The organism is Bacillus sp. TH17, from assembly GCF_016651125.1.
Classification (GTDB): Bacteria; Bacillota; Bacilli; order Bacillales; family Bacillaceae_G; genus Bacillus_A; species Bacillus_A mycoides.
Window position 1 is genome coordinate 230,685 of sequence record NZ_JAEKEN010000001.1, and the last position, 230,686, is coordinate 461,370.

Here is a 230,686-nt window from a genome sequence, read left to right on the forward strand (position 1 = left end):
ACGATGTGGAAAGTATTTATTTTAAATAGTGTATAAAAAACAAGAAAAAAAGTGATGTGCTGAAAAGCACATCACTTTTTTTGTGTACCTGGCTTATCGTTATAACCAGATGTGAAAATAGCTGTAAGAAATGTGAGTGATACACCTAAAATTAATAATAACTTCATACTAATTTCCCCCTTACTTTTTCGGTTTACGAATCCTATTTGTGAATCGAAATGTATGTAAGGTTCCCAGAAGAAAAGAATTTATTTACAATGAATAGCAGCGTGAAAACTTTAATACCTTTATTATACAGAATTTTCTTTGAATTTTGGAGAGAATTTTATCGCGCTATTATATATTTCGTTTTGATTTAAAGAATGTTTAAGGACATCCTAGCATACCTTTTATAATAATCCGATTGAACAAGGAGATGGGGGAGGAGCTATAATGGATATTCTAAAGAAAATTGAACAATATCGGGAAGCAGAAGAACGTTTACAATGGGAAGGTACGTTTGCGGAGTATTTGGAGCTTGTGAAAGAAAGACCATGGGTGGCTCAAACAGCACACTCTCGCATTTACAATATGATAAAAGATGCTGGAATTGAAGAAGTTGATGGTAGAAGAAAATATAACTTCTTTAGTAATCAGCTATTTGGATTAGAGGATGCTTTAGAACGCCTTGTGGAAGAATATTTTCATCCATCTGCAAAACGATTAGATGTTAGGAAACGTATTTTGTTATTAATGGGGCCTGTTAGTGGGGGGAAATCAACATTAGTTACGATGTTGAAACGAGGATTAGAAACATATTCACGAACAGATCGTGGAGCGATTTTTGCAATAAAAGGATGCCCAATGCATGAAGATCCACTTCATTTAATTCCGCAACATTTACGGAATGATTTCTTTGATGAATATGGAGTAAGGATTGAAGGGAATTTATCACCATTAAATGTTATGCGTCTAGAGCAAGAATATGGGTCAAGAATTGAGGATGTAGTTGTAGAGCGTATTTTCTTCTCTGAAGATCGCCGTACAGGAATTGGTACATTTAGTCCTTCCGATCCAAAATCACAAGATATTGCCGATTTAACAGGTAGTCTAGACTTTTCTACAATTGCAGAATACGGTTCGGAATCAGATCCTCGTGCATATCGATTTGATGGAGAATTAAATAAGGCGAACCGCGGCATGATGGAATTCCAAGAGATGTTAAAATGTGATGAGAAATTTTTATGGCATTTACTATCGCTTACACAAGAAGGGAATTTTAAAGCAGGAAGATTTGCGCTTATTTCAGCAGATGAATTAATTGTAGCGCATACAAATGAAACAGAGTATCGTTCCTTCATAGCAAATAAGAAAAATGAAGCATTGCATTCACGAATTATTGTAATGCCGGTTCCATATAATTTACGGGTTAGTGAAGAAGAACATATTTATGAAAAAATGATTCGTGAAAGTGATGTGTCCAATGTTCATATTGCACCGCATACACTTCGCGTTGCAGCAATGTTCACTATTTTAACTCGTTTAAAAGATCCGAAGCGTCCAGATATTGATTTAATTAAAAAGATGCGTTTATATGATGGAGAAACGGTAGAAGGATATAATACGATTGATGTAGAGGAACTGCAACGCGAATATCAAGATGAAGGTATGAAGGGGATTGACCCTCGTTATGTCATTAACCGAATTTCTTCTACAATTATTCGAAAAGAGGTACCATCTATTAATGCACTAGATGTACTGAGATCGTTAAAAGACGGATTGGATCAGCACCCGTCAATTAGTAGTGAGGACCGAGAGCGCTATATGAATTTCATCTCATTAGCGAGAAAAGAATACGATGAAATTGCTAAGAAAGAAGTACAAAAAGCATTTGTTTATTCATACGAAGAATCAGCTAAGACACTTATGGATAATTACTTAGATAACGTCGAAGCATACTGCAATAAATCAAAATTACGTGATCCGTTAACTGGTGAAGAAATGAGCCCAGATGAAAAACTTATGCGTTCGATTGAAGAGCAAATTGGAATTTCAGAAAATGCTAAAAAGGCATTCCGTGAAGAAATTTTAATTCGCATTTCTGCTTATGCACGTAAAGGAAAACGCTTTGATTATAATTCACACGAACGTCTTCGTGAAGCGATTCAGAAAAAACTATTTGCCGATTTAAAAGATATAGTGAAAATTACAACATCAACGAAAACACCAGACGAAAATCAGCTTAAGAAAATCAATGATGTTGTTGCACGCTTAATTGATGAGCATGGCTATAATTCTTCATCTGCGAATGAATTGTTACGATATGTAGGTAGTTTGTTAAATCGATAGTTTGATAACAAAACGCTGTCTCTTATTCTTGGGGCGGCGTTTTGTTATCTATTGATATTTGTAAAAAATGTCATAGCTTGTCCGAATATAATAAATTAAGATGCGATTTTATGAATTTCTTGTCAATTATTTTTACAATATGCATATGATAGAGTAACCAACCATTCATACAAAAAAGCCAACACAATACAATATGTTGCAAAACGAAAATGTGTGCAACAATGCATTGTGTTTCTTTCTTATCAACGGCTGAATGTTTCTTTCTTATTATGTGAGTGGCAAAATTTTGTTTAGGATGCTCGGAGTATTGTATGAAAAACGCTATATATGTTTATGGGATGATTTTCGATGAACAGTTATTTTTCAAATATTCTAGTTACGCACACTAGAAAACAAAAGTATAGATTGCTGTTCATAGGGGAAGACAATTACAGTAAGGAGGGAAAGGAATGAGCGAAGAAAACCAACCAAATTACACGATTTCACAGGAAAACTGGTCCCTCCATCGCAAAGGATATGACGACCAACAACGCCATCAAGAAAAAGTGCAGGAGGCAATCAAAAATAATTTACCAGACCTTGTAACAGAAGAAAGTATAGTTATGTCTAATGGCAAGGATGTTGTGAAAATACCGATTCGTTCTTTAGATGAATATAAGATTAGATACAATTATGATAAAAACAAACACGTTGGGCAAGGAAACGGTGACAGCAAAGTTGGTGATGTTGTTGCAAGAGATGGATCAGGTGGTCAAAAGCAGAAGGGACCAGGAAAAGGGCAAGGGGCAGGAGATGCAGCTGGAGAAGATTATTATGAAGCAGAAGTCTCAATTTTAGAATTGGAGCAAGCGTTTTTCAAAGAGTTAGAGCTGCCTAATTTAAAGAGAAAAGAAATAGATGAAAACCGGATTGAACATATTGAATTTAATGATATTAGAAAAACAGGATTATGGGGAAATATTGATAAGAAACGGACGATGATATCTGCATATAAACGAAATGCAATGCGTGGTAAAGCATCTTTCCATCCAATTCACCAAGAAGATTTAAAGTTCCGTACTTGGAATGAAGTGTTAAAGCCAGATTCAAAAGCTGTTGTATTAGCGATGATGGATACGAGTGGATCGATGGGGATATGGGAGAAGTATATGGCACGTAGCTTCTTTTTCTGGATGACAAGATTTTTACGCACAAAGTATGAAACCGTAGACATTGAGTTTATTGCTCACCATACGGAAGCGAAAGTCGTCACAGAAGAAGAGTTTTTCTCAAAAGGGGAAAGTGGCGGAACGATCTGTTCTTCCGTATACAAAAAAGCACTTGAGTTAATCGATAATAAATATTCACCAGACCGTTATAATATTTATCCATTCCATTTTTCAGACGGTGATAATTTAACTTCGGATAATGCTAGATGCGTAAAGCTTGTGGAAGAGTTGATGAAGAAGTGTAATATGTTTGGGTATGGGGAAGTGAATCAGTACAACCGCCACAGTACGCTTATGTCAGCATATAAAAATATTAAAGACGAGAATTTCAGATATTATATTTTAAAGCAAAAAGCAGATGTATTTCATGCGATGAAGAGCTTTTTTAAAGAAGAATCAGGAGAAAAAATGGCATAACCCCTTGTAAAGGGGTTATTTTTTTGTAAACTTTTTATTTTTTTAGTTGACAATGATAATGAAAATCATTATCATTTATTCGAGAAATGATTACATTTCGATTTATATATTTTGGAGGAGATGTAAAGTTGAAAAAAACTAAAAGAAAACATATAAATGCGATGATTATCGCTGCGGCGTTATCGCTTCCATTTGCTACGTATTCAACGCCTGCTTTAGCAGCTGTAGCAATTGAGGCGAACAAAACTGGACATGCTTTAGAAGATGGTACATATGATGCTGTTATTAAAGCGTATAAAGATAAAACGAATGAAGAGTCTATGGCAGCTGTTTATATAAAAGATCCTAAATTAACTATTGAGAATGGGAAGAAAATTGTAACGGCAACGTTAAGTGATAGTGATTTCTTCGAATACTTGAAAACAGAGGATATTGATACTCCTGGTGTATTCCATGATGTAAAAGTCATATCAGAGGATAAAAAGAAAAATGGGACGAAGGTTATTCAATTTGAAGTTGGAGAATTAGGAAAAAGATATAATATGCAAATGCATATTTATATTCCGACAATGGCCTATGATAATAAGTACCAGGTGCAGTTTGAAGTAAATGCGTTAAATCTAGAAAACAATGTTTCAGAAGAACAAAAGGAAAATAAAGAGGATAAAGTGGATCAACAAGATGAAAGTGCAAATGTAATAGTTGATAAGAAATTACAACAGCATATTAATAAAAATAATTTAGAGAGAAAAAATATAAATGAACCTATAACCAAGGAAGATTTATTACAAATTAAAACATTATCCATATACTCAGGTGAGGGGATAAATGAAATAGCTGGTTTAGAATATATGACAAACTTAGAGAAGTTGACATTAAGAGAGTCTAATGTAACAGACATATCTGTTATCTCGGGATTGAGACATTTGAAATATTTAGATTTATCCTCTAATCCAATTGAAAGCATTCAACCCGTTTCTAAGCTAGAGAATCTTGACATGCTCTTTTTAAGAGATAACAAAATTGCAGATCTTACACCGTTAAGTCAAATGAAAAAGATTAAAATATTAGATTTAATTGGTAATAATATAAAGGATCTTACACCATTATTTACAGTGTTATCGTTAGAAGAAGTATACTTAGCAAATAATCAAATTAGTAATCTTTCGGGTATTGAGAAGTTAAAGAATCTGAATCTATTATGGATAGGAAATAATAAAATTAGTGATGTTGAGCCTATTAGTAAAATGAGTAATCTTATTGAACTAGAAATTGCTGATAGTGAAATAAAAGATATATCATCATTATCTAAATTAGTAAAAATACAAGTATTGAATTTAGAAGAGAATTATATCTCTGATATATCGCCACTGAGTAATTTAACAAATTTACATGAGATAAATCTTGGAGCGAATGAAATTTCTGACATAAAGTCTGTTGAGGAATTGGGTAAGCGAACTTCAATAGATATTCAAAGACAAAAAATCTTTTTAGATGAAGCAAGCGTAGATGAAGAAATAAAAATTCCAGTATACAATTTTAAAGGAGAGCCACTTCAAAATATTAAATTGAAAAGTGAGGGGGCTACGCTGAGTAACGGATTTATAAAATGGAATAGTCCTGGAGAAAAAATATATGAATTTAAACTAGATACGAATCCTGCTGAAAGTAAAATAAGATTTAATGGGACGGTTATACAAAGTATAGTTGAAAAACAAACAGAAAGTAAAAATGTAATTCTTGATAAAAATTTACAACAACATATTAATAAAAAGAATTTTGGTAGAGAGAATCTAAATGCCCCTATAACAAAAGAAGATTTATTACAGATTAAAACATTAGAGATACTTAAAGAAAAAGGAAAAGAGATAAAAGATCTAACTGGTTTAGAATACATGACGAACTTAGAAAACCTCACTTTAGAAGGAGTAGGGTTGAAAAATATTGAGTTCATTTCAAACTTGAAACAATTGAAAGACGTGAATGTATCTCATAATAAAATTGAAGATATAACGCCGTTATCTTCACTGGAAAATTTACAGTGGTTAAACCTTGCGGATAATCATATTAAAGATGTATCAGTTCTTGGTTCAATGTTAGACCTAATCAGTTTAAAATTAGCTGGAAATGAGATTCGTGATGTAAGGCCGTTAATACAATTAGGTCAATGGTTTTCAATTGATGCCGGAAGACAAAAAATCATTTTAAATGAAGCGAAAGTAAATGAAGAAATTCAAGTTCCGGTATATGACTTAGAAGGAGAAACTATTGAGAATATTAAACTAACAAATGAGGGTGGAACGTTTAATAACGGAGTAATGAAATGGAGTACTCCAGGTGAAAAGGTATATAAATTTGATTTAGATTCGGATGAAACTAGTATAAGCTTTAATGGAACAGTTATCCAGAATATAGTTGAAAAAGAAGAAGTGACAGAACCAACAAAAGAAGTTGAAGAAATAAAAGAAGAAGTAAAAGAGCCGGTAAAAGAAGTTGAAGAAATAAAAGAAGAAGTAAAAGAGCCGGTAAAAGAAGTTGAAGAAATAAAAGAAGAAGTAAAAGAGCAGATAAAAGAAGTTGAAGAAACAAAGGAAGAAGTAAAAGAGCCGGTAAAAGAAATGGAAGAAACAAAAGAAGAAGTAAAAGAGCCGGTAAAAGAAATTGAAGAAACAAAAGAAGAAGTAAAAGAGCCGATAAAAGAAGTTGAAGAAACAAAAGAAGAAGTAAAAGAGCCGATAAAAGAAGTTGCAGGTACAAAAGAAGAAGTAAAAGAGCCGGCGAAAGAAGTTGCAGGTACAAAAGAAGAGGTAAAAGAGCCGGTAAAAGAAATGGAAGAAACAAAAGAAGAAGTAAAAGAGCCGGTAAAAGAAATTGAAGAAACAAAAGAAGAAGTAAAAGAGCCGGCGAAAGAAGTTGCAGGTACAAAAGAAGAGGTAAAAGAATCAGCAACTGGATTGGATCAAGAACCAAAAGGGAATAATCAAGTTGGTCCAGTAAAAGTGGTAGGACAAGAGAGTGCGAAAGAAAAAGATTCAAATAAACAACATGCTAATAAGCAAGAGGAAAATCAGAAGTCTTTAGCAGCAACTGGTGGTCAAGCTAACACACCGACCTTACTTTCTGGATTAGCACTTGTTCTTTCAGCATTAAGTATGTTTGTATTTAGAAAGAGATTATTTAAGAAATAAATAACGTTTTATCTTATTATTATATAAAATAATTATATAAGTTTTTGAGAAGCCCTTATTATAGCAATTTCATGTTGAAATATGCTTATGATAAGGGCTTTTTGAATAGGGGAAGGATATTAATACGAGGATGTTTCGATTGCTTAAATAATGGAGCAACTGTAGTGGAAACTGTAAGTCCCTTTCGTTCACTATATGTTCAAAATGTATGAAGAAATAATATGAAATATTGCATTTTATATCATTTCATCCAGATAATATGTTAATTTCTTGAATGGAATATATAAATAGGGGGCAATAATATGAACAAGCAATCAAAGATCAATAAAGTGTTGCTTAGTATTAGTACAATGGCGCTATCGCTCGGAGCAATTCAAACGAATGTATCAGCAGAAGAAAAGGTACCGTATAATGTATTGCATTCGAAACCAGTTGGAATTGAAAAACCAGTAGATGAGATCGGACACGCTTCTAAAGCCGAGGAAACATTATCATTTCAAGAACGTTTAAAAGTAGGAGATTTTTCACAGCGACCAGCATCTATTACGAAGAACTCGGCAGTAAAGCAAGCTAAAGAAAGCTATTCAATGGCTGATTTAAACAAAATGAATGATCAAGAATTAATTGAAACGTTAGGCAGTATTAAGTGGCACCAAATTACAGACTTATTCCAGTTTAATGAAGATGCAAAAGCCTTTTATAAAGATAACGGAAAAATGCAAGTAATTATAGACGAATTAGCTCATAGAGGTAGTACATTTACGAAAGATGATTCAAAAGGAATTCAAACGTTTACTGAAGTGTTACGTTCAGCTTTTTATCTTGCATTTTATAATAATGAATTAAGCGACTTAAATGAAAGAAGCTTCCAGGACAAATGTTTACCAGCGTTAAAAGCTATTGCGAAAAATCCCAACTTTAAGCTTGGAACAAATGAGCAAGATACAGTCGTATCTGCATACGGAAAATTAATTAGTAATGCATCAAGTGATGTTGAAACGGTGCAATACGCATCGAATATTTTAAAACAATATAATGATAATTTTAATGCATATGTAGACGATCGTATGAAAGGACAAGCTGTATACGATATGATGCAAGGCATTGATTATGATATACAGTCTTACTTAAATGGGGCTCGTAAAGAAACGAATGAAACGATGTGGTATGGAAAAGTAGATGGGTTTATTAATGAAATAAATCGTATTGCTCTTTTAAATCAAGTAACACCAGAAAATAAGTGGCTCGTTAATAATGGAATTTATTTTGCTAGTCGTTTAGGTAAGTTTCATAGTAATCCAAATAAAGGATTAGAGGTTGTTACACAGGCAATGCATATGTACCCGCGTTTAAGTGAGCCGTATTTTGTTGCAGTAGAACAAATTACAACAAACTATAATGGGAAAGATTATAGCGGGAATACGGTAGATTTAGAGAAGATACGTAAAGAAGGAAAAGAGCAATACTTACCAAAAACGTATACATTCGATGATGGATCTATTGTATTTAAAACTGGGGCTAAAGTGTCAGAAGAAAAAATTGAGAGATTATATTGGGCTGCGAAGGAAGTAAAAGCGCAATATCACCGTGTGATCGGAAATGACAAAGCTTTAGAACAAGGTAATGCAGACGACGTATTAACGATAGTAATCTATAATACTCCAGACGAATACCAGTTAAATAGACAATTGTATGGATATGAAACAAACAACGGTGGAATTTATATTGAAGAGACAGGGACATTCTTTACATATGAGCGTACGCCAGAGCAAAGTATTTATAGTTTAGAAGAGTTATTCCGTCATGAGTTTACTCATTATCTTCAAGGGAGATATGAAGTTCCCGGTTTATTTGGAAGAGGAGATATGTATCAAAATGAAAGATTAACTTGGTTCCAAGAAGGGAATGCAGAATTTTTCGCAGGATCTACTCGTACAAATAACGTTGTACCAAGAAAGAGCATCATTAGTGGATTATCATCTGATCCTGCAAGCCGTTATACAGCAGAGCGTACACTATTTGCTAAATATGGTTCTTGGGATTTCTATAACTACTCGTTCGCATTGCAGTCTTACTTATATACTCATCAATTTGAAACGTTTGATAAAATTCAAGATTTAATTCGTGCGAATGATGTGGGAAATTATGATACGTATCGTGAGACTTTAAGTAAAGATTCTAAGTTAAATAAAGAGTATCAAGAGTATATGCAGCAGTTAATTGATAATCAAGATAAGTACAATGTGCCGGAAGTAGCAGATGATTATTTAGCTGAACATGCACCAAAAGCACTAACAGAAGTGAAGAAAGAAATTAGTGAAACGTTGTCTATGAAAGATACAAAAATGACAAAGCATACATCTCAATTCTTTAATACATTTACATTAGAAGGCACGTTTACAGGTAGTGTAACAAAAGGTGAGTCAGAAGACTGGAAAGCAATGAGTAAAAGAGTAAATGAGGCTTTAGAACAATTGACGCAAAAAGAATGGAGTGGCTACAAAACGGTTACAGCATATTTCGTCAATTACCGTGTGAATAGCTCTAATCAATTTGAATATGATGTAGTCTTCCACGGTATCGCAAAAGATGACGGAGAAAATAAAGCTCCGACGGTTAATGTAAACGGACCTTATAACGGGCTTGTAAAAGAAGGAATTCAATTCAAAAGTGATGGGTCAAACGATGAAGATGGAAAAATCGTTTCTTATTTATGGGACTTCGGGGATGGAAGTACAAGTACAGAAGTTAATCCAGTACATGCATATGAAAGAGAAGGAACTTATAAAGTAGCGTTAAGAGTAAAAGATGATAAAGGTAAAGAGAGCAGAAATGAAACAACTGTTACGATTAAAGATGGGAGTTTAACAGAATCTGAACCAAATAATCGTTCAGAGGAAGCAAATCGTATTGGGTTAAACACTACTATAAAAGGTAGCCTTATCGGTGGGGATCATACCGATGTTTATACATTTAATGTCGCATCAGCGAAAGATATCGATATTTCTGTTTTAAATGAGTATGGAATCGGGATGACATGGGTACTTCACCATGAATCAGATATGCAAAATTACGCAGCTTACGGTCAAGCTAATGGAAATCATATAGAAGCAAAATTTAATGCAAAACCAGGTAAGTATTACTTGTATGTATATAAATATGATAATGGCGATGGAACGTACGCATTATCAGTAAAATAAGTGCTTTTCCAATGTATGTTTAACTTTACTTTTTGTGGAAAACAGTATATTATATAGATATACAATATATCGGTTATTTACTAGGAGGAGCCTGTCACAATAGGTTTCTCCTGTTCTTTTTTAGAGACCTGTCTTACAGGTTTTTCTTTAAAAATTAAATAACTGAAAATTAAGATTAATAATTTTTGAAAGAGGTGGGGCATACACATAACAAAAAAGGGATTGTTTAAGAAAGGGGGATAAGAAATGGTCTTGTTTGGTTATCCACTTGAAACAATTTATTTATACGGATTTATAATTGCAACTATACTTACTGTCATTTATATCTTCTTTGGAGATATATTTGAATCAATATTTAGCTTTGGTGGAGGATCTGTATCCGTTGTAACGTTGCTACTTAGTTTTTTCGCCATGTTATGTGGACTTAGTTATATAGGAGAATATTTATATTCTTATAATAGTCTCGTTATTTTCGGGTCCTCATTTGCTATATCTTTTATCGGTGTTTTCATAATGAAAATACTAATTTTAAAACCAATTGCAGAAGCGGAACAAAATACTGTGCAACGTATGGATGAATTCATTGGTTGCAAGGGGGAAGTCATTACGACAATTCCTACAGAAGGATTTGGAGAAGTATTAATCTCATCCCAATTTGGAAGTAATGCAATACCAGCGAAAACAATTGGAAAAAAAGATATTTCACAAGGAACCGAGGTCATTATTGAAGGAGTTCAAGATGGTGTTTTGCTTGTACAAAACATCGCTTATTCTTTAAAGAAACCAAAATTATAAGGGGGAATTTATATGACGATTCCATTAATTATCGGTGGAGTTTTACTCGCAATTTTACTTTTACTCATTTTAGTATTTATTACGAAGTATCGTACAGTTGGCCCGGACGAAGCATTAATTGTAACAGGGAACTGGCTTGGTGGTGGAAAGAATGTCGTTACCACTGATGATGGAAAGAAGATTAAGATTATCCGCGGTGGTGGTACTTTCGTTGTTCCAATTATGCAACGGGCAGAACTTCTTAGCTTATTAAACTACAAATTAGAAGTTGGAACACGTGATACCTATACGAAACAAGGTGTACCGATTACAGTAAACGGTGTTTCTATTATTAAAGTAGGATCGACAATTGAAGAAGTTTCTACAGCGGCTGAACAATATTTAGGAAAAGAAACGGAAGAGTTAAAAGTAGAAGCAAAAGAAGTTTTAGAAGGGCATCTACGTGCTATTTTATCTTCTATGACAGTAGAAGATGCTTATAGTAATAGAGAGCAATTCGCACAAAAGGTGCATGAAGTGGCTTCTACTGATTTGAAGAAGATGGGACTTCGCATCGTTTCCTTTACAATTAAAGAAATAATGGATAAAAACGGTTACTTAGATGCACTTGGTCAGCCGCAAATTGCAATGGTTAAGCGTGATGCAACAGTTGCGAATGCAGAGCGTGAAAAAGAGGCACGAATTGAAAAAGCTCGTGCTGAGAAAGAAGCAAAAGAAGCAGAATATCAACGTGATGCACAAATCGCTGAAGCTGAAAAACATAAGGAATTAAAAGTACAATCTTATAAGAGGGACCAAGAACAAGCTCGTGCAGATGCAGATCTTTCTTACGAATTACAACAAGCGAAAGCGCAACAAGGTGTTACAGAAGAGCAAATGCGAGTTAAAATCATTGAGCGTGAAAAGCAAATTGAGTTAGAAGAAAAAGAGATTGCGCGTCGTGAAAAGCAATACGATGCAGAAGTAAAGAAAAAGGCAGATGCAGATCGCTATGCTGTTGAACAATCAGCTGAAGCGGAAAAAGTAAAACAAATGAAAAAAGCAGATGCGGATCAATATAAAATTGAAGCAGAAGCAAGAGCACGTGCAGAAGAAGTTCGTGTAGAAGGTTTAGCAAAAGCAGAAATTGAAAAAGCACAAGGTCAGGCAAAGGCAGAAGTACAAAAGGCGCAAGGTACAGCGGAAGCAGATGTTATTAGGTTAAAAGGTTTAGCAGAAGCAGAAGCGAAACAAAAAATTGCAGAAGCATTTGAATTATATGGGCAAGCCGCGATTATGGATATGGTTCTTAAAATGCTTCCAAGTTATGCGAAAGAAATTGCGAGTCCGCTTAGCAACATTGATAAAATTACAGTCGTTGATACAGGCGGTGGTGGAAAGAATAGCGGTGCCGGAAAAGTTGCAGGCTATGCGACTGATTTAATGGCAACAATGCAGGAAACACTAAAAGCTTCTTCTGGTATTGATTTAAAAGAGTTATTAGAAGGGTTTGCAGGAAAAGGGGCAGTACAACAATTAGCAAATGATAAACCTGTTGTATCTGTAGTAGAAGATAAGGAAAAAGAAGTAGAAAAAACTAAAGAATAGTAAGATGGAAAGAACCTCTAGTAAGTGGGATACTAGAGGTTCTTCTGTGAATTATAATATTTCGAATAATATACATTTTTATACATTGTTTTAATTATTAAATTTTTATAGAATGAAGTATGTATGCAATAATCTTTTAAATTTAGAAAGATGAGTAAAGAGAAATAAAGAGTCTCATTAACGTATTTATATCTTATAATTTTTATAAATAGATTAATTGTAAGTTATTGCATGTAAAACGGTATGAAGGGGTAGGAATATGTTTCAAAGGAAATTAAGGAGTAGTAGTTTAAAAACAAAGTTACTTGTGTCATTTATTATTATTTTAATTCTTCCAAGTATTGTAATTGGTTGGACGTCTTATCAGCAGGCGAAAACAAATTTTAATGAAACGATTTTAAAATCGGCGAAAGATAATATAAAAATTTTGGATAATGTAATTAATAAGGAATTGGATAGTAAAAAAGTAGATGCAACTTATTTTACGAAATTATTTACACAATCAAGTTACCAAGCGGATCAAATTCAAAACATCCAAAATAAACTAGAAGAATATAATAAATTACATCCAGAAATGGAAGCGATCTATACAGGATCTAGTAATGGACAATTTATTCAATCACCAGCTATTCAAATGCCCGAAGGATATAATCCTACAGAAAGAGATTGGTATAAAGAGGCAGTGAAAAAAAGCGGAGAAGTGATTGTAACTGCTCCATATAAGTCAAAAACGACAGGGAATATTGTTATTACACTAGCAAAACAAAACGAAGATAAAAGTGGTGTTCTCGGGATTGACTTAATTATCAATGATATTGTAACTACTTCTAAGATGGTTAATATCGGTAAGGAAGGGTATGTAGCGATATTTGATCAAGATAAAAATGTAGTCGCACACCCGACACTGAAGCCAGGAGAGAAATTAGAAGAGAAACTTAGTAAGGAATTTTATAAACAGGAAGCTGGTGATTTTCATTATTCATTAGATGGTGAAGATCGTAATATTACTTTTAAAACGAGTAAGAAAACTGGATGGAAAATAGCAGGAATTATGCCTTCAAAAGAAATTATTCAAGCGGCGGAGCCTATTTTCTATAAAACGATAACTGTTATTGGTATTTCATTAATGATCGGCGGGGTTTTAATTTACTTTATAATTGCTTCTATTATTAAACCGTTAAAACAACTTGTAATATCATCGAAAAAAATTAGTGAAGGTGATTTAACAGAATCAATTACAGTTCATTCTAAAGATGAAATTGGGCAGTTAGGAGAAAGCTTTAACGAGATGGCATTATCATTACATAATGTCATTTCAAATATAAATATTTCAGCAAGTCATGTAGCAGCATCTTCAGAAGAATTAACAGCTAGCATGAAGCAGACAAGTGAAGCGACGGAACAAATTACACAGGCGATAGAGCAAGTATCGAGTGGGGCTGAAATACAAACGAGAGAAGTTGAAGAAGGAGCAACATTATTAGAAGAAGTTACAGAAGGAGTTCAGCGTGTTGCAGATAGTTCTTCATTAGTATCTACAGCCTCTATGTATACGAAGAAAAAAGCTGAAGATGGTGGAAAGTTAGTTGAGCAAACTGTGAATCAAATGCAATTAATTCATGAGTCTGTTTCAAAGTCAGATAAAGTCATTGTTTTATTAGATGATAAGTCGAAACAAATTGGAGCAATCCTTGAAGTGATTCAACATATTGCAGAGCAGACAAACTTATTAGCATTAAATGCTGCAATTGAGGCTGCAAGAGCTGGGGAACAAGGAAGAGGTTTTGCAATTGTAGCCGATGAAGTACGGAAATTAGCAGAACAATCGGGACAATCTTCTACGGAAATTGATAAGCTAGTGAAAGAGATACAATTTGATATAAAAGAAACAGTAAGCTCTATGAATCAAGTTGGGACAGAGGTACAATCAGGGCTTGTAGTTGCAAATGAAACGAAGAAAAGCTTTGTAGAAATATTGAAATCTACAAATGATACAGTAGTACAAATTGATAGTATGGTAGAAGTAGCGAAGCAAATGACGGTAGATGCAAAACAAGTAAGTGCATCTATTAATGAAATTGCAGCAACGATTGAAGAAAACGCAGCAAGCGTCCAAAATATCGCGGGCTCTTCTGAAGAGCAATTAGCTTCAGTAGATGAAATAAATGCAGCAGCAGTTCATCTATCGCAAATGGCGGAAGAATTACAAGGGATGATTGGCAAGTTTAAAGTATAAGAGGCAAGTGTTAAGAAACGAGGTAATCATTTTACTTCGTTTCTTTTTTATGGCAACGGTAATGAGATAAAGTGAAGAAATATATAGTAATCGTGTTATGATTAAATACGGAAACAAAAGACTGTATTTTCTTTAAATTCTATCTTCATTGATGTTAGGGGAATGATTTTGAAATTGAAGAAATTGAAACTGCAACCGAGAATTACATTAACTATTAGTACACTTATTCTTGTTGTACTGCTGTTAACGAGTTATTTATTTTACTACATATTATCTGAAACAGTAGAAGACCAAATCGGAAAAAGAGCGCTGTATGTTGCGAAAACAGTTGCTGCTATACCGGAAATCGGGGAAGCTTTTCAAAAAGAAAATCCAGCTTCTATTATTCAGCCAATTGCAGAAAAAATTCGAATCGAAACAGATGCTGATTTTATTGTAGTTGGAAATAAAGATGGTATTCGTTATGCGCATCCTAAGCGAGATAAAATAGGAGAGAGAATGGTTGGCGGAGATAATGAAGGGGTTCTATTAGAAGGGGAATCTTATGTTTCGAAAGCAACGGGATCATTAGGGCCTTCACTACGCGGAAAAGTCCCGATTCGTAATCAGGATAATGAAATTATTGGTGTAGTATCTGTTGGTTTTTCAATGGATGATATTCATGGAGCGATAGAAGTGTATGGAAAGCGTGTGTTTTGGATTACAATAACAGGTCTGTTAATTGGGATAATAGGCTCTGTATATTTAGCAAAAAGTATTAAGCGGATGATGTTTGGAATGGAGCCAGAAGAAATTTCATCTTTATACGAGGAGCATAGTACAGTTATTCAATCTGTACGTGAAGGGATTGTAGTAATCGATAAAAATGGAATGGTTAGTTTAGTAAATCAAGCGGCATACGATATCCTTTCTTTAGATAAACAACAAAATATAATGGGAGAATTTATTTTAGATGTTATTCCTAATTCATCGATACTGGATGTGCTTCAAACAGGAGAAGAACAATTTGATCGCCAATTAAATATAAAGGGGCAGGATGTTATTGCCAATCGCCTACCTATTAAAGTTAATCATAAAGTAACTGGTGTAGTATCCAGTTTACGCCTGAAATCTGAGATGGATCAATTAACAGCGGAATTATCTCAAACACGGCAGTATACAGAGGCATTGCGGGCGCAAACGCACGAATATAACAACTTATTGTATACGCTTTCAGGTCTTATTCAATTAGAGTCTTATGAAGATGCTTTAGAGCTTATTCATAAGGAAACGGCAGTATATCAAGAGTTCGTTCAATTTATTATGAAACGAATTCAAAATCCATGGTTAGGTGGGATTTTAATTGGATTTTATAATAGGGCGCGAGAGTTGAAGATTGATTTTATGTTAGATCGGGAAAGTAGTTTAGAAGAGTTAAGTCCGCATATTGAGAGTAATTACGTTGTTTCTATTTTAGGGAATTTGATCACGAATGCATTTGAAGCAATTGAAAGAAATCAAGATCATGATAAGAAAGTAAGAATGTTTGTAACAGACATGGGGGAAGAAATATTAATTGAAGTAGAAGATTCAGGACAAGGTGTTCATGATGAAATAATTACAAGTATATTCTATAAAGGTTTTTCGACGAAAGTGGGCGAAAAACGTGGATATGGATTAGCGAAAGTGAAAGAGTTAGTGGAAGACTTAAATGGAAGTATTGCGATTGAAAAAGGGGATTTAGGTGGTGCTTTATTTATCATTGCATTACCGAAAGAGAGAGGCGAATTGTAATGAATGAGGGGATTGAAGTATTGATTGTAGAAGATGATATTCGGATTGCGGAAATTCATCGTCGTTTTACTGAAAAAATTGAGGGGTTTAAAGTAATTGGAACAGCAACGACTGGGGAACAGGCGAAAGAATGGCTAGAGTTTGTAAAGCCACAACTCGTTTTACTAGATGTATATTTACCTGACATGCAAGGGACAGAACTCGTCACATATATTAGGCATAATTTGCATGATACAGATATTATTATGATTACAGCCGCATCAGAGACGGATGTAGTGTGGCATGCTTTACGAGGCGGGGTAACAGATTATATCGTAAAGCCACTTACATTTGATCGGTTTAAAACAAGTTTAGAAGGTTATCAAAAGAAGATTACGAAGTTAAAGAAAAATGCTCAATTATCTTCAGAACAGATTGAACATCTATGGTCCCAAAGAGGGGTGCAGGCAAATCCAATAGAATATGCGCCAAAAGGAATCGATCCTTTAACGTTAGCAAAAATAAAAAAGCATATGCTAACTATTAATGAAGAGGGAATTACTGCAGAGATACTAAGTTCAATGGTAGGTGTAAGCCGATCAACTGCTAGGCGCTATTTAGAGTATTTGATCTCTGGAAAGAAAGTGCATGCGGAGCTTATATATGGAAGTGTGGGAAGGCCAGAAAGAAGGTATTTCCGCGTTTCTTCATAGGGGATTTTTACAACAATAAAAACAGTAGAGGATTATTACATTTCCTCTACTGTTTTTTCTAGTTTCATCTTATATTGGAATAATTCCAATTACAATTCCAGTAATCAACATAACCATTGTCGTTCCAACAGCCCAAAGTAAAGTGAATCGTTGGTGTTCACCAAAATCAACCTTGGCCATTCCGACTAATAAATAAGTGGAAGCAACGAGGGGACTCAGTAAGTGAACAGGTTGACCGAGTAACGAAGCACGTCCCATTTCTGCTGCACTAATTCCGTAAGCGGCAGCAGCTTTCGTTAAAATAGGTAATACACCGAAGTAAAAGGCATCATTAGACATGAAAAATGTGAACGGCATACTAAGAAGAGCTGTAATAATTGGAAGTTGGGGGCCAAGTGCATCTGGTATAAGAGTAACGACACTTTGAGCCATTGCATCTACCATTTTTGTTCCAGATAGAATACCTGTGAAAATTCCAGCAGCAAAGACGAGAGAAACAACCGCTAATACGTTTCCAGCGTGAGACGCAATACGCTCTTTTTGCTGTTCTAAGTTAGGATAGTTAATCATAACAGCAATAGCAAAAGCGACTGTAAATAGAACAGGTAGCGGCATAACTTCTAGTATGAGACAGACAAGTAATGTAGCGGTCAATAAAAAGTTAATCCATAGAAGTTTAGGGCGTTTATGCACGGCAGCTTCAACTGTCGCAGCTTGCTCATCCATTGTTTGCATTTGTTTTAAATATTGTACATCCATAATTCCTAAACGTTTTCTTTCTTTTTTTCCAAGATAATAGGCAACGAAAACTACCCAAATTGCACCAGCAATCATTCCTGGTATAAGTGGTGTGAAGAGCTCTGATGCATCAAGTCCAAGAGCACTCATAACCCGGGCAGTTGGTCCACCCCAAGGTGTAAGATTTGTAACACCTGCTCCTAACATAACAACCCCAGCTAATATAAGTGGATTCATTCCAAGACGTTTATATAGTGGATACATTGCGGAAACTGTAATCATATATGTTGTTGTTCCGTCCCCATCTAATGAAACGATAATAGTAAGAATAGCTGTACCAACAACAATTTTTAAAGGATCACCTTTTACAAATTTTAAAATTTTACTAATAACAGGATCAAATAAACCGCTATCAATCATAATTCCGAAATATAAAATGGCGAACATAAGCATAATACCAGTAGGTGCTAGCTTTTGAATTCCTTCTAACATCATCGGGCCCATATTGGCATAAAAGCCACCAATTAATGCGAAAATAATTGGAACTAATATTAATGCTACTAATGCAGACATACGTTTCGTCATAATCAAAAACATAAAGACAAATATCATTGTAAATCCGAGTAATGCTACCATGTAATCTCCCCCTCAAAAAATGATTACGCTTTCAAAATAAAATAAAAATTCAGATAAAAGGTTTTTTGTTTATAATAAAAGGTTCAATTGGAATGGTAAATAATTTGAAAAATAACATCATTAGAAGCATAATCTTTATTTTGATCATTTTGTTCACAGGGTAATTTTGAATTTTTAAAAAGATAAATGCCTGTATGCAAGAATGATAGAATAAGATGGAAATAGCGAAGCGTGAAGTAGGGAGTAGATTTTGAATGGAAACAAGAATAGAAGAAATTTATAGTTCATGTAAAGGAAAAGTAGAGGAGATTTTTATTAATGAATTCTCTTACGTATATGAATGGGAAAAATTAATGATGATTCGAAAGTACGATGGTGAGCTTGAGAAAATCGGGGTAGGGATCAGTGGAAATATAAGATTAGTAAATGTAGAAGTTGGACAGGAAATTGATACGGATACACTATTAGTTAAGTTAGAAGATGATTTGTTAATTACTGGTTGTGAATGATGAGAGATGTGTAGAAGTAACTGCACATCTCTTTTTTGTTCCATATATTACAAAAAGAACATTGTTTTTTCACAAATCTCACACAACCTTTTGGTATTCTTTTCGTGGAGTATACGGTTTCTAGGGAGGAATATTGATGAAAGTAAAATATGTCGTACTTGCTATATGTTTATGTTTCATATTTACGATAGTAGGATGTGGGAAAAAAGAACTAACAGCTGTTGCGATTAATGAGAAAAATGATAAGTGTGACATTTGCCAAATTGGGGTAATCGATAATCAATTCGCAACCGAAATTATTTTAGAAAATGGAAAAGCATTAAAGTTTGATGATATTGGTTGCATGTATAAATGGATGGAGATCAATTCAGGTGAAAAGACGAAAGAAAAATTTGTTCGAGATTATGATTCGAAAGATTGGGTTTCGTTGGAAGATGCTACTTACGTATATGATAAAACAATAACGACACCGATGGCTTATAATGTCATTTCATTTAAAAATAAAAAAGATGCAGAGAGTTTTGTATCTAACTATAAGGGGAAAGTTCTTTCGTATAAAGAGTTATCAGAGCATAAATGGGAAATGAATAAAGAGATGATGGGAAAACCGAAAACAGGGAATCACGGTGGGCATCATTAATAATAGAAAAAGACAACTATATAGTTGTCTTTTTCTATTATTACTCAGGTGCAAATATAGAAAAGGTGTAAAAATTTTAGAAGAACGGTTACAATGGAATATAGTAACCTAAAGCAATCATTTATGTACTTTTTAGAAATGTATACAAATGCGGTAAAAACGTGCTAAACTAATTGCTTCATAATGTTAATGATGAGGCCATCAGGCGTATCATTCCAATAGGTTGAGAAACATAGTATAAGTTTAAGATAATCCGATTAAAGAAGGAATATAAAGGGCTTATGGATAAATGTACTCAAGAAGAGTTATTGTATGTGATGGAGGAATGGTTAAGAAAACATTATCTTTCATAGGAGCTGTAGTTGTGAGAAAACAAAAAATTTTATTATGTATGTTATTAGGACTTTTAATGACGGTAGTGGCTTGCGATAAGCAAGAAGAGCCAGAATCAAAACCGGTTCATGTGAAAAACGAAAAGAAAAAAGAGAAGCATAAAGAACAGGAAGAATCTAAAGAAGAAAAAAGTATAAATTTAATGGACAAACAGTTGCTACTTTCTGCGACGCTTGGAGACACAGAAACAGCTATGAAGCTGATCCAAGATGGAGCGAATATCAATGTAGAAGGTGACAACGGAGAAACGCCTGTCCTTGCAGCGACGTATCAAAATCATGTAGAGACAGTTAAAGCATTAATTGATGCGGGTGCTGATATTGAAATTCAAGACGAAAAACAAAGCAATCCATTTCTTTATGCAAGTAGAGAAGGATATACGGATATTGTAAAAGTATTAATTAATGCAGGAGTTAATACGAAGGAAACGACTAAGTCAGGTGGAACAGCACTTATTTCTGCATCTGAGCGTGGCCATGTAGAGGTTGTTAAAGAATTATTAGAGCATACAGATATTGATGTGAATTATAAGAATGAACGTGGTGGAACAGCTTTATTAGAAGCAATTGTATTAGGAAATGGTAGTGAAAGTCATAAGAAAGTAATTCAAATGCTTATTGACCACGGGGCAGATGTAAATATGGCCAATAAGGAAAATATTACGCCGCTGCAATATGCTGAAAAAAGAGGTTTTAAAGATATTGCGAATATGTTGAGGATAGCTGGAGCGAATGAAGTAGTACAGCCGCAACCACAACTGGCAGAATAACAAGCTGAAGAAATAAAAAGCACGAGATAATCCCATTTAGATAGACAGAATGAAGAAGTCATTTTAGTATGATGGATTCAGTAATGTGTATTTAAATGGGATTTTTGTTTTGAAAAAATGGATGGATGCTATATCGAGAAGGCTACAAATAGTAGTTAAGGAGGGTATAAATGCGATTTTCAGAACTTGAGTTAATAGCAATTCAGGCAGAAGTTTTATTTGTTCATAATCAAGTAGGAAGAATAAAGTGTGTAAATGAAAATGGAAATCTGAAAGCACCACGTTTTTTTCTTAGCAGAACTCGTGAAGGGAATATAACGAGGTATCATTATAAACTGCATGGTGAAATGATAAGTAAGATTGAGAAATTAATTCGAGAATGCTCAAATCACATTGAGATAGCAAAGATCATTAAAGTATTAAATGAAGAGAGAACGGTGGAGAATATTTGGGTGGGTCCTGCTTTCATGTTCCCTAATAATTTACATAAGCCAACTAGAACAATACAAATAACAGAGAAGAATAAAGAGCTTTTGCGAGAAAATTTTTCTAATCTAATAGAACAGATGGAATGGAGGCGACCTTATTTTGCAATTGTAAAAAATGAAAAGGTAGTTTCTATATGTTGCAGTGCCAGAAGTACGCCCGTAGCTGCTGAGGCAAGTGTAGAAACTTTAGTGGAGTTTCAAGGGAATGGATATGGTGCTGATGTCGTTACAGCCTGGGCACTATCAATACAAGAGGAAAAGCGCATTCCGCTTTATAGTACTTCTTGGGACAACTTTGCTTCGCAAGCAGTGGCGAGAAAACTAAAACTCATTAACTATGGAATGAATTTACACATTGATTGAATTTTAAACATTGTTGTGTTCTGTTGGGATTTATTCGTATATCTAGATTATTGTAAAAGTAATATGGTGAATATTAACATTCGATTAACATCTAATTAACAATTTATCAAAACTGACTTAATAAATGCGTAATATAGTAAAGGTAACAAAATAACTAGGGTAGAGAACATTTGAGAACACCCGCTTACATATAACGTGCCGCTTTCTTAAGTGTGCTCTATTCCCTAGAGTTCAAATAAGGAGAAAGGTGTTCTATGTAAGTAGGTGTTTTTAGTTTGGATAAAAATAGAAAAGCTAGGTGGAATAAATGTTTAAAGAACCTTATATTGCGATGATAAAGGATTGGAAAGGGTACAAAACATACAAAAAATTACCGAAAACAGTTTTTCTTATGACTGGTTCAATGCTGGAGTTACCAGAGCGTGTATATGAACTACAGAAACATGGACACGATGTATTTCTTCATTGTGATTTTATACAAGGCTTAAATACGAACACAGAGGAAGCACTTTTATATATTCAAGATGTTATCGGAGCACAAGGTATTATTTCGACAAAGGGATCGACAATTCGAAATGCCAATAAAATTGGATTGAAAACGATTCAACGCATTTTTATTGTTGATACTTTATCTCTTACAAAATCAATTGAAAATTGTAAAACGACTAAACCGAATGCAGTAGAGATTATGCCGGGCATTATGCCTTCTATTATTAAACAGCTAGCGGAGGAAATAAAATTCCCTATTATTGCAGGTGGGCTGATTCAAACGCGAGAGGATGCAGAAATCGCAATTCGTGCAGGAGCAAGTGCAATTTCAACGAGTCATTATGAAGTGTGGATACAAGAAGAAAAAAGGAGTGCAACCTTGTGATTGAATTGAAAAATGTTTCAAAGGTATATAAAAATGCGGAAGAGACAGCAGTTAAAGACGTATCAGTTCATATTAAAAGAGGAGAATTTTTTGTTTTAGTTGGACCTTCTGGATGTGGAAAAAGTACATTATTACGAATGCTGGCTGGTTTAGAAGAAATTTCTTCGGGAGATTTAATTATTAATGAACATGTTGCAAATGATTTAGAGCCGAAAGACCGTAATCTATCAATGGTATTTCAAAATTATGCATTATATCCACACCTAACTGTAGAAGAAAATATTTTATTTGGACTTAAGGTAAGGAAGGTACAAAAAGAAGAGCGACAAAAGCGATTAATGGAAGCTATTGAAATGGTAGGACTGAAAGAGTATGTGAAAATGAAACCGGGCCAATTATCAGGCGGGCAAAGACAGCGTGTTGCACTTGCTAGGGCCATCGTCAGTCAAGCACCGATTTGTTTAATGGATGAACCACTTTCGAATTTAGATGCGAAATTACGTGCACAGATGAGGATTGAAATTAGAGAAATTCAGCAACGATTAGGAATTACGATGATTTACGTTACTCACGATCAAATAGAAGCAATGACTATGGGAGATCGTATTATGGTTTTAAATAAAGGAAGTATACAACAAGTTGGAACACCGCTTGATATATATAACGAACCAGCAAACGAATTTGTTGCAAATTTTATAGGTTCTCCTTCTATGAATATAAATGATGGGGAAGTGGATAAAGAAAAAGGCATATTACATATAGGGCAATTGCAAATCCCATTATCTATTGGACAGCTAAAGCAATTACCAGAAGGAACTATTCGAATAGGTATGCGTCCTGAGCATATTGCACTGTCTGAGGAAGGACAAGAAGTGACGCTGCAATCTGTAGAAGTATTAGGGAATGAATCTATATTAAACTTTGCGGTAAATGGAACAACTTGGAGTGCGAAAGTCATCGGACAGTTACTCCTGAACAAAGGTGACAAAGTAAAATTATTATTCTCGCAAGAAAAACTATGCTTCTTTCATCAAAATAAGAATGAACGATTAAAAGTGGTGGCTGAAGAAGAGTTGAAAGTGGTGGCGAAATAATGATTGAAGTAGGTAAGTTACCAGTTCAAACAACAGTGTCAAAAAAGAAGAGTTTATGGGGCAGAACGAAAGATTTAAGAATAGGATTATTGTTTTTGGCGCCATCTATTTTGTTATTTTCAATTTTTCTTTTCTATCCATTGTTTAGGACGATCTACTATAGCTTTTATTTAACAGATATACACGGAGAAGCTAATCTTTTCGTTGGCTTAGAAAATTATCAATATTTATTTTCGGATCCTGCTTTCTACAAAAGTATAAAGTCAACTTTATTATTTGTTTTATATACAGTTCCTACTAGCATTGTATTCGCCTTATTTCTTGCATTAATTGCAAATGAAAAAGTAAGAGGGATCGGGTTATTCCGAGTACTATTTTCTTCAACGATGGGAATATCAGTAGCTGCTAGTGCAGTGATTTGGCTATTTTTATTTCATCCAAGTGTAGGGTTATTTAATAATATATTAGCCTCTATGAATCTTCCGGCAATCGCATGGTTAACGAGTCCAGAATGGGCACTGTTTTCTGTATCGGTTACAACGGTTTGGGTGAATACAGGATTTGCATTTTTAGTTATATTAGGTGGTTTACAAAATATTGATACGTCTTTATATGAGAGTGCATCTATAGATGGTGCTAGTTATTTATATAAGCTTCGCCGAGTTACATTACCGATGCTATCACCAACTTTATTTTTTATCGTGACAGTAACGTTAATTAGTGCATTCCAAAGCTTTGGACAAATTGATATTTTAACGCACGGTGGACCGAATGATGCAACGAATTTAATTGTGTACTCGATTTATAAAGAGGCATTTGTGAATCATCAATTTGGAACAGCAAGTGCACAAGCGATGGTATTATTTATTTTCATTTTTATTGCTACATTGATTCAATTTAAGTTTGCTGAGAGAAAGGTGCATTATAAATGATCGTTAAACAGTGGAAACAAAATTTCCTATTATACATGCTGCTCATTATTAGTGCAGTAATGGTGTTTTTTCCTGTACTGTATGCGTTTTTAATAAGCTTTATGACACCAGACGATATTCAAATGAGAAGGTTATTTCCAACTCAATTTACTTTTGATAATTTCATTAATATTTTTCAAAAAGTACCTCTTTTTACATACTTATATAACAGTTTAATTGTATCGACAGTTGTTATGCTTGGACAACTTATCGTATCCAGTTTAGCAGCTTATGCTTTTGTTTTTCTTCAGTTTAAAGGTAGAAACTTAATTTTCTTCTTGTTTATTTCAACAATGCTTATTCCGTGGGAAGCAACGATGGTACCGAACTTTTTAACGATTCAAAACTTCGGATGGATTAATAGTTTTGCTGGGATGACGGTGCCGTTTTTTGCAACAGCTTTCGGTATTTTCTTACTACGTCAACATTTTATGACACTTCCGAATGAACTGAAAGAAGCTGCTTTTATTGAAGGGATTGGAAATGTAAGGTTTTTATTCAGTGTTGTAATTCCGTATTGTAAAACGAGTTTTATTACGCTTGGAGTATATAGCTTTTTAACAACGTGGAATATGTATTTGTGGCCGCTCTTAGTAACCACTGATGAAAAAGTAAGAACGGTTCAAATTGGTGTAAAGCAGCTTCAATCTCAAGAAGTTGCAACTGATTGGGGCAGTGTAATGGCCGGTGTTACGGTTATCGTCATTCCAACGTTGATTTTACTATTTTTAGGGCAAAAGCAATTACAAAAAGGATTAACAAAAGGTGCAATTAAATAAGCATACATAGGAAAAGGTGGGATTGAGATGAGTTTATTGAAAAAAAGTGCTGCTCTTTTAATGGCAGCCACAATGGCATTAACCGGCGCAGCTTGTTCAAATAGTAAAACAGAGGGGAAACCTGAAGCACAGGCAAAAGTAGCTCCAGTTGAAAAGAATGGTGATAAAACTGTAATTCGTTTCTGGCATGCAATGGGGGGGAAAACACAAGGTGTACTAGATGGGCTTGTTGCAGACTATAATAAGTCGCAGAATAAATACGAGATAAAGGCAGAGTTCCAAGGAACATACGAAGAGTCTTTAACGAAATTTAAAACGATGTCTGCAACGAAAGAAGCGCCAGCTCTTGTTCAATCGAGTGAAATTACAACGAAGTATATGATTGATAGCAAAAAGATTACGCCTATCGATAGCTGGATTAAAAAAGATAAGTACGATGCATCAAAATTAGAAAAAGCAATTACGAACTATTATTCAGTTGATGAAAAAATGTATTCTATGCCGTTTAATTCATCTACACCAGTATTAATTTATAATAAGGATGCTTTCGCGAAGGCTGGATTAGATCCAGAGAAAGCTCCGCAAACATATGATGAGTTAAAAGAAGCGGCGAAAAAGTTAACGATTAAAGAAGGCGGAAATGTAAAGCAGTATGGATTTTCAATGCTGAATTATGGTTGGTTCTTTGAAGAGTTGTTAGCGACACAAGGTGCTTTATATGTAGACAACGAAAACGGCCGTAAAGATGCTGCAAAGAAAGCGGTATTTAACGGAAAAGAAGGTCAAAAAGTATTTGGGATGTTAGATGAATTAAATAAAGCTGGTGCACTTGGAAAGTATGGAGCAAGTTGGGATGATATTCGTGCTGCGTTCCAGTCTGGACAAGTTGCTATGTATTTAGATTCTTCAGCTGGTGTTCGTGATTTAATTGATGCATCTAAGTTTAATGTAGGCGTTTCGTATATTCCGTATCCAGAAGATTCGAAACAAAATGGTGTTGTTATTGGCGGTGCATCATTATGGATGACGAATATGGTTTCAGAAGAAACGCAGCAAGGTGCTTGGGACTTTATGAAATATTTAACGAAGCCAGATGTACAAGCAAAATGGCATACTGCAACAGGATATTTCTCAATTAATCCAGATGCATATAATGAGCCGTTAGTAAAAGAGCAGTATGAAAAGTATCCGCAGTTAAAAGTAACGGTAGAGCAATTACAAGCAACGAAGCAATCTCCAGCAACTCAAGGGGCATTAATTAGTGTATTCCCAGAATCAAGAGATGCAGTTGTAAAAGCATTAGAAGCAATGTATGACGGAAAGAATAGTAAAGAAGCTTTAGATGAAGCTGCAAAAGCAACAGATAGAGCAATTAGTATTTCAGCTCGTACGAGTCAAAAATAAGAGAAAGCCGCATCCTTTTTCAGGATGCGGCTTTCTTTATTGGGAGATAAGGGATCAAAGAAATGATGAAGTCTTATCTCTTTTATATGAGTAAAGGGTCTAGAATGAATTTTGTCTTTTTCATTATTTGTTTAACTCCATTGCAACTTGTTTCCCATTTACAAAAACCTCTGCCACCGCTACTACAACTTCCATCACTTTTTTCATATCTCATCTCTCCTTGTTTTTTGTTTCATTTCTTACTTTTAGTATAAGGAAATGCAGTAATTGCAACCATCGAATTGGATGACAAGAGACTTACATTGTTGTAAGGATAATAGTTTTAGTTTGTAATAAATGTGATTCAGAAGTTTCTGTCGTTTTGAATTATAATTAGAAAGAGAATGGTTTAGAAAGAAGGGGATAATATGAAAAGAATTCTTGTTATTAGTGATATTCATGGAGAAATAGAAAAGTTCGAACAATTATTGGAAGAAGCTCACTACGATGCAAAACAGGATCAACTAATTTTGTTGGGGGATTATGTAGATCGTGGTCCAAATGCGCGTGCAGTAATTGAAAAGGTAAAAGAGTTAAAAGAAGCGGGAGCCCTCGTTCTAAAGGGCAATCATGAAGATATGATGATTAAGGCGTTAACGACAGATGAGGAACGTTCATGGAACCATTGGGTAAAAAGGAATGGTGGAGATAAAACGTTATATAGCTATGGATTTGTAGAAGAAGACATTGCGGTTAATGAGGAAAACTTCCAAAAACCGATTTTACAATCTCATATATTAGAGGAACATGTAACGTTTATTCAAGAATTAGATCATTACATTGAAACAGAAGAGTATATCTTTGTACATGCTGGTGTTGAGCTGATGAATCGAGTTTCTGAATCTGAACCATATACATTAATGTGGATCCGTAATGAATTTCATAATGGATATAGCGGCGAAAAGGTTGTTGTATTTGGCCATACGGAAACAAAAACGCTTCATGGTAGTGAGAATTGCGGAGTGTATTTTGGTAGTAATCGTATTATTGGAATTGATGGCGGGGCTGTGTATGGTGGTCAGTTAAATTGTTTGGAGTTGCCAAGTAAAAAGGTATATGTAGTAAAAAATTGAAAGAGATAAGAGGAATCTTATTTCTTTCAATTTTTTATTAAGCAAAATTTAAGAAAGAGCTTTTATAATAAAGGTTCAAAATTTTACATCGAGCAAAACTTTAGAAGGAAATAGTTGAAAATGAAATTACATAATATGATTACATTATTTCGTTATGAAGAGAAGAGATGCAATAATAAAGAGAGTTGAAATAGATTGTGGAAGGTGAGAATATGCGCTTACTTGTAGTAGAAGATAATGCCTCGTTATTAGAGTCTATCGTACAAATTTTACGTGATGAATTTGAAGTGGATACGGCAATGAATGGGGAAGACGGCTTGTTTTTGGCGCTGCAAAACATTTATGATGCAATTTTGCTTGATGTGATGATGCCAGAAATGGACGGATTTGAAGTGATTCAAAAAATACGTGATGAAAAGATTGAAACGCCAGTCCTGTTTTTGACAGCGAGAGATTCTTTAGAAGATCGAGTGAAAGGATTGGACTTTGGTGGAGATGACTATATTGTTAAGCCGTTTCAGGCCCCTGAATTAAAAGCGAGAATTCGTGCATTACTACGCAGAAGTGGTAGTTTAACAACACAGCAGACCATTCGCTATAAAGGAATTGAATTGTTCGGAAAAGATAAAGACATTCAAGTGGATGGACAAGGTATTAAGCTGACATTAAAACAATACGAGCTACTAGAGTATCTCATTCAAAATAGCGGGAAGATTTTAATGCGTGAACAAATTTTTGATCGTGTTTGGGGATTTGATTCTGATACGACAGTAGCAATTGTAGAAGTGTATGTACATCATTTACGTAAAAAATTAGAACCATTCGGTTATCAGAAAGATATTCAAACCGTTCGTGGTATTGGATATATATTAAAAGAACAATGAGAAAGGGAAGCATGTTTCAAAAGACACGTATTCGTCTAACTATATTGAATTCGTTAGTATTTATCCTATTAATAGGTGTATTAGGTAGTATTATTTATTCGTACACATACAAGCGTACTTATAATGAAGTGGATCAATCTATAAAAATGATAACTCAGTATAGAGAAAAATTTGATGTTAAAATGCCACCACCAAGAAAACGTATAGAGAATATCAAAATTCGAGACCCACGGATAACTATAATAACTTGGAATGGAAAAATAGTGGAGATAGAAGGCGATAACCATAAATTCCGCTCAAACTTTGAAGGGGATTTGGAAAAGTTTTCTCCAAAAAAGGTAGGGGATTTGCAAGATATTGAAGTGCAAGGACGATATTTTAGAACGTTTGCGTTTCAAGAAGATGGAAAAATAGTTCAAATTGTACGTGATACAACAGCTGAAGAAGAAATGCTAAATACTTTATTTTTAATTCTCATAATAGGTTGTAGCATAGGCAGTCTATGTGCAATAGGTATCGGTTTTTTCCTAGCTGGCAGGGCACTCATACCTATTCAAAATTCATGGGAGAAACAGCAGCAATTCGTTTCCGATGCATCACATGAATTAAGAACACCGCTTGCAGTTATTCAATCAAAAACGGATGTATTATTCCAGTCCCCATCCGCTACGATAGAAGAAAAAGCCGTGGATATCTCTACAATTTCAAAAGAATGTAGGCGGCTATCGAAACTCGTTAGCAATTTATTGTTGTTAGCACGTTCGGATTCTAATCAAATTGAGATGGATAAGAACACATTTGAACTGGATAAGTTGTTAGAAGAAATTATAAATCCATATAAAGAAATTGCCTCTTATCAAGAAAAAGCGATGATATTAAAAATAGAACGTGATATAACGTTTATGGGTGATAGAGAGAGAATCCATCAAATGATGGTCATATTGTTAGATAATGCGATGAAGTATACGAATGAAGATGGGCATATTCAAATTGATTGCACACAAACGAGTAATTCAATTCGTATACGGGTGAAAGATAATGGGATAGGAGTTAAAGAAGAAGATATTCCAAATTTATTTGATCGTTTTTATCAAGGAGACAAAGCAAGAAGTATTTCAGAAGGAGCTGGGTTAGGTCTTTCAATCGCTAATTGGATTGTAGAAAAGCATTATGGAAAAATATCGGTAGAGAGCAAATGGGGAGAAGGAACTTGTTTTGAAGTGATTTTCCCAAAAAATCAAAGATTATAAGTGAGAAGACGACCTTGTTTTTACAAGGTCGTCTTTTTTAAGGGAAAGTTAAGGAATAACTTGTAGCATGTATTACATAATGGAAACTTGTGATGGAAAGAAAAGATGTAAGGTTTTTTTGAATGAACTGGATAAATCATAAGGTTATTTCTAACAGAGATGAAGTTTATGTATAGTATAAAAAAAATTATGGGAAAGCTGGAAAAAGAAAGCGTGAGAGGGAGGAAGAAGTCTTGAAAAAGAAAATGATGACGGTATTCACTATTGGAGTAATGAGTGTAAGTATATTAGGGGGTGCCTCCCCTTCTGGAATGACAAAAGGAAAGACAGATTACACGCAGCGTAGTAAAGAACAATTAAATGATGGGAAAATACATGCAATGCATACGGAAGAAAAAGCGGAAAAGTTAGGCATTGAAACGGATGGGAAAGAACAAATTACGTTAGAAAAAGAAATTCATGAGACGGAAGTAGGAAGAGAAGCTAATCAATTAGGTATCTCGGCAGAAGGGAAAGATGTTGGAATTCTTTCAGAAGAAATTTATGAAACAAAAGTGAGGAAAGAAGCGTTGAAACTAGGAATATCTATAGAGAATACGTCGATTGTAAGTTTAATTGATCAAATTAATAAGATTAAAATTAATAATGAAGCAGAAAAGCTTGGTGTTTCAACTGAAGGAAAAGAAATAGAAGAGATTGAGGAAGAAATCTACGGAACGAAAGTTAGAGAAGAAGCAGAAAAGCTAGGTATTGCTCAACAAGGAAAAGAGATGGAAGAGTTAGCAGGGGAAGTGTACGAACAAAAAGTACAGGAAGAAGCAAAAAAATATCATATTGATTTATATGGCAAAGATATATATCAAGTATTAAGAGAAATAAATGAGCAAAAGGTAATAGAAATAGCAGATGAGCTAGGTATGGATAGAACGAATTTGAAGATTCAAGATTTAGCGGAGAAGATAAATCTTGAACAACCTGAAAAGGGAAAAGAGCTTAAGTTTGTTCCTATGGTTCAAACAGATGCTAATGCGTTTTATTCGTATTTAACGAATTAAAAAGGGCGTGAGAGTGATACGAAAATGGAAGTGGTATATATGTATGGCCTTACTATGTATAGGGGTATGGGGTGCATATACAAATGGAATTACAAAGTATGTGGAGAAAGTAAAGGGGTTACTATTTTCAAGTGTACAAAGTCAAAAACGAATAGAGTTTAGTAATAACGATGAAAAAGTCATGTTATCAAATGTGCCTTTAATTCAGCAATTACCAGAGTTAGATAGAGGCTGCGAAGTAACAAGTTTAGCGATGATGTTACAATACGCAGGTGTTTCTGTAGATAAGATGAAATTAGCAAATGAAATAAAAAAAGTTAATTTTATGGAAGATGGTGTACGTGGGAATCCGAATGAAGGATTTGTAGGGAATATTTATACCTTTTCTGAATCCGGATACGGTGTATATCACGGACCACTTTTTCAATTAGCAAAAAAATATTTACCGAATAAAGCTGTGGACTTAACAGGGAAGAGTATAGAAGAAATTTATAAGAGTGTAAAAGCAGGGCACCCGGTAGTCATGATTACGAATGCAACATATGCTCCTTTAGATGAAGATGAATTTACTACATGGGAAACAAATAGTGGGGATGTTTCTATTACGTATAATGAACATTGTGTTGTACTTGTTGGGTACGATAAGGAATCTGTATATATTCGAGATCCCCTCGATGATAGCTTAGATGTAAAAGTGCCAAGAGGAAAATTTGAACAGGCATGGGTGCAGATGGGGAGTCAGGCAATTAGCTATGTAAATAACTCCAAATAAATTAGGAAGAAGAGCATGAACTATATAACTATAAGGTGAAGGATAAAGATTTAAGGAATTGTAAGAGAAGTTTTGCAGATTTTTTTGAAGAGAAGCTGTTAAAAAACAAGAGAACTTTAGCTTATTATATATGCTAAAGTTCTCTTGTTTTTTAGGATTAAAATGTTTAGGAGAAGTGGATATGTAAAAATGCATAATTGACGAAAAAATTACATGTTATCATTATATATTGTTTTATACATGTTGATTGTATAAAATTACACAAGTGTTCTATTACATAAAGGAGGATTATTATGCAAAAAATATTTAACTGGGTTAAATGTATGAGTATCAAGAAAAAATTAATCATTTCATTTTTTATTATTTTAACTATACCAGGACTTATTATCGGTGGTGTTTCATATCAAACTGCCAAAACAAATTTTGAACAACAAATTACAGGTAAAGCAAAGGAAAATATTTCAGTTTTAAATACTGTTATTTCTCAAAATATAGAAGAGAAATTTGTTGATGCGGCGTACTTTGCAGACATTTTAACAGAGGATACATATCCAAATGGACAAGAAGAAATAGTAAGAACGAAGTTAGCGCAATATATAAAACTTCATCCAGAAGTAGAAGGTATTTATATTGGAACACAGGCAGGAAAGTTTATAAGAGAACCATTTATCCAAATGGCTGATGGCTATAACCCAACAGATAGATCTTGGTATAAAGAAGCGCATGAAAATAAAGGAAAGGTAATTGTTACTGCACCATATCAATCAGCATCTACTAAAAATATGGTAGTGACAATTGCTAAAGAAGTAAAAGATGGTAAAGGTGTTATAGGAATTAACTTAAATTTAGATAACATCTTAAAAATTTCCAAAATGATTAACATTGGTGAAAAAGGTTATGCAGTTATTCTAGATCAAAATAAGCAAATTGTTAGTCATCCATCTAGAAAACCAGGTGCAAAAGTTACTGATCCGTGGATTAAACCAATTTATGAAGAAAAACAAGGAAATGTGTCTTATACAGAACAAGGTGATAAAAAGAATTTAATCTTTGCAACAAATGAGAAAACAGGATGGAAAGTAGTTGGAGTTATGTTCGACGAAGAAATTACCCAAGCTGCGAATCCAGTGTTTTATAAGACTTTGATTGTCATTGCTATCGCTATTGTATTTGGTAGTGTATTAATTTATTTCATTACAAAGTCTATTACAAGACCATTAAGAAAAATAGCTGACTCGGCACATAAAATTAGTAAGGGAGATTTGACAGAGAAAATTACAATCCATTCCAAGGATGATATAGGGAAATTAGGGAATTCATTTAATGAAATGTCTGCCTCTTTACAAGATGTGATTACTCAAATTAGTTTTTCAGCAGAACATGTCGCTGCATCGGCTGAAGAGTTAACAGCGAGCGTACAGCAAGCAAATGATGCGACAGATCAAATTACAATTGCAATGGAACAAGTATCAGGTGGGGCTGAATCACAAAGTCAAGGTGTTGAAGAAGGTGCGGCTACATTACAACAAGTAAATACAGCAATTCAAGATGTAACTGGAAGCGCGGAATCAATTTCTATCTCCTCATTACATGCGCGAGAAAGAGCTGAAGAAGGGGAAGAATTGGTTGAACAAACAGCAAAACAAATGCAGTCTATTTCTAAATCGGTATCCGAGTCAGATGCTATTATTAAACTTCTTGATGAGAAATCAAAGCAGGTAGGAGCTATTTCTGAAGCAATTCAAAATATTGCTACTCAAACGAACTTATTAGCTTTAAATGCGGCTATTGAGGCAGCAAGAGCAGGTGAGCAGGGAAGAGGATTTGCTATTGTAGCTGATGAAGTTAGAAAATTAGCAGAGCAATCAGGAGAATCATCTGGAGAGATTGCAAATTTAATTGCAGAAATTAAGGCTGATATTGAACATACTGTTAAGGCAATGGATAATGTGAGTGGGGAAGTTCAACAAGGCTTAGATGTTGTAACAAAAACGAAAGTAAGTTTTACAGAAATTTTAAGTTCTACTACTCATATTGTTTCTCAAGTTAATCAAATGGTAGAAACAACGAAGAGAATCGCTGGAGATGCAAATGATGTGACAAACGCTATTGATGAAATTGCAGCGGCTGCAGAAGAAAATACAGCTAGTATGCAAAGTGTTGCAGCTTCAACAGAAGAACAAGTAAATTCGATGGAAGAAATTAGTTCGGCTTCGCAAAACTTAGCTGAGATGGCCGAAGAACTACAAGCAATGACTAGTAAATTTAAAGTATAATAACAGCAAATAAGTAAGGTGAAAATAATATCACCTTACTTATTTTTATATTCAGTAATTAGGGGAGTCATTAACGGGATGAAAAAAAGAAAAAGACTATGGAATTTATGGAAAACGATTACATTGTTAGTTTGTACAGTTGTAATTTTTTCTTTACTTGTTACAGATATATTAATTAGTCATAATGTAGAGCGGACAACGGAGGATAGCCAGGCAGAGAAAGCGAAAACAATTGCACATATTGTGGCGAATGATTCGATTGTAATTGATGGTTTGATTGGGAAAGCAGGTACTTCTGCAATTCAAACGTATACAAATAGAATATTAAAAAACACAGGTGTTCAATTTATTGTAGTTATGGACATGAATGGAATAAGAAAATCACATCCAGATCCTCAAAAAATAGGTCATCATTTTATTGGGGGAGATGAAGGGCCTGCATTGAAAGGAAAGGAACATGTATCGCTAGCAGAAGGAACTTTAGGTATTTCAATGCGAGTGTTTGTACCTATATTTTCTGAAACAGGTGAACAACTTGGCGCGGTGGCCGTTGGTATCTCGGCAGATAATGTAAAAGAGAGAGTTAAGGAAAGTAGACATATTATTTATATCGGTGTCGGAGTTGGAGTATTAGTCGGACTTATAGGAGCAATATTGCTAGCTAGACATATAAAGAAAAGTTTATTCGGTCTTGAGCCGCATAGGATAGCAAAAATTCTTGAAGAAAGAAATACGATGTTGCTGTCGGTGAAAGAAGGTATTATTGCTGTAGATAAAGAGGCGAATGTAACTTTAATAAATAATGAGGCAAAACGATTATTTAAGAAAAGTGGACTTGAAGAAGACTTTATTGGTAAAGATGTTGAATTGTATATGCCAAATTCACGTATAAAAGAAGTGTTGCAAACAGGCGAGGTACAATTAAACGAAGAACAAAATATTTACGGAATTACGATTGTCACAAATCGTGTTCCTTTATATGTAAAAGGAGAAATAGTTGGCGCGATCGCAACATTTCGTGATAAAACAGAAATTAGAAAATTAGCAGAAGAACTAACTGGTATTAGGCTATATGCGGAAGCGTTACGGGCACAATCTCATGAATTTATGAATAAAATGCATGTCGTATTAGGGCTAACACATATGAAACAGTATGAAGAATTGCAGAAATATGTCAGTAGTATGGTATCAGAGCATCAATATGAAATTGGTGGAGTTATGAAAAGAATAAAAAGTCCAGTATTTGCTGGTTTTTTACTAGGTAAACTTAGCTATGCTAGGGAGAAAAATATAAAGTTAATTATAAGTGAAGATTCTTACTTGCCGGAAATATATGATGAAAGTATTACTCATGAACTTATTACGATTGTAGGGAACTTAATAGATAATGCATTAGAGGCAGTGATACATTGCAAAAAGAAACAAGTTGAAGTTGGGATACAATATCAGAATGCATTAACTATTACAGTACAAGATACGGGGAAAGGTATAGAAGAAGACGCAGTGGATGCATTATTTACAAAAGGTTATTCCACAAAAGGGGATAATCGCGGTTATGGTTTGTATCTTGTAAAAGAAAGTATACAGCGAATAAATGGGGAGATTCACATTTCCTCCTTATTAGGAGAGGGAACAACGATAACAATTGAAATACCTAAAGGTAGGGATGAGAAGCAAATATGATTAAAGTTTTAATTGTAGAAGATGATCCGATGGTTGCGATGTTAAATACGCATTATTTAGAGCAAGTGGGAGGGTTTGAACTTGTCCATGCAGTTAACTCAGTTAAAGAAGCAATAGAAGTGTTAGAGAGGTCACGAGTAGACTTCATATTACTTGATATTTTTATGCCTAAGGAGACTGGATTTGAGCTTTTAATGTATATTCGAAATCAAGAAAAAGAAATTGATATTATGATGATTTCAGCTGTACATGATATGGGAAGTATTAAAAAAGCATTACAATATGGAGTTGTAGACTATCTAATTAAACCATTTACATTTGAACGCTTTAAGGAAGCATTAACGGTGTATCGAGAAAAATTCACTTTCATGAAAGAACAACAAAAAATTAGTCAATCGGAATTAGATTCATTAATTTTGCAAAAAGAAAAAAGAGAATCTTTTGTTAATAAAGAACTTCCAAAGGGATTAACGAAGCAAACATTGCAATTAATTTGGAAGAAAATCGAATCACTTAATGGACAAGCATTTACAACTGATGAAATGGCACAATTAGTAGGGGTTTCGAGAGTTTCTATTCGAAAGTATGTAATGTTTTTGACTGAAATCGGAGTATTAGAGAATGAAATGGTGTATCAAAATGTGGGAAGACCGGTGAGTAAATTAAGGTGTATTGACCAAAATAAAATAGACTTTTACGTATAAGCGACTTATTATAGGTCGCTTATACTTTTTTTAATTACAAAAGTAGTTACAAAACTTACAAAAGCTATTTTTACTATTGAAAGCGTTTTAATATTGTTATTAAGAAAACAAGGGGGTGCCATATGGGAATTCAAAAAAAAGTGGAAGCGGTATCATTTTCTGAAGGCAATGAATTGAAAAGTGAATCTTTCGCTTCTAAAATTATGAACGTTAAAATCGGTGTTATACCTTTACCGTTATATGTAGTATTGGCTGCTATTATTTATGGAGCATCTGTATATAATAAATTACCAGCGGATATGATTGGTGGTTTTGCAGTTATTATGATCATGGGTATTTTCTTAGGTGACATTGGAATGAGAATTCCAATATTAAAAAATATCGGTGGTCCAGCAATTCTCTCATTATTTATTCCATCGTTACTTGTATTTTTTAACTGGATGAATCCAGCTTCAATGGAAGCTGCGACTATGTTAATGAAAAAATCGAACTTTTTATATTTATATATTTCTTGTTTAGTAGTTGGAAGTATTTTGGGAATGAACCGTAAAGTGTTAGTGCAGGGGTTCGTTCGTATGTTTATTCCTTTAGTAGTAGGAACGTTAGCTTCTGTAGCAGTGGGCTTATTAGTCGGTTCACTATTTGGATTTGAAATGAAGCAGACATTTTTCTTTATCATCGTACCAATTGTGAGTGGTGGTATCGGAGAAGGGATTTTACCATTGTCGCTAGCTTATAGTGATATTTTAAATGAATCATCAGCAACGTTTGTATCACAGCTTATTCCGGCAGCTATTATTGGGAATATGTTTGCAATCGTGAGTGCAGGGTATATGAAGCGTTTAGGTGAGAAGAAACCGGAGCTTAGTGGGAATGGTGTATTAGTAAAAACAGACAATCAAGCAGATTTATTAAAGGAGCAAAATACAGAAAAACCAATTGATTTCTCATTAATGGGAGCAGGATTATTGATTGCATGTACATTCTTTATTTTCGGAGGATTCGCTTCTAAGTTTATCGGTATTCCAGGAGCAATCATTATGATTTTTTCAGCGGCAATTGTGAAGTACTTTAATCTAATGCCAGCAAAAATGGAGCAAGGAGCATTCCATTTATATAAATTCATTTCAAAGAATTTAACATGGCCATTAATGGTCGGTTTAGGATTGCTATATATTCCTTTAAAAGACGTAGCAGCAGTTCTTTCGGTAGGATATGTTGTTGTGTGCGCATCGGTTGTTCTTACAATGGTAGCGTCAGGTTTTCTTGTAGGGAAAGTGATGAAAATGTATCCAGTTGAATCAGCGATTGTAACTGGATGTCATAGTGGTTTAGGTGGAACTGGAGATGTTGCTATTTTATCAGCTTCAAATCGTATGGAATTAATGCCGTTCGCACAAATTTCAACGCGTTTAGGTGGGGCTGCAATGGTCGTAACAGCGACAATTTTATTAAAAATGTTTTCATGATCAAACAAGCTAGCTATATTCATATAGCTAGCTTGTCAAATTAAGGGGAGATTATAAGTATGTTAGAAAAACAAATTAATGAAAGATCATTGTTATTGCATAAAGAATTAGTAGGGAAAATTGAAATTACAAGTAAAGTAGAAGTGAATACAGCGGACGATTTAAGTTTGACTTATACACCGGGGGTAGCAGAGTCTTGTAAAGCAATTGCGGCAGATGAGGAAACAGCTTATGACTATACAGCACGTGGTAATATGGTTGCAGTTGTTTCAGATGGAACTGCAGTACTTGGTTTAGGGAATATTGGACCGAAAGCGGCTATGCCTGTTATGGAAGGGAAAAGTATTTTATTTAAGACATTTGCGAATGTAGATGCTTTCCCGTTATGTTTAGGGACGACTGATGTGGATGAAATCGTTACCCTTGTTAAAAATTTAGAGCCTACATTTGCAGGAATTAATTTAGAAGATATTGCAGCACCACGTTGCTTTGAAATTGAAAAACGATTAAAAGAAGAAACGAATATTCCTGTATTTCATGATGATCAGCATGGGACGGCTATTGTCGTTTTAGCAGCTGTTATTAATGCATTAAAAGTTGTAAGTAAACAAATGGACGATGTGAAAATTGTTATTAACGGTGCGGGTTCGGCAGGAATTGCAATTGGAAAATTATTATTAAAAGCTGGCGCAAAACACATTACGTTAGTTAGTTTAGAAGGTATTGTTTGTGAAGGTGAAACATGGATGAACGAAGCGCAAATCGAAGTTTCAAAGAAGACAAATCGAGAATATGTACGTGGAACATTAAAGGAGGCGATTCATCAAGCTGATATTTTCATCGGTGTATCTGCTCCTAACGTATTAACGAAAGAACTTATACAGACGATGAACGAGAAACAAATTGTGTTTGCAATGGCGAATCCAATCCCAGAAATATTCCCAGAGGACGCATTAGCAGCTGGAGCTGCTGTAGTTGGAACTGGTCGTTCTGATTATTCAAATCAAGTAAATAATGTATTAGCGTTCCCTGGTATATTCCGTGGTGCATTAGACGTACGCGCGACTGATATTACAGAAGAGATGAAATTAGCAGCAGCATATGGGATCGCTAACATAATTACGGACGAAGAGCGTAATGCGAATTATGTAATTCCAAATCCATTAGATAAAAGAGTTGTTCCAAGTGTTGCAGAAGTAGTAGCGAAAGCAGCCATTGATTCAGGTGTGGCACAGATTACGAAAATGCCAAGTTATAAATAGTCAAAAGCAGCGCCTTAAAAAGGCACTGCTTTTTTTGAGATAAGAAATCAAAATAATGAAGAAGTGTAAATTTATTCAAGCCCCTTTCATTATTTATTTAACTCCATTGCAACTTGTTTACCATTTATTAAAACCTTAGTTACTGCTACGATCACTTCTATCATTTTTTTCATCTCTCATCTCTCCTCGCGTCATTTCTTACTTTAAGTATAAGAGAAGAGAGATAATCCACCTATCGAAGTACGTGACGTAGAAATTACATTGTTGTAAGGAAGTGTTTCAGTTTTGTCACTTTATTCGGCATTGATTACAAATTGATCATAATATCTTTCATTCACATATATGTTTAATACCCATAATCCAGATGAAGGTAGTGACATTACGAGAGGGAGTTCCTTTACGGTTGTATCGACTGTATTTGAAGTAGTCCAAGTTTGTTTGGAGGTTTCTTTTTGAAAGAGTACTGGTGTTGGAGTTGTAGTTCCTTGTTTTAACGCGATAATAGATAGTTTTCCAGTTGGCATTTCAGGATCCAGGAAGAACCACATTATTTCATTTTGCTCATTTGCGATAATAGAGCTATCAGCCATTGCAATTTTTCTTTCAATGCCTTTTAACGGTATTTTTCCTTCTACGAATGATGGTACTTCTTCCCAATTTACATCTTTTAAGACACTAAGGTGAAAAAAGGAAGGTGCGTTAATTTGAGAGGATGAAGTTTCTATTACTTCTTTTTTAGGTGCTGTTGAATCGGGTTGCGATTGCGCGCAGCCAGTAATGAGGAAGGAGAAAAGTAGCATAGTTCCGATTTTTTTCATGGTGCCACACTCCTAAATTTTATTGTTAGTGTAATTGTATTTGCTAGAAGACGAGACAATTCCTTTAAATCATAAAAAGAGGTCGTAAGTTTTGTACGACCTTTTTTGACATTTTCTATCCCGCATTAACTGCCCGTAAACGCCCGATTGGTTCAACTAATAATCAGTGGGGATGAAAAAAACCTCCACTGATTAAAGTTTCACTTTATATTTGCTCAGTTGAAAAGGTTGGTTCTCTCTCTTTTTGAGGCATTGTTAAGAAAATAACAGAAAGAACGATACATACTCCGCCTAATAATTGATATGCTCCAAAAGATTCATTAAGCCAGGTGATTGAAACGATGGCAGCTACAAGTGGTTCAATGCTAGATAAAATACTTGTTTCTGTTGCTGCTAAATATTTAAGACTCCCGATATAAAGAAGGAAAGAAAGAGTGCCACTTATAATGATAAGAATAAGCATAGAAAAAGTTTGAAGTGTGAAAGTCTGCGAAATCTGATTCCACCCAAAAGAACGATTACAAATAAGCAGTGCAATCCCTCCAATTAACATCCCCCAGCCAATTACTATAGTTGTTCCGCATTCTTTAATAAGGGAAGCCGGATGAAGGGTATAAAACGCAAAACCAATCGCTGTTAATAGGCCGAAAGTAATAGCTGCTTTAGATAAAACAATATTTTCAATTGAACCGTTTGTAATAATAAAGTATGTCCCTGTTAGCGCAGTTATAATTGCGAGTATTTGCATAGAAGCAGGGAATTTCTTTTGCTCAAACGCAACGTAAATGGTAATAAGAACAGGGCCTAGAAATTGAAAGAGTGTTGCTGTGACCGCATTACTAATATGAACTGTTTCGATAAAAGCATACTGCGCACCAAGCATGCCAAGAATAGAGAAAATAATAAGCTGTATAGAATGTCTAGGGTGTCTCCAAATTTGAAATATGTTTTGTTTCTTTATTAGTAAGAAAGACAAAATAAATACTCCTGCAAGCAACAAGCGAATTGTTAAAAAATCAAGTGATGATACGTTCGTATGTTGAAATAGCCATTGAATCATCGGTCCAGATAATCCCCATAATGTGGCTCCTGTAATAATCATAATGAGTCCAATACGTCTACTTTTGTTCATGATCATGCATCTCCTCTTTAGTATTTGATTTTTTATGTGTGACATGATAAAAGGAATTATATATAAAATTTGGTACTGTAAAAAGTATCAGATTTTAGTTTTATTAAGGGGTCAGATATTATGTTAGAATTAACGCCTAATTTGAATGCAAATAGTAAGACGGCATTGTATGTACAATTGTATGAGTATATAAAAAAAGAGATTAAAGATGGAACGATTCCGGCTTTTACGAAATTACCGGCTAAGAGGAAGCTAGCAACATATTTACAAGTAAGTAAAAATACAGTAGAGGCAGCTTATGAGCAACTTCTTGCCGAAGGATATATTGAGGCGATTTCTAGAAAAGGTTATTTTGTATGTGAAATCGAGCAAATGATTTATGTGGAAGGTAGCGAAGAGGTAATAGGGGAAGTACCTTTTCAAGAGCAGGTGTATAAATTTGACTTCACTCAAACGGGTGTGGATACTACTACTTTTCCGTTTCATGTATATCGAAAAATTACGAACGAGGTATGGCAATTTGAAAATAAAGATTTACTTTTTATTGGACATCCGCAAGGGGAGGTAAGTTTACGAGAAGCAATCGCGAGCTATTTGTATGAATCTAGAGGTGTGCGATGTTCGGCTAGTCAAATTGTAATCGGAGCTGGTACGCAAATATTAGTGAAGTCGTTATTTCAATTGTTAAAAGGAAGTGGTTATGCAGTTGAAAATCCAGGCTACCACCGAAAGATGGTTGTTTTCGAGCAGGGTGAACAAAATGTTCAAATGTTATCTTTAGATAAAGATGGTATTTGTATTTCAGAGTTAGAAAATAGTTCAGCTAATATTGTGTTTGTTACACCTTCTCATCAGTTTCCATATGGGATGATTATGCCTATCACGAGAAGGATGCAGCTTTTACAATGGGCGAAGAAAGAAGAAGGTAGGTATATTGTTGAAGATGATTACGATAGTGAATTTCGTTATTCGGGAAAACCTATACCGGCACTGCAAGGGTTAGATAGAGATGGGAAAGTAATTTATATGGGGACGCTCTCTAAAGCGCTATTGCCATCATTACGGATGAGTTATATGGTGTTGCCAAAATCCCTTATTAAGCAGTATCAAGAGCAATATTTATTTTACACACAAAGCGTTTCAAGAATGGATCAAGAGATCATTAGGAAATTTTTAAATGACGGGCATTGGGAAAAACATATTCATAAAATGCGTGTTGTGTACCGAAAGAAGAGAGACCGTCTTGTTTCGGTATTAGAAAAATATTTTTCTAATCGCATTGAAGTAATAGGGGAAGATTCCGGCCTACATATTTTATTAAAAGTGCATAATGGGATGGAAGAGAAAGAATTAATGGAAGCTGCAGCTGAAAGGAGTATTAAAGTGTATCCTGCTTCGATATATTATAAGGAAGGGACTTCTCCCAAAAGTACAGTATTGCTTGGATTTGCGACTTTATTAGAGGAAGAAATTGAAGAGGCCATTCAATTATTATATACAGCATGGTTTACAAGAAAGTAAAAAAAACATCCTCATAAATGGAGGATGTTTTTTTTACTATTTTTCTTCATCTAGGAAAAGAACCATATGCTCTTCATCCCAATATTGTCCGTTATATTTTAATGAACGTTCTTGCACGCCAAATGTTTTAAAGCCTAATGACTCATAAAGTTTTTTTGCACCATCGTTTCCGACAACAACATCAAGCATAACTTGCTCTACTTCTAAAGATTTAGCAAGCTCAAGACATTCTTTAATAAGTGCTTTTCCCGCTCCAAGTCCGCGTGCTTTTGGAGACACGTATACTGAACCGATTTTTGCTTTATGTTCTTGTTTTACATATGGTTTCGTTTCCAGTGTTGCAACTCCGATTAAAGTGCCATCTTTAAATGCACCTAGTGTATAGTTCTCATCTTGTGCTAATTTTTGGGCTTTATATTCAATAGCACACTCTTTATTAATAATATCTTCATAAGAAGAGCTGAAAGCTTCCGGATTTTGTTTTAATCCTTCTACTCGAAGTTCTAAGTAAATTTCTGCTTCGTCTTTTGTTAATACATGGATATCCAATTGTATCACCCTCCAAATCTTTGACAGTTATACCTATATTTTATATTGAAATAAGAATAATTTCAAAAGCTTAGCTTATAATAGTTGGTTTTATAAATAAAATAGCACCAGTAGTGTTGACTACTACTGGTGATTTCACGCATATATTATACAAATGGTAATTCAATTATAAATTCTGTTCCGACTTCTAATTCGCTTTTAACTTCAATAGAACCATTATGAAGTTCTACAATTTCTTTTGCAACAGCCAATCCGATACCTTTTCCACCTGTAGCTCGTGTTCTGGATTTATCGACACGGTAAAAGCGATCAAAAACATGTGGGATATCTTCTTTTGGAATACCTTCACCTTCATCTTGTACACTTATTGTAAAAGTATTCGCACTGGTTAGTACACGTATTATTATAGAAGTGTTTTCTGGTGAATGTTGATAAGCATTGTGTAATAAATTTAACATAACTTGTTCCATACGTCTTTCGTCTATGCAAACTTCTAAATCATCTTTGCAATGTACATGGAGTTGCATTTGTTTGTTTGTTAATGTTGTTTTTGTTTTTTCAACCATTCGTTCTAAAAATGGTTTAAGAATTACTTTTTGTTTTTTTATAACAAACTGGTGTTGCTCTAATTGTACAAGCATAAATAAATCTTGTACGAGATCGGTTACACTATCCGTTTCGTCTTCAATGATTTGTAAGTATTCTTCACGTTCTTCTTTCGTTAGAGAATCTCTTTTTGCTACCTTTGCATAACCTTTCATATACGTTAATGGAGTTAGTAATTCATGCGCTACACTAGCGAGAAATTCGTTTCGTTCTTTTTTCATATACGTAAGTTCACTAGATAAATCTTCAATCGTTTTTGCTAAGCTTCCAAGTTCATCATTTCGTTTAATTCCTAATTGAATCGGCTTATTTAATTTTGACATTTTTTCTGTCGCCCGCTTCATTTTTATAAGCGGTTCTGTAATAACACGAGAAAAAACAAAGACAGAAATAGTAGTTAAAATAAGTGTCAAAACACTAATGATAAGAAATTGATTCATGAGTTTAAGTAACATATTTTCTAAGAAAGATGTCTTTAATAACATATATAACTTACCTTGAAATCCTTGAATTTCCAGCGGGCTTACTGTTGAGATGAATTTTGATTTTTTCCAGTTTTTTTCAACGATTAATCCACCTTCTGGGATAGTCTCTGTTTTACAAGTAAGTTGTTTTTGCATTTCTTTCGTTACGGGTTCTGAGGTAGAAATAATTTTGCCGTTATTGTCTGTTATAATGATAGCTATATCAGAGTTAGCAATTAATTCTGATTCAACTAAGTGTTCAGCCTCAGTGTTGATATCAAACTCGGGGTACACAGCACGTTTAGGTCGTTTACTGTGTTCAGCGCTTTCTGTGAGTTGCCGTTCTTTAGAATATGCACCCCACTTCGCGCGGTTTTTAATCAGTTTACTATAGCGATTTCCTTTCTCTAAAAGAGCAAGAGTTTCCTCTTCAATGCGTATGTTTGAAAGGTTCTTATAAAAAGATACGAAGGCAATTGTTTCAATACATAAAGCTAATATTAAAAAGTATGTCCCAACTTTAAGGGAAAGTTTGCTCATTTTCTCACCATACCTTATTTCATATAGAGTGAAACTTTAATCAGTGGGGTTTTATCCATCCCCACTGATTAAAGTAATTATTCACTTTTCCATTTATATCCGACTTTATAGACGGTTTCTAAGTAATCTTCAACTGGAAATTCTTTTTTGCGTAATTTATCACGGATATTACGAATATGTGAATCGATAGTTCTGTATTCGATGTCTGTTTGATAGCCCCAAATTTTTTCAATTAAATCATCACGGCTGTAAGCACGGTTTGTATTTTGTAAAAAGAGTCCAAGTAACGAGAATTCAATAGGAGTTAGTGAGATTCTTTCACCATAAACTGTAACAGTATGTTTCGTTTTATCCCACTCAATACCATTGAAGCTAACAAAGCCATCTTTCTTCGTACGGCGTAATATAGCCTCGATTCGCGCGACTAATACATGCTCATCGAATGGTTTTGTAATGTAGTCATCTGCTCCCATAGTCAGACCTTTGACCATATCATAATTTTGGTTGCGAGCTGTTAGCATAATAATTGGAACGTTGGAAATTTGACGGATTTGATAGCAAGTATCCCACCCATCCATATTCGGCATCATAACATCTAATAAAATAATATCGAAGTCCTTTTGTTCGATTAATTCTAGCGCTTCAAGGCCAGAAGTAGCTTTCATACAAAAATAGCCACGAGGGCTTAAGAACAGATCTAACAATCGTAACATACGTTCTTCATCGTCTACTAATAAAATTTTCACCATAATCTTGTGCACCCCAAACTATTCATTCTACTTGTATAGTTTACATGAAAATAATAAAAAACTCTTTTTATGTGATTGAATGGATGGCTGATTTTTTCAATCAGGGCAATTGACATAAAAAATGCACTAGTTTTGCACAACTATTTTTTATAATAGAAAACGTAGCGACACAAATACCCTATGTTGCGACATAACGTCATGTCATTTTATTTATAAAATGACAATTCCATTCTATTGTGTATGTGAGATAGAGAGGGTTTTCGTATTCACCTCGCATCGGATAAGAAAAAATTCCTATCTCACACTTTTTTTAATATAAAGGGGATTGTACACATGAGTAAAAAAGTAGAACGTTTACAAAAAGAAAAGCAAGATCGTAATGCGATTGTAATGTGTGTTGCGGTATCTATGCTTATTATGATAAGTTGTGTAAATAAATTTTTCGGGATTTTATAATAGAAAAAAGCTTATTGCTTCTTAAGAAGCAATAAGCTTTTTTAATGTGTTCTATATAATAAACCAGGGTAGAATTGCCAGTCCAGAAGTTACAATTGCTGTAGCAAATATTAAAAAGATAGCTTGTTTGTTTTGTTTCATGTTACATTCTCCTCTACATATCAATTGCATGCTATACGTTCATTTAATAATTAGCGGGAGACGGATCCTCCTCGTTGAGTGAAGTTTCACTTTATATTTTTAGTATAACGAATGGAAAGGATTGGAACGATCGATAAAGGTGACATGAAGATTACATTGTTGTAATGAAAAAAGCATCTTAATTAATAAGAAGATGCTTTTGAAAAATTATATTAAAATGTTAATTATTTAAGAATAAAACCATATGCTCTTCGTCCCAATATTGGCCATTATGTTTTAAGGACCGTTCTTGCACACCGTAAGTTTGGAAGCCGAGGGACTCATATAATTTTTTTGCAGCAGTGTTATCAGCGACAACATCAAGCATAAGCTGTTCTACATGTAATTTATCGGCATTTTCAATAATCGCTTTAATTAAAGCTCGTCCTGCACCGAGGCCACGCGCTTTTGGAGAAACAAAAACTGAGCCGATTTTTGCCTTATGCTCCTGCTTAATAAATGGCTTTGTTTCTAGAGTAGCAATACCGATTAAATCATTATCTTTGAAGACACCTAGAGTATACTTATCCGGATTGCTTAATCGCTTTGCCATAGCAGCGACAGGGTTTTCCTGTTTAAGAACATCTTCATAAGAAGAGCTAAAAGCCTCAGGGTTTTTCATTAAACCTTCCATACACACTTTCAAATAAATTTCTGCATCCTCTGTTGTTAATAAGCGAATTTCCATAGTTGTAACCTCCTAGATTGATTCAAATTTAATTCATTAACTTTGTAAGATTAAGTTTAGTTAAATGTATTCTGTGACTATTCTTTCTTAATTTGTAAAAGAATGAAAAGATTATGCTACTATGTTTTCATTTTATTTATCCCGCTATTTGTGGGCAGTAAAACTCCTATCTCAAAATTCGGCTGGAGCAAAGAAGTTAGGTGGGAGCCCTGCTGCCCGTAAAAGCCCGATTGGTGAAGGCTAATAATCAGTGGGGGATGAACACCTCCACTGATTATAGTTTCACTTTATGTAATGAAATTATATATTAACTTTATTAACTATTCAAGGTTTTAATATGTTACATTTTTATAACTAAAATTTCCGCTGTGTAAAGGAGTCATTTTTATCCAACTATTCGTGGGAGTCGGATTGCCCGTAAAAGCCCGATTGGTTGGGCTAATAATCAGTGAGGAGGGAAAAACCCTCCACTGATTAAATTTGCACTTTCTTTTACGTATTCAATCGTTTATTTTGTAGCCATCGATTCGTTCCGGATGTGTATAAATATTGCAAGATCCATTTCGAATAAATCCTACTACGGTAATACCTAAATCGTGGGCGAGTTGCAGAGCTAGTTTAGTTGGAGCTGATTTAGATAGAACAATTTCGCAACCTATTTTTGAAACCTTCAACAAAATTTCAGATGAGATGCGTCCGCTAAACGCAATGATTTTCCCTTGAACAGAGATATTGTTTCGTAAACAATGACCGTATATTTTATCTAGCGCATTATGTCTTCCGATATCCATTCTTGATAAAAGAATGTTATTTCGATCACATAAAGCGGTATTATGCACACCACCCGTTTGGCGAAATGTAGTTGAAGATTGTTGTAAGGAAGTCATTAGGTGAAAACATTCTTCCGGAGTAATAGTTATATGTATATCATGTAACTTTTTTGCTTTTGCTGCATCGTTGACGAAAACAAAACCTTGTCTACTTTTCCCGCAACAAGAAGTTACGTACCGTTTATTATATAAAGTTTGATAGAGCGGATTAATTTTTGATGATTTTACATGGACAATTCCGTTTTCTTTTTGGATCCATAATTCTTCAATATCTTTATAAGAAGAAATAATTCCTTCAGAAATTAAAAAACCGGTTACCATATCTTCAATGTAATTAGGAGTGCATACAACTGTTACGTATTCTTCGCTATTTAATTTAATTGTAATGGGAGATTCCGTAACAACCTCATCGGTTTGTTTTGAAAATGTACCAGATTGATAACGTACAATTGTATATGTTTCTTGAATAGGCCCCATATTAAATTCCCCTTTATATGTATTTTTCCCCATATTTATCATAAAACATCAAAAAAACAAAAACATTTACTAACAAGAAGATGGCAGATTATTTTGGTTATTATTGTATATGTACGATATAATAGATTTGTAGAATAGCGACATTTTCAAGTTTTCGTAGTTATACCTTATAACATCTAGAATCGACTTCCAAAGGAAAGTATTTCAACAGGGCGCTTCAAAAATATGTACAACACAATTATGAAAACGGATTCATAATTGTGTTGTACAGTTAGTTGTAAGGAGAGGGGAAACTATGACAGAACAGACAGCCCGTGTAACCGTTGATGGTAAAGAATTTTTCGTATCAGGTGAAAAGACGATACTCCAATTGTTTAACGAAAGTAATTTAGAACATCCTCAAATTTGTCATGTACCAGAGGTAGATCCTATTCAAACTTGTGATACATGTATTGTAGAAGTGAATGGAAGTTTATTACGTGCCTGTTCGACGAAGTTGGAAGATGGCATGCATATTGAGAGGCAATCGGAACGTGCAAAGGAAGCACAAACTGAAGCGATGGATCGAATATTAGAGAATCATTTATTGTATTGTACAGTATGTGATAACAATAATGGTAACTGTAAAGTCCATAATACAGTACATATGATGGAGATTGAAGAACAGAAATATCCATATGAACCGAAAGTAAGTGCATGCGAAGTGGATACGTCGCATCCATTCTATCGATACGATCCAAATCAATGTATTGCTTGTGGGCAGTGTGTAGAAGTATGCCAAAATTTACAAGTGAATGAAACTTTATCGATTGATTGGAGTTTAGACCGTCCACGTGTTATTTGGGACAATGGTGTGAGTATAAATGACTCGTCTTGTGTTAGCTGTGGGCAATGTGTAACAGTTTGTCCTTGTAATGCATTAATGGAAAAAACGATGCTAGGAGAAGCTGGATTTATGACTGGTTTAAAACCAGATGTGCTAAATCCAATGATTGATTTTGTAAAAGATGTAGAGCCTGGATATAGCAGTATTTTAGCAGTTTCAGAAGTAGAGTCCGCGATGCGTAAGACGAAAATTAATAAGACAAAAACAGTTTGTACATTTTGTGGTGTAGGTTGTTCATTTGAAGTATGGACGAAAGATCGTCAAATTTTAAAAGTGCAACCTGTTTCAGATGCACCGGTTAATGGTATTTCCACATGTGTAAAAGGAAAATTCGGATGGGACTTTGTGAACAGTGAAGAGCGTATTACAAAGCCGCTAATTCGCCAAGGAGATATGTTTGTTGAGGCTTCATGGGAAGAGGCTCTTGAAGTTGTTGCATCTAATATGCAACATATTAAATCAGAGTATGGTAGCGATGCGTTTGGGTTTATTTCTTCTTCGAAAGTAACAAATGAAGAAAACTATCTTATGCAAAAACTAGCTCGTCAAATATATGGAACAAATAATGTAGATAACTGTTCCCGTTATTGCCAATCTCCAGCAACAGACGGTTTATTTAAAACTGTCGGTATGGGCGGAGATGCTGGAACAGTGAAAGATATTGCTGAGGCAGGTCTTGTTATTATTGTTGGGGCAAATCCAACAGAAGGACATCCTGTACTTGCAACTAGAGTGAAGCGTGCTCATAAATTACATGAACAAAAACTAATTGTCGCAGACCTTCGTAAACATGAAATGGCGGAGCGTGCTGATATATTTGTTCACCCGAGTCAAGGGACGGATTATGTATGGCTTGCTGGGATAACGAAATACATTATTGATCAAGATTGGCACGATAAAAAATTCATAGCTGAAAATGTAAAGAATTTTGATGAATATAGCAAAATGCTAGAAAAATATACGCTTGATTATACTGAGGGAATTACAGGGATTTCTAAAGCTCAGTTAAAAGAAATGGCTCGTATGGTATATGAAGCAGATGGTACTTGTGTACTTTGGGGAATGGGTGTAACTCAAAATACAGGAGGAAGTACAACGTCAGCAGCAATTTCAAATTTACTTCTCGTTACAGGTAACTACCGTCGTCCTGGTGCCGGTGCGTATCCGTTACGCGGGCATAATAACGTACAAGGTGCTTGTGATATGGCAACATTACCGAACTGGCTTCCGGGTTACCAAGCTGTTTCAGATGATGTGCATCGTGCGAAATTTGAAAAAGCATACGGTACTACCATTCCGAAAGAACCGGGATTAAATAATATCGCAATGTTACTTGCGGCCGAAGAAGGAAAACTACGTGGTATGTATGTTATGGGAGAAGAAATGGCTTTAGTAGATTCAAATGCCAACCATGTACAACATATTTTAGCGAATTTAGACTTCCTTATTGTTCAAGATATGTTCTTATCGAAAACAGCTCGTTTCGCCGATGTTATTTTACCAGCAGCACCAAGCTTAGAAAAAGAAGGAACGTTTACGAATACAGAGCGCCGTATTCAAAGATTATACGAAGTATTGAAACCGCTTGATGATTCAAAACCAGATTGGTGGATTTTACAAAAAGTAGCTCGTGCACTGGGCGGAGACTGGAATTATGGAAGTCCAAGTGAAATTATGGACGAAATTGCATCGCTTGCACCGTTATACTCTCAAGCGACGTACGACCGTCTAGAAGGCTGGAATAGTTTATGTTGGGGTAGCCATGATGGTAGTGATACACCATTATTATATGTAGATGGATTTAACTTCCCAGACAAACTAGCACGTTTATCACTAGATGGATGGGTTCCGCCAGTTATAGCACCAGATGAGTATGATTTACTATTAAATAATGGCCGTATGCTAGAGCATTTCCATGAAGGGAATATGACGAATAAGTCGGCTGGTATTTTATCTAAAGTGTCTGAAGTATTTGTTGAAATTTCACCTGAACTTGCTAAAGAACGCAATGTGAAAGATGGTGGTCTTGTAGAGTTAGCATCACCATTTGGAAAAATCAAAGTACAAGCGCTTGTTACAGATCGTGTAACTGGAAATGAGTTGTATTTGCCGATGCATGCGACAGTAAATGAAGAGGCAATCAATATTTTAACAGGAACAGCAACAGACATTTATACGTGTACACCAGCTTATAAACAAACAATGGTGAAACTGCGCGTATTACGTGAAAAAGGAAATCGTCCGTTACCATCTTCAAACCCGAGAGATAAAAAACGTCATCCGCAAAATGGTGTTGAAATCGAGCGAAAGTGGCAAAGAAAACAATACGTATCACTTGTGGACCAGAATTAGGGGGCGGAGATAATGGCAAAAGAGATTACTTTAATTAAAAAGAAGATTGTAACAGAAGAAGAAAAAAAACAGCAAGTAACAGATGAGTTGTTAAATGATCTAGCTGAGAATAGAGAAGCAGTAGAAGAGACGATGCAGCTATTAGCGCAGTTGCAAAAATCTGGAATTTTAGATGCAGCAATTAGTTTACTTGCTGCAAAAGAAGATGTTTCCAAAATAGCTGTTGAACAATTGAATCGTGAACCAGTAAAAAACGCATTAAACAATATGATGGGGGCAGGAGAGGCATTATCTTCAGTGGACCCAGAAATAACGAAACAAATAACATCTAGTTTAGTCACTGGATTAAAATTTGCAACGGATGAGCTGAAAAACGGAAAGAAAACAAAAGTGATGGATTTCTTTAAAGTATTAAAGGATCCAGATATCAACAGAGCGATTACATTCGGTTTTAGCTTCTTGAAAGCATTTGGTCAAGGGTTAGAGAAAAAATAGAGTAAATGAAAAAGTGATGGCAAGTAGCCATCACTTTTTCATTGTATGTATAAGAGTGTTCATGTTAAGCGGAATATATTATTATTAAAAAGATGGGTTGGAAATGGAAATATGGAATCCATCTCAAATATCGTTTTAGAATGTGGAGGAATATATGCAACACCGTAAAAGACTATCTATACCAGGGGTAATGGGACATTCCTTTCAAACAGTTAGATTTGCTTTTTGGAATGTATTAACCTTTCAACTTGCTTATAAATTATTAGCAGCGATTGTATTTGTTCCGCTATTTGGGATCATTTTTAATAAGTTATTGTATTTTGGTGGTTATGCAAATGCGACGAATGATGAATTATTAGCGTTTTTAAAGACACGATACGGCATTTTTGCAATCGTAATTTTATCATTGTTAGCACTGTTTCTTATCTTTACGGAATTTGCGGTGCTTATTATCATTTCGTACTTCGCTCATAAAAGACAAAAGGTGAAATTACGTCCGATTTTATATAAAACCGTAACGTATTTACCTACTCTTTTCACATATTGCTTACCAGGATTTATTTTATATGCTGTCGTATTGTTACCTCTTTTAAATCTTGGATATGAAACGGCATTAATTCCGCAAATTCAAATTCCTAACTTTATTACAGGAGAACTGTTTAAGACAACGATGGGACAAGTTGGTTATTACACGTTCTTTGCTGTAGTTGCGTATTTGAACCTTCGCTGGATTTTTGTTCTACCTATTGTTGTTTTAGAGCAAAAGCCGTTTCGCACAGCAGCACGTAAAAGTGCAACGTTAGTAAAAGAAAGTTTTTTTAAAGTACTATTCTTTTTAGTAGGATTTTTTATTTCAATAGGGATTGTGTACGGTGTATTTTTTGGAATGTATTTATTGTGTCTATGGGGCATGTATGAATTTACAAATCCACAGGGAACATTTGCATTATTAGCAGAATCAACAATGTCTGTATTTTTAACGAGTACATTGTATTTATTTAGTTTTATCGTGACACCATTTTATATTATGGCAATAACACGATTGTATTTACAAAAGGTTCCGGTTGAAGATGTTTTATTAGAAGAAGGATTAGATTATTCGAAAACAAAAGCAGATAAATGTTTCTTCCAAAAACATCGTTGGAAATTTATTGGTGTATATATTGTAGGAATTATTACTGCCGGAATGGTCGTTGCCTTCATTGTAACGTTTATTTCAAATTCATATAAAGAACCAATTATTATGGCTCATCGTGGTTATATTTCAAAAGGTGTAGAGAATACGAAAGAAGCTCTGCAGGGGGCTATTGATGCCAAAGCAGACTACGCTGAAATTGATGTACTGCAAACAAAAGACGGTGAACTAGCAGTTATACATGATTTGAAGCTAAAACGTCTTGCGAATGCTAATGTTCACGTGTCAGATTTAACGATGGAGGAGTTAAGACAGCTTACCCTTAGTCAAGATGGGTTTTCAGGACAAATAAGTACACTTGATGAGATCATTAAGCTGGCAAAAGGAAAAATCAAACTTAATATTGAAGTGAAGCTCCATGGTGGCGAAAAAGATTTCGTAAACAAAGTATTAAAAGCGATTAAAGATAATGAATTTGAGAAGCAATGTGTCATTCAAACGTTACACTATCCGCTTATTAAAGAGTTTAAACGTGCAAATCCAAATATAAAAGTAGGATATATACTGTATGCGAGTAGAGCTAACTTAAAGAATGTGAAGGCTGATTTTTATGTAGCAGAAGAATACATGTTAAATAAGAAATTAGTAAAAGAAGCAAGGAAGTTAAACAAGCCAATTTACGTATGGACGGTAAATGATATGGAAAGTTTAAAGGGATATTATAAGTTAAACGTAGATGGTATCATTACCGATTATCCTGAAGATGCACGTGAAACAATTAAGATGTTAAAAGAGCAAGAAGATCGTGAAAGTGATATGTTTGATAAAATTAGTGAGACGACAGAAGATCTATTTTCAAAGTTATTTATAAGTTATCCAGCTGCTGGCTAAATGCCAGTAGCTGTTTTTTTGTGAAAAGAATATATTTCTAAAGTATTGAACAAAGTAATAAGTGTATATGTATACGTCATTACTTTGTTTTTTTACATTGTTACATTATTGTCAAATAATAAATAATTACTATGCATTTTGAATGGATATAATAGAAATAGAGTAATAGATGATGGAGTGGTACGGAGAACCCAATAAAATCAATGTTTTATATATTTACACTATTCTAAATATATAAACTTTTAAAAAATAGTATGTTAGCGTTTTCATAACTTTTAAGTTATGCTAGAATAAGGACATAAGTTATTAATTATTTAAAAAAGAAAAAAGAATTCCTTTTTTCTGTTAATTATAAGGGGGCATTTCATTATGCGTATTGGGGTACCAGCAGAAATTAAAAACAACGAAAACCGTGTGGCAATGACACCAGCAGGTGTTGTACATTTAGTTCGTAACAATCACGAAGTATTCATTCAAAAGGACGCAGGTGTAGGATCTGGTTTCACAGATGCTCAGTATGTTGAAGCGGGAGCGAAAATTGTTGATACGGCTGAAGAAGCTTGGAACATGGAAATGGTTATGAAAGTTAAGGAACCAGTTGAAAGCGAATACAAACACTTCAGCGAAGGTTTAATCTTATTCACATACTTACACTTAGCTCCAGAACCAGAATTAACAAAAGCGTTAATTGAAAAGAAAGTTGTTGCTATCGCATATGAAACAGTACAATTAGAAAACCGTTCTTTACCATTACTTGCACCTATGAGTGAAGTAGCTGGTCGTATGGCTGCACAAATCGGTGCGCAATTCCTTGAGAAAAACAAAGGCGGTAAAGGTATCTTACTTGCAGGTGTTCCAGGAGTTAAACGTGGTAAAGTAACAATTATCGGTGGTGGACAAGCTGGTACAAATGCTGCTAAAATTGCAGTTGGACTAGGTGCGGATGTAACAATCATCGACTTAAGTGCAGAACGTCTTCGTCAATTAGATGACATTTTCGGAAACCAAGTAAAAACTTTAATGTCTAATCCTTACAATATTGCAGAAGCTGTAAAAGAGTCTGATCTTGTAATCGGTGCAGTATTAATCCCAGGTGCAAAAGCGCCAAAACTTGTAACAGAAGAAATGATTAAATCAATGGAACAAGGTTCTGTTGTTGTAGATATCGCGATTGACCAAGGTGGTATTTTCGAAACAACTGACCGTATTACAACTCATGATAACCCAACTTATGAAAAACACGGCGTTGTTCACTATGCAGTTGCAAATATGCCAGGTGCGGTTCCACGTACATCAACTCTTGCATTAACAAACGTAACAGTACCATATGCAGTACAAATTGCTAACAAAGGCTACAAAGAAGCTTGCCTAGGCAACACTGCATTATTAAAAGGTATTAATACATTAGAAGGCTATGTAACATTCGAAGCAGTTGCAGAAGCTCACGGTGTAGAGTACAAGGGTGCTAAAGAATTATTAGAAGCAGAAACAGTATCTTGCTAATAGAAGCATTATACAAAACAAAATCGAACAATATATAAAACAACATGATAAGAGCTAAGAGATAATACCTCTTAGCTCTTCTTGGTAAAAGGGGGCATTCATCGTGGCCAACCTATTTAAAAAGAAATCCGTTACGCAATTGTTAGGGGAAAGTAAAAGTAAAACTTTGACGAAAACGCTAGGGGCATTTGACCTAACAATGCTAGGGATTGGTGCGATAATTGGTACAGGAGTTCTAGTATTAACTGGATTAGTAGCAGCAAGAGATGCTGGTCCAGCAGTTATTTTTTCATTTATGATTGCAGCAATTGTTTGTGGATTTGCAGCTTTATGTTATGCAGAGGTTGCATCTGCACTTCCTGTTTCAGGTAGTGTGTACACATATTCATATGCAACAATTGGTGAGTTTATTGCCCATTTAATGGGATGGACATTGCTATCCGTATATGTCGTAACGACTGCCGCAGTAGCTGGCGGATGGACAGGTTATTTCAATAATTTAGTGAGTGGATTGGGACTTGAAATTCCAAAAGCGTTGTTAACGATTCCATCGCAAGGTGGTATGGTGAACTTACCCGCAGTTATCGTTACGTTGGTGATAACTTGGTTATTATCACGAGGTACAAAAGAAAGTAAGCGTGTGAATAACATAATGGTATTAATTAAAATTGGTATTGTTGTTTTATTCATTGCAGTTGGTGTATTCTACGTGAAACCAGAAAACTGGATACCATTTGCACCGTACGGCTTAAGTGGAGTCTTTGCCGGAGGAGCAGCAGTATTCTTCGCTTTCTTAGGATTTGATGCATTAGCAACTTCTGCTGAAGAAGTGAAAAATCCACAACGTGATTTGCCGATTGGTATTATTGCTTCATTAGTCATTTGTACAATCATTTATGTTGTAGTTTGTCTCGTTATGACAGGTATGGTTTCTTATAAGGAATTAGATGTACCTGAAGCGATGGCCTATGTATTAGAAGTTGTAGGACAAGATAAAGTGGCTGGTGTAATCGCTATTGGAGCTGTAATTGGTATTATGGCTGTAATTTTCGCATATATCTACGCTACGACACGTGTATTCTTCGCTATGAGCCGTGACGGTTTATTGCCAAAATCTTTTGCGAAAATTAACAAGAAGACAGAAGCACCAACATTTTCAGTTTGGTTAACAGGAATTGGTAGTGCTTTAATTGCCGGATTTATCGATTTAAAAGAATTGTCGAATTTAGCGAATATTGGAGCGTTATTAACATTTGCGATGGTTGGTGTAACTGTCATCATTCTTCGTAAAACGCACCCGAAATTACAACGTGGATTTATGGTACCACTTGTACCAATCTTACCGATTATTTCAGTTGCAAGCTGTCTATTCTTAATGGTAAATCTACCGTTAAAAACATGGATATACTTCGGTGTTTGGTTAGCAATCGGAGTGGTTGTATACTTTGTTTATTCGAAAAAACATAGTCATTTAAAAGACGATGGAAGTTCGCAAGATAGTTTAGAAAAAGCTAATTAAAGGGATATAAAGTTAGTAAGCCTTGTGCGTCTAGGGAGCGCGCAAGGTTTTTTCTTTTGGGGAAATAAAGGGGGTCAATGTTACTTTGTCGAACTTTTTATGTCGGAATATGAAAAAAGGGGTGGAAAGATGGAGACGAAAGTTGTCGTTGGAGCAGAGGGATATAATAATAATCCAGGTTGGTTACATACGAATGAAGAAGAATTAAATTTATTAAAAAGAGAAACGTGGATTAATAAATTTCCGTCTAATTCTTTATCAGTAATTTTGGCTGAGCACGTATGGGAGCATTTATCGTATGAAGAAGGTATAGAAGCAGCTAAAGTTTGTTATGAGTTTTTAGAAGATAGTGGATATATTCGCTGCGCAGTGCCGGATGCATTTTTCCCAAATGAAGAGTATCAGCGTGGTGTGCAAGTGGGAGGACCTGGCCCGTTAGATCATCCAGCTGCAAGCCATAAAATTGTACATAACTACAAAACGATTATATCTATGTTTGAAGCTGCAGGTTTTCAAGTAAAGCTTTTAGAATACTGTGATGAGAATGGCCAGTTTCATTATAGTGATTGGGAAGAGAACGGTGGATTTATTTATCGATCGAAACGTTTTGATCATAGAAATCAAGATGGTAAATTAGGATTTGCTTCGTTAATTGTGGATGCAGTAAAAGTTAATAAAGTGAAACTTTAATCAGTGGGGCTTCATCCCCCACTGATTATTAGCCCTCACCAATCGGGCTTTTACGGGCAGTTAATCTCCCACCTAACTTCTTTGTTCCAGCTGCATTTTGAGGTGGGAGTCTTACTGCCCGTTAATGCGGGATAAATAAGAAGGGATGCACGGTAGTTTTCGTGCATCCTTTTTGTATGAAGGGCATGATAGATGCGGAGAATATTTATATGTTTATTTTGAAATGTGAACGAAATGTTTTAAAAAATGTATGAGAATTCATTGACACATATGAATAGACGCTCATATAATAAAGGTATAAGACATATGAATAGTTGTTCATATGTTCAAATAAAGAGGTGAGCTGTGATGGCTGAAAATAAAGTAGAAACGCAACAGGAAGCATGTTCTCAAACGGTAATTCACGAGGAAATCGTGGATCAAGTAAAACAAACAATTCCGACTGATGAAAGTTTAAGTAAAGTAGCAGAATTATTTAAAGTATTAGGTGACCGTACACGTACGAGAATATTACATGCATTATTTGAAGCTGAAATGTGTGTTTGTGATTTAGCTTATTTATTAGGAATGACGCAATCTTCAATCTCACATCAGCTTCGTGTATTAAAGCAAGCAAAGCTTGTAAAGAACCGTAAAGAAGGAAAGGTAGTTTATTACTCATTAGCTGATCAACACGTAATTCATATCTTCGAGCAAGCGTTTGAACACGTAAACGAGGAAGAATAAAAAAGCGAGGAGGGAGAAAGATGGCAGAAGCATTAGTGAAAAAGAAACTTATGCTAGAAGGTTTAGATTGTGCAAATTGTGCAATGAAAATTGAAAAAGGTGTTGGGAATATAGAAGGGGTAACATCTTGTTCCGTAAACTTTGCAACAAAAACGATGCTTTTAGAAACACCGCAAAATAAAGAAAATCAAGTTGTTACGGAAGCGAAGCAACTTGTTACAAAATTAGAGCCACATATTAAAGTGCAAGAAGAGCAAAAAACAAAATCAGTAAAAGAAGTATTTGTATTAGAAGGCTTAGACTGTGCAAATTGTGCAATGAAGATTGAAAATAAGGTAAAGGAAATGCCAACAATTTCAGAAGCGACTGTTGATTTCGTATCAAAGAAATTACGAGTAGAAGTTGCAAATAAACGAGAACTTGAATCGACTGTACAAAATATAAAAAATGTTGTTCAAAAGTTAGAGCCTGATGTAAAAGTTGTTCGTGAAGAGGAAAAAGGACACGACCATGATCATGGTGATGGAAATGTGAAAAAGATGATAGGAAGATTAGTAGTCGGTGGAATTTTGACAGGAATTGCTACGTTAGCCGGATTACCGCAAATGATAACAATTCCATTATTCGTCCTTGCTTATTTATTAATAGGTGGAGATATCGTTTGGAGAGCGGTAAGAAACATAACTCGCGGCCAAGTGTTCGATGAAAACTTTTTAATGGCAATTGCAACTTTAGGAGCTTTCGCGATTCAACAATATCCAGAAGCGGTAGCAGTTATGCTATTTTACCAAGTAGGGGAACTGTTCCAAAGTATTGCAGTAAATCGTTCTCGAAAATCAATTACGTCATTAATGGATATTCGTCCTGACTATGCGAATGTGAAAGTTGGAAACGAAACGAAACAAGTATCACCAGAAGATGTGCAAATTGGTGAGTATATTATCGTAAAACCAGGTGAAAAAGTACCGTTAGACGGGAAAGTAGTTGAGGGAACATCAATGATGGATACTTCAGCGTTAACAGGTGAGTCTGTACCGAGGGAAGTAGAAGTTGGTAATGACGTATTAAGTGGTTTTGTAAACCAAAATGGTGTATTAATTGTCGAAGTTACAAAAGAGTTCGGTGAATCCACTGTATCGAAAATTTTAGACTTAGTACAAAATGCAAGTAGCAAAAAAGCGCCAACAGAAAACTTTATTACAAAGTTTGCACGTTATTATACTCCTGTTGTAGTTATAACAGCAGCAATAATGGCATTTATTCCACCACTTATTTTAGAGGGTGCTACATTCTCCGATTGGATTTATAGAGCTTTAGTGTTCTTAGTAATCTCTTGTCCATGTGCGCTCGTTGTATCGATTCCTCTTGGATTCTTTGGCGGTATTGGTGGGGCATCTAAAAGTGGTATTTTAGTAAAAGGAAGTAACTATTTAGAAGCATTGAATGATGTGAAATATATCGTTTTTGATAAAACAGGAACATTAACAAAAGGTGTCTTTAAAGTTACGAAGATGGAGCCTAGTGAAGGTATCACAGCTGAAGAGCTATTAGAATATGCAGCATTTGCAGAAGTATATTCAAATCATCCGATTGCACAATCTATTCGAAATGCATATGGAAAATCAATCGATGAAAATGCTATTGAAGACTATAGTGAAATTTCTGGTCATGGTACGGTTGTAAAAGTACAAGGAAAAGAAATTTTTGCAGGTAATGCTAAATTAATGAGCAAAGAAAACATTACATTTAAGCAACCAAATACAGTAGGTACACTAGTTCATGTTGCTGTAGATGGTAAATATGCAGGGTATATTGTTATCTCTGATGAGGTAAAAGAGGATTCAAAACAAGCAATTCAAAAGTTAAAAGAACTAGGTATTAAGAAGACAGTCATGTTAACTGGTGATGCAAAATCAGTCGGGGAAGCTGTTGGTAAAGAATTAGGTTTAGATGAAGTTCATGCCGAATTATTACCACACCAAAAAGTAGAAGAAATCGAAAAAATTGATGCAGCAAAACGCGGTAAAGAAAAGATTGCATTCGTCGGTGATGGTATTAATGATACGCCAGTACTAGCAAGGGCAGACGTTGGTATTGCGATGGGCGGCTTAGGGTCAGATGCAGCAATTGAAGCTGCTGACATCGTTATTATGACTGATGAGCCTTCAAAAATTGTGACAGCAGTAAAAATTGCAAAACGTACACGTAGCATCGTATGGCAAAATATTATATTTGCATTAGGGGTAAAAGGGTTAGTGTTATTACTCGGCGCCTTTGGTATTGCAACAATGTGGGAAGCAGTCTTCTCAGATGTTGGTGTGACGTTACTTGCAGTATTAAATGCAATGCGTGTACTACGAGTAAAAGATTTATAAAAAAGAGGACGCAATTGCGTCCTCTTTTTTATTGGTTATTTTGTTGAAATTGACTCAAGAAAATAATATCAAATATTATTTTGTTTTTAAATAATTTAATATATAAATTTACAAAAATAATAATATTCTTCTTATTATTTTAATATATTTTTTACAAATATCCATATAGTATTGAAAAATGGAGAAGTGGGGGAGGGACAAAACCCCACTGATTAAAGCTTCACTTTATTTTTGTATATTTTTTTCAACCTGTTCTCGAACAGTTTGAATATAATTCATTTTATGATCCCAACATTCTTGGCTTAAATCGACAGGGTACTCTTCAGGGTTTAAAGTTCGCATATACTCTTCCCAAAATAGTGAGAGGCTGCGTTCATTATACTTTTGAATATCTAATATATTAGGTAATTCATACGCTCTTTTACCGTTAATGAAAATATCTTGATGCAGTTCGCGTGCTTCAAAGCTTGTTACGAATTTACTTATATATGTATGAACTGGATGAAACATTTTTAAACGCTCTTCTTTTCCGGGTTCTTCTGACTCTAAAGCAATATAATCGCCCTCTGCATGATCGTTAACACGGTTAATAATACGATAAACTCGTTTAAGTCCTGGGGTTGTAATTTTTTCAGGATTAGATGAAATCTTAATCGTATCATTTAATTTTCCGTCAGTATCTTCAATAGCGACTAGTTTATAAACAGCCCCTAATGCTGGCTGCTCAAAGGATGTAATCAGCTTTGTACCAACACCCCATACATCAATTTTTGCCCCTTGAGATTTCAAGTGCATAATCGTATATTCATCTAAATCGCTAGAAGCGATAATTTTTGTGTTTGTAAATCCAGCTGCATCAAGTTGTTTTCTGGCCTCCTTTGATAAATATGCCATATCACCACTATCAAGGCGAATGCCATAAAAATCGATACGATCCCCGAACTCTTTTGCAACATGAATCGCATTTGGAACACCAGATTTTAATGTGTCGTATGTATCGACAAGAAATACACATTTTTTATGTGTTTCAGCATATTTTTTAAATGCAACATATTCATCGCGATATGCTTGAACGAAAGAATGGGCATGTGTGCCAGCTACAGGGATGCCAAATCGTTTCCCTGCGCGAACGTTACTTGTAGATGAAAAACCACCAATAAAGGCAGCTCTTGTTCCCCAAAGGGCAGCATCAAACTCATGAGCGCGTCTTGTACCGAACTCTAAAAGCTCATCATTATTTGCAGCGTGCTTCATACGTGCAGCTTTTGTAGCAATTAATGTTTGGTAATTTACAATATTTAAGAGGGCGGTTTCAATTATTTGTGCCTCGCCAAGCGGTGCATCAACACGTAATAATGGTTCGTTATTAAAAACAACTTCGCCTTCTTGCATACTACGAATCGTGCCAGTAAATTTCATGTTTTGTAAATAATGAAGGAAGTCTTCTTCAAATTGCAGCTCTGTTAGATAAGCGATGTCACTTTCGGTAAAGCTGAAATTTTCTATGTACTCTACAATTTTTTCAAGACCAGCAAAAACAGCATAGCCGTTTTCGAATGGAAGCTTTCGAAAGTATAGATCAAAAACAGAACGGCGAGTATGAATACCATCTTTCCAATATGTATAAGCCATGTTGATTTGATATAAATCTGTATGTAAGGCGTAACTATCGTCTTTATAATGATTCATTGTGAAAACACCTCCGTAATTTGGTTATAGTATACCAATTTTCCCCCTTTCGTAGCAAAGAAGTAATAGGGGATTGAAGTCAAGAGAGAAAAAAATGAAATAATGCATATTTTTTAGAAAATTTACATTTATCAATTTATATTTCTCTAGATTTTATGTATTATTAGAGTAGTGGGGGTAATGAGAATGGAGGAGGACAATGCAACAAACATTAGAAAAAATAGGCAAGCAAGTTTTTTATAAACGGCTACAGCAAAAAATGACACAAGAAGAATTATGTCAGGGCATTTGTTCTGTCTCATACTTAAGCAAGATCGAAAATGGAAAGATTGAAGCATCAGAAGAAATTCTACAATTGCTCTGCACAAGACTAGAAATTGCTGTGACGGATTTGAGAGATGTAGAAGAAGATTTGAAAGTGAAGTTGGACGAGTGGTTGAATGCATTAGTTCATTTGGACAAGCAACAAGTAGAGCGCATATACGAAGAGTTGCAAGGTGAAATGAAGCATGTGTTGGATTTTGAAATTATAAATTATTATAAACTGCTGTATACACGTTATTTAATGATGAAGCGGGATCTCCCTGCTGTTGAAGAAGAATTGGACGGATTGAAGAAAGTGTATAAGAAATACTCGCCTTTTCAGAAGATGTTATATACGTATAATAAGGCATTATTATATTCTGTGCAGTACAAATATACGCAGGCATTAGAATATCTGTTAAAGACGGAATCGATGGCGAAAGAGTTAGGATATTATGAAACAGGAATATATTATAATTTGGCATTGACATATAGTCAGATGGAAATAGACCATATGACATTATATTTTGCTAATGTGGCATTAGAAGGTTTTAAAAGTGAATATAAATTTAGAAATATAATTAATTGTAAGTTTTTAATTGCGTTTAGTTATACTAGAAAAAAACAATATAATGAAGCTATGGAAATCTATAATCATATCATAAGAGAAGCAACTTCTTTTGCTGATAAAGATAATATTCTTTCTATTGCTTTAAATAATATTGGTTATCTGTACTACCGACAAAAAAATTATGCCAAGGCGAAAGAGTATTATATAGAATGCTTAAAGTATAAAAAAGAAGAGGATATGAATTATATTGATGCCATGTATGAGCTCTCATTACAGTGTATTCAATTAGGAGAACTTGAGGAAGCGGCTGAATGGATTGAAAAAGGTATCCTTGCTGCAAGGAAAGATGATAGATACAAAGGGATGTTATATTTATTGTTAAATTTAAGATATAAATATTTTGAAGAAAGAGACCTCTATAAAAAATTTCTAGAAACAGAAGTAGTTCCTTTCTTTAAAACAGAGGAAAATATAAAAGATTTAAAGAAAGTATACTTAGAACTAGCTGAATACTTAGAAGAATGCTCAGATTTTAAAGAAAGTAATCGCTATTATAAATTAGCGATTACTTTATTAGAAGAGTAAAGAGGAGGGATAGTATGAAAAAGTTAATTGCAGGAACATTTGTGGTTATGGCAATTGCAGCTGTAGTATTGGATATTCAGTATGCTTGGAAGCCGGATACTCTAGGGCAAGAAGCTAAAACAGTTGAACAAATTAATTTATAAAAAAAACCCTTTCCCAACGGAAAGGGTTTTTTTTCAATATTTGTTCCTCAAAATTCTACAACACTTGAGAAAGAAATTAATTGAATTTTTAGTATATTAATAGTGGAAACATAATGATAATATGAAACTACTCTTTTTCAAAAATTTTTTATTAGGGGGAATGTTAGATGAAAAAGAAGAGTTTAGCGTTAGTGTTAGCGGCAGGAATGGCAGTTACTACGTTCGGAGGGACAGGCTCTGCATTTGCGGATTCTAAAAATGTACTCTCTACTAAGAAGTACAATGAGACGGTACAGTCACCTGAGTTTATTTCTGGTGATCTAACTGGAGCGACTGGTAAGAAAGCGGAATCTGTGGTGTTTGATTACTTAAACGCAGCAAAAGGTGATTATAAGCTAGGGGAAAAGAGTGCACAAGATTCTTTCAAAGTGAAACAAGTGAAAAAAGATGCTGTAACTGATTCAACAGTAGTACGTATGCAACAAGTTTACGAGGGAGTACCTGTATGGGGGTCTACTCAAGTAGCTCACGTAAGTAAAGATGGTTCTTTAAAAGTATTGTCTGGAACAGTTGCGCCTGATTTAGACAAGAAGGAAAAGTTAAAAAACAAAAATAAGATTGAAGGCGCAAAAGCAATTGAAATTGCGCAACAAGATTTAGGAGTAACACCTAAATACGAAGTGGATCCAAAAGCGGATTTATATGTATATCAAAATGGTGAAGAAACGACATATGCATACGTTGTGAATTTAAACTTCTTAGAGCCAAATCCAGGAAACTATTACTATTTCATTGAAGCGGAAAGCGGTAAAGTGTTAAATAAATATAATAAACTTGATCATGTAACGAATGATGATAAGTCACCAGTTAAGCAAGATGCTCCTAAACAGGAAGCGAAAGCGGTTGTAAAGCCTGTAACAGGGACGAATAAAGTTGGAACCGGTAAAGGTGTATTAGGAGATACGAAATCGCTTAATACAACGTTATCTGGATCGTCTTACTATCTACAAGATAATACGCGCGGAGCAACAATTTTCACATATGATGCGAAAAACCGCTCAACATTACCAGGAACATTATGGGCAGATGCAGATAATGTTTTCAATGCAGCGTATGATGCAGCGGCAGTAGATGCTCATTACTATGCAGGTAAAACATATGATTACTATAAAGCTACATTTAACAGAAACTCTATTAATGATGCAGGAGCACCATTAAAATCAACAGTTCATTACGGAAGTAAGTATAATAATGCATTCTGGAACGGCTCACAAATGGTATACGGAGATGGTGATGGTGTAACATTCACTTCATTATCTGGTGGCATTGATGTAATTGGCCATGAATTAACACATGCTGTTACGGAAAATAGCTCGGATTTAATTTATCAAAATGAATCAGGAGCGTTAAATGAAGCAATTTCTGATATTTTTGGTACTTTAGTAGAATTCTATGATAACCGTAACCCAGATTGGGAGATTGGTGAAGATATTTATACACCTGGTAAGGCGGGAGATGCACTTCGTTCTATGAGTGATCCAGCGAAATATGGTGACCCAGACCATTATTCTAAGCGTTACACTGGTTCAAGTGATAACGGTGGCGTTCATACAAACAGTGGTATTATTAACAAACAAGCTTATTTATTAGCAAATGGTGGTACGCATTCTGGTGTAACTGTAACTGGTATCGGTAAAGATAAATTAGGTGCGATTTACTACCGTGCAAATACACAGTATTTCACGCAATCTACTACATTTAGTCAAGCACGTGCTGGTGCAGTACAAGCTGCAGCTGATTTATATGGTGCTAGCTCTGCAGAAGTAGCAGCAGTTAAGCAATCATTTAGTGCTGTTGGTGTAAACTAAGGCTTTAAGGGATAGTTATTAATAAAATACCTCAAAAATAAAGAAGGAGCATAGGCTCCTTCTTTATTTTTTTCTCCATTTTTTCCACAAATAAAATAATCCAACACAACCTGCGATTGTAATAATCCATTTCGCTTCATTTGTTCCGTTAATGACATGATATGCAGAATATACTTCAATCAATAAAGCCGGTATTTTCCCTATTGTGCTGGCAATACTGAAAGAGAGTAATGACATTTTGCCTAGAGCTGCAAATAAAGTAACGATACTTGATGGGATGAAAGGTATGAATCGAAACGATAGAACGAGTAGAAAGGCCCCTCTACCTTCTACATAAAGTAGGCGTTCTACCTTTGGATACGTATTTACTTTGTTGTGAGTGAATTTCTGAAGGCCTATACGATAAATATAAAACGAGATAATAGCCCCTAATGCCTCACCTGCGATCGAAATAATGGTTCCGTTTGTTACACCGAAGAGTTGTATATTAATAGCGGTCAAAAAAATACTAGGGATAAAACCTAAAAGACTGATGATGATGTTAATTAAGATACTAAGTGGAATTGCGATTGAATAATAGTCTGTTAAGAAGTTTTGAATTGTTTCAGCCATTGTTTAAAATCCTTTATCTTTTTTTGCATTACACCATATTTCTATTGTGTAGGCAAGTGCAAATTTACATAATGTAGGAAACTGTTGATAGGAAGGGATTTGTATACCTTATATAGGTATTGGGTATATGAAAGTAGGGGTATATTTAGTTTGTTTAAAAAACACTCCGTAAATCCTGTATTTAAAGGGTTTGTGGAGTATTTCGATTGGTGTTTTAATCTGGGAAATAATTATAAAAACATGGGGGTATATTTTAAAAAGGGCGAAAAACAGTGATTTGATGAAAGGGGGGTGGAAAATATAGCAAAATGAATGAGGATTTTAAAACTGTATACATTTTTTCTTTGTGAAATTGACTTTTAGTGGAGTTACGATAATAATCATGGAAGAGGTGATACGATGAAACGATTAAGTAGTCTTTTCTTGAGTAGTTTATTGGCACTAATGCTGATTTTAAGTGGATGTGCAGGAAAAGAACAAAAAACAGAAAAACCAAAAGAGGATCATTCTACATCAGTAGAAAAAATTAGTGATAATATTTTAGATGAAATGGAAGGGCCACCTAAAAATGGTCATACGATTGAAAGGCATGTAGGCAAATCAGAAGAGGATTTGAAGAATCGTTTGAAGACAGATAAAGTTTCAGCGGCAAGTACATACTATGATAAGGAAACAGCGACAAAGGCTGTGAAAGATAGTTTAAAACAACATGATAAAGAAATTCAGGATTGGTTGAAAAACTCTAAAGAGGCTCGTCTTGTATTGAATACAACTCATTCATTCCCAGTTGGAAAAACAGTAATAAAGAAAAATATGAATGTAAAAGACAAACTAGTAAAGACTGTTACTGTTTTAGCGAGAGATAAATCAGGAAATCTAGGATTTAAGATTATTACTTCTTATCCATCAGATAAATAAAGGGGGGAGTATATATGTATCCAACATTACAATACTTTCTTAAATCGTACTGTACGTTAAGTATTCATGAGGATGAAATAGTAAGCGTGATGGAAGAGTTTATAGAGCAAGAGGACGAAGAGATTGTTTTGAAATTACGCGATGAATTAGTAAATATGAAGAAAAAGAACGCGTGGGAAGAAGCGTGCGTATTAGCTGCGAAGCAAGGCAATCGTGTGTGGTCTTTAGAAGAAACGAAAGATCATCTGGAAATTTTTTTACTATTATTGCAAAAGAAAAAGGCGTGAGTAGATCACGCCTTTTTGTATACGCTTTTTGAAATTTGTCCGTTTGATATTATCTCATTGTTTTGGGGCACTTTTATATACGCTTTTTGAAATTTGTCCATTTGAGAGTACTTCACCGTTTTGTGTTACTTTTTTATACGTAACCGCTGTTATTTTATCACCAGTATTACTAATTACTTGAGAAGAAACTTCAACATTTTTACCAGTATTTGTACCGAAAATACGTGTAGTAATACTACCGCCATTTGAAAATGCTTGAATGTAAATATGCTTACCTGTATTGTTTTTAAATTTTAAATCCGGACCATAATCTGCCACTGCTGCATCCTGCCCGAGTGGTAAATAATTTACGGGCATAGAATGATTGCTTCGAGAAACAATTCCTAAATCTGCCCTTAAAGCTGCGCTGTATAAAGTACTACTTACTTGGCAAACGCCTCCACCTGCACTTTGTATAACTTTACCTTGTGAATATACTGCTGCGGATTTATAACCATGTGCAGCATCAGTTACGCCAACACGGCCATTAAAACTAAACGTTTCATCAGGTGCTACAATAACTCCACTTAACGTATTAGCTGACTTATTTACGTTATAGGATTGATTTCCATTACGGCCAGCCATTGGGGTAGAATATTCAGCAATCACTTCTTTAATCCCCATTTGTTGTATATCTTCTGTAGAACGTTCAGGTTTTATTAGTGTAACTGGTAATACAACATCGGGTGTGCCAGAAGTAATAGCTGCGCTTGTTAAATCGGTTAATTTTCCTTTATCAATTTTTTCTCCATTTTGACTTTGGCTAATATTTACTGTAGAGCCTTCAACACTTAATTCGGCGTTGACAGGATTTTTTAATGTTTCATTATATTTATCCTTTATAAAGGTTTCATAAGTTGTTGTATTTAATTGTGGTGTTAATTTATAGTCACGTTTTACTTCACCGTTTTCAGCTTGCTTACGCATGTTGTAACGATTCATTACGTTCCCTTCTTGTTCTTTAAAGATATTGTCGACAATATCCTTCTCTTTATAATCTACTCCTAAATCTTTCCACGTGTAATTTTGCTTATCATTTTGGAATACGTAGTTAAGAGATTTTTGATTTAATTCATTCATCTTTTGATTAACAAGGGCTTGAATATCTGCTTTATTTTTTCCATCAAGAGAAATACCTTCAAATGTAGTGTTTGGTAGTGCAGTTGTATTTAGTTGATTATTTAATTTGGATACATATTGATATCCACCAATACCACCAACACAAAGTAATATGCCACCAGCAATAGCGGAACCAATCAGTATTTTGCTTAGCTTCATTTATTTCCCCCAGAAAAATTTTTATAAATATATGTATTACATTTTTTGTATAAAAATGATGAAAATAACATTATGTACGTCCTAGTATACTATTATTTTCACTACGTGTGTAATGTTTTCATAAAAAATGTTACACTGCTGTAATAATTGTCTCTTTTTGTCACAATATGCATGAGGAATATGTTGAAAATTATAATAAAAAGGCTGCTTAGAAAAATCTAGCAGCCTTTTTATTATAATTTTTTATGCTCATTTTTATTCGTAACACCGAGATGTTCTTGAAGTGTTGTCGATATATCATTAACACTCTTTTCGTTTGGAACGTAATAATAAATACCACCTATATATTTATCAGTACCTTCCACTTGCAATTTATCCATTTTTAAATTTGAATCCATTGAATTTTTTGCAATAGTCATCATATCATCAAAAGTTAAATTTGTTTTTAAGTCTGTATCGACAGCATCTAATAGGCTTCCGATTTTATTAATGGAATTGAGAGATAGGGCTTTTTCAGCAATAGCCTCTAAAACAAGTTGTTGTCGTTGACCACGCATATAATCACTATCAATATGACGCGTTCTAGCTAGTGCAAGTGCTTCTTCTCCATTTAAATGTTGACGCCCTTTTTTTAGGTGAATTGCATCTGCTTCGTCGCTACTATTTTGTTCTGTGAACTCAACTGGAACGTTGACAGTTATACCACCTAGAGAATCAACAATCTTGATAAAGGATTTGAAATTGAATTTTACATAGTAATCAACTGGTACATCTAAAAATTTTTCTACTGTATCAATTGTGCTGTCTACACCACCAAATACATGTGCATGTGTAATTTTATCATATTTATCACGTGATTTAATGAAGACGCGTGAATCACGTGGAATGCTGACTAGTTTAACAGATTTATCATTTTTATTAATTGTTGCAAGTAGTAATGCATCTGTACGAGTCGCTTTTCCGTAACCTTTTTCCCTGATATCACTTTCATCAACACCCATGATCAGGACAGAAATATTATCAGTCATAGGTTTAACAGCTTTTTCACGTTTGCTGGATTTATCTCCTCGGCCGAGTTCAGAATAAGCGTTGCTTAAGACGGATTTTGCTTTACTGTATATATGGAAGGAATAGCCTCCTGCTCCCATTGCTACAATAAGTAAGGGAATAAGAATGAACCAAAGTAGGCGCTTTTTCTTTGAGCGTCCTTTTTTGGCTCGAGTTTCGTTGTTAATGTCGGATTTCATCATTTTTTCTCCTTTAAAACAATCAAAGTGTATACATCTAGAAGCGTATTAAAACACATAAAAAATATTTTACGCTAAATAAAAGGTATTGTACATGTATAAAAAATAGATGTATTGATTATTTATCCCGCATTAACGGGCAGTAAAACTCCCACCTCAAAGTCCAGCGAATGCAAGGAAGTTAGGTGGGAGATAACTGCCCGTAAATGCCCGATTGGTGAGGGCTAATAATCAGTGGGGGATAGCCCCCTCTGATTAAAGTTTCACTTTATAAGACATCTATTCGTTATTGTATACAAAAGACAGGGATAAGAAAATGATAAAATTTTACCTAATTAAAGCATAATACTTACAATAATCGCAGATAAAATACTAACAAGAGTAGCGCCGTATAGTAATTTTAGGCCGAAGCGGGCAACAACATTTCCTTGTTCTTCGTTTAACCCTTTTACCGCACCGGAAATAATTCCAATGGAAGAAAAGTTGGCAAAAGAAACGAGGAAGACAGAAATAATACCAACTGTACGGATAGAGAGAGTGCTGGAAATTTTACTAAGATCCATCATTGCTACAAATTCATTTGTTACAAGCTTTGTTGCCATAATGCTACCCGCTGTGACAATTTCAGAACTTGGTACGCCGATAAGAAATGCAATAGGGGCGAATACATAGCCTATTAATTGTTGGAAAGTAATGCCGAATATAATGAGGAATAGGTCATTAATGCAACTCATTAATGCGACGAATCCAATGAGCATAGCACCGACGACAATTGCTACACGAAAACCATCAAGAATGTATTCTCCAAGCATTTCAAAGAAACTTTGTTTTTCCCCTTTTATTACCAAAATGTCTTCATCATCGTTAACGTCGTAAGGGTTAATAATGAGTACGATAATAAAACCACTAAATAAATTGAGAACGAGTGCGGTTACTACATATTTTGGTTCAATCATTGTCATATAGGCACCGACAATGGACATAGATACTGTTGACATAGCAGAGGCGCAAAGTGTATATAGTCGATGTTTTGGAATTTGGGCTAATTGTTTTTTAACCGTAATAAAAACTTCTGATTGGCCGACAATAGCGGAAGCGATGGCGTTGTAAGATTCTAATTTCCCAAGACCGTTTATTTTACTAAGAAAGAAACCAATCCAACGAATAAAGAATGGTAGTATTTTGAAATGTTGTAATATACCAATTAAGACGGAGATAAAGACAATCGGTAATAGTACGTTAAGGAAAAATGGCATTTCCCCTTTATTTGCAAGACCGCCAAATACAAAGTTTATACCACTGGCAGCATACTCAAGTAGCCTCGTAAACAGGCTAGAAATTACCGTAATAAGTATGAGACCAATTTCTGTATTTAATAATAAATAGGTTAAAATTAATTGTATAATAAGCATGATAAAAATTGGTTTAAATTTAATATGTTTCTTATTGTTGCTAGCAATATAAGCAAGGAAGAAAACAACGATAAGTCCCACGAAAAAAGTAATAAATTTCATAGTAAGCCCCCTAAAAGAGATATTCTGCTATATATGTTTTTCATTTCAAGGGAGAATATGCATCTTTGGTAAAGAAAGGAATAGAGAAAGCATGAATATATGTAGAGTGCACCACGTTGCAATTATTTGTTCGAATTATGAACTGTCAAAGGATTTTTATACTCGGATATTAGGTTTTAAAGCGATAAATGAAGTATATAGAAAAGAACGAGATTCTTATAAGTTAGATTTATGTGTAGGGGAAGAGTATCAAATTGAATTATTTTCATTTCCTAGTCCACCTGAGCGCCCAAGTTTTCCAGAAGCAGCTGGACTTAGACATTTAGCATTTGCTGTTACAAATATAGAAGAAGCTGTAAACCATTTAAAACAATGCGGTGTGGAGACTGAAGCGATACGTATGGATGAAATTACGGATAAAAAATTTGTCTTTTTCCAAGATCCTGATGGCTTGCCTTTAGAATTGTATGAGGCTTGAAATTGGTGAATTTTATATAGGGTTGCTTTCAAATAAATGAAGAAACTAAAGTGAAACTTCTTTTTTAAAGGAGGTGTAACTTTAGCTAAGAAAGCTAAAGGACATATGTGGATATTTTAAAATTACTGATGGTAGCCATCCTTATTGCGTTAACAGCATTTTTTGTGGCTGTTGAGTTTGCAATTATTAAGGTGCGTAGCAGTCGTATTGATCAACTCGTTAGTGAAAAACGGCGAGGAGCATTGGCAGCTAAAAAAGTAACTTCGAATTTAGATGAGTATTTATCAGCATGTCAGTTAGGTATTACAATTACTGCTTTAGGGCTTGGGTGGTTAGGAGAGCCCACTATAAAACATATACTCGAGCCGTTTTTTTTAAAACTACACTTATCTCCTGCAATTGCAAGTACAGTTTCATTTATTATTGCCTTTGCAGTTATTACGTTTTTACATGTTGTCATTGGTGAACTTGCTCCGAAGACGCTCGCTATACAAAGGGCAGAGCAAGTTAGTTTATTATTATCGAAGCCAATTATTTACTTTTACCGAGTAATGTATCCGTTTATTTGGGCTTTAAATGGTTCTGCAAGGCTTGTAACAGGGTTATTCGGATTACATCCGGCTTCTGAACATGAAGTAGCTCATTCGGAGGAAGAATTACGATTAATCTTATCTGAGAGTTATGAGAGTGGAGAGATTAATCAAAGGGAATTTAAATATGTAAATAATATTTTTGAATTCGATAATAGAGTCGCAAAGGAAATTATGGTACCTCGTACGGAAGTTGTAGGTTTATATGAGGACGAACCATTTGAAACACATATTAAAATAATCGCACAAGAAAAGTACACGAGATATCCCGTATTTGGTGAAGATAAAGATGAAATTATTGGGATGGTTAATGTAAAGGATTTATTTATTCGTTATATGGATGGTAATCGAGAAGAGGGGTGCTCGATTACGCCATATACAAGACCAGTTATTGAAGTGTTAGAAAATATACCTATTCATGATTTGCTATTACAAATGCAAAGAAAACGAATTCCATTAGCTGTATTATATGATGAATATGGTGGTACAGCGGGGATTGTTACATTGGAAGATATTTTAGAAGAAATTGTTGGAGAAATCCGAGATGAATACGATGAAGATGAGCATCCACCTATAGAACATATAAGTGAAGTGTGTAAAATTGTAGAGGGGAAAGTGCTTATTAGCGAAGTAAATGATTTATTTGGCATACATTTGGTCGCTGATGATGTTGATACAATTGGTGGTTGGATTATGGTACAAAAACAGATCGTTGCTGAGGGGGATATTATTGAGAAACACGGCTTTTCTTTTAAAGTTCTTGAAAAGGATATGCATCAAATTAAGCGAGTTGAAATAAAGAAAGTAGAAGAATGAATGGATTTTCTATTATATAAACTTTAATAAAAAGTATATATAGAAAAATAAATGTTTGCGCTTTCAAAAAAGGTGCTATATAGTGAAAGTGGATACTGAAGAATTCATTTAATGATACTCGAATTTTATAGGGCGAATTCTTTAGATAAGGATTTAGAATGAAAAGTATAGGTGATGAAAAATGATAGCAACGAAGGATATACGTATAGAAAAAGATTTTTTAGGTGAAAAGGAAGTACCGAGTGTAGCTTATTATGGTGTACAAACATTACGTGCCGTAGAAAACTTTCCTATTACAGGATACCGCATTCATCCGTCACTCATTACGGCAATGGCAATTGTAAAAAAAGCGGCAGCGCTTGCGAATATAGATACAGGTTACTTAGCTAAAGATATCGGACAAGAAATTGCAGAAGCGGCACAAGAGATTGTTGATGGAAAGTTCCATGATCAATTTATCGTAGACCCGATTCAAGGCGGAGCAGGTACTTCAATTAATATGAATACTAATGAAGTAATTGCTAATAGAGCCTTAGAACGTATGGGATACGAAAAAGGTGAATATGCGAAAATTAGCCCAAACACTCATGTGAACATGGCCCAATCAACAAATGATGCGTTCCCAACTGGGATTCATATAGCAACTCTTATGATGCTGGAAGAACTTCTTGTTACAATGGAAGAACTTCACTCTGCTTTTCATGATAAAGCAAAAGAGTTTGATCACGTTATTAAAATGGGGCGTACGCATTTGCAAGATGCAGTTCCAATTCGCCTTGGGCAAGAATTTGAAGCATATAGCAGAGTGCTAGAGCGTGATATAAAAAGAATTAAACAGTCTCGTCAACATTTATACGAAGTTAATATGGGTGCGACAGCTGTCGGTACGGGATTAAATGCAAACCCTACTTATATAGAACAAGTTGTGAAGCATTTACGAACTTTTAGTGGTTTCCCTCTTGTTGGTGCAGAGCACTTAGTTGATGCGACGCAAAACACAGATGCATATACAGAAGTATCTGCAGCACTAAAAGTATGTATGATGAATATGTCTAAAATTGCAAATGACCTTCGTATTATGGCGTCTGGTCCACGTGTTGGGTTGGCGGAAATTCAATTACCAGCTCGTCAACCAGGTTCATCTATTATGCCGGGGAAAGTAAATCCAGTTATGGCAGAAGTAATTAACCAAGTTGCTTTCCAAGTAATTGGAAATGACCATACAATTTGCTTAGCGTCAGAAGCTGGACAATTAGAGTTAAATGTAATGGAGCCGGTATTAGTATTTAATTTAATTCAATCCATCAGTATTATGAATAACGGTTTCCGTGTATTCCGTGAATACTGTATAAAGGGAATTACAGCGAATGAAGAGTTGCTTAAGCAATATGTTGAAAAAAGTGTTGGAGTTATTACAGCAGTGAATCCTCATATTGGTTATGAAGCAGCTTCTCGCATTGCACGTGAAGCAATTGCGACAGGAAAATCTGTTAGGGAGCTATGTTTAGAACATGGTGTACTTACAGCAGAAGAGCTTGATATTATTTTGGATCCATACGAAATGACGCATCCTGAAATTGCTGGTGCTTCTTTATTAAAGACTAAAAAAATGTAATGTAAAAAGCACCGATCCATTTGGATCGGTGCTTTTTTTAGAAGATATTAAATACAGCGTTTAATTGAAGTAAGCTAATAATAGCTAAGAAGATTAAACTATATTTCATTACTATTTTAAATAGAGCAGATTCTTGACCAACTAGTCCAACTGCTGCACAAGCAACTGCTACAGATTGTGGTGAAACCATTTTTGCGATTGTACCACCAACTACGTTTAATGAAACGAGAGTAGATGGTACGATGTTTAACTGATCGGCAGTTACTGCTTGAAGTGGTGCGAATAATGAACCACTTGATACGACTGAACCTGTAATGAATACGCCAATCCATCCTAAGATTGGAGAAAGAACTGGGAATGCATTTCCTGTAGAAGAGAATGCAAGTCCAAGTGTAGATGACATACCAGAGTAGTTTTCTACGTAAGCTAAAGCGATAACGCTACAAATTGTATATACTGGAACTTTTAGTTCTTTTATTGTTTCGATCATTAATTCTTTAATCATTTTGCCGTTTACACGGTAGACGATAAGTGAAACGATGATTGCTAATACAATCGCAGTAGTTGTAGAAGAGAATACATCTAGTTTGAAAATCGCTGCGAAAGGTGTATCAGCCTTTGTAATTGGTGCAGTTTTCATAACCGCATTATGAAGACCAGGGAATTGAATGTTAAATACTAAGTTTGCCAATGGACCATCCGGAGCAAATAAAGCTTTAATTGGTTTTAAATTAAAGATTGTTACAAATGCAGTTAAGAATACGAATGGGGACCAAGCATATAAAATTTGATTGAATGTATGAGATTCTTTTTCTTCTTGTTTTTCTTCTTTAGCAGAAGATTTTGGTTGCCAAACACGTAAGAATAATGTAAGAGCGACCATACTTACGACTGCTGCGAAAATATTAGTAAGTTCAGCGCCTAAGAAGTAAGTCACAAGGAACTGAGTAATTGCGAAAGAAACACCACTTACAAGAATACCTTGCCAAGTTTCTTTAATGCCTTTAAATCCATCTACCATTGAAACAAGTAAGAACGGTAAAACAATGCTAATGAATGGCAAAATGTAAACAGCTTGACGACCGACAGTTAATGCATCTATCCCAGTTAATTGTGCAGGTACTGTAACTGGAATACCCATAGCACCCATAGCACCACCAGCGATATTAGCTACTAAGCAAATACCTGCTGCTTTTAATGGATTAAAGCCCATACCTACAAGTAATGCAGCTGTAATAGCAACTGGAACACCGAAACCAGCTGCGCCTTCTAAGAAAGCACCGAAAGAATAAGCGATTAATAATACTTGTAAACGCTGATCATTTGTAATACTTGAAATGCTATCACGAATGACATTGAATTGTTCTGTTTTAACAGTTAATTTGTAAAGGAAGATAGCTGCGATAACGATAGTACAAATTGGATAAAATCCAGATAAAACACCGAATCCGGCAGATGCTACAGCTACAGTTGCGGGCATTTTATAAACAAATATAGCAAGAATAATAGCGACGATCACACTATAAAGCCCAGCCATGTAACCTTTCATTTTGAATCCCACTAAACAAATAATGAAGCAAAAAATTGGGAGTGCTGCGATTAGTGCAGATAACCAAATATTGTTTAATGGGTCATAAATTTGTGTCCAAGTACTCATAATAATGACAACTCCTATCTATTATATGTGAAGAAATTCACATTATTTGTGAAACTATTCACAATCAACTTACATGCTTAGTATATTCTCCTTCAACACTATTGTCAACGTGAAAAAGTATAATTATTCCATAATAGTATTAAAAGTAACATTTTGTTCATAAAGTAGACAAAAAGCGTAATCAAATTGATTTGATTACGCTTCTATAAATTATTTACATATTCTTTCATTTTTTCATATGTCATTGGTCCTACATGCTTATATTGAATGACACCGTTTGTATCGATGACAAAAGATGTTGGAATGCTGATGATTTGATATGTGGCACTTGCCTGGCCTTTCTGATCTAATAGGACGGGGAAGGTATATTTGTTTTCTTCAAGAAATTGTTTTACATTATTCGGGTCTTTTTCAGTAGCTGTCGCATTTACAGCAACAATTTCAATCCCCATATCTTTAGTATCGTGATAAAACTTTTCCATATCAGGCATTTCTATTTTGCATGGACCACACCAGCTTGCCCAAAAATTCAATATTACTTTTTTTCCTTTATAGTCTGTAAGACGAACTTCTTGACCAGTGGTTGTTTCCAGAAGGAAATCGAGGGCAGCATTGCCAACTTCAGTTCCAATGGGGATGTTTGATTTTGAAGCTATATCTTCTTTTTTGTATAGGAAGTGATTGATAATGGTCCAGCCAACCGCAATGCTAATTAACGCAAAAATAAACCATTTTTTAATATTACATCATCCTCCTTACTTAAATTTCCTTTTTATCGTAACAAAGTGGTTAAATATGGTCAAATTACTTTACGATAGGTTATCAATTATGGACGATATTTTACAATATCATTACTGTACATTTCAGTAAGGTGAAAATATAACAAAAAGCCTGATAAAACAACGTTTGTAAGCAAAGTATTGCTAGCCCTTTGTTTTGCTTTTTTATTGTATCATATAGTATAATATTCAAAATCAGGTGGGATTTTTTCTTGAACTGTGTGCTGATAAAAGTCGGAAAATTTTCTCAGCATTATAGGTTGATAAAGTTATGTCGTAACAGGAAATATAAGAACAGATATATAAATAAATAAAGAGAAAATAAAAAATGAAAATGAGGGGAATTTTATGAACCAAAACCAATTTGACTGTCGTATTTCAGAAGAAGACGTACAGATGTTAAGAGCATTAGCTCATCCACTTCGTCTACGTTTAGTAATGGAACTGATGCAGCGTGGAACATGTAATGTAACACAATTACAAGAGGTATTAGAAATTCCGCAATCAACTGTTTCGCAGCATTTAACGAAATTAAAACAAAATAAAGTAGTACGCTTTGAGAGACGCGGGTTAGAAGTGTACTATCAAATTCATAACGATAAAGTAAGTGAAGTAGTAAAAACATTATTTTCTTAATTTTTGAATATTATGGAAAGAAGACGTGTGAAATATACGTCTTTTTTTATTTGGAAAGGATCTAATAATAGGAAGATTTGAGAGCGTATATATTAGCGTGTTAGAAAGAAACAAACTATCGGTTGAAGTGCTAAATTGACGGAATATATTCTGAAGGGATATGAAAAGATAGAAAGGAGTGTTGTAAGCTAAAGGAGGAATAATATAATGGATGTAAAACGTGTGAAACAGATATTATCTTCTTCAAGTAGAATTGATGTTACATACGAGGGAGTCCCCGTATGGATTGAGAGCTGTGATGAGCAGAAGGGTAGTGCTCAAGTGTATGACGTATCCAACCCAGGAGAGAGCGTTCACGTGGATGTCACGGCTTTAGAAGAGATGTAATAGAAAAGACGCTTCTAATTGTAGAAGCGTCTTTTTTATTTACTATTCCATCATATGTGCAATTTTCTTAGAGAACATAAGAAGTACTAATCCTAGCACGATTACGATAACACCGATGCTTGCGAATACTTCTAAATATCCTAAAGATTGAGTGAAAGCAGCTAATTGTCCTGCTAATAAGTTTGCAAAGCCAGTACCAGCTAACCATACACCCATTAATAAAGATGCTAATTTAAGAGGTGCGATTGCACTTACCATAGATAATCCGATTGGTGATAAGAATAATTCACCGATTGTGTGGAACATGTAAGTGAATACAATGAATAGTAAGTTTGCTTTCATTGTAATGTTACCTTCATCGCTACCAGTTTTTAGAACAGCTAAAGTTAAAACTAAGTATCCGATTCCTAGTAAAATCATACCAAAAGCCATTTTTGTAGGGATTTTTAAATCACCATTTTTTGTTTTTGAAAGTTTAATCCATAATGAAGAAACTGGTAATGCTAGTAAGATAATGAATAGTGGGTTTACAGATTGGAACCAAGGTGTTGGAATTGTAAATCCACCAATTGTACGATCCACGAACTTATCTGTGTAAAGTGTTAAAGAACTACCAGCTTGTTCAAATCCTGCCCAGAAGAATACAACGAAACAAGTTAAAATTAAAATTGCAGTTGTACGCTTTTTCTCTTGTGTTGTTAAAGGTTTTTTCTCAATAGGTTTTGCATTTTGTTCTTTAGATTTTTTACCGACAACAGTTGTTCCAGCTAATCCTAAGTAACGAGGTGCTAATAAGTTAAATGCAATCTGTCCAATGATCATACCGATACAAGCTGTTAAGAAACCGTATCTATAATCTGTGAAATAACCGCAAATGAATGGAGCGATAAGAGCTCCTAAGTTAATTCCCATATAGAAGATAGTGAAGGCACTATCACGACGAGAATCGTTGTCGCTATATAATTGACCTAATAAAGTCGAAATATTTGGTTTGAAGAATCCGTTACCGATAACTAATAATCCTAATCCTAAAAATAGTCCAGTTTTCGTGTTCATTGAAAATAGTACGAAGTTACCAAGTGCCATAATGATACCGCCGATGGTAATGGCGTGTCGTTTCGTAATGAAATGGTCAGTTAGCCAACCACCAATAATAGGTGTGAAGTATACTAACATTGTGAAAATACCGTAAATCTGTACAGCAACTGCTTTATCAAAGCCTAAACCGCCACTTACTAAGCTCGTTGTTAAATAAAGAACTAATAAGCCACGCATTCCGTAATAACTAAATCTTTCCCATGCCTCTGTAAAGAACAACAAATATAATCCTGGTGGATGTTTTTTTGGTGATTGTTGCTCTCCAGCTTTGTCTAATTTTAAAGCTGCATCCATGTTTGTTTCCCCCTAATCCTGTATAACGGATATTTATGTAATTATTTCAATTCACAAAATATTTAGAAGTCAATAGAATTATATGGAAATAGCAAGAAAATTTCTGAAAAAATCTATTTTTCTTCAACCGTTATTGTATTTTTCCCTGAAAACAAGATAATAAGCGTTTTCAAATGTAGTAATTGAATTCTAAAATAAAGTAAAATAGTGATAAATTAGAAAATTTAGATTAGAATATTTATTCTGATATAGAGAAAATATTCTATATTTACTTTTATAATATAACATATCGGGAATAAAAATACAAAATGAAATAATGTGACACTTCAGTGAAATGAAAAAAAACAGCTCCATAAAAGAGGGAGCTGGTTAGAATGAAATTATTTAACAAAGCGTTTTTCAATGTCGTCTAGTAGTAAGTTAGCAGCCATTACACCGCCAGCTGTATTCCAAATAACGTCGTCAACTTTGTATGCTTTTCCGTTCTTTACTGCATTTAAGTTTTTAAAGAGAGGGTCGTTTATATATTCTTTTTCTAGTTCAGAACCTTTTTTCTCATTGCCTTTATCGAATGTGAAGTAGAATAATACATCGCCATCCATTGCCGAAATACGCTCTTTAGATACGTTACGTTCTGCGAAATCATCTTTGTTTTGATCTCCAGGACGTTTAAATCCAAGTTCTTTTAAAATAACACCAGAGAATGTATCGCCATGATAAATACGAACATCACCAGGCATAAAACGTACCATAGAAATTTCTTGATTTACTTTATCGCCAAGTTGGCCTTTCAAATCTTTCATACGTTTTTCGTAATCAGCTAAAACCTTTTGACCTTCTTTTTCTTTATTTAAAGCCTTTGCATAAAATGTGAAGTTATCTTTCCATTCACCGCGCAATGTTTCAGAGAACACAGTAGGTGCGATTGCTTTTAGTTGCTCGTACACTTTTTCGTGACGCATTTTGTTACCGATAATTAAGTCTGGTTTTAAAGAAGCAATCGTTTCAACGTTAACTTGTCCTTCGTCGCCAACAACTTTTACATCTTTCATTTTGTCCTTAATATGCGGATACCACGGATCACCAGTCCAAGACTTTACAGCACCAACGGGTTTCACACCTAATTCAAGTAAAGCTTCAGTTCCTTCATTCGTTAAAATAACTACACGTTTTGGATTAGCAGGAACTTCTGTTTTACCCATTGCGTGTTCAACGGTAATTATTTCTTTTTTATTATCTTCTTTTGTTGATTCTTCTTTGTTATTTGATTTTCCACAAGCACTTAAAAGAAGTGAAAAAGCTAGTAGAAATACAAATACTGTAAACGATTTCTTTTGCATGAAATTCATTATGTACCCCCTACATGTTGAGAATATTTTTCAATAGCAAGCATGATATTAAGCCTTTATCTTTTGATTGTCAATATATATTACTGAAAATAGTTCTCATTATCGTTGACAATGAGAATTAAGTTGAAATACACTTACAACGTATCATTATACATTGAAGGGGAAACGCTGCATGTTATTAAAAACAAATCAAGCAAAATGGATTGGATTATTTGTTGGAATCGTTGCAGTCGTTATTTGTATTTGGGGAAGTATTATTTTCGGATATACAAATACGAGCTGGAAATTAGCTGTAGATGCTTTTTTCCATTTTAATGGTTCAAATGAGCATATTATTATTCAAAATGTGCGTCTACCAAGGGCGTTAATTGCAGCAAGTGTTGGTGCTAGTTTAGCCATTGCGGGTTGTTTAATGCAAACTTTAACAAAGAATCCGCTTGCTTCTCCAGATTTTATTGGATTAAATTCAGGCGCTGCGTTCTTTATAGTTGTAGCAATTGTACTCTTTTCCGTGACATCATTATCAGCTTTCACATGGATTGCCTTTTTAGGAGCGGCAGTTGCAGCAGTACTTGTATTTGCCTCTAGTTCTTTAGGAAAAGAAGGGACAACGCCTCTTAAGTTAACATTAGCAGGTGTAGCGATAAGCGCTTTATTTTCATCATTAACACAAGGGTTACTTGTATTAAATGAAAAAGCATTTGAAGAAGTGTTATTTTGGCTTGCCGGATCTGTGCAAGGAAGAAAGTTAGAGATTTTACAATCAGTATTCCCGTATTTATTAATAGGCTGGATTGCATCTTTTATGATGGCAGGGAAAGTAAATACATTAATGATGGGGGAAGATGTCGCAAAGGGGCTCGGACAACGAACGATTTTAATGAAATCATTCGTGTTACTTATTATTGTACTGTTGTCTGGTGGTTCAGTTGCGGTTGCTGGTCCAATTGGATTTATTGGCATCGTTACTCCTCATTTCGCAAGAGCTCTTGTTGGGGTAGATCACAGATGGAGAGTACCCTATAGCGGATTGTTAGGTGCAATACTATTAATCTTGGCTGATATAGCAGCAAGATATGTCATTATGCCACAAGAAGTACCAGTAGGGGTTATGACAGCATTTATCGGGGCCCCATTCTTTATTTATATTGCACGTAAGAGAGGGCTTAGCAAATGAAGAAGTATATTCCGTTTCGTATTGGAAAAGGCGAGCTCTCGTTTTTAATGTATAAACGAGCTTGTCTCGTCTTATTGAGTTTACTAGTTGTTTTAATAGGATTATTTTTTGCGAGTGCAGGTATGGGGGATATGAAAATTGCTCCTTATGACGTATGGCAAGCGATTACCGGAAATGGTGATGCGATGTCAAATATGGTTGTAAATAAATTTCGTATGCCGCGTATTTTAATTGCTATCCTCGTAGGAATTGCGCTTGCGGTAGCGGGCTGTATTTTACAAGGGCTCGTTCGAAACCCACTTGCTTCTCCTGATATCATCGGAATTACGGGCGGGGCAAGTGTTGCAGTTGTACTCTTTTTAGCTATATTTAGTGATAAAAACAATGCGTTAACAGTAAGCATTCATTATATGCCGCTAGCAGCTTTTGCTGGGGCAACAATTGTAGCGTTTTTTGTATATTTATTTGCCTGGAAAAATGATGGATTATCACCGATTAGTCTTGTTTTAATTGGTGTTGGATTTTGGGCATTAACGAAAGCAGCAACAACTTTATTTATGTTGTTAGCGCCAATTTATCAAGCAAGTCAAGCGAATGTATGGATCACAGGTACTGTTTACGGTTCTTCATGGCAAAATGTTATGGTACTTGCGCCGTGGGTTCTTATTTTAACGGTAATATCATTTATAGCGGCTAGACATTTAAATGCTCAAGAGTTAGGGGATGATATTGCGGTAGGACTGGGTGTTCCTTTAACGAAGTCACGCGTATTCATGTTATTACTTAGTACAGCTTTAATTGGCGGGGCAGTTGCCTTTGCAGGAGGAATTGGATTTGTTGGTTTAATGGCACCTCATATTTCGCGAAGATTAGTTGGCTCTTTCTACGGTGCATTGCTCCCAGTTGCGGCGATTATCGGTGCAATTCTAGTACTCGCTGCAGATTTAATTGGGCGTACAGTTTTCACACCACTTGAAATTCCAGCAGGGGTATTTACATCAGCAATTGGTGCACCTTATTTTATTTATTTACTTTATAAAAGTCGGAATTCATAAAGGGAGATGAATATGCAAAAAGCATTGGAGACGAAACGCTTGACGCTGTCGTATGGTGAAACGATTATTATTGATGAGCTGAATTTAGAAATTCCAAAAGGGGAAATTACAATCTTCATCGGTTCTAACGGTTGTGGGAAATCAACTTTATTACGTTCACTAGCTAGATTATTAAAGCCAACAACCGGTGACATTTTGTTAGATAATCAAGCAATTCAAAGTATGCAAACGAAGCAAATCGCTCGTCAAATGGCGATTTTACCGCAAGGGCCACAAGCACCGGAAGGACTTACGGTATTACAACTTGTAAAGCAAGGACGTTATCCATATCAAACATGGCTGAAGCAATGGTCCGAAAAAGATGAGGAAATGGTACAAAAAGCGCTTGCTGCAACGGGTATGACAGAATTTGCTGAACGTGATGTTCATGCCCTTTCAGGTGGACAACGTCAACGTGCTTGGATTGCAATGACCCTTGCACAAGATACAGATATTATTTTGCTTGATGAGCCGACTACATATTTAGATATGACGCACCAAATTGAAGTGTTAGATTTATTATTCGAATTAAATGAAACAGAGCAAAGAACGATTGTTATGGTATTGCACGATTTAAATTTGGCATGTCGTTATGCAGACAACATTGTAGCTATTCAAGATAAACAAATATATGCGCAAGGTAAACCAGAAGAAGTTATTGACCAGAAGTTAGTTCGGGATGTATTCCGTATGGAGTGTCAAATAAGCGCTGATCCGTTATTTGGGACACCGCTCTGTATCCCGCATGGAAGAGGAAGACGTGTACTTAAAGAGGCTGTTCAGGCGATGAGATAACGAAAAAAGACGATGAGGATTCATCGTCTTTTTTATTTTTGGCAAGAAAATAATAGAAAAAGGGGAATACGTAAACGTCGTTCATATTCTTCTTCATCTTGAAAACAGTTTCGATTTGGTGTAGCTTCTTTTAAGCTTGTAATCGTAAATCCGGCTTGTTGTAATAATGTAAAATATTCTTCCGTAGTCCGGTGATATTTAATAACTTCTTGATCAATCCATGGCTCAACTCGTTTTCCTGTTTCGAAATAATCATCGACGAGCCAACTAGTTCTTTTACCACTCGTTTGCAAGCTTTCAAATGAAGAGGTAATAACGGGATGTTGAACGCTAAAGGTGAAGGTTCTGTTTGTTTTTAAAGTTTGAAACACATTTTGAAAAATGATATCAAGGTGTTCAATATAATGTAAGGCGAGTCTAGATGTTACTAAATCAAAAGTAGAAGGAGGGTATGTGTAGTCTTTGAGGTTTAAAAAATGAACGGTGCCATTTTTATTTTCTAGTTGTTTTTTAGCTTTTTCATACATAAGCTCGGAGCCTTCAATACCAGTGTAAGAGTGGCATCCATGTTCTAATAATTCTTCGCCGAATTTAGCATCACCACAACCTAAATCGAGGATTTGTTTTCCTGTTACATTGCCAATGAGCTGAAAGAATGCTGGTTTTTCAAGGGATTCGTTTGGACTATTTTCTCGATATCTTCGCTGCATATATTGCTCTAAAAACGATTCGTTATTATATACATCAGATTCAGTAAATGCCATTTTAAAAGCCTCCTAAATATTTTTTTAATTCTATCAAATATGAAAAGTAAATGATAGATTTCTTGTAATGAATCATTTATAATTTAAAATTGTAAGCGGTTTCTTTAAACTATTTTTCTATAATAAATTCTGAAAACGTGTTAAGCTAGTAGAGGGATTATTAGAACTATTAAGATAATAATCCGCTTACATGAACGATGGGAGGCTTCACGATGTCTAGTAAAACACTTGCAAACTTTTTAGAAGAAAATTTAGAGGATTTAAAATCAAAGGGGCTTTATAACGTAATTGATCCGCTTGAAAGTCCAAATGGACCGATTATTACAATTGGCGGAAAAGAATATATTAACTTATCTTCAAACAACTACCTTGGATTAGCGACTGATAATCGCTTACAAGAAGCAGCAATTGGTGCAATTCATAAGTACGGTGTTGGAGCAGGAGCTGTTCGTACAATTAACGGTACTTTAGATTTGCATATTAAATTAGAAGAAACAATTGCAAAGTTTAAACATACAGAAGCAGCAATTGCTTATCAATCAGGATTTAACTGTAATATGGCAGCGATTTCAGCTGTTATGGATAAAAATGATGCGATTCTTTCAGATGAATTAAACCATGCATCTATTATTGATGGTAGTCGTCTATCAAGAGCGAAAATCATCGTTTATAAGCATTCTGATATGGAAGATTTACGCAAAAAAGCAATCGAGGCAAAAGAATCAGGTCTTTATAATAAATTAATGGTTATTACAGACGGTGTTTTCTCAATGGATGGAGATATTGCAAAATTACCAGAGATTGTTGAAATTGCAGAAGAGCTGGATTTAATGACATATGTAGATGATGCACACGGTTCAGGTGTACTTGGCAAAGGTGCAGGTACTGTAAAACATTTCGGCCTTTCTGATAAAGTTGATTTCCAAATTGGTACATTATCAAAAGCAATTGGGGTAATTGGTGGATATGTAGCTGGGAAACAAAACTTAATCGATTGGTTAAAAGTGCGTTCACGTCCATTCTTATTCTCAACAGCTTTAACACCAGCTGATGCAGCTGCTTGTATGAGATCAATTGAAATTCTAATGGAAAGCACAGAGTTACACGATCGTTTATGGGAAAATGGTCGCTATTTAAAACAAGGGTTAAAAGAACTTGGCTTTAACATTGGAGAAAGTGAGACACCAATTACGCCTTGTATTATTGGTGATGAAGTATTAACACAAGAATTTAGTAAACGTCTAAATGAAGAAGGCGTATACGCAAAATCTATCGTATTCCCAACCGTAGCAAAAGGAATGGGACGCGTTCGTAATATGCCTACAGCAGCTCATACGAAAGAAATGCTAGATGAAGCAATTCGTAAGTATGAAAAAGTAGGGAAAGAAATGGGTATCATTTAAGTAACGACATCTTTTGAATAGCTTGCAAATGGGGAGTGGGAAAAATGAAAAAAATTCTAGTAACCGGTTCTTTAGGGCAAATTGGTTCTGAACTAGTAATGAAACTTCGTGATGTATACGGCGCATCAAATGTTATTGCAACAGATATTCGTGAAACAGACAGTGAAGTAGTAACGTCTGGTCCATTTGAAACGTTAGATGTAACGGATGGACAAAAATTACATGATATTGCAAAGCGTAATGAAGTAGATACAATTATTCATTTAGCGGCTTTACTTTCAGCAACTGCAGAAAAAAATCCGTTATTTGCTTGGAATTTAAATATGGGCGGACTTGTAAATGCATTAGAAGCAGCACGTGAATTAAACTGTAAGTTTTTCACGCCAAGTTCTATCGGTGCATTTGGTCCATCAACGCCAAAAGATAATACACCACAAGATACAATTCAGCGTCCTACTACGATGTATGGGGTAAACAAAGTAGCAGGAGAATTACTATGTGATTATTATCATCAAAAGTTTGGCGTTGATACGCGCGGTGTACGTTTCCCAGGCTTAATTTCTTACGTAGCTCCTCCAGGAGGCGGAACGACTGACTATGCAGTTGAAATTTATTATGAGGCGATTAAAAAAGGTACATACACCTCATACATTGCAGAAGGAACATACATGGACATGATGTATATGCCAGATGCTTTACAGGCAATCATCTCATTAATGGAAGCTGATCCAAATAAACTAGTTCATAGAAATGCGTTTAACATTACAGCAATGAGTTTTGAACCAGAGCAAATTGCAGCATCAATCCGTAAACACATTCCGAACTTTACAATGGATTACGCAGTAGATCCAGCTCGTCAAACAATCGCTGATAGCTGGCCGAACTCTATTGATGCAACAGCAGCAATGAAAGAGTGGGGCTTTAAGGCAGAATATGATTTAGACAGAATGACAACTGATATGTTAGCCAAGTTAAAAAAAAAGCTCGCAGCTGAGTTAGTGATGAATTAATAGGAAGAGCCGATTCTTAGGAATTGGCTCTTAATTATTTTAGGAAGGGAGAAAAGCAACATGCAAAGAGTTGATGTTGTATATGCATTAATACACGATAGCGAAAAAGATAAAATATTAATGGTACATAATATAGAACAAAACGTTTGGTCATTGCCAGGCGGGGCTGTTGAAAAAGGTGAAATATTAGAGGAAGCACTAGTAAGAGAAGTGAAAGAAGAGACAGGTTTAACTGCTGCGGCAGGTGGACTTGTTGCGATCAATGAAAAATTCTTTGAAGAACCAGGGAATCATGCGTTATTTTTTACATTCCGAGCAAATGTTGTAACAGGTGAACTTGGTGCAGAAGATGAAGAAGAAATTTCCGCAATCGAGTGGGTGGATCGGACAATCGCAAATGAACGATTCCCATTCTACGATGGGGGATTTGAAGCATTGTTAGAAGTAGCCATTCCATATAAATTTCAACCAGAAACACAGTGAGTGAACGAAAAAACAGGAGCCTCGTGGCTCCTGTTTTTCTATTCAATCGTCTTCAGTAATAGTTTCTTCAACAATGGTTTAATCTTCAGGCGTAAATCTTCAGCATGATTTGCAACTAAGAAGTGATGGTTATAAATGTTTTTCATTAGTTGATAAGTCGCTTCTTTCGCTTCGCCTTCTTCGATAAAGATGCCGATTACTTCCATACCACTTTTACGAGCAAGTTTGACTGCTTCGTGCGTATCTAAAATTCCGTCTTGTTGATAGTCTAGTGCAGAAGGTTCACCGTCTGTAAAGACAAGTAAGAATTTATGTTTTTCTGGTCTTTTCGCAAGCTTTTCGGAAACGATACGAATAATATACCCGTCGCGGTTATCTTCTTCTTCGCGAAGTTGCATAATTTCTGGACCGACGTTTGGTAACGTTGAGTTTTTATACGTAACAACTTCATGGATAACGTTCGGTTTATCTTCAGGTTTAGCACTAGAAGCATCTTCCCAAAATCCACTAATAGCGTGCGGGATTTTTAAAGATTTCAACGCTTCATGGAATAGGACCACACTCTTCTTCGTTTCTTCCATTTTGTTATACATAGAACCAGAGCAGTCCACTAATAGTTGGAATGCAACGTCGAGCTCTTGTGATTCTTGTCCTTTTTTATAAAACATACGCGGCTGCTTTTCAGTATAAATACGAAGGAATTTCTTACGAAGCCTTCCGTAATATTTATCACTGTTTGCATTCGTTTTGTTTTCAATTGTTTTTTCGATAATTTTCTTTAATTCTTTTACATCTTTATTAACGACTGATTTGATAGCTTGGTAATCTTTTTTCTCATCAGGATTCGATTTGCGAGCTTCTTTAAATGTATGAGAAGCTCCCACATTATACTTGCCGTATGCACCGTCGTTTTGGCTAGAAGCATGAGACGCTCTTGCTTCCTCTGTATCAGTACCATCAAAGTTAGATTGTGTACTTTTTTGGGAAGTACCTTGTACAGAACCAAGTGCTTGGTCACCATCTTCTGATTCACGAGCAGTATCACCCATCATATTTGTTTTTGTTCCGCTTTCTAAATCAAAGCGTAAAAAGTTCTCGTTTTCATTGTTTTTATTTTCACGGTGCCATGTCGAGAAGCTTTCATCCATTTTGTTTTTGTTATCATCGTCATCTAGGAGCTGCGTATCATCATTTGCTAATTTTTCAGCGCGACTGTCTTTCTCATCTGCAATCACAGATAAATAAAGCGGTGCATGTCCGAAATAATTATTAAGCATATCACTTTCCAGAAGTCCTTCTAAACGATAGCGAATTTTCTCAACAATATACATAATATCTTCCGTATTACGAGCTTGGAATGTTTCATGCAAAATTGATTCAATTTGCTCGAAATATTCATTATTAAACATTTCATATTTATCACTCGTTAATGAAAGATAGCATAGACAAAATAGACGATCACCGTGATAGTTACGAACACGATTTATTTCATTTTGTGAGCCAAAGTAATTGCGATACATTTCTTTTCGGCGTTTAAAAATATGTTTTGTGCCAGGACGTAAATTTTTGACGATTTCCTCAACACGTAAATCTTCTAATAGAACAAATAATTGTGTTAAAAACTTTTTTAGCGGCGATTCTTGTAACTCAATCGCATAAGAACGAATTAAAGTCATGTCCGAGTAATGTTTATTACCAAGTGCCTTTAAGAACACTTCACTTTTTAATCCGATTACTGTATCCTCTTCTTTTCGATCATCCCAAAAGTGACTAATGACAACCTTTTTTTCAATTTCGTCGTAGTATGCTTTATAGCCATACTCAAGATAGGCATCGTCTTCTTTTAGAAGAGCATACATTAAGTTTTCCATTTGTAGAAACAGCGACGCATCAATTTTTTTGTCACTAAAAATTTGTCTCATGAATTATCCCTCAAAGAAATAACTTTCTGCTAATTCACGGACAGTCATTTGTTCTGTTTCATCGTTTAATTTTGCGATAATACTACGTTCAATTGCACGCATAACAGGAATATATACACCTAAATCACATGCATCGATAATGCCACGAATACTAGCTGCTTCTTCACTTACGCGCCCATCACGAGCTAAAGGCATAAGATCGCTTGCGAATGCAACGAACTTTTCAATTGTTGCAACATCATTTAATTTTGATTCAGATAGTAATAGTTCTTTTAATGTATCACCTTGAATGTAAGGAACTTCAATAATAACGAAACGGTTTTTTAACGCTTCGTTTAGTTCACTTGTCCCAACATAACCTTCGTTAATCGCAGCAATTACGCGATATTCGTCATCACCGTATACAACTTCTTGTGTAAATGGGTTTGTAATCATTTTACGGTAATCTAACGCACCATGAAGAAGTGGTAACGTTTCAGGTTTTGCCATATTGATTTCATCGATATAAAGGAAATGACCGTTTTTCATTGCCTTCATAAGAGGACCGTTAACGAACGTAACTTCAGATGCGCCGTCTTTTGTTTGTAATGTGTTGTATCCTAAAATACCTTCTACATCTAAGTCGACAGAACAGTTAATGCTATGCATTGGTTTTTGGAATAAAGAAGAAAGAGTTTCCGCTAGTACTGTTTTACCACTACCAGTTGGTCCTTTTAATAGAATGTTTTTACCAAGTAAAAGTGCTGTAATGGCATCTTCAATAATGCTGTTATCAGATGCTTTATATATTTTCTTGCCAATTAAATGTGCATTTTCACCAGCTTCTTGTTTATTCTTTTCATGAATTGTAGAAAGCTGCTGTTTTAAATCAGAATGTATATGAAATTGTTCTAACATGTATTTCCCACCTAACATTATTTTCATAAAGTAATACATCTTATGATAACTTGTTTTAATATGGTATGCAAAGAAAAGGAGAAGGGGGAAATATAAAAGAAAAAGCAATCAATATCACATTGATTGCTTATAGTAAAGGAGAAATGAGTCGCATAAAGGACTCTAATATTCGTTTTTTGATACTTCTTTTTTGGAACGAGTTCCATTTAATTTCAGTGGAGTGTTTAAAGTCTTCTTCAAAATCGCGTTTAATATCATGAACGGTTTCTGATTCATATAGTACGCTAATAATTTCATAATTCAATTCAAAGCTACGTACATCCATATTTGCTGTTCCGATTGTTGCAATTTTATCGTCAACGAGTACAATCTTTGCGTGCATAAATCCATCTTTATAACTGTAAATAGAAGCACCAGCTTTTAAAAGTGGAGTGAAATAGGATTGAGATGCTTGATCGCTAATAATACTATCACTCTTACCAGGATATAAAATGCGTACATCTATGCCAGATATTGCACTTAAGCGTAATAATGTTAAAGTTTCTTGATCCGGAATAAAGTATGGTGTAGCGATCCAAATAGATTTTTTGGCTGAGCCCATAACAGCTAGTAATGTATTACGAATACTTTTATCATCTGAGCTTGGTCCACTTGCTACAATTTGCACCGCACCTTCTGCATCCTTAATTTCTTTTCCTGGGAAGTAGTGTCTATTCATAAATTGATCCCAAGAATAAGTATTCAATCCACTAGACGCATAAAGCCAATCTTCTAGAAAGATGGCTTGTAATTTATACAATGCTTTTCCTTCTATTTTTAAATGACTATCACGCCAAACAGGGAATTTTTTTGAGCGACCAAGATATTCATCACCGACGTTGAGCCCTCCGGTAAAACCAATTTCTCCATCTACAATGACGATTTTACGGTGATTACGATAATTAACTGTCTCGAGTAACCAAGCTGAAAAAATAGGGTCAAATTCGACAATTTCAATTCCAGCTTTTTTCATAGGTTGTAAAAATCGTCGTCTTAACGTATTACTTCCGAGTCCATCATAAAGGAAGCGTACAATAACACCATCTTTTGCTTTTTGTATTAAAGCATCTCGTACTTTTGTACCAATCTCATCAGATTTATAAATATAGTATTGAATATGTATGTGATGTTTTGCATTCTCGATTGCGTTCAAAATTTCTGAAAAGGTTTGATCACCGTTTGTTAAAAGTTTTGTTGTCGTTCTATCTGCGGCAGGCCCGCCTCCGAATTTTTGTACGACTTCTGTTAAATGTATAGAACGTTCATGTAATGGGACTGTGAGTGATAATTCTAGTCGTCTTCCTTCTAATATTTCGCGGAATAACTTTCTTTGTTCTTCTGAACGATGAAGATGTTTTTTTCTTCTCCAACGGCTACGCCCGAAAATAGAGTATAAAAGGACACCTACAACAGGAAGAAGTGCTAATACTAAAAACCACGCTAAGGTGCTTTGGGGTGATCTATTTTCGATAAAAATAACGAATGAAATTCCTACGATTGTGATGGACCATAGAGCACCAACAAACGTATATAAAGAAATAACCGATGTATTTAATAGGAAAAGAACGATAGATACGATTGTAAATATTAATAATAATTGAACGATAGGTTTCTTCATTTCTATAAAATTCCTCAAATCTTTCTTAAATATAGACTTCTTATATAAAAGGTGTAATCTGACATTCTTATTATAAAGTGTTTTGTTTTTTTTACAAAATATAGACATTTTCCCCATGCTTTCCGCATTTGTCCTACATACAGTATATTATTACATTTTTATATAGAAAAGGGGATGAATAAAATGTACGATCTTCCATTTGGTGGATTTGTACATTCTCCATTTTTAGGAGGAGGATTCTTTCCTGGAAGGGGCTTTACTTAGTCCTGCGTTTGGTTATGGCGGATATTGCTATCCATACTATACGGATTATTAACAGTATCCTTACTATTCATACAACACATATTAAAGTAGGGAAATTGAAAAGGAGAGGAAGAGAAATGAACTATATGCTAAATCACGGAGGATATTATCGTAATCATCATGGTGGGGGAGGGCATAATCACCATGGAGGACACAATCATTATGATCATCATCATCACGGTGGTGGATGGGGCTGGGGTGGCGGTTCGTGGGGCGGAGGATTTTTCCCAGGAAGTTTTGCTGGAGGCATGTTAGGTGGGCTTACAGCTGGCGCATTAACGGGTGCGGCAGGTGGAGGCTACTATCCAGCACCGTACCCAGTAACATACCCAGCACCATATCCAATGCCATACCCGGGTTATCAGCAAATACCATATCAGTATTAAACTGAAAAAGAGGATATCCTCTTTTTTAGTTTAATAATTTATTTATAAAATATTTCCAAAAACAAGGTGAAAATATGTTAATATTTTATTATTATAATTCAATATGTTAAATGCAAATTTTGGCTTTATCCCGCTATTTGTGGGCAGTAAAACCCCCACCTCAAAATTCAGCTGGAACAAAGAAGTTAGGTGGAAGCCCTGCTACCCGTAAAAGCCCGATTGGTGATCAGTTGGGATGAACAAAACCCCCACTGATTAAAGTTTCACTTTATATTATTATTCGTGAATCGTTGCATTTTGTATATTAATCTCTATTTCATTATGTATCGGCAGTTAGATTTACATCTTAACATTTAATGAAATAAAAGAGGTTAGGTGTGAGGTCGTATTAGTAGGGAGCAGAGGCTAATAGTGATGAAATTGTCACTTTACAAATTCAAAGAATGTAAGAGAATACTGTATAATAAGCTTAGATAAGTAGAGAGATGAGAAGCTTCTACTATAATTAAAACAGCACCATATTGCTTTTTTTATAAATAATATTATGTTATTTTAATCGGCCTATTTAGAAAAAAATTGTGATTTATCCCGCATTAAAGGGCAGTAAGACTCCCACCTCAAAATTCGGTGAATGTGAGGAAGTTAGGTGGGAGATAAAAGCCCGATTGGTGAAGGCTAATAATCAGTGGGGGATGGCCCCCCCACTGATTAAAGTTTCATTTTATGTAAAGGCGTATTGTTAGAAAATGAAATATCTCTATTTCTATGAAGAGAAACGAGTTGTGTTTTAGTCAGATAGGAAGCAAGGAGAGGTGCGCATGCTAGAACAAAGAGGTCATGCATTATATGACTCTTCATTGCAAGATTTAAAATTAGCATTAGATGAGTCTTCAATTGTTGCTATTACAGACCGAAATGGTCTTATTACATATGTGAATGATAAATTTTGTAAAATCTCAAAATATAAAAGAGAAGAGTTAATAGGAAAAGATCACCGTATTTTAAATTCCGGATATCATCCGAAAGCATTTTTTCAAATCCTATGGAAGCGTATTTTGAGTGGAAAAGTCTGGACAGGGGAAATTCGAAATCAAGCAAAAGATGGTACGTATTATTGGGTTAAAACAACAATTGTTCCATTTTTAAATGAAAAGGGAGAACCTTATCAATTTATTGCAATTCGAAATGATATAAGTAGTAGGAAAGAAGCAGAACAAAGATTACGATTAAGCGAAAGTCGTTATAGGGAACTTGCTTATCATGATGCGTTAACAAGTTTACCGAACCGTTTACAGTTAATTACGACTGTAAATAAGATGATTGCAGAGAAAATAGAGTTTGGCATGATTTACTTTGATTTAGATCGTTTTAAATTAGTGAATGATACGTTAGGTCATATGATAGGAGATTTACTTTTAAGCGAAGTTGCTTCACGGTTGCATTATGTGCTAGGAGAGAAAGATGTTCTGGCTAGGCTTGGTGGCGACGAATTTGTGCTGTTAACAAAAACTCATACACATGATGAGATGAGGCAGTTAGCGACATCCGTGTTGTCATGCTTTCAAGCGCCATTTATGCTTGAAGGTCATGAAGTATATATTTCAGCTAGTCTAGGACTTTGTTCCTATCCGCAAGATGGAAAAGACGTTGAAACGTTATTAAAAAATTCGGATTTAGCCATGTATAGTGCGAAAGAGCAAGGAAGAAATGCGGCGTGCTTCTTTACAGATGAATTACGTGCGAAAATAAACCGTAGAATGAAAATAGAATTTGCTTTGCAAAAAGCGATTCGTGACGAAGAATTAAAAGTGGCATTACAACCCATTATTGATTTGAAAACAAAGAAATGTACTGGTATTGAGGCTTTAGTACGCTGTAGGACAGAAGAAGGTCCTATTTCACCAAGTGAATTTATCCCTGTAGCTGAAGAGTGTGGACTTATTATAAAACTAGGAGACTGGGTACTAGAAAAGTCATGTCGACTGTTTAAAACTTTACCAGATTATCAAGAGGGACTGAAGTTATCTGTTAATTTATCAATACAACAATTGATGCAAAAGCGATTTATTTTATCTGTTCGTAGTATATTGAAGCGAACAGGGTTTCCGCCAAATCGTTTAATATTAGAAATAACAGAAAGTATAGCTGTACGTCATTTTGATTATATTATTGCTACATTACAAGAATTAAGAAGTATGGGAATTTTAATCGCTTTAGACGATTTCGGAACAGGGTATTCCTCATTATATTATTTAAAACAACTACCACTTGATATTGTGAAAATTGATCGTAATTTTATTCGTGAGTTTCATTATGATCATGCACAACCAGAGCGAACGATTGTAAAATCGGTTATTGAAATCGCCCATAGTTTAAATTTATTAGTGGTTGCTGAAGGGGTAGAAACGGTAGAACAAGAAAGTTTATTAAAATCAATGAGTTGCGACTTTGTACAAGGTTTTTATTATGCGAAACCGTTAGATATAGGGGAACTAAAAGAAAAGTTATTAACTGATTTTTAATAAAAAAAGAGAAGCGAAAAGCTTCTCTTTTTTATTGTTTTTTTTGTGAATCTTTCATTAAAACTGGATAAAGAATAAGACCTAATACAAACAAACCAATGCCTAAGAAGAATGTTTTTAAATCAGCAGTTCCCGTTTTAATAACCCATATGGAATATAAAAATGCTAATGCAGTAATGATTCCATCTTTTATTCGAGATCCCGGCATTATATCATACGTTTCCCCCGTAATAACTAATTTTAACTGATACAAGGTAGAAACAAGGTACGGGATTAAATATGCTAATGTCGCTACAACAATAGCGAAATTATATGCTTCTGAAACAGTACCAGAAATCGTTGAGAATAAGAAAATTTGCGTCATCACATTTGTAATAAATAATGATTTTGAAGGACTACCTTTTTTATTTGTTTTACTGAAAAACTTAGGGAAAAGTCCATTTTTAGCAGCCTGGTAAGGTACTTCTGAGCTAACAACGATCCATCCTACAGTAGAGCCGAATAAAGATACGAGTGCAAGTAAGGCCATTATATAAGCACCTTTAGTACCAATTGCTAAATTTAATGCATCTACTAATGGTTTTTGAGACTCTTTTAAAGCGTCTTGTGGAAGAGCGCCCATTGTTAGTAGAGTAATTGCCATGTAAATAAGAAGAGCGATGATTAATCCGAAAATCGTAGCTTTCTTAACATCGTGCTGAGATTTTGCACGGTTAGAGAGCATAACTGCTGACTCAATACCGATAAACGCCCAAAGTGTTGCAATAGCAGCGGAATTTATTTGTCCACCCAACGAAATAGGTTGTCCAGCTTCATTCATAAATGTTTGACCGTCCCCGAAATTAGAGGCATTGAAAATGAATAATGTGATTACAATAAACATTGTAAATCCGATGATTTTTGCGATTGTTGCAAGAAGGTTCATATTTCCGGCTCTATCAATATTTTGAGAAAGAATATATTGAATTCCCCATAGCATCATACTACATACTATGAAGGTTAAAGCTTTTCCAAGTTCTAATGAAAATCCGTTTGTTGAAAAGAGAATTTGCTTACTTTGTAAAACTGGGAAGAATGTTGATAAATATCCTGCAAAGGAAATAATTACAGATGCTGTAGCAGCCCAGTTAGCAGCCCAGTATCCCCAAGCCATACTATATCCTGCAACTTTACCTGTCTTTTGAGAAGTAAACATTGCTTGGGCGTAACTTTGTGGTCCTGCTTTTAATTCTGGTTTACGAATTGCTAAATTTCCAAATACGAGTGCAATCATAAATACACCAAGTCCTGTAATACTCCATGCCAGTGTAGATCCCATTGGACCTGATACGTGTGCTAAATTTGCTGGGAGCATAAATACGCCACCGCCAACCATATTCCCGATAACAAAAGCTGTTAAAATCCATAATCCCCATTTTTTCGTTTCCATTTTTGTTAACTCCTTTGTAGTAAGTTTTGCTTAAACATCATTTTTTACTAGCATTTTTGGCAATAAAAAAAGAGCCATGTAGATAAAAAATACCTACATGGCTCTTTGCCAAAGCGTAGGTACAACGGGAATAACCCTTGTACCTACGCGTAATTTTTCCGCTAGGTTTCAAGGGTTAAGTATGATGATGATGTTTTTGTGCAAATGTAACTACAGTTGTATAAGTAAGCATAGTTCTTTGCTCCCTTTCTCCTCTGATTTTGAAGTTAGTATACTACATGTTTTTTTGAATGAAAAGAAAAATTTATAAAAATACGTTTTAGAGACCAAATATTTACCTATAGTTTTCTTGTACTGGAAAATAAGTGAGAGATTGGCAGAAGAGTATAGCGTGGTATAATACATATAGAACTAGAAGGTGACAAGGGGCTATTGTAGATGATGAGTAAGTATGAACAAATTTATACAGAAATCAGCAAGTCTATTGATAATAAACAATTAAAAGAAGGATGTAAAATCCCATCAGAAACGGAATTAATGAAGCAGTATGAGGCAAGTAGGGGTACTGTAAGAAAAGCTGTAGATTTATTGCAAGAGCGTGGACATGTTCAAAAAATACACGGAAAAGGTGTTTTTGTATTAAAGCGCAAAAACATTGAATTTAACTTTGGTGGTATTGTAAGTTTCCAAGAAGAAAATGAACGTCTAGGACGTCATTGTATTACAGAAGTCGTGGAAATAGAGAAAATGAAAGCGACACAAGATGTAGCAAAGTTATTAAACGTGAAAGAAAAAACGGAAATAAATCATATTAAACGTGTACGAAATATTGATGGAGAAAAAGTGATTTTAGATATAAACCATTTTGTATCGGAATATATTCCAGGATTAACGAGAGAAATTGCAACTGCATCGATTTATAAATATATTGAGAAAGAATTAGGGCTACATATTAGCTATTCACAGCGGGTAATTGAAGTGCAACCATGTACAGAGGATGACCGAAAGTATTTGGATTTAAATGGAACAGACTATGTTGTCGTTGTAAAAAACTTTACTTATTTATACGATGGGAGTCAGTTCGAATATACGGAATCACGTCACCGTTTAGATATTTTTCACTTTTCGGATGTGGCGCGAAGAAAATAAAGAGATGGAGCGAAATAATCGTTCCATCTCTTTATTTATCCCGCTATTTGTGGGCAGTAAAACTCCCACCTCAAAATTCAGCTGGAGCAAAGAAGTTAGGTGGGAGATCAACTGCCTGTAAACGCCCGATTGGTGAAGGCTAATAATCAGTGGGGGATGAACAAAACCCCCACTGATTAAAGTTTCACTTTATAAAAAAATCACCAACTTATATATATGAGTGTTGACTAACTTATATATACGAGTTAATATGTAAGTGTAAACGGTATCAAAAAAAGAAAAGAGGGACGGGAATATGGGGAAAGACTATCGTAAAACAGCAAAAGAAGTGTTGCAGTATATTGGTGGGAAAGACAATATTGAACAAGCTGCGCACTGTGTAACGAGGCTACGTATCGCTTTAAAAGATGAAAATAAAATAGATAATGATAAATTACAGTCTGTTTCATTAGTAAAGGGAGCGTTTCATAACGCTGGGGTATTTCAAATTGTAATTGGTCCAGGTGATGTCGATCGAGTATACGCTGAATTGATAACGCTTGCAGGTATGGAAGAATCGACAGTAGCTGACGTAAAAGGTTCAGGGGATAAAAAATTAAATCCAGTTCAAAAGTTTGTAAAAGTATTTTCAGATGTATTTATGCCGATTTTGCCAGCAATTATTACGGCAGGTTTACTAATGGGGATTAATAACCTGTTAGGGGCAAAGGACTTATTTTTTGATGGGAAAAATTTATTAGAAGTATATCCGAACTTAGGTGGGCTTTGGGATTTAATTAATATGATGGCCAATACAGCATTCGTATTCTTACCGGCACTTGTTGGTTGGTCAGCAACGAAGCGCTTTGGTGGTAGTCCAATACTAGGGATTGTTATGGGATTAATGCTTGTGCATCCGGCCTTATTAAACGCGTGGGATTATGGAAAAGCAGCGACTGGTTTAGAGGGACAAAAGATTGAGTACTTCGATATTTTAGGGCTATTCCAAATTGAAAAGGTAGGGTATCAAGGTCAAATTTTACCCATTTTAGTAGCAGCATTCGTATTAAGTAAAGTTGAAATCTTCTTAAAGAAACATGTGCCAAACGCAATTCAATTATTAGTTGTACCAATTACAACAATCGTTGTAACGGGTGTGTTAGCGTTAGGAATTATCGGTCCAGTTACACGTCATATTGGCGATTTATTAACGGCTGGATTAGTTGGCGTATATGAAACGGTACCAGTAGTTGGAGCAGTATTATTTGGAGCATTATATGCACCGCTCGTAATTACAGGAATGCATCATATGTTTATTGCAATTGATTTACAGCTAATTGCACAGCACGGCGGTACATTTATTTGGCCGATGATTGCTCTTTCTAACATTGCACAAGGTAGTGCGGCACTAGCGATGTTCTGGATTTCTAAAAATCAAAATGATAAAAGTATGGCATCAACATCAGCAATCTCAGCGTACTTCGGTATTACAGAGCCAGCGATGTTCGGTGTGAATTTAAGAAATAAATTCCCGTTCTATGCAGCGATTATTGGGTCTGCTATAGCAGCGATATTTATTACATTAAATGGTGTATTAGCACCAGCAATCGGAATTGGCGGATTGCCAGCATTTATTTCTATCATTCCGAAATCGATTCCAATGTTTATTGTAGGGATGATAATCGCAGTAGTAATTCCATTTACATTAACATGGTTATTTGCGAAACGAGTAAAACAGAAGTAGGAGGAAATTAAGCATGAAAGATTGGCATAAAAGTGTAGTCTATCAAATTTATCCGAAGAGCTTTAATAGTTACTATAATAAAGAAACCGGTGATATAAAGGGAGTTACAGAGAAATTAGATTATTTAAAGGAACTTGGAGTGGATTATATTTGGTTAACACCGATATACGGATCACCACAAAATGACAATGGATACGATGTAAGTGATTATTACAGCATTGATCCATCTTACGGGACGATGGAAGAGTTTGAAGAGCTTTTAAAAGAAGCGAAAGTACGTGACATTGAAATCATGCTTGATATCGTTGTAAATCATAGTTCAACGGAGCATAAGTGGTTTAAAGAAGCAAAAGAAGATAAGAATAGTCCGTATCGAAATTATTATATTTGGCGTGATGAAAAGAATAATTGGCAGTCTAAATTTGGAGGATCTGCTTGGAAATATGATGAGAAAACAGGGCAATATTTTTTACATCTATTTGATGAGACGCAAGCTGATTTAAACTGGGAAAATGAAAAGCTTCGTGAAGAAGTGTACGATATGATGCGCTTTTGGTTGGAGAAAGGTGTAAAAGGATTCCGCCTTGATGTTATTAACTTAATTTCAAAAGATCAAAGATTTTTAAGTGATGAAGGCACCACTGCTACAAGTGATGGGCGTAAATATTACACAGATGGTCCACGCGTCCATGAATATTTACAAGAGATGAGCCAAAATGTTTTTGAAGGGAAAGATGTAATTACAGTTGGAGAAATGTCATCTACGACAATTGATAATTGTATTAAATATTCGAATCCTGAGCGCAATGAACTAAGCATGACGTTTAGTTTCCATCATTTAAAAGTAGATTATCCGAATGGTGATAAGTGGACGAAAGCTGATTTTGATTTCATTAAATTAAAAGAAATTATGTCTAATTGGCAAATTGAAATGCAAAAGGGCGGAGGATGGAATGCGTTATTCTGGTGTAATCATGACCAGCCTCGTATCGTTTCACGGTTTGGTGATGATGAGAAGTACCGAAATGAATCTGCGAAAATGTTAGCGACAGCTATGCATATGTTGCAAGGAACGCCTTACATTTACCAAGGTGAAGAAATCGGTATGACGAATCCTAAATTCGAGTCCATCGAGCAATATCGTGATGTAGAATCGTTAAATATATATGATATAAAGCTAGAAGAAGGATTATCAAAAAAAGAGATTATCGGGATTTTAAAACAAAAATCTCGTGACAATTCCCGTACTCCGATGCAGTGGAATGAAGAGGTGAACAGTGGTTTTACAACAAGTACACCTTGGATTTCTGTGGCTGAAAATTTTAAAGAAATAAACGTAGAGAAGGCATTAGAAGATAGAGAATCTGTATTTTATCATTATAAAAAGCTAATTGAACTTAGAAAAAAATACGATGTCCTTACAGAAGGGAAATATGCTATTTTAGATGGAAATCATCCTAGCATTTGGGCGTATACACGTACTGTAAATAATGAAGTATTACTTGTTATAAATAACTTCTATGGAGAAGAAATAACGTATTCTGTACCAGTTCATGTTCAATTAGATGGTATGAAACAAGAAGTATTATTATCAAATTACAAAGATTCAAGTAAAGATATTACCAATCTTAACTTAAGACCGTATGAGTCAATTGTATATCGTTATATGAAATAAAAGGTTGGATGCCGGCGGGCGTCCAACCTTTTTATTTTAAGACGCCACTATATAAAATCTTTACTTCTACTTCCGGTTTAAATTTTACCTTTGCATAATCTTTATTCCAATTCTTTTTCTTCCATAACTCTGGATGATAAGCGATAAGATTTCTACCTATACCGAAAGCGTCACAATTTGCTTTTTGTAGCTTTTTCGTTATTTGTTTTGCTTCTTTTGTGAGCTGCTTAGATAATTCTTTGTTTAGTTTTTTTCTTTCTCCCATTTTATAAAGATTATCTCTCGGTGCTTCAAGAGCGATTACTTGTAGCTTTAGTTTTAGATGAGCGTAAACATTTCCTTTTGTGTCAGTCGTTATATTCAAGTCTCTTTTTAGTTTCCGATTGCTCACTTCCATTGTTAAATAATCAGATGTCTTCTCTGATTCATCGCTAGTAAGTTTTTGGGTTATACGGGCACTTGTTCCCATTTTTCCGGTTAATAACACGAATAGAACGGATTGTTTCAAAGGTAAATGCCCAGTTAATTTATCGTTGTTAAATAAAGCTAACCCGTTTGTAATTACTTCTTTTCCTTTTATTTTTATAGAAGGGAGGGTAAAGTCTTTACCGGGATCTAACATTTTTGTAGCAGCTGTTTCTAAAGTTTCTTTTGGAAATACACTCATATCTTCTAAGCTTTTCACTTTTTTCTTTAGAAAATCTCCAATTAGTAAATTTCCTACCTTCTTTTTTTCTAGTATCTCGGATGTTTCACCATCTACTGCAATAAGTTTTACTAAAGCAGTTGGGTTTGTTGGGTCCCGAAAGCTGACATCTAAATAGGGGAGTATACCTTTTTTTAGAATTTTGGTTCCTAGTAATTGAACACCATATTTAAAATAGCGAATATTCCCAGTCACATTTTTTTTTAGGGCATCGCTTGTATCCCTTATGTTATGCCCGTTTGCTGAATGTATTTCATTCTCGAATGAAGATTGCTCTCCGCTTGAACTTTTTACGAGTTCAAGCGTTTGCTGAAGTTTATTTTCTTCCGTAATATCATATCCAATGCTATAAGCTAATCTCGCTTCTCTTAATGGTTCTTGATCCCAACAGCCAGAAAGGAATGCACTAGTACATAATATAAAAAGTAATTTAACTCTTTTTTGGAACATACTGTTCTCCTTTCTTATTCCTTATTACTGAATAAAGTAGAAATAAAAGAGGGAGGACAACTATGAAAATATACGTGAACTTATCAGTAAAAGTTGCAATTACTTTTAATTCTTCAGGTGTATCTATAAATAGGGCTACACTAAAAGCAATAATACCAACGATTGGAACAGCCTTTTTATGATTAGCCAGATTGAAGATATGTCCAATTCCTATAGAAGCAGCACAGTAATAACTAGCAATAGAAGCTACAACAGTTATCATCCATATTGGGATGAATAGTAAATCGGTTCGGTCTATAATCCCAATATGCAGAGAACGCAATAAGTAAGCAACTGGCTCTGGAATAAGTTCAACTTGTTTTGGACTAAATACGATAAAGCAAATCCAAACAGTAAAAGTATAAAAAAGAGTTACAAATCCATTAGCGATAGAAATTGCTTTCAGTTTTGCCACAGAACTCCCGTTTACTTTTGGGAAAGCGATAAGAATAATCTCAAAACCATACATAGCTGTAATGGTTTCTTTTGATGCTTGAATAATATTCCACCATCCGGCTTCTGTAATTGGAAAAATGTAAGAAAAATCAGCTCGTGTAAGCCCTAGGGCAATTAAAAGAGCCATTGGTAAAATGAGAATAGAAGCCATGACGTAAAACCGTACGATGACTTTGAACGTATTATAAGCTATGTAACAACAAGCTATTGTAAATAGCATGAGGGTGGCATACCAAGGAGTTGCTTGTAATATCCAAACTTTAATGACATTACAAGCATTTAACATAACCGTCATACCGATAAGGGTAAAATAAAAAACATAAGCAAAACCTAATAGTTTTCCAAACTTATTCCCAAATAGCATACAAACACTTTCATACATATCTGCATCAGGAAATCGTTTTAAGAAAAGCCACATAAGTAAAATAATAAGTTGAATTGCAAGACCAGCGATGAGAGCAGAAATCCATCCGCCACCTTTCGCTATTGGGTGAAGACGGTTTGGTAGAGAAAGTATACCAACTCCGATTTGGCATTGAATAACGAAAAAGGTAAATTGAACAAGTGAAATTTTACTTTGCGTGTTTGTCACCGTTCTCATCCTCTCTCGTTACATGTTGTCGTTGCATTTTTTTCGGTTTTGAATCATGTGGTCGTTCCCAAAACGACCAAATTGGTAGTCGTACAAAAGAGTCTTTCATATCTTTTATCCGCATCGGAGCAACAGGAGAAAGATAGGGGGTATGAAATGAATGTAACTGGCATAAATGAACGAAAGTTATAATGAGACCGAATGATATTCCTACATAGCCGAATATGGCAGCAAGGAGCATTAACGGAAAACGAAGAATCCGAACTGCGGAACTCATATCATTTGATGGAACAAGAAAAGATGAGATTGCAGTTAAAGCTACAACGATAATCATTGTATAAGAAACGAGACCGGCTTTTACAATTGCATCACCAATTACTAAACCACCTACAATACCGATTGTTTGTCCAACTCGGCTTGGCAAGCGAATACCAGCTTCCCGTAATAATTCAAAGATTAATTCCATTAAGAGAGCTTCAAAAATAGGAGGAAGTGGCACTTTTTCTAATGAAGCTTTAATCGTATAAACAAGTTCGAGCGGCAACACATCAGGATGAAAAGCAACTGTTGCGATATATATAGCGGGCAAGAGAAAGGCAATCAAGAAACTGACTAAGCGAATCATTCGGATGAAAGAACCGACAATCCAGCGGTTATTATAATCATCTGGTGATTGATAGAAAGCAAATAACGTAACAGGAACGATAAGTGCAGTTGGATCTCCATCAGATAAAATAGCAACTCGTCCTTCCATTAAATTTGCTGCGACTCTATCTGGACGCTCTGTATTTAATTGTTGCGGAAAGGGTGAGAAAGACGTATCCTCTATAAATTCTTGTATATATCCTGGAGGCATAAGTGCATCTGTCTTAATCGTTTCTAACCTTCTTTTTACTTCTGTAACTAGATCGTCATTAGCTATGTTTTGCATATAAGCAATTGCCACTTTCGTATGCATTTCTTCACCGAGTGTGAAATATTTAACGACGACATGTGGACTTTTTATGAGTTTACGAATAGAAGCTAAATTGGTTGCTAAATCTTCTACTAAACCAGTATGCGGTCCACGGACAATCCCTTCATTATCAGGTTCTGTTATATCTCTCTTTAAAGATAGAGCTGTTTCGAAAATACAAAAACTGTCGACGTGTTCATGAAAATATAAAGATTTACCTTGTAATAAAAGCTGCACACCATAATTTAAATTTGTTTCTTTTTTCATATTTAATGTGGCAAAAGCTTTATCTAAAGACAGATCCGATCGAGTTAATAATGGTTCAAGAGCTAATTGATGAATTAAATTTGGGTCTGCTAAAGATTCGATATATATAATTGTTCCTTTTCCATTTTGGAAAGGGACATCTAATTTTTTTATATCATCTGAATGACAGAGCTTATTTTCAATGTAATTAATATTTTCTGGAATTGATGGAAACATATGCTTTTTTTATTATCTTGTTGTGAATTTTTCTGTTCGGCCATAATTTCCATCTCCTTTACATTGAAATTGTTTCTGTTAATTTTTGTTGTTTGTGAGAAAATTATGCTTGGATTATTTGAAAAAAGTAGCTTGAAGGTTACGTTACATCATCTTTTATACTAAAGAAAATAGGATATAAGGGATGGAAAGAAAGCGTATATTAGATTAGCGATATTAATATATATCTTTTGTACTATAGAGGATAAGCCTAGCGGTATGCATAATTACATCGTTTGATGAATAGGAAATTTATGAGAATCGATTTATACTAATATTGTGTCTTGCCTTTTTAGGTGTAGTACACAGCCGGTGATTGGCTAGTGGAGGTTTTTCCATTTTGCCAGTGCCGGTTTTTTGTTGGATAATAGAGAAAATGAAGTTTTATAAAGAAAGAAGGGGTTGTTTTGAAGGATGTAAATTCTATCTTTATGAGAGAAAAGATTGCTAGTTCTTATCTTTATTTTATTTCTTTTCTTGGCTTGATTACTATAACCATATCTTTACTTGATATTAAAATCCCTTCTTATCCAACGATATTAATATTGTTATTAATATTTATGGGGATTGCAGAGTATTTTCCTGTACGATTTTGGAGAGGAACTAGCTCGCTTACCTTTCCGATAATTTACGCTATGAGTTGGCAGTTTGGAATCCATATGACTATTATTGCTATTGTACTCGTAACGCTAATTATTCACCTGCATCGTCGTTCACCGATACAAAGAATGTTATTTAATAGTACTCAGCATGCGCTTAGTTTGATCTTGGCCGAATGGTTTTCAAATAAATGTATGTCTTTATTAATTAACAAGATAGATATGTCAGTTCTATATGAAAATTTAATATCTTTGTTGTTATTTTGCGTGTTTTTTGGCTTCTTCAACAACCGCTTTTACGATTTGTTAATGATAATTCTTCCGCAGCCATATTCAATCTATCAGTGGTATAAAAAAACTGTAACGGTATTTCTTTGCGAAACTTTTGGTTTCTCTTATGCGGCCCTGATGCATGTATTAATTAGTACATATAGTGTGGAAATAAACGAGATTACAGTACTGTTTTTCTTTTTTCCACTTGTAGCAATTTCAGTTATTAGTTCTTTTTCTGTACGGATAAGGATGGAGAAGGAACGATTATATGAGCTGTTTCTTATTACGACAGAAATTAGTCGTGGACTAACCGGAGGAAACTTGAAACATATTAAACAAGCGCTTAAAGGCTTTTTTGGCATACAAGCATATGTAATATGGACAAAAGATGATGGGAACTGGAATCTTCTATTGAAAGATGGGAAAGTTCGTCTGGATATTTCTGATCATTCAGAAATATCCAAGGCGTTTGAGGGAATCTCTAAAAATCTTGTGTTTCATGATTGGAAAACTGGTACGGCTCCTGGAGATGAAATATTTGATAGCGTCATACGCTCGCTTGTATATTTTCCTCTTATTGTAAATGATGAACTAGTCGGAATGTTTGTTGCAGGGAAAAGTAGAACTGCGGGTTTTTTTCCGGAAGATGTACAGTCGTTAGCTACGTTTTCTAACCAATTAGCTAACGTAGTTAAAACAAGAATATTGATTTCTGAACAGGAAAAAAGAATGATTTTAGAAGAAAGAAATAGAATCGCACGCGAAATTCACGATGGTATTGCACAAACGTTGGCCGGGGTGATATACCAACTAGAATCCGCGCAGAAAAAATACCGTGATAAACCAATAGATATGCAGCAAATAGTAGAGAAAAGTATAAAAGATTTAAGAGGAAGCCTAGGAGAAGTTCGTTATTCTATTTATGCTTTAAAACCATATCCGACACAACAATTAGGGCTTAAGCAGGCGATAGCAAGTAAAATAAAATCTTTAAAACAAGAATATGAACTAGATATTACATATCATGAAAGAGGTCATGCACGTGCACTCAGCTTTTCAAAAGAAAGAGTTATTTTTGATACATTACAAGAGAGTTTGCAAAACATTGTAAAACATGCACAAGCAGAAAAGACTGATGTTTTACTTAGCTATCAAAGTGAGCACGTGCTTTTAAGGGTTAAGGATAATGGAGTCGGCTTTTCACTATTTGAGTCTATGGTTAAAACGAAGAATGAGCCACATTATGGTATATTACATATGAATGAACAAGCTGAACAATTAGGGGCTACTTTACAGATTGATAGTTCTGTAGGGAAAGGGACAGAAATTACACTATTAATTCCAGATTCACAAACAAGGGGTGCGTAAAATGATTAAAATATTAGTAGTGGATGATCATGCTTTTTTACGAGACGCAATTCGGAGCATACTAGAGGATGAATCTGATATGAAAGTGGTTGGAGAAGCTAGCTCTGGGGACGGAGTATTGGGAAAAGTAGAAGAATGCAGACCAGATTGTATTTTGATGGATATTAATCTTCCAGGGAAAAATGGGATTGAAGCCACAGAGTTAGTAAAAAAAAATTATCCAAATTGCCGAGTGCTTGTGTTTACAATGTATGAACATGATGAGTATTTAATGGATGCACTTCAGGCTGGTGCTGATGGTTATTTATTGAAGGATTCATCATCGGAGCAGGTAATAGCAGCAATTCGAATGTTATATCGAGGCGATTCAGTTATTCATCCGCGTATGACTAAAAAATTAATTACATATCATCAGCAAAAAATGAAATTAGAATCAAATGAAAATGAACTGACGGAACGTGAAAAGGAAATTCTTTTTGAATTAGTAAAAGGACTTAGTAATAAAGAAATTGCTGAAGCTCTATATATTAGTGATAAAACAGTTAAAATTCACATCAATAAAATTTTTAAAAAACTAAATGTAAAAAGTCGATCGCAAGCGGTGATTTATGCTGTTCGAAATCAATTGGTTCCGTTGGATTAAATAAGAGATGTTTAAAAGAACTATCGTGTTTCTTTATTCTATATTACAAAGAATAAAGGGCAAGGTAGTTCTTTTGTACTATTTGGGCATAGAATCATTAGAAAAAAATTACTCCTTTTGTTCAATATTCAGAAAAATCAAAATGTGAAATAATAAAAATAGAATTATTGCTTAACGCTACTAATAATTCATGTTGTAAATCGTTGTAGTTGGAAACAATTTATGGGGGCTTTTATAGAAAGAAGATTAGTAGTGTTGGAGATTCTCGATTATTTTAAATAGATTCAAGGTTGATAGAATTGCCAATGCTAAATAGGAGCTCAGAGGATTTATTTTAGAAAAATAAATTTAATAATAAGGAGATGCGCTATGAAGAAGGGGAAATTCGGAAAAATACTTATTGGAACGCTAACTGTTGGTATGTTAATGTCTCAAGGAATTCCATATAACGTATTGGCAGAAGAGGTAAATACAACTACTTTAACTGGGATTGATGATGCAAACGCTATATTGAAAGGTCTTACAAAGGAACAACGTAATGCCTTAAAAACGTTAAATACAAAACCAGGTTTTGTTATTTCACCAGGCATCAATACAGCAAGTCCTGATAATGTGAATGTGATTGTAGAGTTTAAGCAAGCACCTAGCAAAATCGAGATGTTAAAACAAGCAGCTAAAGGGAAAAAAATAGCTCTTTCAACTGCGGAACAAAAGGTAGAAGCATCTCATAAAGAATTTAAATCAGAGCTTGAACAGCTTCAAAAGAATAAAGATAAAGGGAAGAATTTTAAATCTGCCAAAATAACAAGAGAATATAAGAATGCTTTTAATGGTGTAGCAATTTCGTTACCTGCGAATATGATTGAATACTTAGTTCGCACTGGTATTGTTAAGCGCGTATGGGAAGATAGTGAGGTCAAAATTGATTTGCCGAAAGAAACAGCTAAGACTGCTGCTGAACCCAAAATGGCAGATAGTGTACCGCAAATTGGTGTGGACAAGCTGCATGATGAAAAAATAACAGGTAAAGGAATTAAGGTAGGTGTACTGGACACAGGTATTGATTACAACCACCCGGATTTGAAAGATGCATATAAAGGATATCGTGCAAAGCAAGGTGAAGATCCAAGCAAAATAGATCCGAACTCAATAAAAGGATGGGACTTTGTTAATAATGATGCTGATCCAATGGAGACAACGTATAAGGATTGGCAAAATTCTGGAGGATATCCTGAAATTTATGATGGAAGTGCATATTATACATCCCATGGCACTCATGTAGCTGGGACAATTGCTGCAGACAAAAAGAATAATGTGGATTATGCGGTTAAGGGAGTCGCTCCAGATGTAGATTTATATTCATATCGTGTATTAGGTCCATATGGAAGTGGACAAACAAGCGGTATTCTTGCTGCGATTGATAAAGCAGTGAAAGACGATATGGATGTTATCAATTTATCATTAGGTGCAGCTATTAATGATCCTTTATATCCAACTTCTGTGGCAGTGAACAATGCCATGTTAGCTGGTGTTGTTACAGTAGTAGCGGCAGGTAATAGTGGTCCTGGAGAAGGTACTATTGGATCACCTAGTGCGGCGGCACTTCCAATTACAGTTGGAGCAAGTGATGCTGCGATGTCTATCCCGACATTTTCTGCCGATGCAGGTGATTTACATGTCGATAAGATGATGCTACTTGGAAAGAGCTTTACTGATAAGCTTGAAGACTTAAAAGGTCAATCCTTATCGGTTGTATATGCAGGACTTGGGAAATTAGATGATTTTAAGGGGAAAGACGTAAAAGGAAAATTAGCGCTCATCCAACGCGGTGAGATTACATTTGATGAAAAGATTAAGAATGCGAAAGAAGCAGGTGCAAAGGCCGTAATTGTATATAACAATGTTGATGGTGAAATCACAAGTTATCTTGGAGAAAGTACGTCATCTATTCCATCGTTCCGCTTAGCGAAAGTAGATGGTGAGAAATTACAAGTAAAAGCTGCACAAGGAGATGTGTCTTTAGCGTTTGGAGAAATTAGTAATATAAAAACAGAGGGAGATCATTTAGCCGATTTTAGCTCTCGTGGTCCTGCAACTAAAACAGATGATATTAAGCCGGACATTGTAGCGCCAGGTGTATCTATTTTCTCTACTGTTCCTGAATATATTAACGATCCAAAGGATGGAGAAAATTATCCGGTAGCGTATGGACGTATGTCAGGTACATCTATGGCAACTCCTCATACAGCGGGGGTGGCAGCACTCATTTTGCAAGAACATCCAAACTATAGTCCGTTTGAAGTAAAAGAAGCGCTTATGAATACTGCAGTTGACTTAAAAGAAGAGCGCTCTGTATTTGAGGTGGGATCAGGCCGAATTGATGCGTATCGTGCAGTTCATGCAGACGCATCTATCGAGGTTATCGATAAAACATCAAACGTTGTAAATGATGAAGAAGTAGAAATTGAAGAAAAAACAGGGTCTATTGCATTCGGGTATAAAAACCAATTGGGAAATGGACCTATTAAAGATAGTCGAAAAGTCTTAATTAAGAACAGCAATAAAACAGACGAGAAAGAGTTTAAATTAGAAGTAGAGTTTTCACCAACAAGTGTAGGTGTGCAAGATGCAGCGAAGAATGGTGTGAAGCTGAACGTACAAGATTCTATTAAAGTAGCTCCTAGTACATCAGGGGAAATTAGCCCTGAAATTATCATTCCAGAAAACGCTGAATTTGGTAGATATGAGGGATATATTCATATTTCAAATAAAAAAATGAAAAAGAAGTATATCAAGTGCCATTTGCAGTTAAATTCACAGAAAAAGGAATTGAATCTGTAGATTTGCTGAGAGATGCAATGGCAACAGATACATCTAACTTCCATCCATTTATGGAAAGGCCGAGTTCACCGCTGACATTTAAATTGAACAGTCCACTTGAAACTATCGATGCAGTGGTGAAGGATCGAAAAACAGGAAAGGCATTAGGAATTGTGGGGACAATTAATGCTAGCAGTCTAACACCAAATATTGAATATATCATGTTCGATGGTATGGGTGGCTATGTATTCCCGTTTACAGGAGATCCAAATCATCCAATTGGAGACAAGCGAGTTACGTTGCCTGATGGAGATTACCAACTTGATTTCATTGGATATGACAAAGAAGGGAAACCTTATACAAAAGGAGATAGCGTAATTATTGATAATATCAAACCTGAAATGAAATTTACCGATGTAAAACCTGGCGTTCATGAGGTAAATGAATCTATGTTCAAAGAAGAAGATGGTCAGCGTGCATTATGGGTACATGGTAACATTTATGATTCTACGATAGATGTATTAAAGGCAAAAGGCCTTCAGTATGACCAAAAAACTAATGAAATTGTATATTACCAAAACTCTGCTTTTCCGTCAGGTTGGTTGAATACAATTCAAGCCAATGGTGATTTTAAATTTGGTGTACTTCCAGAGGAAATCAATGAACCGCTTAATTTAAGGTTATTTGGATATGATCTTGCAACTGCATCAAATATGGCAAATGGATTTAAAGATTATGTCTTTGTTAAAGAGGGAACGGAATACGCTGTCCCAAGCTATGACAAGGATAAAGTTAAACTAGGAGAAAAAATTACATTAACTTTAAATCTTAATAATGTGAAACAACTTATGTCAGGTACATTTGAGATTCCTTATAGTAAACAGTTGTTTAAATTTGTAGATGTTAAACCAAATCCAGCACTTGCAGAATATGCAAAACAACATGGATTAAATATTAAATTAGAAGATCCAGTGATAAATGAAGAAGGAAACTGGGAAAACAAGGTGAAAGTTGGTGCATCTTTAGAAGGAACAGAATTTAAAGGTCTAGATGGAGACGCACCATTTGTAGATGTTACATTCGAGATGACGAGTGACGAGTATTTTAATAATTTAACAGCATTTGGAGTAGATAAATTCTCTTATACAAAAACAGGTGCATCAGAAGGCGTTGAGATTCCTGTGTTTAAAGATAAATCCTTTTCTATTATTTCGAAACATGCAATGGTTACAGGATATATTGGACCAGAAGCTTTCTTAACTGAAGAGGGGTATTTAGGTAAGAATGACTACACAAAACTAGGAGCAAAAGTGTATGCAGTTGGTAAGGATGGAAAGAAATATACAGGAACGGTTGATGATAATGGGCAATTTGAAATTCATAGTGTTCCAGTAAGTGATACAGAATATAATATTTTCGTAGAAATGCCAGGTCATTTAAATAGTAAATTAACTACAAAAATAGGGAAAATGCAGGATGGAGAATTAGTGGGACAAAACTTTAGAGCTGATATGGATGACAGCCTTGCAGGTGATGTAAACGGCGATAAAATGGTAGATATTCAAGATGCTAGAATAGCAGCTCTTTCATATGAAAAAGGAAAAGTGGCTGTAAAAGATGGAGATGTCAATCAAGATGGTGTTGTAAATGAAACAGATATTCGTTTTATTGAGAAGAATTTCTTGAAAAAGGGTTCAGATGCCAAAGAAAATCAGAAACCGAAAGAAAATGTAGGGCCAGTGACGTTAGATAAAATCTTACGTTCCATTGGATTAGAGCCAAAAAAATAAGTGGACAAACTTCTAGAGTAAATAAAGAAATAAGACAATGAATATAAAATTAAATGAGATTGGCTAACAAATAACCGGTAATGATTTACGGTAACATTACCGGTTATTTTAAAAGTAATAGTCGTTTGGGTACATGAAGTAACTAGCTTAAAGTTAGTTCGCTTTCGTTGTGGGACAAGGTAGTTGTTTAATTATTATTGTTTGTGGGCTGGAAATAAGGTTTGTAGTTTAAACTTTAAAAATAGGGGGACTTGTGAAATGAGTATTAAGAAAAAACTTGGTATGGGTGTTGTAACTGCAGCGCTTGGCTTATCTTTAATTAGTGGGGGAACATATGCGTATTTTAGTGATAAGGAAGTATCACAAAACACGTTTGCAGCCGGTACTTTAGATTTGAGTGTTAATCCTGAAGTTGTTATTAATGTCGACAATATTAAACCAGGTGATGAAATGGAGCGTGGTTTTCAATTAGTAAACAAAGGAACCTTAGCAATAGGAGATGTGAAACTTCTGACAGATTACAGTGTAATCGATGCTAAAGGAGATAATGGAAATGCTGATTTTGGTGATCATATCCGTGTTGATTTCTTGTGGAATTTGGATAAAAATGAGGTTCCAATTTGGTCTACTACATTATCTGAATTAAAGGTAGCTACGCAAAACGGAAGTATTCCTGATCTTGTACAAAAAGGTGTTGTAGACCGAGAAGGAAATGGACTTGCTCCTGGTGATGATGATACTTTCTACGTAATGTTCACATTTGTAGATAACGATGAAGAGCAAAATGTATTTCAAGGGGATTCATTGAAGTTAAATTGGACCTTCAACTCAATGCAGACAAAAGGTGAAGAGAAATAAAGATAAATATTATATATGAGAATGAATTGATGAAGAATTGAGGAATAGAATTTTTAATAGTGTAAAGGTTGATTTAGTGAATCAACCTTTTTTGTGTTTTGAGAGAAAATTATGCTTGGATTATTTGAAAAAAATAAGCTTGAAAGTTACGTTACGTCATCTTTTATACTAAAGAAAATAGGATATAGGGGGATGGTGTAGATGACTTTAAAATGTATGTGGGGATGGAAAGAAATTTTATATTTATTTGTTTTTGTATTTCTGATTGTACCAGTAATGGTTGAATCTCTTTTTTATGATTATGCTTTAAAAATAATAGGGAACTCATTATATGCTGGAGTATTAATGGGACTTATAATGGCAGTGATATTTACATTTTTAGTTTATCTTTTTTGCATAAAAAGATATAAACTGTCGTGGAAAGATATTGGAATTCGGAAGCTTTCATGGAAAGATTTATTGTGGACATTTGTAGCGGTTATTTCTTTGATTGTAGTGAGTGTTGGAGTATTAATGATAATGGAGAAACTGGGGATTTCTTTCGAAAATAGTAAAACGGAGACGATCCAAAATGATAAATCAATATATGCGTTCTGTATCGCGGTAATTGGAGCAGCAGTTATATCACCAATCTATGAAGAAATTTTATATCGAGGTGTTTTTTATACGTTTTTTCGTGATAGATACGGCATATGGGGCGGGGTGCTTATAAGTTCAATAATATTTACCGTTGTTCATATTCCAACATATAACACATTACCGGTGAATTTTTTAAGCGGTGTAGTATTCGCGTGGTTATATGAAAAAACAAATTCTATTTTATCGGCTATGATTGCACACGCACTATTTAATTTCATAGCAGTACTTCTTACATTTATGTCGAATTAAGAAGATATATAGGAGGGATACAAATGGAAATAGCGGTAGAACGTGTTTTTACGAATGAAATTTTAGCAAGAGCAGCAAAGGCATATCATGTAACGGTGGAAGAAAAGCCACTTGGTGATTTTGAAAATTATATTTTTAAGGCGAAGGGTAAAAATAATGAAGATTACGTATTACGCTTAACCCATTCTTCTCATCGGTCTAAAAAAGAGGTAGAGGCCGAACTAGATTTTTTACGGTATGTTGCAGAGCATGGGGCAAAAGTGGCGGGACCTCGTAATTCAATATCTCAAAACCTTGTAGAAGAAATTGGAGCGGAAGATGGCACTTTCTTTTTCGCGTCGTTATTTACATATGCACAAGGTGAGCAAGTAAAAGGAGAAGGATCGCCTTATTGGGGAGATGCTTACTTTGAAGCGTGGGGAAAAGCGATTGGACAACTGCACCGCCTTACAATGGATTATCCTAAAACAGACTACCGTGATACGTGGGAAGAGGATGAAAGTAGCATTGTTAATGGATTAGAAGATGAGAAGGTGAAAGGGATTGCCACTGTATTAATGGATGAAATAAAGGCTCTTCCAATCGAAAGAGAAACGTTTGGCCTTATGCATGGCGATATTCATCCAGGTAATTTTCATTATGATGGAAAAGGGCTAACAATCTTTGATTTTGATGACGCTGCCTATAATTACTTCATTCATGATTTGGCAATGGTTCTTTATTACTCTGTTCTTTTTACACCGTGGACATTGGAGAAAAAGACGGAATTTGCTCGTAAACAGTTACAAGTGTTAAGAAAGGGGTACGAATATGAGCACAGGCTGGCGGATAGTTGGTATGAATCGTTACCGTTATTTTTACGGTTACGTGATATAGGCCTATACGGTACGATTCAAAAGAAATTTAAGGGGAAAGATATGCCAGAGGATTTTCAAAAGTTATCAGATGAGTTGTATGAAAGAATTATAAAGCAAGAGGCAATAGTGAATACATAATACAGAGATAAGGGAACAAAGTATATAAAATAAATATATACTTTGTTTTTTTATACAAAAATATGTTTGCTTTATTAAAATAATATTGTTATAGATTCGGTATACACTTATAATTTTATATATATTCTGAATATTCTTTATAAAGAAGGAGGGGGAAAGTTGGAAGCTATCGTAAGTTGGATAAATAATATTGTTTGGAGTCCAGCACTTGTCTATTTATGTTTAGGAGTAGGTCTATATTTTTCCATTCGAACAAGGTTTTTACAAGTAAGACATGTAGGAGAAATGGTGAAACTTACATTTCAAGGGGAAAAATCGGATGCGGGTGTTTCTTCATTCCAAGCTTTAGCACTTTCATTATCAGGGCGCGTTGGAACAGGAAATATTGCAGGTGTTGCAACGGCTGTTGCCTTTGGTGGTCCAGGGGCTGTATTTTGGATGTGGGCGGTAGCCTTTCTAGGAGCTGGTTCTGCATATGTAGAATCGACGCTTGCACAAATATATAAGACGAAGCATCAAGGGCAATTCCGCGGTGGTCCTGCTTATTACATTGAAAAAGGACTAGGTGTTAAATGGTATGCTTTAGTATTCGTTGCAGCGACAATTCTTGCGACGGGGATGCTGTTACCGGGTGTTCAGGCGAATAGTATTGCTGTAAGTCTAGAAACAGCTTTTGGTATTAATACTTCTGTATCAGGAGCGGTATTAGTAGCGGCATTAGCACTTATTATATTTGGTGGAGTTAAGCGAATTGTTAACGTAGCGCAAGTTGTAGTACCGTTTATGGCGCTTGGCTATATTTTAGTAGCCTGTGTAATTGTAGCTATGAATATTGAAAAATTACCAGACGCTTTCATGTTAATTTTAAAAAGTGCATTTGCATTAGAAGCGGCTTTTGGCGGGATTATCGGTTTAGCAATTTCTTGGGGTGTAAAACGTGGTATTTATTCAAACGAAGCAGGGCAAGGAACTGGGGCCCATGCAGCAGCAGCAGCTGAAGTATCGCATCCAGCTAAACAAGGGTTAGTACAAGCATTTTCCGTTTACATTGATACATTATTTGTTTGTTCAGCAACAGCATTTATGATGATTATTACAGGCATGTATAACGTATTTGATGCAAGCGGAAAAAACTTTATCGTCAATAAATTAAATGTTGCACAGCCAGGTCCTGGTTATACACAGGCAGCAGTAGAATCTGTTTTCCCTGGATTTGGAAACGGTTTCGTAGCAATCTCTTTACTATTCTTCGCATTTACAACAATTATGGCTTATTACTACATTGCAGAAACGAATATAGCTTACTTAAATCGTGATAAAGACCGTCCTTGGATGTCTATCGTACTAAAGTTTGTATTCTTAGGAGTTGTATTCTACGGTTGTGTAAAAACAGCAGAAACAGCATGGGCTTTAGGAGATATTGGTGTAGGAATTATGGCATGGGTTAACATTATTGCGATTCTATTATTACAAAAACCGGCATTGATCGCATTAAAGGATTATGAAAAGCAGAAAAAAGAAGGAAAAGATCCAGTATTCGATCCGCAGAAATTAGGAATTAAAAATGCTGATTTCTGGGAGCATGAATACGGGAAAGACAAGAAAGAAGAAGTATCTTAAGAGAATAGAAATGAAGGAGCAAAGGGAAATCCCTTTGCTCTTTTTTATGGACAAAATGAAGATGAAAGTTATTTTTTTGCCTATTTTTGAATATAAAAAGAATGTACATGCTTTGTTTAGGAGAGGGGGAGTATGGTGATAGAGTTTCGTAATGTAAATAAATATTATGGTAACTTCCAAGTTTTGAAAAATATTAATGTGCAAGTGAAAAAAGGTGAAGTGGTAGTAGTTGTTGGTCCTTCAGGATCAGGAAAAAGTACATTGCTTCGGTGTATAAATCAGTTAGAGGCGATTACCGATGGAGAATTAATTGTACAAAATACAGAAGTACACAATGCGAAAACAAATATGAATGAGTTGCGCCGAAATATTGGGATGGTCTTTCAACACTTTTATTTATACCCGCATAAAACAGTTCTTCAAAATATTACACTAGCACCAATTAAAGTAAATAAAATTTCAAAAGAGGAAGCTGAGAAAACAGCGATGTTTTATTTAGAAAAAGTAGGAATCCCGGAGAAGGCAGGTGTATATCCACATCAATTATCCGGAGGTCAACAGCAAAGGGTGGCGATTGCTAGGGGGCTCGCGATGCAACCGAAAATTATGCTATTTGATGAGCCTACGTCCGCTCTTGATCCAGAGATGATCGGAGAGGTGCTTGATGTTATGAAAGCGCTGGCTAAAGAAGGAATGACGATGGTCGTCGTCACACATGAGATGGGATTTGCACGTGAGGTAGCAGATAGAATTTTATTTATGGATGACGGTCAAATTATCGAAGATACAACACCGGCGCAATTTTTTGCAAGTCCTGAACAAGAAAGAGCTCGTCTATTTTTAAGAAGAGTGTTAAATCATTAAAGGGGGAGTTTTATGCTTAAAATGAAAAAGTTGTTTACGTTAATCGTATTTTCATGTTTATTCGTACTTGTCGTTGCTGGATGCGGAAGTAAAAAAGATGAGACGAAAGAAACGAATACGAAACAAGGCGGGGCTGTTGAGCAAATTAAAAAGCGCGGGAAACTAGTAGTTGGGGTGAAGAATGATACGAACTTATTTGGCTTGAAAAATCCTTCGACAGGACAGGTAGAAGGGTTTGATGTTGATATCGCAAAGGCGCTTGCGAAAAAAATCCTTGGAGATGAAAAGAAATTAGAATTAAAAGAAGTAACGTCTAAAACGCGTATTCCACTACTGAAAAATGGTGATATTGATGCAATTATCGCGACAATGACAATTACGGAAGAACGTAAAAAAGAAGTAGATTTTTCAGATGTATATTTTAAAGCAGGGCAATCGTTACTTGTGAAAAAAGGAAGCGATATTAAAAGTATTGATGATGTGAAAAAGGGTGTGAAAGTGTTAGCGGTAAAAGGTTCAACGTCTACAAATAATATTCGTCAAAAATCACCAGAATCGACTGTATTAGAATTTGAAAATTACAGTGAGGCATTTACAGCGTTAAAAGCAGGTAAAGGCGATGTATTAACGACAGATAATGCGATTCTTTACGGAATGGCAAAACAAGATTCTAATTATGAAGTTGTAGGGAAAATTTTCACGGATGAACCGTATGGAATCGCAGTACAAAAAGGTGCAGACGATTTAACGAAAGAGATTAATAGTTTATTAAAAGATATGAAAGCGAATGAAGAATACGATAAATTGTATGAAAAATGGATTGGTCAAAAACAAGAGAAGTAAAATGAAACTTTATTTCTCGTGATAAATAGTAAGTGTGAGAGGATGAGAGTACTCATCCTCTTCTTGTAAAGAAAGAGGGGAGAATATGTGCCTGATTTTTCTATATTAACGAATAACATTGATATGTATTTAGAAGGATTTAAATATACGGTTATGTCTAGTGTAGTTGCGCTAATAGGAAGTTTTGTTTTAGGAATTGTTATGGCAGTGATGCGAATTTCACCTATTCGTATTTTGAATTGGATTGGCTCTGCCTATGTAGAGTTTGTTAGAAATATTCCACTCGTATTAATTGCATTCATTTTCTATTTTGCTTTGCCTGTAATAGGAATTACTTTCAACGGTTTTGTAGCAGGGACAGTTGCGCTTACAGTTTATACAGCGGCTTTTATTGCGGAAGTAATTCGTGCTGGTATTTTATCAGTCGCGAAAGGTCAAATGGAAGCAGCACGTTCTTCAGGATTAACTTATACGCAAGCGATGTATCATGTCGTCTTACCTCAAGCGATGAAAATCGTCATTCCTCCTCTAGGAAATCAATTTCTCAATTTAGTAAAAAACTCTTCAATACTCGGAATTATTGCTGGAACGGATTTAATGTATCAAGGAGACTTAATTTCAACGAAGACGTTCGTTACGTTTGATGTATATATATTTGTCGGGATGTTTTATTTAGTATTAACAATACCGCTAAGTATGCTAGTGCGTTATTTAGAAAAACGCTTGGCAAAGGAGGCGGTATAAATGGATTTTAAAGGAGCGATAACAGGTGATCATATCCTCTTTTTATTAAAAGGATTACTCATAACGTTAGAGGTAGCGCTCGTAGCAATTGTACTTAGCTTTATTATTGGTAGTGTAATAGGGATATTGCGCTACATGAAAATACCTGTCGTCTCACAAGTATTAGGAATTATCGTTGAAGTGATTCGAAACTTACCACTACTTTTAATTATATTTTTCACATATTTTGCGCTTCCAGAAGCAGGCTTGAAATTAGAGATTATAACAGCGGCAATTGTTGCTTTAACAATATTTGAAGCGGCAATGATATCTGAAATTGTTCGAAGCGGTCTATTATCTATCGAAAAAGGGCAGATTGAGGCTGCAAGGTCTTCTGGATTAACGTATGTGCAAGCGCTTTGGCATATTATTTTGCCGCAAGCATTAAGAAGAATGGTCCCCCCGCTTGTTAGTCAATTTATTTCATTGTTAAAAGATACGTCATTAGCGGTTGTTATATCATTGCCAGAGCTTATGCATAATGCTCAAATTATTAGCGGGCAGAATGTAAATTATATGATTCCGACATTTATACTAGCAGCCTGTATGTATTTTGTTGTAAACTACGGTTTATCAATTTTATCTAGAAGATTAGAAATACGTTAACTCTTACAAAAAAATGTAAGAGTTTTTTCCTTATAAATCCTTTTTTTCCTCAAATTAGTATTGCGAGCTCTTAATATTTGAATTTTTATATTGTTTTATCAGAAAAGTTTTAATTTTATATAGAAATTGTAATCGCTTTCGTGTATATTTTTATTATCAGAAAATTTTAAAAAGAGATAGGGGTACTTGTAGGGGGAGGATTAAGATGCAGCAAACAACGAATGAGCAATTACATCGTACGATGAAGAGTAGACATTTATTTATGATCGCACTAGGTGGTGTAATCGGAACTGGTTTTTTTCTAGGTTCAGGTTACACCATTAATCAGGCTGGACCAGGGGGAGCCATCCTTTCATATTTAGTGGGCGGATTTATTATGTATTTAACAATGCTTTGTCTTGGAGAGCTAACGGTAGCAATGCCAGTTTCAGGATCTTTCCAAAAGTATGCGACGAAGTTTATTGGACCAGGAACTGGATTTATGATCGGTTGGCTATACTGGATTGGATGGGCAGTAACAGTAGGATTAGAATTAACATCGATCGGTTTAATGATGAAAAGATGGTTTCCGAATGTTGATGTTTGGGTATGGTGTCTCGTATTCGGAGTTATTTTATATGCTTCAAATGCAATATCAGCGAAGAGTTATGCTGAATTAGAGTTTTGGTTCTCTAGTATTAAAGTAGTTACAATTATTGCATTCATTCTACTTGGTGGTAGCGCATTACTAGGATTCTTACCATACGATGGAAAAGAAGCAGCGCCTCTTTTCTCTAACTTTGTAAGTGATGGTGGGCTATTCCCAAATGGACTAGCTGCAGTGCTTCTTACGATGATTACAGTTAACTTTTCCTTCCAAGGAACAGAGTTAATCGGGATTGCAGCAGGAGAGAGTCAGAATCCTGAAAAAACAATTCCACGTGCGATTCGTAATACAGTATGGCGCATTATGTTATTCTTCATTTTAACAATGACAATTTTAGTAGGGTTAATTTCTTGGAAAGAAGCAGGGATAATTGAAAGCCCATTCGTAGTTGTATTTGATAAAATCGGTATTCCATATGCAGCTGATATTATGAGCTTCGTTATTATTACAGCTCTTCTATCTGTAGCGAACTCAGGGTTATATGCAGCAACGCGTATACTATGGTCACTTGCAAATGAAGGAATGGCACCAACTTCTTTCAAGAAAGTAAATAAACGTGGTATTCCGATTACAGCGTTAGTCGTAACAATTGCAGTAGCGGGCCTTTCTTTATTAACAAGCTTCCTTGCAGAAGATACAGTATATATGTACTTATTATCTATAGCTGGTTTATCGGCTGTTTCAAGTTGGATCATTATTGCTTTATCACAACTTCGCTTTAGAAGTCAGTATTTAAAAGGTGGAGGAAAATTAGAGGACTTAAAGTATAGAACACCACTATACCCGCTTGTTCCAATTTTAGCGTTAATTACAAATAGTATCGTTGTTATTAGTTTAGCGTTTATTCCAGAACAAAGAATGGCTTTATATTGTGGTATTCCATTTATCATTTTCTGCTACATATATTATTATATGAGTAAGAAACGGAAGAAACCGATGAAAGTGGAGATGGAAGCAAAGTATGAAAATAAAAATTAAGCATGATGATATAGAGGCAGATTTATCGTATGGTCCATTAGCGATTGGAAAAGAAAATGGGTATTCACCGTTACAATTACTCGTTTCTTCTATCGCAGGATGTAGTGCAATTGTCTTTCAAACAATTTTAGAAAAGAAACGTATTACATACGATACGTTTACAATTGAAACTGAAATTGGTAGAAGTGAAGCTTTATCAAAACCAGTTGAAAGTGTTCATTTGCACTATAAAATTAAAGCGCAAAACATTACAGAAGAACAATTAGACAAGGCGCTACAACTTGCGGTGAAAAATTGCACAATTGTTCAATCTATAAAGGATAGTATAAAAGTTACAGAAACAATTGAATTAGTAAAGTGAAACATAAAAACGTGAGAATAGGGCGCTCACGTTTTTATGTTTTTGGCAGAGGGGGAAGAATGATGGAATGTTTAGGTTGTAAATTAGCAAATGAAGAAGAAATTATATATAAAGTGTATGAAGATGATTATGTAACTTGTTTTTTAGACCATGCGCCTTTCTACCCAGGACATACTTTAATTGTGCCAAAGAAGCATGTTTTAGAAGTGGACGAATTAGATGATGTTGTAGCGAAATCGATTATGGATGCTTCTAAGCTTATTGCAAAAGCGATTAAGGCATTATATAAACTAGACGGAATTACAATTTGCCCCGCATTAACGGGGCAGTAAGATCCCCTACCTCAAAATTCAGTGAAAACAAAGAAGTTAGTTGGGAATCCAACTGCCCGTAAAAGCCCGATTGGTTCAACTAATAATCAGTGGGGGATGAACAAAACCTCCACTGATTAAAGTTTCACTTTATCAAAATGGTGGAATCTTTAACGAGTTAACTCATTATCACATGCATATTGTACCGAGATATAAAGAGCGTTCGTTTGCTGAGTTTTATACGGTGCAGCCAGGAGAACAGCAAAATCATAACTTTGAAGAGACAAAGAGTTTGTTAAAAGAAGCAATAGAGAAAATAATACATAGCGAAAAGGCGTAAGAGGGGTTTTCTTAAGGGGACAGTCAGGAAAATTCTAATATTAAAAAGCCCAATTTCTCAGTTAAAATAGAGAAATTGGGCTTTTCTTTATTCTATTATTCAATTTTCTTTATTAAAGAATTCTGCCGTGTCACAAAGTATATCGCTCATTCGTTATATAGAATGAGAGGAGGAATTATATGAAAGTTACAAACAAAGATTACGAAAAGATGGAAGAGCTATACGAGTTGTATGAACAAAAAATTTATTATGTAGCTTATTCTATTTTAAATAATATTCAGCAGGCTGAAGATGCAGTTCAAGAGACGTTTATTACTCTTTATAAGAATTTGGAAAAGCTGCATAGTTTGAACACTCAAGAGCTTAAACAGTATATTTTGAGGATCGCGAAAAACAAGGCGATTGATAGTTACCGGAAAAATAAACGACATGAAACATTTTTAGAAGAATATCAACGAGAATCAACAGAGGTAGTAGATGAAAATATTGAAGAGTGGGAAAAACGTATAATGTCTGAGGTTCAGATTGATACATTGCTAAAAGAGCTAAATGAATCTAACAGACAAGTGTTTAAGTACAAAGTCTTCTATAACTTAACGTATCAAGAAATTTCAAGTGTAATGGGGATAACAGAGGCTAATGTCCGCAAGCAATTTGAGCGCGCTCGAAAACGAGTACAAAGTATTATAGGAGGTATACAAAATGACGAATTCAAAGAACTCCAAAGAAATGTATGACCTTGCTGAAAAAATTGCTTTAGATGATTTTGATAAACTGGATGAACAACATGAATTTTCACATACATATACACACAAAAAGAAATTGTTTATGGAGGAAATGAAGCTGAAAGACGAGCAACCACAGACAAAGCGTAAAAGACATCGTATGTTAATCGCTGCGGCCTGTTTATTGATTGGTATGCCGACAACCGTTTTTGGTGCAGTAAAAGTCTATAATATGATTGTTCAAAAACAAAATTACGAAGTAAATGTTTCAGTAACGAATAGGGAATCGAAAAATATTGATAAGTGGTATAAGTTGAAAGTTGGTAAATTACCAGAAAATATGGAAGCAATTGATGACTCGGCTATGAAATATTCATTTAAAGATAACGACGCAATGGGTGGATTTTCATTCGCCCTTTGGAGAGTGGGGGGAAATGCGGACTTTCAAACTTTATATTCAAAAAGCTATGAAGAAAAAGAGATAAATGGCAGGAAAGCAGTAATTGTTCATAAAGAAACTGGAAACAACAATGTAATGTTTGATAGGAAGGTCTTTCTCTTTTTTGAGAAAGAAGGGATTATGTTAGAAAGTTTTATTGGATCAGATGTAAATGAAGAACAAATGATGGATGTGTTAGGGAACATTTCACTTGAGCCTACGTCAAAAGAAAAGGCAGCACATATAACAGATTATGATAAAAAGTATTTTAGTGAAGCGGATGAACCTAAAAAAACTAAGGTGATTCCTTTGAAAAAAGATAGTAAACGACTATTTCACATAGGACAAAAGGTTCCAGTAACGATATCTATGGATAACAGCCAAATTGAATATGTGATAGAAAAAGTTGAAGTTTTTGATTCGATTAAAGATTTTAAACAAGAGAACTTTAATGAACTTGGCTTAGGGATATTAAGCAAGAAGAAGGCTTTAGATCAGACGGGAAAATTGCTATCGTACAGACGGGATGTATATAAATTAGGGAATGGTAAAGATTCAATTGATACATTAGTAGATTCGAAATTAGTTAATGTTAAATTTGTCTACCTGACAACAACAGTGAAAAATATAGGTAAACAGGTGACAGAAGAAATCTATATGACTCCATCCATAAAACAGCTTAAATTTGAAGGAAATGCATGGAACTACGCTAAAGAAGAGGGAATGGACGCAACGCGTATTATGACGGGCGAAGTCGATTATTTAGAACCTCATGGAGATGGAAAAAGCTTTTACAATATTGGCAGTATCCGACCTGGCCAAACGATGAAAGTTAACTTGGGTTATTTTGTGGATGAGGATAAACTAGATTCAATTTTCCTTGATGCTTTTCATTACAGAGGGAATGGAAGTACTGAAAATATGAATGCGTCATATCGTTGGTGGATTGATATTCGTCAACAGTCAAAACAATAGGAACAAATACACAAAAAGCTGCTTATATTTAGCAGCTTTTTCAGTCTCCATACATATGTAAAACTTCTTTCGCACGCATACGTAAACCATCTATCAATTCTTTCGGTTCTAAAACTCGTGCATCTTTTCCAAGTCTATAAAATAAAGGGGTAATAAAGTTAATCTCACCTTTATCAATTGTTGAATGTATATATCCTGTCCCGTCTTCGTTTACTACCACGAATTCTTCAAGGTAAGGAACGCTTTTACATTGGCGCACGCCTTCAGTCGTTAATAAAACATGTAACTGGGTAGGAATATGCACTACGTTAGAGCTAGAGGCAAACCATTCTTCTAAATTCATGAACGTATCTTTATTTTCTTCTGTTGATAATATAGAAAGAATACGATCAACGCGATACAGTAATATTTTTTTGCTGCTGAAGTCATAGGATGGTAAGTACCATAGACCATCATGAGCGTATACACCGATAGGATGAACATGTTTTGTTTTTATCCCCGATTTAGATTCGTATTGAAAGTCTAAATTTTTATTTTCAATAGCGGCAGTTAACACTTCGTTTAATAGAGGTGTATCAATTGTTCTCTTCGGATTCCAAAACGCGATATAAGAACGTATTTTATCAACTTTCACTTTCGCATCATGTTGTAGGGAGCTATACAGCTTATGCGTAACGGAATTGATTTCTGTGTTAAAAGGCAAGTCTCTGTAGTAGCTTAAAGACTGAAAAGCAAAAAAGATGGATACTGCTTCTTCTTCGGTAAATAAAATAGGGGGAATGACTTTATTCGTTAATACTTTATATCCTCCGTTACGACCTTGTTCAGCGTAAATAGGTAATCCCATATCACTTAAATCTAAAATGTATCTATGGACAGTACGAACAGAAATATTAAATTCATCAGCTATTTCTTGAGCTGTAAATGTTTTTTTTGCAGAAGCAAATATAAGAATGTCTAGTAAACGTTTTGCTTTTGACAAGGATATCACCTTTTTCTTTTTTAACATGACATAAGTTGTCATGTTTTATGGTTAGTATAGTGCTTATAAGATGATTTTATCAATAGAAGCTGTAAGGAGGAAAAGATATGTCACGTGAAATTGTTTTATTTATTGCAGCGAGTTTAGATGGATTTATCGCGAAAGAAGATGATGATTTAGAGTGGTTAATGGAAACAGAAGGTGAGGGAGACAACGGTTATACAGAAATGTACGAAACAATTGATACGATAATTATGGGAAAGAGAACGTACGATTATGTGGTAGAGCATACGGAAACATTCCCGTACCTAGATAAAAAATGTTATGTTTTTTCTAATTCAGAAAAAGGTTCAAACGAACATGTAGAGTTTGTAAATGAAGATGTATTAGAGTTTACAAAAAGGTTGAAAGAGCAGGAAGGATCTAAAATATGGATGGTCGGTGGAGGGAGTCTACTGAGAGAGTTCTTTAAGAATAATTTAATTGATGAATATGTTGTTACGATTACACCTCACATATTAGGTTCTGGAGTTCCGCTATTTAAAGAAAAGAACCCGGAAATTAATTTAACTTTAACGGATACGAAACGTTTTGGGCAATTCGTAAATTTATATTATAAAGTAAAGTCCTAAAGGATAAGAAAACACGACTATTGATGATAGTCGTGTTTCTATATAGATGGCAATGAAATTGTAAAGCAAGATCCGTGATCAATTTCACTTGTGACAGTAATATTCCCGCCGTGTAGTTCTACGATTTCTTTTACGATGGAGAGCCCTAAACCAGTGCCTCCTGTAGCTCTAGAGCGCGCTTTATCAACACGGTAAAAGCGATCGAAAATGTGAGGGAGGTCTTCAGGGGGAATACCTTCTCCCTTGTCCTTAATTTTGATGGAAATATGTTTATGTTCTTCTGTAACAGAAATATTTATATGAGAATGTTCTTTTGAATGTCTATACGCGTTATTTAAAATGTTAGCCATAACTTGTTCAAAGCGTTGCTCATCTAGCTTTACTAAGAGTGAGGAAGGACATGTGAAAACAACTTTAATTTGTTTTTCTCCGTACATCACATTTATTTTTTCAGTGATGCGAGTAAGGAAGGTGTGTAAATGCACTTCCTGTACTTGAATGAAAAAGTTATGCTTTTCCATTTGAGCGAGTGAAAATAAATCTTGGACTAAGTTTGTAATATAATCAGACTCGTCTTTTATAATGGATAAGTATCGTAAACGTTGCTCTGGGGGAGTGTTTTCTTTTGATGCAATGTCAGCATAACCTCTTACGTACGTTAATGGTGTTCGTAATTCGTGAGCAACACTTGCTAGAAATTCACTTCGCTCCGTTTTCATATAATGTAAATCATTTGCGAGAGTTTGGATAGATTGTGCTAGTTCACCAATTTCGTCATTTCGAGTAGTTGTTAATGAAACGGATAAATCGCCCTTACTTATTTTTTCAGTCGCTTGTTTCATGTGTAACAATGGTTTTGTTAACAAACGTGATAATAGAAAAATGGTGATGGCTGTTAATAGGAAAGTAATGACTCCAGCGATAATGAATTGCCGTGTGAGCCCGTTAACCATTTCTTCGATTGATTCCGTCCCGAGAAACATATATACATAGCCTTCCGTTTTTCCTGCCACTACAATTGGGCTAACTGTACATATATAATTAGATGTTTTCCAATGATTCTCTATAATTGCTCCATCATGATCTGTTCGTGTTTGCATTCCTTCAATATGTTTTTTTATAGTAGTATTTATTTCATTGGATTTAGCTAGTATTTCCTTATTTGCATTTGTAATAATAACAGTTGTTTCAGCTTCGGATTCCATTAAAGCAACATGAGAGATTGTTTGCCTGTCAAAATATTTTTCAAGGACATCTCGGTGACTATTTCCACGCTTTAATAAAGCAGTCATTTCTTCATTCACTCTATTGTTTACAAGGCTATAATAGAGCAAGACAAATAGAACACTTTCGATTAAAAGTGTAACAATTAGAAAATAAAATCCGAGTTGAATAGAAATTCGCTTCATCGTTTTGCTCCTTAGTTTTCAATATCAATCCATCGATATCCTACTCCGTAAACAGTTTTTTAATGGTGATCAATGGGGAAATTTACTTTTCGTAATTTATCACGTAAATTACGAATATGTGAATCGACTGTTCTATCTTCTGTATTTGTATTTAATCCCCAAATTCGTTCAATGAGCTGATCACGGCTTAATACGTAGTTCACATGACGTAAAAATAATCCGAGTAAAGAGAATTCGATTGGGGTGAGAAGAAGTTCTTCATTATGGACAGAAATGAAATGCTTGGCCTCATCCCATAAAATGCCGTGATATTGGATTTGTGCATGTTGATTGGTTCGGCGTAAAACAGCTTCAATTCTTGCGAAGAGCTCCTCTTCGTGGAATGGTTTCGTCACGTAATCATCTGCTCCAAGTTTTAACCCTTGAACGACATCTACCGTTTGATCACGAGCAGTTACCATAATGATAGGAACGTTACTAAATGACCGAATTCTTTTGCAAGTTTCCCACCCATCCATCTTTGGCATCATAATATCGAGTAAAACAAATTTGAAGTTTCGATTTTCTATATGTGAAATAGCTTCTTCTCCGGATACTGCACATACGCAGTTATATCCGATTGGAGTAAGATAAAGCGTTAATAATTCAAGCATTCTCGGTTCATCATCTACGAGTAGTATATCGATCATAGAGTACCTCCGCATTTGTAGTTATTACTTAAATTGTAAGGCAAAATCATGAAGAAATGGTGCAGATTATAATGCATCTGCATAATTTCTTCAGAATTGCTTGTTATTGTAAAGTTGAAATTCCATTTTAGGTAATAATATTGGCTCGAAAACGAATAATACGGAGGCGATATAGTGAAAAAGATGACCCGAATTTTGGGGATAACAATAATTGCAGCAGTCGGTCTTGCGGCATGCGGACAAACGAGTACAGATCATAAAAATCATGAATCTACAGAAGAGAAGAAAACAGAGCAAAAGGAAATGAAAATGAATCAGGAGGTAACTGCGCCGAAAGAAATGAATCAAGGTGCATCGAATGATTTATTAACGACAAGTTTAAAAAATGTAACGAGATTAAATACAAATGATCCTCTGCAAATGGCAGTATTAACTTCGCAAACGATATGGCCAGCAACGCATAAAGAGAATCAGCCAGGCGCTATTATTTTAGTGCCAGTGAACGAGTGGCAATTAGGTATTGCAAGTGCGGATCTTATTCATCACCCGAATAACGGACCGATTTTATTTATAGAAAAAGAAAAGGTACCCGAAATGACGTTAAAAGAAATAAAACGACTAAATCCGCTCGGAACGAAAGATGGAACGCAAATTATGGTGATGGGGGATATAGGGGCATCTAGCCTAGAGCAATTAAAAGAATATAAAGTAAAGCAAATAAAAGAAACGGACCCAGCTAAATTTGCTAAAGATGTTGATAAAGAATATGCCGATATAACAGGAAATTATCCAAATAGCGTTATTATCGGTTCGTCTGAAGAAGAAGGACGTTTATATACAACACCAGCTGTAAATTGGATTTCTCATATGCCGGAACCTCTTCTATATACTGAAAAAAATAAAGTGCCAGAAGCGACAATAGAGGCATTAAAGACGAGAAAAGATAAAGCGAATATATATGTGTTAGGACCAGAAAAAATCGTTTCGAAAGAAGTAGAAAAAGAGTTAAGTAAATACGGGAAAGTAACGCGTATTAGTGGGGAGACTCCAACAGAAAATTCGGTTGCATTTGCGAAATTTAAAGATGAAAAAACGAAATTTGGCTGGGGATTCACAAAACCAGGTCACGGTTTGTCATTTGTTTCAAGCAAAACACCAGACTTAGCAATTGCGGGAGCACCGTTTTCACATATGGGTAAACATGCCCCTGTTGTTTTGCTTGAGGAAGGAAAAGCAAAACAACCAGTTTATGACTTCCTTGCTACTATTCAGCCGAAGTTTAAGGATGACCCAACACTTGGACCGTATAACCATGGTTTCCTATTAGGAAGTACTAGTGATATCTCATTTGAAACACAAGGGATATTAGATGAGAGGTTAGAGATTGTTCAGGAAAGTGGTCAAGGTCACGGTGGACATTAATAAAATGAGAAAAGACGCTGCTAAGGTAGCGTCTTTTCTTTAGGAAACTTTTACATAGCACAACATCCTTTGCTCGTTATATAATAGCCTTCGTGCAGTCGGCCTTGATTTTCTTATGGAGAAAATCAAATGATAAAAGAGTGGAGGAGTGTTACTTTGTTTCAAACTATAAAAAATGAATGGTTCTCAAATATGAGAGGGGACGTGCTATCGGGGATTGTTGTTGCTTTAGCATTAATTCCTGAAGCGATAGCTTTTTCTGTTATTGCAGGTGTAGATCCGACCGTTGGGTTATACGCCGCTTTTTGTATTGCGGTTACAATTTCGTTTGTCGGCGGAAGACCAGGGATGATCTCGGCGGCAACGGGTGCGATGGCATTATTAATGGTCACTCTTGTGAAGGATCACGGTTTGCAATATTTATTTGCTACGACAATAGTAACAGGTATTGTTCAAATTATTTTCGGATTGTTCAAGCTGAGCTCATTTATGAAGTTTGTTCCTAAATCTGTTATGAGTGGTTTTTTAAACGCACTTGGAATTTTAGTTTTTACAGCGCAATTGCCGCATTTTAAAAATGCAACTTGGCAAATGTATGCACTTGTCGCATTAGGACTTGCAATTATATATTTATTTCCACGTATTACGACGGCTGTTCCGTCTACACTTATTTCAATTATTATTGTGACAAGCATTGCACTTATGAGCGGATTACAATTAAAAACAGTAGGGGATATGGGAAGTTTACCGAAAGAATTACCGTTCTTTAGTATTCCTGATGTTCCATTTACACTTGAGACATTAGCAATTATTTTACCGTATTCAGTTATGCTAGCGGTTATAGGTTTACTAGAGTCATTATTAACGGCGTCGGTTTTAGACGATATGACACATACGGAAAGTAATAAGCATAAAGAGGCACGTGGACAAGGGATTGCGAACGTTGTTGCTGGTTTCTTCGGAGGAATGGCAGGATGTGCAATGATTGGACAATCTGTTATTAACATTAAATCAGGTGGTCGCGGGAGATTATCGACGTTTGTAGCCGGTGGTTTTTTAATCGTATTGCTATTTGTTTTAGGTGATTACGTTGTTCATATTCCGATGGCAGCTTTAGTTGCAGTTATGATTATGGTTTCGATTGGGACGTTTGATTGGAACTCTGTAGCGACGATTCATAAAGTACCAAAAGGAAACGCATTTGTTATGATCGTAACAGTTGTGATTGTCCTAATTACACATAATTTAGGATTAGGTGTAATTATCGGAACGATAATTAGTGCAGTTTTATTTGCATTCAATATGGCAAAGATTCACGTGAAACATTTGTATATTGAAAATAAGAAAATATACGAAATTCACGGCCAACTATTCTTCGCATCTACGGCAGAGTATATAAATGCTTTTTCATACAATGAAAATGTGAAAGAAATTGAGATGAACTTTACTAACGCACACGTATGGGATGATTCAGCAGTAGCGGCAATTGATAAAGTTATCATGAAATATGAACAGAACGGTGTGAAAGTAAGGATCACAGGGTTAAATGAACGTAGCTCGAGGCTCGTTGCGAATTTAGCTACTTATAATAAGAGAATTGCTAGTTAGAAGCCTCCTTTTTAGGGGGCTTTATTATATAATACGGGTAGGATAACGAAAAGGGGATTCAGCATATGTACAAACAAATTTTATTAGCATGCGATGGTTCTGAACATGCACTTCGAGCAGCCGAGCATGCAACATATATTGCGAAATTTAGCGAAGAAACACATGTTGAAGTTGTGTACGTAGTAGATAATAGAACGGCAAAGTCAGATATTATACAAGGACAAACGGATTTAGAAACAATATCAGCTAGTCGAAAAGATAAATTAAAAGAGATTGAGGGTTTATTAAAGAAAGAGAACATTTCCTACAAAATTACGATTCTACATGGCGATCCAGGAGATACGATTGTTCAATATGTAAATACAGGAGATATAGATCTTATTATTGCTGGGAGTAGAGGGCTAAATACACTGCAAGAGATGGTGCTTGGTAGTGTAAGTCATAAAATAGCAAAGCGTGTGAAATGCCCGGTGATGATTATAAAGTGAAGCTTTAATCAGTGGGGGTTTTGTTCATCCCCGACCTAACTTCTTTGCTTTCACTGAATTTTGAGGTGGGGGTCTTACTGCCCGGCGAATAGCGGGATAAAATAAGTTGAGTGAGATATTATGTAGTGTAAGCAGGACCTTGATATAATTCGAGGTCTTTTTTGATGTATAGAGGGGGGGATTATGGAAATACTAGATATAAGTTTAAAGGGAAATCGTTAACTTACAAATTTGTAAGTTTGTTGTCAGAAAAATCGATGTTATGAAATTTTTCCCATTGGTAAAATAAGAGTATCAAAGGGGAGATAGGGAGGATGGAAGTAATGAAATCATTGCAAAATTTATCATATAGTCAAGGGGTAAGCTTAATTTGTTTAGGCGGATTTGCTGCATCTGTTACGTTAGCTATTTTAATAAAGATGGTTCATCAAATCTTTTAATTTTAGAGTAGGGAAGGAATTGGTTGTTATTAATAGCAAGAGAAGTATTATAAATAAAAAATAGCTCCTAGCATGTATCTTAGTGCTAGGAGCTATTTTCTTATTTCTCTGTTTCTGCTTTATCGCTTGTTACGCTAACGTTACCCCATTTATATTGATCTTCTGGTGTATATTTATAGTCTTTTACGCGGTTGTTTACACCTTTTAAATCGAATTTATAATGAAGTGGAATTAATGGTACTTCATCATGAATTAATTTTTGCCATTTATCGTAGACGTCTTTACGATACTTTTCATCAGCAGCCGCTGGAGAAATACCCTGTTTTAATAATTCATTATTTTTGTCATTAGACCAACGCGTGTAATTGAACGATGCATTTTTAGCCCAAATACCAGAAGGGTCTGGGTCAGATGCAGTTCCCCAAGCTCCAGAGAAAATATCAACTTTTGGATCATCCTTTTTAATCATATCGTAGAATGAGTTAAATTCATGTAAGCGACCATCAAGAAGCTCTACTTTTAGGCCGATGTCTTTCCAAGATTGAATAAAGAATTTTGCGAGTGGTTCACTTACATCGCTACCACTCATTGATAAGAAATTAGCTTTAAATTCTTTACCATTCGGATCTTCACGGAATCCATCTCCGTTCGTATCTTTATAGCCAGCTTCATCTAATAACTTTTTAGCTTTCTCTACATCTTTATCATAAGAACCAACTTTATTGTTGTGATATTTTGGTAGAGATGGTGGGATTGGTGAGTTAGCCGGATAACGTAGGCCATGATATAATTTTTCACCAATTTCTTTTCGATCAATAGCATACGCCATTGCTTGACGTACACGAACATCTTTAAATTTATCTTTATCCATGACTACTTCTTCTTTTTCTTTATCCATATGCCCTAATTTAAAGCCGATATAACTATAGTATAAATCGGTTTTGCCGAGTAATTGTGCATTTTTTAATTGACTTACATTTGGATATTGATCTGCACTTACTTCAGCAATGTCAATATCGCCGTTTTTTAAGGATGCGTTAACAACGGAAGGATTGACAACTTTTAAAACCATGCTTTTCAGTTTTGGCTTTCCACCATAATAGTCATCAAAACGTTCAAATTCAACGGATTCCCCTGGCGTAATTTTCTTCACTTTAAAAGGCCCAAAGCCAATTGGATTTTTACGGATTTTATCAGATTCTGCTAATTTATCGATTGGTACATCTCCTAAGTATTTCTTATGGAGAGGGTATGTCCAAAGTCCTGTTTTCACTGAAGGGTTTGGTTCTTTAAATGTAATAGAAATTGTTTTTGGATCCGTTACCTTTATACCTGAAATTTTTTCGGATTTTCCATTATGGTAATCTTCCATACCTTCAATCATTTGCATTTGAGAGTCATAGCGAGAGCCAGCATATAGTTTGCTACCGATCACCAGGTAAGAATATTCTAAATCTTCAGCAGTAACAGGGTTCCCATCATGCCATTTTACATTATCTTTAATTTTTAGTGTAATTGTCTTTTTATCTTCAGAAAGTTCATATGTAGCAGCTCCATCATTAGTGTATTCCCAGTTTTTATCATTTGATAATAAAGATTCATCGAAAATTGTAAGGACTTGATTATCAGGATCTCCCTCATATACAGCGAAGTTTAAAAGGCCTTCAAATGGTGTGTTAGAAACAAGACCATATGTTAATGAACCATCTTTAATTTCTTTTTTGTCATTTTTAACAGTTGTACTAAATTTATTTGTATCTACTTTTTTTGTGCTGCTAGTTTTTTCACTACCCCCACTGCCCCCACATGCTGAAAGTAGTAATGTTGAAACTGCAAGTGTACTTAATACTTTGAAAAAATTTGGTTTATTCGTCATCTTCTCCACCCCTTATCCTTTTCTCTGTCTTGCATCAGCCGAGCGGCGTAGCGCTTGGCCAATAAAATTTATACACAGCATCAATGTTAAAATCATGATTGATGCGGGTAACCAAATCCACCATTTCTCTTGTAATACATCTGGGTTTCTAGCATAACTAACAAGTGTACCAAGGCTTGGTGTACTTTCTGGTAGACCGAACCCTAAGAAAGTTAGACCAGATTCAATGCCGATGTTTCCAGCAAGATTTAATGTAACACTGACAATGATAATTGAGCTTAAGTTAGGTAGTACTTGAAAAAGAATGATTTTCCAGTTTGGTGTTCCTAATGTTTTTGATGCAGAGACATAATCGAGTTCTTTTTCAGTTAATACTTTTGAGCGAATTAATCTTGCCTTTCCTGTCCATAAGAAAACGGTCATAATTAAAATGAAAGTAAAAATGTTGAATGTAGGAACAAGTGTAATAAAAACAATTACAAGCATTAAAAATGGTAAAACCATGACAAAATCGATAACGCGCATAATGATATTATCAATAGTTCCTCCAAAATAACCGGCAATTAATCCAATTGAAAGACCAATCAAACAAGAAAGAATAGTAATAGCTAGTCCAATTGTAAATGAGTTACGTGTACCAATAATAAGTTGGCCGAAAATATCGCGTCCTCCGTAATCTGTTCCTAACCAATGTTCAGCAGAGGGAGGGGCATAAATGGCGAATAAATCAACTCGTACAATATCTTCTTGTTTCATAATAAAAGATGCTGCGTATACCGCTAGTAATAAGATTGCTAGGAAAAAAAGTGAAAACATTGCTAATTTATCTTTGCGAAGTTCTCGCCACATAATAGAGAAACCAGAAGGACTTTTTTCGTAATGAATAACTTCAGTTTGTTTTTTAGGGTTTGCTAACATTAAAAACCCTCCTTTCTTTAATCAATACGAATACGTGGATCAACGATGCTTAGAATAATATCTGAAAGGAGAGTTCCAAGTAGCGTTGCAAATCCAGTAAACATAACGAGTGCAGTTATTACACTAAAATCGCGTTGAGAGATAGATTGTATAAATAGTTGTCCAATCCCTGGATAACTAAAGATACTTTCCAAGAAGATGGCACCACCAACTAATCCTGTAATTTCATAACCTAAGAAGGCTGCAATTGGTAAGAATGAATTTCGTAAAATATGTCTAGAATAGACTTTTGATTCTGGAACACCCTTTGCTCTTACTGTACGTACAAAATCTTTATGTTTCGTATCGATAATTTCGCTTCGTAAATATTGAACAGTACCAACTGTCGCAATTAATGCGCCGGATAAAGCTGGTAATAGCATGTGATTGAATTTGCTTAAATAGTAAGCAAATGTACCTGTTGCAACTTGAGGATCTACGCTACCGCCAGTCGGAAACAGAGCAAACTTAAATCCGAAAAGGAAGAGCATAATTAGTGCAAATATAAATAGCGGTGTAGCAAAACCTAGATAGTTGTAAATGGTAATGAGTCGATCAGCCCAGGTGTCATTCCAACGCCCACTTATAACTCCCAGTGGAATGGCAATTAAGTAAGTAAGAATAAGAATAACAAGTGCTAAAGATACTGTATTTCCAAGTCGTTCACCAATTAAGTCGGTTACTTTCATTTTATGTGCATAGGAAATACCGAAGTCACCTTGGACGGCATTTTTAATCCAGCGTACATATTGTGTTGTAACCGGGTCATTTAATCCTAGCTTTTCACGTTGTTCTTCAATGACTTTTGGATCTGCTTTTGGGTTATTCATTGCTCTACCGGTTAAGGCATCGCCTGGCATTGCTTTAGCTAGTAGAAATACTAGTATACTTAACACGAATAATTGCGGGATCATCACTAAAAATCTCCGTAATATAAATTTCCACATGTTTTATCACTCCCTTAAGGTAATGCCACCCGGTGAGTTGGCGAGATTGGTTTTAAATCGTAAGCACGACCGTTTTCATTGAAATACTTTTCGTATGATTTTTCGTACTCAGAACTTACTTGTTGACGTAATTTACGTTGTTGTTCGCGGTTTTCTGGACGAATATCAGGAATAGCTGATATTAGGCGTTTCGTATAGATGTGCTGTGGATTATTATAAATTTCTGCACTAGTTGCTTCTTCGACAATGCGCCCGCGATACATTACACCGATGCGGTCACACATATGACGAATTACGCCTAAATCGTGACTTATGAATAGGTACGTTAATCCAAGTTCAGATTGTAAATCTTGTAAGAAGTTTAAAACTTGCGCTTGTACCGACACGTCAAGTGCAGATACTGGTTCATCGGCGATAATAAGTTTTGGTTTTAATGTAAGAGCGCGTGCAATACCAATTCGCTGTCTTTGTCCACCGGAAAATTCATGTGGGTATTTATAAATAGACTCTGGATTTAACCCAACTTTATCAAGGTATTCTTGAACTGCTCGACGCTCTTCATCGGGTGAGAGCTTTTCAAAATTCCGAAGTGGTTCGGCAATAATATCGATAACACGTTTTTTTGGATTCAATGATGAATACGGATCTTGGAAAATCATTTGGATATCTTTTCGTTGTTCTCTTAACTCAGAGCGACTTAATTTCGTTAAATCCCTATTATTAAAATGAATGCTACCGCCTGTCGCTTTCGTTAAGTGCATAATTGCTTTACCCGTTGTTGATTTGCCGCTACCTGATTCACCAACGATTCCATATGTTTCACCAGGTTGTAATTCAAAGCTTACGCCATCGACAGCTCGTACATAATCTAATGTACGTCCGAAGAAACCGCCTTTAATTGGAAAGTGTACTTTTAAATCTTCTACTTTAAGCAGTGCCATGAGTTACGCCATCTCCTTTCTTATGTTGGAAGTTGAAGTGCTTATAGCAAGTACAACGTACCCAATGGTCTGGTTTTACTTCATGTAAAACAGGATTTTCCTCATGTTGATCTGGTCTAACCCAAGGGATTCGGGCTTGGAATCGGCATCCAGTGCGAGGAAGCTTCGCTAACGAAGGAACCACGCCTTGAATTACATGCAATTTTTCTTTTTCCGCATACGCAGATGGAATTGAGTTTAATAGAGAACGAGTATATGGGTGAAGCGGGTTATTAAAAATCTCTTCTACTGTTCCTGTTTCTACAACTTGTCCTGCATACATAACGACAATACGATCAGCTGTTTCGGCAACAACGCTTAAATCATGTGTAATTAAAATGATGCCCATTTTCGTTTGTTCTTGAATAGATTTTAGTAAGTCTAAAATTTGTGCTTGGATGGTTACGTCAAGAGCCGTTGTTGGCTCATCCGCAATAATGAGTGCTGGGTTACAAGCAATCGCAATCGCGATAACAATTCTTTGTCTCATTCCGCCAGATAATTCGTGAGGGTATTGTTTATATGTAAGTTCTGGTTTTGGAATACCAACTTGATGGAGTAGTTCTAAGGTGCGTTCTTTCTTTTCTGCTTTCGAAAGGTTTGTGTGGTAGTCTAAGTTTTCTTCGATTTGTTTTCCAACTGTCATAAGAGGATCGAGTGCTGTAAGAGGTTCCTGGAAAATCATACCGATGTTTGATCCGCGTACTTTATTCATCTCTGCGGTCGACATAGTAAGTAAATCCTTATCTCTATAGTTAAGTTGCCCTTGTAATTTTGTATTTGCTTCATTATGCAGTCGCATAATGGAAAGGGCAAGTGCACTTTTTCCGCAACCGGATTCACCAACTATCGCGACAATTTCATTTTCATGGACAGTTAACGAAACGTTATCAACTGCTGCATGATATTGATCTTGTATGCGAAAGGAAGTCTGTAAGTTTTCAATGCGAAGAAGTGGATTCTTCATGGTTATCCCTCCATCTTTTCTGAAAAGACTAAATATTTAGTATGTTGTTGCTATTTTAATATAAAGTGACAATGTTTGACAAGAGTAAATATTCAAAAATCTTTTTATATAGAGATGAGATGCAGTAATATAAGGATAAAAACCCTTTTAAAACGCTCACAATTATAGGTTGGATTGATAAATTATTTGTAATAAAAAAGTACTATATGTAGAAAAAAGAGAGGTGTTCTGGAAAGAACTGTCTCTCTTTTTTTGTAAGTATAATATTAGTGTTTAAGCTTGTTTTTGTTTTGTAGATCCTGTATTTAAAGTAAGAGCAAGGAAGAACATTGCAAGCACACAAGAAGCAAGGAGCAAAATGAATCCGCCGTCCCATCCGAATCCATCTACAATAAAGCCCATAGCTGCGCTAGCAAAAGTAGCTCCCCCTAGGTAACCGAAGAACCCAGTTAACTCAGCGGCAGTTCCAGCAGCTTTCTTTGGTGCTAAGTCAAGAGCGTGTAGGCCAATTAACATAACAGGTCCGTAAATTAAAAATCCAATTGCGACAAGTGCGATGCTATCAACCATTGGATTACCAGGAGGGTTTAGCCAGTAAACAAGAACTGCGATAAATACACCGACCATAAATAAAATACCAGCAGGTGCACGGCGTCCTTTAAATAGTTTATCACTCATCCATCCGCAAAGAAGCGTACCTGGAATACCAGCCCATTCATATAGAGCATAAGCTGTACGTGAGCTACTATGAGTAAAGCTTTTTTCTTCAACTAAATAAGTAGGAGCCCAGTCTACAACGCCGTAACGAACGAAATAAACAAAAACGTTAGCGATAGCGATGTACCATAAAAACTTATTGTTTAATACGTATTTAAATAAAATTTCCTTTACCGAAAGTTCGCGTTCACGGTCCGCTACTTTTTCATCTGATGGATATTCCCCAGTATGTTCTTCAATAGAAGGTAATCCGCAAGATTGAGGTGTATCTCTCATCGTAATTAATACATAAATCCCCACTAAAATTGAAAGAATACCTGGGAAGTAAAATATACTTTTCCAGTCATTTGCAAAGAAATATAAGCCTAATGTAACGAGAGAAGGCATAAGCGCGCCGCCGACATTATGAGCGACGTTCCAAATAGACATTTTTGTACCACGTTCACTAACGGAGAACCAGTGAACCATCGTACGACCACAAGGAGGCCATCCCATACCTTGTACCCATCCATTTAAAAACTGAAGTACAAACATAAGTATAATGCTCGTTGTAATGAAAGAAAATGAGCCGAAAATAATATTAATGATACCGGATAAAAATAGCCCAGCTGCTAAAAAATAGCGAGGATTACAACGATCGGATACGATACCCATAAGAAATTTACTTAATCCGTAAGCGATAGATACTGCTGAAAGGATAACCCAAAGTTCCCCTTTACTAAAGCCTTGTTCGATTAAGTATGGCATTGCGAGTGAAAAGTTTTTTCGAACAAATTAGTAACCCGCATAACCGATGAAGATGCCTAAGAATACTTGCAAACGCAATTTGCGGTATTCGCTATCAGTGCGATCAGCTGGTAAGCGTTCTGCGTGGGGCGCAGGTTTAAATAATTGTGTGAAAAACATAAAATGAAAATCCTCCCCTAATTAATTGGAAGCGTTTTAAGACAGAGAGAATACAAAAAGGCTATGAATCATAAAAAAGTTCCCTTTTTTATGATTCATAGCCTTATACTCCGATTCTCCGTGACTGTCAATATTAACTTCGACGAAAATTATACAACTTTGTGACAAGAATGTAAACGTTTTTATAAAGAAAGTTGTTGACGTATTTTGTTTGTGGGATTAATATTTAAATACGTTAAATATTTTATTGCTTAAATAAGAGGTGGATAACATGCCAAATGATATGACTCATATTGATAAGATTCAAGCTCTTACATTCGCTATAGGAAAGAAAATGCAAACAGAGCTATTAGAACAAATGCAAGCATCAGGACTTACACCACCGCAGTTTTATATTTTAAAGATTTTAGATCATTACGGAGCTTCAAGAGCGACACAATTGGCGGAGAAAATGTACGTGAAACCGAGTGCGATTACAGTAATGACTGATCGTTTAATTGATCATGGGTTAGTAGAGCGCTATCACGACGATAATGATCGCCGCGTTGTTGTCATTGAGCTAACGAAGAAGGGGAAAGCTACAGTAGAAGAAGCGATGGCGGCTCGTAATGAACATATTGCAAAATACTTCTCACACTTAGAATTACAAGAGAGGGAAGATTTGTTGCGCCTCTTTGAAAAGCTAGAAACAATTATTTGCGGGAAACCAGAGAAAAAAGAGAAAAACTAAGAGGGATTGAGGAGATTACATGGAGCAACAAGAAAATCAGAATAGAAAGTTGTTGTTAATCGGTTTAGTAATCGCAATGCTATTTGCTGCATTGGACGGAACAATCGTTGGTACAGCAATGCCGCGTATCGTCGGTGAACTAGGTGGATTAAGTTTAATGACATGGTTAACAACAGCTTACATGTTAACATCAACAACGGTTGTACCGATTGCAGGTAAATTAGCGGATTTACTTGGGCGTCGTAACGTATATATAGCAGGATTAATTATCTTTATGGTTGGTTCAGCGTTATGTGGTATGGCAAACGGTATGACAGAATTAATTATTTTCCGTGGTATTCAAGGTCTTGGTGGCGGTATTATGATGCCAATGGCTATGATTATTATCGGAGATATGTTCACGGGAAAAGAACGTGCTAAATGGCAAGGTATTTTTGGAGCTCTATACGGTCTTGCCTCTGTAATTGGACCACAAGTTGGTGGTTGGATTGTAGACGCAGTGAACTGGAGATGGGTATTCTATATTAACTTACCAGTTGGTATTTTAGCGACAATCTTCATTGCAATGGGATTAAAAGCACATAAACAAACAGGACCAATTAAAATTGATATCGCTGGAATCTTCACGATGATTCTCGGTGTTGTAAGTTTATTACTTGCGTTAACGTTTGGCGGAAAAGATTATGCATGGGGTTCTTGGCAAATTATCGGGTTATTTGCACTAGCTGCCATTGGTATTGTTAGCTTTGTTATCGTTGAAACGAAGGCTGAAGAACCAATTTTACCGATGCACTTCTTTAAAAACCGCACATTTACACTACTGAATGCGATTGGTTTCTTTATGAGTATCGGAATGTTTGGAGCAATTATGTTCGTACCGTTTTTTATGCAAGGAATTGTAGGCGTAAGTGCTGCTGAATCAGGAACGATTATGACACCGATGATGATTACAATGATCGTTATGAGTATTATTGGTGGTCAGCTTGTATTAAAAATTGGTGTGAAACCACAAATTATTACAGGGATGCTTATTATGGCTAGTGGTTTCTGGTTATTAACAACGATGGATATGCACACAACTAAGCTTACTGCTACTTCTTATATGATGGTTATCGGTTTAGGAATGGGTCTTGTTATGCCGATATTAACATTAGCATTACAAGAAAGCTTCCCGAAAAAAGATCTTGGCGTTGTAACATCATCAAGTCAATTCTTCCGTCAAATCGGTGGAACATTCGGTATTACAATTTTAGGATCAATTATGAATAACACTTCAGGTACAACGTTAACAAATAAATTAGTACCTGTATTAGACACATTCCCAAAAGAAGCGGGACAAATGGTAACAAAATTTAAAGATATGATTCATACAGATCCACAAAGTTTATATTCTATGCTATTTAGTCCAGAGGCATTAAAACAAATGCCAGAAGCATTTTCTAATAGCATCGTACCAATTTTGAAAAGCTCTTTAGTGGACTCACTTCATACTGTATTCTTAACAGGATTGGTATTTATCGTAGTAGGTGCTATCTTTACGATTTTCTTACAGAAAATTAAACTGTCTGATCGTAAAAAAGGTGCTGAAGAGCCTGCTGTAGAAGAAAAGGAAAAAACTGTATCATATTCGTAATAAAAAAGCATCGCCTTATGGCGATGCTTTTTTGAGTATAACCTTAAAAGCTTTTTAGTGAGAAATGATTGACGTATTTTTATAAATGCGTTATATTATTTTCTGTAAACGGTTACATGAAATGAGGAGAAAAGAGAATGAGTACGATTAAAGACGTTGCAAAATTAGCAGGGGTATCTGTTGCGACCGTTTCCAGAGTGTTAAATAAAAATGGATATGTTCATGAGGATACATTAAAAAAAGTAGAGCGAGCAATTGAAATGCTAGATTATAAACCTAGTACAGTAGCACGTTCTTTATACAATAAAAAATCTCGTTTAATTGGATTAGTTGTTCCAAATATCGTGAATCCATTCTTTCCAGAAGTTGCACGTGCCGTAGAAGATGTAGCACATAAGCAAGGTTACACAGTTGTACTTTGTAACTCTGATGAAAATTTAGAAAAAGAGAAGCAATACATTGATGTGCTTAGACAAAATAATGTGGACGGATTTATTGTAGCAACGAATCCACAAAATAGTGTTAATTACATGAATTTGTCTATTCCAGTTGTTGCGATTGACCGTATGTTTAATGAGCGCATTCCTACTGTATATGCAGATAACTATGCAGGGAGTCAGGCGGCGACAAAGTTATTAATAGACAAAGGGTGTAAACATATTGCACATATTCGTGGACCGCGTGATGTGAGCACAGCTAATGAACGTTTTGAAGGTTTCGTAGACGTTATTACGCAAAATAATCTTTCTTATATGATTGCAGAGAGTACATTCGATCCAGCTAATAGTGAACGGGTAGCGGTGGAATTATTAGAAGAATATCCGCATATTGATGGAATTGTTGCTGGGAATGATTTAATTGCAATTGGTATTGTAAAGGCTGCACTTCAAAAGGGAATTTCTATTCCAAACGATTTACAAATTATTGGATTCGATGGAATTTCTTTAACTGAAATGATGTATCCATCTATTACGACTGTTGCACAGCCAATTTATGAAATGGGGAAAATTGCAACAGAATTGTTGTTAGAGCAGATGGAAGGAAATCCATTAGAAGAGAAACACTATCGTTTACCGATTGAAATTATAGAACGAAATACAACGAAGTAAGGAGATGAGACAGATGCCAAATATTGCAGTAGTAGGTAGCATTTCAATGGACTTAGTGGCTGTTTCAAAAATACGGCCGAAAGCAGGAGAAACAGTAATTGGTGAAGCGTTTCATACGATACCAGGAGGAAAAGGGGCCAACCAAGCAGTTGCTGCAGCTAGATTAGGAGCAAATGTAGCGATGGTTGGTGCAGTAGGAAATGATGATTACGGAACAGTAGTTAGAAAAAATTTGGAGAACGAACGCATTTTTATCGACTATGTGGTACCGGTTACAGATAGGACGACAGGAATCGCTCATATCGTTTTAGCAGAAGAGGATAACAGTATTGTTGTCGTACAAGGAGCAAATGCTCTTGTAAATGAGTCGGTTGTAGATCGTTCAAAAGACCTTCTTGTAAAAGCAGATATGGTTGTTCTTCAACTAGAGATTCCGCTTGAAACAGTAAAATACGTTCTGGCTATTTGTGAGGAACATAACATTCCAGTTATGTTGAATCCGGCTCCAGCACAAATCTTATCAGAAGATATTTTAGAAAAAGCGACTTATATTACGCCGAATGAACATGAATGTCGCATCGTATTAAATGATTTCACATCACCAATTGAAGAGTTACTGGCTAAATATCCAAATAAGCTATTGATGACGGAAGGGTCTAACGGTGTTCGTTTCCATAACGGAACGGAAGTTGTTCAAGTTCCAAGTATTGCTGTAGACGTAGTGGATACGACTGGAGCTGGTGATACATTTAACGGCGCGCTAGCAGTTGCACTTTCTGAAGGAGAAATACTTCAAAAAGCAATTCGTTTTGCGAACATTGCTGGTGGTCTTTCTGTAACGAAACTTGGGGCACAGGGCGGTATGCCAACGAGAGATAGAGTACGTGAAGTACAGGTGATTGTCGGATGAAAAAACACGGTGTATTAAATAGTGAAATTGCGGCGGTCCTTGCTTCACTTGGACATACAGATACGATTGTAATTGCTGATTGTGGGTTACCTATTCCTGATGGAGTAAAACGAATTGATTTAGCAGTTGAAATCGGAAAGCCTAGCTTTTTAGACGTATTACAAGTAGTTGCTGATGATATGGCAATTGAAAAAGTGATGTTAGCAGAAGAAGTTATTATAAATAATGCAGAGGTAAATAAAGAAGTTGAGATGCGATTAATAGAGCCAGCATTTGAATATGTGTCTCATAAGGAATTTAAAGAGCATACAAAGAGAGCGAAGGCGATTATTCGTACAGGAGAAGCAACGCCTTATGCGAATGTTATTTTACATGCAGGCGTGATTTTTTAATAAAGGGATGTGATGAGAATGCATATTGAAATGAAGAACATTTCAAAAGCGTTCAGTGGTAATCCTGTTCTAAAAAACGCACAGTTTATGATTGAAACAGGAGAAGTCCATGCATTGATGGGGGAAAATGGAGCGGGGAAATCGACGCTCATGAAGATTTTAACAGGTGTATATAAAAAAGACAGTGGAACAGTCATGATTGATGGGAAAGAACGAACTTTTAAAAATGCGAAAGAAGCTGAAGAGTATGGTATTGCATTTATCCATCAAGAGTTGAACATATTACCGAATTTAACGGTAGCTGAAAATATGTTTCTTGGAAAAGAGTTAATGTATGGGAAAACGGGCATTTTACGTACGCGTCAAATGAATGCGATTGCCCAGCAACAATTAGCAGATCTTGGCCTACATGTGAGAGGTGCTATGCTAGCAGGTGAATTATCAGTTGGACAACAGCAAATTATTGAAATTGCTAAAGCATTAATGACAAAGGCGAGCGTTATTATTATGGATGAACCTACAGCAGCATTAACAGATCGCGAAATTGAAACTCTGTTTATTGTTATTAATAAATTGCGTAAAGAGGGCGTTTCATTCGTTTATATTTCACACCGGATGGAAGAAATTTTTTCAATATGTGATGCTATTACGATTTTGCGTGATGGAGAATATGTAGGGAAAAGATTAATTTCAGAAACGTCATTTGATGAAGTAGTTAGCATGATGGTGGGCCGCAGTATTGGTGAACGTTATCCAGAACGAAATAGTCAAATTGGCGAAGTGATTTTTGAAATGCGAAACGGAACGAAAAAGGGGAAATTTGAAAATGTTTCGTTTCAAGTTAGAAAAGGTGAAATCCTTGGTGTTGCGGGCTTGATGGGAGCTGGTCGCACGGATATTATGAAAGCAATATTTGGATATGAACCGCTCGATTCAGGAAAAATTTTCATGAATGGACAAGAAGTAAAAATTGATAGTCCAATTGATGCGATTAGACAACGAATTGCCTTTATTACAGAGGATAGAAAATCTGAAGGGCTTGTGTTAGATTTTTCGATTCGTGAAAATTTAGCTTTACCAAATTTAGAAAGTCTTTCAAAGGGAAGCGTTGTTAATAAAGGTTTAGAACAGCAATTTACAGAGGATATGATGAAGCTTCTTAATGTGAAAGCAGCAAACGGAGAGCAAGCTGTAAAATCTCTTTCTGGTGGAAATCAGCAAAAGATTGTAATTGCAAAATGGTTAGGTATTCATCCGCAGTTACTCATTTTAGATGAACCAACGAGAGGTGTAGATGTTGGGGCTAAAAAAGAAATTTACTCTATTATGAATAAGCTTACCGAGCAAGGAGATGCCGTTATTATGGTATCGTCTGAGCTTCCAGAAGTTTTAGGAATGAGTGATCGAGTTCTCGTCATTCATGAAGGGAAAATCGGTGGTATTTTAGAGAAAGATCAGGCATCGCAAGAGTCTATTATGGCACTAGCTACAGGGGGAGAGTAAGATATGGCTAAGAAGGGGAATGTATTACAACAACTTGGTTCTTTAATTGGATTAGTATTAATTATCGTAGTAATTACAGCTTTAAATCCAGCATTTATTGAAATTCCAAATTTATTTAATATACTGCGCCAAGTATCGATTAATGCACTCATTGCATTTGGAATGACCTTCGTTATTTTAACAGGGGGTATTGACTTATCGGTAGGTTCTATTTTAGCATTATCAAGTGCACTTGTTGCTGGAATGATGGCAAGTGGCATGGATCCGTTCCTTGCAATGGTAGTTGGATTATTAGCAGGTCTTGCAATGGGGATTGTAAACGGTATCATTATTGCGAAGGGAAAAGTAGCTCCGTTTATTGCAACTTTAGCAACAATGACTATTTTTCGCGGGTTGACGCTTGTTTATATGGACGGACGTCCGATCACTGGTCTTGGTGATCATTTAATGTTCCAAATGTTTGGCCGTGGTTATTTCCTTGGTATTCCTGTGCCAGCCGTTACAATGATGATCGCTTTTGCAGTACTGTACTTTATTTTAAAGAAAACAACGTTTGGTCGCCGTACGTTTGCGATTGGTGGAAATGAAGAAGCGGCAGCTTTATCAGGTATTAATGTTACGAGAATTAAAGTAATGATTTACGGTCTTTCCGGAATTTTGGCAGCGCTTGCAGGTATTGTCTTAACATCAAGGTTAGATTCTGCACAGCCGACTGCTGGTACTTCTTACGAATTGGATGCAATTGCTGCAGTTGTGTTAGGAGGAACGAGTCTTTCAGGTGGAAGAGGATGGATTGTTGGTACATTCATCGGTGTGCTTATTATTGGTGTACTAAATAACGGTTTAAATTTATTAGGTGTATCTTCTTTCTTCCAACAAGTTGTAAAAGGACTTGTAATCTTACTAGCTGTACTAATTGATCGTCGAAAAGAAGCGTAATGGAGGGGCAATTCATGAAAAAATGGTTACTGATACTCGTTGCATGCATCATGGTAGTTACTGCTGGTTGTTCAATGGAACCACCAGAATGGGCAAAGGATTCTAGCGATAAAGGTCGAAATAAAACTATTAAAGTTGGATTTTCTGTTTCAACTTTAAATAATCCATTTTTCGTCACGTTGAAAAAAGGTGCAGAAAAGAAAGCAAAAGATAGCGGCATTGAATTAATTGCTGTTGATGCACAAAATGATGCAGCGAAGCAAACAAACGATGTTGAAGATTTAATTCAAAAAGGTGTCGATGTAATTGTTATTAATCCAACCGACTCAGATGCTGTTGCTTCAGCGGTAAGTGCAGCCAATGCAGCCGATGTTCCTGTTATTACAGTAGACAGAGTTGCAAATTCAGGTAAAGTTGTTTCTCACATAGCTTCCAACAATGTAGAAGGTGGTCAAATGGCTAGTGATTACATTCGGGAAGTAGTTGGTGAAGGAACAAATGTCGCTGAGTTAGAAGGAATACCTGGATCGTCTGCTGCTCGTGAGCGTGGGAAAGGATTCCATAACGTAGCTGATAAGTCTTTAAAAGTAGTAGCAAAACAAGCAGCTGATTTCGATCGTGCAAAAGGATTATCCGTTATGGAAAATATTTTGCAAGCAAATAGCGATATAAAAGCAGTGTTTGCTCATAACGATGAAATGGCATTAGGCGCAATTGAGGCATTGAAATCTGCTGGTAAAACAGATGTGGTTGTTGTTGGATTTGATGCAACAGATGATGCTGTAAAAGCGGTTAAAGATGGGCGCATGGCAGCAACAGTCGCTCAAAAACCAGAATTAATCGGAGAGAAGGCGATGGAAACAGCGAAAGAGATAACACAAGGTAAAAAAGTGGACAAATTTATTCCGATTGAATTAGAGCTTATTAAGAAAAAATAAATAAATATAAAATGAAAATTAGGAAGGAAGAATAACAAATGAAATTTTTTATTGATACAGCAAACATTAACGAGATTAAAGAGGCAAATGCATTAGGTGTAGTAGCTGGAGTAACGACAAATCCATCACTTGTAGCAAAAGAAGGCGTAGATTTCCATGAGCGTATTCGTGAAATTTGCAGCTTTATTGAAGGACCTGTAAGCGCAGAAGTAATTAGCTTAGAAGCTGATAAAATGATTGAAGAAGGAAAAGAGTTAGCAAAAATCGCTCCAAACGTTGTTGTAAAAGTTCCAATGACAACAGAAGGCTTAAAAGCAGTAAAAGCATTCTCAGATTTAGGAATTCGTACGAACGTTACATTAGTATTCTCAGCGGTGCAGGCATTACTTGCAGCTCGCGCTGGTGCGACATACGTTTCACCGTTCTTAGGTCGCCTAGATGATATCGGTCATAACGGTATGGACTTAATTCGCCAAATCGCAGAAATCTTTGCAATTCACGGCATTGAAACAGAAATCATTGCAGCATCTGTCCGTCACAGTGTTCATGTAACAGAAGCAGCATTAAACGGTTCACATATTGCAACAATCCCAGCAAACGTAATCGCTTCATTAGTGAAGCACCCATTAACAGATCAAGGAATTGAGAAATTCTTAGCTGATTGGGAAAAAACACAAGAGAAATAATACGAAATGGAGAACCCAAGTTTAATTAACTTGGGTTCTTTTTTTTGTTTGAAAGAATTTTCATGCAATTGTGCATATTGTCTTTTAAATTTTTAATATAAGCTATTTAATATATACAAATCACTCTTTATTTTTCACATTTCGACATAAAAAGATAGAGGGTCTGACCAGAAAACTGGAGGACATGATTCTATAACAGAAAGCTTATTGCTTATAGAATCATGTCTTTTATTATACAAGGGAGGATAGATTACGTATTTTTATCTGAAGTTTAAGATTGATACAAGGGGATGAGTAAAATGAGAAAAAAAGCGCCATTTAAAGTGTTGTCATCGTTAACGATCGCGACAATCATCGGATGCTCAGCTGTAATGAGTGCTCCGTTAGCATACGCAGAAATGCCAGCAAAAGAAAGTGTGTCTACAACGCCAATTGATCATAACTTAATTCAAGAAGATCGATTAGCGGAAGCGCTGAAAGAAAGAGGAACAATTAATCCAGCATCGTCTAAAGAAGAGACAAAAAAGGCCGTAGAGCAATATATTGAAAAGAAACAAGGGGATCAGGCAAATAAAGAAATTCTTCCAGCGGATACTGCTAAAGAGGCATCTGATTTTGTGAAAAAAGTAAAAGAGAAAAAAATGGAAGAAAAGGAGAAGGTAAAGAAACCTGAAAAAAATGTTAGCCCTGAGCAAAAACCGGAACCAAATAAAAATCAATTGAATGGGCAAGTTCCAACTTCTAAAGCAAAGCAAGCGCCATATAATGGACCGGTTCGAAATGATAAAGTATTAGTATTACTCGTTGAATTTAGTGATTATAAACATAATAATATTGATCAGACGCCAGGGTATATGTATTCGAAAGACTTTAGTAGAGAGCATTATCAAAAAATGTTATTTGGTAATGAGCCGTACAAGCTATTTGATGGTTCGAAAGTAAAAACGTTTAAACAATATTATGAAGAGCAGTCTGGCGGTAGTTATACGACGGATGGATATGTAACCGAATGGCTAACTGTGCCAGGGAAAGCGTCTGACTACGGTGCTGATGGTAGTAGTGGTCACGATAATAAAGGACCAAAAGGCGCACGTGATTTAGTGAAAGAAGCTTTACATGCAGCTGCTGAGAAAGGGTTAGATTTATCTCAATTTGATCAATTTGATAGATATGATACAAATGGTGATGGAAATCCAAATGAACCTGATGGTGTAATTGATCATTTAATGGTAATCCATGCTGGTGTTGGTCAAGAAGCTGGTGGCGGTAAATTAGGTGATGATGCAATTTGGTCACATCGTTCAAAATTAGCAATAGATCCAGTAGCGATTGAAGGTACAAAATCAAATGTAGATTACTTTGGTGGAAAAGTAGCAGCGCATGATTACACAATTGAACCAGAAGATGGAGCAGTAGGTGTATTTGCGCATGAATTTGGACATGACCTTGGTTTACCGGATGAATATGACACGAAATATACTGGAACTGGTTCACCTGTTGAAGCGTGGTCATTAATGAGTGGAGGTAGCTGGACAGGAAAAATCGCAGGAACAGAGCCAACTAGTTTCTCACCACAAAATAAAGATTTCTTACAAAAAAATATGGGTGGTAACTGGGCAAAAATTTTAGAAGTAGATTACGATAAAATTAAGCGTGGTGTAGGAGTTCCTACATATATTGATCAAAGTGTTACGAAATCCAATCGTCCAGGCGTTGTACGTGTTAACTTACCAGGTAAAAGTGTTGAAACAATTAAACCGGAGTTTGGAAAGCATGCATATTATAGTACAAGAGGAGATGATATGCATACAACATTAGAAACACCATTCTTTGATTTAACAAAAGGAACAAATGCAAAATTCGATTATAAAGCAAATTATGAGTTAGAAGCAGAGTGTGATTTCATCGAAGTACATGCTGTAACAGAAGATGGAACGAAGACGTTAATTGATAGAGTTGGAGAAAAAGTAGTACAAGGAGATAAAGACACGACAGATGGAAAATGGATTGATAAATCATACGATTTAAGTCAATTTAAAGGGAAGAAAGTGAAACTACAATTCGACTATATTACAGATCCAGCTTTAACATATAAAGGTTTCGCGATGGATAATGTAAATGTAACAGTTGATGGACAAGTAGTATTTTCTGATGATGCAGAAGGAACATCTAAAATGCAGTTAAATGGATTCGTTGTTTCTGATGGGACAGAGAAGAAACAACATTATTATTATTTAGAGTGGAGAAACTATGCTGGATCAGATAATGGATTAAAAGCAGGAAAAGGTCCGGTGTATAATACTGGTCTTGTCGTTTGGTATGCAGATGATAGTTTCAAAGATAACTGGGTTGGGGTACATCCAGGTGAAGGCTTCCTTGGTGTTGTAGACTCTCATCCAGAAGCGTTTGTTGGTAATTTAAACGGGAAACCAGCGTATGGTAATACAGGCATGCAAATTGCAGACGCTGCCTTTTCATTTGATCAAACACCCGCATGGAGTGCAAATTCATTAACACGTGGACAGTTTAACTATTCTGGATTACAAGGTGTTACAACTTTTGATGATTCAAAAGTATATAGTAACAAACAAATTGCAGACGCGGGAAGAAAAGTTCCAAACCTTGGACTTAAATTCCAAGTTGTTGGACAGGCAGAGGATAAATCGGCAGGCGCTGTTTGGATTAAACGTTAATAACATAAAAGCACATTCTTCATATGAAGAGTGTGCTTTTTAATTTGTACATTAAGTTATTATTTTAGCTTATGTAATACAATTGTCTGTTCATATGTAGTGTATCAAATTATGTGGGTAAAGGAAATATTTCCGAGGAAATTGTCGAAGTATCGTCGGTATTTATACACTTTCTTTGTAGAAGAAGAAATGTAGTATTGCCTTTACAGTTTAATTTATTTACATTGTTATTTGGCTATACACAAAAGTGGTATATTCGGCAATCAAAGAGCTCTATTCGATAGGGCTCTTTTTTATGGATAGAAAGGAGTGAACTAAATGAAAGAAATAATTGAATGTCCACAGTGTGAAGGGAATATTACTGCACAACATATTATTGATCTTCCGCATCCTTTTTCATTCAGGTGTCCACACTGTAAGGTGAAATTAAAAGAAATGAGGATCACACCATGTTTAATATTAGCGGCAATTTGTATAATTCCACTGTTTATCATGATTGGAGAGAGTATTAAGGAATTACTAGTAAAATATTTTTCTATTATAGATGATGTACCAACTGTACTTATTTTCTTCTTATTTTGTTATCCGTTGTATTATCTTTATGAAAAATATAATGCCATATTGTTTATTAAATACGGCTTGTTGAAAGTCAAAAGTTGAATAGGAGCTTATCATTATGTTGTGGAAAGTTTATTTAGTAATTATAGCGATATTAACTATAACTTCGCTAGTAAGAGGCATGTTTCAAACACTAATTCAAAAGTTTGATTTTGTAGTGTCTATTATTACATGGATAGGACTATTTGGATTTGTTTTTGATGTACAAATATTGACGCCGATCGTTTGGCAATGCATCTTCGTATTTAGCATCATTTGGACTTTAACTGCAGTTTTTGTTTTACGTTTATATGAAGAGAAGGATGACCCGCTACCTTTTATATTCAAATTAATTGGTATTATCCCAACGCTGCCATTATATTACGGGTTATATCAATATGCATTTTAAAAAAGACAATGATGGAATTAACCCATCATTGTCTTTTTTACTTTGCTTCTTACAAAAATCATTCCAGCAAATGTTAACAAGAATGCAGTTCCGATAACGAAGCTGACGCTAGGCGATGCCCCGATTGCTCCAACTGTAAAGGAGCCAGCAACAACTCCTAACGAGAAGAATGCATAAAACAATCCGAATGCTTTCCCTCGGTTACTATCTGTTGTATTTTCAACAAGTAAAGCATTAATTGCTGGGAAGAGGATAGCGAATCCAATTCCATAAATTATCATAACGATAAAGAGCATGCCTTTTGTTGCAAATAATCCGAGTAAAGATAACGCTAGTGCCATTACTGCAATCCCGATTAGCATTAGTTTGGAACGATTAAATCGATCGTAAATGCGATTTGTTGGCAGTAAGAAGAAGAGGATAGCGGTAATTCCGAATACACTTAACATCATGCCTGTTGTAGATGCTTTAAGTGCTAATGCCTCAACTTTTACTGGTAACATATAAGTGACAATCCCTTGTGAAAACATTAGTGTGAAAGCACCAATATATGCTTGTAATAACGGTTCTGATTTCAATAGTTCAATCATATCTTCTTTGTTCATCATTTGTGTTCTTGATGTATCTTTTCTTGATACGTTATTTGGTAAGAAGAATAGAGATACGATTGTACCAAGGACCATTAAAATAGAAATAGTAATGAACACCCACTCTATACCAGCTGTTGCTTTCATAATGCCGCTGAAAGCAGGTCCTACGATTGCAGCTGTTCCAACAGCGGCACCAGATAGAGCTATTGCCTTACCTTGTCTTGCTGAATTTGTTTGTTTTGATAAAAACGTAAAGGCAGCAGGAATTAAAAATCCGTCACTAAAGCCGTGCATAAAGCGCACAACTAATAGTTGTTCACCACTTTGAACAACGGTGTATAACAAGACTATGAAACTCGTAAGTCCCATGCTTATATAAAGTATTTTTTTTGCACCAAATTTATCGACAGCAGCGCCAGCAATAATATTACCGATCATATTAGCGAATGAGTACATACCGACAACTAGCCCAATAATAAGAGGAGATCCTCCAAGACTTTGAGCGAACGTACTCATAATAGGTAATTGTGAAAATGTATCTAGAAACGCTACGATAACAATAAAGTAAATAAAATATTTCAAGCGATATTCACCTCTCCTATGCTATTATGGCATAATGCTAATTTCAACCGCAATGAAATTAGCATTAACAGATGTGGAAAAAAGTACAAAGTGACAAAATATTGAACGTTATTTGTTAAAATTTAGTGGAATTGAGATTGTTTTTTTGAAATATATGGATAGAAGTATTATAATAGATTGGTAAACTTCACCAGGTTAAGTATATACGTAGAGAGGGATGTATAAAATGAAAGCATTACTTTGGTATAATCAACGCGATGTACGAGTAGAAGAAGTACCAGAACCAACTGTAAGACCAGGAGCAGTTAAGATTAAAGTGAAATGGTGTGGTATCTGCGGAACAGACTTGCATGAATATTTAGCAGGACCTATTTTTATTCCAACAGAAGAGCACCCATTAACACACGTAAAAGCACCGGTTATTTTAGGTCATGAGTTTAGTGGTGAGGTAGTTGAAATCGGTGAAGGCGTTACTTCTCATAAAGTGGGAGATCGCGTCGTTGTAGAACCAATTTATTCTTGTGGTAAATGTGAAGCTTGTAAACATGGACATTACAATGTTTGTGAACAACTTGTTTTCCACGGTCTTGGCGGAGAAGGCGGCGGTTTCTCTGAATATACAGTAGTACCAGAAGATATGGTCCACCATATTCCTGATGAAATGACGTATGAACAAGGTGCACTTGTAGAACCAGCAGCGGTAGCAGTTCATGCAGTACGTCAAAGTAAATTAAAAGAAGGGGAAGCTGTAGCAGTATTTGGTTGTGGTCCAATTGGACTTCTTGTCATTCAAGCAGCTAAAGCAGCAGGAGCAACTCCTGTTATTGCAGTAGAACTTTCTAAAGAACGTCAAGAGTTAGCAAAATTAGCAGGTGCGGATTATGTATTAAATCCAGCTACTCAAGATGTACTAGCAGAAATTCGTAACTTAACAAATGGTTTAGGTGTAAATGTGAGCTTTGAAGTAACAGGTGTCGAAGTAGTACTTCGTCAAGCGATTGAAAGTACAAGCTTTGAAGGACAAACTGTAATTGTTAGTGTGTGGGAAAAAGATGCGACAATTACGCCAAACAATCTTGTACTAAAAGAAAAAGAAGTTATCGGTATTCTTGGATACCGTCATATCTTCCCAGCTGTTATTAAATTAATTAGCTCTGGCCAAATTCAAGCAGAGAAATTAATTACGAAAAAAATCACAGTAGATCAAGTTGTTGAAGAAGGATTTGAAGCACTTGTAAAAGATAAAACACAAGTGAAAATTCTTGTTTCACCTAAATAATAGAGAATAGTAAAAAGTAGCCCTTTTCTAGAAATAGAAGAGGGCTACTTTTTTTCTATACAGAAAGGTGATAGACTTTCCTTTAACTACAGGTATTTTGTGTGGAAGGGGAAGTCTAATGCTTTCATTTATGTTGACATTGAAACGGATGCTAAAAGCTTGTTTACGAGCGTGGAAAGATAAAGAATTTCAAGTATTATTCGTATTAACATTTTTAACATTAACATCTGGTACAATTTTTTATAGTACAGTTGAAGGATTACGTCCTCTTGACGCTTTATATTTTAGTGTGGTCACGTTGACGACTGTTGGTGATGGGAATTTTAGTCCGCAAACTGATTTCGGAAAGATATTTACAATCTTATACATATTTATTGGGATTGGATTAGTGTTTGGATTTATTCATAAGTTGGCAGTTAATGTACAATTGCCGAGTATATTGTCGAATAGAAAAAAAGAGTAAAGCATGTGGATGCTTTACTCTTTTTTTACATTAATTTAGACAAGTATTTGCAGTAGCTTAACAATACTTTATTAAAATGTAAGTGTATTCATTCATTACGTTCACTATGTATAAAGTTATAGTGATATGAACATTTGCATATTTTAATTTATTGATAGAAATTTTGTGAAAGGTGGGATATTCTAGTCATAGGTTAACCGGAAGACATCATAGGATCCTAACAAAATATGAACAATAATTCAATTATAAAATGGAGGATTTCAGATGAAAAAGAAAGTTCTTGCTTTAGCAGCAGCTATTACGTTAGTAGCGCCATTACAAAGCGTTGCATTTGCTCATGAAAACGATGGAGGACAGAGAGTTGGAGTTATTCCGCGCTGGTCTGCTGAAGATAAGCATAAAGAAGGCGTAAACTCTCATTTATGGATTGTAAACCGTGCAATGGATATTATGTCTCGTAATACAACACTTGTAAAACAAGATCAAGTTGCACTATTAAATGAATGGCGTACGGAGTTAGAGAACGGTATTTATGCTGCTGACTATGAAAATCCTTATTATGATAATAGCACATTTGCTTCACACTTCTATGACCCTGACAATGGAAAAACTTATATTCCATTTGCAAAGCAGGCAAAGGAAACTGGAGCTAAATATTTCAAATTAGCAGGTGAGTCATACAAAAATAAAGATATGAAACAAGCATTCTTCTATTTGGGGTTATCTCTTCATTATTTAGGGGATGTAAATCAACCGATGCATGCGGCAAACTTTACGAATCTTTCGTATCCACAAGGATTCCATTCTAAATATGAAAACTTTGTAGATACGATAAAAGATAATTATAAAGTAACGGATGGAAATGGATATTGGAACTGGAAAGGTACGAATCCAGAAGATTGGATTCATGGAGCGGCAGTGGCTGCGAAGCAAGATTACCCTGGCATTGTAAATGATAATACGAAAGATTGGTTCGTGAAAGCAGCTGTATCACAAGAATATGCAGATAAATGGCGCGCTGAAGTTACACCAATGACAGGTACGCGATTAATGGATGCACAACGTGTTACTGCTGGATACATCCAGCTTTGGTTTGATACGTACGGAAATCGTTAAATATTTGAAAAAGGTCAAATCTCAGCATAGAGTATTTGGCCTTTTTATTACTATATAATACATGGAGGTATGAAACGTGAAAAGTAAATTGCTAAAAGGTGTACTTAGCTTTGGGATTGGTTTAGGAGCTTTATATAGTGGGTCCTCGGTTCAAGCAGAAACGTCTACAACTCAAAATAATACTTTAAAAGTGATGACGCATAATGTGTACATGCTATCAACAAACTTATATCCGAACTGGGGACAAAGTGAGCGTGCTGATTTAATTGGAGCGGCAGATTATATAAAGAATCAGGACGTTGTTATATTAAATGAAGTGTTTGATAATAGTGCCTCAGATCGTTTGTTAGGAAATTTAAAGAGAGAATATCCAAATCAAACGGCGGTATTAGGTCGTAGTAGTGGAAACGAATGGGATAAAACATTAGGAAACTATTCATCTTCAACTCCTGAAGATGGGGGCGTTGCGATTGTGAGTAAATGGCCAATTGTTGAAAAGATTCAATATGTATTCGAAGAAGGCTGTGGACCAGATAACTTATCAAATAAAGGATTTGTATACACAAAAGTTAAGAAAAATGATCGTTTTGTGCATGTAATTGGGACTCATTTACAAGCTGAAGATAGTATGTGTGGAAAAACTTCGCCAGCATCTGTACGTACAAAACAGCTACAAGAAATTCAAGATTTTATTAAAAACAAAAATATACCAAATAACGAGTACGTGTTAATTGGTGGTGATATGAATGTGAATAAAATAAACGCTGAGAATAATAGTGATTCAGAGTACGCATCCATGTTCAAAACATTGCACGCTTCTATTCCATCTTATACTGGACATACTGCAACTTGGGATGCGACGACAAACAGTATTGCGAAATATAACTTCCCCGATAGTCCTGCCGAGTATTTAGATTATATTATTATAAGTAAGGATCATGCTAATCCATCGTATATAGAGAATAAGGTGTTACAGTCGAAATCGCCACAATGGACTGTTACGTCATGGCTCAAAAAATATACATATACTGATTACTCGGATCATTATCCAGTAGAGGCGACTATTTCTATGAAGTAGAGTAGCCTAAAAAAGTTTCTTCGTAAAGAAGAAACTTTTTTTATTTGAAAACAGGAAAATCATTCTTTCTTTCCAATATGTATAAGACATATATAGAAGAGGAGAGAAAAATGTGGATAGAGGAATTTTTAAGGAAGTTCCATTACCGTGTGCGTTTTTAGATGAAGTGGCTTTAGAGAGGAATATTCAATCGATTATAGAGTTAAGTGGAGATAAGAAGATTCGTATAGCGAGTAAATCATTACGCTCTGTTCCAATTATGAAAAAGATTTTAGCTGCAAATAATCGGTTTCAAGGTATTATGTGTTTTTCTCCTAGAGAAACTTTGTTTTTAATTGAACAAGGATTTAATGATTTATTGCTCGGGTATCCTGTTTATGATGAAAGAGCTTTACATGAAATTAGTTTGCTGACAAAGCAAGGGCACATTATAACTTGTATGGTGGATTGTGAAGACCATATTACTTATTTAGAAAAAATTGCTGAGAAGTCTAAAGGGTGTTTTCGCGTTTGTTTGGATATTGATATGAGTAGTCGTTTTTTGAAATTTCATTTTGGTGTAAAAAGATCCCCGGTAAAAGATGTGCAGAGCGCTTTGAAAATAGTAGAAAAGGTGAAGGGCTCATCATATTTAATACTAGATGGTGTAATGGGATATGAAGCTCAAATTGCCGGGGTGGGGGATCATATACCGAATCAATGGATGAAAAGTAAAGTTGTTTCGTATTTAAAGAAGAAATCAGTGTTAGAGGTTAAAGAAAGAAGAGGACGTATCGTAAAAGAAATACAAAACCTTGGTATTGAACTAAGATTTGTAAATGGGGGAGGAACAGGAAGTATAAAAACAACTAAGCAAGATAACGCAGTTTCAGAGATTACTGTAGGATCCGCCTTTTACTCTCCTAAACTGTTTGACTATTATAACGAAGTAAAATTTCAGCCAGCTGCTGGATTTGCTTTACCAGTTGTACGCAAACCGGCTCCTTTTATTTATACTTGCCTAGGTGGCGGATATATTGCCTCAGGTGCAGTTGGTAAAGATAAAGAGCCTGAGGTTTGGCGACCGGGTGGTGCAAAACTATTAGCTTTAGAAGGTGCTGGTGAAGTGCAAACGCCAATTTTTTATAACGGTGAGGAACGAGTAGCGATAGGAGATTCTATCTTGTTTCGTCATAGTAAAGCTGGAGAGTTATGTGAGCGTTTTCCTGTTTTGTATCGCATTAAACAAGGGGAAATCGTTGGAGAGTATTCAACATATCGGGGGGATGGACAATGCTTTCTATAAAGGGACAAAGATGGAGAAATTGGACAGGGAATGTAGAAGGAACACCGCATTATACGATGTATCCAAAAAGTATACAAGATGTAGTAGAAGTTGTGGGACTTGCACGAAAAAAAGGAAAGAAAATTCGTGTTGTCGGTTCAGGGCATTCTTTTACACCTCTTGTGCAAACGGAAGAAATTTTAGTTTCTTTAGATGAATTGAAGGGCATTGCAAATATTGATGCAGAGAAGAAGGTTGCCGAAGTATGGGCGGGAACAAAGCTACATGATTTAGGGAAGTTACTTCAGGAAAAAGGTTATGCGCAAGAAAATTTAGGGGATATTGATTCACAATCTATTGCAGGAGCGATTAGTACGGGGACTCATGGGACGGGTGTTACATTTGGGAGTTTATCAACACAAGTTATAGAGATCACGGCAGTTTTATCAACAGGTGAGAGTATAGTTTGTTCAGAAACCGAGAACGCCGAATATTGGAAAGCATTTCAGTTGTCGCTTGGAATGCTAGGTATCATTGTAAAGATAAAATTGAAGGTTATCCCAGCGTATTCTCTCGTTTATGAAAGCGAAAAACAGTCATTAACTACTGTAATGAACAAGCTAGAAGAATATAAGAAGAATCGTCATTTTGAATTTTTCGTTTTTCCTTATTCAGATGAAGTGCAAGTGAAATTTACAAACAAAACAACGAGTAAAGAAAGGGATTTGAAATGGCATAAACTAAAGGTGGAGTTACTTGAAAATAGGATGTTCTCTTTATTATCCAAAGGGTGTAAATGGTTCCCTTCTATAAGTAAAGGAGTAAGCCGATTATCGGCTAAGGCTGTACCGAACACGAAAATAATTGGCGCAAGCTATGAAGTGTTCGCTACATCACGTACAGTTCCATTTTATGAAATGGAGTATAGTGTTCCTTCAAATTATATGAGGACTGTTGTAGAAGAGATTTCAAATCTTATTGAAAAGAAAAAGTATAAGGTACACTTCCCGATTGAATGCCGCTACGTGAGAGATGATGATATATGGCTCAGTCCAGCGTACGGAAGAGATTCAGCGTATATAGCTGTTCATATGTATAAAGGTATGAAGTATGCCGCTTATTTTGGTGAAGTGGAGAAAATTTTTCTAAAGTATGAAGGGCGCCCACATTGGGGGAAAATGCATACGTTAACGTACGAAAAATTGCAAAATATATATCCAGAATTGCATTCGTTTCTAAAAGTGAGGAAGTCACTAGATGAAACAGGAATATTTTTAAGCCCTTATACAGAAAAGTTATTTACGATTATGAAAAAAAGCTGACAAATTAGTATTTGTCAGCTTTTTTAAGTGTAATTGCATTTCTTGTATGACTAATACGCTCGTAAAATAGTAATTTATCACTACTAAATACATGTAATAAAACATGAATAATAAATAGCCCGTTAATTACAAATTGGAATAACAGTATAACTAGTAATACTAAAGGCTCTGTATGATTTAAAATAGAGCTACTAGAAAGAATATAATTAATTCCACCTAAAATGAAATAGAATATACCGTAACGAATGAATAATTCCTTCATTGTAATATGTTCTGATTTTCCTTTAACGTAAATACGAAGCAATGCTTTCCCAATTGTTTTTCCATTCGTAAAGTATGGAATGATAATAAAGTAAATAAAGATCGAACATGTAATGAAGATAAGTTCATATACATTTGTGTAAGATTGAATATTAGAAATGAAGAAAGAATTTCCTTTGTTTTTAATGACAGGTACAACGATAGATAAGAAAATCCAATCAATTTGCATCGCGATAAGGCGACGAACGAATCCGACTGGTTTCGTTTCCAAATCAATACGACTATCTAACTCGTTTGCTTTCGGAAGGAAGTACGTAAATATTGGTGCAATGATAAAACCAATTACGCCACCTAGTGTATTTAAAAACAAATCATCGATATCAAATAAGCGATATGCACAATTATAAATACCATATAGTCCAGTCACTTGTGTTAGCTCGAAAAATAGTGAAAGACAAAAAGAAATACAAATAGTCTGTAAGAAACTACGTCGGAAATAATAACGTAAGTAAATACCAAATGGAACGGTTAATAGAACGTTAAATGCAACTTGTAAAAATGCAGATTCTTTTAATAAGTAGAAATAAGTAGCTGGTTTCGTTAAAATTGCTGATGTATGATTACCAATCTCTTGTATGAAATAAAATGGTGAGAGTTGCATGTGCTGTGTATTAGCCGGTTGTAGGCTACAAGTATCATACGTTTGTGGTAATGGCAAAATAACAAGAAAATAGGCATTTAATAAGTAGAGTAATAATGAGTATAAAATAAATGAGCGCCATTTATTTAAATAACCGTATTTTCGATAATTAAATATTAAAAAAGGAATTAAGAGAAACATTGCTAAAATAGGAAATAAAATAAATGCTGTTTTTACTGGAAATAAATATGCAGTCAAAATGAAGCTCCTTTCAATGAAAATTCGTTTATCATTATAGCGCTAAAAGGAGTTTAAAACAAAGTTAAAATATTTCGAAATAGAAAGAATTACAAATTTTATCGGAATTAAGTTACACTAAATCTAATATAAGGATATTGTGATTATATAAGTTGAGAGAGGGTACTAGATATGCGATATGAGCTTTTTTCTGTAAGCGGGGATCATATTACAACTTTTGAAAGCACATGGCGTTTTCAGGAGGGGGAACAGATTTTTGTTCATGATGATAATACAAAACGAAATTTTATTATTATTCGCATAACACATGATTTATTTCAAAAAAATACACATGTTATCCGCTATTTGTGGGCAGTAAAACTCCCACCTCAAAATTCGGCCGGAGCAAAGAAGTTAGGTGGGAGCCCTGCTGCCCGTAAAAGCCCGATTGGTGAAGGCTAATAATCAGTGGAGGATGAACAAAACCCCCACTGATTAAAGTTTCACTTTATAAGAAAATGATAGTTAGCACACCTACGATAATACAGTAGAAAGAGAAATATTTTAAATTTCCTTTTGCCATAATGTTCATAAACCATTTTAATGAAATATATGTCATGACAAATGTTGCGATGAAGGCAACAATATAAGGTACAAATAATGTATCTAAATTTGGATCGTTTGCAATGTCTGTAATACTTAACAATAAACCACCTAAGCTAACAGGGATGTATAGTAAGAATGAGAAACGAAGAGCTGTTTCTTGCTTCATACCAAGTAACATTGCTGCTACGATTGTAGCACCTGACCTGCTTATACCAGGAATTAGTGCGCAAGCTTGTGCTAGGCCAATAATAATTGCATCTTTCATAGAAAGGTCGCCATCATTTTTACGTCCACGCAAGTTTCGAATAATCCAAAGGCCGATAGCAGTAATAAGGAGAGAAATCCCAACCATTTTCACACCTTTTAAGTACTGATCGATATAATCTTTGAATAAAACCCCAATTACACCTGCTGGAATGGTTGCAATAACAAGGTAAATAATAAAGAAGAAATCTGATTTTGCATCTTCTGCTCTTGTGAATATATAAGATAGACCATTCTTTGTTAGACGAATTAAGTCATTTCTATAAATAAGTAATACAGCTAATAATGAAGCTGAATTAACAAGTAGCTCAAAGCTAAACCCTTCTATTTTTAGTCCTAGCAAATGCTGTGCTAAAACGAGATGACCGCTTGAAGAAATCGGAATTGGTTCTGTTAGTCCTTGGAATAGACCAAGAATTAAATACTTCAAAATGTAATAAAATTGTTCCATAACATCCTCCTTGTGTATTAGTCGAAAGAAATAACTTTTCTATTATAACAAAAGAGAGAGCGAATATTGAGAAGAAATAAATATTCGAAATATAATAAAAATCCCCTATGACGTCATAGGGGATTTTTTACATTACTGAGAAACTATTATTTCTTGAATACTTTTGATAATTGGACATCGACTTTTTCAGCATCATTAATGTGATTCATAATAGTAGTATTTAATTTTTGGAACATTTGCTGTGTATTTGCAAATTCTCGTAATATATCATCATTACAAGATTTTTGGTTTTCGATAGCTTTAATAACATTTGTAGCGCCACTTTGTAACGTTTGAATCATAATTAAAATGTTTTCAATTCTAGCGTTTGTATCGGCACTCATTTCTACACCTTCATCAACTAAATGCAAATTATCTTTTGTGTTATCGTATGCTTTTTCAATTTCTTCTTGAATTTTTTTCGTTAAGTTACCGATGTTTTTTGTACTTTCAGCTGTACTTTCAGCTAGTTTTCTTACTTCATTAGCAACAACAGCAAATCCTTTTCCATGCTCTCCAGCACGTGCAGCTTCAATACTTGCATTTAACGCTAATAAATTTGTTTGCGCTGCAATGTTTTGAATTACTTCTACGATTTGCTCGATTTCTTTTGAGCGTTCACTTAAATGATTCATACTATTAGACGTACGCTGAGATTGTTCACCTAATTTATTAATTACAATAAGTAAACGGTGAACAGATTCTTTTCCTTCATTAGAGCAATCGATAATTTCTTCAATAGACTGAATTAAGCTTTGTTCTTTTTGTAACATTTCACTATTTAATTCATTGGAATGTGTCGTACGTGTTGAAACATTTTCAAAACATGAGTTTAAATGTTGAATTAAATTTTGGAGTGTATGGTGCTGGTTATTTACAAGTTGATGCTCTTGAACAACGCTTTGTACACGGTCGTGGATAGAAGAAATAGTCTCTTGGCTTTCAATATCTTTTTGTTTTAATTCTGTTTCTAGCTCTTGTATACGATTTTCTAATTGATCAATTTTATGTTGGAGTGCTTTCTTTTGAGTAAACATGTATTTATCTCAACCGCCTTTAGAAGTTATATTTTCTCTATATTTGGATTTTAGCATCTTTTATAATTTTTAAATATAGGAATTGTTAAATATTTAAGAATCTATTACATTTTGTTCACAATTCTCTTTTTTTGTCATGAAAAATAAACTGTATTTAATGGTTCTGTAAACAAACTGTAAAATAAATCATGTATAACTGTATAAGAAGGGAGTCGGATTATGAACTATTTTAAGCGAATCAGTAGTCTAGTATTAGCAGGAATTATCGTTCTTTCTAGTACAGTCGCTGTAAAAGCAGAGTCAAACGACGAGAAACTTAACAACATGCAACAGCAATTGCAGCAAAACGATGCAGATATGCAGAAGAAAGAGCAAGAGAAGCAAGCTGTTAGTAAAGAAATTCAAGGTATCGAAAATGAACTACATAATTTAAATAATACAATTGCAAAAAATAAAGAGGATCAAGCTGCTATTCAACGTAAAATCGATGAAACACATAAGCAGATTGAACAAAAAAAGAACGAAATTGTCGTTTTAGAAGATAAAGTCCTTGCTCGTAAGGATATTATGAAAAAACGTATGGTTTCTGTTCAAAATAGCTCAAATACGAGTTTAGTAGTAGAAGTTGTTGTAGAATCAAAAAACTTTGCAGATTTCATACAACGTATGAACGCAGTTACGACTATTCTAGAAGCAGATAAAGAAATTTTACGTCTACAAGAACAAGATCTTCGTCAAATTGAAGAAGATAAAAAAGAGATTGATGAAAAAGAAGCATCTTTAGTAGTAGATAAACAAAAATTAGCAAAAGCACAAGCTGATTTGCAAGATAACTTGAAAAAACGTCAAGATAACTTACAAACAGTTCAAGCTAAATATAATCAGGTTGCAAGCCAACTTAATTTAGCAGCAGAAGAAAAGGCTAAAATTGAATCAAATATGAAGGCAGTACAAGAAACAATCGCTCGTGAACAAGAAGCAGCAAGAATTGCAGCGGAAGAGCGTGCAAAAGCGGAAGCAGCTGCAAAGGCTGAGCAAGAAGCTTTAGCGAAAGCGCAAGCGGAAGTTGCTGAAAAGCAAAAGCAAGAAAAAGCTAATAAACCAGCTGAACCAGTTGCTAATAATAGTTCGAAAGTAGAGCCTGAACAGCCTAAAGTAACTGCTGGCGGAAAAGAAATGTATGTACACGCAACAGCTTATACAGCAGATCCATCTGAAAATGGTTATGCAGCAGGTCAACAAGTATATTCTGCATGGGGACCGGGTGATAAGCCTTATAACTTAACTGCAAACCCAGGAATGAAATTAATTGCGGTGGATCCATCTGTTATTCCATTAGGATCTACTGTAAATGTTGAAGGCTATGGAATTGCAATTGCAGCAGATACTGGTGGCGCGATTAAAGGTCACAAAATCGATGTTTTAATGCCGGATAAAGCTTCGTCTAGTAATTGGGGCAGAAAAAATGTTAAAGTTACAATTTTAAACTAAAACGTAATCCAACTTTACAAAACGTAAAGTTGGATTTTTTTATAAAAATAATGTTAAGTTGAGTTTACATTTTGTTAAGGATATCATACAATAATAGTGAGAGGTGGTAAATTTGACCATTTTAAATAGAGTGAAGGAATTAAGAGCTCGTTTTAATTTTACACAAAGTGTATTAGCGGAAAAAGTCGGAGTGACGAGACAAACGATCGCTGCAATTGAAAAAGGGGATTACGTTCCTTCATTATTACTAGCATTGACGATTTGTGATGTATTCGAGTTAAAGATGGAAGATGTATTTGTTTTAAATAAGGAGGGGGAAGAGGATGAATAGAATTGGGGTTTCTTATATCGTAAACGTGCTTTATACTGCGCTAGCCTGCTGGACATTTGTTGAATTTTATAGTGTTATTACAGAGTTAGCAGATATAATTAAAAACGAGAAGTTCCCATTTGAAGTATGGTTTAATGGAGCACCATTCATTTTATTATTTATTGGAGCTATTATAGTTACAATTTTTTATAGAATTCAAAAGAAAAAATACAAGAATTTATCTTTTTGGATGTATCCATTATTATTTCCACTAGAAGATGAACGTGAAAAAGCGATTACGGATAAAGCCTGTCGAACAACTTTTGTTTCGTTATGGTATGTGTTACCTTGTGCAGTCGGGTTTTTAACTTTTTCGCCTATTATTAATGACTATCTTCCTGGGTACCCACTGTATATTATATTCTCTATTTTCTTTATTCAAATGACGGTCTTTCACGTATCCCTATACAGAAATAAGTTAGTTTAAAAGAAACCTTCTTGCATAAGCAAGAAGGTTTCTTTTCAGCTTACACTTGTACATACAGCAATATTATCTTATCATTTTATATAGAGTAAGATTTTGTAACGGAAAGGAATTGTATATGAATAAGCAAAGAATTTATAGTATAGTAGCAATCCTTCTATTTGTTGTAGGTGGTGTATTAATCGGAAAGCCATTTTATGATGGATATAATGCAGAGAAGAAGCAGACAGCGAATGTACAAGCTGTTCAAAAGATGGAATATGAAAAGCATGATACAGAATTTGTAGATGCTTCAAAAATTAATCAACCAGACTTGGCAGAAGTAGCGAGTGCATCGTTAGATAAAAAACAAGTAATCGGTCGTATTTCAATTCCGAGCATCTCATTAGAACTTCCTGTTTTAAAAGCGTCGACTGAAAAGAATTTATTATCAGGTGCGGCAACTGTAAGAGAAAATCAAGTAATGGGACAAGGGAATTATGCACTTGCAGGGCATAATATGTCAAAAAAAGGTGTTTTATTTAGTGATGTATCAACTTTAAAGAAGAACGATAAAATTTATTTGTATGACAATGCAAATGAGTATGAGTATACTGTTACCGGTGTATCTGAAGTGACTCCTGATAAATGGGAAGTTGTAGAGGATCATGGGAAAGATGAGATAACACTTATTACATGTGTATCTGTTAAGGATAATTCTAAGCGTTTTGTTATTACGGGTGATTTAGTAGGAACAAAGGCTAAGAAATAAAGAAAAAAGAAGGTTCACTCTTTAAAGAGTGAACCTTCTTTTTTTATCCAATGTTGAGAAATAAAAGAATATTTCAGTTGGTATTTAAATATTTTTCTATTTTTATATAATAAATTAATGATTCTAGATTTTGGGAGGAACAAAAGTGAAACAGCAAGTAAAAAAACTTCTTTTAACAACAAGTGTAGCGTTATTGGTAGCGCCAATTTCTGCTTATGCACATCCAGGACGTACAGATGCTAATGGTGGACATACGTGTCGTACAAATTGTGAAAAATGGGGATTGCAGTACGGGGAATATCATTATCACAATAAACCAGCTTCTAATAGTGGTACAACGAGTCCAGCTCCTAGCCAAAATAATAATGGTGCTGTAGAAGCAGAGAAACAAGCAGAAGCACAGCGTAAGGCTGAGGCAGAGAAACAAAGAGCTGCAGAAGAACAACGTAAAGCAGAAGAAGAGAGACAACGTGCTGCAGAAGAACAGCGCAAAGTAGAGGAAGAGAGACAGCGTGCTGCAGAAGAACAACGTAAAGCAGAAGAAGCACGTAAGGCAGAGGAAGCGCAGCGTAAAGCTGAGGCTGAAAAGGGACAAGCTGAAGGTCAAAAAAGTGGAGAGACAGATTTTAAAGCAGGAAAGAATAATGCAGAAGGACATGTAGCTGGAAAGTCAGACGCATATAAACAAGCATTTACAACTGCGTATGCTGCGGCATGGTCTTTAGAAGAACAGAAAAAAGCACATTTTGAAAAAGGTAAAGAGCAAGGGTTAACACAAGAAGCAATGGACGATAGTCAAATTACTCCTGAGTTTAAGGGGAACTTTGCAGAAGGTTTCCAAGTAGGGAATAAAGAGAGAACAGCAAAAATTGAAAAAGAACAAGCAGAACTCGGTGAAAAGGCTGGTAAAGAATTAGCTGAAAAGAAACCTGGAAATACTGAAAAGGATACATATGTGAAAGTATATGAAACCGCGTATGAAAAGGGATATAAGTCTGCTAAAAAGGCAGCGGAAAAAGCTGGATATACATATGCATTTGAAAACTACGACTTAAAAGTTCCTGCTAAGTATGAAAAGAATGAAACATTAAAGAAATGGTTTACTGAAGGATTTAAATCAAATAAAAAGGCAGCGGAAATTCGAGAAGAAGGATATAAAAAAGGAGACAGCTGGCTTTCGTTCTTCTATAAGAGTTTCGTGCCAAGTGAATATAAAGAACATAAAGGCTTGTATGAACAAGCAATAGAAAAGGGAAAGAAAGCGTAAAAAAAGATGAGGAATTTTCCTCATCTTTTTTTAATCCATCCATTTCACTAATTTCTTAGAAATTGATAATAAAACACAACCTAAAACGATCGCCACAGCGCCAATAACTGTGAATACTTCAGCATATCCAAGTGAAGTTGTGAAGCTTGCAAGCTGTCCGCCTAAAATATTAGCAATACCTGAGCTTGCTAACCATACGCCCATTAATAAAGAGGCTAGTTTTACTGGAGCGAGAGCACTAACCATTGATAGCCCGACAGGTGATAAGAATAGCTCACCTAACGTATGGAAAAGATACGTAAAGACGATAAATAGTAAGTTTGCTTTTTCTGTAATGTTATGTTCGTCACTGCCTGTTTTTAATGTAGCGATAACAAGAACAATATAACCGATACCGAGTAAGATCATACCAAGTCCCATTTTTGTTGGGATTTTCATGTCACCATTTTTTCTAGTTGCCAGTTTCGCCCATAATGCTGAAATAGCTGGTGCAAGTAAAATAATAAATAACGGATTGACCGATTGGAACCAAGATGTTGGAACTTCCCATCCGAACACAGAGCGGTCTACAAATTTGTTTGTATATAATGTTAACGAACTACCAGCTTGTTCAAATCCAGCCCAGAAGAAGACAACAAAGCATGTTAAAATGACGATAACTGTTGTACGTTGTTTTTCTTTTTTTGTTAACGGTGTATTTCCTATTGTTTGTTGTCCAGCATCCGTTTGCAAATCGCGAGTTGGTTTTTTACCGATATCACCAAGGAAGCGATTTGATAGTGTTGTAAATAAAATTTGTCCAATGATCATTCCGATTGAAGCGGCTAAGAAACCGTAACGGAATCCGAAATGAACAACACCGTCCACTGTTGTTTTAAATAAATTTTCTGATAAAAATCCGCAAACGAGTGGAGCTAAAAATGAACCGACGTTAATACCCATATAGAAAATTGTAAATGCACTATCACGTTTTGGATCGTGCTCTTCGTATAATTCTCCAACAAGTGTAGAGATATTCGGTTTGAAGAATCCATTACCGATAATAATAAGCGCTAATCCGAGGTATAGACCGACTTGGTTTTGCAAGGCAAATAGTGTAAGGTTACCGATTGCCATTGTTATACCACCAATTGTGATGGCTTTTCGTTTGCCTAGAAAACGGTCCGTTAAGTATCCACCGATCAATGGTGTGAAATAACAAGCACCAGTATAAAATCCGTAAATAGAGAGTGCCCAAGCGGGACTAAACCCAAGACCACCACTTACTAAAGCTGTTGTTAAATATAATGTTAATAATCCTCGTAATCCATAGTAACTAAATCTTTCCCACATTTCTGTAAAGAAGAGTAAGTATAAACCTGGAGGATGTTTCTTTTTTCTTTGTTGTTCTCTTTCTAGTTGTATCGCTGATTCCATAATATTTTCCTCCTGACACAAGCAAAAAACAAAGTTAATAGTATTGTATGATTAATATTTTACTTTATTAACTATTATAAGTCAATAAAGGTTGATTTTTCAGAAGAAATTTGAAAAGGGAAATAGCTATAGAATGGGTGTTTCTTTTGTGATAGACTATGGACTATGTTTTCTTTGTAAGGAAGCGGATTACCGCATTTTTTTATTTGTGGAATTGATTTCATGTAAGGTGAAATTGAAGAAGGAGAAAGAAATGAAATTGTTACAGAAAAAAGAAATTTTGCTTATTAGTCTTATGTTATTCTCTATGTTCTTTGGGGCCGGAAATCTTATATTTCCACCTTTCCTTGGATATGAAGCAGGAGAACATGTATGGATTGCATTGTTAGGTTTTATTATATCAGCAACAGGGCTTCCTATATTAGGTGTTATCGCTATTGCGAAAGCAGGGAGTTTTCAAACGTTAGCGGGCAGGGTTCATTCTTCATTTGCAATTATTTTTCCGTGTATTGTGTACTTATTTATTGGACCAGGTCTTGGTATACCACGTGCAGGAAGTTTAGCTTTTGAAATGGGGCCAGGCCAGTTGTTCCCAGAAGCGGGTAGCGTAGTTTTGTTATTGTACACGGCTATTTTCTTTAGTATTGTTTACTGGTTAAGTTTATCACCGTCTAAATTAATGGGCTTGTTTGGAAAGGTGTTAACGCCTTTATTATTATGTATGATTGCTATTATATTTATAAAAAGTATGTTTACATCAGTAGGCGGTGTGAAAGAGCCTTCAGGAAATTATGGACAAGCTCCTATGTTCCAAGGATTTTTAGATGGATATTTAACGATGGATGCGTTAGCAGCTTTAATATTTGGGATTGTTATTGCAAATGCTCTGCGTGCAAAAGGTGTAGCGGATGATAAAGGTTTAGCAAAATATATGAGTATTGCTGGTATTGGAGCAGGGCTTTTATTATCTATTATTTATGTCATTCTTGGATATGTTGGTTCAATTAGTGGTTCATTGGGTACATTTGATAACGGTGCGAAAGTGTTAGCACAAGTTATGATTACATTATTTGGACAAGGTGGGTTAGTTTTATTAGGTCTTATTTTTACTGTCGCTTGTCTATGCGTTTCCATCGGACTTGTTACGTCTTGTAGTCAATTTTTCACAAGTGTATTTCCGAAAGTATCTTATAAAGTTTGGGCATTTATATTAAGTTTTGTTAGTATGGTTTTAGCTAATTTAGGATTAACGCAAATTTTAAAAGTATCGGTACCGATTCTTGGATTTATTTATCCAGTTGCACTAACGCTTATTATTTTAGGGTTATTCCATAAGTATATTGGAAAGTATGTATACGTATATTCGGTAACGATTGGACTCGTAGCGGTATTTAGTGCGATTGATATTTTAAACAAAAGTGTATTGATGAATAAATGGACACCACTACTAAAAATGCTTCCGTTTTATTCAGAAGGTGTAGGTTGGATTGTTCCGGCATTTGTAGGTGTCTGCCTCGGTGTAATTGTTAGTATTGCTATAAATAAGAATAAATAAGTAAGAGGTGTTTTCCTATTTCGGAAAACACCTTTCTTTTTTTGGAAAAATAGTATTGAAAATGAATAGACTAAGAGTATGATAAAGATAATTGGTAATATATAGGTTTTACATGAATGATGAGGGGGGAGCATATGAAGGAGGATTTGAATAAGAAAATAGAAGCACTCGAAACGGCAATTGAAACGATGCAAGAGGCACTTTATGAATTGAAAGCGAAACAAAGAAAAATAGAAGTAGATAAAGTTCAACAAAATGTTAATAAGGAAAAGAAAGAATATATTGAAGCGGTAAGTAATGAAAAGTTACAAGAAGATGTAGTTAAGACGAGGAAGTCCATGCAAGAGCCAGAGGTGAAACAAGTAGATATATCTGCATTTAAACCAGAACCATTTAATATTATAAAGTTTTGTCAAACGTGGTTACCACGCATATTTGTCGGTATTATGCTACTTGGCGTTATTTGGTTATTTAAAGCAGGGGTAGATGCTGGTTTATTAACACCAGCGATACGAGTTGTGTTTGGTATAGTACTATCTGCCGGTTTGTATTACGTAGGAGATATACAAATTAAAAGAGAGCGGCAAGCGTTAGGGTTAGTATTAGCTGGAGGAAGTATTACGGGAATTGTTTTAACAACGTTTGCGGCACATTATTTATATGAGTTTATTCCTGCAAGTATTGCGTTTGTTTGCAACATTATATGGGTTGTTTTAGGGATTTATTTAGCGAAAAGATATAGATCGGAATATCTCGCTATTTTCGTGGCGGTGGGAGCATTTTTTGTTCCTTTCTTGTTAAATAGTACGACTCCTAATACGTATATTTTCTTTAGTTATGAGACGATATTAACAATTAGTCTATTATGGTATGCATTGAGAAACCGTTATAAGTACTTGTATATGATTTCTTATGTTGTTGCGGCAATTGTCCTATTTGTCTTCTTTGTTGTTATGTCAATATTAGTAGAGAATGTGCAAGTACAGTTAACAGTTGTATACGGTGCAATTCATTTACTATTATTTTGGCATATGTTTTCGGAGAGAAGGTTTATACAAGAAGCACGATTGGCGATATTTAGTGCGAATGCAGTTTTCTTTATTTTAGCCATTTCTCAAATTCCTGAATTTACAACGTGGGGATTAGTTATAAGTGCATTTGTGCATGCTGTTATGTTTGTACTTGAATATAGGAAGAATAAACATTCGGTATTTTCAAATCTAATATTTGGCTTTGCAATGGGATCATTTAGTTTAGCGATTTTATACGAGTATAGTTTGGTGAATGCAGCGATCGTATTATTGTTACAAGGTTTCCTCGGTATGGTTACTGCTATTAAAGTAAAGCAAAATATTAAGTTGTATGTAGGTGCAACGATTTATGCGATTGGAATGGTACAGACGATTTTTAGCCCGTTTGATGAGTTCATTTCAGCAGGGTTTGTCGCTCATATTATTTTAATAGGAACGTTCTATTATTGCATGAGACAAGCGAAAGAAGTGTTAGCGAGTTTTGGTAAATATGTGTACTCTATAGCGCTCTACTCGTTAATGGTAATTGTATTTATTACAATTACTAGAATCGGTGAAGTTCTTTCTACAGATGGAAGTATAATTAGCGTATCTGTATCGTTATTATGGATGGTATATGCGTTATTTGCAGTTTGGTTTGGCCGTTATAGACAGATGAACGAAATATTATATGCTGGCTTAGTCGTATTAGTAGTAACAGTAGGGAAGTTATTCCTTCTCGACTTACCAGAGGTGTCGATGATGATTAGGGCGGTGTTATTCTTAATCGTTGGTAGTATAGGTATCGTTATTTCAAGAATGTTTTTCTCAAAAGAAGAGAAGTGAGAAAAAGGCAATCCATATGTGGATTGCCTTTTTCATTATTTTTTATTAATCGTTACAGTTTCATTATATTTCGCTGTTGTGTTTTGACGTAGACGAAGTGTTGCCTGTCCAGTTGTATTTGGATCCAGTTGTACGTTCACAATTTTTTCAGCAGATCCTTGGTTATTTGTTATGAAAGAGAATGTACTGCTATATCCGAAAGAAGACGGCCAAGTGCCATTTGTATTTTGAACTTTTGCCACCTGTGTTCCGCCAGTTGTGAAGATACCTAAAGAATAATTATTGTATGTTGTATTTGGTAATAAGTTATTTACTTGAATCTTCATTTGGAACACTTCATTGTTTGGTAGAATGCTAGGGTGAGTAATTACGTAATCACTCGTTGTAACTGCGCCGTTATAGCCGTATGAACCAGATTTGAAAGTATTTGTATTGAACCACTGGTAACCTTGAGTTGGTGCGCTCCAAGGTTCTGGTTGTGGTTCTGTTGATAAGCTTGGTTGTTCAAATGTTTGTAGAGCTGTAGGTGCATCAAGCTGTAAACCACTCACTTGATCTAAGCTTGTAAATGTTTCTTGCTTCGCTAACCAATTCACGATGTTTTCTAATAGAACAGCATCGTTTTCTTCTTTATAACCATCATAAGTTTTCTTTGATTGACCTGAATCTTCGCGAACATATTTTGGCGTAGCATCTTCAACAGGAGAAGAATCACCGATAAAGGCTGCTTTTCCAAGGCCAACTTTCGAAATAGCAGCATAAGGCCCCTCTGCAACGCCACCACCGTTATAAACGCCGCTATCAACAGCGTTATTCCATTTTGATGGATTTTCTGGAAGATATACAAGGCCTTTCGCTAGTTTTGGATTTGTAATCGCAAGAGTAGAGCCGGCATGCATTGCTACAGATGAAACGCCAGTTGTAATTCCGAATGATTGCGCAGGTGAGACAATATTTTTAGCTGAAACATCACCAAGTGCATTGTAACGGAAGCGAATACCGAAATTATTGGATAGCCAATCAGAGCTTTCTACTCCTTGCATAGCTTGTGAAGTTGTTTCTTCATTAGACATTCCCTTTGCTGGATTATCCCATGCCCCGCGTCTATATCCATTGAACACTTCTGAGGAGTCCCAGCGGTTTTTATTACGATCTGCATTATAATGATCGGCAATGAAGAAAATACTGCCGCCATTTTTCACGTATTGTAACATTGCGTCTTGTTCAGATTTTTTGTAAGGAATATTTGCCTCTGGAACGATAAACACGTTGTAATTTTTTAAGTCGTCGTATGTAATAGGTGTTGATTTACGAAGTTCTTTTACATGATATCCGTTTTGGGCAATGCCGTTTCCGAAATCAGAAAAGCCGCCATCAATAACCCAGTCAGCTGTCCCTGCAGTTTGACCGTGCGTATTATCAAATAATACTTTCTTCCCATTGTTTTGATTTACAACCTTTGCAGCAATTTCAGGAGCTGGGTCTACAGAGCTTTCGGCATAAGTAGACGGTATGAACGAACTCCCCATACTAAGTGTAATTGCTGTTGCTAAAGAAAATGTAATCCATTTTTTATTCTTCATAGAAGAATCCCCCTAATAATAAATATATGTGCTTTAATAATGTAATTTATTTTTCTGAAAAAATAAAGACAGAAAACGTAAAAAATATTAAAAAATTGTAAAAATACCGTGAATTTTGTTGAGAAATATTTATATAGACAATAAAAAATCCCTTCCAATTAATAAGGAAGGGATAGCTTGTTTAACTAATCTTTGAATTAGGTGTTTCATCAATCTTATGAAATCCTTTCATGTAATACACGATAGCTAAGCCAATAAGCCAAATTGGGCCAACGATTAATGCAATTCGTGTATCTTCTGAATACGCCATTATACATAGTACAAGTGCAAGGAAGCCAAGTGAGAAGTAAGAGCTTACTGGATGTAAAGGCATTTTATACGTGAGCTTGTCTTTTTTCTCAGTTGATAATCCTTTACGGAATTTAATTTGAGCGACTAATATAATACCCCAAGTCCAAATTGCCCCGAAAGTTGAAATACTAGTTAACCATGTAAATACTTTTGCAGGCACAAGGTAGTTTAATATAACACCAACAAGTAAAACGATAGCCGTTGCTATAATACCTTGACTTGGAATGCCATTTTTATTTAAACGTCCAAATCGTTCAGGTGCTTTCTTTTGCTGTGCTAGTGTAAATAGCATACGCCCTGTACTAAATAAACCACCGTTACAAGAAGAAAGTGCAGCTGTTAATACAACAAAGTTAATAATACCTGCTGCTTTTGCAATGCCGATTTGTTGGAATGTTAATACGAATGGACTTCCTTTCTCGCCAAGTTCGTTCCATGGATAAATTGCCATCATAACGAATAATGCCCCGACGTAAAAGATTAGGATTCTCCAAAATACGTTATCGATAGCTTTTGCGAGTGTTTTCTTCGGGTTTTGAGCTTCACCAGCTGTAACACCAATTAGTTCAACGCCTAAATAAGCGAATAATACCATTTGTAAGGAAAGCAATAATCCAGAGAAGCCATTTGGGAACCAGCCCCCATGTTCCCAAAGATTTGAAATACCAGTTGCAACGCCGCCATTTCCAAATCCGAATAGAATAATACCAAAGCCAATCACTATCATACAGATAATTGTGACAATTTTAATGAGAGCAAACCAAAACTCAAGTTCTCCAAATACTTTTACTGATAAGAAGTTGAAAGCGCTCATTAATAATAGAGCGAGTAGTGCCCAAGTCCAGCGCGGGATATCTGGGAACCAGTACTGCATGTAAATTCCAGCCGCCGTAATTTCAGCCATACAAGTAACAACCCATAAGAACCAGTAGTTCCAACCAGTAATATAGCCAGCAAGTGGGCCGATATAATCATTAGCATATTTACTAAAAGAGCCGGCAACCGGTTGTTCAATTGCCATTTCTCCGAGCGCTCGCATAATGAAAAAAATAACGAGTCCAGCGATCATATAACCTAGTAAGATGGAAGGACCAGCTAGTTTAATAGCAGAAGCAGATCCTAAAAATAGCCCAACGCCAATAGCCGAACCGAGTGACATTAAAGTAATATGTCGTTCTTTTAAACCTCGATTTAAAGTTCCAGATTTGTTTGTGTGCTGCATAAGAAGAATCCCCCTTGTAGAATGAGCTACCTAAATATTTAACTATTTCAAATTATAAAACATTTCTATCTGTTATGCTACAAAAATAATCAAAATGAACTGTACTACATCTGAACTTGTCAGACTTAAACTTAAAATTCTCACTATTAGAGAATATATTGACTCTTCTTTTTATTGATTGTTAAGATTAAGTATTATATTTTCTCACATACTAGTAAGAAAAGAATGTGTGATAATAATTCAGGTGTAGGAAGGGTACATAGCCATGTTTCAATTAAAAAAATATAACACTTCTGTGAAGCAAGAGCTTTTAGCGGGCATCACAACTTTTTTTACATTTGCGTATATTCTTGTCATCAATCCGAAAATATTATCTGATGCAGGTGTACCATTTGATCAAGCGTTTACGGCAACTATTATTGCGACAGTTATTGGGACGCTATGTATGGCGTTTTTAGCTAACTATCCAATTGTTATTGCTCCAGCTATGGGGATGAATGCATATTTTGCTTATTCTGTCGTTCAACAGGCAGAGGGGATTACGTATGTCATTGCGTTTTCGGCAGTATTTGTAACAGGTATCATTTTTCTTTTATTATCTTTCACTTCATTTAGGCAAAAGCTAATTATTGCAATTCCTGACAGTTTAAAACATGCAATTGCAGGTGGAATTGGACTATTTATTGCTTTTATTGGATTACGTCTATCTGGAATTATCGTGGATCATCCATCTAACTTAGTTACGATTGGTGATTTTCATTCTCCAGCCGTTATTTTAACTTTAATTGGTTTAATTTTAGCGGCAGTATTAATGGTATTACGTGTGAGTGGTGCATTATTTATTAGTATGATTGTGACAGGAATTATCGCCTTCTTTACGGGGCAACTGAAGTTTGAGGATAAAATTGTAGCGATGCCTCATTTACCAGAGGGTATTATCGTTTCAAATCCAATTAATGCTTTTTCAGATGTAATTCAGTATGGATTATATGGTGTTGTATTTTCATTTTTACTTGTACTTTTATTTGATACGACAGGTGCATTACTCGGTTTAATTAAACAAGCTGGTTTAATTACAGATAATACAGAGAAACGTTTTGGCAAAGCGTTTATTGCAGATGCGATTGGCGGAACGACAGGTTCTATCTTCGGAACAAGCCCAACAGCAGCAACGATTGAATCGTCAGCTGGTATTGCTGCAGGTGGTAAAACTGGATTAACAGGTATTGTAGTTGTTGGTCTAACGATTATAACGGCATTTTTCAGCCCTGTTATCGCGTCTTTATCAAGTGTAGCTGCTATTACAGCTCCTTCATTAATTATTGTAGGTAGTTTAATGGCACAAAGCATTCGTGATATTAATTGGAATGAATTTGAAGATGCATTACCAGCATTTTTAATTTTCGTTGGTATTCCGTTAACGTCTAGTATTGCAAATGGAATTGCAATTGGATTTTTAGTGTATCCAGTATTAAAAATTGTGAAGGGGAAAGGGATGGAAGTACATCCGTTACTATATTTATTTACAATTTTATTTGGATGTCATTTATTCTTATAGTATAGAGATAGGAAAGGGGGCTTCTTATGAGAGGCTCCTTTTTTGTGTATAATAAAGTGAAAAAAACAAATCAATTACGTAAAATATAAATTACTTAATGGAATATATATGTTACAATATAGGCAGAGGAGGAACATGAATGGCTGTAAGTAAAATAAAAGTCGCACGTGTTCAGTTAGATTTAACACAACAACAATTAGCAGAAAAAGTAGGCGTCACAAGGCAAACAATTAGTTTAATTGAGAAGGGGAAATACAATCCATCTTTAGATTTATGTTTGAAAATTTGTTATGCAGTAGATAAAACATTGAATGATTTGTTTTGGGAGGAAAAGGAGTGATAGGGTGAAAATCGTGAAAGATGAACGTTTAATGATTGAGGGATTAAAACATATTAGATTGGCTTTCATCTTACAAAATGTCGTCATACTAGGCATTGTTTTTTACCGTTACGTCTTGCAAGGGGCAGGGTATGAAAGTGTTTCGGATTTATTAATGGTATTTATGGGCGGGATAATAGTTATTAACTTTTTAAACTTAAAAAATTCGGTGGAAGTGTATGAGCATACAGGGGGAGTATCTCGTAGTTATTTCATGAAACTATTATTAATTCCAGTAGGGATTGTTATTGGACTGTTAGCCATTTGTATCATTGTAACACCAGGTATTTCGATAAAGGAAATTAGTATAACAGGAGTTATTATGTTTGTTTGCTTTTTAATTCCTAGTTTGTTTATATACATATATATGAAAAAAATAAAAAGTGAAAATGAAATATAAGAAAAGCTTTCTGCATATTGCAGAAAGCTTTTCTTATATTTCTTTATACATTACTTTATGTAGTCCTATTGGATCAATCTCGAAGATTTCACCATGCTCATAGAAGCCTAATCGTTTGTAATAATCCGCTACGGTAATTCGGGCATTACACCATAGAATATTTGCTTCGCGTTCTTGGAGGACTTGTTCAGCTTTACGGATTAAGGAGCTGCCAGCATGCTGGTTTCGGAAATTAGGTAATGTTGCCATTCCTCGTAGACGATAGTGGGTACCAGCTTGTAAATCAGGATGTATTTCTTTAGAGAAAGAGGCGATACTAACAAGTTCATCATATAAAAATGCACCTAAATGAAAGGCGTCTGTTTCGTAATCTGAATCGTATTTACAATCTTCTAATGATTGATTGGGACGCAAAACCTTTTGACGTAATAAGTATGTTTCAGATGCATCAATATGTTTCACTGTAATCATAATATCATCCTTTCTTATAATCCTTTTTCTGTTAGTTGTATAAAGAAATAGGCAGGTGCAGCGAAAAGTCCGAGTATGCTAGCAGTTCCGATAAGGAGCGAAAGCAAAAGACAAGTGTATTTGACGCCATTTGATTTTTTCCAGCCGTAACTACAAATTTCAATGCTAACACCGATGAGAATAATGGCAACGAGTACTTCCGCTAATAATAATAGAGCTAAAGTTACAATAGACATAATGTGATCCATCCCCATAATATGTGATAGTAACATTTTACCATATGGAATGGAAAAAAATGCCCCTCATTTATGTGAGGGGCGTTTTTCTACTCTAATATGTTTTTCATTGTATCAATATGTTCTTTTGAACCCGTTACAAGTAAAGTATCGCCATGCTGTAACTTCGTATCACCATGTGGTATTAATGCTTTATTACCACGGTAAATTTGAATGACAAGTACATCACCTAGAAACGGAAGGCGACGAAGTGCTAAGCCGTTATATTTATTACTTCGTAGTTCAACCTCACGCACCGTTTCATTTGCTGTTGTAATCAAGCGAACGAGACTCGGTTTATCAATAAGTGCACGTAATAAAATACGTGTAGAGTTAATAGTCGAGAATACAGCGATATGTTCTTGAGTCGCTTTTTCTTGTAGAAGGGGATCTTCTACACTTGCGATGACGTGTTCAACACCTAATTCTTTTGCGTGTTCTGCTAATAATAAGTTTTGTTCATCATCACTTGTCGCAACAACAACACGGTCTGCTTCGAAAGCTTGTTGCTCCATTAAAGATTGAATAGTAATCTCATCTAATTTTACAATAGGGAAGTCATGAGATTTCGCTTCCTCATCATTTATTTTATTTTGACGTATCATATATAGTGTTACGTCATAATCTTCACGTTTTAAATCAAGTGATAACGGAAGGGTAATTCTGCTTGCACCAATAATAGATACTTTCGGTTTTGGTGTTTCCACTTTTGGAAACATCTTTTTAAATAATATAGGTGCAAAAATACAAGTAATAACTGCACTTAAAATAAGAGATGCTGATAAACTTGGGCTAATGATGCCTAGCTTTTCACCGATTTGTGCAGCCGCAATAACTAAAGAAAGTGTTGATGTTAACAAAATAGCACTTCCGAGTACGATATTGCGTGGGTACCATTTTCGTAAGACGAGTGATGGCAACAGTTTTGAAATAAAGAGTCCCACAATTAGAATTGGGATCATTAGCATACTAGAAGGCTCTTTAAAAATAGACCATACTTCTAGATTTACACCAACCATTACGAAGAAAATAGGAATGAAGAAGCCATATCCGATGGAATCAAGTTTTTCAACCATATCTTCATTTGGTGATAATAAAGATACGAGTACACCTGCTAAAAAGGCTCCCAAAATATTTTCTGCCCCAACAGATTCAGATAATCCAACTAATATTAAGATGAGTGCAAAAACAGCTCGTGTATCAATTTGTACACTACCGGCTTTTAAGCTTTCTAGGTATGGAATATTTTTAAAACGTCTTGCGACAAAGTAAATTACAATACCAGCACCGAATAGAAGAAGTAGAAGCCACATGCTTTGGCCACTTTCGGAATTTAATCCGACGAATACAGCGAGTAAAATCATTGTAACTAAGTCTGCAATAACAGCGACTAATAAAATGATTTGCCCGATTGCGGTTTTTCCTAAGTTATTTTCTTTCAATGTTGGTACGACAACACCTAAAGAAATAGTTGAAATAATTAAAGTCATGAACATTGCATTGTCTACGAATCCTAGCCATACGAATAGTAATGATAGGGCATAAGATAAAATGAAAATAAACAAGAAGATAATGCTTGCTGCTTGGAATGTGTTCGGTTCGTTTGTCGTATTCTTTTTCCCTTTTTGTTTAAAGATCGAAAAGTCAATTTCTAAACCACTTAAAAACATTAGGAAGATAAACCCTAGTGTTGATAAGACTTGAAGCCACATGTCTGGCTCAATGATGTTAAATCCACTTTTACCTACAAAGATTCCTGCGATAATTTCTGCAACAACGACAGGAAGTGCGTTTAATTTAAAGCGCTGTAACAAAAGGGGAACGAAAAACGCGATTGCGACGACAACCATAAGTGATAGAACAGAAGAATGATGTTCCATTGCGTTCTCTCCCTTCAAATAAATATAGTAACTATTTAGCCATATAATAGGAAGAAAAGCAACGGATATGGTTTCGATTTCATAAAGAAAGAGTTTTCTTAACATTTGTCATAATAAGTATATTTTTTATGATTTTGTTGTTAATTCCGTAATGTGGATGTAATAGGGGAGGGGATAAAGTGAAACTTTAATCAGTGGGGGTCTTACTGCTCGTTAATAGGGGATAAAAAAAGACTGCTGAGGAATCCCAGCAGTCTTTTCATGCAAATTACATTGAGAAGAAGATCCATACAGTAAGACCAACTGTTGCAGCTGCAACGAAGAAACTGTATATCATTGTAAGAATTTGAATTCTTCCTTCTCCTTCTTTTAAATGCATGAACATAATTAATTGTAATAAAGCTTGCGCAACAGCCATTATGATAATAGTTGTTAATATCGTTGAAAGTGGCAGGGTTGTATAAAGTGCCACGTATAAAGCTAGAAACGTTAGTGCAAGCGATAAAATAAATCCGAAAACGTGTGACCATGGGAATCCGCTATGCCCATGCCCGTTTGCTTGGTTGTTATTTTGACCCATTTACGCCACCATCCCGTTCAAGTAAACTAGTGTGTAAATAAAGACCCAAACAAGATCAAGGAAATGCCAGTATAAGCTGATAATAAATACTTTACGAGCTGTAACTGGTGTTAAACCTCGTTTTAAAATTTGGATAATAACACAAGTTGCCCAGATGATACCACCTGTTACGTGGGCACCATGCGTTCCAAGAAGAACGAAGAATGCCGATAAGAAAGCACTTGTTTGAATCGTTGCACCTTCACCAACGTACAAAATGAATTCTTCAATTTCAAAGAATAGGAAGCCTGCACCTAAAAGTAAAGTCAGGATAAACCAAGCTAACATTCCTTTTTGATTGTGTTTACGCATTTCGTGAATTGCGATCCCACATGTAAAGCTACTTGTTAAAAGTAACAGTGTTTGAATTAAAAGTGTTTTAACTTCAAACAATTGCGCTGGTGTTGGGCCATCAGCCGTACGACCAGCAAGGACTAGATAAGAGGCGAAAAGTGTTGCGAACAGCATAATTTCAGCCCCAAGAAAAATCCAGAATCCTAGGATATTCAATCTGCTTTGCTCGGATTGATATTCCAAAGGTAAGCTTTTATCTAAAGCCGCCATGTCATTTCACCTCTCATGCTATATGTTCTGTTTCTTTAATTTCATCAACGCTTACGTAGTAGCCATCATCATAATCGAATGAACGATAGATTAAGCAACCTAAAATACCAATACCACCGATTGCTGCAATCCAGAACCAGCTAAATACTAATGCAAAACCTGCAAGACCGAAGAATAAAGACGCAATAATAGGCACACCAGAATTACTTGGCATGTGAATTGGTTTTAATTCATCTGCTGTTGGTGTAATTGTTTCTCCACGTTTTTTCATGAACCAGAAAGCATCAGCTTCTTTAATTTCAGGAAGTTTCGCGAAGTTGTAATGTTGTACAGGAGATTGAGTTGCCCATTCAAGTGTACGGCCGTCCCATGGATCTCCAGTTGTGTCACGCTCACCGTGACGTGCACTCCAAATTACGTTATAGCAAAGGATTAGGAAGCCAATAGCCATCATTACAGCACCAACAGATGCGATTTGGTTTAGCCAGCCCCATCCAAGACTTTCAGAGTAAGTGTACATACGACGAGTCATACCGTCTAAACCTAAGAAGTACATTGGGAAGAAACAGATGTTAAATCCGCTCATAAAGATCCAGAATGTCCATTTACCTAGGCGTTCATTTAACATATGACCTGTCATTTTTGGATACCAGTATGTGAATCCAGCAAGCATAGCGAATACTGTACCTGCGATTAATACGTAGTGGAAGTGAGCAATTAGGAAGTAGCTGTTATGGTATTGATAATCAGCTGCTGCCATTCCAAGCATAACCCCTGTAACTCCACCAACTACGAAGTTTGGAATAAATGCCAATGACCAAAGCATTGGAACTGTAAAACGAATACGTCCTTTATACAGTGTAAACAACCAGTTAAAGATCTTAACACCGGTTGGAATCGAAATCGCCATTGTCGAAATCGAGAAGAATGAGTTAACCGCTGGACCTGCACCCATAGTGAAGAAATGGTGAAGCCATACGACGAAACTTAGTAAAGAAATTGCAACCATCGAGTACACCATCGCACTGTAACCGAATAGACGTTTACGTGAGAATGTACTAATGATTTCAGAGAAAATACCGAATGCCGGTAAAATAACAATATATACTTCAGGGTGACCCCATACCCAGAATAGGTTGGCCCATAACATTGGCATACCGCCGCTCGCCATCGTAAAGAAGTGAGCATCGAATAGACGGTCAAATGTCATTAATGCAAGAGCAACTGTTAATACTGGGAAAGCGAAAATAATGATAATTGTTGTAATTAAGATTGACCAAGTAAACATTGGCATTCTCATTAATTTCATACCAGGTGTACGCATTTTTAAGATAGTAACAAGGAAGTTAATACCCGTCATCAGCGTACCGAGACCTGAAATCTGTAATGCAATTGCGTAGTAGTTATTTCCTACACCAGAAGTAAACTCTGTACCTGCCATTGGGAAGTAAGAAGTCCACCCAGCGTCTGGAGAACCACCGATTACGAAAGCGATGTTGAATAACATTGCTCCGACAAAGAATAACCAGAAACTTAAAGCATTTAAGAACGGATATGCAACGTCACGAGCACCAATTTGTAATGGTACTACAAGGTTCATTAATCCCATAACGAATGGCATTGCCATGAAAAGAATCATTACCGTACCATGTGTTGTAAAGATTCCGTTATAGTGTTCAGCGTTTAAATAAGTTGTTTCCGGGAATGTTAACTGGGCACGAATCATTAAACCATCCATACCACCACGGAATAACATTATAACGGCAGAGATAATATACATGGTCCCTATTTTTTTATGGTCAACAGTTGTCAACCACTCATCCCAAAGCCATCTCCATTTTTTGTACTTTGTTAGTACGAAAAGAATCGCTAATGTCACAAGAACGATAGAAGCGTCAGCTCCGTAAATAATCGGGTCACCTGTGACAAAAAATTCATCAAGCTTCACTGTGTTCACTCCAATCTGTTGGAATAATAGCTATTATTTTTTGTTTTTGTAGTAGTTGTAATCACAATATTCAAGTGATTTTGGATCTACATAACTTAAGTGGTGACTAGAGAACGTCATACGCCCCACTACACCAGGTTTAATAATTTCGTTATATTTCTTTTCTGATAATTTAGGGGCAGTTTCTTGTACTTCTTTTACCCACTTATCATATTTCTCTTTAGTTTTTGCTTCAACTTCGAATTCCATGTGAGTAAATCCTTCACCAGAGAAGTTCGAGCTACGACCTAGGTAAGAACCTGGTTTGTCAGCTTGTAAATATAAGTCCATGATCATGCCATCCATTGTATACTTCATACCACCAAGTTCTGGTACCCAGAAAGCATTCATTGGACCTACAGAAGTCAGTTTAAATTGAATTGGTACACCAGCTGGGATGTTTAAATAGTTAACGGTTTCAATTTTTTCCTCCGGGTAACTAAATAACCATTTCCAGTTTGCAGATGTAACATAAATTTCAACTGGTTTAATATGTTTGGACTCTTGCGGAACCTCTTCCGAAGCGTAAGTTGCTTTAACTGTTGGAATCGATAATGCGATAACGATAATAACAGGAATAATTGTCCAAATGATTTCTAATAATGTGTTACCATGTTGATCAGGTGGCTCATAGTCCATATTCTCTGGTTTTTCACGATAACGAATCAAGATGACTGTAAACAAGATGAATACAATTGCGATAATTAATGACATAAGCAAGAATGACCAAACAATTAAATCATACTGTGCTTTTGCAACAGGTCCTTGCGGATTTAATACTGCGAGTTTTTTATCACAGCCACCGAGGAACAGAAGTAATGATAACGGAAGAAGCGAAGCCAACTTCCAAAATGCTTTCTTTAGTTGCACGATTGAAAATCTCCTTTCTCCTTGGATTGAAACTATGCCAATAAAACAATATAAACCTATTAATTTATAGATGGCAATAGTTTTTGTTATATTGTTAAAAAATAGACACAAATGCACGCTTTTTAAGGTGAATATCATTTGTAACTTGATAACATTGTAAACTATTTTCCAGATAAAAACGTGATTGTGGGAATTTTAAGATAAATAAAGTTATACCAACATACCCAATAAATAGAAAAAAATTATCTTATCATAAGGAAAAATACTGAATTTTTAATATATTCAGTTTGTTACCTAAGTTATATTTCTTTTTGCTCAAATGTGACAACTTTCCGAAACTTTAACTCGGTATAAAATGTAACAAATGATCATAAATGGAACCCAGCAATAAAGAGCAATTCTCTGATCTGGAATGAAAGCTAAACTAACAAATGTAAGGAAATTGAGTGAGAAAGCTACGATTGGAACTATTGGATAAAGTGGTGTGCGGTATTTTAATTCTGCTTGTTCTACTTGTTGATTCATATGTCCCTCCCCCCATATTTTTTTGTATGTTTTAACTAGATTTTATTCGGTGCTTTTAATCATTAGTGGGGGTGAAAAACATACTTGGTTTATTTTGTTGTGAACTGAGTATGTAAAGGAAAAACTAACTATGACTAAATACCTTAGAATGTTTATTAACCTAGTGAAGGAAACGTGATTCTTTCACTAGGTTAATAATTTTGTTTTTTTAGTTAAAAATTCTGAAAAAATGTAATTTTTTCTTTCTATTTCAAACAATCGGAATTTTAAAAAGTATTTGTGAATAATGAATCACAGAATCTTTCTAGCAAACTAGTAAGAAGAAAGGTACAATGATAGGAGTTGTGCCTTTAAAATAATTGATATAATGGAGTTTGGTTTATGATGAAAAAGTTAAAATATATTTTTATTTTCGGTATTATATTTGCTGTCGTGTTCTTTTTCGAGAAAGATAAAATTATGAAAAAGGCACAAGAATTTCGGTTAGACCTTTTCTCTGAGATGAAAGAAAGTGCAATGATTACAGAGGTTCCGTTTATTAGACAGTTACCTGAATTACCTAGAGGTTGTGAAGTGACAAGTTTAACTATGCTACTACAACATAAAGGTGTACAAGTAGATAAGATGCAACTTGCTAGTGAAATTCATCGCGTTCCATTTAAACAAGATGGTTTGCATGGAAATCCGTATGAGGGATTCGTTGGAAATATTTACACGAAAGCTGAGCCGGGATACGGTGTATATAATCAACCGATTTTTAATTTAGCAGAAAAGTATGTTCCTGAAAAAGTAATTAATTTAACAGGTAGAGACGTGCAAGATCTATATAAAGTAATTAGTTCTGGTTCTCCAGTATGGGTAATTATTAATACAACGTTTAAACCATTAGCCGAAAGTAGTTTTGAAACATGGAATACGAGTTCAGGTGAAGTGAAAATTACATATTATGAGCATAGTGTTGTAGTAATTGGATATGATCAAAACTTTGTATACGTAAATGATCCTCTTGCAAACAATCCACGAAAAGCTGTTCCTCGTGCTGAATTTGAAAAGGCATGGGAGCAAATGGGGAAACAAGCAATTACTATTTTATAAAGTGAAACTATAATCAGTGGGGGTTTTGTTCATCCCCCACTGATTATTAGTTGAACCAATCGGGCGTTTACGGGCAGTTAATCTCCCACCTAACTTCTTTGCTCCAGCCGGATTTTGAGGTGGGAGTTTTACTGCCCGTTAATGCGGGATAAAATGAAAAGTCATCTTGAGATGGCTTTTTCTTTTTGAATATTCATTATAGAAAATTCTGAAAATTATTTCGGAAGTTAACGATTCACGCTATAATAACATTTAACTTGGTAAAGAAGGGGAGAAGAGAAATGGATGTCGCAAAGGAACTTGTTTTATCAAAGAATCAGTTGATTGAGTGGAGAAGGCATTTTCATAAGTATCCAGAGTTATCTTTTCAAGAGGAAAAAACATCTCAATTTGTATTCGACATACTTCGGGAAATCCCGTATTTAGAAGTCTCAAGGCCTACTAAATATAGTGTAATGGCGAGGTTAATCGGTAGGCAGCCTGGTAAAACTATCGCGGTTCGTGCTGATATGGATGCTCTTCCTATTCATGAAGAAAATAAGTTTGATTTTATTTCTCTATATCCAGGTGTGATGCATGCGTGTGGTCACGATGGTCACATGGCAATATTGCTTGGTGTAGTACATAAGTTGGTAGAGGAAAGAGAGAAAGTTAAAGGAGAGATTCGCTTTTTATTTCAACATGCAGAAGAAAACTTTCCGGGCGGTGCAGAGGAAATGGTCGCAGCGGGAGTGATGACAGGTGTGGATTACATTATTGGTGCTCATCTTTGGGCGTCATTAGAGGTTGGAAAAGTAGGTGTAATTTATGGTCCTGCGATGGCGGCGCCGGACGTTTTTAAAATTACGATAGAGGGAAAAGGTGGGCATGCTGGAATTCCGCATGAAACAGTTGATAGTATCGCCATTGGTGCGCAAGTAGTTTCGCAAATTCAGCAAATTGTATCTCGCCTCACGAATCCGTTAGATTCTCTCGTAGTATCTGTTACGCAATTTCATTCTGGGACAACTCATAATGTTATCCCGGAACAAGCGGAGATTGAAGGGACAGTGAGAAGTTTAAGGCATGAATTAAGAGAAGAAACAAAGAATAAGCTTGAAAGGATTGTAAAACATATTACAGAATCCTACGGTGCTAAGTATACATTTTCTTATGAATATGGATATCGCCCAGTTGTGAACGATTATGAAGTTACAGAGCTTATTGAACATACAGCATTACAGCTTTATGGAAGAGAAAGGGTTGTTCGTTTACAGCCAACGATGGCAGGGGAAGATTTTTCAGCATTTTTACAAAAGGCACCAGGGACGTTCTTTTTTATAGGGGCAGGAAATGAAGAGAAGGGAATTATATATCCGCATCATCACCCTCGTTTTACAATTGACGAAGACGCATTACCAATTGGAGTGGAAGTCTTTGTATCATCCATTATGAATTTTATAAGTAAAGGAGAATGAGATGAAAAAAATACACGTGCTAGCACTTATTCCAGTTCTTTGTTTAGTAGTTGGACCAGTATTTGCAAATTCGGTCACTCCTTACGTATGGGGGATGCCATTTTTATTATTTTGGGTACTATTATCAGTGCTCATTACGTCTCTTTGTATGGGGCTTGTGTACGTATTCGATCCTGCTAATAAGGGGGACGTAAAATGACTGCATTATTTATCATTATTATATTTTTGTTTCTCGCACTATTTTTAGGGATTCGGGCACAACATGGAAAAGATATGAATTTAGAACAATGGTCAGTTGGAGGAAGAGGATTTGGAACTATTTTCGTTTTTCTCCTTATGGCAGGGGAAATTTATACGACGTTCACATTTTTAGGAGGAAGTGGCTGGGCTTATAGTAAAGGAGCTCCTACATTTTATATTTTAGGGTATGGTGCATTAGCTTATATTTTATCGTATTTCTTATTGCCTCCAATTTGGAAGTATGCAAAAGAACATAACCTCATTTCACAATCAGATTTCTTTGCGAAGAAATATGGGAGTAAGACGCTTGGGGTAATTGTTTCAATTATTGGTGTTATTTCGATTATCCCGTATCTTGTTTTGCAATTAAAGGGATTAGGAATTATCGTTTCGGAAGCTTCCTATGGAAGAGTGACACCTGTTATTGCGGTATGGATTGGTGCTATTGTTATAACTATTTATGTAATGGTTTCAGGTATACATGGATCGGCTTGGACAGCTGCTTTGAAGGACATTATGATACTATTTATCGTTATGTTTTTAGGTATATATTTACCGTATCACTATTACGGAGGATTTCAACCGATGTTTGAAGCTGTAGAAGCTGCAAAACCAGGTTTTTTATCTTTACCTGAAAAGGGAATGAGTATTTCTTGGTTTGTTTCTACTATTATATTAACGGCTCTCGGTTTTTATATGTGGCCTCATACATTTGCCTCAGCTTTCTCAGCGAAAAGTGAAAAAGTATTTAGGAAAAATGCAGCAATTATGCCTCTCTATTCTTTAGTTTTGCTTTTTGTGTTCTTTGCAGGTTTTGCTGCTATCTTGCAAGTTCCAGGGTTAAAGGGAGCGGATGTAGATCTTTCATTATTCCGTCTGGCTCTTCAAACGTTTGATCCATGGTTTATTGGTATTATTGGTAGTGCAGGAGTGTTAACGGCATTAGTTCCAGGTTCCATGCTTGTTATGGCGGCATCTACGTTGTTAGCAAAAAATATTTACCGAACAATGGTGCCATCTGCTTCAGATAGACAAGTTGCAAAAGTAGCTAAGTTATTTGTACCTGTTGTAACGCTTGTTGCAGTATTGTTTACATTTAAAGGGGGAGAAACGATAGGGGCTCTTCTTTTAATGGGGTACAGTATAGTTACGCAACTTTTCCCTGCACTTGTATGTAGTTTGTTTCCACGTCAAATTATTACGAAGCAAGGAGCGATTGCAGGAATGGGGATTGGGTTGTTAATTGTCGCATATATTACCTTATCTGGTTCAACTATAGCTACGATGTTTCCGAGTTTTCCGCAATATATAAAAGATTTAAATGTAGGTATAGTCGCATTGTTAATGAATATGATTGTGATGTTTATCGTTAGTGGATTCACAAGAAATGTATCTGTAAAGACCGACAATATAATAGTAGAAAAGTAATTCGTATGTTAGAGCTATCTTCGAAAAGAGATAGCTCTTTTTTGTATATATTTTCTTCTATTAGCGGAATCTAACTAAAAACTTGTTGAAAAGGAAGTTAGGTGGGGAAATTGTTAGAGCTAAAAGGTAACTTGTTTGAAGTTATGAAGGAAATTAGAGATGAGTTAGGTTCACCTAATGATTTAACAATTAGAGAAGTTGCTCTTGCTGGTAGTTTTACACGTTGTGCGGTTGTTTTCTTATGTGGATTGACAGATAAGGATAATGTTTATAAATATGTAGTTCGTACACTTCAATATGAAGAAATACCAAATGAAGCAGCTGTGGTTCAGATATTATTGGATCGTTTTATTTCTATTGCAGAAGTCGGTATGAAGACGACTTTTCCAGATATTATAAATGCGGTTTTAGCAGGAGATACAGTCATATTAATTGATAATATTCAAACGGCTATTGTTGTTAACAGTAGGGCTTGGGAGAAAAGAAGTCTAGAACCGCCAGTGACAGAAGATTTAATTCGTGGACCGAGGGTTGGGTTAAATGAAGATATTAATGTGAATAAAATGTTAATTCGCCGTGGTTTACGTGATCCGAAGTTACGGTTTCAATCTTATATTATGGGGAAGCGATCGCAGAAAGAAGTAACCCTAGTATATATAGAGGATATTATTAACCCTTACATCGTAAACGAGCTAGATCGGCGTCTTCAATCAATAGTGACAGATGTCATTTTTGAGACAGGAACGATTGAGCAATTAATTCAAGATAATAATTTATCGCCGTTTCCGCAGTTTTTAAATACAGAAAGACCAGATAATATAGTGGCTGCATTGGCGAAAGGGAAAGCGGCCATTTTAGTAGATGGGTCACCATTTGCTCTTATAGCTCCACTAGTGTTTGTTGATATTTTTCAATCTGTAGAAGATCATTATGAGCGTTGGATAATTGGAACGTTATTAAGAATGTTACGTATGGGATCAGGTATCGCTGCTGTTTTATTACCTGCCATGTACGTAGCGCTTGTATCGTATCATCAAGGGCTTATTCCATCTAAACTAGCTTATTCCATTGCGGGAGCGAGAGAAGGAGTACCGTTTCCTGCTTATATAGAAACGTTAATGATGGCATTAACGATGGAATTAATACGAGAAGCCGGGATTAGGCTTCCGAAACCGATGGGACAAACAATTGGCATCGTAGGCGGTCTTGTAATTGGAGAAGCGGCAGTAAATGCGGGGATTGTAAATCCGTTTTTAGTAATTATTATTGCGGTTACCGCAATTGCTACATTTTCACTGCCTGTATATAGCATTACAATTACGTTCCGGATTTTACTTTTTGTCTTTGTGTTAGCGGCGACTGCTTTTGGATTGTACGGAATCATTTTAGCTCTTATTGCACTTGCGATTCATATTACGAATTTAAAGAGTGTTGGGGTGCCATATACAACGCCTATTGCTCCTGCATTTTATAAAGATTGGGAAGAAGAAATGATCCGCTTGCCAAAATCAATGTTGAAAGAAAGACCAGAGTACTTACAAACGAAAGATTCTACAATACGTCCAAAGGAGTGAGAGTAATTGAAGCCATTTGAATATGGGGATGAAGAAATTGGATCTCGGGAACTTGGTTTTGCGGTATCGTCAACAATTATCGGTATAGGTGCATTATCTATGCCGCGAGATATTGCTACGCAAACTTTATTTTCGGACGGTTGGATTATTTTGCTTTTGGGTGGATTGATATGTGCAATTTTAGGTTGGTTTGTAACGAGGGTAGCTATTTTATTCCCAAAACAAAACTTTGTTCAATATACGAGTGCACATTTGACGAAGCCTGTTGCATACACAATTAGTAGCATTTTAGTATTAACGTTTGCTGCTTTGACAGCATATGAATCGCGAATGATTGCAATTATTTCACAAACGTATTTGTTTAGTGATACACCAGTACAACTATTGTCGTTCTTTTTCCTATTAGTTGTTATTTATGGAATAGCGGGGTCGAGAGCGGCTCTATTAAGGTTAAACGTTTTATTCTTACCTATCGTTTTAATTGCAATCGTACTGCTTTCTTTATTGAATGTGAACTTAATGGAAATAGATAATTTACTACCGGCTTTTCAAACGGACGTCAGTCAATATGCTGTAGGAGTTAAAAATTCTATTTTCACATTTATCGGATTTGAGGTAGCTCTGTTTTATGCCGTGATGTTGAACGATAAGACAGCGAAAAAAGCGCCAATGGCAGTTGCAAAAGCGGTGATAGTAAACGTTTTGTCATACATTTTAATTTATGTAACTTGTATTAGTGTTTTTTCGTATATGACAACACGTGGATTGACATTTCCAACAATTGAACTAGGGAAAGAAATTGAAATTGGTGGAGGATTTTTAGAGAGATTTGATGCGATTTTTTTTACCACTTGGATTATTACTATTTATAACACTACAGCAATGTATTATGACGTCGCATCTTTATTGTTTTGTGCTATGTTTCCAAAAGTGAAGAAACACGTATTTATTTTTGTGAGTGCTCCTATTATTTTTATGGTGAATATGATACCTGGCAATTCGAATGATTTATCAAGTTATGGGACTTATTTAGCTTGGATAGATATGGGGTTTGTTGTGTCAGCACCTTTGCTAGTTTTTATTGTATATAAAATAAAAAGAAGGAATGGTGGAAATGAAACACCTTCTTAAAATTATAATAATTATGTTTTTAGCTGGATCTATTAGTGGGTGCTCTGAGCTGGAGGAGATAGAAGAAAGGGGATTTGTAGTAGGGGCGGCTTACGATATCGTGAAGGAAAAACAATCGAATCCAATTATGAAAGGGACGTATCAGATGGTGCTCCCAAGTAAATTGTCGCAACAAGGTGGACAAGGGGATGGAGATAGCGAAAATTATATTAATGTTAGTGCGAAAGCAGATAGTGTCTTTGAGCAAATACGAATTATCGCTAAAAAAATTAGTCGCTCATTATTCTTTCCGCATATACAAGTGATAATTTTTTCTAAAGATTTACTAGCGAATCCATATGTTTTACAAAATACGTTAGATGTATATATTCGCGATCATGAAATGAGAAGAAATATTCGTTTGTTCGTTTCTAAGAAAAATGCAGAAGCTATTTTAAAGCAGAGTGCCAAGCCTGAAAATTTGCCAGCGCAGTATATCGATATGTTAGCTGAACATCCTCCGAAAAATGCCCAAATGATTGAGGCTGCAAGAATTGGTGAAGTACAGGAAAAGATGATTTCTAACCAGAGTTTCGTATTACCTATTCTCGAACTAACAAAACAAGGGGTACAAATGAACGGAGCGGCGTTGTTTCGCGGGAAGGATAATAAGTGTGTAGGCATTTTGAATGGGGAAGAAACGTTAGGAATGAATTATATAATAGGTAAAAAAATTGGAGGTTTTTTTACTATCCGTAAAAAGAATCAACTTATTACATATGAAATTCATAAGCTGCATCGAAAAATTAAAGTATCTACAACGGATGCTACAAAACCAAAGTTTAATATTCACTTATCTCTGGAAGGTACATTGGCCGAGTTGCACTTTAGTGATCATAAAAAGGTTTTGAATGAAAAGCGTTTAGAGAAGGATATTTCGGAGGAAATGGAGAAACGCATCCAAAAATCGATTAAGCTTGTTCAAAAAAAATATAAGGTAGATGTATTAGCATTAGGGGAAGTATATAAGCGACATAATTATAAAGAGTGGAAGAAGATAGAGAAGAATTGGGATCAAGGTGAAAAATACTTTAGTAATGCTGAAATTACTGTTCATGTTCATCCAACGATTGCACATTCAGGTTCAGCTTTACCGAAGAGAGTGAAATAAGGTGATGTAAGTTGTTTACTGGATTGGGAATTAGTTGCACGATATTAATGGCGGTTCTTCCGGGAGCCATATACTTCATTCATAAAAAAATTACAACGTATGGAGCGCAGCCGTGGAAAGAAAAAAAGAAACCTGAATAATTTCAGGTTTCTTTTGCGCAAAGCATATGTGAAGGGGGATACCTTCTATGTATGCTTTGTTTTTTATACAAGTCCTAACCAATGTACCAATTGTGTAGAGAGGAATGTAACAACAATGGCAATAACAGTAGGGATTGCGAACGATAAGAATGTCCATTTTGCACTTTTTGTTTCTTTATATATGTTAACTAGTGTTGTTCCGCACGGGAAATGAAGAAGAGAGAACAACATTGTGTTTAACGCGGTTAACCAAGTCCAACCGTGTTCTAAGAATAGATTTTTAATTTGATTAAAATCATCTATTTCAGTTAAAGCACCAGTTGATAAGTAAGACATTAATAAAATCGGAATAACAATTTCATTAGCTGGTAGTCCAAGAATAAACGCTGCTAGAATAAATCCGTCAAGTCCTAACATTTTAGCAAATGGATCTAGGAAGTTTACAAAATACATAAGTAAGCTTGTGTCACCGATGAAAATATTAGCAAGTAACCAAGTTAATGCAGCTGCAGGGGCAGCTACAACTACAGCTCGTTTTAAAACATATATTGATTTATCGAGTGTTGCGCGTACAATTGTATTCCAAACTTTTGGCTTACGGTACGGTGGTAACTCAAGTGTGTAGTGAGTCGGAACACCTTTTAAAGCTGTTTTTGATAGTACCCAAGAAACGGTTAATGTCATAATGACACCAATTACAACCATTCCAACTACAACGCCAGCAGTAACAAGTGTTTGCATACTACCTGTATAACCAGCAGCCATAAATAATGAAGCCATTAAAATTAACATAGGCCAGCGACCGTTACAAGGAACGAAGTTGTTTGTTAAGATTGCAAGCATACGTTCACGTGGTGATTCAATAATACGTGTTGACATGATGGCAGCTGCATTACAACCGAATCCCATTGCCATTGTTAAAGATTGCTTGCCATGTGCACCAGATCGTTTGAATAAGCGGTCCATGTTAAATGCGACACGTGGTAAATATCCGTAGTTTTCTAATAGCGCGAACATAGGGAAAAAGATTGCCATAGGTGGTAACATAACGCTAATAACAGCACCGATACCGCGGAATAAACCAAGTATTAAAATGCCATGTAGCCATTCTGGTGCATGCATTGCTTGGAACCAAGATGTTAAATATCCTTCTACCCAGCCAAAGAACTTAGCGATCATATCAGAAGGTACGTTAGCGCCTGCAATTGTAAGATAAAAAATAATAGATAAAATACCGAGCATAATTGGGAATCCCCAGATTGGAGATGTGAAAATTTTATCTAGTTTTTCAGAACGATACAATTTATCGGTATTTGTATATTGAACAGCTTCTTTACATATACTTGCGGAGGTTCGATAAATATCTCCGACAATATCATCTCGTATATCTTCTTTTGAAAGTGTTTGTGCATGTTGAACAATATAGTCCAGTGGAAGAGCTTTACTGGCTGAGTGAGATTCCATTGATTATAACCTCCCTTACAAGTGGTTCGTTATGATGTTTTTGAAGTGCAGTTAAGAAATTTTTATCTCCATCTAAAATACGTAACGCAATCCAACGTGCTGGATACGTATTGCCGAACACTTTATAAATTTGTGGTTCTAATTCTTGAATCATATTTTCGATTTTTTCATTATAAGTAATTTTAATTGGTGTTGGAATGAGTTTTTTATTTGCTACTTTAGCGATGACATTTAGCAAATGACCAATGCCTACTCGGTTGCGAGCAGAAATCTTCACTACAGGTACACCGAGTGATTTTGCTAATTTCTTTTCGTCAATAATGATTCCTTTTTTCTCCGCTTCATCAATTAAGTTAATACAAATGACCACATCGTTTGTCATTTCCATCACTTGGAGTGCTAAATTTAAATTTCTCTCCATTGCAGTTGCATCTATAACAACTACAGTTACTTCTGGTTTTTCAAATATAATATAATCTCGTGCTACTTCTTCATCTGCCGAATTTGAATACAGTGAGTAAGTTCCAGGTAAATCTATTATTGTATATATATTTCCGCCATGCTTATATTCCCCTTCAGCCTTTAAAACAGTTTTCCCCGTCCAGTTTCCAGTATGTTGTTTTAAGCCTGTTAAAGTATTAAATAATGTACTTTTCCCGGTATTCGGGTTACCAGCTAACGCAATGCGATGGTTACTCATCTGAAATCATCTCCTATTAATACCCCGAAAATAAGGGAGCTTTCTTCACTACGCAGTGCAATAGTTGTGTTGCTTACTTGATAAGCGACTGGGTCTCCAAGTGGGCTGCGTTGTAATACTTTAATTGTCGCTCCAGGAAAAAAGCCTAAATCTAATAAACGTCGTTTCATAGTTCCTTCTAATTGTATCTTCTCAATTTGTACAAATTCCCCTGTTCTGAATTCGGAAAGGGGTTTAGTATTAGCCGATACCATAAAAGTTACCTCATCTCTATATTTTTAGTTTTAGTTTAAAAAGTTTCCTTAGGTAAACTTTTTGATACTAATATAGTAGACTACATTTAATGATGCTGTCAATTAGTACTTTAAAAATATTCAAATATTTTTAGAATTGTTCCAATTTATTTAGTTGTACCGAAAAATATTACTGGAATTCTTCTTAAAGTAAGAGTGTAAAAGCTTAAAAATATAGGGGAATTGTAAATGTAGTTTTAACCTAAAGGGAAAAATACAGAAAATCATTTACATTGAATTTACATTGTTAAGATTAAATTTACAATACTACGTGTTTAGTGTGGGTTTTGTTGGCTTTTTCAACTGTAAATGTTGGAATGTCTAGCTTTTAGGGGATGTTATCTCTATTTACTTAAACTTAAAAATTGCTTAACACTCACATAATATTGTTGTCCTACAATGAATTTGTGTTCGAAAGAAGATGAATTCGAAAAGTGATAATCCAAATGGGGGTACAAGACATGGTTATGAAAAAGGGTATTAAATTTTCTTTAGCGGCTTTAGTTGTTGCAGGTGCATTAGTTGGATGTGGAAAAGCAGAAAGTACGGATAATAAGGAAGCTGCTAAAGGTAGCGATGCAAAACAAGAATTATCAGGTACGATTGCAGCGGCTGGCTCTACAGCTCTTCAACCTCTTGCGGAGGAAGCTGGAAAGAAATTCATGGAGAAAAATTCAAAAGTTTCTATTCAAGTTCAAGGTGGCGGTAGTGGAACTGGGATCAACCAAGTAGCATCTGGTGCGGTACAAATTGGTAACTCAGATGTTCCAGCTGGAGATAAAATAAAAGATGCTGAAAAAGCAAAAGAATTAGTAGATAACAAAGTTGCGGGTATCGCATTCGCACTTGTCGTAAATAAAGATGTAAAAGTTGATAACTTAACAGTAAAACAAGTGCAAGATATCTTCACTGGAAAAGTAACGAACTGGAAAGAAGTAGGCGGAAAAGATGAAAAAATCAATGTAATTAACCGACCGGCTTCATCTGGTACACGTGCTACTTTTGAAAAGACAGTGATGAAAGACGCGAAGATTAATGATGGAACTGGTACAACACAAGATTCTAATGGTGCTGTAGAGCAAGCGATTAACTCTACTCCAGGTTCAGTTAGTTACTTAGCAATCTCTTACATGGTTGGTGAGAAAAAAGGTGCGTTACAAACGGTTAAAATTGATGGATCTGAACCGAAAGTTGAAAATATTTCTGCTGGTAAATATCCATTCTGGTCTTACGAGTACATGGTAACTAAAGGTGAGGCAAAAGAAGCGACAAAAGCTTACATTGACTATGTAAAAGGTAAAGATTTCGAAAAACAAGTAGAAGATATGGGTTACATCCCAATGTCTAAATTAAATAAGTAATAAAATTTTATGGGGCTGGCTGCAAGGCCAGTCCTGTTCAATGCAATCTATGAAGTGGGGTCTGTCCTGTGATGAAGGGGAAAAAACAAATTAATTACGTAAAGAGTGAATATATAGGTAGATCACTTGTTACGTTTTGCGGTATCTTTATTGTTTTTATTACATTAGCTATTATTGCGTTTATTTGCGGCAAAGGAATTCAATCTTTCACGCAAAGTGGTATCTCGTTTTCTGAGGTGTTAACTTCGACAAAATGGAATCCAAATGCTGATCAAGGTACGTATGGTGCTGTCATCTTTATTGTCGGTTCGACGCTTGTGTCGTTAGGTGCTGTTGTCATTAGTGCACCAATTGCTATAGCTCTTGCTATATTCATGAATTTAATTTCGCCGAAGTTTGGGAATAAAGTATTAAAGCCTGTTTTAGAATTATTAGTTGGTATTCCATCAGTTGTATACGGATTATTAGGGGTTACGATCTTGGTTCCTCTATTACGGGATTCGTTCGGTGGAGTGGGATTTAGTTTAATTGCGGGTATTATTGTCCTGAGTATTATGATTTTACCTACTATTGCTAGTATTGCCTCTGATGCAATACGCTCTGTTCCGTTTGATTACTTGGAAGCTTCTTACGGTCTAGGATCGACGAAATGGCAAGCGATTAGCCGAGTTATTGTTCCTGCTGCAAAACAAGGAATTTTAACAGGTATAGTTTTAGGGTTAGCGCGTGCTTTTGGTGAAGCGTTAGCGGTTCAAATGGTAATCGGGAACACGATTAAATTACCGGAAGGAATATATAGTCCAACAGCAACGTTAACAGGTATTCTGACAATGGATATGACGAATACATTGAACGGAACAGCTTGGAACAACGCGCTATGGACGTTAGCGATGATTTTACTTGTTATTTCATTCCTGTTTATTTTAGTAATTCGAGCGATTGGTCAAAGAGGTGAGCGATAATAATGAATGCAAGAACGGTAAATAAAGTTTGGACAGGTATCTTTTATGGGGTTGCAGCTTTAGTTGTAGCTTTGCTGGCTTTTTTAATGTACGAAATTCTGCAAAAGGGATGGGGATTTTGGGATCCTAGTTTCTTATTCGGAGAACCAAGCAATACAAGAGCTGGTGGGGGAATTGGTCCACAGTTATTCAATTCTTTCTACATGCTTGTTATAACACTTATTATATCTATTCCTCTTGGACTAGGGGCTGGAATATATTTAGCGGAGTATGCAAAACAAGGTCGTTTTTTAAGTTTTGTTCGTTTATGTATTGAAACAATGGCGTCTTTACCTTCTATTGTTGTTGGACTATTTGGCTTATTAGTATTTGTTACCATGACAGGCTGGGGATATACAGTAATGGGTGGAGCTCTTGCTTTAACTATTTTGAATTTGCCTGGTTTAACACGTGTTTGTGAAAATGCGATTTCTGAAGTTCCTCATAATGTAAAAGAGGCGAGTCTTGGACTGGGTGCAACGAAATGGCAAACAATTGCCCGCATCATTATCCCGTCTTCGTTACCACAAATCATTACAGGTATTATTTTAGCGGCAGGCCGTATATTCGGTGAAGCTGCGGCGTTAATTTATACAGCGGGTTTAACATCACCTATTTTAAATTCAGCAGCGGACTTCTCGAGCCCCTCGCATCCTTTAAATCCATTTAGACCAGCTGAAACGTTAGCTGTTCACATTTGGAAATTAAACTCTGAAGGGATTATCCCGGATGCGAAGTTAATTGCAACAAAATCTGCAGCGGTATTAATTATTATGGTATTACTCTTTAATATCATTTCTCGTTTCGTAGCATCTGTATTACACAAGCGTTTTACAGGAGCGAAAAAAAGTCGTAAAACGACGAAGAAGGTAAAAGCGGCATAAATGTCCGTAAAAGAACTCTCTGTTTATAAACAGGGAGTTTTTTTACGGACATTTATTAAAATCATTAACGGTAAGAGGGAGTGAATCGACAGTTGTTGGGGGAGTCTCCTATGATATTGAGTGGAAACTGATAGGTTTTTTGTTGGAACAAGAGCACAGTGTGATATTAGATAGTCCATGTCTCTATGAAGGGATGGTTAAAAAAGGAATAGATTTATGTCAGAAACATGGTGCTACATATAAATATATTGAATGTTATCTTAATAATATAGAAGAAATTAATCGTAGGTTACAAACGCGTGAACGTAAGATAAGTCAAATTACAAAAGTAGAATCAGAGGTAGCATTTAAAAAATGTCTGGCTGGCAGTAAAAGGCCTTTACATGGTGAATATCTTATTGTGGATTCTGGAGAGCCGCTAGAGAAGTATGGTAAAAAAGTGATGGATTATATTATGGATAGATAGAGGGATAAAAAAGGCGTTATCTTCATAATTGAAGATAACGCCTTTTGGTTTAAATATCAGGTGTTTCTGTAGAAGTGCTTATTTTTCTGCGAGAGCGTCTTTTTCTCCCGATTTTATCTAATAGTTCATACATAACGGGAACGACTACTAATGTAAGAACGGTTGAGACTGCCAAACCACCGATTACAACGACGGCCAGACTTTTGGATACCATACTTCCTGCTTGAGATTGACCGAATAGGAGCGGTAGCATAGCGACGATTGTTGTTATAGCTGTCATAATAATTGGGCGTAATCTAGTAGATCCTGCTTCTAGTAAGGCTTCTCTTGTTTCCATACCGTTTTCCCGATTTTGTTGCACTCTTTCTATTAATACAATAGCATTTGTAACGACAATCCCGATTAACATTAATGCGCCGATTAATGAATTTACGTCAACAGGTGTTCTTGAAATGATTAATCCTAAAATACCGCCGACAGCAGCTAATGGTAAAGAGAATAAAATCGCGAAAGGAGCACGTGCTTGCCCGAATGTGATAACCATAATTAAATATACAATCCCGATTGCAATCCCCATAATTTTAAATAAATCAGTGAAGTTCTCTTGCATAGATTCAGTAGCACCTGCGATATTTACTTTTGCCCCGTTAGGTAAATCTAAGTCAGCTATCGCTTTGTTTACTTCAGCGCTTACTTTACTTAAATCTTCACTTGAAGCTTCTGCAGTAATTTGAATCGTTTCTTTCCCATCTTTATGGAAGATTTCCGTTTGAAGTTGTTTTTCTGAAATAGTTGCAATGTCTTTTAAAGGAATTGGTCCGTTAATAGGTGATAGTATGTTTGTGTTTAAAATATCTTCTTGTTTGTTAACGGATGCCTTTTTATGTTCTATCATAATAGTTGTTTTTTCATTATTGATTGAGATTTCCCCAATAGGAGATTTCTTCATAAGGAATGATACTTGTTGTGCTGCTAATTCTGGTGTTAAACCTAGTTGCTCAGCCTTTGTTTGATCGATATGAATTTGCCATTCTTTTTTAGATTCTTCTATATTTGTTTTTACTTTAGAGAGATCGTCCATGCCTTTTAGTTTTGTTTCGACGATGTTAGCGGCCTTTTTTAAATTTGTTTCGTTAGTAGCGGTTACGTTAAATTGTAAGTTGTTTCCGCCTCCGGAATCAGAGTAACTCGTTTTTATATAATCAAGTTCAGCTGGTTCGAAAGCTGTATGATCCTTTTTTAATTCTTTAATATATTGGTCGATGTCAGATCCTTTTTTAAAGACTACAAATATAGTTGCAAGATTGTTTTGAGTTGTCTGTCCCCATTGTGCATCTTCTGCGCTAGATCCCATTCGCAAAATAACATCTGTTACATCAGAATTAGAGAGGAGTTTCTTTTCGAAATCAAAGGCTTTTTGTTTTTTAGCTTCAGAATCATAATCACCTGGAAATGTCATGTTAACGGAAAGCATTGTATCGTCCTCAGACTTTATGTTAGCTTTCGGAAGTAGTATGTAGGCTGCAATTGATCCTGCAAATAATAAAAAAGAAGTGAGTAGAATGATAAACTTATGAGAAAGAGCCCACTTTAATGTAGCGACATATCGCGGTGAAGAATGTGAATTGCGACGTTTTGTTTTTTTGAGCAGTAAAAAAGCCATAAGTGGAACGACTGTTAATGCCACAATTAAGGAAGAAAGTATAGAATACACAACTGCTAACACCATAGGTAACATTAGTTTTCCGATTACTCCCGATACGAGACCGATAGGTAAAAAAACGGCGACTGTCGTTAAAGTAGAAGAGGTAATTGCGACGGCGACCTCTTTTGTTGCATCGAGAATAATATCTTTAGAGAAAGATTCTTTTTGTAAACGACGGAAAATATTCTCGATGACAACGATACTATCATCGACGAGACGTCCAACTGCAACGGCTAAGCCACCAAGAGTTAGAATGTTAAGTGTGATGTTAGATTGATGGAGTAAAAATAGTGTTAATAAAATAGATAATGGAATACTAACGACAGCGATGAGTGTTGTTCGGAAGCTGCGTAAAAAGATTAAGATAATGAGAGTTGCAGCAATTGCCCCAAGGATTACTTCTTTTCCCATACTAGTAACAGCATTTTCAACTTGCTCATGAGTTGAAGCTAAAAGTTTAATAGAGAATTGATCTTTATATTGCTTGCTTATATCTTTAATCTTTTTATCAATCTCTTTTCCGATTGCAACCGCATTTTTACTCGGCTCTTTCATGATGATTAATCCTGTTCCTTCTTCCCCGTTTATGTGCGAGATTGTATCGTAATGTTGTTTTAATTCAATTTGAGCAACATCTTGTAATTTTACTTGAGGTGTAACGGTGATGTTTTTTATGTCATTTACATTTTTTATATCCCTGATGACACGAAGATTGTATTCTGCCTTATTAACGGTAATTGCTCCGGCTGGAGTGGAAGTTTCTTTTCCTTGTAAAACTGTTAATACTTGCTGTGATGTTACGTTTTTCTCTTTTAGTTGGTTAGGATCAAGTACGATGGATAATTCGGAAGTTGATTTTCCGAAAAACATAACATTGGCAACACCATTAATGCTTTCGAGTTGTGGTACGATTTTTTTCTCAATTTGTTTTTCGTCAGCTTTTGAAAATCCGTTTTGCTTCTGGATGGTAATTTGAGCGAGTGGAATCATAGAAGTATTTAATTGACTAACAACAGGTTTGGTTACATCTTTAGGTAATTTAATCGTATTAATTGTTTTTTCGACTTCGCGTGCCGCGTCTTTCATATTTGCCTTGGATGTATATGCAATGTCGATGCGTGATAATCCTTCATGTGTGGAAGAAGTGATGCCATCGATATGTTCTAAATTACGAAATTGTTTTTCAAGGGGATCAGTTACGTCCTTGGTCATCGTTTCAGCATCGAGCCCTTGAGATAATGTCGTAACAGTTATTGCTGGGTTATCGATGCTTGGTAAAAATTCCATAGGTAATTTAGAGCCGGAATAAACACCGAGTATGGAAATGAGAAAAACTATGATAATAATAGCGGCTCGGTTTTTTAATGAAAATTTTGTTAACCTATCCATAAAATAATTCCTCCATTAGTTTATTTATAGTTTTGTGGGCACTTTCTTACTATATAACAAAAATTGGATATCTTTCATTAATTAAATGTAAAAAAATTCTAAAAATAATCTTAAGTTAATATTTCGAGGGGAAGTTTGTTATTTGTGGAAGCAAAATTCCTGATTGGAGAGAAAAATCAGGAATTAAAGTTTTGCTTTAGTATAGTGGCCACGTTTTTTGTTACTCTACATTTAAATGATTATTTGTCTTTCTTAAGTAGAACTATGGTAATTATAAAATTTAAAAAGGAGAAGACTAAAGGTTAGGAAGTTATTGTGAAATACTGCCTGGTTGATGATAGTGTATAGTAACTTGTATACAATCAAAATGAATGCTTTTAGTAGAAAGGATAAGGGTTCTTTCTATAGAAGAAAGATAGGATAGATAACTTTTTGTATTTTTTTATAAAAAATACTTGTTATTTAAAAATCATGATGGTATATTAATAAACGTCGCTGATGCGGAAACGCAGAAAACGACAAAAAATAAATTCGAAAACATAGTTGACATCAAAAAATGAAGATGTTAATATGATGAAGTCGCTTTTGAAGCGGCAGACAAGTTCTTTGAAAACTGAACGAAACAAACAACGTGAACGTCAATTTTTATTTTTAGATGCTAGACAAACTAACTTTATTGGAGAGTTTGATCCTGGCTCAGGATGAACGCTGGCGGCGTGCCTAATACATGCAAGTCGAGCGAATGGATTAAGAGCTTGCTCTTATGAAGTTAGCGGCGGACGGGTGAGTAACACGTGGGTAACCTACCCATAAGACTGGGATAACTCCGGGAAACCGGGGCTAATACCGGATAATATTTTGAACTGCATAGTTCGAAATTGAAAGGCGGCTTCGGCTGTCACTTATGGATGGACCCGCGTCGCATTAGCTAGTTGGTGAGGTAACGGCTCACCAAGGCGACGATGCGTAGCCGACCTGAGAGGGTGATCGGCCACACTGGGACTGAGACACGGCCCAGACTCCTACGGGAGGCAGCAGTAGGGAATCTTCCGCAATGGACGAAAGTCTGACGGAGCAACGCCGCGTGAGTGATGAAGGCTTTCGGGTCGTAAAACTCTGTTGTTAGGGAAGAACAAGTGCTAGTTGAATAAGCTGGCACCTTGACGGTACCTAACCAGAAAGCCACGGCTAACTACGTGCCAGCAGCCGCGGTAATACGTAGGTGGCAAGCGTTATCCGGAATTATTGGGCGTAAAGCGCGCGCAGGTGGTTTCTTAAGTCTGATGTGAAAGCCCACGGCTCAACCGTGGAGGGTCATTGGAAACTGGGAGACTTGAGTGCAGAAGAGGAAAGTGGAATTCCATGTGTAGCGGTGAAATGCGTAGAGATATGGAGGAACACCAGTGGCGAAGGCGACTTTCTGGTCTGTAACTGACACTGAGGCGCGAAAGCGTGGGGAGCAAACAGGATTAGATACCCTGGTAGTCCACGCCGTAAACGATGAGTGCTAAGTGTTAGAGGGTTTCCGCCCTTTAGTGCTGAAGTTAACGCATTAAGCACTCCGCCTGGGGAGTACGGCCGCAAGGCTGAAACTCAAAGGAATTGACGGGGGCCCGCACAAGCGGTGGAGCATGTGGTTTAATTCGAAGCAACGCGAAGAACCTTACCAGGTCTTGACATCCTCTGAAAACTCTAGAGATAGAGCTTCTCCTTCGGGAGCAGAGTGACAGGTGGTGCATGGTTGTCGTCAGCTCGTGTCGTGAGATGTTGGGTTAAGTCCCGCAACGAGCGCAACCCTCGATCTTAGTTGCCATCATTAAGTTGGGCACTCTAAGGTGACTGCCGGTGACAAACCGGAGGAAGGTGGGGATGACGTCAAATCATCATGCCCCTTATGACCTGGGCTACACACGTGCTACAATGGACGGTACAAAGAGCTGCAAGACCGCGAGGTGGAGCTAATCTCATAAAACCGTTCTCAGTTCGGATTGTAGGCTGCAACTCGCCTACATGAAGCTGGAATCGCTAGTAATCGCGGATCAGCATGCCGCGGTGAATACGTTCCCGGGCCTTGTACACACCGCCCGTCACACCACGAGAGTTTGTAACACCCGAAGTCGGTGGGGTAACCTTTATGGAGCCAGCCGCCTAAGGTGGGACAGATGATTGGGGTGAAGTCGTAACAAGGTAGCCGTATCGGAAGGTGCGGCTGGATCACCTCCTTTCTATGGAGAATTGATGAACGCAGTTCATCAATAAACGTTGACTTGTTTTGTTTCGTTCAGTTTTGAGAGAACTATCTCTCAAGTTTAAATGTATGTTCTTTGAAAACTAGATAACAGTGTAGCTCATATTTTTTTAATTTTAGTTTGGTTAAGTTAGAAAGGGCGCACGGTGGATGCCTTGACACTAGGAGTCGATGAAGGACGGGACTAACGCCGATATGCTTCGGGGAGCTGTAAGTAAGCTTTGATCCGAAGATTTCCGAATGGGGAAACCCACTATACGTAATGGTATGGTATCCTTACCTGAATACATAGGGTATGGAAGACAGACCCAGGGAACTGAAACATCTAAGTACCTGGAGGAAGAGAAAGCAAATGCGATTTCCTGAGTAGCGGCGAGCGAAACGGAATCTAGCCCAAACCAAGAGGCTTGCCTCTTGGGGTTGTAGGACATTCTATACGGAGTTACAAAGGAACGAGGTAGACGAAGCGACCTGGAAAGGTCCGTCACAGAGGGTAATAACCCCGTAGTCGAAACTTCGTTCTCTCTTGAATGTATCCTGAGTACGGCGGAACACGTGAAATTCCGTCGGAATCTGGGAGGACCATCTCCCAAGGCTAAATACTCCCTAGTGATCGATAGTGAACCAGTACCGTGAGGGAAAGGTGAAAAGCACCCCGGAAGGGGAGTGAAAGAGATCCTGAAACCGTGTGCCTACAAATAGTCAGAGCCCGTTAATGGGTGATGGCGTGCCTTTTGTAGAATGAACCGGCGAGTTACGATCCCGTGCGAGGTTAAGCTGAAGAGGCGGAGCCGCAGCGAAAGCGAGTCTGAATAGGGCGTTTAGTACGTGGTCGTAGACCCGAAACCAGGTGATCTACCCATGTCCAGGGTGAAGTTCAGGTAACACTGAATGGAGGCTCGAACCCACGCACGTTGAAAAGTGCGGGGATGAGGTGTGGGTAGCGGAGAAATTCCAATCGAACCTGGAGATAGCTGGTTCTCCCCGAAATAGCTTTAGGGCTAGCCTTAAGTGTAAGAGTCTTGGAGGTAGAGCACTGATTGAACTAGGGGTCCTCATCGGATTACCGAATTCAGTCAAACTCCGAATGCCAATGACTTATCCTTAGGAGTCAGACTGCGAGTGATAAGATCCGTAGTCAAGAGGGAAACAGCCCAGATCGCCAGCTAAGGTCCCAAAGTGTGTATTAAGTGGAAAAGGATGTGGAGTTGCTTAGACAACTAGGATGTTGGCTCAGAAGCAGCCACCATTTAAAGAGTGCGTAATAGCTCACTAGTCGAGTGACTCTGCGCCGAAAATGTACCGGGGCTAAATACACCACCGAAGCTGCGAATTGATACCAATGGTATCAGTGGTAGGGGAGCGTTCTAAGTGCAGTGAAGTCAGACCGGAAGGACTGGTGGAGCGCTTAGAAGTGAGAATGCCGGTATGAGTAGCGAAAGACGGGTGAGAATCCCGTCCACCGAATGCCTAAGGTTTCCTGAGGAAGGCTCGTCCGCTCAGGGTTAGTCAGGACCTAAGCCGAGGCCGACAGGCGTAGGCGATGGACAACAGGTTGATATTCCTGTACCACCTCTTTATCGTTTGAGCAATGGAGGGACGCAGAAGGATAGAAGAAGCGTGCGATTGGTTGTGCACGTCCAAGCAGTTAGGCTGATAAGTAGGCAAATCCGCTTATCGTGAAGGCTGAGCTGTGATGGGGAAGCTCCTTATGGAGCGAAGTCTTTGATTCCCCGCTGCCAAGAAAAGCTTCTAGCGAGATAAAAGGTGCCTGTACCGCAAACCGACACAGGTAGGCGAGGAGAGAATCCTAAGGTGTGCGAGAGAACTCTGGTTAAGGAACTCGGCAAAATGACCCCGTAACTTCGGGAGAAGGGGTGCTTTCTTAACGGAAAGCCGCAGTGAATAGGCCCAAGCGACTGTTTAGCAAAAACACAGGTCTCTGCGAAGCCGTAAGGCGAAGTATAGGGGCTGACACCTGCCCGGTGCTGGAAGGTTAAGGAGAGGGGTTAGCGTAAGCGAAGCTCTGAACTGAAGCCCCAGTAAACGGCGGCCGTAACTATAACGGTCCTAAGGTAGCGAAATTCCTTGTCGGGTAAGTTCCGACCCGCACGAAAGGTGTAACGATTTGGGCACTGTCTCAACCAGAGACTCGGTGAAATTATAGTACCTGTGAAGATGCAGGTTACCCGCGACAGGACGGAAAGACCCCGTGGAGCTTTACTGTAGCCTGATATTGAATTTTGGTACAGTTTGTACAGGATAGGCGGGAGCCATTGAAACCGGAGCGCTAGCTTCGGTGGAGGCGCTGGTGGGATACCGCCCTGACTGTATTGAAATTCTAACCTACGGGTCTTATCGACCCGGGAGACAGTGTCAGGTGGGCAGTTTGACTGGGGCGGTCGCCTCCTAAAGTGTAACGGAGGCGCCCAAAGGTTCCCTCAGAATGGTTGGAAATCATTCGTAGAGTGCAAAGGCATAAGGGAGCTTGACTGCGAGACCTACAAGTCGAGCAGGGACGAAAGTCGGGCTTAGTGATCCGGTGGTTCCGCATGGAAGGGCCATCGCTCAACGGATAAAAGCTACCCCGGGGATAACAGGCTTATCTCCCCCAAGAGTCCACATCGACGGGGAGGTTTGGCACCTCGATGTCGGCTCATCGCATCCTGGGGCTGTAGTCGGTCCCAAGGGTTGGGCTGTTCGCCCATTAAAGCGGTACGCGAGCTGGGTTCAGAACGTCGTGAGACAGTTCGGTCCCTATCCGTCGTGGGCGCAGGAAATTTGAGAGGAGCTGTCCTTAGTACGAGAGGACCGGGATGGACGCACCGCTGGTGTACCAGTTGTTCTGCCAAGGGCATAGCTGGGTAGCTATGTGCGGAAGGGATAAGTGCTGAAAGCATCTAAGCATGAAGCCCCCCTCAAGATGAGATTTCCCATAGCGTAAGCTAGTAAGATCCCTGAAAGATGATCAGGTTGATAGGTTCGAGGTGGAAGCATGGTGACATGTGGAGCTGACGAATACTAATAGATCGAGGACTTAACCATATAATATGAAGCAACGTTATCTAGTTTTGAGAGAATATAAAAAACTTATTGACTTTCTAAGTGAATCAAGTATAATAATGTTTGTCTCAATCGAATATAGTCTGGTAATGATGGCAGAGAGGTCACACCCGTTTCCATACCGAACACGGAAGTTAAGCTCTCTAGCGCCAATGGTAGTTGGGACCTTGTCCCTGCGAGAGTAGGACGTTGCCAGGCAAAATGGAGGATTAGCTCAGCTGGGAGAGCACCTGCCTTACAAGCAGGGGGTCGGCGGTTCGATCCCGTCATCCTCCACCATATATGTCGGAGGGGTAGCGAAGTGGCTAAACGCGGCGGACTGTAAATCCGCTCCTTCGGGTTCGGCAGTTCGAATCTGCCCCCCTCCACCATTTCTTAATTATTGGGCTATAGCCAAGCGGTAAGGCAACGGACTTTGACTCCGTCATGCGCTGGTTCGAATCCAGCTAGCCCAGCCATTAAGAGCCATTAGCTCAGTTGGTAGAGCATCTGACTTTTAATCAGAGGGTCGAAGGTTCGAATCCTTCATGGCTCACCATTTTCTTAAAAAATATGCGGGTGTGGCGGAATTGGCAGACGCACTAGACTTAGGATCTAGCGCCTTTGGCGTGGGGGTTCGACTCCCTTCACCCGCACTTTTAATAAAATAACTCAAACATGTCTTGCGGAAGTAGTTCAGTGGTAGAATACAACCTTGCCAAGGTTGGGGTCGCGGGTTCGAATCCCGTCTTCCGCTCCATTTTTCAGTATGACATGCCGGGGTGGCGGAACAGGCAGACGCACAGGACTTAAAATCCTGCGGTGGGTGACCACCGTGCGGGTTCGACCCCCGCCCTCGGCACCATATGCGCCCGTAGCTCAATTGGATAGAGCGTTTGACTACGGATCAAGAGGTTAGGGGTTCGACTCCTCTCGGGCGCGCTTTTATTAACGGGAAGTGGCTCAGCTTGGTAGAGCACCTGGTTTGGGACCAGGGGGTCGCAGGTTCAAATCCTGTCTTCCCGATTTCCCCAAAAACATGGGGCCTTAGCTCAGCTGGGAGAGCGCCTGCCTTGCACGCAGGAGGTCAGCGGTTCGATCCCGCTAGGCTCCACTTTATTTTTTATATGTCGGAGGTATACCCAAGTTCGGCTGAAGGGATCGGTCTTGAAAACCGACAGGCGGCGAGAGTCGCGCGGGGGTTCGAATCCCTCTACCTCCTCCATTTTTTAAAAAAGTGGTTTAGTTACATATAAAAATGAATAAGATATTAATTTTTCCTTCATGGAGGTATACCCAAGTTCGGCTGAAGGGATCGGTCTTGAAAACCGACAGGCGGCGAGAGTCGCGCGGGGGTTCGAATCCCTCTACCTCCTCCATTTATTTTTAAAACATAATATCGTCGCGGGGTGGAGCAGTACGGTAGCTCGTCGGGCTCATAATCCGAAGGTCGCAGGTTCAAATCCTGTCCCCGCAACCAATGGTCCCGTGGTGTAGTGGTTAACATGCCTGCCTGTCACGCAGGAGATCGCCGGTTCGACCCCGGTCGGGACCGCCATTTTATGTTGGCTCGGTAGCTCAGTCGGTAGAGCAGAGGACTGAAAATCCTCGTGTCGGCGGTTCGATTCCGTCCCGAGCCACCATTTTTTTGTTTTTTTTTATGCCGGCTTAGCTCAATTGGTAGAGCAACTGACTTGTAATCAGTAGGTTGGGGGTTCAAGTCCTCTAGCCGGCACCATTTAGGGGCATAGTTTAAAGGTAGAACTGAGGTCTCCAAAACCTCCAGTGTGGGTTCAATTCCTACTGCCCCTGTAAAGTATATGGGCCTATAGCTCAGCTGGTTAGAGCGCACGCCTGATAAGCGTGAGGTCGATGGTTCGAGTCCATTTAGGCCCACCATATATATTCCGCAGTAGCTCAGTGGTAGAGCTATCGGCTGTTAACCGATCGGTCGTAGGTTCGAGTCCTACCTGCGGAGCCATGGCCCGTTGGTCAAGTGGTTAAGACACCGCCCTTTCACGGCGGTAACACGGGTTCGAATCCCGTACGGGTCATAAAAAAAGAGTCAGCATATTGCTGACTCTTTTTTATTATGTATAAGCCTCTTTTTATCACCTTATTTTCCCGAAATAAATAAAGGGATTTAGGAAAAGCTATGGTATGTATTAAAAGGAGGAGATGAAAAATGACGCAAGTTAGAGAACTTATGAGTACTCATATCGTACATTGTACACCATTAGACAATGTATATGAGGCAGCTGTAAAAATGAAGGAAGAATCGGTTGGATTGATTCCTGTTATTGAAAATAAACAAGTTGTTGGGCTTGTTACTGATCGAGACTTAGTTGTTCGTGGGATTGCTGAAAAACATCCTGGATCTAATCAAATTACAAATGTAATGACAACAAACATTGTTTCAGTTTCTCCAGATGATTCTATTGAAAAAGCTACAGAATTAATGGCACAACATCAAATTAGACGGTTACCGGTAGTTGAGAGCGGTCAACTTGTTGGGATGCTAGCACTAGGTGATTTAGCTATAAGAAAATCAGTAGATGGTCAAGCAGGGTTTGCTTTAAGTGAAATCTCAGAGCATATGGAATAAATTATGTATAAAGATCAGATACATTATTCTAGTATATACGGATTAAGCTAATATGTTAGCGTGATGTATCTGAGACATTATATAATAAGTATAGAGTCAATATTTTTGACAGTTTTTTTAAATTTGTCATTCCTGATTTTTAATAAGAGAAAAAATGATATACTGAGAGATATAAGTATTATGATAGATTTTGAATATAACAATATTCATTGTTAATGATGTAATAATGAATTAATATTTCCTACATAGATAAAGTGAAACTTTAATTATTGGGGGGTGTCCATCCCCCAATAATTATTAGTTGAACCAATCGGGCTTTTATGGGCAGTTTTATCTCCTACCTAACTTCCTCGCATTCGCAGAATTTTGAGGTGGGAGTCTTACTGCCCGCAAATAGCGGGATAAAAAGGGAAGGGGAATTATATGAGGGCTGTACAGGGCGATCCAAATTGGAATTTGGTTACAGATACATATATAGAACCAAATAATTTCGCTGAGTTATTTTCTTTGCTTGTACCTTGTCATCCAAAAGGTGAAGGGAAAGAGCGAACTATATTAGTATGGAAAGAAAAAGAATTTTATAAAGAAGAAAATTTAGCGCCATTTATCGTATATGGCATGAATAAAGTAAAGAATTTACCGCAGTTTCATAAAGATGAAATTCCAACTCTAGTACGTATTCTTCGTTTATGTCAAGAGATTGGTTGGTATGAAGAGGCAAATGCTTTTATGATAACCCAAGGGCTAGATGAATTTGTCCGAACTTCATTGGAGTATGAAACATGGGATCTTTTGACGAAAGCAGTTGCTTTAAACTATTTAATTATTAAATATCGTATTGGTGAATTAACAGCTGAGGATGTAGAAATTTGGGATCGAGTTAAATTTAATGAGAAATGTATAACAGATTGCAAACATCTATTATCTCATAAAGAAGTATTGGAATTTACATTCTTTTATATGTGTAAGCGAGCTAAGCTACTGTCAAAAGAGCAATTAAATAGTGATATGATGAGTCTGGCAATGTATTGTAATACTTTTGTGTATGATTTATATACACATGACTTATTACGAAAATATCGTAAGTGTACAGACTTCCTATCATATTATGGACCTAGTCAAGCGGTTTTAGCTTGTCAAAGAGCTGTACTTTCACAAATTTTCGATCGATTAGACCCTTTAAAGACAACTCATGTAGATGATTATTTATATGTGATGAAAGAAATGATGGAGCATATGACGATAGGGGTAATGGATCGGTATGGTCATTTTATTGGAAAGCTACTATCATATGTACCATTTTTCGAAATGATCCAAGTTCCACAGCATGCATATTACTGTGAAGAATTACTGTATATTTGTAAGGGAATTGAATACAAAGAAGAAATACTACGCAATTATATATTTATACAATTACATGATTGTTTACCATCATTCTTTAAACTATTTCTTAAAAATAAGCGTTATGCAACGATTCATGATATTCTTTTCTATTGGTGCGACGATGAACAAAGAATGAGCTTAGAGAAAAAATATAATCTTAGTTTCATTTATGAAAAATATGCTTGTGGATAAACCTTATTTTACATATTAAAAATTAATATAAATTAAAAAGGATCTCAAGTTTATGTGAGATCCTTTTTTTGTTAGTAAAGCAAGGAGAAAGTAACTAAGATAAGAAATAACATTCCATAAAGGAGAAATTGTGCAGTATAACTTCCTTGTATACCAAAAAAAGTATTCATTTTTTCATATAAATTCAATATATATTTCATTGGATTATCTTTGAAAGATTGGTACACAGTGTCTCCTCTTTCTAAGCTTCTTGTTCATGTTTTTGGTTATTAGGAACATGAACGTATCTAGCTATGAATAATAAAACACCTATAAAGAATACAGGAAGTACGGTAGATAAATAAAAACCATTACTAATTATATTTGTTATAAGAGCACTTAAAAGAAAAATTACATTATAAATATGGGCAATTTTTTGTTTTAGCCGCATTTGTAATGCTTCCATAATGATTTCTAAAGCAACAAAAGCAATAATAATAGATAAAAATACAGTGTTCGTATTATAAATGATTAAACAACAGATTAAACCTAAAAAGGCCAGGTATTCAATAAAGAGAGGTATATTGCGTGGCATATAATTTACCTAACTAAATATGGCAGTGGGTTTACTGCATTTGTTTTTTCAAAATTCCATTCCCCATTATGTAATTCAAAATGGAGATGTTGCCCGTATGAATGACCTGTGTTTCCCATATGACCTACTAATTGTCCAGTTTGTACTTGATCACCAGCTTGTACAGTGCGATCCTTCATATGAGCATAAACTGTTGTATATAATTTCCCATTTATTTGATGGGCGATGAACACGACATTGCCGTAGCTAGCCGAATAATAAGATTTCACAACCTTACCTGCAGCAGCAGCTTGAATAGAGACATTTCCTTGTGCTGCTATATCTATACCATAATGCATTTGCTCCCAGCGCATATCAAAAGTGGAGCTGATTTTCCCTTGAGTAGGGAATTTGAAAACTGCTGGAATTGATGCAGTTTGAGCTGTTTTAGCGTGTGCTTGATTTTGATTTTGCACTACATAGTGTTTTGCTACATATCCGTATCCTGTGCCAAAACGAATTTTATACCAAGTACCTACCGTTTCTACTACTTGTACTTGTGTACCATTTTGTAATGAGCCAAGTAGAGTGCCATTTGTGCTAGCATTGCTACGTACATTTAATTTTGGTGTTGCAACAGTATACGATGGAGAACCTTGTACTGTTACACCTTTTACTAGAGGTGTGGATCCATTAGATACAAATGTTTTTTGTACGTAACCAATTTGACCGTTATGTAATATTTTGTACCAATCTCCTTGTTCACCTTGAATGGTAATGAATTGACCATTTGGTAATATATCTAGAATAGAAGACTCTGTATTAGGTTCAGAACGAACGTTTAATGCGTTTGCATTTACGATATATTGAGACTTTGGTTGAACATTTTTTTTGAATAGAATTGCATCTTTTTTCATATAGCCTGTTTTGTTGTTAACAGATACTTTATACCAATCTTGAACTGTTTCAAGAATAGTAACCGGGCTATTAAATCGAATGGTATCAATTATTGCACTGTCTGTATGGCTATTTTGATGTAGTGCAACGTTGTCAATTTTTACATATCCAGTTTTTACTGTAGATGGTTGCTTAGCAGCCGCTGTTTGTATATCGGATTCTCCCATAGAAGGAAGTAAAGAAGCAATTGCGATAGTAGTTGCTGTTAAAGCTGTGGCTTTCATATTCATGTAATAAAGACCTCCTCTAGTTGTATAGTTGTAATTTTATTATAGTATAAAGATATAATATATTGGTCGTATTCACATAAATGTAATATGAAATCAATAAAAATAATGTCAGAAGAGAGATTCGTATATAAATATTGTATATATCATTTGTGAGGTCGCATTTATATTTGTTTAACACGTTAAGAATTAATTCTTAATTAAGAAAATTAAAACAGTTGATGATGTCTTATGGCGGTGTTATACTGACAGTGATAATTTTATAGTTTGCTAGGAGGGCTGGTGTTGCCAGCTGAGAGTAGGGCCGTAAGCCTTTGATCCTTTTTATTACCTGATCTAGATTATGCTAGCGTAGGGAAGCAATTCGGACATTAACAATGAGTCCCCGTTTCTTTGCGTATAGAAACGGGGCTTTTTTATTTGAAAATTTCATATTAACACCACTAGGGGTGCTTTTCGTGCTGAGAGAGGAATAATCCTTAACCCTTACAACACCTGATCTAGATAATACTAGCGAAGGGAAGTGGAACAACGAATAAATTATAATTTTATTTGCTGTAACCACTTCTTATATACAGAAGTGGTTTTTTTATTGAGATAAATAGATATATAGGAAGGGGAATTATTAATGAAATTTTGTGAAAGATTATTTGATACGGTGCAGCCTGTTTGGGAGAAAAGTCATAATCATCCGTTTGTAGTAGGTATGGGGGATGGTACGTTGGAAAAAGACAAATTCCAGTACTATATTATTCAAGATTATTTATATTTGTTAGAGTATGCAAAGCTATATGCAATTGGGGTTGTAAAGGCAACGAATCCACAAGTTATGGCAAAATTTGCAGAGCAAATTGATGGGATTTTAAATGGTGAAATGACGATTCATAAACAGTATGCAAAAAGACTTGGCATTTCTGTACAAGAGATGGAATCTGCAAAACCATCTGCTAAAAATTTAGCATATACAAATTACATGATGTCTGTATCTCAAAATGGCACAATTGCTGAATTAATATCAGCTTTACTTCCATGTATGTGGAGTTATTGGGAGATTGGAAAGCGTTTAAATGATATTCCTGGAGCAAGAGATCATGAGTTCTTTGGAGAGTGGATTCAAGGATATAGTTCTGAAGAATACGGTAACCTTTGTATTTGGTTAATAGATTTATTAAATGAAATGGCAGTTGGAAAGTCAGAGAAAGAGCTAGACCGATTAGAGGAGATTTTCTTATATTCCAGCCGATTTGAATATTTATTCTGGGATATGGCTTATCGTAAGGAGATGTGGGGTTTTGAGGAGCAAGAACATACTACAGTTTCATAATGTTTCCTTTCATTATGATGAAAAACCAATCATCAATGAATTAAATGCTTCTATACAAGATAAAGAGTTTGTAAGTATTATCGGACCGAGTGGATGCGGGAAAAGTACTTTATTTCGCCTTATTACAGGCTTAGAAGAGGCAAGTACTGGACAGATAGAGCTGACAGAAACAAAGAAGAGTCATTCTGTAGGGTATATGCCCCAAAAAGATATGCTCTTGCCGTGGAGGACGATTATTGAGAATGCGGCTCTGCCGCTAGAGTGCCAAGGTGTGCAGAAGAAAGAAGCGCAAGTAAAAGCGAAAGAACTGTTACATAAATTTGGTTTACAAGGGTACGAGAAAAAATATCCGAAAGATTTATCTGGTGGTATGAGGCAACGCGTATCTTTTATCCGAACTTTATTAACAGGAGGGGAGATATTATTGTTAGATGAACCGTTTAGCGCATTGGACGCTTTAACGAAGGCATCTTTGCAAGAATGGTTGTTTGAACAATGGAAAGAGTGGGAAAAAACAATTTTATTTATCACTCATGATGTTGAAGAAGCATTGTTTCTTTCTAATCGAATTTTGGTTGTAGAAAATCAACCGATAGCAACTTTAACTGAGCGAATTGTGCCGCTTGATCGTAACCGAACAAGAAAAGATTTATATAAGCCTGAAGTGTTAGCGCTTAAAGAAGAGCTCCTTAGTATGTTACAAAGGCAGGTACTCGTATGATGAATCGCTTGAAGGAGTTATTACCTGCCCTTATATTAAGTGGAATTTTACTTGCTCTGTGGGAAGTAGGAGCAAGAATTGTAGATGAGATGTACATTTTGCCATCACCTTCTGCAATTGTAATGAAGATATGGGCGCTGAAAGATATATTATTTACGGTTCATTTACCTGCAACGTTGTACGTCGTTTTAATAGGCGTTGTTATTTCTATCGTACTGGGCGTAGGGATAGCAATGTTAATGAATGCGAGTACGTGGATGGAAAGAGCATTTTATCCGTTATTAGTTGCTTCACAAACAATCCCGATTACTGCGCTTGCGCCGCTCTTCGTTTTATGGTTTGGATATACCATCTGGAGTAAGGTTGTTGTTACCGTTTTAATTACGTTTTTCCCAATTGCGGTCAATACGTATGATGGACTGCGCAGTACGAAAAAAGAATGGGAGGAGCTATTAGTTACATATGGTGCAACGAAAAAAGATGTTTTTCTAAAGCTAAAGTTGCCATCTGCTCTTCCTTACTTTTTTTCAGCGTTAAAAATTGCGGTACCACTTAGCGTTATTGGGGCAGCGATTGGTGAATGGCTCGGTGCACAAGCTGGGCTTGGATATTTCAGTAAAAGAATGATGACGCAGTTAGACGGAGCTGGTGTATTTGCACCAATTGTATTGTTATCATTATTAGCTATTTTCTTCGTCATACTTGTTTCGATATTAGAAAAGAAATTTATTAGTTGGAGGAAACATTCATGAAATTATTAAAACGCATCTTTGTGTTTACATTATTAGTTGCAATGATTGCAGGATGTTCGAGTAACTCGGCATCAGATAAGAATAAATCAGAAAAAGAAATAACAGTAATGCTTGATTGGTACCCGAATGCGGTACATAGCTTTATTTATACGGCAATTGAAAAAGGATACTTTAAAGAAGAAGGAGTCAAGGTGAATATTAAATTCCCTTCTAATCCGACTGATCCATTGACGCTAGCGGCAGCAGGGAAAGTGACAGTTGGTTTGTATTATCAACCAGATGTTGTCATGGCAAAAGCAAATGAACAAATTCCAGTGAAATCAATTGGAGCTGTCGTACGTTCACCGTTAAATCATGTTGTATCACTGAAGTCAGCAGGCATTCAATCGCCAAAAGATTTAGAGGGGAAAACAGTTGGATATTCTGGAACACCTTTAAGTGAGATGTATTTAAAAACGATGGTAAAAGAAGCTGGTGGTAATCCAGATACAGTGAAAGTAGTCGATGTTGGCTTTGATTTAGTACCAGCATTAATTACGAAAAAAGTGGATGCGGTAACAGGGGCATACATTAACCATGAAGTACCTGTTATGCGTCATGAAGGTCATGAACCAGCATACTTTAATCCAGCAGATTATGGTGTACCAAACTATCATGAGCTTGTGTTTGTAACGGGTGATAAAACGTTGAAAAAAGATAAAGAAGCATTGCAAGCCTTTTTACGTGGGGCACAAAAAGGGTATGACTTTATGAAGAAAAAACCCGATGAAGCATTAAATATTTTATTAAATCATCAAGAAAAAGAAAACTTCCCGCTTGTACCAGAAGTTGAAAAAGAAAGTATGAAAATTTTATTAGAGAAGATGGAAACGAAAGATGAGCCATTCTTATCGGATTCAAAAGAGTCATGGGAGAAACAAAACAAATGGTTGAAAGACAAAGGAATGACGAAAGAAATCGTTCCAGCCGATGAATTATTTGAAAACATTTTAAAGTAGGCGAATGAATATGAAAAATGAGCTCCATGTAATCTCAAATGGCCATATGCCATTCGAAGAGTTAGTGAATGTAGCGATGCAAATTGAGAGTGAGATCGATTATTTGCATATTCGTGAGCGTGAGAAAAGTACGAAGGAATTGTATGAAGGTGTGGAAAGTCTTTTGGGGAAAGGCTTTCCAGCATCGAAGATAGTGATAAATGATCGAATTGATATTGCTATTCTATTAAATATTCCGCGTGTTCAGCTAGGATATCGAAGCGCAGATGTAAGGTTAGTAAAAGAAAAGTTTTCTTATTTGCATGTCGGTTATTCAGTACATTCGCTAGATGAAGCGATAGTAGCATTTAAAAATGGAGCAAATTCACTCGTTTATGGTCATGTATTTCCGACAGATTGTAAAAAAGGTGTGCCAGCGAGAGGATTAGAAGAAATTGCTCATATGGCAAGTTGTTTATCCATACCAATAACTGCAATTGGTGGGATTACCCCTGAAAATACAGGTGATGTTCTTGCAAATGGTGTAAGTGGCATTGCTGTTATGTCCGGGATTATAAGCAGTAGTAATCCGTATAGCAAGGCGAAATCTTATAAGGAATCAATAAGAAAGTGGGCGGAAAAACATGTGTAAGAAGTATGATGTAGCGATTATTGGCGGAGGTGTAATTGGTAGTTCAGTTGCACACTTTCTAGCAGAAAGAGGGCATAAAGTAGCGATTGTAGAGAAGCAAAGAATCGCATCTGAAGCTTCGAAAGCAGCTGCTGGTTTGCTCGGTGTTCAGGCAGAATGGGATGCATATGATCCGTTGTTTGAGCTTGCTAGAGAAAGCCGTGCTATATTTCCACAACTTGCAGCAGTTTTACGTGAAAAAACAGGCATCGATATTGGGTATGAAGAAAAGGGCATTTATCGCATCGCTCAAAATGAAGATGAGAAGAAAAGAATTCTTCATATTATGGATTGGCAGCAGAAAACAGGTGAAGATTCCCGATTTCTAACGGGGGACCATTTACGGGAAAAAGAGCCGTTTCTTTCCGAGTCAATTATAGGGGCGGTATATTATCCGAAAGATGGTCAAGTTATTGCACCAGAGCTTACGAAAGCATTCGCACATTCTGCAGCAATTTCCGGAGCTGATATATATGAACAAACAGAAGTGTTTGATATTCGTATTGAAAATAATAAAGTGACTGGAATTGTGACAAGCGAAGGTGTAATCACATGTGAAAAAGTCGTTATCGCCGGAGGATCATGGAGTACGAAATTGCTACATTATTTTCAGAGTGATTGGGGTACATATCCTGTTAAGGGGGAGGTTGTTGCAGTAAGAAGCAGGAAACCTCTGTTGAGAGCTCCTATTTTCCAGGAGAGGTTTTATATTACGCCGAAGCGCGGTGGCCGTTATGTGATTGGGGCAACGATGAAGCCTCATACATTTAATAAATCTGTACAACCAGAAAGTATTACTTCCATATTAGAGCGTGCGTATACAATATTGCCTGCTTTAAAAGAAGCAGAATGGGAAAGTACGTGGGCTGGGTTAAGACCGCAGTCTAATCATGAAGCTCCTTATATGGGAGAGCATGAAGAAATAAAAGGTTTATATGCTTGTACTGGACATTATCGAAACGGCATTTTATTAAGTCCTGTTTCTGGTCAGTATATGGCTGATTTAATAGAAGGAAAGCAGGAGAATCACTTGCTAGATTCATTGCTTTCTAAAACGGTTTAGAAAGGGGATGGAAGTTTGAATTTAAAAATTAATGGTAACCAAATTGAAGTACCAGAGAGTGTGAAAACAGTAGCTGGGCTACTTACACATTTAGAGTTAGATAACAGAATTGTTGTAGTAGAACGTAATAAAAATATTTTACAAAAAGATGATCATAACGATACATCTGTTTTTGATGGGGACCAAATTGAGATTGTAACTTTCGTAGGAGGCGGTTGATTATGTTAAACATTGGACAATTTTCATTTCATTCTAGACTTTTATTAGGAACAGGGAAATTCCCTGATTTTGATGTGCAGCAAAAGGCAATTGATGTTTCTGAGGCTGAGATTTTAACATTCGCAGTACGTCGTATGGATATATTCGATGCGAAGCAGCCTAATTTATTAGAGAAACTTGATGTGAAAAAATATACGTTATTACCGAATACAGCAGGAGCAAAAAATGCTGAAGAAGCTGTTCGTATTGCAAAATTAGCAAAAGCTTCTGGACTTTGTGACATGATAAAAGTAGAAGTTATTGGTGATGATAGAACGTTATTACCTGATCCAGTAGAAACGTTAAAGGCATCTGAAATGTTACTAGAAGAAGGATTTATCGTTCTACCATACACATCTGATGATGTTGTATTAGCTCGTAAATTACAAGAACTTGGTGTACACGCGATTATGCCAGGAGCATCACCGATTGGTTCAGGGCTTGGTATTGTAAATCCATTAAATTTAAGTTTCATTATTGAACAAGCGACAGTACCAGTTATCGTTGACGCTGGTATTGGTAGTCCAGCTGATGCAGCATTTGCAATGGAATTAGGAGCAGATGGTGTGTTATTAAATACTGCAGTATCTGGAGCGAACGATCCTATTAAAATGGCATATGCAATGAAATTAGGTATTGAGGCAGGACGATTAGGGTTTGAAGCAGGTCGTATTGCACGTAAACGTTGTGCAACAGCAAGTAGTCCTTTAGAAGGAATGAGCGTAGTTGAATAATCGATATTCTCGCCAAGAGCTATTTTCTCCAATTGGGGAAGAAGGGCAACAAAAGATAAGGACAAAGCATGTACTTATTATCGGTGCAGGCGCATTAGGTAGTGCAAACGCAGAGATGTTTGTAAGAGCAGGCGTTGGTCAAGTAACAATTGTTGACCGTGATTATGTCGATTGGAGTAATTTGCAAAGACAACAATTGTATGCAGAGAGTGATGTAGAGAATAATCTTCCGAAGGCTGTAGCGGCAAAAAAACGTCTAGAAGAGGTTAATAGTGAAGTAAGAGTAGAAGCTCTCGTTCAGGATGTAACGGCTGAAGAGTTGGAAGAACTCGTTACAAATGTTGATGTAATCATCGATGCGACTGACAATTTTGAAACACGTTTCATTGTGAATGATATATCGCGAAAATATTCTATTCCATGGGTTTATGGGGCATGTGTAGGGAGTTACGGTCTTTCTTATACTATTCTTCCAGGAAAAACGCCATGTTTATCTTGTTTATTACAATCGATTCCGCTTGGCGGAGCGACATGTGATACAGCGGGGATTATATCGCCTGCTGTGTCTCTTGTCGTTTCTCATCAAGTAACGGAAACACTTAAACTGTTAGTAGAAGATTATGACTCGCTTCGAGATGGGCTTGTATCATTTGATGTATGGAAAAATGAATATTCATGTATGAATGTGCGAAAGCTTCGTAAACATAATTGTCTATCGTGTGGTGAACAGGCAGTATATCCATATTTAAATAAGGAAAACACTTCAAAAACAGCAGTGTTATGCGGGAGAAATACAGTTCAAATTAGACCACCTCATAAAGAGGAAATGGATTTTGAACAATATAAAAAATTGCTGAATGATCGCGTGAATGATTTGAATGTAAATCCATATTTATTATCATTTTCGGTTGAAGAAAAGAGATTAGTTGCTTTTAAAGATGGCCGTGTACTTGTACATGGCACGAAAGATATAAGCGAAGCGAAAACAATTTATCATCGCTATTTTGGGTAGAAAAGGATGAGTGGGATGAAAGTGAATAAAGCTTTAACAATTGCAGGGTCTGATAGCGGAGGCGGCGCTGGGATTCAGGCGGATTTAAAAACATTCCAAGAGCTTGGTGTGTATGGAATGACGGCTATTACAGCAATTACTGCTCAAAATACGCTTGGCGTTCAAGGGGTATATCCTGTTTCTTTAGAAGGGATTACGGAGCAGCTGAATTCAATTGGTACGGATTTAACGCCAGATGCTGTGAAACTGGGAATGTTATTTAGTAGTGAAATTATTCAAATTGTGGCAGAGCATATTAAGAAATTTGGCTGGAATAATATTGTGCTAGATCCTGTTATGATTGCTAAAGGCGGTGCGTCATTATTACAACAAGAAGCAGTACAAGCATTAAAAGAATATTTATTGCCAGTAGCAACTGTTGTCACACCGAATGTTCCTGAAGCAGAAGTGTTAACTGGAATGGAGATTCATAATGTAGAAGGTAGTAAGGAAGCTGCAAAAGTATTGCATGAATTAGGGGCTAAATATGTGCTTATGAAGGGCGGACATGCAGAATATCAAGGTAATGAAGTAATTGATTTACTCTTTGATGGTGAGCAGTTTATTGAATTTAGAAGTGAACGAATTCCTTCGAAGCAAACGCACGGAAGTGGGTGTACATTTGCTTCAGCGGTTACAGCAGGACTTGCGAAAGGCTACTTGATGGAAGAGGCAGTTCAAGAAGCAAAACGATTTATTAGTATAGCAATTGAAGAGCCATTGAATATTGGAAGTGGTCATGGGCCGACGAATCATTTTGCATATAAATTGAATAAGACGCATGTATAAAGATACGAGAAGCCAGTTTGTTAACTGGCTTTTTTTGTGTTTACTTTTTCCAAATACAGGAGTAATATATCAGCCAGAATACATTTTTTGTAATACGCTGAGTCCAAATGTATGGAGCGGAGGAACCAATTTGTGCGTCGTCACTAGGGGTGAATCTTTCAATGTTGAAAGTAGGGCTACTCTCAAAGTCCGAATCCGACAGCTAACTTCGTAAGCGTCTTGAGAGAGGACGGTGCCATGATGGATACATCACTTCATCGGTCTGATTAGTATAGGAGAATATCAATCTATGTTTGAGTTCTTTTATGCTAAGGAGGATGAGGTACATGGAACTAACACTTATTTGTGTTGGAGAAAAAAACAAGGTAAAGAGTTTAAGAGAGCTAGTAGCATTTCAGCATGAGTTAATTATTTTTACAGCCAATGAAGAGATAGCGGCTGAAGTTAGAGAGTATGGGTTTGAATCAGCTTATAGCTGTAATAAGGAGAAGGATTTTACTAGTATTTGCACACGTATTAAGAAGGTGATTTTACTAGGGGATGAGCTTCCGATAGTTAGTTTCTTCACAGAACACATTCGTTTTTCTTTTCAAGCGCCTATTACTGTTGTTACAAAGAATAAACGCTATCCGGCCAGGCTCTATGAAACAATTGGAGCTAAATTTGTAGTGTTTACGAACTGTGATAATATTTCTTTTTTATTTTTTGAATAAGGTGGGGGAAATGAAGATGAAAGTGTTGTTACTAGGAGATATAGCGAATCGTTGGGCGATATCGGTAGAGAGAGTTCACGAATTGGTAGTGCTCGATCCTCTTTTTCCAGGTCCATATATTATATTACCATCAAAAGATGTTTTGTATTTAGAGGCGGATATTACCGAATATGAGCAGTTACATGCGGAATTATCACAAGTTTATATTCGAGGGAGAAATTTGCGTGCTTTTTTGCGTGGAGAATAAAGGTTGAATGAAAAAAGAGCGAATGCTGAGTGCAACAAGCTATGCACTTCATGTAATTCGCTCTTTTTATTTCGTATTTAAAAGATCATTTCTGTGAAAAAGAAAGGAAAGACGAGAAAACAGATGAAAAAATATTAATAACAACTAATGTAAACGCTTAAATAGATGGATATTTTCTTATTTTCAGTAATTTACCCCTTTACAAGTTAAATTTAGAGGAGTATATTTACTCTCATAAATCATTCATAAAATTTCCAAAAAAACCTAAAATCGCTGAGTTCCAGAAATGGAGCGGGGGAACCAATTTTGTGCATTGTCACTTGGGGTGAATCTTTCAATTTTGAAAGTAGGGCTACTCTTTAGGCCCGAATCCGACAGCTAACCTCGTAAGCGTTTAGAGAGGAGGTTTACTTTGTGTTGTTCGTTTCGAACACTAAGTAGAGCTTAGTGTTCTTTTTTTGATAACTAGATGGTAAAATTTAACAAAAGTGAGGGGTAGTTATGTTAGATGTTGTAATGATCGGTATTTTTGTTGGGTTAGTCGCATCGATGGCAAGTCTTGCAAGTTGGTCAGATAAAGTTGTGAAAGAAGGGAAGCAATCATGATGATTGCCTTATCGGTTATTGTTGCAGCGATTACGGTGTACTTAGTGTACGCATTATTAAATCCAGAGAAGTTTTAATTAGGGGGAATCATTCATTATGATTTGGGTTGCAGTCGTTATTACAATGCTCTTGTTTATTTTAGTAGCAAAGCCAACGGGAATTTATTTAGAAAAAGCTTTTCAAGGTAGCAAAACGCTAGATAAAGTATTCGGGCCTTTTGAAAAACTTATTTTTAAAATTACGGGTGTAAAAGCATACAATCAAACGTGGAAACAGTACGCATTATCATTAGTTTTACTCAATGGATTTATGATTGTTGTCGTATATTTCATTTTCAGATTACAAGGCGTATTGCCATTAAATCCAGCGCATATTGAAGGGATGGAGCCTACGCTCGCTTTTAATACAGCAATTAGTTTTATGGCTGATACAAACTTACAGCATTATAGCGGTGAAAATGGCTTATCTTATTTATCACAATTAATCGGGATTACATTTTTAATGTTTGCAGCACCAGCAACGACGTTAGCGCTCGTTATGGCTTTTATAAGAGGGCTCGCTGGAAAAGAACTTGGTAACTTTTTCGTTGATTTTACGAGAGCTTTAACGAGAGTATTTCTTCCTATTGCGTTTGTTGCAGCGCTAATCTTTGTCGCACTTGGTGTACCACAAACGTTAGACGGGGCAGTTACAGCACAGACAATTGATGGGGCAAAACAAAGTATTTTACGTGGTCCAGTTGCATCATTCGTTTCCATTAAAGAACTTGGAAATAACGGCGGTGGATTTTTCGGGGCAAACTCTACACATCCTTTTGAAAATCCAGGGCAAATGAGTAATATTTTGCAAATGATGCTTATGATGTTATTGCCAACAGCACTTCCATTTACGTACGGACGAATGGTAGGAAATAAAAAACAAGGTCGCATCCTTTTCGTTTCACTATTCATGGTGTTTTTACTAGGATTTATAACGATTACGACATCTGAATTACATGGAAATCCAGTGTTAAATGGAATGGGTATCGAACATGTACAAGGAAGTACAGAAGGAAAAGAAGTCCGATTTGGAACAGTATTTTCTTCCCTTTATGCGACAGTAACGACAGCTGCGGAAACAGGGGCCGTTAATACGATGCATGATACGTTAACACCAATTGGTGGTCTAGTTCCACTCGTAAATATGATGTTAAATACAGTATACGGCGGTGTTGGAGCAGGTTTTGTGAACATTATTATGTATGCAATTATTGCAGTCTTTATATCTGGTTTAATGGTTGGACGGACACCGGAGTTTTTAGGTAAGAAAATTGAAGGTAAGGAAATGAAATTGATTGCGGTAACGATTTTATTTCATCCATTGCTTATTTTAGGGTTTTCAGCATTAGCTCTTTCAACAAGCTTAGGAACGGATGCAATTTCTCATTCAGGTTTCCACGGTTTAACGCAAGTTGTATATGAATATACATCGTCAGCTGCGAATAACGGATCTGGATTTGAAGGTTTAGCAGACAATACACCATTTTGGAATATTACGACTGGTTTAGTTATGTTTTTAGGACGTTATTTCAGTTTAATTACGATGCTAGCTGTTGCAGCTTCACTGAAAGAGAAGACGGTAGTACCAGAAACAGTCGGGACATTCCGTACGGATAATGGTTTATTTGGAGGGATCTTTATCGGAACAATTGTAATTGTTGGTGCGTTAACATTCTTCCCGATGTTAGTACTTGGCCCAATTGCAGAATTTCTTACATTGAAGTAATGGAGGGTAAATGATGAGACCGGTAGTAGTAAAAGAAAAAAGAGTAAATGAATCACAAATACATGCTGTAGAAGATGAGGTTAGACAAGCAAAAACGATGGATCGTGATATCGTGACACATGCAATGAAACAATCCTTTGCGAAATTGAATCCGAAAGTAATGATAAAGAATCCGATTATGTTCGTTGTGGAAATTGGATTTATCATTACGTTAATTTTATCCTTTCTTCCAAGTAGTTCTAGTAGTGTACCAGGGTGGTTTAATATAACAGTTTCTCTCATTCTATTATTTACAGTTTTATTTGCTAACTTTGCAGAAGCTTTAGCTGAAGGGCGTGGTAAAGCGCAAGCCGATTCTTTAAAACAATCGAAGAAAGATGTGTTTGCAAACGTTGTAAAAGAAAATGGAGACATTGTTCAAGTTTCAGCAACTGATCTGAGAAAAGGTGACGTTGTTATTGTAAAACAAGGAGAAATGATTCCGAATGATGGTGAAGTAATTAAAGGATTAGCGTCTGTAGATGAATCTGCAATAACAGGAGAATCAGCTCCTGTTATAAAAGAAGCGGGTGGTGATTTTTGTTCCGTAACAGGCGGTACGATGGTCGTAAGTGATGAAATTACAATTGTAATTACGAGTAATCCTGGTGAATCATTTATTGATAAAATGATTTCGTTAGTAGAAGGGGCTGCACGTCAAAAAACGCCGAATGAGATTGCTTTAAATACAGTATTAACGAGTTTAACGCTTATTTTCTTAATCGTCGTTGTGACGTTGCCGATTTTCACAAATTATCTAGGGTTTCAAATTGATACTGCTGTACTTGTAGCGTTGTTAGTTTGTTTAATTCCAACGACAATTGGTGGGTTATTATCAGCGATTGGTATTGCCGGGATGGACCGCGTGACAAAGTTTAATGTGCTAGCAATGTCAGGGAAAGCAGTAGAAGCTGCGGGTGATATTAATACAATTATTTTAGACAAAACGGGTACGATTACTTTCGGGAACCGTATGGCACATACACTACTCCCTGTGGGAAATGAAACGATTGAACAAGTAGGAAAATGGGCTGCGATTAGCTCAGTTTTAGATGAAACACCAGAAGGTCGATCTGTTATAGAATATGTACAAACGAAATCTATATCATATAATAGGGAAATTGCAGAACAAGGTGAATTTGTTCCATTTAAAGCAGAAACAAGAATGAGCGGTGTTGATTTACAGGATGGAACGAAAGTGAGAAAAGGTGCTGTTGGTGCCGTGATTGAATGGGTTCAATCGCAAGGCGGGATGATTCCAAAAGATGTGAATCAAAAAGCAGATTTGATTTCAAAAGAAGGCGGAACACCACTTGTAGTTGCAGTAGACAATCGTATTTACGGTTTAATATATTTAAAGGATACAGTGAAACCTGGTATGCGTGAACGTTTTGAACAATTGCGCCAAATGGGGATTAAAACGGTTATGTGTACAGGTGATAATCCGTTAACAGCAGCAACAATTGCAAAGGAAGCAGGAGTAGATGAATTCGTTGCTGAGTGTAAACCAGAAGATAAAATTGCGGTTATTAAAGCAGAGCAAGACAAAGGGAAACTTGTAGCGATGACAGGTGATGGTACAAATGATGCCCCGGCATTAGCGCAGGCGGATGTTGGATTAGCGATGAATAGTGGTACGACAGCTGCGAAAGAAGCAGCGAATATGATTGATCTAGATTCGAATCCAACAAAAATCATTGAGGTTGTAGGAATTGGTAAGCAATTGTTAATGACGCGTGGTGCGTTAACAACGTTTAGTATTGCAAACGATATAGCAAAATATTTTGCAATCATTCCAGCGATGTTTACATTAGCAATTCCGCAAATGGAAGCATTGAACATTATGAAATTAACATCGCCACTTTCAGCGATTTTATCAGCATTAATATTTAATGCAGTTATTATTCCACTACTAATTCCGTTAGCGATGAAAGGTATTGCGTATAAACCGATGAGTTCTAATGCATTGCTTAGCCGAAACTTACTCATTTATGGGCTTGGTGGAGTTATCGTTCCATTCATTGGAATTAAAGTAATTGATATGATTGTCGGCTTGTTCATATAAGGAAGAGGGGAAAAAAGATGGCGAAAAAACAAAGTATACTTTCACCAATTATTCGTATTACTTTTACATTTCTAGTTTTGTGCGGCCTCGTATACCCGCTTATTGTAACTGGTATTGCGCAAGCGGTAATGAAGGATAATGCGGATGGAAGTCTTATATATAATGATAAAGATGAAGTAGTTGGTTCAAAATTAATCGGTCAAAATTTCACAGATCCACGTTATTTTCATGGACGTGTCTCTAGTATAGAATATAAAGCAGAAGCATCTGGTTCAAATAACTATGCACCGTCTAATCCAGATTTAGCAAAACGAGTTGAGAAAAGTATTGATGACTGGAAGAAACAAAACCGGGCCATTCCAGTTACAGAAGTACCAATAGATTTAGTGACGAATTCAGGTTCAGGGCTTGATCCTGACATTAGTCCGAAGGCGGCTTCTGTACAGGTAGATCGCATCTCGAAATTAACGAATATTCCGAAAGAAAAGCTAGATCAATTGATTAAGGATCAAACAGAAGGAGCTGCACTCGGTTTATTTGGAGAGGATCGTGTAAACGTCTTAAAGCTAAATTTAGAATTGCAGAAATTAATGAAATAGTAACAGTGCTACCTCAATCTAACGGATTGAGGTAGCGTTGTTTCGAAAGAAAGGTTGTGAGTGTTTTGTATGCGGATGACTATAAACCGACGTTTCAAAGGCGAACGCCAGAAGAGTATTTAGAATATATTCGGCAGCAAAATCGCGGAAAGTTAAAGCTATACGTAGGGGCTGCACCTGGAGTTGGGAAAAGTTATAAAATGCTATTTGATGCAAGAGAGATGAAAAAAGACGGTATTGATATTGTAGTTGGTTTAATTGAAACACACGGTAGAAAAGAGACGGAAGAAGCAATTGCTGATTTAGAAAAAGTTCCTTTAAAAGAAATAGATTATAAAGGGAAAGTATTTTATGAACTTGATGTAGAAGAAATTATAAAGCGGGCACCACAAATTGTTGTTGTGGATGAACTTGCGCATAGTAATATTCCCGGATCGAAAAATAAGAAACGTTACATGGATGTGCAGGAATTGTTAGATGCCGGTATATCTGTATTATCAGCGTTTAATATTCAACATTTAGAAAGCGTTCATGATATTGTAGCTCAAATTACGAATGTCAAAGTACGAGAGCGTATTCCAGACTTTATTTTACAAAAAGCAAATGAAATTCAGCTTGTTGATGCAACACCTGAGGTACTCCGGAAGAGATTAATAGATGGAAAGATATATAAGGAAGAAAAAATTCAGCAAAGCTTACAAAACTTCTTTACGATAAATAATTTAGGGGCATTAAGAGAGTTATCACTTCGAGAAGTTGCAGATGATATGGATGAGAAAATTAGCCAAACAGTAATAGAACCGATCGGTGTGAAAGAAAAAATTCTCGTTTGTGTACAATACAGTTCAACAGCAGAGAAATTAATACGGAGAGGTTGGCGCATGGCTGATCGGCTAAATGCTGAATTGTATGTGTTAAACGTTGAAAGAGAAAATATAGATTCTATTTCAGCAGGCAAAAAGCAAACGATTGAAGAATGGAAATCGCTAACGAATCAATTTGATGCGAGCTTTGTATTAGAAGAAGCAAAGGGAAGAAAGCCCGCTGATGTTATTATTGAAGTTGCAAAAAGACTACAGGTGACACAAGTTTTACTTGGGCAATCGGCGAGAACACGGTGGGAAGAAATACGAAAAGGTTCTATTGTAAATGAAATTATGAGACAAACGAAGTATATTGATATTCATATCGTTGCTGATCAAAGAGCTTAAGAGACCATCTATAGGTCTCTTAAGCTCTTTGTGCAGCATGGGAATGTAGCATTTTCATTGCGTGTAAAATTATAAGT

At 35.9% G+C, this 230,686-nt stretch carries 190 protein-coding genes, 20 tRNA genes, 3 rRNA genes, 10 pseudogenes and 4 riboswitches (2 of these 227 only partly in view); of the genes and pseudogenes, 167 read left to right on the forward strand and 56 right to left on the reverse strand.

All coding sequences use genetic code 11. The features are described from left to right. From JFT95_RS01120 to JFT95_RS01165, 11 genes and pseudogenes are all read left to right on the forward strand, one after another. A pseudogene (locus JFT95_RS01120) lies at positions 1–29 on the forward strand (sensor domain-containing protein) (it extends 2,040 nt beyond the left edge of the window). Between the two features lie 403 nt (positions 30–432). After that, positions 433–2,328: a PrkA family serine protein kinase gene (locus tag JFT95_RS01125; RefSeq protein ID WP_002029658.1), complete on the forward strand. Its 1,896-nt coding sequence runs from the start codon at positions 433–435 to the stop codon at positions 2,326–2,328. Between the two features lie 449 nt (positions 2,329–2,777). Further along, a complete protein-coding gene (yhbH, locus tag JFT95_RS01130) occupies positions 2,778–3,953 on the forward strand; it encodes a sporulation protein YhbH (RefSeq protein ID WP_061689356.1) in 1,176 nt (391 codons plus the stop codon). Between the two features lie 128 nt (positions 3,954–4,081). Next, positions 4,082–7,141, forward strand: a complete 3,060-nt coding sequence (locus JFT95_RS01135) for a leucine-rich repeat domain-containing protein (protein ID WP_201051160.1) — start codon at positions 4,082–4,084, stop codon at positions 7,139–7,141. A 302-nt stretch (positions 7,142–7,443) separates the two neighbouring features. Further along, a complete protein-coding gene (colA, locus tag JFT95_RS01140) occupies positions 7,444–10,341 on the forward strand; it encodes a collagenase ColA (protein WP_201051161.1) in 2,898 nt (965 codons plus the stop codon). Positions 10,342–10,587: 246 nt separating this feature from the next. Beyond that, a complete protein-coding gene (locus JFT95_RS01145; RefSeq protein WP_016121430.1) occupies positions 10,588–11,136 on the forward strand; it encodes an NfeD family protein in 549 nt (182 codons plus the stop codon). Positions 11,137–11,148: 12 nt separating this feature from the next. Next, positions 11,149–12,723 carry a flotillin lipid rafts scaffold protein FloT gene (locus JFT95_RS01150; RefSeq protein WP_002125100.1) on the forward strand — a complete coding sequence of 525 codons (1,575 nt, stop codon included), beginning with the start codon at positions 11,149–11,151 and terminating at the stop codon, positions 12,721–12,723. A gap of 259 nt (positions 12,724–12,982) precedes the next feature. Then, positions 12,983–14,017: pseudogene (locus tag JFT95_RS30080) on the forward strand (HAMP domain-containing protein); the annotation flags it as partial. An 81-nt stretch (positions 14,018–14,098) separates the two neighbouring features. Beyond that, the gene (locus JFT95_RS30085; protein WP_372361859.1) at positions 14,099–14,959 is read left to right on the forward strand and encodes a methyl-accepting chemotaxis protein; all 861 of its coding nucleotides are present in this window, start codon (positions 14,099–14,101) and stop codon (positions 14,957–14,959) included. A 162-nt stretch (positions 14,960–15,121) separates the two neighbouring features. Next, positions 15,122–16,732, forward strand: a complete 1,611-nt coding sequence (locus tag JFT95_RS01160) for an ATP-binding protein (RefSeq protein ID WP_080449935.1) — start codon at positions 15,122–15,124, stop codon at positions 16,730–16,732. Beyond that, positions 16,732–17,424, forward strand: coding sequence for a response regulator (locus JFT95_RS01165; RefSeq protein WP_016101865.1), 693 nt, complete (start codon positions 16,732–16,734; stop codon positions 17,422–17,424). Before JFT95_RS01160 ends, JFT95_RS01165 begins: the two co-directional genes overlap by 1 nt. Before the next feature lie 69 nt (positions 17,425–17,493). On the opposite strand, the gene JFT95_RS01170 is transcribed toward JFT95_RS01165, so the two are convergent. Next, positions 17,494–18,798, reverse strand: a complete 1,305-nt coding sequence (locus tag JFT95_RS01170; protein WP_088038391.1) for a CitMHS family transporter — start codon at positions 18,796–18,798, stop codon at positions 17,494–17,496. Between the two features lie 254 nt (positions 18,799–19,052). Between JFT95_RS01170 and JFT95_RS01175 the strand changes: the two genes are divergently transcribed. The 19 genes from JFT95_RS01175 to JFT95_RS01265 all read left to right on the forward strand — a co-directional run bounded on the left by JFT95_RS01175 (position 19,053) and on the right by JFT95_RS01265 (position 39,549). Further along, positions 19,053–19,307 (forward strand): hypothetical protein, encoded by a 255-nt coding sequence (locus tag JFT95_RS01175; RefSeq protein ID WP_088038393.1) that lies wholly within the window; start codon positions 19,053–19,055, stop codon positions 19,305–19,307. Positions 19,308–19,443: 136 nt separating this feature from the next. Then, entirely contained in the window at positions 19,444–19,947 is a 504-nt protein-coding gene (locus tag JFT95_RS01180) for a nitrous oxide reductase accessory protein NosL (protein WP_044444442.1), read from the forward strand. A gap of 289 nt (positions 19,948–20,236) precedes the next feature. Beyond that, entirely contained in the window at positions 20,237–21,109 is an 873-nt protein-coding gene (locus tag JFT95_RS01185; protein ID WP_002029673.1) for an ankyrin repeat domain-containing protein, read from the forward strand. 170 nt (positions 21,110–21,279) lie between these two features. Continuing rightward, complete coding sequence (locus JFT95_RS01190) at positions 21,280–21,960, forward strand: GNAT family N-acetyltransferase (protein WP_002125110.1); 681 nt, start codon at positions 21,280–21,282, stop codon at positions 21,958–21,960. 307 nt (positions 21,961–22,267) lie between these two features. Next, positions 22,268–22,834 carry a glycerol-3-phosphate responsive antiterminator gene (locus JFT95_RS01195; protein WP_002010401.1) on the forward strand — a complete coding sequence of 189 codons (567 nt, stop codon included), beginning with the start codon at positions 22,268–22,270 and terminating at the stop codon, positions 22,832–22,834. After that, positions 22,831–23,928, forward strand: a complete 1,098-nt coding sequence (locus JFT95_RS01200) for an ABC transporter ATP-binding protein (RefSeq protein WP_201051162.1) — start codon at positions 22,831–22,833, stop codon at positions 23,926–23,928. Before JFT95_RS01195 ends, JFT95_RS01200 begins: the two co-directional genes overlap by 4 nt. Then, positions 23,928–24,860: a carbohydrate ABC transporter permease gene (locus JFT95_RS01205; RefSeq protein ID WP_000573576.1), complete on the forward strand. Its 933-nt coding sequence runs from the start codon at positions 23,928–23,930 to the stop codon at positions 24,858–24,860. The genes JFT95_RS01200 and JFT95_RS01205 overlap by 1 nt, the downstream gene beginning before the upstream one ends. Beyond that, positions 24,857–25,678 (forward strand): carbohydrate ABC transporter permease, encoded by an 822-nt coding sequence (locus tag JFT95_RS01210; protein ID WP_002125118.1) that lies wholly within the window; start codon positions 24,857–24,859, stop codon positions 25,676–25,678. Before JFT95_RS01205 ends, JFT95_RS01210 begins: the two co-directional genes overlap by 4 nt. A gap of 27 nt (positions 25,679–25,705) precedes the next feature. Next, positions 25,706–27,082 (forward strand): ABC transporter substrate-binding protein, encoded by a 1,377-nt coding sequence (locus tag JFT95_RS01215; protein WP_201051163.1) that lies wholly within the window; start codon positions 25,706–25,708, stop codon positions 27,080–27,082. A 407-nt stretch (positions 27,083–27,489) separates the two neighbouring features. Then, positions 27,490–28,194, forward strand: coding sequence for a metallophosphoesterase family protein (locus JFT95_RS01220; protein WP_201051164.1), 705 nt, complete (start codon positions 27,490–27,492; stop codon positions 28,192–28,194). Between the two features lie 212 nt (positions 28,195–28,406). Next, positions 28,407–29,078: a response regulator transcription factor gene (locus JFT95_RS01225; RefSeq protein ID WP_002091066.1), complete on the forward strand. Its 672-nt coding sequence runs from the start codon at positions 28,407–28,409 to the stop codon at positions 29,076–29,078. An 11-nt stretch (positions 29,079–29,089) separates the two neighbouring features. Further along, positions 29,090–30,328: a sensor histidine kinase gene (locus tag JFT95_RS01230; protein WP_201051165.1), complete on the forward strand. Its 1,239-nt coding sequence runs from the start codon at positions 29,090–29,092 to the stop codon at positions 30,326–30,328. Between the two features lie 233 nt (positions 30,329–30,561). Then, positions 30,562–31,383 (forward strand): transporter, encoded by an 822-nt coding sequence (locus JFT95_RS01235; protein ID WP_201051166.1) that lies wholly within the window; start codon positions 30,562–30,564, stop codon positions 31,381–31,383. A 43-nt stretch (positions 31,384–31,426) separates the two neighbouring features. Further along, complete coding sequence (locus JFT95_RS01240) at positions 31,427–32,155, forward strand: C39 family peptidase (protein WP_002125127.1); 729 nt, start codon at positions 31,427–31,429, stop codon at positions 32,153–32,155. Positions 32,156–32,448: 293 nt separating this feature from the next. Next, positions 32,449–34,431, forward strand: a complete 1,983-nt coding sequence (locus JFT95_RS01245; protein ID WP_201051168.1) for a methyl-accepting chemotaxis protein — start codon at positions 32,449–32,451, stop codon at positions 34,429–34,431. Positions 34,432–34,509: 78 nt separating this feature from the next. Beyond that, entirely contained in the window at positions 34,510–36,114 is a 1,605-nt protein-coding gene (locus tag JFT95_RS01250) for a sensor histidine kinase (protein ID WP_201051170.1), read from the forward strand. Then, positions 36,111–36,818: a response regulator gene (locus JFT95_RS01255; protein WP_201051172.1), complete on the forward strand. Its 708-nt coding sequence runs from the start codon at positions 36,111–36,113 to the stop codon at positions 36,816–36,818. Before JFT95_RS01250 ends, JFT95_RS01255 begins: the two co-directional genes overlap by 4 nt. Positions 36,819–36,940: 122 nt before the next feature. Next, positions 36,941–38,287, forward strand: coding sequence for a 2-hydroxycarboxylate transporter family protein (locus JFT95_RS01260; RefSeq protein WP_201051174.1), 1,347 nt, complete (start codon positions 36,941–36,943; stop codon positions 38,285–38,287). A 59-nt stretch (positions 38,288–38,346) separates the two neighbouring features. Next, positions 38,347–39,549 (forward strand): NAD(P)-dependent malic enzyme, encoded by a 1,203-nt coding sequence (locus JFT95_RS01265; RefSeq protein WP_016101857.1) that lies wholly within the window; start codon positions 38,347–38,349, stop codon positions 39,547–39,549. A 293-nt stretch (positions 39,550–39,842) separates the two neighbouring features. On the opposite strand, the gene JFT95_RS01270 is transcribed toward JFT95_RS01265, so the two are convergent. After that, positions 39,843–40,367: a DUF4871 domain-containing protein gene (locus tag JFT95_RS01270; protein WP_201051175.1), complete on the reverse strand. Its 525-nt coding sequence runs from the start codon at positions 40,365–40,367 to the stop codon at positions 39,843–39,845. A gap of 205 nt (positions 40,368–40,572) precedes the next feature. Further along, positions 40,573–41,499: a DMT family transporter gene (locus JFT95_RS01275; RefSeq protein ID WP_201051176.1), complete on the reverse strand. Its 927-nt coding sequence runs from the start codon at positions 41,497–41,499 to the stop codon at positions 40,573–40,575. A 120-nt stretch (positions 41,500–41,619) separates the two neighbouring features. On the opposite strand from JFT95_RS01275, the gene pdxR reads away from it, so the two are divergent. Beyond that, the gene (gene pdxR, locus JFT95_RS01280; RefSeq protein ID WP_201051177.1) at positions 41,620–43,020 is read left to right on the forward strand and encodes a MocR-like pyridoxine biosynthesis transcription factor PdxR; all 1,401 of its coding nucleotides are present in this window, start codon (positions 41,620–41,622) and stop codon (positions 43,018–43,020) included. Between the two features lie 36 nt (positions 43,021–43,056). Here the strand turns inward: pdxR and JFT95_RS01285 are convergent, their stop codons facing one another. From JFT95_RS01285 to JFT95_RS01295, 3 genes are all read right to left on the reverse strand, one after another. Next, positions 43,057–43,569, reverse strand: coding sequence for a GNAT family N-acetyltransferase (locus JFT95_RS01285; RefSeq protein ID WP_002029700.1), 513 nt, complete (start codon positions 43,567–43,569; stop codon positions 43,057–43,059). Positions 43,570–43,715: 146 nt separating this feature from the next. Then, a complete protein-coding gene (locus JFT95_RS01290; protein ID WP_201051178.1) occupies positions 43,716–45,179 on the reverse strand; it encodes a HAMP domain-containing sensor histidine kinase in 1,464 nt (487 codons plus the stop codon). 77 nt (positions 45,180–45,256) lie between these two features. Continuing rightward, positions 45,257–45,928 (reverse strand): response regulator transcription factor, encoded by a 672-nt coding sequence (locus JFT95_RS01295; protein ID WP_002010439.1) that lies wholly within the window; start codon positions 45,926–45,928, stop codon positions 45,257–45,259. A 333-nt stretch (positions 45,929–46,261) separates the two neighbouring features. Here JFT95_RS01295 and JFT95_RS29820 point away from each other — a divergent pair, with 333 nt between their 5' ends. After that, entirely contained in the window at positions 46,262–46,384 is a 123-nt protein-coding gene (locus JFT95_RS29820) for a hypothetical protein (protein ID WP_002029704.1), read from the forward strand. Positions 46,385–46,745: 361 nt separating this feature from the next. On the opposite strand, the gene JFT95_RS01300 is transcribed toward JFT95_RS29820, so the two are convergent. Together JFT95_RS01300 and fdhD are read right to left on the reverse strand one after the other, a co-directional pair. Continuing rightward, positions 46,746–47,252 carry a GNAT family N-acetyltransferase gene (locus tag JFT95_RS01300; protein WP_002010444.1) on the reverse strand — a complete coding sequence of 169 codons (507 nt, stop codon included), beginning with the start codon at positions 47,250–47,252 and terminating at the stop codon, positions 46,746–46,748. A 500-nt stretch (positions 47,253–47,752) separates the two neighbouring features. Further along, the gene (gene fdhD, locus JFT95_RS01305) at positions 47,753–48,559 is read right to left on the reverse strand and encodes a formate dehydrogenase accessory sulfurtransferase FdhD (RefSeq protein ID WP_002125147.1); all 807 of its coding nucleotides are present in this window, start codon (positions 48,557–48,559) and stop codon (positions 47,753–47,755) included. 295 nt (positions 48,560–48,854) lie between these two features. On the opposite strand from fdhD, the gene fdhF reads away from it, so the two are divergent. From fdhF to JFT95_RS01345, 8 genes are all read left to right on the forward strand, one after another. Continuing rightward, positions 48,855–51,797 (forward strand): formate dehydrogenase subunit alpha, encoded by a 2,943-nt coding sequence (gene fdhF, locus JFT95_RS01310; RefSeq protein WP_201051179.1) that lies wholly within the window; start codon positions 48,855–48,857, stop codon positions 51,795–51,797. Positions 51,798–51,809: 12 nt separating this feature from the next. Further along, the gene (locus JFT95_RS01315) at positions 51,810–52,292 is read left to right on the forward strand and encodes a helical membrane plugin domain-containing protein (protein ID WP_201051181.1); all 483 of its coding nucleotides are present in this window, start codon (positions 51,810–51,812) and stop codon (positions 52,290–52,292) included. Positions 52,293–52,446: 154 nt separating this feature from the next. Then, positions 52,447–54,318 carry a glycerophosphoryl diester phosphodiesterase membrane domain-containing protein gene (locus JFT95_RS01320; protein ID WP_201051183.1) on the forward strand — a complete coding sequence of 624 codons (1,872 nt, stop codon included), beginning with the start codon at positions 52,447–52,449 and terminating at the stop codon, positions 54,316–54,318. Positions 54,319–54,687: 369 nt separating this feature from the next. Next, entirely contained in the window at positions 54,688–55,821 is a 1,134-nt protein-coding gene (gene ald, locus JFT95_RS01325; RefSeq protein WP_002010453.1) for an alanine dehydrogenase, read from the forward strand. Positions 55,822–55,924: 103 nt separating this feature from the next. Further along, positions 55,925–57,340 carry an amino acid permease gene (locus tag JFT95_RS01330; protein WP_016101851.1) on the forward strand — a complete coding sequence of 472 codons (1,416 nt, stop codon included), beginning with the start codon at positions 55,925–55,927 and terminating at the stop codon, positions 57,338–57,340. 129 nt (positions 57,341–57,469) lie between these two features. Beyond that, a complete protein-coding gene (locus tag JFT95_RS01335; RefSeq protein WP_044444461.1) occupies positions 57,470–58,030 on the forward strand; it encodes a class I SAM-dependent methyltransferase in 561 nt (186 codons plus the stop codon). Positions 58,031–58,378: 348 nt separating this feature from the next. Further along, positions 58,379–58,756: an ArsR/SmtB family transcription factor gene (locus tag JFT95_RS01340; protein WP_002010461.1), complete on the forward strand. Its 378-nt coding sequence runs from the start codon at positions 58,379–58,381 to the stop codon at positions 58,754–58,756. Between the two features lie 20 nt (positions 58,757–58,776). After that, the gene (locus JFT95_RS01345; RefSeq protein ID WP_201051185.1) at positions 58,777–61,131 is read left to right on the forward strand and encodes a heavy metal translocating P-type ATPase; all 2,355 of its coding nucleotides are present in this window, start codon (positions 58,777–58,779) and stop codon (positions 61,129–61,131) included. Positions 61,132–61,356: 225 nt separating this feature from the next. Here the strand turns inward: JFT95_RS01345 and JFT95_RS01350 are convergent, their stop codons facing one another. Then, entirely contained in the window at positions 61,357–62,820 is a 1,464-nt protein-coding gene (locus JFT95_RS01350) for a nicotinate phosphoribosyltransferase (RefSeq protein WP_201051187.1), read from the reverse strand. A 199-nt stretch (positions 62,821–63,019) separates the two neighbouring features. On the opposite strand from JFT95_RS01350, the gene JFT95_RS01355 reads away from it, so the two are divergent. The 3 genes from JFT95_RS01355 (at position 63,020) to JFT95_RS01365 (ending at position 66,290) form a co-directional block, all read left to right on the forward strand. Beyond that, the gene (locus JFT95_RS01355; RefSeq protein ID WP_201051189.1) at positions 63,020–64,279 is read left to right on the forward strand and encodes a tetratricopeptide repeat protein; all 1,260 of its coding nucleotides are present in this window, start codon (positions 63,020–63,022) and stop codon (positions 64,277–64,279) included. A gap of 14 nt (positions 64,280–64,293) precedes the next feature. Further along, positions 64,294–64,422, forward strand: a complete 129-nt coding sequence (locus tag JFT95_RS01360; protein ID WP_000733136.1) for an NprX family peptide pheromone — start codon at positions 64,294–64,296, stop codon at positions 64,420–64,422. A gap of 167 nt (positions 64,423–64,589) precedes the next feature. Next, on the forward strand, positions 64,590–66,290 hold the full coding sequence (locus JFT95_RS01365; protein ID WP_002188261.1) for a M4 family metallopeptidase: 1,701 nt from the start codon (positions 64,590–64,592) through the stop codon (positions 66,288–66,290). Between the two features lie 63 nt (positions 66,291–66,353). Here JFT95_RS01365 and JFT95_RS01370 read toward each other — a convergent pair whose 3' ends face one another. Further along, the gene (locus JFT95_RS01370) at positions 66,354–66,902 is read right to left on the reverse strand and encodes a TVP38/TMEM64 family protein (RefSeq protein WP_201051191.1); all 549 of its coding nucleotides are present in this window, start codon (positions 66,900–66,902) and stop codon (positions 66,354–66,356) included. Positions 66,903–67,301: 399 nt separating this feature from the next. On the opposite strand from JFT95_RS01370, the gene JFT95_RS01375 reads away from it, so the two are divergent. Further along, on the forward strand, positions 67,302–67,820 hold the full coding sequence (locus tag JFT95_RS01375) for an RNase A-like domain-containing lipoprotein (protein WP_002125157.1): 519 nt from the start codon (positions 67,302–67,304) through the stop codon (positions 67,818–67,820). 14 nt (positions 67,821–67,834) lie between these two features. Next, a complete protein-coding gene (locus JFT95_RS01380; RefSeq protein WP_002091014.1) occupies positions 67,835–68,107 on the forward strand; it encodes a hypothetical protein in 273 nt (90 codons plus the stop codon). Positions 68,108–68,161: 54 nt separating this feature from the next. Here the strand turns inward: JFT95_RS01380 and JFT95_RS01385 are convergent, their stop codons facing one another. The 3 genes from JFT95_RS01385 to JFT95_RS01395 all read right to left on the reverse strand — a co-directional run bounded on the left by JFT95_RS01385 (position 68,162) and on the right by JFT95_RS01395 (position 72,185). After that, on the reverse strand, positions 68,162–69,424 hold the full coding sequence (locus JFT95_RS01385) for a VanW family protein (RefSeq protein ID WP_002010475.1): 1,263 nt from the start codon (positions 69,422–69,424) through the stop codon (positions 68,162–68,164). 233 nt (positions 69,425–69,657) lie between these two features. Next, entirely contained in the window at positions 69,658–70,674 is a 1,017-nt protein-coding gene (locus tag JFT95_RS01390) for an LCP family glycopolymer transferase (RefSeq protein ID WP_090835258.1), read from the reverse strand. Positions 70,675–71,006: 332 nt separating this feature from the next. Continuing rightward, positions 71,007–72,185: a NupC/NupG family nucleoside CNT transporter gene (locus tag JFT95_RS01395; protein ID WP_000668860.1), complete on the reverse strand. Its 1,179-nt coding sequence runs from the start codon at positions 72,183–72,185 to the stop codon at positions 71,007–71,009. Positions 72,186–72,276: 91 nt separating this feature from the next. Here JFT95_RS01395 and gloA2 point away from each other — a divergent pair, with 91 nt between their 5' ends. The 3 genes from gloA2 to aspA all read left to right on the forward strand — a co-directional run bounded on the left by gloA2 (position 72,277) and on the right by aspA (position 75,684). Next, positions 72,277–72,663, forward strand: a complete 387-nt coding sequence (gene gloA2 / locus JFT95_RS01400) for an SMU1112c/YaeR family gloxylase I-like metalloprotein (protein ID WP_001017670.1) — start codon at positions 72,277–72,279, stop codon at positions 72,661–72,663. 107 nt (positions 72,664–72,770) lie between these two features. Continuing rightward, the gene (locus JFT95_RS01405) at positions 72,771–74,069 is read left to right on the forward strand and encodes a hemolysin family protein (RefSeq protein ID WP_201051193.1); all 1,299 of its coding nucleotides are present in this window, start codon (positions 72,771–72,773) and stop codon (positions 74,067–74,069) included. 181 nt (positions 74,070–74,250) lie between these two features. After that, entirely contained in the window at positions 74,251–75,684 is a 1,434-nt protein-coding gene (gene aspA / locus JFT95_RS01410) for an aspartate ammonia-lyase (protein ID WP_002029742.1), read from the forward strand. 37 nt (positions 75,685–75,721) lie between these two features. Here the strand turns inward: aspA and JFT95_RS01415 are convergent, their stop codons facing one another. Then, positions 75,722–77,341, reverse strand: coding sequence for a lactate permease LctP family transporter (locus JFT95_RS01415; RefSeq protein WP_201051195.1), 1,620 nt, complete (start codon positions 77,339–77,341; stop codon positions 75,722–75,724). 203 nt (positions 77,342–77,544) lie between these two features. Then, a complete protein-coding gene (locus tag JFT95_RS01420) occupies positions 77,545–78,081 on the reverse strand; it encodes a redoxin domain-containing protein (RefSeq protein ID WP_307838409.1) in 537 nt (178 codons plus the stop codon). Between the two features lie 387 nt (positions 78,082–78,468). On the opposite strand from JFT95_RS01420, the gene JFT95_RS01425 reads away from it, so the two are divergent. Continuing rightward, a complete protein-coding gene (locus JFT95_RS01425; RefSeq protein ID WP_001075217.1) occupies positions 78,469–78,756 on the forward strand; it encodes an ArsR/SmtB family transcription factor in 288 nt (95 codons plus the stop codon). A 207-nt stretch (positions 78,757–78,963) separates the two neighbouring features. Beyond that, the gene (locus tag JFT95_RS01430) at positions 78,964–79,143 is read left to right on the forward strand and encodes an acid-soluble spore protein H (protein ID WP_002010492.1); all 180 of its coding nucleotides are present in this window, start codon (positions 78,964–78,966) and stop codon (positions 79,141–79,143) included. 42 nt (positions 79,144–79,185) lie between these two features. Here JFT95_RS01430 and JFT95_RS01435 read toward each other — a convergent pair whose 3' ends face one another. Further along, complete coding sequence (locus tag JFT95_RS01435; protein WP_201051197.1) at positions 79,186–80,535, reverse strand: peptide MFS transporter; 1,350 nt, start codon at positions 80,533–80,535, stop codon at positions 79,186–79,188. A 380-nt stretch (positions 80,536–80,915) separates the two neighbouring features. Next, a complete protein-coding gene (locus tag JFT95_RS01440) occupies positions 80,916–81,884 on the reverse strand; it encodes an ABC transporter substrate-binding protein (protein WP_201051200.1) in 969 nt (322 codons plus the stop codon). 172 nt (positions 81,885–82,056) lie between these two features. Here JFT95_RS01440 and JFT95_RS01445 point away from each other — a divergent pair, with 172 nt between their 5' ends. The 3 genes from JFT95_RS01445 to JFT95_RS01455 are packed head-to-tail and all read left to right on the forward strand — an operon-like array spanning position 82,057 to position 84,950. Next, positions 82,057–83,061, forward strand: a complete 1,005-nt coding sequence (locus JFT95_RS01445; RefSeq protein WP_201051202.1) for a FecCD family ABC transporter permease — start codon at positions 82,057–82,059, stop codon at positions 83,059–83,061. Beyond that, on the forward strand, positions 83,058–84,116 hold the full coding sequence (locus JFT95_RS01450) for a FecCD family ABC transporter permease (protein ID WP_201051203.1): 1,059 nt from the start codon (positions 83,058–83,060) through the stop codon (positions 84,114–84,116). Before JFT95_RS01445 ends, JFT95_RS01450 begins: the two co-directional genes overlap by 4 nt. A 12-nt stretch (positions 84,117–84,128) precedes the next feature. Next, the gene (locus JFT95_RS01455) at positions 84,129–84,950 is read left to right on the forward strand and encodes an ABC transporter ATP-binding protein (protein ID WP_002167083.1); all 822 of its coding nucleotides are present in this window, start codon (positions 84,129–84,131) and stop codon (positions 84,948–84,950) included. A gap of 32 nt (positions 84,951–84,982) precedes the next feature. Here JFT95_RS01455 and JFT95_RS01460 read toward each other — a convergent pair whose 3' ends face one another. Next, the gene (locus JFT95_RS01460) at positions 84,983–85,714 is read right to left on the reverse strand and encodes a class I SAM-dependent methyltransferase (RefSeq protein WP_201051205.1); all 732 of its coding nucleotides are present in this window, start codon (positions 85,712–85,714) and stop codon (positions 84,983–84,985) included. A 212-nt stretch (positions 85,715–85,926) separates the two neighbouring features. Here JFT95_RS01460 and JFT95_RS01465 point away from each other — a divergent pair, with 212 nt between their 5' ends. The 3 genes from JFT95_RS01465 to JFT95_RS01475 are packed head-to-tail and all read left to right on the forward strand — an operon-like array spanning position 85,927 to position 88,610. After that, positions 85,927–87,117: a glycine C-acetyltransferase gene (locus JFT95_RS01465; RefSeq protein ID WP_000095918.1), complete on the forward strand. Its 1,191-nt coding sequence runs from the start codon at positions 85,927–85,929 to the stop codon at positions 87,115–87,117. A gap of 44 nt (positions 87,118–87,161) precedes the next feature. Beyond that, positions 87,162–88,127, forward strand: coding sequence for an L-threonine 3-dehydrogenase (locus tag JFT95_RS01470; RefSeq protein ID WP_088294029.1), 966 nt, complete (start codon positions 87,162–87,164; stop codon positions 88,125–88,127). A gap of 60 nt (positions 88,128–88,187) precedes the next feature. After that, positions 88,188–88,610, forward strand: a complete 423-nt coding sequence (locus JFT95_RS01475; RefSeq protein ID WP_063218721.1) for an NUDIX hydrolase — start codon at positions 88,188–88,190, stop codon at positions 88,608–88,610. 38 nt (positions 88,611–88,648) lie between these two features. On the opposite strand, the gene JFT95_RS01480 is transcribed toward JFT95_RS01475, so the two are convergent. The 3 genes from JFT95_RS01480 to JFT95_RS01490 form a co-directional block, all read right to left on the reverse strand. Then, positions 88,649–90,532, reverse strand: a complete 1,884-nt coding sequence (locus JFT95_RS01480) for a vWA domain-containing protein (protein WP_063218720.1) — start codon at positions 90,530–90,532, stop codon at positions 88,649–88,651. A gap of 3 nt (positions 90,533–90,535) precedes the next feature. Beyond that, positions 90,536–91,429, reverse strand: a complete 894-nt coding sequence (locus tag JFT95_RS01485) for an ATP-binding protein (RefSeq protein WP_000892986.1) — start codon at positions 91,427–91,429, stop codon at positions 90,536–90,538. A 127-nt stretch (positions 91,430–91,556) separates the two neighbouring features. Then, a complete protein-coding gene (locus JFT95_RS01490) occupies positions 91,557–93,086 on the reverse strand; it encodes a cardiolipin synthase (protein ID WP_201051206.1) in 1,530 nt (509 codons plus the stop codon). 380 nt (positions 93,087–93,466) lie between these two features. Between JFT95_RS01490 and JFT95_RS01495 the strand changes: the two genes are divergently transcribed. Then, the gene (locus JFT95_RS01495; protein WP_016101834.1) at positions 93,467–93,775 is read left to right on the forward strand and encodes a hypothetical protein; all 309 of its coding nucleotides are present in this window, start codon (positions 93,467–93,469) and stop codon (positions 93,773–93,775) included. Positions 93,776–94,593: 818 nt separating this feature from the next. Further along, entirely contained in the window at positions 94,594–96,297 is a 1,704-nt protein-coding gene (locus JFT95_RS01500; RefSeq protein WP_201051207.1) for a putative bifunctional diguanylate cyclase/phosphodiesterase, read from the forward strand. A 31-nt stretch (positions 96,298–96,328) separates the two neighbouring features. On the opposite strand, the gene JFT95_RS01505 is transcribed toward JFT95_RS01500, so the two are convergent. Then, positions 96,329–97,726, reverse strand: a complete 1,398-nt coding sequence (locus tag JFT95_RS01505) for an amino acid permease (protein WP_002010500.1) — start codon at positions 97,724–97,726, stop codon at positions 96,329–96,331. A 438-nt stretch (positions 97,727–98,164) separates the two neighbouring features. Between JFT95_RS01505 and treR the strand changes: the two genes are divergently transcribed. The 3 genes from treR to treC all read left to right on the forward strand — a co-directional run bounded on the left by treR (position 98,165) and on the right by treC (position 102,273). Next, entirely contained in the window at positions 98,165–98,875 is a 711-nt protein-coding gene (gene treR, locus JFT95_RS01510; protein WP_201051208.1) for a trehalose operon repressor, read from the forward strand. Positions 98,876–99,170: 295 nt separating this feature from the next. Beyond that, positions 99,171–100,598, forward strand: coding sequence for a PTS system trehalose-specific EIIBC component (gene treP / locus JFT95_RS01515; protein WP_088294037.1), 1,428 nt, complete (start codon positions 99,171–99,173; stop codon positions 100,596–100,598). Between the two features lie 13 nt (positions 100,599–100,611). Next, the gene (treC, locus tag JFT95_RS01520) at positions 100,612–102,273 is read left to right on the forward strand and encodes an alpha,alpha-phosphotrehalase (RefSeq protein WP_201051209.1); all 1,662 of its coding nucleotides are present in this window, start codon (positions 100,612–100,614) and stop codon (positions 102,271–102,273) included. A gap of 31 nt (positions 102,274–102,304) precedes the next feature. Here the strand turns inward: treC and gerKC are convergent, their stop codons facing one another. The 3 genes and pseudogenes from gerKC to gerKA form a co-directional block, all read right to left on the reverse strand. After that, the gene (gerKC, locus tag JFT95_RS01525) at positions 102,305–103,429 is read right to left on the reverse strand and encodes a spore germination protein GerKC (protein WP_201051212.1); all 1,125 of its coding nucleotides are present in this window, start codon (positions 103,427–103,429) and stop codon (positions 102,305–102,307) included. After that, positions 103,410–104,516 (reverse strand): GerAB/ArcD/ProY family transporter, encoded by a 1,107-nt coding sequence (locus JFT95_RS01530; RefSeq protein ID WP_000185782.1) that lies wholly within the window; start codon positions 104,514–104,516, stop codon positions 103,410–103,412. Before JFT95_RS01530 ends, gerKC begins: the two co-directional genes overlap by 20 nt. After that, positions 104,497–105,998: pseudogene (gene gerKA, locus JFT95_RS01535) on the reverse strand (spore germination protein GerKA). The gene JFT95_RS01530 and the pseudogene gerKA overlap by 20 nt, the downstream one beginning before the upstream one ends. A gap of 402 nt (positions 105,999–106,400) precedes the next feature. Here gerKA and JFT95_RS01540 point away from each other — a divergent pair. The 17 genes and pseudogenes from JFT95_RS01540 (at position 106,401) to JFT95_RS01620 (ending at position 125,718) form a co-directional block, all read left to right on the forward strand. Then, positions 106,401–108,233: a GAF domain-containing sensor histidine kinase gene (locus tag JFT95_RS01540; protein ID WP_002125196.1), complete on the forward strand. Its 1,833-nt coding sequence runs from the start codon at positions 106,401–106,403 to the stop codon at positions 108,231–108,233. A gap of 1 nt (position 108,234) precedes the next feature. Continuing rightward, on the forward strand, positions 108,235–108,876 hold the full coding sequence (locus JFT95_RS01545; RefSeq protein ID WP_002035350.1) for a response regulator: 642 nt from the start codon (positions 108,235–108,237) through the stop codon (positions 108,874–108,876). A 369-nt stretch (positions 108,877–109,245) separates the two neighbouring features. Then, positions 109,246–113,486 (forward strand): annotated as a pseudogene (locus JFT95_RS29825) (S8 family serine peptidase). Between the two features lie 258 nt (positions 113,487–113,744). Beyond that, on the forward strand, positions 113,745–114,344 hold the full coding sequence (locus JFT95_RS01555; RefSeq protein ID WP_000023369.1) for a TasA family protein: 600 nt from the start codon (positions 113,745–113,747) through the stop codon (positions 114,342–114,344). A 201-nt stretch (positions 114,345–114,545) separates the two neighbouring features. After that, positions 114,546–115,232, forward strand: a complete 687-nt coding sequence (locus tag JFT95_RS01560; RefSeq protein WP_002125203.1) for a CPBP family intramembrane glutamic endopeptidase — start codon at positions 114,546–114,548, stop codon at positions 115,230–115,232. 23 nt (positions 115,233–115,255) lie between these two features. Then, positions 115,256–116,227: a phosphotransferase enzyme family protein gene (locus JFT95_RS01565; protein WP_002186946.1), complete on the forward strand. Its 972-nt coding sequence runs from the start codon at positions 115,256–115,258 to the stop codon at positions 116,225–116,227. Between the two features lie 159 nt (positions 116,228–116,386). Continuing rightward, the gene (locus tag JFT95_RS01570; protein ID WP_201051215.1) at positions 116,387–117,847 is read left to right on the forward strand and encodes an alanine/glycine:cation symporter family protein; all 1,461 of its coding nucleotides are present in this window, start codon (positions 116,387–116,389) and stop codon (positions 117,845–117,847) included. Positions 117,848–117,979: 132 nt separating this feature from the next. Then, positions 117,980–118,711, forward strand: a complete 732-nt coding sequence (locus tag JFT95_RS01575) for an amino acid ABC transporter ATP-binding protein (protein ID WP_207192323.1) — start codon at positions 117,980–117,982, stop codon at positions 118,709–118,711. Positions 118,712–118,723: 12 nt separating this feature from the next. Next, complete coding sequence (glnH, locus tag JFT95_RS01580; protein ID WP_201051216.1) at positions 118,724–119,554, forward strand: glutamine ABC transporter substrate-binding protein GlnH; 831 nt, start codon at positions 118,724–118,726, stop codon at positions 119,552–119,554. A gap of 87 nt (positions 119,555–119,641) precedes the next feature. Then, the gene (locus tag JFT95_RS01585) at positions 119,642–120,298 is read left to right on the forward strand and encodes an amino acid ABC transporter permease (protein WP_002090963.1); all 657 of its coding nucleotides are present in this window, start codon (positions 119,642–119,644) and stop codon (positions 120,296–120,298) included. Beyond that, positions 120,299–120,943 carry an amino acid ABC transporter permease gene (locus JFT95_RS01590; protein ID WP_088031299.1) on the forward strand — a complete coding sequence of 215 codons (645 nt, stop codon included), beginning with the start codon at positions 120,299–120,301 and terminating at the stop codon, positions 120,941–120,943. It begins immediately after the preceding gene. 205 nt (positions 120,944–121,148) lie between these two features. Continuing rightward, positions 121,149–122,567: an amino acid permease gene (locus tag JFT95_RS01595; protein ID WP_201051218.1), complete on the forward strand. Its 1,419-nt coding sequence runs from the start codon at positions 121,149–121,151 to the stop codon at positions 122,565–122,567. Further along, complete coding sequence (locus JFT95_RS01600; RefSeq protein WP_201051220.1) at positions 122,551–122,928, forward strand: OsmC family protein; 378 nt, start codon at positions 122,551–122,553, stop codon at positions 122,926–122,928. Before JFT95_RS01595 ends, JFT95_RS01600 begins: the two co-directional genes overlap by 17 nt. Positions 122,929–122,990: 62 nt before the next feature. Further along, positions 122,991–123,239, forward strand: a pseudogene (locus JFT95_RS01605) (HIT family protein); the annotation flags it as partial. A gap of 154 nt (positions 123,240–123,393) precedes the next feature. Next, positions 123,394–123,579, forward strand: a pseudogene (locus JFT95_RS01610) (HIT family protein); the annotation flags it as partial. Positions 123,580–123,758: 179 nt separating this feature from the next. Next, positions 123,759–124,316, forward strand: a complete 558-nt coding sequence (locus tag JFT95_RS01615) for an RNA polymerase sigma factor (protein ID WP_061689165.1) — start codon at positions 123,759–123,761, stop codon at positions 124,314–124,316. Further along, complete coding sequence (locus JFT95_RS01620; RefSeq protein ID WP_201051222.1) at positions 124,282–125,718, forward strand: DUF4367 domain-containing protein; 1,437 nt, start codon at positions 124,282–124,284, stop codon at positions 125,716–125,718. The genes JFT95_RS01615 and JFT95_RS01620 overlap by 35 nt, the downstream gene beginning before the upstream one ends. A gap of 40 nt (positions 125,719–125,758) precedes the next feature. On the opposite strand, the gene JFT95_RS01625 is transcribed toward JFT95_RS01620, so the two are convergent. Further along, complete coding sequence (locus tag JFT95_RS01625) at positions 125,759–126,742, reverse strand: helix-turn-helix transcriptional regulator (RefSeq protein WP_172796656.1); 984 nt, start codon at positions 126,740–126,742, stop codon at positions 125,759–125,761. 65 nt (positions 126,743–126,807) lie between these two features. Between JFT95_RS01625 and JFT95_RS01630 the strand changes: the two genes are divergently transcribed. Beyond that, positions 126,808–127,332, forward strand: coding sequence for a dihydrofolate reductase family protein (locus JFT95_RS01630; protein ID WP_002186949.1), 525 nt, complete (start codon positions 126,808–126,810; stop codon positions 127,330–127,332). A 38-nt stretch (positions 127,333–127,370) separates the two neighbouring features. Here JFT95_RS01630 and JFT95_RS01635 read toward each other — a convergent pair whose 3' ends face one another. Both JFT95_RS01635 and JFT95_RS01640 read right to left on the reverse strand, forming a co-directional pair. Further along, the gene (locus JFT95_RS01635; protein WP_201051223.1) at positions 127,371–128,741 is read right to left on the reverse strand and encodes a sensor histidine kinase; all 1,371 of its coding nucleotides are present in this window, start codon (positions 128,739–128,741) and stop codon (positions 127,371–127,373) included. A gap of 59 nt (positions 128,742–128,800) precedes the next feature. After that, entirely contained in the window at positions 128,801–129,430 is a 630-nt protein-coding gene (locus JFT95_RS01640) for a response regulator transcription factor (RefSeq protein WP_201051224.1), read from the reverse strand. A 174-nt stretch (positions 129,431–129,604) separates the two neighbouring features. Here JFT95_RS01640 and JFT95_RS01645 point away from each other — a divergent pair, with 174 nt between their 5' ends. From JFT95_RS01645 to JFT95_RS01660, 4 genes are all read left to right on the forward strand, one after another. Beyond that, complete coding sequence (locus JFT95_RS01645; RefSeq protein ID WP_002140375.1) at positions 129,605–130,852, forward strand: cell wall-binding repeat-containing protein; 1,248 nt, start codon at positions 129,605–129,607, stop codon at positions 130,850–130,852. 156 nt (positions 130,853–131,008) lie between these two features. Further along, complete coding sequence (locus JFT95_RS01650; RefSeq protein ID WP_201051225.1) at positions 131,009–132,460, forward strand: SulP family inorganic anion transporter; 1,452 nt, start codon at positions 131,009–131,011, stop codon at positions 132,458–132,460. 65 nt (positions 132,461–132,525) lie between these two features. Then, entirely contained in the window at positions 132,526–132,948 is a 423-nt protein-coding gene (locus tag JFT95_RS01655; protein ID WP_002140377.1) for a universal stress protein, read from the forward strand. Positions 132,949–133,262: 314 nt separating this feature from the next. Beyond that, positions 133,263–133,388, forward strand: coding sequence for a DUF4027 family protein (locus JFT95_RS01660; protein ID WP_000453509.1), 126 nt, complete (start codon positions 133,263–133,265; stop codon positions 133,386–133,388). A 100-nt stretch (positions 133,389–133,488) separates the two neighbouring features. Here the strand turns inward: JFT95_RS01660 and opp4A are convergent, their stop codons facing one another. The 6 genes and pseudogenes from opp4A to glpT form a co-directional block, all read right to left on the reverse strand. Beyond that, on the reverse strand, positions 133,489–135,264 hold the full coding sequence (gene opp4A, locus JFT95_RS01665) for an oligopeptide ABC transporter substrate-binding protein (RefSeq protein ID WP_002140378.1): 1,776 nt from the start codon (positions 135,262–135,264) through the stop codon (positions 133,489–133,491). A 12-nt stretch (positions 135,265–135,276) separates the two neighbouring features. Next, entirely contained in the window at positions 135,277–136,182 is a 906-nt protein-coding gene (locus tag JFT95_RS01670; protein WP_002140379.1) for an ABC transporter permease, read from the reverse strand. A gap of 17 nt (positions 136,183–136,199) precedes the next feature. After that, complete coding sequence (opp4B, locus tag JFT95_RS01675) at positions 136,200–137,168, reverse strand: oligopeptide ABC transporter permease (protein WP_012260312.1); 969 nt, start codon at positions 137,166–137,168, stop codon at positions 136,200–136,202. Positions 137,169–137,182: 14 nt separating this feature from the next. After that, a complete protein-coding gene (locus tag JFT95_RS01680; protein ID WP_002140382.1) occupies positions 137,183–138,109 on the reverse strand; it encodes an ABC transporter ATP-binding protein in 927 nt (308 codons plus the stop codon). Next, positions 138,096–139,115: an ABC transporter ATP-binding protein gene (locus JFT95_RS01685; protein ID WP_002140384.1), complete on the reverse strand. Its 1,020-nt coding sequence runs from the start codon at positions 139,113–139,115 to the stop codon at positions 138,096–138,098. Before JFT95_RS01685 ends, JFT95_RS01680 begins: the two co-directional genes overlap by 14 nt. 273 nt (positions 139,116–139,388) lie before the next feature. Then, positions 139,389–140,738: pseudogene (glpT, locus tag JFT95_RS01690) on the reverse strand (glycerol-3-phosphate transporter). Between the two features lie 271 nt (positions 140,739–141,009). Here glpT and JFT95_RS01695 point away from each other — a divergent pair. From JFT95_RS01695 to JFT95_RS01750, 12 genes are all read left to right on the forward strand, one after another. Continuing rightward, positions 141,010–141,468, forward strand: a complete 459-nt coding sequence (locus JFT95_RS01695; RefSeq protein WP_002125240.1) for a MarR family winged helix-turn-helix transcriptional regulator — start codon at positions 141,010–141,012, stop codon at positions 141,466–141,468. Positions 141,469–141,487: 19 nt separating this feature from the next. After that, positions 141,488–143,101 (forward strand): MDR family MFS transporter, encoded by a 1,614-nt coding sequence (locus JFT95_RS01700; protein WP_002090931.1) that lies wholly within the window; start codon positions 141,488–141,490, stop codon positions 143,099–143,101. Positions 143,102–143,238: 137 nt separating this feature from the next. Continuing rightward, positions 143,239–144,210 (forward strand): ribose operon transcriptional repressor RbsR, encoded by a 972-nt coding sequence (rbsR, locus tag JFT95_RS01705; RefSeq protein ID WP_061673981.1) that lies wholly within the window; start codon positions 143,239–143,241, stop codon positions 144,208–144,210. A gap of 13 nt (positions 144,211–144,223) precedes the next feature. Further along, positions 144,224–145,120, forward strand: a complete 897-nt coding sequence (gene rbsK / locus JFT95_RS01710) for a ribokinase (RefSeq protein ID WP_078176723.1) — start codon at positions 144,224–144,226, stop codon at positions 145,118–145,120. Continuing rightward, entirely contained in the window at positions 145,117–145,512 is a 396-nt protein-coding gene (gene rbsD, locus JFT95_RS01715; RefSeq protein ID WP_002125248.1) for a D-ribose pyranase, read from the forward strand. Before rbsK ends, rbsD begins: the two co-directional genes overlap by 4 nt. A gap of 18 nt (positions 145,513–145,530) precedes the next feature. Beyond that, a complete protein-coding gene (rbsA, locus tag JFT95_RS01720) occupies positions 145,531–147,015 on the forward strand; it encodes a ribose ABC transporter ATP-binding protein RbsA (RefSeq protein ID WP_201051226.1) in 1,485 nt (494 codons plus the stop codon). Positions 147,016–147,018: 3 nt separating this feature from the next. After that, positions 147,019–147,954: an ABC transporter permease subunit gene (locus tag JFT95_RS01725; RefSeq protein WP_002029798.1), complete on the forward strand. Its 936-nt coding sequence runs from the start codon at positions 147,019–147,021 to the stop codon at positions 147,952–147,954. A gap of 14 nt (positions 147,955–147,968) precedes the next feature. Beyond that, the gene (gene rbsB, locus JFT95_RS01730) at positions 147,969–148,892 is read left to right on the forward strand and encodes a ribose ABC transporter substrate-binding protein RbsB (RefSeq protein ID WP_201051227.1); all 924 of its coding nucleotides are present in this window, start codon (positions 147,969–147,971) and stop codon (positions 148,890–148,892) included. A 38-nt stretch (positions 148,893–148,930) separates the two neighbouring features. Further along, positions 148,931–149,578, forward strand: a complete 648-nt coding sequence (gene fsa / locus JFT95_RS01735; RefSeq protein WP_000667669.1) for a fructose-6-phosphate aldolase — start codon at positions 148,931–148,933, stop codon at positions 149,576–149,578. A 299-nt stretch (positions 149,579–149,877) separates the two neighbouring features. Further along, positions 149,878–152,271: a M6 family metalloprotease immune inhibitor InhA2 gene (gene inhA2 / locus JFT95_RS01740; RefSeq protein ID WP_201051228.1), complete on the forward strand. Its 2,394-nt coding sequence runs from the start codon at positions 149,878–149,880 to the stop codon at positions 152,269–152,271. A gap of 318 nt (positions 152,272–152,589) precedes the next feature. Next, on the forward strand, positions 152,590–152,931 hold the full coding sequence (locus JFT95_RS01745) for a hypothetical protein (protein WP_002125258.1): 342 nt from the start codon (positions 152,590–152,592) through the stop codon (positions 152,929–152,931). A 16-nt stretch (positions 152,932–152,947) separates the two neighbouring features. After that, positions 152,948–153,277 carry a hypothetical protein gene (locus tag JFT95_RS01750; protein ID WP_201051229.1) on the forward strand — a complete coding sequence of 110 codons (330 nt, stop codon included), beginning with the start codon at positions 152,948–152,950 and terminating at the stop codon, positions 153,275–153,277. 17 nt (positions 153,278–153,294) lie between these two features. On the opposite strand, the gene JFT95_RS01755 is transcribed toward JFT95_RS01750, so the two are convergent. Then, on the reverse strand, positions 153,295–154,449 hold the full coding sequence (locus tag JFT95_RS01755; RefSeq protein ID WP_201051230.1) for an MFS transporter: 1,155 nt from the start codon (positions 154,447–154,449) through the stop codon (positions 153,295–153,297). Between the two features lie 226 nt (positions 154,450–154,675). Between JFT95_RS01755 and bdhA the strand changes: the two genes are divergently transcribed. From bdhA to JFT95_RS01785, 6 genes are all read left to right on the forward strand, one after another. Next, on the forward strand, positions 154,676–155,728 hold the full coding sequence (bdhA, locus tag JFT95_RS01760) for a (R,R)-butanediol dehydrogenase (protein ID WP_201051231.1): 1,053 nt from the start codon (positions 154,676–154,678) through the stop codon (positions 155,726–155,728). Between the two features lie 118 nt (positions 155,729–155,846). Beyond that, positions 155,847–156,191, forward strand: a complete 345-nt coding sequence (locus tag JFT95_RS01765) for a potassium channel family protein (protein ID WP_000948236.1) — start codon at positions 155,847–155,849, stop codon at positions 156,189–156,191. Positions 156,192–156,455: 264 nt separating this feature from the next. Further along, positions 156,456–157,307 (forward strand): phospholipase CerA, encoded by an 852-nt coding sequence (gene cerA, locus JFT95_RS01770; RefSeq protein ID WP_059037697.1) that lies wholly within the window; start codon positions 156,456–156,458, stop codon positions 157,305–157,307. 76 nt (positions 157,308–157,383) lie between these two features. Then, positions 157,384–158,385: a sphingomyelinase C gene (gene sph, locus JFT95_RS01775; protein WP_059037695.1), complete on the forward strand. Its 1,002-nt coding sequence runs from the start codon at positions 157,384–157,386 to the stop codon at positions 158,383–158,385. Positions 158,386–158,497: 112 nt separating this feature from the next. Continuing rightward, positions 158,498–159,670 carry an amino acid deaminase/aldolase gene (locus JFT95_RS01780; RefSeq protein ID WP_059037693.1) on the forward strand — a complete coding sequence of 391 codons (1,173 nt, stop codon included), beginning with the start codon at positions 158,498–158,500 and terminating at the stop codon, positions 159,668–159,670. Then, complete coding sequence (locus tag JFT95_RS01785) at positions 159,658–160,971, forward strand: D-arabinono-1,4-lactone oxidase (RefSeq protein ID WP_201051233.1); 1,314 nt, start codon at positions 159,658–159,660, stop codon at positions 160,969–160,971. The genes JFT95_RS01780 and JFT95_RS01785 overlap by 13 nt, the downstream gene beginning before the upstream one ends. Positions 160,972–160,975: 4 nt before the next feature. Here JFT95_RS01785 and JFT95_RS01790 read toward each other — a convergent pair whose 3' ends face one another. Continuing rightward, positions 160,976–162,130, reverse strand: a complete 1,155-nt coding sequence (locus tag JFT95_RS01790; protein WP_002186961.1) for a VanZ family protein — start codon at positions 162,128–162,130, stop codon at positions 160,976–160,978. A 171-nt stretch (positions 162,131–162,301) separates the two neighbouring features. Here JFT95_RS01790 and JFT95_RS01795 point away from each other — a divergent pair, with 171 nt between their 5' ends. After that, positions 162,302–162,571 (forward strand): hypothetical protein, encoded by a 270-nt coding sequence (locus JFT95_RS01795; RefSeq protein WP_201053700.1) that lies wholly within the window; start codon positions 162,302–162,304, stop codon positions 162,569–162,571. A gap of 46 nt (positions 162,572–162,617) precedes the next feature. Here JFT95_RS01795 and JFT95_RS01800 read toward each other — a convergent pair whose 3' ends face one another. Together JFT95_RS01800 and JFT95_RS30090 are read right to left on the reverse strand one after the other, a co-directional pair. Further along, positions 162,618–163,430, reverse strand: a complete 813-nt coding sequence (locus JFT95_RS01800; RefSeq protein WP_016121464.1) for an undecaprenyl-diphosphate phosphatase — start codon at positions 163,428–163,430, stop codon at positions 162,618–162,620. A gap of 146 nt (positions 163,431–163,576) precedes the next feature. Continuing rightward, positions 163,577–164,080: pseudogene (locus tag JFT95_RS30090) on the reverse strand (methyl-accepting chemotaxis protein); the annotation flags it as partial. 645 nt (positions 164,081–164,725) lie between these two features. Between JFT95_RS30090 and JFT95_RS01810 the strand changes: the two are divergent. The 5 genes from JFT95_RS01810 (at position 164,726) to JFT95_RS01830 (ending at position 168,809) form a co-directional block, all read left to right on the forward strand. Further along, entirely contained in the window at positions 164,726–165,997 is a 1,272-nt protein-coding gene (locus JFT95_RS01810; RefSeq protein WP_033731016.1) for a 3D domain-containing protein, read from the forward strand. Positions 165,998–166,109: 112 nt separating this feature from the next. Continuing rightward, positions 166,110–166,328, forward strand: a complete 219-nt coding sequence (locus tag JFT95_RS01815; RefSeq protein WP_002167109.1) for a helix-turn-helix transcriptional regulator — start codon at positions 166,110–166,112, stop codon at positions 166,326–166,328. Further along, on the forward strand, positions 166,321–166,794 hold the full coding sequence (locus JFT95_RS01820; RefSeq protein ID WP_002090909.1) for a DUF2178 domain-containing protein: 474 nt from the start codon (positions 166,321–166,323) through the stop codon (positions 166,792–166,794). The genes JFT95_RS01815 and JFT95_RS01820 overlap by 8 nt, the downstream gene beginning before the upstream one ends. Positions 166,795–166,909: 115 nt before the next feature. Then, positions 166,910–167,542, forward strand: coding sequence for a class A sortase (locus JFT95_RS01825; protein WP_002186970.1), 633 nt, complete (start codon positions 166,910–166,912; stop codon positions 167,540–167,542). 145 nt (positions 167,543–167,687) lie between these two features. Next, a complete protein-coding gene (locus JFT95_RS01830) occupies positions 167,688–168,809 on the forward strand; it encodes a YHYH domain-containing protein (RefSeq protein ID WP_078178016.1) in 1,122 nt (373 codons plus the stop codon). A 30-nt stretch (positions 168,810–168,839) separates the two neighbouring features. On the opposite strand, the gene JFT95_RS01835 is transcribed toward JFT95_RS01830, so the two are convergent. Beyond that, positions 168,840–170,225 (reverse strand): peptide MFS transporter, encoded by a 1,386-nt coding sequence (locus JFT95_RS01835; protein WP_003187245.1) that lies wholly within the window; start codon positions 170,223–170,225, stop codon positions 168,840–168,842. Positions 170,226–170,478: 253 nt separating this feature from the next. Here JFT95_RS01835 and brnQ1 point away from each other — a divergent pair, with 253 nt between their 5' ends. Continuing rightward, a complete protein-coding gene (gene brnQ1, locus JFT95_RS01840; RefSeq protein WP_407707277.1) occupies positions 170,479–171,780 on the forward strand; it encodes a branched-chain amino acid transport system II carrier protein BrnQ1 in 1,302 nt (433 codons plus the stop codon). A 134-nt stretch (positions 171,781–171,914) separates the two neighbouring features. Next, positions 171,915–173,636 (forward strand): DUF2339 domain-containing protein, encoded by a 1,722-nt coding sequence (locus JFT95_RS01845; RefSeq protein ID WP_078178015.1) that lies wholly within the window; start codon positions 171,915–171,917, stop codon positions 173,634–173,636. 35 nt (positions 173,637–173,671) lie between these two features. On the opposite strand, the gene JFT95_RS01850 is transcribed toward JFT95_RS01845, so the two are convergent. Together JFT95_RS01850 and JFT95_RS01855 are read right to left on the reverse strand one after the other, a co-directional pair. Beyond that, positions 173,672–175,219 (reverse strand): DNA-binding protein, encoded by a 1,548-nt coding sequence (locus tag JFT95_RS01850; protein ID WP_201051237.1) that lies wholly within the window; start codon positions 175,217–175,219, stop codon positions 173,672–173,674. A 181-nt stretch (positions 175,220–175,400) separates the two neighbouring features. After that, entirely contained in the window at positions 175,401–176,792 is a 1,392-nt protein-coding gene (locus JFT95_RS01855; RefSeq protein ID WP_085309146.1) for an amino acid permease, read from the reverse strand. Positions 176,793–177,057: 265 nt separating this feature from the next. On the opposite strand from JFT95_RS01855, the gene JFT95_RS01860 reads away from it, so the two are divergent. The 3 genes from JFT95_RS01860 (at position 177,058) to JFT95_RS01870 (ending at position 179,129) form a co-directional block, all read left to right on the forward strand. Then, positions 177,058–178,350, forward strand: coding sequence for an NCS2 family permease (locus JFT95_RS01860; RefSeq protein WP_201051238.1), 1,293 nt, complete (start codon positions 177,058–177,060; stop codon positions 178,348–178,350). 139 nt (positions 178,351–178,489) lie between these two features. Next, positions 178,490–178,690, forward strand: coding sequence for a helix-turn-helix transcriptional regulator (locus tag JFT95_RS01865; protein WP_000301182.1), 201 nt, complete (start codon positions 178,490–178,492; stop codon positions 178,688–178,690). A 4-nt stretch (positions 178,691–178,694) separates the two neighbouring features. Next, positions 178,695–179,129, forward strand: a complete 435-nt coding sequence (locus JFT95_RS01870) for a hypothetical protein (RefSeq protein WP_201051239.1) — start codon at positions 178,695–178,697, stop codon at positions 179,127–179,129. A gap of 33 nt (positions 179,130–179,162) precedes the next feature. Here the strand turns inward: JFT95_RS01870 and JFT95_RS01875 are convergent, their stop codons facing one another. From JFT95_RS01875 to JFT95_RS01910, 8 genes and pseudogenes are all read right to left on the reverse strand, one after another. Then, positions 179,163–179,600, reverse strand: coding sequence for a GNAT family N-acetyltransferase (locus JFT95_RS01875; RefSeq protein ID WP_002140412.1), 438 nt, complete (start codon positions 179,598–179,600; stop codon positions 179,163–179,165). A gap of 14 nt (positions 179,601–179,614) precedes the next feature. Beyond that, a complete protein-coding gene (locus tag JFT95_RS01880) occupies positions 179,615–179,872 on the reverse strand; it encodes a DUF4022 family protein (protein WP_080019745.1) in 258 nt (85 codons plus the stop codon). A gap of 53 nt (positions 179,873–179,925) precedes the next feature. Further along, the gene (locus JFT95_RS01885) at positions 179,926–181,755 is read right to left on the reverse strand and encodes a monovalent cation:proton antiporter family protein (RefSeq protein WP_201032486.1); all 1,830 of its coding nucleotides are present in this window, start codon (positions 181,753–181,755) and stop codon (positions 179,926–179,928) included. 268 nt (positions 181,756–182,023) lie between these two features. After that, positions 182,024–182,335, reverse strand: coding sequence for a cytochrome aa3 quinol oxidase subunit IV (gene qoxD, locus JFT95_RS01890; protein ID WP_002063824.1), 312 nt, complete (start codon positions 182,333–182,335; stop codon positions 182,024–182,026). Beyond that, complete coding sequence (gene qoxC / locus JFT95_RS01895; protein ID WP_002029841.1) at positions 182,336–182,938, reverse strand: cytochrome aa3 quinol oxidase subunit III; 603 nt, start codon at positions 182,936–182,938, stop codon at positions 182,336–182,338. Positions 182,939–182,951: 13 nt separating this feature from the next. Beyond that, positions 182,952–184,886 carry a cytochrome aa3 quinol oxidase subunit I gene (qoxB, locus tag JFT95_RS01900; protein WP_002063826.1) on the reverse strand — a complete coding sequence of 645 codons (1,935 nt, stop codon included), beginning with the start codon at positions 184,884–184,886 and terminating at the stop codon, positions 182,952–182,954. A gap of 33 nt (positions 184,887–184,919) precedes the next feature. Then, positions 184,920–185,795 carry a cytochrome aa3 quinol oxidase subunit II gene (locus tag JFT95_RS01905; protein WP_002010605.1) on the reverse strand — a complete coding sequence of 292 codons (876 nt, stop codon included), beginning with the start codon at positions 185,793–185,795 and terminating at the stop codon, positions 184,920–184,922. Positions 185,796–186,094: 299 nt separating this feature from the next. Beyond that, positions 186,095–186,296: pseudogene (locus JFT95_RS01910) on the reverse strand (amino acid permease); the annotation flags it as partial. A gap of 408 nt (positions 186,297–186,704) precedes the next feature. On the opposite strand from JFT95_RS01910, the gene JFT95_RS01915 reads away from it, so the two are divergent. The 8 genes from JFT95_RS01915 to JFT95_RS29830 all read left to right on the forward strand — a co-directional run bounded on the left by JFT95_RS01915 (position 186,705) and on the right by JFT95_RS29830 (position 194,535). Then, entirely contained in the window at positions 186,705–187,415 is a 711-nt protein-coding gene (locus JFT95_RS01915; protein WP_033708611.1) for a C39 family peptidase, read from the forward strand. Between the two features lie 281 nt (positions 187,416–187,696). Further along, entirely contained in the window at positions 187,697–188,872 is a 1,176-nt protein-coding gene (locus JFT95_RS01920) for an amidohydrolase (RefSeq protein ID WP_201051240.1), read from the forward strand. A gap of 1 nt (position 188,873) precedes the next feature. Beyond that, on the forward strand, positions 188,874–189,071 hold the full coding sequence (locus JFT95_RS01925) for a DUF3311 domain-containing protein (RefSeq protein ID WP_002029838.1): 198 nt from the start codon (positions 188,874–188,876) through the stop codon (positions 189,069–189,071). Then, positions 189,068–190,540, forward strand: coding sequence for a sodium:solute symporter family protein (locus tag JFT95_RS01930; protein ID WP_201051241.1), 1,473 nt, complete (start codon positions 189,068–189,070; stop codon positions 190,538–190,540). Before JFT95_RS01925 ends, JFT95_RS01930 begins: the two co-directional genes overlap by 4 nt. 101 nt (positions 190,541–190,641) lie before the next feature. Beyond that, a complete protein-coding gene (gene gerLA / locus JFT95_RS01935; protein ID WP_201051242.1) occupies positions 190,642–192,114 on the forward strand; it encodes a spore germination protein GerLA in 1,473 nt (490 codons plus the stop codon). 6 nt (positions 192,115–192,120) lie between these two features. Further along, positions 192,121–193,245, forward strand: a complete 1,125-nt coding sequence (locus JFT95_RS01940; RefSeq protein WP_002169135.1) for an endospore germination permease — start codon at positions 192,121–192,123, stop codon at positions 193,243–193,245. Continuing rightward, positions 193,229–194,395, forward strand: coding sequence for a Ger(x)C family spore germination protein (locus tag JFT95_RS01945; protein ID WP_061689192.1), 1,167 nt, complete (start codon positions 193,229–193,231; stop codon positions 194,393–194,395). The genes JFT95_RS01940 and JFT95_RS01945 overlap by 17 nt, the downstream gene beginning before the upstream one ends. An 11-nt stretch (positions 194,396–194,406) precedes the next feature. After that, on the forward strand, positions 194,407–194,535 hold the full coding sequence (locus JFT95_RS29830; protein WP_002029830.1) for a hypothetical protein: 129 nt from the start codon (positions 194,407–194,409) through the stop codon (positions 194,533–194,535). A 63-nt stretch (positions 194,536–194,598) separates the two neighbouring features. On the opposite strand, the gene JFT95_RS01950 is transcribed toward JFT95_RS29830, so the two are convergent. From JFT95_RS01950 to JFT95_RS01960, 3 genes are read right to left on the reverse strand one after another with little or no spacing between them, the layout of a single operon-like run. Next, positions 194,599–195,999, reverse strand: a complete 1,401-nt coding sequence (locus tag JFT95_RS01950) for a nucleoside recognition domain-containing protein (RefSeq protein ID WP_002125307.1) — start codon at positions 195,997–195,999, stop codon at positions 194,599–194,601. Then, positions 195,977–196,699: a FeoB small GTPase domain-containing protein gene (locus tag JFT95_RS01955; RefSeq protein WP_016101791.1), complete on the reverse strand. Its 723-nt coding sequence runs from the start codon at positions 196,697–196,699 to the stop codon at positions 195,977–195,979. Before JFT95_RS01955 ends, JFT95_RS01950 begins: the two co-directional genes overlap by 23 nt. Next, complete coding sequence (locus JFT95_RS01960; RefSeq protein ID WP_002090873.1) at positions 196,696–196,953, reverse strand: FeoA family protein; 258 nt, start codon at positions 196,951–196,953, stop codon at positions 196,696–196,698. Before JFT95_RS01960 ends, JFT95_RS01955 begins: the two co-directional genes overlap by 4 nt. Positions 196,954–197,453: 500 nt before the next feature. Between JFT95_RS01960 and JFT95_RS01965 the strand changes: the two genes are divergently transcribed. The 4 genes and pseudogenes from JFT95_RS01965 to JFT95_RS01980 all read left to right on the forward strand — a co-directional run. Next, the gene (locus JFT95_RS01965) at positions 197,454–198,353 is read left to right on the forward strand and encodes a phosphate ABC transporter substrate-binding protein PstS family protein (RefSeq protein WP_201051244.1); all 900 of its coding nucleotides are present in this window, start codon (positions 197,454–197,456) and stop codon (positions 198,351–198,353) included. Positions 198,354–198,424: 71 nt separating this feature from the next. Continuing rightward, positions 198,425–199,315, forward strand: a complete 891-nt coding sequence (gene pstC, locus JFT95_RS01970; RefSeq protein WP_002090872.1) for a phosphate ABC transporter permease subunit PstC — start codon at positions 198,425–198,427, stop codon at positions 199,313–199,315. A 2-nt stretch (positions 199,316–199,317) separates the two neighbouring features. Continuing rightward, on the forward strand, positions 199,318–200,238 hold the full coding sequence (pstA, locus tag JFT95_RS01975) for a phosphate ABC transporter permease PstA (protein ID WP_002010630.1): 921 nt from the start codon (positions 199,318–199,320) through the stop codon (positions 200,236–200,238). A gap of 49 nt (positions 200,239–200,287) precedes the next feature. Further along, positions 200,288–200,704: pseudogene (locus JFT95_RS01980) on the forward strand (P-loop nucleotide/nucleoside kinase family protein); the annotation flags it as partial. Between the two features lie 49 nt (positions 200,705–200,753). Here JFT95_RS01980 and JFT95_RS01985 read toward each other — a convergent pair. Next, positions 200,754–203,798 (reverse strand): efflux RND transporter permease subunit, encoded by a 3,045-nt coding sequence (locus JFT95_RS01985; RefSeq protein WP_201051246.1) that lies wholly within the window; start codon positions 203,796–203,798, stop codon positions 200,754–200,756. A 673-nt stretch (positions 203,799–204,471) separates the two neighbouring features. On the opposite strand from JFT95_RS01985, the gene JFT95_RS01990 reads away from it, so the two are divergent. The 25 genes from JFT95_RS01990 to JFT95_RS02110 all read left to right on the forward strand — a co-directional run bounded on the left by JFT95_RS01990 (position 204,472) and on the right by JFT95_RS02110 (position 213,268). After that, positions 204,472–206,023 (forward strand): 16S ribosomal RNA (locus JFT95_RS01990). Positions 206,024–206,169: 146 nt separating this feature from the next. Further along, positions 206,170–209,091, forward strand: a 23S ribosomal RNA gene (locus tag JFT95_RS01995). A 100-nt stretch (positions 209,092–209,191) separates the two neighbouring features. Continuing rightward, positions 209,192–209,307 (forward strand): 5S ribosomal RNA (rrf, locus tag JFT95_RS02000). The 16S, 23S and 5S rRNA genes sit together here with 20 tRNA genes alongside, the layout of an rRNA operon. A gap of 5 nt (positions 209,308–209,312) precedes the next feature. Continuing rightward, positions 209,313–209,388, forward strand: a tRNA-Val gene (locus tag JFT95_RS02005). A gap of 8 nt (positions 209,389–209,396) precedes the next feature. Beyond that, positions 209,397–209,480, forward strand: a tRNA-Tyr gene (locus tag JFT95_RS02010). Between the two features lie 12 nt (positions 209,481–209,492). Continuing rightward, positions 209,493–209,567 (forward strand) — tRNA-Gln (locus JFT95_RS02015). Between the two features lie 4 nt (positions 209,568–209,571). Continuing rightward, positions 209,572–209,647, forward strand: a tRNA-Lys gene (locus JFT95_RS02020). 16 nt (positions 209,648–209,663) lie between these two features. After that, a tRNA-Leu gene (locus tag JFT95_RS02025) sits at positions 209,664–209,744 on the forward strand. Between the two features lie 29 nt (positions 209,745–209,773). Further along, positions 209,774–209,848: transfer RNA gene (locus JFT95_RS02030), tRNA-Gly, on the forward strand. 16 nt (positions 209,849–209,864) lie between these two features. Continuing rightward, positions 209,865–209,953: transfer RNA gene (locus tag JFT95_RS02035), tRNA-Leu, on the forward strand. A 3-nt stretch (positions 209,954–209,956) separates the two neighbouring features. Continuing rightward, positions 209,957–210,030: transfer RNA gene (locus tag JFT95_RS02040), tRNA-Arg, on the forward strand. 10 nt (positions 210,031–210,040) lie between these two features. Then, positions 210,041–210,114: transfer RNA gene (locus tag JFT95_RS02045), tRNA-Pro, on the forward strand. Positions 210,115–210,129: 15 nt separating this feature from the next. After that, positions 210,130–210,202 (forward strand) — tRNA-Ala (locus tag JFT95_RS02050). A gap of 18 nt (positions 210,203–210,220) precedes the next feature. After that, positions 210,221–210,313 (forward strand) — tRNA-Ser (locus tag JFT95_RS02055). A gap of 61 nt (positions 210,314–210,374) precedes the next feature. Then, a tRNA-Ser gene (locus JFT95_RS02060) sits at positions 210,375–210,467 on the forward strand. 24 nt (positions 210,468–210,491) lie between these two features. Next, positions 210,492–210,568, forward strand: a tRNA-Met gene (locus tag JFT95_RS02065). A gap of 2 nt (positions 210,569–210,570) precedes the next feature. Then, positions 210,571–210,646, forward strand: a tRNA-Asp gene (locus JFT95_RS02070). Between the two features lie 9 nt (positions 210,647–210,655). Beyond that, positions 210,656–210,731: transfer RNA gene (locus tag JFT95_RS02075), tRNA-Phe, on the forward strand. A 19-nt stretch (positions 210,732–210,750) separates the two neighbouring features. Beyond that, positions 210,751–210,826, forward strand: a tRNA-Thr gene (locus JFT95_RS02080). Between the two features lie 3 nt (positions 210,827–210,829). Then, positions 210,830–210,900: transfer RNA gene (locus tag JFT95_RS02085), tRNA-Trp, on the forward strand. Between the two features lie 10 nt (positions 210,901–210,910). Next, positions 210,911–210,987 (forward strand) — tRNA-Ile (locus JFT95_RS02090). 7 nt (positions 210,988–210,994) lie between these two features. Next, positions 210,995–211,069: transfer RNA gene (locus JFT95_RS02095), tRNA-Asn, on the forward strand. A 1-nt stretch (position 211,070) separates the two neighbouring features. Next, a tRNA-Glu gene (locus JFT95_RS02100) sits at positions 211,071–211,142 on the forward strand. A gap of 131 nt (positions 211,143–211,273) precedes the next feature. Next, positions 211,274–211,693 carry a CBS domain-containing protein gene (locus tag JFT95_RS02105; RefSeq protein ID WP_201051248.1) on the forward strand — a complete coding sequence of 140 codons (420 nt, stop codon included), beginning with the start codon at positions 211,274–211,276 and terminating at the stop codon, positions 211,691–211,693. Positions 211,694–212,116: 423 nt separating this feature from the next. Beyond that, a complete protein-coding gene (locus tag JFT95_RS02110) occupies positions 212,117–213,268 on the forward strand; it encodes a DUF3965 domain-containing protein (protein ID WP_201051250.1) in 1,152 nt (383 codons plus the stop codon). A 241-nt stretch (positions 213,269–213,509) separates the two neighbouring features. Here the strand turns inward: JFT95_RS02110 and JFT95_RS02115 are convergent, their stop codons facing one another. Then, on the reverse strand, positions 213,510–213,842 hold the full coding sequence (locus JFT95_RS02115) for a hypothetical protein (protein WP_002010638.1): 333 nt from the start codon (positions 213,840–213,842) through the stop codon (positions 213,510–213,512). A 5-nt stretch (positions 213,843–213,847) separates the two neighbouring features. Continuing rightward, positions 213,848–215,008, reverse strand: a complete 1,161-nt coding sequence (locus JFT95_RS02120) for an SH3 domain-containing protein (protein ID WP_201051251.1) — start codon at positions 215,006–215,008, stop codon at positions 213,848–213,850. Positions 215,009–215,267: 259 nt separating this feature from the next. Continuing rightward, a riboswitch (TPP riboswitch) is annotated at positions 215,268–215,380 on the forward strand. Positions 215,381–215,440: 60 nt separating this feature from the next. Further along, positions 215,441–215,544: riboswitch (TPP riboswitch) on the forward strand. An 89-nt stretch (positions 215,545–215,633) separates the two neighbouring features. On the opposite strand from JFT95_RS02120, the gene tenA reads away from it, so the two are divergent. From tenA to kdpDN, 18 genes are all read left to right on the forward strand, one after another. Continuing rightward, complete coding sequence (tenA, locus tag JFT95_RS02125) at positions 215,634–216,329, forward strand: thiaminase II (RefSeq protein WP_201051252.1); 696 nt, start codon at positions 215,634–215,636, stop codon at positions 216,327–216,329. Beyond that, positions 216,298–217,050, forward strand: coding sequence for an ABC transporter ATP-binding protein (locus tag JFT95_RS02130; RefSeq protein WP_061689269.1), 753 nt, complete (start codon positions 216,298–216,300; stop codon positions 217,048–217,050). Before tenA ends, JFT95_RS02130 begins: the two co-directional genes overlap by 32 nt. Then, positions 217,050–217,802: an ABC transporter permease gene (locus JFT95_RS02135; RefSeq protein ID WP_201053579.1), complete on the forward strand. Its 753-nt coding sequence runs from the start codon at positions 217,050–217,052 to the stop codon at positions 217,800–217,802. The genes JFT95_RS02130 and JFT95_RS02135 overlap by 1 nt, the downstream gene beginning before the upstream one ends. Further along, positions 217,799–218,800 carry an ABC transporter substrate-binding protein gene (locus JFT95_RS02140; RefSeq protein WP_002125329.1) on the forward strand — a complete coding sequence of 334 codons (1,002 nt, stop codon included), beginning with the start codon at positions 217,799–217,801 and terminating at the stop codon, positions 218,798–218,800. Before JFT95_RS02135 ends, JFT95_RS02140 begins: the two co-directional genes overlap by 4 nt. A gap of 10 nt (positions 218,801–218,810) precedes the next feature. Then, positions 218,811–219,431, forward strand: coding sequence for a thiazole tautomerase TenI (tenI, locus tag JFT95_RS02145; protein ID WP_201051253.1), 621 nt, complete (start codon positions 218,811–218,813; stop codon positions 219,429–219,431). After that, positions 219,424–220,533: a glycine oxidase ThiO gene (thiO, locus tag JFT95_RS02150; RefSeq protein WP_201051254.1), complete on the forward strand. Its 1,110-nt coding sequence runs from the start codon at positions 219,424–219,426 to the stop codon at positions 220,531–220,533. The genes tenI and thiO overlap by 8 nt, the downstream gene beginning before the upstream one ends. A gap of 15 nt (positions 220,534–220,548) precedes the next feature. Beyond that, positions 220,549–220,752, forward strand: coding sequence for a sulfur carrier protein ThiS (gene thiS, locus JFT95_RS02155; RefSeq protein WP_201051256.1), 204 nt, complete (start codon positions 220,549–220,551; stop codon positions 220,750–220,752). A 2-nt stretch (positions 220,753–220,754) separates the two neighbouring features. After that, the gene (thiG, locus tag JFT95_RS02160) at positions 220,755–221,525 is read left to right on the forward strand and encodes a thiazole synthase (RefSeq protein WP_002186754.1); all 771 of its coding nucleotides are present in this window, start codon (positions 220,755–220,757) and stop codon (positions 221,523–221,525) included. Continuing rightward, on the forward strand, positions 221,518–222,537 hold the full coding sequence (locus tag JFT95_RS02165) for a thiazole biosynthesis adenylyltransferase ThiF (RefSeq protein WP_201051258.1): 1,020 nt from the start codon (positions 221,518–221,520) through the stop codon (positions 222,535–222,537). Before thiG ends, JFT95_RS02165 begins: the two co-directional genes overlap by 8 nt. Before the next feature lie 15 nt (positions 222,538–222,552). Then, entirely contained in the window at positions 222,553–223,365 is an 813-nt protein-coding gene (gene thiD, locus JFT95_RS02170; protein WP_374101542.1) for a bifunctional hydroxymethylpyrimidine kinase/phosphomethylpyrimidine kinase, read from the forward strand. Between the two features lie 85 nt (positions 223,366–223,450). Next, positions 223,451–223,598, forward strand: a riboswitch (cyclic di-AMP (ydaO/yuaA leader). A 93-nt stretch (positions 223,599–223,691) separates the two neighbouring features. Then, positions 223,692–224,078 (forward strand): hypothetical protein, encoded by a 387-nt coding sequence (locus tag JFT95_RS02175; RefSeq protein WP_002010661.1) that lies wholly within the window; start codon positions 223,692–223,694, stop codon positions 224,076–224,078. 16 nt (positions 224,079–224,094) lie between these two features. Then, positions 224,095–224,325: a hypothetical protein gene (locus JFT95_RS02180; RefSeq protein WP_016101779.1), complete on the forward strand. Its 231-nt coding sequence runs from the start codon at positions 224,095–224,097 to the stop codon at positions 224,323–224,325. A 261-nt stretch (positions 224,326–224,586) separates the two neighbouring features. Then, positions 224,587–224,732: riboswitch (cyclic di-AMP (ydaO/yuaA leader) on the forward strand. 94 nt (positions 224,733–224,826) lie between these two features. Further along, positions 224,827–224,931, forward strand: coding sequence for a SipW-dependent-type signal peptide-containing protein (locus tag JFT95_RS02185; RefSeq protein WP_000887888.1), 105 nt, complete (start codon positions 224,827–224,829; stop codon positions 224,929–224,931). Continuing rightward, a complete protein-coding gene (kdpF, locus tag JFT95_RS02190; RefSeq protein WP_000972378.1) occupies positions 224,928–225,008 on the forward strand; it encodes a K(+)-transporting ATPase subunit F in 81 nt (26 codons plus the stop codon). Before JFT95_RS02185 ends, kdpF begins: the two co-directional genes overlap by 4 nt. A gap of 19 nt (positions 225,009–225,027) precedes the next feature. After that, positions 225,028–226,695, forward strand: a complete 1,668-nt coding sequence (kdpA, locus tag JFT95_RS02195; protein ID WP_061675211.1) for a potassium-transporting ATPase subunit KdpA — start codon at positions 225,028–225,030, stop codon at positions 226,693–226,695. A gap of 13 nt (positions 226,696–226,708) precedes the next feature. After that, positions 226,709–228,799: a potassium-transporting ATPase subunit KdpB gene (gene kdpB / locus JFT95_RS02200; RefSeq protein WP_201051263.1), complete on the forward strand. Its 2,091-nt coding sequence runs from the start codon at positions 226,709–226,711 to the stop codon at positions 228,797–228,799. 17 nt (positions 228,800–228,816) lie between these two features. Then, entirely contained in the window at positions 228,817–229,398 is a 582-nt protein-coding gene (kdpC, locus tag JFT95_RS02205) for a K(+)-transporting ATPase subunit C (RefSeq protein ID WP_002125346.1), read from the forward strand. A gap of 56 nt (positions 229,399–229,454) precedes the next feature. Next, positions 229,455–230,609 (forward strand): KdpD-like non-kinase potassium sensor, encoded by a 1,155-nt coding sequence (gene kdpDN / locus JFT95_RS02210; protein ID WP_087946251.1) that lies wholly within the window; start codon positions 229,455–229,457, stop codon positions 230,607–230,609. Positions 230,610–230,628: 19 nt separating this feature from the next. Here kdpDN and JFT95_RS02215 read toward each other — a convergent pair whose 3' ends face one another. Next, positions 230,629–230,686: the 3' end of an MFS transporter gene (locus tag JFT95_RS02215; RefSeq protein WP_201051265.1), read on the reverse strand. 1,121 nt of this gene lie beyond the right edge of the window; the window shows 58 of its 1,179 coding nt (coding positions 1,122–1,179); its start codon lies beyond the right edge, outside the window — the gene reads right to left on this strand; it ends in the stop codon at positions 230,629–230,631.

Bases quoted from the DNA above. Each gene is read 5' to 3' on its own strand.
- JFT95_RS01125 (WP_002029658.1), top strand. From the start codon at position 433: ATGGATATTCTAAAGAAAATTGAACAATATCGGGAAGCAGAAGAACGT.
- yhbH (WP_061689356.1), top strand. From the start codon at position 2,778: ATGAGCGAAGAAAACCAACCAAATTACACGATTTCACAGGAAAACTGG.
- colA (WP_201051161.1), top strand. From the start codon at position 7,444: ATGAACAAGCAATCAAAGATCAATAAAGTGTTGCTTAGTATTAGTACA.
- JFT95_RS01145 (WP_016121430.1), top strand. From the start codon at position 10,588: ATGGTCTTGTTTGGTTATCCACTTGAAACAATTTATTTATACGGATTT.
- JFT95_RS01150 (WP_002125100.1), top strand. From the start codon at position 11,149: ATGACGATTCCATTAATTATCGGTGGAGTTTTACTCGCAATTTTACTT.
- JFT95_RS30085 (WP_372361859.1), top strand. From the start codon at position 14,099: ATGAAGCAGACAAGTGAAGCGACGGAACAAATTACACAGGCGATAGAG.
- JFT95_RS01160 (WP_080449935.1), top strand. From the start codon at position 15,122: ATGATTTTGAAATTGAAGAAATTGAAACTGCAACCGAGAATTACATTA.
- JFT95_RS01165 (WP_016101865.1), top strand. From the start codon at position 16,732: ATGAATGAGGGGATTGAAGTATTGATTGTAGAAGATGATATTCGGATT.
- JFT95_RS01170 (WP_088038391.1), bottom strand. From the start codon at position 18,798: ATGGTAGCATTACTCGGATTTACAATGATATTTGTCTTTATGTTTTTG.
- JFT95_RS01175 (WP_088038393.1), top strand. From the start codon at position 19,053: ATGGAAACAAGAATAGAAGAAATTTATAGTTCATGTAAAGGAAAAGTA.
- JFT95_RS01180 (WP_044444442.1), top strand. From the start codon at position 19,444: ATGAAAGTAAAATATGTCGTACTTGCTATATGTTTATGTTTCATATTT.
- JFT95_RS01185 (WP_002029673.1), top strand. From the start codon at position 20,237: ATGTACTCAAGAAGAGTTATTGTATGTGATGGAGGAATGGTTAAGAAA.
- JFT95_RS01190 (WP_002125110.1), top strand. From the start codon at position 21,280: ATGCGATTTTCAGAACTTGAGTTAATAGCAATTCAGGCAGAAGTTTTA.
- JFT95_RS01195 (WP_002010401.1), top strand. From the start codon at position 22,268: ATGTTTAAAGAACCTTATATTGCGATGATAAAGGATTGGAAAGGGTAC.
- JFT95_RS01205 (WP_000573576.1), top strand. From the start codon at position 23,928: ATGATTGAAGTAGGTAAGTTACCAGTTCAAACAACAGTGTCAAAAAAG.
- JFT95_RS01210 (WP_002125118.1), top strand. From the start codon at position 24,857: ATGATCGTTAAACAGTGGAAACAAAATTTCCTATTATACATGCTGCTC.
- JFT95_RS01215 (WP_201051163.1), top strand. From the start codon at position 25,706: ATGAGTTTATTGAAAAAAAGTGCTGCTCTTTTAATGGCAGCCACAATG.
- JFT95_RS01220 (WP_201051164.1), top strand. From the start codon at position 27,490: ATGAAAAGAATTCTTGTTATTAGTGATATTCATGGAGAAATAGAAAAG.
- JFT95_RS01225 (WP_002091066.1), top strand. From the start codon at position 28,407: ATGCGCTTACTTGTAGTAGAAGATAATGCCTCGTTATTAGAGTCTATC.
- JFT95_RS01230 (WP_201051165.1), top strand. From the start codon at position 29,090: ATGTTTCAAAAGACACGTATTCGTCTAACTATATTGAATTCGTTAGTA.
- JFT95_RS01240 (WP_002125127.1), top strand. From the start codon at position 31,427: ATGGCCTTACTATGTATAGGGGTATGGGGTGCATATACAAATGGAATT.
- JFT95_RS01245 (WP_201051168.1), top strand. From the start codon at position 32,449: ATGCAAAAAATATTTAACTGGGTTAAATGTATGAGTATCAAGAAAAAA.
- JFT95_RS01250 (WP_201051170.1), top strand. From the start codon at position 34,510: ATGAAAAAAAGAAAAAGACTATGGAATTTATGGAAAACGATTACATTG.
- JFT95_RS01255 (WP_201051172.1), top strand. From the start codon at position 36,111: ATGATTAAAGTTTTAATTGTAGAAGATGATCCGATGGTTGCGATGTTA.
- JFT95_RS01260 (WP_201051174.1), top strand. From the start codon at position 36,941: ATGGGAATTCAAAAAAAAGTGGAAGCGGTATCATTTTCTGAAGGCAAT.
- JFT95_RS01265 (WP_016101857.1), top strand. From the start codon at position 38,347: ATGTTAGAAAAACAAATTAATGAAAGATCATTGTTATTGCATAAAGAA.
- JFT95_RS01270 (WP_201051175.1), bottom strand. From the start codon at position 40,367: ATGAAAAAAATCGGAACTATGCTACTTTTCTCCTTCCTCATTACTGGC.
- JFT95_RS01275 (WP_201051176.1), bottom strand. From the start codon at position 41,499: ATGAACAAAAGTAGACGTATTGGACTCATTATGATTATTACAGGAGCC.
- pdxR (WP_201051177.1), top strand. From the start codon at position 41,620: ATGTTAGAATTAACGCCTAATTTGAATGCAAATAGTAAGACGGCATTG.
- JFT95_RS01290 (WP_201051178.1), bottom strand. From the start codon at position 45,179: ATGAGCAAACTTTCCCTTAAAGTTGGGACATACTTTTTAATATTAGCT.
- JFT95_RS01295 (WP_002010439.1), bottom strand. From the start codon at position 45,928: ATGGTGAAAATTTTATTAGTAGACGATGAAGAACGTATGTTACGATTG.
- JFT95_RS29820 (WP_002029704.1), top strand. From the start codon at position 46,262: ATGAGTAAAAAAGTAGAACGTTTACAAAAAGAAAAGCAAGATCGTAAT.
- JFT95_RS01300 (WP_002010444.1), bottom strand. From the start codon at position 47,252: ATGGAAATTCGCTTATTAACAACAGAGGATGCAGAAATTTATTTGAAA.
- fdhD (WP_002125147.1), bottom strand. From the start codon at position 48,559: ATGGGGCCTATTCAAGAAACATATACAATTGTACGTTATCAATCTGGT.
- fdhF (WP_201051179.1), top strand. From the start codon at position 48,855: ATGACAGAACAGACAGCCCGTGTAACCGTTGATGGTAAAGAATTTTTC.
- JFT95_RS01315 (WP_201051181.1), top strand. From the start codon at position 51,810: ATGGCAAAAGAGATTACTTTAATTAAAAAGAAGATTGTAACAGAAGAA.
- JFT95_RS01320 (WP_201051183.1), top strand. From the start codon at position 52,447: ATGCAACACCGTAAAAGACTATCTATACCAGGGGTAATGGGACATTCC.
- ald (WP_002010453.1), top strand. From the start codon at position 54,688: ATGCGTATTGGGGTACCAGCAGAAATTAAAAACAACGAAAACCGTGTG.
- JFT95_RS01335 (WP_044444461.1), top strand. From the start codon at position 57,470: ATGGAGACGAAAGTTGTCGTTGGAGCAGAGGGATATAATAATAATCCA.
- JFT95_RS01340 (WP_002010461.1), top strand. From the start codon at position 58,379: ATGGCTGAAAATAAAGTAGAAACGCAACAGGAAGCATGTTCTCAAACG.
- JFT95_RS01345 (WP_201051185.1), top strand. From the start codon at position 58,777: ATGGCAGAAGCATTAGTGAAAAAGAAACTTATGCTAGAAGGTTTAGAT.
- JFT95_RS01350 (WP_201051187.1), bottom strand. From the start codon at position 62,820: ATGAATCATTATAAAGACGATAGTTACGCCTTACATACAGATTTATAT.
- JFT95_RS01355 (WP_201051189.1), top strand. From the start codon at position 63,020: ATGCAACAAACATTAGAAAAAATAGGCAAGCAAGTTTTTTATAAACGG.
- JFT95_RS01360 (WP_000733136.1), top strand. From the start codon at position 64,294: ATGAAAAAGTTAATTGCAGGAACATTTGTGGTTATGGCAATTGCAGCT.
- JFT95_RS01365 (WP_002188261.1), top strand. From the start codon at position 64,590: ATGAAAAAGAAGAGTTTAGCGTTAGTGTTAGCGGCAGGAATGGCAGTT.
- JFT95_RS01370 (WP_201051191.1), bottom strand. From the start codon at position 66,902: ATGGCTGAAACAATTCAAAACTTCTTAACAGACTATTATTCAATCGCA.
- JFT95_RS01375 (WP_002125157.1), top strand. From the start codon at position 67,302: ATGAAACGATTAAGTAGTCTTTTCTTGAGTAGTTTATTGGCACTAATG.
- JFT95_RS01380 (WP_002091014.1), top strand. From the start codon at position 67,835: ATGTATCCAACATTACAATACTTTCTTAAATCGTACTGTACGTTAAGT.
- JFT95_RS01385 (WP_002010475.1), bottom strand. From the start codon at position 69,424: ATGAAGCTAAGCAAAATACTGATTGGTTCCGCTATTGCTGGTGGCATA.
- JFT95_RS01390 (WP_090835258.1), bottom strand. From the start codon at position 70,674: ATGATGAAATCCGACATTAACAACGAAACTCGAGCCAAAAAAGGACGC.
- JFT95_RS01395 (WP_000668860.1), bottom strand. From the start codon at position 72,185: ATGAAATTTATTACTTTTTTCGTGGGACTTATCGTTGTTTTCTTCCTT.
- gloA2 (WP_001017670.1), top strand. From the start codon at position 72,277: ATGAATATATGTAGAGTGCACCACGTTGCAATTATTTGTTCGAATTAT.
- aspA (WP_002029742.1), top strand. From the start codon at position 74,251: ATGATAGCAACGAAGGATATACGTATAGAAAAAGATTTTTTAGGTGAA.
- JFT95_RS01415 (WP_201051195.1), bottom strand. From the start codon at position 77,341: ATGAGTACTTGGACACAAATTTATGACCCATTAAACAATATTTGGTTA.
- JFT95_RS01425 (WP_001075217.1), top strand. From the start codon at position 78,469: ATGAACCAAAACCAATTTGACTGTCGTATTTCAGAAGAAGACGTACAG.
- JFT95_RS01430 (WP_002010492.1), top strand. From the start codon at position 78,964: ATGGATGTAAAACGTGTGAAACAGATATTATCTTCTTCAAGTAGAATT.
- JFT95_RS01435 (WP_201051197.1), bottom strand. From the start codon at position 80,535: ATGGATGCAGCTTTAAAATTAGACAAAGCTGGAGAGCAACAATCACCA.
- JFT95_RS01440 (WP_201051200.1), bottom strand. From the start codon at position 81,884: ATGAATTTCATGCAAAAGAAATCGTTTACAGTATTTGTATTTCTACTA.
- JFT95_RS01445 (WP_201051202.1), top strand. From the start codon at position 82,057: ATGTTATTAAAAACAAATCAAGCAAAATGGATTGGATTATTTGTTGGA.
- JFT95_RS01450 (WP_201051203.1), top strand. From the start codon at position 83,058: ATGAAGAAGTATATTCCGTTTCGTATTGGAAAAGGCGAGCTCTCGTTT.
- JFT95_RS01455 (WP_002167083.1), top strand. From the start codon at position 84,129: ATGCAAAAAGCATTGGAGACGAAACGCTTGACGCTGTCGTATGGTGAA.
- JFT95_RS01460 (WP_201051205.1), bottom strand. From the start codon at position 85,714: ATGGCATTTACTGAATCTGATGTATATAATAACGAATCGTTTTTAGAG.
- JFT95_RS01465 (WP_000095918.1), top strand. From the start codon at position 85,927: ATGTCTAGTAAAACACTTGCAAACTTTTTAGAAGAAAATTTAGAGGAT.
- JFT95_RS01470 (WP_088294029.1), top strand. From the start codon at position 87,162: ATGAAAAAAATTCTAGTAACCGGTTCTTTAGGGCAAATTGGTTCTGAA.
- JFT95_RS01475 (WP_063218721.1), top strand. From the start codon at position 88,188: ATGCAAAGAGTTGATGTTGTATATGCATTAATACACGATAGCGAAAAA.
- JFT95_RS01480 (WP_063218720.1), bottom strand. From the start codon at position 90,532: ATGAGACAAATTTTTAGTGACAAAAAAATTGATGCGTCGCTGTTTCTA.
- JFT95_RS01485 (WP_000892986.1), bottom strand. From the start codon at position 91,429: ATGTTAGAACAATTTCATATACATTCTGATTTAAAACAGCAGCTTTCT.
- JFT95_RS01490 (WP_201051206.1), bottom strand. From the start codon at position 93,086: ATGAAGAAACCTATCGTTCAATTATTATTAATATTTACAATCGTATCT.
- JFT95_RS01495 (WP_016101834.1), top strand. From the start codon at position 93,467: ATGAACTATATGCTAAATCACGGAGGATATTATCGTAATCATCATGGT.
- JFT95_RS01500 (WP_201051207.1), top strand. From the start codon at position 94,594: ATGCTAGAACAAAGAGGTCATGCATTATATGACTCTTCATTGCAAGAT.
- JFT95_RS01505 (WP_002010500.1), bottom strand. From the start codon at position 97,726: ATGGAAACGAAAAAATGGGGATTATGGATTTTAACAGCTTTTGTTATC.
- treR (WP_201051208.1), top strand. From the start codon at position 98,165: ATGATGAGTAAGTATGAACAAATTTATACAGAAATCAGCAAGTCTATT.
- treP (WP_088294037.1), top strand. From the start codon at position 99,171: ATGGGGAAAGACTATCGTAAAACAGCAAAAGAAGTGTTGCAGTATATT.
- treC (WP_201051209.1), top strand. From the start codon at position 100,612: ATGAAAGATTGGCATAAAAGTGTAGTCTATCAAATTTATCCGAAGAGC.
- gerKC (WP_201051212.1), bottom strand. From the start codon at position 103,429: ATGTTCCAAAAAAGAGTTAAATTACTTTTTATATTATGTACTAGTGCA.
- JFT95_RS01545 (WP_002035350.1), top strand. From the start codon at position 108,235: ATGATTAAAATATTAGTAGTGGATGATCATGCTTTTTTACGAGACGCA.
- JFT95_RS01555 (WP_000023369.1), top strand. From the start codon at position 113,745: ATGAGTATTAAGAAAAAACTTGGTATGGGTGTTGTAACTGCAGCGCTT.
- JFT95_RS01560 (WP_002125203.1), top strand. From the start codon at position 114,546: ATGACTTTAAAATGTATGTGGGGATGGAAAGAAATTTTATATTTATTT.
- JFT95_RS01565 (WP_002186946.1), top strand. From the start codon at position 115,256: ATGGAAATAGCGGTAGAACGTGTTTTTACGAATGAAATTTTAGCAAGA.
- JFT95_RS01575 (WP_207192323.1), top strand. From the start codon at position 117,980: ATGGTGATAGAGTTTCGTAATGTAAATAAATATTATGGTAACTTCCAA.
- glnH (WP_201051216.1), top strand. From the start codon at position 118,724: ATGCTTAAAATGAAAAAGTTGTTTACGTTAATCGTATTTTCATGTTTA.
- JFT95_RS01590 (WP_088031299.1), top strand. From the start codon at position 120,299: ATGGATTTTAAAGGAGCGATAACAGGTGATCATATCCTCTTTTTATTA.
- JFT95_RS01595 (WP_201051218.1), top strand. From the start codon at position 121,149: ATGCAGCAAACAACGAATGAGCAATTACATCGTACGATGAAGAGTAGA.
- JFT95_RS01600 (WP_201051220.1), top strand. From the start codon at position 122,551: ATGAAAATAAAAATTAAGCATGATGATATAGAGGCAGATTTATCGTAT.
- JFT95_RS01615 (WP_061689165.1), top strand. From the start codon at position 123,759: ATGAAAGTTACAAACAAAGATTACGAAAAGATGGAAGAGCTATACGAG.
- JFT95_RS01620 (WP_201051222.1), top strand. From the start codon at position 124,282: ATGACGAATTCAAAGAACTCCAAAGAAATGTATGACCTTGCTGAAAAA.
- JFT95_RS01625 (WP_172796656.1), bottom strand. From the start codon at position 126,742: ATGACAACTTATGTCATGTTAAAAAAGAAAAAGGTGATATCCTTGTCA.
- JFT95_RS01630 (WP_002186949.1), top strand. From the start codon at position 126,808: ATGTCACGTGAAATTGTTTTATTTATTGCAGCGAGTTTAGATGGATTT.
- JFT95_RS01635 (WP_201051223.1), bottom strand. From the start codon at position 128,741: ATGAAGCGAATTTCTATTCAACTCGGATTTTATTTTCTAATTGTTACA.
- JFT95_RS01640 (WP_201051224.1), bottom strand. From the start codon at position 129,430: ATGATCGATATACTACTCGTAGATGATGAACCGAGAATGCTTGAATTA.
- JFT95_RS01655 (WP_002140377.1), top strand. From the start codon at position 132,526: ATGTACAAACAAATTTTATTAGCATGCGATGGTTCTGAACATGCACTT.
- JFT95_RS01660 (WP_000453509.1), top strand. From the start codon at position 133,263: ATGGAAGTAATGAAATCATTGCAAAATTTATCATATAGTCAAGGGGTA.
- opp4A (WP_002140378.1), bottom strand. From the start codon at position 135,264: ATGACGAATAAACCAAATTTTTTCAAAGTATTAAGTACACTTGCAGTT.
- JFT95_RS01670 (WP_002140379.1), bottom strand. From the start codon at position 136,182: ATGTTAGCAAACCCTAAAAAACAAACTGAAGTTATTCATTACGAAAAA.
- opp4B (WP_012260312.1), bottom strand. From the start codon at position 137,168: ATGTGGAAATTTATATTACGGAGATTTTTAGTGATGATCCCGCAATTA.
- JFT95_RS01680 (WP_002140382.1), bottom strand. From the start codon at position 138,109: ATGGCACTGCTTAAAGTAGAAGATTTAAAAGTACACTTTCCAATTAAA.
- JFT95_RS01685 (WP_002140384.1), bottom strand. From the start codon at position 139,115: ATGAAGAATCCACTTCTTCGCATTGAAAACTTACAGACTTCCTTTCGC.
- JFT95_RS01695 (WP_002125240.1), top strand. From the start codon at position 141,010: ATGCCAAATGATATGACTCATATTGATAAGATTCAAGCTCTTACATTC.
- JFT95_RS01700 (WP_002090931.1), top strand. From the start codon at position 141,488: ATGGAGCAACAAGAAAATCAGAATAGAAAGTTGTTGTTAATCGGTTTA.
- rbsR (WP_061673981.1), top strand. From the start codon at position 143,239: ATGAGTACGATTAAAGACGTTGCAAAATTAGCAGGGGTATCTGTTGCG.
- rbsK (WP_078176723.1), top strand. From the start codon at position 144,224: ATGCCAAATATTGCAGTAGTAGGTAGCATTTCAATGGACTTAGTGGCT.
- rbsD (WP_002125248.1), top strand. From the start codon at position 145,117: ATGAAAAAACACGGTGTATTAAATAGTGAAATTGCGGCGGTCCTTGCT.
- rbsA (WP_201051226.1), top strand. From the start codon at position 145,531: ATGCATATTGAAATGAAGAACATTTCAAAAGCGTTCAGTGGTAATCCT.
- JFT95_RS01725 (WP_002029798.1), top strand. From the start codon at position 147,019: ATGGCTAAGAAGGGGAATGTATTACAACAACTTGGTTCTTTAATTGGA.
- rbsB (WP_201051227.1), top strand. From the start codon at position 147,969: ATGAAAAAATGGTTACTGATACTCGTTGCATGCATCATGGTAGTTACT.
- fsa (WP_000667669.1), top strand. From the start codon at position 148,931: ATGAAATTTTTTATTGATACAGCAAACATTAACGAGATTAAAGAGGCA.
- inhA2 (WP_201051228.1), top strand. From the start codon at position 149,878: ATGAGAAAAAAAGCGCCATTTAAAGTGTTGTCATCGTTAACGATCGCG.
- JFT95_RS01745 (WP_002125258.1), top strand. From the start codon at position 152,590: ATGAAAGAAATAATTGAATGTCCACAGTGTGAAGGGAATATTACTGCA.
- JFT95_RS01750 (WP_201051229.1), top strand. From the start codon at position 152,948: ATGTTGTGGAAAGTTTATTTAGTAATTATAGCGATATTAACTATAACT.
- bdhA (WP_201051231.1), top strand. From the start codon at position 154,676: ATGAAAGCATTACTTTGGTATAATCAACGCGATGTACGAGTAGAAGAA.
- JFT95_RS01765 (WP_000948236.1), top strand. From the start codon at position 155,847: ATGCTTTCATTTATGTTGACATTGAAACGGATGCTAAAAGCTTGTTTA.
- cerA (WP_059037697.1), top strand. From the start codon at position 156,456: ATGAAAAAGAAAGTTCTTGCTTTAGCAGCAGCTATTACGTTAGTAGCG.
- JFT95_RS01785 (WP_201051233.1), top strand. From the start codon at position 159,658: ATGCTTTCTATAAAGGGACAAAGATGGAGAAATTGGACAGGGAATGTA.
- JFT95_RS01795 (WP_201053700.1), top strand. From the start codon at position 162,302: ATGCGATATGAGCTTTTTTCTGTAAGCGGGGATCATATTACAACTTTT.
- JFT95_RS01800 (WP_016121464.1), bottom strand. From the start codon at position 163,430: ATGGAACAATTTTATTACATTTTGAAGTATTTAATTCTTGGTCTATTC.
- JFT95_RS01810 (WP_033731016.1), top strand. From the start codon at position 164,726: ATGAACTATTTTAAGCGAATCAGTAGTCTAGTATTAGCAGGAATTATC.
- JFT95_RS01820 (WP_002090909.1), top strand. From the start codon at position 166,321: ATGAATAGAATTGGGGTTTCTTATATCGTAAACGTGCTTTATACTGCG.
- JFT95_RS01825 (WP_002186970.1), top strand. From the start codon at position 166,910: ATGAATAAGCAAAGAATTTATAGTATAGTAGCAATCCTTCTATTTGTT.
- JFT95_RS01835 (WP_003187245.1), bottom strand. From the start codon at position 170,225: ATGGAATCAGCGATACAACTAGAAAGAGAACAACAAAGAAAAAAGAAA.
- brnQ1 (WP_407707277.1), top strand. From the start codon at position 170,479: ATGAAATTGTTACAGAAAAAAGAAATTTTGCTTATTAGTCTTATGTTA.
- JFT95_RS01845 (WP_078178015.1), top strand. From the start codon at position 171,915: ATGAAGGAGGATTTGAATAAGAAAATAGAAGCACTCGAAACGGCAATT.
- JFT95_RS01850 (WP_201051237.1), bottom strand. From the start codon at position 175,219: ATGAAGAATAAAAAATGGATTACATTTTCTTTAGCAACAGCAATTACA.
- JFT95_RS01855 (WP_085309146.1), bottom strand. From the start codon at position 176,792: ATGCAGCACACAAACAAATCTGGAACTTTAAATCGAGGTTTAAAAGAA.
- JFT95_RS01860 (WP_201051238.1), top strand. From the start codon at position 177,058: ATGTTTCAATTAAAAAAATATAACACTTCTGTGAAGCAAGAGCTTTTA.
- JFT95_RS01865 (WP_000301182.1), top strand. From the start codon at position 178,490: ATGGCTGTAAGTAAAATAAAAGTCGCACGTGTTCAGTTAGATTTAACA.
- JFT95_RS01875 (WP_002140412.1), bottom strand. From the start codon at position 179,600: ATGATTACAGTGAAACATATTGATGCATCTGAAACATACTTATTACGT.
- JFT95_RS01880 (WP_080019745.1), bottom strand. From the start codon at position 179,872: ATGTTACTATCACATATTATGGGGATGGATCACATTATGTCTATTGTA.
- JFT95_RS01885 (WP_201032486.1), bottom strand. From the start codon at position 181,755: ATGGAACATCATTCTTCTGTTCTATCACTTATGGTTGTCGTCGCAATC.
- qoxD (WP_002063824.1), bottom strand. From the start codon at position 182,335: ATGGGTCAAAATAACAACCAAGCAAACGGGCATGGGCATAGCGGATTC.
- qoxC (WP_002029841.1), bottom strand. From the start codon at position 182,938: ATGGCGGCTTTAGATAAAAGCTTACCTTTGGAATATCAATCCGAGCAA.
- JFT95_RS01915 (WP_033708611.1), top strand. From the start codon at position 186,705: ATGAAAAAGTTAAAATATATTTTTATTTTCGGTATTATATTTGCTGTC.
- JFT95_RS01920 (WP_201051240.1), top strand. From the start codon at position 187,697: ATGGATGTCGCAAAGGAACTTGTTTTATCAAAGAATCAGTTGATTGAG.
- JFT95_RS01925 (WP_002029838.1), top strand. From the start codon at position 188,874: ATGAAAAAAATACACGTGCTAGCACTTATTCCAGTTCTTTGTTTAGTA.
- JFT95_RS01930 (WP_201051241.1), top strand. From the start codon at position 189,068: ATGACTGCATTATTTATCATTATTATATTTTTGTTTCTCGCACTATTT.
- JFT95_RS01945 (WP_061689192.1), top strand. From the start codon at position 193,229: ATGAAACACCTTCTTAAAATTATAATAATTATGTTTTTAGCTGGATCT.
- JFT95_RS01950 (WP_002125307.1), bottom strand. From the start codon at position 195,999: ATGGAATCTCACTCAGCCAGTAAAGCTCTTCCACTGGACTATATTGTT.
- JFT95_RS01955 (WP_016101791.1), bottom strand. From the start codon at position 196,699: ATGAGTAACCATCGCATTGCGTTAGCTGGTAACCCGAATACCGGGAAA.
- JFT95_RS01960 (WP_002090873.1), bottom strand. From the start codon at position 196,953: ATGGTATCGGCTAATACTAAACCCCTTTCCGAATTCAGAACAGGGGAA.
- JFT95_RS01965 (WP_201051244.1), top strand. From the start codon at position 197,454: ATGGTTATGAAAAAGGGTATTAAATTTTCTTTAGCGGCTTTAGTTGTT.
- pstC (WP_002090872.1), top strand. From the start codon at position 198,425: ATGAAGGGGAAAAAACAAATTAATTACGTAAAGAGTGAATATATAGGT.
- pstA (WP_002010630.1), top strand. From the start codon at position 199,318: ATGAATGCAAGAACGGTAAATAAAGTTTGGACAGGTATCTTTTATGGG.
- JFT95_RS01985 (WP_201051246.1), bottom strand. From the start codon at position 203,798: ATGGATAGGTTAACAAAATTTTCATTAAAAAACCGAGCCGCTATTATT.
- JFT95_RS02105 (WP_201051248.1), top strand. From the start codon at position 211,274: ATGACGCAAGTTAGAGAACTTATGAGTACTCATATCGTACATTGTACA.
- JFT95_RS02110 (WP_201051250.1), top strand. From the start codon at position 212,117: ATGAGGGCTGTACAGGGCGATCCAAATTGGAATTTGGTTACAGATACA.
- JFT95_RS02115 (WP_002010638.1), bottom strand. From the start codon at position 213,842: ATGCCACGCAATATACCTCTCTTTATTGAATACCTGGCCTTTTTAGGT.
- JFT95_RS02120 (WP_201051251.1), bottom strand. From the start codon at position 215,008: ATGAATATGAAAGCCACAGCTTTAACAGCAACTACTATCGCAATTGCT.
- tenA (WP_201051252.1), top strand. From the start codon at position 215,634: ATGAAATTTTGTGAAAGATTATTTGATACGGTGCAGCCTGTTTGGGAG.
- JFT95_RS02135 (WP_201053579.1), top strand. From the start codon at position 217,050: ATGAATCGCTTGAAGGAGTTATTACCTGCCCTTATATTAAGTGGAATT.
- JFT95_RS02140 (WP_002125329.1), top strand. From the start codon at position 217,799: ATGAAATTATTAAAACGCATCTTTGTGTTTACATTATTAGTTGCAATG.
- tenI (WP_201051253.1), top strand. From the start codon at position 218,811: ATGAAAAATGAGCTCCATGTAATCTCAAATGGCCATATGCCATTCGAA.
- thiO (WP_201051254.1), top strand. From the start codon at position 219,424: ATGTGTAAGAAGTATGATGTAGCGATTATTGGCGGAGGTGTAATTGGT.
- thiG (WP_002186754.1), top strand. From the start codon at position 220,755: ATGTTAAACATTGGACAATTTTCATTTCATTCTAGACTTTTATTAGGA.
- thiD (WP_374101542.1), top strand. From the start codon at position 222,553: ATGAAAGTGAATAAAGCTTTAACAATTGCAGGGTCTGATAGCGGAGGC.
- JFT95_RS02175 (WP_002010661.1), top strand. From the start codon at position 223,692: ATGGAACTAACACTTATTTGTGTTGGAGAAAAAAACAAGGTAAAGAGT.
- JFT95_RS02180 (WP_016101779.1), top strand. From the start codon at position 224,095: ATGAAAGTGTTGTTACTAGGAGATATAGCGAATCGTTGGGCGATATCG.
- JFT95_RS02185 (WP_000887888.1), top strand. From the start codon at position 224,827: ATGTTAGATGTTGTAATGATCGGTATTTTTGTTGGGTTAGTCGCATCG.
- kdpF (WP_000972378.1), top strand. From the start codon at position 224,928: ATGATGATTGCCTTATCGGTTATTGTTGCAGCGATTACGGTGTACTTA.
- kdpA (WP_061675211.1), top strand. From the start codon at position 225,028: ATGATTTGGGTTGCAGTCGTTATTACAATGCTCTTGTTTATTTTAGTA.
- kdpB (WP_201051263.1), top strand. From the start codon at position 226,709: ATGAGACCGGTAGTAGTAAAAGAAAAAAGAGTAAATGAATCACAAATA.
- kdpC (WP_002125346.1), top strand. From the start codon at position 228,817: ATGGCGAAAAAACAAAGTATACTTTCACCAATTATTCGTATTACTTTT.